Below are 230,686 nucleotides of genomic sequence, written 5' to 3'. Positions count from 1 at the left end.
ATGGGTTACCATTAGGATCGTGACTTTTTCCTCTTCATTTAAGCGTTTAAATAATTGCATGATTTCTTCAGAGGTATGACTGTCTAGCGCACCTGTCGGTTCATCCGCCACGATAAATTTAGGATTGCCAACGATAGCCCGAGCAATCGCCACTCGCTGCTGCTGACCTCCAGAAAGCTGCTTCGGTAATTTATTGTATTTATCCGCAATCCCGACTTTTCGCAAAGCCTCCATGACCAGCGGTTTGGTTTGCTTTTGCTTCATTCCGCCATAAAGCAGCGGCAACGCCACATTTTCCATAACCGTATTGTTATCGATCAGCTGGAATGCTTGAAAAACAAAACCAACCGATTTATTCCGCAAAGCTGAGAGCTTCTCATCGTTGAAGCGATACGCATCTTCTCCTTCAAAACGATAGCTTCCTTCGAAATCACCATCTAAAAAGCTAATCGTATTGATCAGCGTTGATTTTCCTGAACCAGATGGCCCCATTACTGCGACAAATTCGTGCTCTTCGATGGTCAGACTAATATTCTTTAAGACATGAATCTGCTCCTGATCCGCCGTGTATAATTTGTTGATATTTTCCATCACGATCATTCAACGGTCACATCCATCCCATCCTTGACGTCTTTTGCATCTTTGACTATTTTATCGTTCTCATTCAGGCCTTCACGTAAAATATAATAGCCATTGCCTTTTTCAGCAGAGATGGTATGTTTTTCAGCTTTTCCTTTAGCGACTTTGTAGACCACCTGTTCGCCGTCCTTTTTCACCACGCTCTTAAGGGGTAAATGGATCTCATTGCGTGGGATTAATAATTCAACAGAATAGCCAACAGGTATCGTTTCGTCAGGAACCGCCGTAAAGTTATAGGTCACCAAACTGTTTGTGTCCTCTTTCGTTGGTTCGTTGTTCATATCTGCTAATGAAGTGAATTTGCCTTTGACCGTTTTTTCGTTATTCGCATATTTGATCTCAATCGGTTCGTTCAAGGTAATCTTAGAACGATCATACTCGGTGACTGTTCCCTTAATGGCAGATTCTTCGCTCTTTAAGACCATCAAGGCTTGCTGCGGATCATTTTTTGCATCTTCGTTTAAGGCCGTTACCACTGAATCGTTCGCTGCTCGAATCAATTCACCCCAACGATAAGTCACCAAAATCTGATCTTTCGTCACATGATCGCCTTCGTTTACGTGAATGGTTTGAATCGGGCCTTTTTCTGAATCAACTAGAACCGTTTGTTTTTTCGTTGATTGAACCTGCCCTTTTAAATGCAGCGGTGTTTGCTTGCTAACTTGGTACAGTTCCACTGCAGTATCATCCTTTGCGTTTGCTTGGGTATTTTGATAGAGGAAAAAACCAGCCCCCGCTGCCACTAACACTCCGATACCAATAATTATTTTTTTCATTTTTTTGCTCCATTCCTTCCATTCCAAAATTCTTACACTTGTTGCTTACTCTTTAAATTTTAGAGGAAAGTTCTGATCGCTACTTCCAACGAAAGTACAAAATCTAAATAGGACTTTAGACCGAAGAACATTTGTTTTTATAATGGATGAAGAATTGTCGAATGCATTAGCAAGGACTCGTTGACACCAAGGACTTCTTTCATAACAAAAAGCATCATCAGAATCCCTCCCAACGATGCTTGAATTTATTTTCCCTTATTGATCTCTTTAGCGACCCGTTCATTCATTTTGCGTTTTAACTCATTGATTCGCGTTTTCGCTTGAATCTCATGAAGCATATTCTCTGCGAATTCCCCCACGTCTTCGCCAACTAATTCCAATACTGGAACATGATTGCTGGCACCTTCTTCAAAGAAGGCCAACAATTCATACATTGGCGTTAGCATATCCATGCCGTCCCCTGCTGTAAATTCCCATAAGAAATTTTGGATTTCTTTGTAGACTACCTGATATTCACGAGGTAATTTTTTTAGTCCCGCCATCTGCTCCCTATATTCTGCTTTGTCCGTATAAACTCTTTTGAAGTAGCTAAATACATTTTTATCACTCATTGTTCTGACTCTCCTTTAGCTTATCGATCTGTCCAGAAATAAATTCCCAACGCTGCCAAAACAACGCCAATTCCTTTTCCCCTGCTTCATTCAATGAATAAAACTTTCGCATCGGACCAAGTGAAGATTTTTTCTTTGTAACAGTCACTAATTTTTTCTTTTCTAGTCTTAACAAAACTGTATAAACCGTTCCCTCAACAATATCTTCAAAGCCATATTTTTGTAGGTTATTCGTAATTTCATAGCCATAGGTCTCGTGTTGATTGATAATTTCTAAGATCATTCCTTCAAGCACGCCCTTTAGCATCTCTGTAATCCCGTTCACTGTTATCATCCTTCCCAGCTGCTGCACTAACGTAATTTTTTCCGATAGACATATATAGATAATACTTGGAAAATCACGATTGCGCCAATACTCCATACGAATGCCACCCAGATATCTGCGGGAATTTTTCCGTCGGTCAAAATTGAACGTAAAGAATTAATGATCGGGGTCATTGGCTGATAATCTGCAAAACCTCGCAAAACTTTAGGCAATGTTTCTGTTGGCACAAAGCCTGAGCTGATGAATAATAGACCAATCAGCAAGTAAGAAAAGGCGATTGCTGTTTCATTATTCCTAGCGATCAATCCAAAGAGGACGGCAATCCAAGATAGTGCGTAAGTCGCAACCAGCAAAAGCAGCAGCCCCACAGCCCAATCAAATACATCTGCCTTTGGGCGAAATCCAATTAAAATACTGCTGATCAGAACAAGTAGCGCTGAGATAAAATTGAAAATGACACTGGTCATCACGTGACTATTCAAAATCGCGGACTTCGCGATCGGCATGGAATGGAACCGTTCAAAAATACCATTTTGGACATCCGTGTTTAAACGAAAAGCGGTATAACCAACGCCGCTGGCAACAGTAAACAATAAAATTGCCGGCACGATAAAGCCTTTATAGGTCTCTTGCGGGATCGTCATCGCCCCGCCGAAAATATAAATGAATGCCAGCATTAGCATGATCGGCATCAGTACCACGGTCATGATTGTATCCACACTGCGGGTCATATGCTTCATCATTCGTCCGGTCAATACCATCGTATCTGCGAATACGTTCATTTTTCTCTCTCCCCTCGGTTTTCGACAATCATAAAGAAGACATCATCCAATGAAGATTGTTTTTGAGTAAAGGTTAAAATCTCAATCTTCGCTGCTTGCAATTGATTCAAAATCGTCGTGATTCGTTCAACTTGATTATCCGTCACAACATTCAACGCTAACAATTCCTTGTTCATTTTTCCGCCGACAAGCTGTTCGGCAGCTTCCAGTGTTTCCTCATCCGCAAAGGTCAATTCCAAGGTTTCTTTTGGCAACTGCTTTTTCACCTCTGCAATGCTTCCCTGCAATGCGATTTTCCCGCGATTCAAAATTGCCACAGTATCTGCCAATTGCTCAGCTTCCTCCAAATACTGCGTAGTTAGAAAGATCGTCACCCCCGCTTTTTTCAACGAACGGATCATTTGCCATAGAGCAGCCCGCGCCTGCGGATCTAATCCAGTCGTTGGTTCATCCAAGAAAAGAATTCTGGGCGGATCGATCAAGCTCATCGCCAAATCCAATTTACGCCGCATTCCGCCAGAGTACGTTTGCGTCGGTCGATCCGCCGCTTCTTGCAGATCGAATTCCGTTAACAGCTCATCAACCTTTTCCGTATAATTTTTCATATGACGAAGCTTTGCGATCAAAACTAAATTTTCCCGTCCCGTTAATACCTCATCTACCGCAGCGAATTGTCCGGTCAAACTAAATTCCTTTTGAACCTTTAACGACTGCTCCAACACATTCATTCCATCGATCGTAATATAGCCATTATCTGGCTTCAGCAAAGTGGTCATCATTTTGACTGTTGTTGTTTTTCCAGAACCATTCGTTCCCAATAAAGCAAAAATGCTTCCTGTCGGCACATGAAAACTAATTTTATCTAACACCTTGTGATCAGAAAAAGATTTTTCCAAATCAACAACATTAATTGCTTCCTGCATTCTACTCACTCCTTACTCATCATTCAGTACTTTGTAATATTAAGTACAGCTATAATGTAAAACTAAGTAGCTGTTTTGTCAACTACTTTGTTCTACTAAGTACTAAAAATTTTCCTTTACATCTTGTTAACCATCTATTATACTTTCGTTAACCAAAATAAAATGTTTAGTTAACGAAAGAGTGAGTGTATGAAATTAAGTAGTCGAGAAATTGTTTTAGCCGGATTATTTGCAGCAGTAATAAGTATTTTAGCCCAATTCACCATTCCTTTTGGGCCTATTCCATTAACTTTACAAACCTTTGCAGTGGGGTTCGTGGTAACTATTTTAGGCAAGAAAACCGGTACTATTGCCGTAGCGATCTATCTATTGATGGGGATGATCGGTTTACCTGTTTTAGCTGGCGGTTCAGCGGGAATTGCCCATTATTTCGGACCGACCGGGGGTTTTTTAGTTGGATTTATTTTTCAAGCCTATGTTACTGGTCTGATTTTAGAAAAATTAACCTTCAATTATTTTTGGTCAATCGCCGCTAATTTAGTCGGGGCTTTTATTACTCTATTCTTCGGTTCCCTTTGGCTGAAATTTAGCGGAGGTTTACCATGGGATACGGCTTTTTCTGCCGGAATGATTCCTTTTATTCTGCCAGGCGCAATCAAAGCAGTCGCAGCTGGATATCTAGGGGTCTTGCTTGGTAGAAGGTTGCCCTTCACAAAATTGGTGTATCGTTAAATCTTTGAAGTTGGAAACGCCTATGTTATTGATGCCGCATAATGTGTTCTCAACAAAAGTTAGAAAAGAAACAAAACAATGTTTAATTGTTAGAATAAAAATAGGCTCTAAGCTCAAATTTTGAGCCTAGAACCTATTTTTAATTTTTTAATTCAAGTCCTGTCTCCAAGGCAACACGTTTTCCTTACGATAAATCGCAGCTTGCCCGATCGAATTGAACAGCTCCATTTTTTGTTTGACAACGGCTTTAGCTGCATCAATACATTCTGGATAGATCGCATTTGGGTCCCATAATTCAGTAGTCGAAAGAATCTCACGACATTTTTTGTAGAAAGCATATTTGTAGTCAGATGAAATATTGACCTTTTGAATCCCGATTTGAACCGCTTTGGCGATTTCTTCATCTGGATTAGCTGATCCGCCATGAAGCACCAATGGAATATCGACTCTGCTCTTGATGTCTTCTAGTACATCCATCTTCAATTCAGGTTTGATGTCTTTTGGATAAATTCCGTGAGCCGTACCAATTGCCACTGCCAATGTATCGATCCCGGTTTTTTCGATAAATTCTTCGGCATCCTCTGGTTTCGTGTAAATAACTTCCGACACGCCGCCTTCAACCGATGTTCCCGTATTCCCGATCGTACCTAATTCCCCTTCGACGGAAACACCAATCTTATGACAAACATCAACGACTTCCTTCGTGATGGCAATATTTTCTTCAAATGGCAATAATGACCCATCAATCATGACTGAACTGAATCCACAGTGGACAGCGCGCATGATGCTGGCTAAGTTATCCCCATGATCCATGTGGATAACGAATGGCACCGAACTATTTTTTGCACGAGATACCGCGTATTGGAAAAATTCATCTTTGGTAAAATCTAACTCAGTTGGATGAACCGCGATGATCGCTGGCGCATCATTTTCTTCTGCTGCTTCAATGACTACGCGTAAGAAATTACTGTCTGCGACGTTAAAGGCTCCTACGGCGAATTTATTTTCCTTTGCGACTTCTAGCATTTGCTTCATATTGATTAACATTTGACTTTGTCTCCATTCTCATTTTAAGATTTATTTTTTGAACCCGAAAGTTCGATATACCGTTTCACAACTTCTTTTCCAGCTGCCATCGTTTGATGAACAAGCGTCGGATAATCCACCTCAGGATTTTCTGCTAATTGCTTTTGGACTTCGGCTTTTTGCGCCTTCATAAAATCCGAACCCACATTGATCTTATTGATCCCTAATTCGATCGAACGCAGGATATTTTTCTCACCTGCGCCTGATCCGCCATGTAATACTAACGGTAAATTTGTCGCTGCTTTGATTTTTTCGACAATATCAAACCGGAAATCCGGCACATACCCTTCTGGATAATCTCCGTGACTGGAACCATAAGACAGTGCTAAACAATCAACACCCGTCTCATTAATAAAACGAATCGCATCGTCGGGATCGGTGTACATCTCATCATTGGTAAAATGATCACCAGCCACCGCCCCCATATCGCCAACTTCAGCTTCTACGCTGGCATTGTAGACCTGCGCCAGCTCTACCATGGCTTTAGTGATCCGAATATTTTCTTCTAACGAATACATCGAAGCATCCATCATGACGCTGGAAAAGCCTTCATGCAGACACTGTTTCACGAACGCGACATCCTGTCCATGATCCAGATTGATCGCCACTTCGACTTTGGCATTATTTGCCATTCGAATAATCGGTTGGGTCAAATAGCGAATATCCAAATGCTCTTTTAAATGATCCTGCAATAAATCGACAATAATCGGTGAACGCATTTCCTCTGCCGCTTCGATTACCGCTTTGGCCGTTTCCAAGTTGAAACAATTGATCGCCATCACGGCATAGTTCTCACGATTGGCTTTTTGCAACATTTCTTTCATCGAAACATACATGTGACAAAACTCCTTTTTCATACTAAAGAATTAATTTTTCTCTGAAAAATTAGTTCGATTTTCAAGCCGTATATCATTCCACTGGGTTCATTACCTGTGATTCTGTGTTGCTTTTGATTTAAGTTTTTTCAACGAATCTAACTGCGAAAAGTGGAACTGACACCCTTACTACGAAATCTTGATGGAAGAAAAATCTACTTCTTCCTCTTCTTCATCGTCCTTGATTTCATTTTCTACTGGCTCTTTCTTCAGAACGAACAACAAAATTCCGGTAATCGCTGAACCAATCAATAACGCTAACGTAAACTTCAATGGATCAGTCATCGCTGGGATAATGAACACTCCGCCTGACGGAACCGGCGAACCAACGCCCCACGACATACTCAAGCCGCCGCCAATTGCCGCGCCAACTGTACAAGAGAAGATCACCCGCAATGGATCAACTGCTGCGATTGGAATAACACCTTCTGTAATCATGCAAAGTCCCATTGGGAAAGCAATTTTGATATTGTCTTCCTCTTCTTTGGAATATTTGCGTTTGCGAACAATTTTAGATAATACCCAAGAGATCGTGACACCAAACGGCGGTACCATAGAAGCCAATACTTTCACGGCTTCTGGCCCTTGCACACCCTCCAGTAGCAAGCCATCGGCAAATAGTGAAGCTACTTTATTAACTGGACCACCGAAATCAAAGGCAGCCATTCCGCCAACAATTGAGCCAAATAAGAATTTACCCGAACCTTGTAGCCCTTCTAAGAATTCGGTCAACGCTTCTGTTGCCCAAACAATCGGCAATCCGATGACAAAGAACATCAATAAGCCAATGATCAATGTAGATAAGAGCGGTACGATCATCATCGGCATCAAACCTTGTGCCCATTTTGGAACCTTCAGATTTTTCACTAAGAATAGTACAAAGAAACCAACCAAGTAACCACCGAGCATCCCGCCTAAGAAACCAGCACCGATGGCATTCGCGATCAATCCCATAAACAAACCAGGTCCAATACCCGGACGGTCAGCAATTGAATACGCGATGGCCCCCGCGATAACCGGTGCCAATAATCCCATCCCCAAAACACCCAATGAGACTAACGCATCTGGAACCGAATAGGCCGCCTTATAATCCTCAATCACTCCGCCACCTGTCAAATTTCCAATCGCGATCAACAACCCTGCCGTAACAACAACCGGTAACATGTACGAGATTGCCGTCAGGGCATGCTTTTTCAATTGAAGCTGCTTAAACATTTAGTTCATCTCCTTTTTCATATTAAAGAATTAATTTTTCCAAGGAAAAATTAGTTCGATTTTCAAGCCGTATACCATTCCACTAGGATTTCTATTCTTTTGCAGTGGACTAATTCTATACTGTGTTTTCTTCACTGATTGAACTGTGAAGAGTGGAACTGGCATCCTTTTTCATATTAAAGTTAAAGAAATAATTTCCTACGACTTTACAATTTCCTCTTCGATCTTATTAATCAAACCCTTTGGTGCTTTGATTACCATGCTGGTCGGGATTTCCACCACCTTTTTTCCTTCAAAACGGTCTTTTCCGCCGATCTTGATGTCTGCGGCGATAATCACGACATCAGCGGCTTTGATTTCTTCCATGGTTAACTCGTCTTCTGTTCCGATGGTTCCTTGTGTTTCGATGTGAACGGTGTGACCTAAGGCTTTGGCGGCTTTTTCTAATTTCTGTTTGGCAATGTACGTATGGGCGATGCCTGACGTACACGCTGCGACTCCAACAATTTTCATCATCTATTCCTCCATTTTCTTTTTTAATCTTCTTCCATTGGGTCCTTTGATAACAATTCCATCATTTCCGCTTTGGTCTGAGCATTGACCATATTTTCGATGAAGTCTTCATCGGCTAAGAGCATCGCAACCTTCTGCAATAACTTGATATGCATAGTGTTGGCATCGGTATTCTTCACGGCGAATAAAATAATTACGCGAACAGGTTCCTCATCCAAGGATTCCCATGGGATCGGCGTGGCGGCTTTGCCGACAACTAACGAGGTCTTGATTACGCTATCCGATTTTCCATGAGGAATCGCAATACTATTTCCGATCCCCGTCATGCCTTCTGCTTCGCGTTCGAAAACATCTGCCATAAAGTCGTCCTCGTCAGCAATGTCCCCATTTGCCATTAGCAATCGTGTCAATTCATGAATTGCTTCTTCTTTTGTTGTCGCTTTCATTTCTAATTGGATTAAATCTTCGGTAATCACATCCGCGATACTGAAATCGTCCATCATTTGCTCTGCTGTCATCTCATATCTCTCCTAACATCTCTTTCACTCGTTTTTCGTCTTGTTTTGTAAATACTGAATTCACCAAAATCGTCGGGATCATCATGTCGATGGTTAAATTGACAGTGGTTAAAATCAGATCAATGTTTTGATACTTTTCTGGTGCCTTGGAAAATTTGCGTGCCGATAAGACATCGACAATTTCTAACTCGGGAAATGCTTTGCGAACCTTTACCTTCAATAGCTCTGAAGTCCCTACCCCGCTGCTGCACATGATCAGCACACGTTTTTTCGAATGGATCATTTCTTTATACTTCACAAAATACAAAGTCAAAAATCCGATCTCATCTTCAGAAATCTCATTTAATTGAAACTTTTCTTCGGCCGCTTGGCTGACCTGTTGGACTTGTTGAAAAACCTCTGGATACTCCAGCTTGATATCTCCTAATAAATCATTTTTAACGATGATCTCGTTTTTCAAACGATACAATAATGGGTCAATGTGCTCATAAAGATCTTGGCGATTCGGCTGATGATCGACCTTCATCCCCATCAAGCGACTCATTTCGGTGGCAAAAAAATCAGTGATCGCCAATGCTTCCTTTGATTTTCGATTCAGCTTGATTGGTTCCTTTTCCATTCGCGAAGAAATCAGGTATTGGAATAAATAAAACGTCTCGCTTTCCGGCAGTACAATATTCAGATAATGATTCAGCTTTGTAATCACCATCTTGGAAAGCTGGTACAGTTGATCATATTGCGTGATCAGTGCTTCTTCATCAGGATCTAACAGCTCCGCACAGGTATCTGCGTGAATTTCTCCTTCCCGTACACGTTTGATTAAAATGTAAATATGAGAAAAGATATTGCTGTTATAGGGATAAGCAATCCCGTTTTGCAATTTTCTTTCAATGTACTCTAATAACGAAGTAATAAAGTTGATGTCATAGGAACTGATCTTTTCCTGTTGTGTGGAAAAGTCTTCCTCCCAGACACGATTCGCGCTGATCAAATGATTCACCGCTTTGCGAATGTGCTTTTCTGTCCCTTCGATAGAGACACGTTGTCCTTTGCGAATCAGTGACAGCTGGTACTTCAGCAAAAACTCATTCATCCGTACCAAATCATTCGTAATCACGGTATTGCTGACATAATATTCGTCAAACAAATCATTGATTAACACTTTTTTGGGGGATTTGAATAACAAAGCCAACAGAATTGTATTCCTTCTTTCTGATGGACCTTGCACAGTATCATTGCCTCGTTTTCGGACACTTTCTTTTAAATAATTGTCATAATCTAAACGAAATCCTTTTCCGACTTCCGCTGAAATGAGCTCTCCGACATCGGAGGCTTCATTGATTTTTTTAATCGTACGGTAAATGGTTTTCGTGGAAACATTGGCAAATTCAGCTAACTCTTGAGCGGTGAGTGTCATCCCATGTTTGATAAACAGTTCGATCAATTGTGTTTCACGTTTGCTTAGCTGCATTTTGTCAACCTCCTTGTCATTAATATAGCCTTTTTTTATTCACGTACATTTTTTCTTATGTCCATTGAAATGGACATTACCATAAAACGCTTTCAATAACTATTTTAAATTATTCGTTGAAAATAACTTGATCCTCAAAAAAGTAAAAAATTTAATACTCTAAGAAAATGCTTCAGATTGACCAATTACCTCACCTCCCTCCATTTTTCCTGAACGGATAAAAAAAACAGCGAAAAAATCGCTGTCGAACTAGTTATCCCCAACACAAGAATTTTATTTTCATACCCTTTTTGACTGAAAATATGCTTTAGTTTTCCACCTGTGCAAAACTTGCTTGCTTCGCTAATTGATAAATTGGTACCAATTGTTTATAGGTTTCTACCATAAATGCTTGAGCGGCTTGCGGATTTTTCCAAATCGGATCTTCCCTTTTGATGATTCGACCAATTTGAAATTCGCCTTTTTTCACATCACGAAACCTTATCAACAGCTTTTCTATGCGTTTTGGCGATAACTCTTCTATTTTCGGCTTTGTGTGATCACCGGATAGAACAAAATCTGGGGATAAGTTTTCAAAAATTTCTGGATGGTCTAGTAAAATTTGCGCAATCGCTTTTTCTTCCTTCGGCTGATCAATACAGGACAGCCACATAAAAACATATTCCGGCCAAATTCCCAGCTGAAAATGCGGCTCCATTTTGTATCCACGCTTTTGTCGACTCAATGCTGACCAAGTATTTTCAGGCGGATAGGTCGTCCTGCGGCGATGCTGGGCAATGTGGATAAATAGCTTTTCGTCTAGCAGCGGCTCTAACTCCTGTTGAAAAACTTCATCTAACTGTTGAAAAGTTGGTTGAACTTCCTGGCGAATCGCTGCCATTCGTTCATCCAAGCCGTCGATATCAAAAACTTCAAAACTCTTTTCAGTGAACATGTTACTCCCCCTTATTCCTACTATCGTAATTCTACCTATCTTATCGCTGAGTCACAAGTTATCAACTACCCATGTTGATAAAAAATTTGTAGTGATTTTCCCTTCGAACAAACATCGTTTCAAAATTTTGATAAAACTCGCTGATTCTTTTGCTATTTTAAAGAAAATATTTCCTTCTCTTTGTGAAATCAAGTATATTATAAGTAGCCATTTTATTATTGGAGATTCAGAAATTTATTTCTGAGGAGGGTAAAACGAATGATTTCAGACGCAATTGGCTTCGAGAAAAAATTTCGTTTAAAAGAAGACAAAAAATTTGAACAATACAAGATCATGCTTCCGAAACTACGAGAAAATGATGTGATGATAAAAATTTCCGCTATCTCGATAAGTACCTTAGATACCCAGATTCGACAAACGATTAAAGGAGCGAAGAAACCTTATATTTTAGGCTTTGGCGGTGTCGGCATTATCACCCGACTAGGCAGCAGCAATCAATACTTAAATGTTGGTGACCGTGTTCTCTATGTAAATAAGGTCGGAAAATACGGCAGCTATAGTAACTTTCAAATCGCTGATGTCCGTTCCATCGTCAAACTGCCAGACTCTTTTCCTACCGATGAAGCCGCCGCTTTTTCCTATAGCTTTTTCTTGGCTTTTGAAGTGTTGTTCAGCCAACTGCAATTGACACCTAAGCCGAGAAAAAATCAGGGAAACCTATTGATCCTAAATACCTCTGACGGGCTAGGCGCGACCATTATCCAATTAGCGAAGTGGGCTGGCTTGAAGGTCGCCGCAACAATTGATAAAAACAATTCAGAGATCTGGATCAAAAACATGGGGGCGGATGTCGTCGTCTCTCAATCCACTCAGCTATCAAAAGAATTGACAAACGCGGAAATGACACCGGTTGATTATGTGATCAATTTAGATACTGAAAAGGAAAAAAACTTCGATCATCTGTCGGAATTCAAGGATACGGCCAAGGTGCTGCTCTTGCACTTCATTAATAAGAAAAAGAAAAATTTTGATCCAGACTATCTCAACTTCTATTGCGAAGATTTTTTGGAGGCTTCTTTTACTACCGATGAAGGCATCGAGTATTCCCGCAAGATCATGGAGCTTTTGGTCTATTTATGGGAAAAAAATCAACTAACATCCATTTTGACTGCACAGCTAAACGGCTTTTCAGATAAAAATTTCTACGGAGCTCATAAGCTGATCGAAAACAACCCAAACTTTCGTCATCTAGTTTTAATCAACTGACACAATCTCGTTCAATTGAACGAGATTTTTTTATGAAAAACAATTTTTGGAGCTAAAAAGCAGCTGTTCTTTGCTTCCATAACGTTTGTTGTCATTTCCTATAGAAATTTCTCGTTTTTCTGAGGTTAACATTTGCTAATTACAAAGAATGGGATTAAGATATAAAATGAAATTTTCATTTACATTTTCATTTCAATTATTTTATAGGAGGTCTTTATGGATTATTCACTGACTACTCGGTTAGCAGCTGAGTTCTTGGGAACTGCTTTGCTAGTAATGCTAGGAAACGGTGCAGTTGCCAATGTTGATTTAAGAGGGACAAAAGGTTACGGAAGTGACTGGATGTTGATTGCAGTAGGTTATGGCTGCGGGGTTATGATTCCTGCAATGATTTTTGGCGGTATCAGCGGCAATCACATCAACCCAGCGTTTACGATTGGTTTAGCTGTTAGCGGCATGTTCCCTTGGGCGGAGGTTCTTCCTTACATCGTTGTCCAAATTCTTGGTGCGATGGTCGGACAATTAGTCGTAGTAGCCAGCTACAAGCCTTATTACGATCAAACAGAAGACAAACTACATGTGTTAGGTACCTTCTCAACGATCAATAGTGTTGGTTCTAAATTTAACGGATTCGTGAATGAATTCTTCGGATCATTCATTTTATTCTTCGGCGCACTAGGAATTACCAAAGCGCCATTCTTCCAAAACAATTTAGGAACAGCACACTTAGCATTAGGTTTCTTAGTTTGGACATTAGTCGCATCCTTCGGCGGACCAACTGGCCCAGGTTTAAACCCAGCTCGTGATTTAGGTCCTCGTATCATGCACGCCATCTTACCATTGAAACACAAAGGCGATTCACAATGGAGCTACTCATGGGTACCAGTACTTGCCCCAATCATTGCTTCAATCGTAGCAATCGCATTATATAAAGCATTGTTTATCTAAAAACACGAAACTGCCGCAATTTTTTGCGGCAGTTTTTTTATTCAACAATCTCCTAAAAAGAACTGTTGCTATTATTTACAGTTCCATCACGTATTAATTCAATCAAAAAAGAATAGCCACTCTAGCTCTTCCTTCTATTTAAACCAATCCTTCAACAAACTCAACCGGAAACATTGTTTTTTCAGCCGTTTCTTCTACAGTCATGCCTTGAGCCAAATAGCGTTTCGCCACACTAGCCATACTTTCTGCGACCTCCACGATAAATTTATCATAGTCGTAAAAACGCAGCACACGCTGCCCCCAAGGATACTCTTTGCTGTAATGCAGAAAGTCGATTTCTTCAACCTTTGAAAGCTTGTCTTCCCATTTGTCTAAATCCTCAACCTCAAAATACAGTTGAAAATTATCCGACTGCTCCTTTGGATTTAGTGGAACACCCAGCAACCCTTGATAATCGGCCTGTAATGAAAAGCCGCTCTCAAAAGCAACATGAATATTATCCAGATCCATTTCTATTTTTTGTTCCATAACCTCTACATAGAACTGCTTCGCCTTCGTCATATCCTTCACTGCCAATAACACTCCACCAAAATTCATTCCTATCACCATCAGAGCCGCTACTCGACTCTCCTTCCTTTTTTACCAACTATACCCTTAGAATTTGGCGATTTCACTGTAAAAATCGGACATCTTCCGTTGATAAGCTTGCGGTGTAATGCCAGTCACCAGTTTAAAATCACGATTAAAGTGAGAGAAATCGTAATAACCGGCGGGTTCCAACACTTTTGTAATTACTCCTTGCCTTCGATTTAGTAAACGGATCGTTTGATTAACTCGGACTAAACGAGCAAACATTTTGGTGCTCATTCCCAGATATTCATTAAACAGTCGCGTAAGATGGCGTTCACTATAAAATACCTCATTAGACAACTTCTTTAAGGAGATATTTCCTGATTGTTGAACAATCATTTTTCTCGAAGTAGCCAACTCTGGCGGACAGTCCTTTAAGAGAGCATGAACAAATAGACGATCAACTCCAGCCAGCAGCTCTTCCACACTTTCCGCTGCCTCCAACAATTCCATCAGTACCTGATTCAATTTGGCATGAAGCAATTGAAAAGAAAAATGCCGATCCGCTAATTCATTTTGCTTAAGACTTAGAAACGCATGAAGTCCAGCCGGTTGAAATTCCACGATGAATATCTGATTGAAAGTCGCAGCTTCCTCACCTACATTGGCAACCGCAGTCATTGGCCCAAGTAGCTGGTTCTCGATTTGATGTTCCTTAAACCCACATACTAACGTCCCACAGCCATGAGGAATGACCGTGTAATTCTCAGAAATCGCCTGTTTCGTCGGAAAAGTCAATGTATAATTCGAAATATAAGGCAACAATGCCGCATGTGGCCTCACATACATACAGTCTTGATTCCGAAAAATAATCCGTTGATTCTGCGGATACAAAAACAACGCCTTTTGATCGATCATCCTCTCACCTCATTCATAGTAACGATTCAATTTTGGTCAAAATTGTTTAATTTTCATTCCGGATACCATTTTACTAATCTACTGAAGTAGAAAGTAAAACTGGCAACTTCATTCATATTAATGACTCAATTCTATCATCATATCAATCCTTTTTTTAGTTGCTACTAGATATTCATAACTTCTTTAAATAGTTATAACGTGTTATAATTCTATAAAAAAGAGGGGATTTGAATGGGACAAATCAAAGTACGGAAGATTGGTAATTCCGTTGGAGGAATATTCCCTAAAGAATGGGGATTACACGAGGGAGATATCTTGGAGGTTAAAAAAGAAGGAAATTACTTCATATTAGATGCCCAAGAAGTCGCAAAAAAGAAAGATCGTGAGTTAATCGAAGAGAGTTTTGCAGAGTTTGAAACGAATCATACTGTTTCTGAAGAAGAAATGACTACGCTCTTTAGCAAATATGGTTGGGGTGAGTAATGAAATCTTATCAGCTCATTTATTCCGTCTCTTTTAGAAATAGCCTGATCCAGCTTATATCGGAATGGGAGAACGAACTTTTTCTTTCAGAAGAAAAAATCAAACACTTCGTTCAATTAATTTATCGCTCACTAGAATTATTAAAACTATTTCCTAAAATGCATGAAGATGTTTCTCCATTATATGGTTTTGACATTCCGACTTATCGAATCTTGATTGGTCAAAGTTATGCAATCTTTTACCGAATCGATGAAGAGAATCATTCAGTTCTAATTGGAAAAATCTTTAAACAGAAACAAATGCATCTGAAATTTTAAAAGACCAAGCACAATGATTAACTAAAAAACTGCGACTCTCATCGAGAATCGCAGTTTTCCATTTATTTATTTAGAAACGCCAACGCATTGTCAATCAAATGCTGAACCGTTTCTTTCGGCATAACCGACATAATATCCGTGATTTGAGGAGCAGATTTACTGTCGGTAAAGACGACGTTCAATGGCATGTACAGCTTACGTCCTTTTTGTCCTGTTTCTGTTTGAACAGCTGACAAGATAGCAGGATAATCCACTGGTTCTGAAACATCCTTTAATTTTTCTGACATCGCAGTCAAAATTTGTTTAACACCTTCGCTATCAAATTCTGCCAAGTCGGTATAAGTGAAGGTCACTTGGTTGGCATTTTTGATAAACAAGATTTTTTCCATAAATGTCATTAAGGTCTTGGCTTCTGTGTGATAGATATCCACGACTTTTTTAACAAAATCCAGATCATTTTCGATGCCGATTGCTTTTAATTGTTCCGCTACGTCTGTTTCGGCAGCGTCAACTAACAGCATGATTCGTCTAGTTAATTCGTCAACGGAAGTTTTTTTAATGTATTCCGCATTGGTCCAGTCAAGTTTCTTTTGATCGAAATAAGCAGGCGAAGCAGACATCCGATTGATATCGTAAGCTTCGATCAATTCATCACGAGTGAACAATTCTTTTTCTCCCACTGGTGACCAACCAAGAAAGGCGATAAAGTTCAGCAACGCTTCATTCAAGTAACCATATTTACGATATTGACTAATGAATTGCAGGGTATTTTTATCACGTTTACTCAATTTTTTATGCGTATCCAAGCTATAGATCAGTGTGATATGACCAAATAGCGGTTGCGGGATACCTAGTGCTTCGTATACTGCGATTTGTTTTGGTGTATTCGCAATATGGTCATCCCCGCGTAAAACGTGAGTCATCTTCATTAAGTAGTCGTCAATCACTACGGCAAAATTGTACGTTGCCATGCCATTACTTTTTTCAATAATGAAATCTCCGCCGATATTGTCTGAATTGAATTCCACCCGGCCTTTAATCATATCGTCCCAGCCATAAACATGGTCTTCAGGCAAATGAAGGCGAACGGTCGGTTTTCGGCCTTCTGCTTCGGCTTGTTTGATTTGTTCTTCTGTTGCGCCATACCAGCGACCATCATAATGAGGCGCGATTTTGGCTTCGATTTGTTGGTCATGTAATTCTTTTAATTCTTCTTCAGTGGCATAGTCTTTATAGGCTAAACCAGCGTCTAATAATTGTTGTACATATTTGTGATACAAATTCACACGATCTTTTTGGTGGTAAGGGGCAAATTCAACTTTCGGTTTATCCGGACCTTCGTCCCAGTCGATACCTAACCAATGAAGATTTTCCATCTGGCTTTCTTCACCATGCGGAACATTTCTTTTCAAGTCAGTATCCTCGATTCGCAATACCCAAGTTCCCTTATAATGTTTGGCAAACAGATAGTTGAATAACGCCGATTGCGCATTCCCTAAATGTAAAAAACCTGTTGGACTTGGTGCGTAACGAACTCGTACGTCGCCGGTAACTTCTACTTTGTCTTTTTTCAATTTGATTCCCTCCAGTTTAAAAGCCCTAATAAATGATGCAATTATTAGGACTTTAATAACAGATGCTATTATAGGTTAAGATGCGTGATGAATCAAATGATTACGATTTAGATCGTCAATTGCGCGATGTAAATCATCAATGAAGTCATCACAGATAGCCATGGTCATAGCTGGACGAACGACGATTCTGCTAATAGTTACATCGTCAAGATCTTTTGGAAGTGGATAAGCAGGCACTTGCCAGCCGTATTCCTTCAACTTGTCTTCTAAATCGTATAGATTCCAAGTTAATTCGATATTATCCGCAATTTTCCAACAGTTGATTGGTAATTTTGATCCATCATTGATGATATCAAAAATACCTAGCGCTTTTAATTCTGTATTGATTCGTTTAGATACTTCTCTGACATTGTTCATGATAGCTGTGAATCCTTCACGACCAAAACGAATCAAGTTGTAGTATTGTGCTACAATATGTGCCCCACTATGTGAGAAGTTAATAGCGATAGAATCTACGCTGCTTCCAAGATAAGGTACAGCGAAACGCATTTCTGATGGTAAATATTCTTCCGTATTTTCACGCCAAACAATCCAACCAATCCCAGGATAAACCATCCCGTATTTATGTCCTGAAACATTGATTGATGCTACATTTTTCAAACGGAAATCCCATGGTTTGAACCCATCAACAAATGGTGCAAAGAAACCGCCAAAGGCTGCGTCTACGTGGATTTTGATTGGTAATTTAGCTGTTTTGTTGTATTCAGAAACAAGTTCATCTAATTTTTGAATATCATCTACTTGGCCAGTGTAAGTGATCCCTTGGATACCTACGACCCCAATCGTATTTTCATCTACGTAATCCATCACGATGTCAGTATTTAATGACATATGGTTTTCATCCATTGGAATTTCCCGCATCTCGACATTCCAGTACGTACAGAATTTTTCCCATACTACTTGGAATGCAGACATGATAACTAAGTTAGGTTTGTGTTCATGCAAGTTGTCGATATCTAATCCAGCTGCTTTTGCGCGGTGTTTCCAGCTGTGCAACAAAGCCAATCCGCCTAGCATACAACCTTCTGAAGAACCTACTGTTGAAGTTCCGATGAAGTCTTTATATAATTCTTTGCCTTCACCAATATTCCACATATGGGCAATCATACTAATTGAATAATTTTCCATTGCTGTGGTTTTTGGATATTCTGATTTGTCAATCGCATTCGTTTCAAGTGAACCAAGCATCAAGCGATCAGCTTGTGGTTCCATTTGAGTCGTACAGAATGTAGCCAAATTTTGATCTGCCTTTGCTTCATTCAACCGAATATGATTGACGAGCGTCTCGGCTGTGTCAGGGTTCATACCCTCATCAGGCAATACTTGTTTAGGCATGCTACGTGCTGCTTCTCTGCTTCCTAAAAATGAACTTTCTAAATAATCTGTATGCATTTAAAAGATCTCCTTATTCGTATTAAAGTAATCATTTTTCCAGGGAAAAATGAGTTCGTTTCTCATGCCGTATATCATTCCGCTAAACTTCTCTAGCTGTATTTCAAAAAACTTTTTTTTTCTTACTGCCTAGATAAACTGTGAAAAGCGGAACTGACATCCTTATTCGTATTAAAGTAATCATTTTTCCAGGGGAAAAATGAGGTCGTTTCTCTTGCCGTATATCATTCCGCTAAACTTCTCTAGCTATATTTCAAAAAACTTTTTTATTTTCTTACTGCCTAGATAAACTGTGAAAAGCGGAACTGACATCCTTATTCGTATTAAAGTAATCATTTTTCCAGGGAAAAATGAGGTCGATTCTCCTGCCGTATATCATTCCGCTAAACTTCTCTAGCTGTATTTCAAAAAACTCTTTTATTTTCTTGCTGCCTAGATAAACTGTGAAAAGCGGAACTGACATCCTTATTCGTATTAAAGTAATCATTTTTCCAGGGAAAAATGAGTTCGTTTCTCTTGCCGTATATCATTCCGCTAAACTTCTCTAGCTGCATTTCAAAAAACTTTTTTATTTTCTTACTGCCTAGATAAACTGTAAAAAGCGGAACTGACATCCTTATTTGTACTTTCTTATATTTTCTAATGAACTTGATGGTGCAAATTTTTTCCTGATTTATCATGATGATGCAAGGTCCAATTTCCATGAAACAAATACATGATGAAAGGTATAAAGAAAACGATGATAAAAGCCGTTAATAATAATGTTAGGTACGTATGTTTTTGTTGCATGCTGTAAGCAGCTGGTGGGAAGAATGTTACAACAAACCCAAAAGCTGATAAAACTAAACCTAGAACACCCATGATGACACGCATTACTTTTGATTTAGCTGCACGGAATGTCCGATGCAAATCGTCGTGTTTGAACACTAAAACTAAATAAGTAACAAACATCAGCATATACATTAAGGTATACAGAGCAACTGTTAAACTCATCGCTGTTTGGAATGAAAGGTTTGATTTGTCTCCACCGGCACCAAAGGTTAGTAACGCAGCCATGATTGAGACGATCACACCTTGCAAGATCATGACGTTCGTTTCGACACCATAAGGATTTGTCTTAGCAAAACGTTCTGGCAAATAGCCTTCTTTCGCTGCTTCATACATCCCCGCATTCGGTCCAACGACCCAGCTGCTGATTTCACCAATGATCCCCACTGCTAATAGCAAACCAATCAACCGTTCAATAAAGACTACATTGATCCATGGAAATTGTTGAACCAAAGCGCCATAAGCATAAACAATACCAGTACTTAATTGAATTTTGGCATTGGGAATTGTTGCACCGATTGAAATTGTTCCGATAATATCAGAAGCAATCGCACAAATGGCCAAAGCCATCATAACTTTTGGATAGATAGATGGTTTCTTTAAGTCTTTAACGTGAGTAGCTGAACCTTCAGCACCTGCAAAGGCTAAAATAAATGGCACAAATCCGACTAACACGTTACCGCTCCAGCTTGATGGTAAAATCGTGTGTGGATTGATTTTGATTAGCATAGGATTACCCTTTACTAAATAAGTAATCGTTAAGAACAGCAATAGAAAGACTGGAATAATAACCCCAATTGTAAAACTCCATTGAGCAATTTTTCCTGTGATTTTTGTTCCCCGTTGTTGTGCGAAGATCAAGCCCCACAAGATAACCATCATGATGATGAATTTGAACAATGGATTCGTATTAATAACTGGAACGTTGAAAGTGATTGATAAACAGCCAATGATGAAATACATCATGGTACACATACCAACTGTGATGTGAATCCATTGGTAAAATAGAGCAGACCAACCTAGGCGTTCACCTAGCATATGACGTCCCCAAGTAAAGATTCCGCCTTTACTCCAACCATCAACTGAGGCCATTTCTCCAGCGGACCGAGTAACGGGAATGAACCATAGAATCCCTGCTAAAAATAGGAAAAACAATGCTGTTGGTCCTTGTTTAGCGAAGGCCGCAAAACCGTAGACTGTCATGACCATTGAAGTAGTCATTGAGAATAGTTGAACACCTGTGAGCTGATTGTGATCGCTGATAGAGGCGTTCTTCTCTTCGTTATTCATTTGTGACACATCCTTTAAATTCATTGCAATCGAAGTGCGCACTTTTCGAACTACAGCCATCATCATAGACTTTACACAATCAAAGTCAAACCACACCAGACATAGCAAATTAGAAAAAATATTAAAAGACATGCTGTCATCACGATGGAAGAAAACCTTTAATCATCGCCCTTTTCCATGAAATCTAGTGGTAAATAAAAAAGGTTTTTAAGAAAAAAAGGAAAAGGTTAAAATTGTGCAAAAAACAGACGCAAACTTTTAGAAATTCAGCACTAATTTTTTGTATCAAATGATAGTTCTCACAAAAAAAGCGGATGCAAAAAAGAATCCTCGCAATTATCTTTAAATCAACTTTCACATAGTGCTTACCCCTCCTTTAATCATTGCGGATTATACTAGTGACCTTGAGGGAGTGTTAATTCATGAGCATCGATCTATTATTAGATTTTGAAAGTCAGGCGCTTTTTGCCATTTTTACTTATTTAAAGGAAAATCCAGGCTTTCACGATATCAATGAAATTTCAGAGCAAATTGGTTTTGAAAAACGAACAACGTTGAAATATTTAGAGCGTTTAGCGATGCTTTCTAACGAAGTAAAGGAACGTATTGGAATCGCTCCGCTAACTATATCGGAGCGGAACTACCGAATTATTCAACAAAATTATGTGGAGAACAAAGAATTGAGCTTAGCCATCTATCACATCTCGATCAAGATTGACCTGCTGGAGGGGTTACTGCTAAATAAAGAAAATACGATGGATTCCCTGACGGACAAATACAACCTGAGTTATTCCACCTTGAAAAAAGATGTGTACGAAGTGCGGGATTTCCTCAAAGAAGCCAATATTGATCTTCATATTAGAAATGGCGAGATTGTATTATCCGGTTTAGAACCGACGATTCGCCTCTTCTTCTTGAGCTTCTTTTGGCAGCTATACGGCGGCTACGGGCATCCCTTTAATATCGAAAATTCAACTGAAAAGAATTTTATTTTTGAGAAACTCAGCTTTCTACTTTCAGATCAAATCGATCCGATCACTAAAATTCAATATGATTATCTAGTAGATATTACGCTTATCCGTTATCTATCCAATCATCCGATTGAAAATAATGAACTGCCGGTGGAATCCATCCTGATCGGAAATAAATTTGTCCAGCATTTCCATTTTATTACGGAAGAAAATGTCTCGGCTTACGCGAATTTTAAAGATGAACTTTATTTTATGCTATTATTCCTACAATCAAAAATGGTCTTTTATCGCAACACCAGCTTCTTCCGTGAAATAAAGAAATATCACCAAGAGATAGATTCAAATATCTATCAGGCCAATCAGTTCTTTTTTCAAAACATCGGTCTGCTTTTTAACCAATTTGAATTTGACTATGACGAACTGGAAAAAGAACTATATGTCATTCATACACGCTTATTGTTCAAAAGCTTTTATAATTATGTACCAATCGGCGAGCACCACAATCTTTATCCGGAAGATATGGCGATTGTACAAGAAAATCTGCGGGTTCGTTTTGAAAATATTTGTCCACGTAATAGCCTAATTTATTCACAGCTTGACTACGCCATTTTTCTTTACGCCGCTTTAAGTATTGCCAATGAATTTATGACAGAATATGAATTATCTATTTTTATTGATGACTCAAAAGGCGAGTTTAATTCTATCTGGCTAAAAAAATTCTTTATGAAAAGTACTAACGGACTAGTTAAATTGAATTTTGTCGACCCGAATCGCTTTTTATTAGCCGATGAATCTGTTGATTTAATTATCAGTACGAATAAATTTTTCCCAATCAAGAACGTCCACAACAAACCCATCCTGTTTCTAGAATGCAAAGACAAATACGAAGACCTGAAAAATGTTCAATCGATGGTTCGAAAGATTATGATGGAGAAAAATAAATTGCTGCAAGTAAAATAAAATAATGAACACTTTCCAAACATAAATCTGACTTTTCGGCTTTTATTAGAATATTTTCATTTTATAGAAGACAGAGCCAGCAAAGTATCCCATGCAAAACAATTATTCTATGCTATACTACCCACAGTTAGTTTCTCTTTCCAAAATAAAACTAACGAACGAAGACGATCGACCGACATATTCGATCGTCTTTGCGAGTTCTTCTTCCTGCTTTAGCAGGTTAGTAGAATCGTATGCGTGATGACAATTCTTACATTTTTCACGGATTTTGAAAAATGTTTCCTTAATCCGGCGTTAGCTGCGAGTTCTTCTTCCTGCTTTTAGCAGATTAGTAGAATCGTATGCGCGACGACAATCTAATGAACGCTTTCGCTCCTTTCGAAAAAATTCTTCCCTAATTCGGAGTTAGCTTTCACGTTTAGATACATAGTTAAAAAGCCGAGATCAAAATCAGATTGCTGATTTGATCCCGGCTTTTATTATCCTTGAATTTCCGCGTATAGCTCCCTATTATTTTTTCATTTTGTTTCTGAGCAGTTGGCTAATTATCCTCTCCTCCTATTAATATATAGATAAACTATGAATAATCCAACACCTGTAATAAAGCACATGGCAGAAAATAGAATGAACATTCTATTGGCAAAACTGCCTGTTCTTGGCAAGATTCCTATTCGATGATAATTTTTTACTTTTATTGTGATTTGATTCTCGTCTTCATCTAGTATAACGGTGTTAGTTACCCACGGATGATCGTCAAATGACACCACACCGTTGTCAAAAATGTCAATGGTAATTTCTTCCTCTAAACCAGTATAACCATTTGGCGCTGTGAGTTCCTTAAGATAATAAACACCTGGCTGTATGTCTGTGAATACAAAGGTTGAACCAGAAGAAATCGTTTCGTTGTACGCTCCAGATGAATTTTTCAGACGAAATGCCGCACCTTCGATTTCATTTCCTTGTTCATCAGTCTTAATAACTGTTAGTTTGAACTTATTTAATTCATTAATGATTGTTTTATTGGGTGAATCAGCGATAACTGCCGCACCATCCGACCTCTCTGCCACTGTAAATGTGAAATCATCACACTTTTTGAATCCCTCTGGAACAAATGTTTCACTTACTTGATAGAGACCCGCAGGAAGATTAGTAAAATTAACGACCCCTCCATTATCTGGGATAACATCACTTGCAACTACTATACCTGTTAACGTTTCTGTCAAAGTAAATCTCGGTCGTTTGTCATCTGCACCAGTAAATGGTTGCCCATTTTTCATTACTTTCTTAAATGAAAAATCAGTAGTCAGCAATCGATTCGTGATAGTTATTCCTGCTGGGTCTAGATTACTAGACGTAAAACTCTCCTGACTGTAAGTTGGATTGGCATAACTCGGTACTCTATTCTTATCTCCTATTCTTTCAATAATTCGATACTCGATAATAGGATTTCCAGAAACTGCTGGGAAGCGAGCTGCCCAACTATTTTCTTCGTTCAAATGGACTTCGTGTAAATTGACCCATTGAGCCCCGTCTTTTCTTTGTAAAACAGCCGTTATCTCTCGACGCATTTTCCAACGATTATTTTCATCATCTGACCAAACTTTTTTTACTGGAATAACAAAATCTTCATTGAACGCTCGAACAGATGGAACACCAAAATCTAATTTGTCCTCTGTACGATTGGGCATAGAGTGTAATACGGTTTTCCCATTGGCTGGGTACCAACTTCCGGAAGTAAAGCTTGATGCCTCCGTTTTCAAGCGGATTTTGTAGTTTATTTCAATTTCCTGATTCCCATAAAGATTGATATTTGTTACTTTTATCTTCCTTGGGTCAGAACTGTCAACCCTTGCCATTTTGTCTGCATCAATCGCTTTTGTGCCTAATCTATTTCTTAATGAAATATCCGATACAACAGGCGTTCCTACTAATTCCACCATATCTCCCAATGGATCTTCAATCACACCTTGTTCAACAGTCATAAGCGTCGATTCAAACCATTCCCGGAAGGATTTTTCAAAATCAGTTAGATTTTGTGCTTGGTAGAAATAGTAATCTTTTTCTGAATTACCAGTAGTATTAGCCCTTTGAGTAGTCATTTTGTAAAGACCCTTTACTAGTATTTCCGCGCTATGGAATTCTCCAGCCCCACCATAGGCTCCCATGGCAATCGCTTGAATTTCAATCCCTTTGTCTCTTAAATCTGCCGCTTGAGAATTTGCCATATCTAAATGAGATTCGATTAGGAGTCTATTGTTAACATTTCCAGGATCTTCAATATTAGTAATTCTAAACCTTCTATCCACAGCAGGAGGCTCCAGTCCATTGTACAGCACATAAAGTGAGGTCGCTCCATTCGAACCGAGTGTCACTCCTGCATTTCCATCCGTTTGTCCTGAAGACAGTGGTTTATACTGAGTAATTCTTACTTTGGAAGGAAAAATTGCCGTATCCCTTTTGCCTGCTAACGGGTCCTTGCTTCTATTTGGGGCTCCATCAGTTAAAAGAAAGAGAAACTTTCTTCGTCCATTATTATCTGCTAACAGTCTTTTTTGTGCTTCAATCAATCCACCTTGCGTATAGGTCTGGTGGTTTTGCGTACTAGCATTGCGATAATTTGTCACTAACTGATCCCAATCACTGTACCGTGATGACAAATTAGATGTACTGATCACATTCGTGCCAAATACAACACTGCCGATCCTTAGATACCCATTGTCAGGAACATTGTTTTTAAACTGAGTAATTAAATGACTCAAAGAATCTACTGAAACATCTTTTCGCAGTCTTCCACCAATTTTGTATTCCGGTTGAGTAAAGGTCATTGATGCAGAGTTATCCAATACAAACATCACATCAACACCAGGTCTGGTAAGCGAGTCTCCTCGGACATTCAACTTTACGTTAAACTCATCCTTCTTGGTTGTTTCAGTCGCATATTTCCTTAGTGCAATATCCCCTTTCTCTTTTCCGCCAACGCCGTAATAAATATAAGAATTTGTATAATTATCTGTAGACGTGTTCCAACTTTGAAGTCCATCCCAAACATTAGCGGCTGTATTATCCTTTCCGCCTTGATGATTGATCACATTCGTCTGACCGGTTGGCTGCCAAGAATATTGTGGATATTTTCCATTGTCTGTCTTATAGCTTGGTTCTTTATTGGTATATGAATTGGTCCGAGCCAAGTTTCTAGCGTTTGTCAACGCTGGTAAATCAATGGCTTTTGAAAAACTATTTTGTTCCGAATAAAGTGAAAAACTACCTTCAGCTTCAGTAGTTTGATTCCCCTCGTTGTCTTCAGGTACTGATTTTTTTGGAGCTTTTTTCGTAGCTTCTTGTTCTACTTTTAACCAGAGAGGGTCACTTAATTCCAATATATCAGTATCAGTATCAGCTTCGGCTCCTGCTTGTTCCTTCTGATTTTTTTCTGTATTTTGTTCATTTAATTCGAGATACATTTGAAGCTTTTCCTGTTTCTTAGGGACCGCGATTGTGAGTTCACGCTCTTGTGAATGTGTAAAATCTTTTTCAATCAGCCATCCCTCTTTTTCTTCCATTCCGTCGACTACAGGGTAATCAATGACTTTTTCTTTTTCCGTCACTATTTTTAGTTTTAAGCGATTTTGCTGTTGTTCACTTTTCCCCTCGCGGCTTAACTTAATATGAAAGAGATTTTCCTTATCTGTCTGTTCTGTTTTGTAGGAAACCTTCAAAAATGACTCTTCAATCAATACATTCGCGTCGTTTTCCGCAATTGTTCGTGAGCTTGCACCCATTAAACCTATCAAACTTAAAAAGATTCCCCCAATTAAAATAAGAATCCTCTTTTTTCTCCCATGCATACCCTTACCCCCTTTATCCCAAGCTATCCCTTCGCCATTATTTTATAAGACAAAAAAAGTTCCGCAAATTACAAAATAATTGTATTTAAGTTATTTATAACTGCAAAAAACACGAATATTTAGCCCGTATTTTTTGCAGCAGTCATCAACAAACGGTTATTAAATCACTTTACTTTAGTTTTCATTAAAATTTATAACATTCATTTAGTTGATTATCGATTAAGTATATTAGACATATAAAGTCGAATATTTATTATTAAACTGACACAAACGTGAATAAACGGCTTGGTTACTCATTTTTTGCTATCAATAGTGCTTTTAAGCAATTCTGAATTAACAGTTGTCACATTAAGAAAATTGAAAATAATTTATAAAAGAGTGTTGCACTAACCAATGTACTTTATTTTATCTAAAAATATTTTAGTTATTTAAAAAAGACAAAAAGCGATAGATCTATTGATTTTTTATTTAATAGAACACCCTTATAAAACAAATCGAATACGTTTTTCCTCTTAATTGGTCGATACAGGATAGGTACATTGAAAACAATAAAAAAATCGAGCCGCAGCTCGATTCAGACTGTAGACAAAGTCCATTTTATGGATGATGTCTACAGTCTTTTCTTTTATAATAGATTTATGAAAACGAATGCAAGGAGTGATAGTTATGATGTCTAAAAACAATACGAACGGTAGAAATCAATTTGCGATGCTCACGATTGATGATTTGGTTCCTCAAGATCATCTCGTTCGAAAGATTGATGCTGCGCTTGATTTTGAATTTATTTATCCAATCGTTGAAGCCACTTACTCCGATCTAGGTCGCCCAAGTATCGATCCAGTGATTCTGATCAAATTGGTGTTTATTCAGTATTTATTCGGTATCCGTTCCATGCGACAAACCATTAAGGAAGTCGATACCAATGTCGCTTACCGCTGGTTTTTAGGCTATTCCTTCGAGGAGAAAATCCCCCACTTCTCAACTTTTGGAAAGAATTATGTCCGCCGATTTAGAGAAACGACGGTGTTTGAGGATATTTTTGCCTATATTTTAGAACAAGCAGTTAAAGCAGGTTTTGTAACAGAGGATAATTTGTATCTTGATTCTACCCACATCAAAGCTAACGCCAATAAACATAAGTTTACGAAAGAAATGACCCACGATGAAGCGAAAGCCTATCAGGATGAATTAGAAGATGAGATCAATCGTCAACGAATAGAGGCCGGAAAACGCCCTTTTACTTTGGACTTAGAAAAGGAAGTGAAGCTGAAAGAAAGAAAAATAAGTAAGGCTGATCCGGAAAGCGGCTACTACGTCAAAGGCGAACGAGAAAAACAATTTGCTTATTCTGCCCATACTTCATGCGACGACAACGGATTTATTCTTAGCACAATCATCACTCCTGGAAATATTCATGACAGTCAAGTCGCCTTTCAGCTCGTCAAACAATCGAAGAGACTTTTTCCTGAAATCAACTGTGTTGTCGCTGATGCTGGGTATAAGACACCTAAGTTTGTTCACTTTTTGACTCATTTGAACCTTCGACCTTGTTTGCCTTATTCAAGGCCTAAAGGGAAAAAGGGGCTATTATCAAAAAACGAGTTTCTCTATGACGAGTATTATGATTGTTACATTTGTCCGCAAGATCAAATGCTCGCTTTTTCAACGGTTACTCGAGAAGGGTACCGAGAATACAAATCCAATCCAAAAGAATGTGTGAACTGTCCTCTGCTAAACCAATGTACCAAAAGTAAAAATCATCAACGAGTCATCACGAGACATGTTTGGGGTGACCTAATGGATGAAGCAGAACATCTTCGCCTAACGGATCTGAATAAATCAATTTACAAAAAACGGAAACAAACGATTGAACGAATATTTGCGGATGCAAAAGAAAAGCATGGGATGCGTTGGACCAAGTATCGAGGCTTGGAAAAAGTCGCGACGCATACGATGCTAGTGTTTGCTGCAATGAATTTAAAGAAATTAGCCACCTGGCTATGGAAAGGCAAGGAGCCTTTATTTTTTTGTTCAAAATTTCGAAAGAAATCAGATAAAAAGACGTCTCAAACTCAAATTACGAGTTCGAGACGTCTTTTGTCTACAGTCTGAATCGAGCCGCAGCTCGATTTTTTTACGCATATGTCTGAATGATTTGCACCAACGCTTCTGTTGCTCCTGCCCCGCTTTTTTCGTCATAATATTGAGTGAAACGTTCGTCAGCTAAATACATCTCAGCCAATCCCTTATGAGCTTCACCGGAGTAGGCTTTCCAGCTGAAGCTCAGCCACTCTTTATGCAACTGATAAATTTCTTTAGCCAAAGTCGGTGTCTCTTCTGTCAAATAGTTACTCAATTTCTCAGTTAACGCAGCTTCTGTTGCCTGCATTTTTTGATAATCGGCCTCACTCATATTTTGCCATTTTTGATTCGAGGCCTCGACCGTTTCTTCTCCATATTTTTCACGGATTTCTTGTCCGTATTTTGCTTCATTTTCTGTGAGCTTTTCTTGTTTGAAGGCTTCAAATTTTTCTTTATTCGTCATAATTATTTCTCCCTTATAGTAACGCAAGGTCTTATCGATTGTTTCCAGCAGCTGATCAAGTTCTTGGCGCTTTTGCTCCAATTGGATTTTTTGCTGAATCAACGTATCCGCGACTTTTTCGTCAGGTCGGTCCACTAATTCCTTAATTGTTTTCAATGGAATCCCCATCGAGCGGTACAAAAGAATCTGTTGCAGCCGATCAATTTCTTTTTCGGTATACATCCTATAGCCTGCCTCACTTAAAAAAGCTGGCTTTAATAATGAGCGCTCATCATAAAATCGCAGCGTCCGTGCACTGACACCTGAAATTTCCGCCATTTGTTTCACTGTATAGTTCATTTTGTACCTCCTGACAAGAACATCTTACACCTTGACGTAACGTAAAGGTCAAGGGATTCTTTCATCGTTAATTTAGTTTTTCTTTCTATAGGAAATCATTTTCTCAAAAAATCGAGAAAATGAGTTTTATTTTCGTTTCGCATATCATTATGCTAAACAGCTTATCTACTATTTATGCTAGAAAACATAGATACATCTCATCAATTAACAAACTGCGAAAAGCATAACTGACAACTAGCTCAGTCATAATGTATTCATTTTCCTAAAAACCAGGAAAATGAGTTTTATTCTCGCCACGCATACGATTCCGCTAAACACCACTACTATTTACTTGTTCAAAATCTGAGATCAATGCTCTTTTCTTATTAAACTGCGAAAAGCGTAACTCGCAAAAAACCCCTCTTAGAATAAAATTCTAAGAGGGGTTCTCCCAGTACCAAATAATTGATAGAAAGGTTCTTCGTCCACTAAGCTTCTTTCCGACACCCTGAAATCCGACAGGTGACTTGCGTCGTGTGCCTCTGGTATCGAAGGATCAATCTTTCAGATCCACTCGACTCGTCGCATGAGACAAACTATAGCACATCCGCTTAGTCTTTGACAATCATTTTTGATAGTTCTTATAAATTGCTTCCGTGATCGCCACTGTTTTCAAGGTCAATTCTTTGGTGACAATTGGACTTTCCAGTAATCCTTGCTCCAGACAAGCATTCACATGATCGACTTCAAAAACAAACTCACTGTGTTGATTACTGTGAAGCGTTTCTTTTTGCCCATCATTATAATGAATTTCAGCTGTATCTGTTTTCCAAAAATCAGGAATAATGATTTTTCCCTTTTCTCCGTAAATAATCATTCGCTTTGATAGATCTAGATCGACAGTCAAAAAGATCGTACCAATCACACCGTTTGGAAAATTCAAAGTTACCTGCGCTTGCGCGTCAGATTGTCCTTCTGGAAAAGTCAGCGTTCCTTTGAATTCCTCAGGTGAAGCCCCTAATAAATGCTGCATGTATTCTAACGGATACGTTCCGGCTCCTCGAAAAACACCACCGCCCGCACTTAAATCACGGAACCACGAAATATGATCAATGTTGGGATAGGCTGTTACTGAATCTAACCAGCGCAGCGTTCCGATTTTTCCTTTTTGAATCACCTGCTGAATTTGTTTGGTGATTGGCAGGAATAGCGCCTTTTGCGCCTCCATTAAAAATAAATTGCGTTCTTTAGCCAGCGCAAATAATTCCTCCGCCTGAGCCAGCGTCATAGTAAAAGGCTTTTCTAATAGAACATGTTTATTATTCAACAATGCTAATTTTGCGGCGTCATAGTGCCCCTTGTTGTAGACCGCCACATAAACAATATCCACATCTTCACTTTGACAAAGCTCCTCGTAACTGCCATAAGCTTGTGGAATGTCTAACTCTTGAGCCATTTTCTGGGCCTTTTTGATTTCACGAGATGCAATTGCCGTTACTGTACCACCTTGACTTTCCTTCACTCCTGCCACAAAACGTGGAACAACTTGAGCTGTACTTAAAATACCGTAACGAATCATTTCATTTTCTCTCCTATTCATTTTAAATCAATAATGAAGGAACTGATTCGATAAAATCAGTCCCTTGCTTGTTTCGATTCTAATTTTAAAGACCAGCGAATGTTTTATTTAAGACGAATAAACAGAAATAGCCGTAGGAAGCCACCGACCAGATTTTAAAAATCAATACGATCTTCAGATACTCCCGAAAAGAGAGATCCGTCATTCCCGCAACCAGACAGGTTAGGTCATCTGGCAAAAATGGAAATATAAAACAAACAATCAATAGCTTTTTGATGTCTTGAGTATGGTCTTGCAACGTCGTCTCAAATTTCTCAAAATTTTTCTCAGACAGGACGAGCCGAGCAAATCTCGAACCAAAACGGCGAACCAATAGAAACAATCCGACTTCTCCAATCACCAATCCTATATAACTATACAAAACTCCTGGAATATTACCAAACATCAGCATTCCAACAATCGTAGCAAACCCGCCAGGTAAGAAAGGTACAATCGGCTGGATGGCCTGCACAACGATAAAGGCTGCAATAGCAAAGTTACCAAAATTCTTGATAAAATGCTGCAAATCAGCGACAGAACTAAAAATTCCAGAATGTCTAATGTAGATCAATATAATAATAAAGGCAGCTAGGCCAATGGCTGGTGCCATTTGAATAACTTTCTGCTGCCAAGGAGCGCGCTGTTTTGTTTTTTGTGCCATCCTTCCCCTCCTTTATCTGGTTAAGTTGTTTTCTAGCTCATTATTGATAAAATTCACCAATTTGATCAACGTATGGGAGTGATTCTTTTAATGGATAAACGACAAAATCATGCATCATTCCTTCCACAACCTCTAGACGCATCGTGGTTCCTTGACTGCGTTTAATGCGATCCTGCAGCCGCAGTACGTCAGGATATAAAATTTCATCAGTGCCAGCAACGACCAGAAGTTCCCCAAGCTGATCAAAATTACCATAAATCGGCGAAACCATCGGATCGGTCAACGGTAATTCCCCTGCATAATTTTCGCCAGCTTCCGCCAACAAGTCTTTTTCTAATAAAACATCCTTTTTCTGCAATTCCTGAGAACGCGGGTCACTCAATGACGCATCTAACCATGGTGAGGCTAAGGCGATTTTCTTTGGCCGCTTCGGCAGATCAATATTCCGTAGGTGCTGTGCCAGACTCATCGCTAATCCGCCGCCAGCAGAATCACCAAATAGGAAAAAGCAGTCATCTGGATATAAGTACGCCAACTGGCGAAAGGCCAGCTCCGTTAGAGGTACCGTCTTTTCTGCCGTATTCTCAGGTGCTAAGGGATAATCGAAATAGCTTACTTTTAAATTATAGCGTTTCACAAAACGCTCTTGAATTTCTTTATGAAATGGCGATGCTTCTAGCGCATACCCTCCGCCATGTAGATAAAACACATGACGTCTCGTAGGATGACCTGGAAATAACGTGATTAATTGATGTCCATCGATTTCAGCGATTTTTTGCGGGATATCTGTTTGCGAAAGTTGACGGCTAATTAGACGCCGACGTTTTGGCGGATCTACCATTGTTGCTCCCACAAGCTTTTTCATATTGATGACTTTAAAAACATTCTTTACTAATTTTGCTGAATAGCGCATCGCTTTATCCTCCAAATAATTCCCACATAATCGCATAGAACTCGACGTTTCATGCTACAATAGACACGGTGGACTATCGCAGTCTGCTTCTTAAGCATAACGGAATCTGAAGGAGGTGTCCACAATCACAAAACAAAATCGTGAATACCTTTACGATAATATTCGCGGCATCCTGATTTTGCTCGTGGTCTTAGGACACGCGTTGGAATATTTTCGTTTAGATAACAAGGTCGGTGAGTTTCTCTACGTCTTCATCTACCTTTTCCATATGCCGGTTTTTATCTTTATTTCCGGTTATTTCTCAAAAAATCTTAAAAAAGGTCGCTCCACAGCTGTGGAAACCTTCCTTGTCCCTTATCTGCTATTAAATTTAATTTTGACTCTGATCATGCTGGCCATCGGCAAGATCGACCAGTTCATGATCTTAAGTCCAGGCTGGACCCTTTGGTATTTATATTGTATGTTTATCTGGCGTTTATTGCTACCTGACCTCGTAAAAGTACGGAGAATCTTAATTTTAAGTTTTATTATCGGAATTTTCTCCGGTTTTCTGACCGAATTTGGGACCTATATGGCAATGGCACGAACCTTAGGCTTTCTGCCTTATTTTTTAGCGGGGTATTATACGACTCCCGAACACGTCGCTCGAATCCGCAAGATTCCTTTTCGAAGAGCAATCAGTTTTGGAATTATTATTTTTGGAATTATTAACGCTTATCTTTGGACCAAGAATAATTTGCCGCCGGAACTTTTATGGCGAGATCGTGCATATGCGTTCTTTCCCGTTCCTTTACTGCAAAATTTACTGACGATCGTCTTTTTATACGGAATTGGCTTTGCCTTTATTTTCGTCTTTTTGGCCCTCGTTAATAATAAACCTCATTTTTTCACAGCATGGGGACAACGAACCTTGGCTATCTACCTGCTTCATGTTTATCTAGTGGCGCCATTAGTAGAATTTACACAATTTGAAAAAAATCCTCTGCTTCATTTAATTCTCTTAGTTGCTGGCAGCGGCTTTATTACTTATTTACTGTCTCACCCTAAAGTTACAGAAATTCTGCGGAAAACACTTGCACGAATTTTACATTTTATCATGCCAAACAAAAACGGCGACTCGTCATGAGTCGCCGTTTTTCAGTCTAATGGAATTATTCAAAACTGCTTTCTGTTAAGCAAGCTGTAAAGATTTCCTTCACCGCTGCTTCGTCCAATGGCACAAACGCATCGGTCTTAATCGTGCTATGAGCTACCGCTTGTTTCGCCATTTCATCGAATTTCTCCTCATTGATGCCAACTTCTGGCAAGGTCATCGGAATACCGCAGGCCTTGAAGTAATCATATAACTTTTGAATTCCGATACGAGCCGCCAACATTGGAACTTTTTCTTCAACGTTCCAGACATTCCATGCATAGCTGGCAAATTTATCGACTGTTTCATCATTCAGAGCATATTCCATCCAACGCGGTGTTAAGATTGCTAAACCAACACCATGAGTAATATCATAAAAGGCACTCAATTCATGTTCCATTGGATGACAAGACCATGCGCCGGGTTTGCCGCTGCCAGTTAAGCCGTTCAAGGCTAAGGTACTTGCCCACATCAGGTTCGCCCGGGCATCGTAATCATCAGGATACTTCAACGCGATCGGACAATTTTTGATCACTGAACGCATCAAGCCTTCAGAAACAGAATCTTGGACATCGGTTCCTTCTGTCCGTTTGAAATAATTTTCGATCAAGTGACTCATGATATCAGCCGAGCCTGCCGCTGTTTGATACTTGTTTACGCTAAAAGTATTCTGTGGATCTAAGAAAGAAACCTTTGGAAGCATTGATTTGCTTCCAGTGCCTAATTTTTGATGAGTGGCAAGATTTGAGATTACTGCACCGCTGTTCATTTCACTACCAGTTGCAGCTAATGTCAAAATCGTCACTAATGGTAATGCGCCACCTTGATATTTTCGACGCTGCAAGACTAAATCCCAAGCATCTCCTTCAAATTTAGTCGCCGCCGCGACGACCTTCGCACAGTCGATCGTTGAACCGCCACCGACTGCTAAAATCACGTCAACATTTTCTTTACGACAAATCTCTGCACCACGACGTACTGTTTCTACTCGTGGGTTTGGTTCAACACCGGCTAATTCAAAGACTTCGTTGCCGTTCGTCTTCAGCTGCTCCATCACTTTATCGTATAAACCGATCTTTTTGATACTGCCTCCACCATACACAATCAAGACCTTTTTGCCGTATTGATTTAATACTTCCGGCAATTCGGCCAAGCGATCTTTACCAAAACGAATATCCGTCGTTACATGAAAATCAAAATTCTCCATTTAACTTTCCTCCTACTGTTCACTTCTATCCAATAAGCATAAACCAAAGTTTTCCAGAATGGAACTAAGTTCGCTCAGATATACCTAAGTTATCCGCAAAAAATTCTGTAATCTGATCCATCGTAGCAATCTGAACAAAGTGCCGTTCCTCTGCGCTGACAAAGGTAATATTGACTTGCGGATTCGCCTTAATAAAATCAGCAGTATGCTGATAAGGCACCTTTTCATCTTCTGTCCCATGCCAAAAGAATAAGGGACGTCCCGCAACCTTTTCCGGATCTAAAGATAAATCATACGCTTCTAACCACGAAGTCAGTTGTCGATAATCCTTCGGTAAATAGAATCCTAATTCGCCAGCATGCATAGCAATTCGTTCGCGATACTTGATCGGAGCCGGTGAACCCATTACACAAGCGGCTACATTGATTTCTGGATGCTGAGTTAATAGCATGCAGGTGGTAATTCCGCCCATCGAAATCCCGCCAACTCCGATTTTCCCCATGACCAATCCAAGGTTTTCAAAATAATCCACCAAAAAACCGAACTCGTATAAATTTGTTTGGATGCTATCCCAAAAAGTCAGGGAAGGAATCTCCGAAGTTTTCGTCTTACGTTCACCATGATTCGCGGCATCTGGCAGCAATACCCGAAAATTCTTCGCTGCTAATTTTCGACCTTGAGTCAGCACTAATTCTTTTGCCGTTTGCCATCCATGATAATAAATAATCAGCGGCAGCGGTTCATAGATTTTATCCTCTGCAACGACTTCAAGCAAAGGAATATTACCGACTGTGCGTTTGCGTACAACTACTTTCATATTGCCCTCCTACTAAGCATTTCTTCTATTATACCTAGTATTCTTAAAATACACGAAAAACCGCCCTTCACGAATGAAGAGCGATTAAGATCTTATTTTGCAATCAACGTTTCCAACCCTACATACATCATATCTTTAAAGGTATTTTGACGTTCCTCTGAAGTTGTTTCTTCACCCGTCACCATGTGGTCGCTGACCGTCATGATCCCTAATGCTTGAACATGGAATTTCGCGCCTAAGTAATACAAGATTGCAGCTTCCATCTCAACACCTAAGACACCATATTCCGCTAATTTGAAGGTTGGTGCTAAATCATCTTTGTAGAAGGTATCTTCTGACAATACATTCCCAACATGAGTAGTAAAGCCTTTTTCCATCGCCACTTTATAAGATTTCATCATCAGATCAAAATCAGCAATCGGTGCAAAGTGGAAATCTGGAAAATGTTTTTTCACCATTGAAGAACTTGTCACCGCTCCTTGAGCAATGATCAAATCACGCACGTGAACATCTTTAGACAACGCGCCGCAGGTTCCCACACGAATCAATTTTTTCACGCCATAAGATTGGATCAGTTCTTGTGCGTAAATACCAGCAGAAGGCATCCCCATCCCAGTACCTTGTACAGACACACGTTCACCCTTATAAGTTCCTGTGTAGCCTAACATGCCTCGTACATTGTTATAGCATTTCGCATCTTCTAAAAAATTTTCCGCGATAAATTTCGCCCGTAACGGATCTCCCGGCAGTAAAATTTTATCTGCGATCTCCCCTTGTTTCGCTTCAATATGAACGCTCATTGTATTCCTCCCAATAATATACTTACTTTTATACGATTATAACACTGCTAAGGTTTCTTTGATTAATTTCTTGAAGTCTTCTTTGACACGTTCCGTCGTTTCCACAACTTCAGCGTGGTTTAAATTCGCCTGCATACCCGCCGCTAAGTTGGTAATACAAGAAATTCCTAGGACCTTCAGTCCACTGTGAGCCGCCACGATGACTTCCGGTACGGTTGACATTCCAACAGCATCCGCGCCCATTGTACGAGCCATCCGAATTTCCGCTGGCGTTTCATAAGTTGGTCCAGTGAAGCCTATGTAGACTCCTTCTTGCAAATCGATAGCCAATTTATTTGCTACTTCACGCGCTTTTTCTTGGTATTCTTTCGTATAAGCTGCGCTCATATCTGGAAAGCGTGGACCCATGTTTTCATCATTTGGTCCGATTAACGGATTAGTGCCCATGAAATTGATATGGTCGGTGATCAGCATTAAATTCCCTGGTTGGAAGCCTTCGTTCACACCGCCCGCAGCATTTGTCACAACCACTGAATGAATGCCTAATGCTGCCATGACACGAACAGGATAAGTCACTGTATCCATTGGGTTTCCTTCATAGTAATGGAAACGACCTTGCATCGCTAATACATTTTTTCCTGACAATTTTCCATAGACTAATTGTCCCGCGTGACCAACCACTGTTGAAACAGGGAAATGTGGAATTTCGTTGTACGGGATCACTACAGGGTTTTCAATTTCTTCTGCTAATTCACCTAGTCCTGAACCTAGGATCAATCCAAATGCAACATCTGCTACTCCTTTTTCTTGAATATAGCTTGCTGTTTGTTGAATTTTATCTTGTAAGTCTGTCATAAACGTCTCCTTATATAGAATATTTTTTATTTCAATAATTTTAAGAAGCTTTCGCCATTTTCTGTCGCGGGCACGTCAAAGTTTTCAGCAATCGTTGCAGCGATATCTGAATAGTAGCCTTGCGGTAATTTCCCTTGTGCCACCATTTTCTTGCTGTAAACTAAGAAAGGTACATATTCACGAGTATGGTCTGTACCAGTAAATGTTGGATCGTTCCCGTGGTCAGCAGTGATCATTAATAGATCGTCGTCTTGCATCGCATCTAAAATTTCTGGAATTCGTAAATCAAATTCTTCAATCGCATGAGCATAGCCGACAACATCCCGACGATGACCAAACAAAGCATCAAAATCAACGAGATTCGTAAAACTCAAGCCAGTAAAATCATTTTTCATTACCTCTAACAACTTGTCAACGCCATCCATGTTGCTCTTTGTACGAACAGCATCCGTAATTCCTTGGCCATTAAAGATATCGTTGATTTTACCAACCGCAATCACATCTTTACCATTGTCTTTCAATGAATCTAAAACAGTTTTACCAAATGGATCAAGGGCATAGTCGTGACGGTTGCTAGTACGTGTGAAGTTACCTGGTTCACCAACATACGGACGTGCGATAATCCGACCAATCATGTAAGGATCGTCCTTCGTAATATCACGAACATATTGACAAATTTTGTACAATTCTTCTAACGGAATGATTTCTTCGTGTGCTGCAATCTGTAATACAGGGTCAGCAGACGTGTAGATAATCAAATCGCCAGTCTTCATTTGTTCTTCGCCAAAGTCCTTGATAACTTCAGTTCCGCTATAAGGCTTGTTGGCACCCATGATAATTCCGCGACCAGAAAACTCAGAGATTTGATCAAGCAATTCTTGTGGGAATCCTTCTGGAAAAACGCGGAAAGGTGTTTGGATATTCAATCCAGCAATTTCCCAATGACCTGTCATTGTGTCCTTACCGACAGAAATTTCTTCTAGTTTTGTCGCATAGCCATCATGCTCCGAAACATCCTTCACACCTTTCAGTGGACGAATCGTTCCAAGACCAAGCTGTTCCAAATGCGGAATGTTCAATCCAGCCTCTTCTGCAATATGACCTAAAGTATCTGAACCGACATCTCCAAATTTTTCAGCATCCGGTGCTTCTCCAATACCAACTGAATCCATTACGACTAAGTGAATGCGCTTAAACATTTCTATTCCCTCTTTCTATTTATTTATATCAAAATAAGTAAGACGAATCCCACTTATATATTTAACAAAACCTTTGTGCTGTTAAACTAATTGTCACAGCTCCAGTATATTGGGTTCTTAGTGTTCCGTAAAATAAAAGCTACGCCTTGCTAAATTATGAAACACCCAGCTAATTCGATTTAAAGGATTAACTTTTTTACCAGTCCGACTTTGAGCAACTGCGAAAGTTGGACTGGCAACTAGCTCAACTTGTAGGAATTCATTTTTCAAAAACCGCGAAAAATGATTCTATCTTCGTACGCATACGATTCCGCTATTATAATGCGCTTGGGCAATTGATTCGCAGCTAATTCGCATTATGGTATTAACTTTTTCAAAAAGCGAAAAAGTTAGTTTGATCCTCATCACGCATACCATCCAACTAAACCTCGCGTATTTATGCCTGCTTTTAAGATTTTATTTTTGCCAGTCCGACCTTGAGCAACTGCGAAAGTTGGACTGGCAACTAGCTCAGTTTAGCGGCATTCATTTTTCGAAAACCATGAAAAATGATTCTATCTTCGTACGCATACGATTCCACTACTATAATACGTTTGGACAATTGATTCGCAGCTAATTCGCATTATGGTATTAACTTTTTCAAAAAGCGAAAAAGTTAGTTTGATCCTCATCACGCATACCATCCAACTAAACCTCGCGTATTTATGCCTGCTTTAAAGATTTTATTTTTGCCAGTACAACCTTGAGCAACTGCGAAAGTTGGACTGGCAACTAGCCCAGTTTAGCGGAATTCATTTTTCGAAAACCGCGAAAAGTGATTTCATCTTCGTACGCATGCGATTCCGCTATTATAATGCGCTTGGGCAATTGATTCGCAGCTAATTCGCATTATGGTATTAACTTTTTCAAAAAGCGAAAAAGTTAGTTTGATCCTCATCACGCATACCATCCAACTAAACCTCGCGTATTTATGCCTGCTTTTAAGATTTTATTTTTGCCAGTCCGACCTTGAGCAACTGCGAAAGTTGGACTGGCAAAAAGGGCGCGACTAAGAACATTGTCCCATAGCCCCACCCTTTGAAAACGAAAGAATTATTTTGATTTGATGTAATTGACACCGTCTGCTTTTGGTGCTGCTGCTTTTCCTAAGAAAATGACCAATACCACAATGGTTAAGACGTATGGTGCCGATTGTAGATACACATCTGGAATTTGTGAAATGATCGGTAAATTTGATCCTGCGATACTCAAGTTTTGCGCGAATCCGAAGAAGATCGCAGCTCCCATCGCACCTAATGGATTCCATTTACCAAAGATCATCGCTGCTAGTGAAATGAACCCTTGACCTGCGATGGTTGTTTGTGCAAAGCGTCCAGCGATGGATTGTGCAAAGACTGCTCCGCCCATTCCGCCAAGGAAACCAGAAATCAACACACCTGAGTAACGTAATGCGTAAACATTGATTCCTAAAGTATCAGCTGCCTGCGGGTTTTCACCGACAGAACGTAATCGCAAACCAAAACGCGTTTTAAAGATCACAAACCAAGAAAGTACCGCAATTAAAATTGCAAAGTATGCTGGCAAACTTGTATTTTTAAAGAACAGATCACCAAGTACAGGAATCTTACTCAATCCTGGAAAATCAAAATAACCAAATTGCTGTTGGATCGTATCTGTTTGACCTTTTCCATAAATCACTTTGATCAAGAAAATTGCTAATGGCGGTGCTAATAAGTTCATTACTGTACCACTGATGATGTGGTCTGCACGGAAGCTAACTGTCGCAACAGCATGCAGTAAGGAGAATGCCATCCCTGCTAAACCACCGACTAAAACACCCAACCAAGGAGTCATTGCACCAAACTGATCGGCAAAAGCTAAGTTAAAGACCACTGAACTAAATGCCCCGGCAACCATGATTCCTTCCAAACCAACGTTAACGATCCCGCTGCGTTCAGAAAAGACACCACCTAAAGCCGTTAAAATCAACGGTGCTGAATACACAAGTGTCTGAGCAATAATTGAAGCTACTAAATCCATATTCATCAGACTTTGCCCCCTTTTTCAGATTCTTCGTTCGGAGCACTTTCTATTTCTTGGACAGTAGCAACTTCTTTTTTACCGCCCATGACTTTTGCTAGACCAACACGTACGATGTAGTTGATGGCTACGAAGAAGATGATCAACGGAATTACACTATTGGCTAATTCACTTGGAATACCTGAAAACTGCATCCCTTGTCCGCCGAGCTTCAAGATACTGAACAGCAGTGCGGAGAGTAAAATTCCCACTGAGCTTCCGTTTCCTAACAGTGAAACCGCCATTCCATCAAACCCTATGCTGACTGATGTTCCTTGAACAAAGTAATTCATAAATGTTCCTAGTCCATAAACGACACCACCAAGGCCAGCTAAGGTACCTGAAATGATCATGGAGATCACGATCGTGCGTTTACTACTCATCCCTGCATATTCAGAGGCAAAAGGATTCAAACCAACGGAACGAATTTCAAACCCTAGCGTTGTTCGCTTCATTAAGAACCACACAAGCACTAAGAAGACTAACGCTAAAATAATACCCATGTTGACCCGCGAACCGCCAAATAAGTTTGTTAACCAAGGTTCGCGTAATGATGCATTCAAGCCGACACCTTTAGTTACACCCTTATTTGAAATGATATCTGGTGACATTACATGATTAACGATATGATTCGCTACATACAAAATCACATAGTTCATCATAATGGTTACGATAACTTCACTGGTTCCAAAGAATGCACGCAATAATCCAGGAATCGCTGCAGCCGCAGCTCCGGCTAAAGCACCAGCTATGATCGCTAATGGCAAAACAACGAATTTCGGTGAATCCGGCATGCTTAATGCGACCCAGATACTTGCGACCCAGCCGCAGAGCGCTTGCCCAGACAGCCCGACGTTAAAGAACCCAGCTGAATTGGCTACTGAGAACCCCAGCGCAGTAAAGATTAACGGTCCCGCACCAACCAAAATTTCTCCGATAGACATTTTGCTTTGGAATGCGGAGCTAAACATTGCATTATAACCTTCGATTGGGTTAAACCCAAATACTAACATCAAAACAGCACCAAGAACAAATCCTAAAATAACTGAAATAATCGGTACTAAAATATTTCTAATTCTTTCTGAGCGATCATTCATTTATCTCACCAGCCTTTGCTAATTCTGCTCGCGCTTCTTCTAAACTATAGCCGGCCATCAATAGCCCAAGCTCGTTTTCAGAAGTTTCTTTCGGATCTACGATACCAACGATCTCCCCTGCATGAATAACCGCGATACGGTCAGAGACATTTAAAATTTCATCCAGCTCAAAGCTTACTAATAGCACGCCTTTTTGCTTGTCGCGCTGTTCAACCAAACGCTTGTGGATATATTCGATCGCCCCAACATCCAGTCCACGAGTTGGCTGTGATACAATCAGCAGATCTGGATCACGATCGACTTCTCGTGCGATAATCGCTTTTTGCTGATTCCCGCCTGATAGTGAAGCCGCTGGTGCTTTTTCACTGGTTGTCCGTACATCGTATTCTTCAATCAAGCGCTTCGCGTAACGATCAATCTCACCGTAGTTCAAAATACCCGTTTTACTAAATGGTTCATGGTAGTATGATTGCAGCGCGATATTCTCCGATAATGGCAACGGCAAAATCAAACCATATTTATGACGGTCTTCCGGCACATGTCCGACGCCTGTTTCAGTAATATGACGCGGCGCTTTGCCTGTTACATCTTTTCCGCTAATTGTGACTGTTCCACTTTCGACTTTACGTAAACCAGTAAGAGCTTGGATCAGCTCGGTTTGTCCATTGCCATCAATTCCGGCAATTCCGACAACTTCCCCGCGATGGACATCCAGCGAAAGATTCTTCACTGCCTCTAAGCCACGACTTTCTTTTACAACAAGATTCTTAATTGAAAGAACGACTTCGCCTGGCGTTGCTGGTACCTTATCTGTTTTGAATGAAACAGAACGTCCCACCATCATATCCGCTAATTGCTGCGAGCTGACATCTTTGACGTCGACCGTTCCTATGTATTGTCCTCGACGAATAACGGAACAGCGATCCGCGACTTTTTTGATTTCATCTAGCTTATGAGTAATCAGAATAATCGATTTGCCCTCATTAATTAGGCCTTCCATAATCGTAATCAGCTCATCAATTTCTTGCGGTGTCAATACAGCCGTTGGTTCATCAAAAATCAGAACATTCGCACCACGATACAAGGTTTTCAAAATTTCGACCCGCTGCTGCATACCCACTGAAATGTCGCGGATATAAGCGTCTGGATCAACTTTTAACCCGTATTCTTCAGATAAACGCACGATCTCAGCTTTAGCTTTCTTTTTGTCCAGCATGCCGTTTTTCTTCGGCTCGCTGCCTAAAATAATGTTCTCTGTGACGGTAAAGGCATCAACTAACATGAAATGCTGATGGACCATTCCGATCCCTAATTGATTGGCTTTCGTTGGGCTTGAGATATCGACGGGTTGACCATCCATTAGAATCTCACCAGAAGTTGGCTGTAATAGCCCAGACAAGACATTCATCAATGTTGATTTTCCAGCGCCGTTTTCACCTAGAAGCGCGTGAATCTCGCCCTTTCGAATCTGAAGATTGATGTTGTCATTCGCTTTAAACGTACCAAATTGCTTGGTGATATTGCGCATCTCAATGACATTTTGTTCTTCTGTCACTTTCTTTTCACATCCTATCGCTTTTTAAAACCTGACAAAACATTGCAACGCTAAGGGCGTTCTTCCCTTAGACAAATCAAGCACAGGCTGTGACTTGTCTAAAAGAAGAAAACTTTTTTTAAAAGAGGACCATAGCCTCACGCGTTGGAGACTATGGTCACCTGAATAATTATTTTTCAGGAGTTTCTGGAACTTTGATGTCGCCAGCAGAAACTTTTTCTTTTGCTTCTTTAACAGCTGCTTTCGCATCGTCTGAAAGATAGCCGTCTGTTAAATCAACACCGCCGTCTTTCAAACCAAATGATAAGTGTTTGCCGCCAGGGAATTTGTCATTCAATGCATCCGTAGAGATTGATTGAACCGCTGCGCCCACGCCTTTAAGTGTTGAAGTCAAACAGAAGTTGCTTTCTTTACCGTCTTTAGATTTATATTTGCCATCGTTTTGTTGGTCGCTATCGACACCGATAACCCAAACTTTGTCAGCTTCGTCAGCTTTTTCGTTACGTGCTTTCGCTTCTGAGAAGACCCCTTGACCAGTACCGCCTGAAGCATGATAAATGATGTCTACGCCAGCATTGTACATATTCGCTGCCAAAGCTTTCCCTTTAGAAGGATCACCAAATGAAGCCGCATATTGTACGTCTACAGAAATGTCTTTGTCTAATTTTTTAGCAGTATCTTTTACCCCTTGAACGAAACCAGCTTCAAAGCGGTCGATTACGGCACCTTCTTCACCACCGACAAAACCTAATTTATTTGATTTTGTTGTTTCAGCAGCTGCGACACCTGCTAGGTAAGCTGCTTCTTGGTCTTTAAATGTTGCCGAAGCAACGTTATCTTTGTCTTCAATCACTGAGTCAATGATAACGAAGTTTGTATCTGGGTTTTGATCTGCTGCTGCTGAGATTGGGTCAGCTAGTAAGTAACCAATCCCGAAAACTGTTTTGAAACCGTTAGTAACAGCTTGTGAAATATTTTGTTCATATTCAGAAGCATCGTTTGATTGGATATAGTTATATCCGCCAGTACCTTTTTTGATATCGTGTTCTTTACCCCATGCTTGAAGACCTTCCCAAGCACTTTGGTTAAATGAACGGTCGTCCACCCCACCAATGTCTGTTACGATTGCTACACTGTGTTTTGCATCGTCTTTGGCCGCTCCGCCTGAAGAATCAGTTGAACCGCCGCCATTACCGCCGCCGCAAGCTCCTAGAGTCAGCAACGCTGCCATTGCTACGGTACCTAGGCCAAATAATTTTGCTTTTTTCATTTCTGTAAAGCCCCCTAAATATGTTTTTTTCAACAGTCCTGCGACTGAATGAACATGGTTTATAAATCTTTGTCAGTAAAAGTATACGGCAGTAACTCTTCAACGGTCATTTCTTTTGTTACTCCGTTGTCACCGACTAAGGTTACTGGCATCGCTGGATCGCAAAATTCCGCCATAACTTGACGACATGCGCCACATGGAGAAATCGGTTCTGGTGTGTGACCAGCGACTACTAAATGACTAAAGGCTTTTTCGCCTTCCGAAACAGCTTTAAAAATAGCTGTTCGTTCTGCGCAATTCGTTAAGCCGTAAGAAGCATTTTCAATATTGATTCCTTGATAGGTTTTTCCTTCCTTCGTCACAAGACATGCGCCGACAGGAAATTTCGAATATGGGACATACGCTTTGTCGAGTGCTTCAACTGCGATATCGATCCATTCTTGCTTACTCATGTGTCATGCCTCCGTTTTTTAGTACCCCGTACCAGAAAGACCGTTCATAATAGCAACTCCTGAGCTGGCACCTAAACGAGTAGCCCCTGCTTCGATCATTGCTGCTGCTTCTTTGGCATTATGGATACCACCGGAAGCCTTAACACCCATTTCTGGTCCAACAGTTTCACGCATCAAACGCACATCTTCGACTGTTGCGCCACCTGTTGAGAATCCAGTAGAGGTTTTTACAAAATCTGCTCCCGCCGCTTTGGCTAATTCGCAGGCTTTGACTTTTTCTTCATTATTTAATAGAGAGGTTTCGATGATCACTTTAACTAAGGCCTTATCTTTTGCGGCTGCTACGACTGCTTCAATGTCTTTTTGAACCTTTTCGTCGTTGCCATCTTTCAGTTCGCCGATATTGATAACCATATCCACTTCATCCGCACCGTTTTGAATCGCGTTTGCTGCTTCGAACGCCTTTGTTTCAGTAGTATTTGCTCCAAGCGGAAAACCGATCACCGTACAAACTGCAACGGGTTCACCCTGTAATTCTTTGGCTGCAAGCGACACCCATGTTGGATTGATGCAGACAGAGTAAAAGCGATATTTCTTAGCTTCTTCAATAATTTTCATTACATCTTCTTTACTGGCATCCGCCTTTAAAATTGTGTGGTCGATCATTCGATTTATTTCCATTTCTGACCCTCGCTTCTTTCATTATAATATACTTTTTATTGTTACAAAAAAGTTTTAAATACTTATTCTGTAATAATATCGTGGATTAAAATAGGCTCTTTTGGCTCTTCACCAATCGAAATATTTTCATAAAGTAATTTTTCTACTTCGTCAATTTCATTGGAGTTCGCGTAGATTGTTAATAGCGATTCGCCTTCAGCAACTTTATCGCCGACTTTTTTATGCAGCTTGATACCAACGGCATGATCGATATCTTCTTCTTTCGTTTTACGTCCCGCGCCTAACAGCATTGCTGCAATCCCAATTTCATTGGCTACTAAATCAGTGACATACCCCGAGGTTTTAGCTGGCAACTCAATTTCATATTTAGCGGTTAAAATCTTGTCCGTTTGATCAATTACCGTTGTATCCCCACCTTGGTCTTTAACCATTTCACGGAATTTTTCTAGCGCCTTACCAGAATGCAGGGCTTCCTCTAGCATCGCTCTGGCTTCATCCAACGTCGCCGCTTTACCTGCCAAAACAACCATTTGACTACCTAATACATAGCACATCTCTGTTAGATCAGCTGGTCCTTCTCCTTTCAAGGTATCAATCGCTTCCACGATTTCTAGGCTGTTTCCGATTGCTTGGCCTAACGGCTCAGACATATCCGAAATCACAGCCATCGTTTGACGTCCAGCAAGCTTTCCGATGCGTACCATAGTTTTCGCTAAACGTTTTGCATCATCGATGTTTTTCATAAAGGCACCTTCGCCGGTAGTCACATCCAAAACGATTGCATCTGCACCCGCTGCGATTTTTTTACTCATGATTGAACTGGCAATCAACGGGATGGAATCCACTGTCGCTGTTACATCACGTAATGCGTACAGCTTCTTATCCGCTGGAGCCAGATTTCCTGACTGACCGATGACAGCTACTTTACTCTTGTTTACAATATCAACAAATTCTTGATCGGATAATTCGATTTTAAAGCCGGGAATTGATTCGAATTTATCTAAAGTACCTCCAGTAAAACCAAGACCGCGTCCAGACATTTTTGCTACAGGTACGTCTACACTTGCTACAAGTGGCGCAAGAACCAAAGTTGTGGTGTCACCAACACCGCCAGTGGAATGCTTATCAACCTTCACACCCTCAATAGATGACAAATCAATGATGTCTCCTGAGTTTGCCATAGCCAAAGTTAAATGAGAAATTTCCTCATCCGTCATGTCCTGATAAAAGATTGCCATTAATAAAGCGCTCATCTGATAGTCTGGAATACTTCCGTCTGTATAGCCATCAATGATGAAGTCGAGTTCTTCTTTTGATAGGGCGTTACCGTCTCTCTTTTTTTCGATCAAATCTACCATTCTCATAGGTTTTCCTCCAAGCTTCAAAAGATATTATACAATAAAATGGCGAAAGGTAAACCACTTTAGTAAAACAGTTTACTAAATACAGAAGCGCTTTCTGTTAGCGCTACCATCGTTACTATAACGGGTACTGCTCCCGTTGTCAACCCTGATCTACTTTTTTAACACTCTCACGAATAATTAATTTAGTTCGGAAGATTTTATTCGGAATTCGCTGAGAAGGGAAATTAATGGCATCTACTAAAAATTTTGCTGCTGAAAAGCCAATTTCACTGCTCGGCTGAAAGACAGTTGTCAAAGGCGGAACCATGTATTCACTAACTTCTAACCCATCAAAGCCCACGACCGAAATGTCCTCAGGAATTTTTAATCCCGCTTCATAAATCGCTTGATAGCAACCAAGAGCCATCTCGTCATTTCCGCAAAATATCGCCGTGATTTTCTTATTTTTTAATACCTCTCTTGCCGCATGATAACCGCCGGAGATCGTTAATTGTCCAGAACAAATATAGCTTTCTTCAAATGGCAATTTATACTCAAAAACTACCTGCCGATAGGCCTTCACCCGCTCAGTTAATTGATAATAGCCTTGACTCTCTTTTAACATACCTATATGACGATGCCCTTTATCTACCAACATTCTCAGGACTTCTTGTGCCCCGGCATATTCTTCTACTAATAGCTGGCCCCAATCGCGATCGTTCAAGCCTCGGTCGATCAAAACAATCGGGTGTTTACGGTAAAAGTCACTGCCCAACTTGTGTTCTCCCTCAAGATGATTAGGCGTGGCCAACAAAATACCATCTACTGACCGATGTGACAGCTCATTTAAATAACGTTTTTCTTGTTCAATATCGTGGCGAGAGTTACACAAAATGATCATATAACCTAGAGGATTTAAATAACTTTCTACTCCTTCGATCACCTTTGAGAAAAAAAAGTCGGTTACGTCCGGCACGATCATCCCGATCGTTTTTGAATGACGATTAATCAAGTTCGCTGCAAAAAAATCCGGTTTGTATTGATGTTCTTCAACAATGGCTAAAACCTTTCTGCGCGTTTGTTCGCTGAAGCGGCTGCCTTTATTATTTAAAATCTGTGAGACAGTCGTTACTGACACGCCAGCCATCTCAGCGATCTCTTTAATGGTGATCTTCATCACGGTCCCTCTCTTTGCGTTTTTTTTAAGTGTAGCAAAGGAAAAAATAGAAAGAAAGCATTTTTCTTCAAAAGGCCGGACTTCTTGCTTATTCTGTAGGAAAAAAGTGGAATTTAAAGGCTCCTAGAAATAAAAAGTAGTTAAGCAAATAGCAGACGTTTTAGGTGCCATCAAAAATCAGCAAGAATTTATGCATCAATTCTAATTAGACTACACCGTTTTTGCACGATTCAGATAGTTTTTGAAAAAAGACTATGATGTGCCCCAACAAAGACTGCTGGCCATTTTATTTAAATCCATAAAAAGCGAGATAGAATGATTGCGAATTAAACATATAACGAAAAGTATCAAATTCTCTAAAATGATTATGAACCAAAAAAATCTAAGCTGTGATCTTTTTGATAAGCAAAACAGTGAAAAAATGAATCCAGGCGTCGCGAACTCTGCCTTTTTCGAATGATTCATCTTGGATTATGTAAATTTGGAGCTTTTAAAGTAGGCAAGGTTTTTATCTCGAATTTCAAATAACAGTGATCCAATATTCATCACAATTTTTATAAATAGTTTACTTTCTTTTTCCAGTGCCTATAAATTACAGCTTTCACTTTCTGAAAAAGATGTACTCTGTAACGCAAAAATTAACTGCCGGTACTGTCCATAATGAAGTCTACTCAGACATTGCCAATCAAGTCATTTTAAAAGAACATCTATAAAATGAACTGCCGCAGAATCAGTTCTTTTCTGCGGCAGTTCTTAATTTATAGTTACATCAATTGCGTACCAAAACCCGAACGTTGGTACAGTAGAAAATGCGAAAACGTTTGATTTATTCATTTACTTAATTGAAAATTAAATATTTGGATAATTCTTCAAAACATAATTTTCAGCCTTCTGACTCCAAATACCATCTGTTTCTGCTAGAATTTCGCCTAATTCTGAATTGTTATCAATCTCTGAAAGTTTTTTCAATTCAGATTGTTTATGGGTATAAACTAATTTTTTTCCGCCGCCAATCGCTGGTTGATTCAACGTGGTTTCCCCTACTGCATCCAATCCTAGAATATGGGTAACAACATTGGCAACTTTAACTTGCTTATCCTCAATCAATTTTACCGCCTTGCGCATGTCCTCGGTATTACCGCCAGACGTTCCCACAAAGTGCGTAAAGGAATAATGTACGTCATAGAAATTTACTGGTGCTGAAAATTCTTTGTCCTGCGGCCCCGCGAAGAAGTTCAAGCAGCCATCCGGATTCAACATGTCCGCCGCATCCGTTACTACTGGTGCCACTGGAATCATTACAAAGATATCATCGAAGCCTCCATCTGCTTTTTCCTTCAAAAGACTGACTTGATCTTCAACATCTGCTACATTTATATATGAAACTTCAATGCCGTTTTGACTTGGATAGAGCTTTTCTGCACGAGCTAATTTTTCCGCATCACGATCGGTAACAACTAATTTCTTCGGTTTGATGGGTCCATGCAAAGCATAATCAATTGCTAATAAACCCATTGGGCCCGTCCCTCCCATGATCAATAGATTCCCATCAGCTTTGATTCCCATCTTGTGTTCATAGGACCCTTCTTTTAAATGATAATTTGCTTCAAAGGCGCCAATGACACAGGATAATGGTTCAATCAGTGAGCCTTCAAAATAGGTATCGCCTTTATAAGGGATCAAGCAGTCCTGATTCATGACATCTTCTGTGATCACGATGTAGGTTGCATCGCCGCCAGTATAAGAATACGAATAGCCGGGACAATCTGGACGATCCGGTAATTGTAAGTTTGCCTGCAAAACATACCGCTCTCCTTTTTTATATTTATGTGCCCATTTGCCGCCAACTTCCAACAGTTCGCCACAAAATTCGTGACCAATAATAATCGGATTTTCCGCAAGATTATTGGGTGCTTTTTTATGATCCGCCCCTTGATTGGCTAACTTCCACGTTGACATACAAATACTATCAGTGATGACTGAAGCCAAAATCTCATTCTCTTTGATTTCAGGCAATTCAAATTCCTCTAAACGTAAATCCTTCTTACCATATAAACGTACTGCTTTCGTTTTCACTACTGCTCCCCCTAATTTCTTCTATAATATTATGCTAAAATTCCTAACCAATAACCGATGATTCCTACTGCAAACAACACAAAAATCAAAACGATTGGGCTGACTTTTTTCTTTAGTAAATACATCATCAACAAGGTCAAACCTAACGCTGGTAAACCTGGAACTAAATCATCCAAAACATTTTGCACAGTTGTAATAACTGTTTTGCCATCCGCACCTGGTGTTTTCGATACGACTAGCGGTATATTGACAGTGGTCCATTTCGTTACCAGGACCCCCATGATGAATAATCCTAAAATTGTCGCACCTTCAGTCAATTTCTGTAATAAGTTGCCAGATAGATCTTTAACAATATCCATTCCCTTACTGAAGCCGTAAGTCAATCCAAACCATTTCATCGCCAAGCGAATCACGTTAAAAGCTACGAAGAATAAAATTGGTCCCATCACATTTCCAGATAAAGCCAACGAGGCACCTAATGCTGCGGTGATCGGACGTAAGGTTCCCCAAACTAATGGATCGCCGACACCAGCTAAAGGTCCCATCAAACCAACCTTTAAGCTATTGATTGTCCCATCATCGATATCCGCACCGCTTGCTCGTGCTTCCTCCATCGCCATCGTTACGCCGATAACAGGTCCGCAAACAGCTGGTGTCGTATTAAAGAAAGTCAAATGGCGTTTCAAGGCTTCTGCTTGTTCTTCTTTGGTTTTATACACTCGACGGATCGTCGGAATCATATCCACACAAAAAGCCAACGCATGAATCCGTTCAAAGTTAAAGGACGCCTGCTGGAAGTTTGAAAAGACAAACGTTGTCATCAAATCTTTTTTCGTTAATTGCGATTGCGCATAAATATCTTTTTTCGTTTCTACTGTTGAAGTATTTTCCATTTGTACTCCTCCTTAATCTTCCAGCTCATCATCGGCTAACTCGCCGGCGACAACTGCTGCGACCTGATTTCCTTGAACCTCGTTTTTCTTAAAGTTCGGATTTAACTGCACGTAAATCAATGCAGTAATTAGCCCGATAATTCCAAACGCCAACAAACTAAACTCTAAATAACCGCCCATGACAAATCCAAGATAGAAGAAAGGCATCAAATATGCCACGCTCATCATATTCAAGACCATCGCATATCCGACAACTACGATGAACCCACCGGCAACTGCTAAACCTCCTGTGATTACATCTGGTATCATGTTCAACATATTTGTCACCATCTCTGCGTTAACAAAAGCCGCCACAATCGTAGCTGGGATTGCTACTCGTAAGGCTTGAATGAATAAGGCACTGAAATGAAGAAAGATAATCTTATTGAAATTTGCTTTTTCCGCTTCACGATCCGCTGCGTGCTGAAAAGCTACCGTGATTGTCCGTGCGATAACCGTCAATACTTGCCCCGCCGCTGCCACTGGCAACGCAATCGCAATTCCTGATTGAATATCCTGCTGACCAACAACGACTAATATAGTAGAAATCACACTCGCCAGAGCTGAATCCGGTGACTGCGCCGCCCCAATATTCATCCAGCCTAGAGCAATCAATTCTAATGTTCCTCCTAGAATAATTCCCGTCTGCACATCGCCTAAAATCAGACCAACCATCGTACACGCAATCAACGGTCTATGCGTCTGAAATTCATCTAACACACTGCCCATCCCGCAAATACAAGAAAAAAGAAAAATAAGTACAATCTGCAACGCTGATAATTCCATTATTGTGTCCTCCTATTTCATATTAAGGTAATCATTTTTCTCAAAATGAGTTTGATGTTCAATACGTATACCATTCCACCAGGTTTTTCAGCACTCAATAGAATTTTATCTTGCTTACAATTTTTACCTGAAAAAAGTGGAACTAGTATCCTGCCTCCTTTTAGAACCCTGCTTCTTTTAGCTTCTCTTCAAAATTACCCTTCGGATCGGTCGCAACGACTCTCAAATCTAACTCCACACCTGCTGCTTCAAGCTTGCGAAATGCATCCGCTTCTGTTTGATCGACTGAAACAGCTTTGGTGATTTGTGTCCGTCCTGTTTTGAATTGCATCCCGCCGATATTGATAGATGTGATTGGCACCTGCATTTCGACTAATTCCAATACTTCCATTGGATTCGTAAATAGATAGAACACTGATTCATCTGCATATTTTGGGTTATTGTAGACCTTTACTGCTTTCTCCGGAGTCACAATATTCACTTTGATTCCTGGCGGGGCTGCTTGTTTGACCAATGTTTTACGAATCTCATCATTAGCCACTTCTTTACTAACAACGATGATCCGCTTTGCACCAGCTTCCTTTGCCCATACTGTTGCCACTTGTCCATGAATCAAGCGATCATCGATCCGTGATAATTTGATTTGCATCTTATAAATCCTCCTCTTCTTCAATCACCTGCTGTTTAAACGCTTTCACTGTATCGCAGGATATTTTTGTAACATGATTCACAATCTCTGTTAAACTGCTTCCTAGCATACTTGCTGCCTCTAAGACAATCGGCAGCGACATTCCTGATATCACGTCAATCTCGCGTTCAGGATTCTTCATTGCAACTGCACAGCTGGCATTATAAGGCGTCCCACAGAATAGATCTGTCAAAATCAGATATGATGCATCTTCCTTCATTGCCCCAGCAACTTTTTCTTGGATCGTGTCTAATCCTTCTTCTTTCAAAAATTCGATCGATTCAAAATCCGGTAGCGTACCAAAAATCATTTCTGCTGATTTTTTCATTTCGTGTGCCAACTTCCCATGCGCAACCAAAATTACCTTGTTCATAAGCTCCTCCCAGTTCTTTTTTATTTTATAATTCTGCCGACCGCTTATTTCTCACGATCAGCAGAATCAAAAATTACCCTCGTGTTTTTCCGCCAGCGACGTTAACAGTCACACCATCTATGTAGCTTGACCGGTTAGAAATGAAGTAGGCAACTAAGTCTGCTACTTCTCTTAATTTACCGTCACGACCTAATGGAATTGTCTTAGTATTCGTGTACCCAGCACGTAATTGCTCGACTGTTATTCCCCGCGTATAGGCTAACGCTGTTTCGTACTCGATCGTACGTAAGCCGGTTTCTTCCATAATCCCAGGAGCAATTCCAACAACACGGACACCTTTTTTCCCTAACTCCTTTGCCCATGAGCGAGTAAAGCTGTTCACCGCTGCCTTTGTTGCCGCGTAAACACTTTGTCCCTCCGAACCTTCTAAGCCACATTCTGATGACATATTAATGATGACTCCATAGCCTTGCTTGACCATTACACGACCAACTGCTTGGCCCATTAAGTAGACACCCTTTTGATTAATCGCGATCATCTTATTAAATATCTGTTCATTAATTTGGAATTTCCCTTCCTCGGACATCTTCTCGTCAACTAACAAGGCTGGGATATTAATACCCGCATTATTGACAACTGCATCAATTGTTTGAAATTTTTTCACTGTTGTCGCTACCGTCTGTTCCACCGATTCTGGAGAAGTAACATCTGTTTGACTAAAAAATAAATTTTCGTGAGTAAATGTCCCTTCGCGTAAATCCGCATTCACTACATTGATCTTTAAATCACATAACTCTTCAACGATAGCTGCGCCAATCCCTGATGAACCTCCAGTAACAATGACCGTCTTTCCTTGTACACCTAACCAATCCATAGCAAATACCCCTTTAACATTTGTGATTTACTTTTAACATTTGTTGCACTTTTATAGTAACCGCACTAGAAAACGTTGTCAATAACTTTTTGCAATTTTTTTAAAACAAAATCACAAAAGTGCAAGATGGCATAAAAAAAAGACGAGTTTCTCCAACTCGTCTAAATAGATACTATTCGTAAACCAATTCCATAATCGTTTCCTGCTGTTCCTCAGGTATCTCCTCGTCGCTCAAATAATACTCATAAGAAATCCCGCTGAATTTCCCGCCAATTTTTTTAATCTCATCCATCATGGCGAAATAGGGCTCAGTCATATCATCATAACGCCCGACATAAAGTGCAGATAACGCCTTATAGGACGGAAGGAAATAACTGTCGCTTTCGATCTCCGCAGCATTTTTGACTTCCTCTGCCACGGGAAAACCAACCTCCATCTCAATGGCTGATTCATCCAGTCCGCCATTTTCATCCATATTTTTATAAGAAACAAATGGCGTACTTAATATTTGGATTCCTTGCTCTTGAATAAACCCGCCTAGCTTCATAAAGGTTGGTCCAATGACTTGAGGAATTTCTTCGACCTTCACCGTAAAGGTTTGAGAAAGAATCCATTGATCTGGTTTCATGATTTGTTCAAACTTCATTGATATCTCCTCCTTTTTCTATAAGTGTATCGAATAAAAGTGCCAGAACATGTCATATTAAAAATGATTTTTATAAAATGCCCCAACGTAATTTAAAACCTTCTCGCGAATCCAATCCGGGCCAAGAATTTCGACATTTTTCCCTAGCGGAATTAAAAAACGATAGAGATCATCGAATTCCGTGAAGTTCAAAGTCGCATCAAAGCTACTGTCAGGATTGTCCGTCCAAGCAAAATCCGCAAACTCGGCATACTTTTTATAAGCGATCCGCTTGCTGAATCGTAGCCGAACAGACAACTGTGGAAACACCAATTCTTCCTCTGGAAACGGATAGTCGATTGGCTCTTTTAAAACAACGTCTCGAATTTGTTTGAGTGGAAATAAGACCCAATCTAGCTTACTTGATTCCCAAGCCAGCAAATACCACGTTTGATACTTGTACAGTACACGTTTTGGTGCTAAAGATATGAGCCGGGTTTGGCCATATTCAGTGTGATAAACACAGTTGATCTCACAATGATTGAATAACGCCTCTTTGATTTTTTCAAAGGTTTGGCTGGTGATCTCGGTCTGACTCAAATCGACCTCCAGCCATTCGCTCCAATCATAGACCGTACCCATTTTTTTCAGCAGCTCCTCCGTATCAGCTAAGCCTACAGATTGCAATAAATGTAAAGCAAGAAATAAATCATCCTGCTCTTCTTTATCAATCAAGGCATTACTAACATGATAGGAATCATCCAAAAAAATCCCGCCATTTCGCCCTTTATTAGCATAGACTGGAACTCCTGCCAAACTCAGCGCATCGACATCACGATAAACCGTCCGGACCGACACTTGGAATCGCTCCGCTAATTCCTTTGCGGTAACTTGCTTGCGGCTCAATAAAATCAAGATTGTTTGAAGCAAACGAATAACCTGCATAGCTCCTCCTTAAAATAGAAAAAGATAGGACCACCCTATCTTTTCAATACTTCTCGCGCAGTTTCTTCCGTCGTGACTAATACATTAATATACTGACCCTTTAATGCGCTGGCAATCGCGTCGGCTTTATCGACTGCTTCTGCTACACCGATTCGATACGGTGTTCGCTTCAAGTCAGCGATATCGATTCCAATCAGACGATCATCTAAACTATTCTCAATGTGTTCGCCTTCAATATTGTAAAAGCGTGACACCACATCTCCCACCACTTTTTTTCCTTCTAAATAAGCCAGCACATCTTCGCCATAGAACTGTTTCCAGCTTTCACTCGCCTTCAATGTCGGCGAACCGATTCCTAAAATGGCAATATCAATCTTGCGCCAATAATCGATCAATTCTTGATTAAAATCATTTTCCATCAAGGCTTTTTTCAACGCGACCGTTTCGGGAAAAGCTGGTGAGTCGATCAATAATGCTCGACCATTTAGTTTTTTTGATGCTTCATAGGTAATTGTATTGACATGATAATCACTGATTAAACGCCCAGACGGTCCGCCGATCATTGGGACACAGAGAATATTATCTACCGCATAATTTGTCAGCCCTTCTGGTATTGCGGACATGGTTTCGCCCCAAGAAAAGCCAAAGATCATATCATCCTTAATAATCTCTGTTAGGTATTCACCGACCCCTTGTGCTAACATTTTATCCTTTTGCGTACGACTTAAATCTGTTCCCGCTTGCACTATAATTGCCTTTTCCAGATCGAATTTTTCCTGCAATTCCTTTTCGATACTGTAGGTTCCCGCTTTATCATAGTTGATGGAAATATTCACGATTCCTTCGTTACGAGAACGCTTCAGCAAACGACTGATCGTACTGCGATGTATATTCAGCTCTTTCGCGATTTGACTTTGATTTTTATCTTCTTGGTAATACATTTCAGCAATGCGAACCAATAATTTATCTTCTTCTTTTTGCATAGACTTACCTCCTTATCACATTTGTGAAAAACATGAGTCAATGTGATTGTACCCTTTCTTCGACCACACATGCAAGCCTTTTCCCTAAAGACAAAGAACCCGTTCATCCAGATATCGAATGAACGGGATCAATTTATTCCTTCACACTGCGAATAATGTAGTAGCCTTTGTCCTTCGCCACTATTTCAGCGTTGCCGAAAACTTCTTCCATTTTACTTTTTGCGCTGGGCGCACCTTGTTTCTTTTGGATCACGATGGTCAGTGTACCGCCATCTTTTAACAACGGTTCTGCATCGCTTAATATCTGATGAACGACTTTTTTCCCTGCACGAATCGGCGGATTGCTGACGATTGCCGCATATTCTTTTTGATGCAAGGTTTCATAGATATTCGATTGATGAATATCTGCTTCGATGCCATTGCGCTTCGCATTTCCTTGCGCCAGTTCCACCGCACGATTATTCACGTCGATCATTTCGACTGGACGCCCAGTCTGATAGGCCAATGCCATACCGATTGGACCATAGCCGCAACCAACATCTAGCAATGTTCCTTCCGGTAACTCCTCCGCATCGAAATGCTCGATTAATACACGTGAGCCATAATCAACGGTGTCCCTAGAAAAGACTCCGCTATCCGTCACAAATTGAAAATTTTTTCCCGCCAATTTAAACGACCATTGATGCAGATCGTGTGCCGTCTCAGGATTTTCCGAATAATAATGATTTGCCATGTTCTTACCCTTCTGCTAATAAAATTTCTTTGATATCACGTGCAATCAAGGCCCCCAAGAAATGATAGCCCTCGTCTGACGGATGGATGCCGTCGAATGTTTGCACAAACTCTTTTGGTTTTGGATAAACAGTCATGTGGTGATACAGATCAATCACGTTAACGCCCGATTCTGCCGCTATCATTTTCGCTTTTTGGGCGAAGAGCTGTTGACGCTCATTGTCTCCCTTTGAATAAATGTCTGTATTGATGTAACCTGTCGTCAATAGAATCACTTTTGACGCATCAAAGGATTCAATGATTTCTCTAATATTTTCGCCAAAGGTTTCAAGTGAATTTGCCTGCTTCAACGAATCATTGGTTCCAAAAGAAATGACCACAAAATCACCTTCTGCATCCACGGCTTCACTCACCCGAGCCAAACCATCAGAAGAAGTCTCACCGCGCTTGCCTAACTTGACTAATGAGTAGCCGGGAAAGCCCATCTCCGTCAGTTCATCAAGAATATACTTATCTAAAATATCACTGGTTTCACCATTCATGACTCCAGCTAATAAACTGTCTCCGAACAAAACGATTTTTTTCATCATACACACTCCTTCTAACAATTTTCTTCCTTATCATAGCACGAAATGCGGAAATTATTTAGGCAAATAGCGCGGGCCGAATTCCTGTCGTGCCTTTTTACTATATTTCTGCACAAAATCCGATTTCGCATCCGTATAGGCATCACGATTGTGCTCAAACTTTTCCTTTAACGTAAGCTTTAATTCTTCATATTGCCGCGCAACTTCTGGATACTTTCGTAGATAATCCCGAAAATAAAACTCATCCCAATCTCCTATAGCACGAACATGCAGATGATAAACCTTTTCCGCAAAGCCTTCCGATGTGTAGCCCTTATTCAAATCTAATCTTTGTTTCTCCTTATCTTCAATCATCAAGATCCAGCCGGCATTTTTCAGCCTCGCTGAAGCTTCTTCCACATCATACCCATCAGGAAATTCCAGCAATATATCAACGATCGGCTTAGCAATCAAGCCTCCGACTGAGGTGCTGCCGATATGATTGATTCGTTGTATCTCAAAATCAACGAACAATTTCGTTAACTGCTGTTTTTCTTCCCCGTACCATTTCTCATAATCCACGTTATGATCCTTCAAGATAATTGGAAATAATTCCCACAATTCCGCCAGCGTCATTTCTTCCAGTTTCTTCATTTCACCACCTACTTTCCTAAATCTTCTGCTTCTATCATACACTTTTTCAGGTTGTTTCTTGGCTTTTCTTAACATCTCCCTAGTTTTTTCCTTCGCAACTAAAAAAACAATGAAACTCCTATCATTACGATAGCTTTTTACACTTTTTTTCGGCTAAAATGGCTTATAACGTTTTGTGTTAGGAAATTATTCGGATTTCTTGGAAATAGAACACTTTCTAAGACTGTTTTTATGGTAGAATAAGCGCAGTTGCCAGTTCAGCTTTTTACTTGAAATTGACTGGAATGCGCATGATATTGAACTCATTTTTCGCTTTTTGAAAAATGATTACTTTAATATGAATAAGGATGCCAGTTTACGAGTTCCACTAATCGTATGCGCAACGACTATCAGAATTATTTTCGAGGTTTTGGAAAATAATTTCCTAAATAGGAGTTAGCCTTGTTTTGATTAGTAGTTGAATGGTATACGGCATGAAAATAGGACTCATTTTTCGATTTTGAAAAATGGTTACTTTAATATGAATAAGGAGGTTCTTATGAACGAAAGAGGGAACTATTTCCGGATCGCCCGCGACCAGTGGCAAGATTTCTACACACCGGGAAACACACCGTTGACGCAAGCAGAGCTTGACAATATCAAAAGCTTGAATGACCAAATCTCGATGAAAGATGTGGCCGATGTTTATGTACCCTTATGTCACCTGATCCATCTTTATATGAAGGATTTTGAGTCGCTCACGTTAAGCAAAGGGTTGTTTCTGCACCGTTATGTGAAGATGCCGCCGTTTATCATCGGAATCGCTGGAAGTGTTGCCGTCGGAAAAAGTACCACCGCTCGTTTATTACAGACCTTATTAGACCGCCTATTCAAACATCAGACGGTCCAATTAATCACTACTGATGGCTTCTTATATCCAAACGCTGTCTTAGAAGAACGTGGGATCATGGATCGCAAAGGGTTCCCCGAAAGCTACGACATGGAGAAACTGATCGATGTCTTGAATGAAGTGAAATCAGGCAGAGAAAATATTCCCATCCCAAAATATTCCCATGATGTCTACGATATCGTGGATGGAGAATACGAGCTGATCGATTCGCCGGATATTTTGATCGTCGAAGGAATCAACACCTTACAACTGCCAGCCAATCAGCAAATCTATGTCAGTGACTTTTTCGACCTGTCGATCTACGTCGATGCTGATCCGAAAATGGTCGAGCGTTGGTATATCGAACGGTTCGAATCCTTGCTGGACACCGCCTTTAAAGATCCGGATAACTACTATTATGACTACGCAATCGGTGATCGCAAAGAAGCGCTTGCCATGGCGGAGGATGTCTGGAAAAATGTCAACTTGAAGAATTTGGAAGAGTATATCTTGCCAACAAGAGGTCGAGCTGATATTATCTTGCACAAGGCAAAGCATCATATCATTGATGAAATCTATTTGCGTAAATACTAGCTTATAAAGAAAGCTTGCTTTCTTTTATAATAAAACTTGAAAAGGGGTAATAATTGTGACAAACGTTTCTGCCGAAATGACAAACGTAGAAAAAATCATCGTACTCGACTACGGTAGTCAGTACAACCAATTAATCACTCGTCGTATCCGTGAATTCGGTGTTTTCTCAGAGCTTTTGAGCCACCGCATCACTGCTGAAGAAGTCAAAGCCATGAATCCAAAAGGGATCATCTTATCAGGTGGCCCAAATAGTGTTTATGACGAAGGAGCCTTCTCCATTGATCCAAAAATCTTTGAATTAGGGATTCCAATTTTAGGAATCTGTTACGGCATGCAGCTGATCACATATAACCTAGGCGGAAAAGTTGAACCCGCTAAAAACCGTGAATACGGGCAAGCAACGTTAGAAATTATTTCTGATAATGCCGTCCTATTCGCTGATACACCAAAAGAACAAACCGTTTGGATGAGCCACGGCGACTTAGTAACTCAAGTACCAGAAGGCTTTGAAAAAGTCGGTACCAGCAAAGACTGCCCAATCGCAGCAATCCAAGATACAAACCGTAACTTCTTCGGCATCCAATTCCACGCAGAAGTACGTCATTCAGAATACGGCAATGAACTATTACGTCACTTTGCCCTAGATGTTTGCCAATGTAAAGGCGATTGGACGATGGATAACTTCATCGACATGCAGGTCGCAAAAATCCGCGAACAAGTCGGCGACAAAAAAGTCCTACTTGGCCTATCAGGCGGTGTGGACTCATCTGTCGTAGGGGTGCTTTTACAAAAAGCTATCGGTGACCAATTAACATCGATCTTCGTAGATCACGGTCTATTACGTAAAAACGAAGGCGAACAAGTCATGGAAGCACTTGGCGGAAAATTCGGCTTGAACATCATCAAAGTCGATGCTAAAGACCGTTTCCTAGATAAATTAGCTGGCGTTTCTGATCCAGAGAAAAAACGCAAAATCATCGGAAACGAATTCGTTTACCTATTCGACGACGAAGCAACTAAACTTGCCGGTCAAGAAGGCATTTCCTTCTTAGCCCAAGGTACGCTTTATACAGACGTCATCGAATCTGGTACCGAAACAGCTCAAACAATCAAATCTCACCACAACGTCGGTGGATTACCAGAAGATATGCAGTTCGAATTGATCGAACCATTAAATACCTTATTCAAAGACGAAGTACGGGAATTAGGAACACAGCTTGGCATGCCTGACTCAATCGTTTGGCGCCAACCATTCCCAGGGCCAGGTCTTGGTATCCGTGTCCTTGGTGAAATCACTGAAGAAAAACTAGAAATCGTCCGCGAATCAGATGCAATCCTCCGGGAAGAAATCGCCAACGCCGGTCTTGACCGCGACATCTGGCAATACTTCACTGTCTTACCAGGCATCCGCTCAGTCGGTGTTATGGGCGACGGCCGTACCTACGACTACACAGTCGGTATCCGCGCGGTTACCTCAATCGACGGTATGACCGCAGACTTCGCGCGCATCCCATGGGATGTCTTGCAAAAAATTTCTGTTCGGATCGTGAATGAAGTGGCTCATGTCAATCGGATTGTGTATGATATTACGTCTAAGCCACCAGCTACTGTGGAGTGGGAATAGCATAAATTGGTACGCCTAAAAAAGCTTTAAACAACAAATCAAAACAGAAATCGGTACACTATTCATTGCTTAGTAAGCAACTATTCTTACAAGTTATGCCCCGCTACAATTCATAGCCTGACTAACGCTCTTTTCAATTATTTTGAATAATTGGAAGGGGTGTTTTTCATGTTGTTAAAAGAGGCACAGAAAGAGGATCCACTTAATTTAGAGATTTTAGGTAGAACAGACGGACCTATTGGAAATAACACGTATTCAATTAAACTCTTTATTACTTTTGTAAAGGAAAATTTTGTTATCATTACCATTGAAGAGATTCGTCCTACTCATATTAAGCAGATTATTCCTTATTGGAAAAATGAGAAGAAATTGACAGGATTAATCAGAGTAATGTTCAATTATTCAGTTGATGAAGGCTATCTTTCGAAAAATTATAATCCTGTAACGAGGATAAAGAAGCTAAACGCCAAAAACGGTAAATATGTGGGTTTCTGGGGAACTTTTTAATAATTAATCAGAGTATGGCATAAGTCTTGTCTCACTCTAATTTTACGAGCAAACAGTCTCTAAAAGTCGTTTCTTCTTCGGAAATAAGCTGAAATTCAATTGAAATTTGAGAAACAAGTTTCAGAAAATCCGTTTTATTTTTTTAAACTAACACTTCTATCATAGCCTTAAATTTTTTTTTAAGACTTATTCCACCTCTTTTCCTAGCATCTAAACGTTACCTTACTAGCAACTGAAAATCTGTAGCAAAAAGAATATCTATTGACTATAATGAAAGAAAAAATGTTTTGGGGTGAGTGTATGGTTTTATCGGAGCAACTAAGAGCTAGTCGTGAGAATATGGGACTTTCACAAACTGATGTAGCAAAAAGATTAAATATTACAAGACAGTCAATTTCTAAATGGGAAAATGGGAGAGGGTATCCCTATTTGGATAACTTGATATTGTTGAGCGACATTTATAAAGTCTCAATTGATGAATTACTTAAAGAAAACGCAAAATTAAAGAAGAAATTAGAAGAAAATAATGATCAGATTGCAAATAATAAAAAGAAATTGAAATTTATTGAAAAGAAAACTAGCGAGCTAAACCCAAAAGATGATAGTTTTCTACTTTTGATTATTTCTCTAGCTTCATGCTTAGTACCTTTTTTGGGAATAATCCTTCCTGTTTTTGTCTACAAAATTAATAAGACAACAAACGCCTACCATAAATTAATAAAGGTAATTTGCATTTGCTGTCTTATAGTCAGTTTTTACAATACTATCCTAATTGCGAATAATATATTTTTTCATTATGGTGATGGCAGCGCCGAGTTAATCGATTAAAAACCAGAAACTCTTAAGCTGTTTCCCGAAATAGCTGATCGTACTCCACAATTAATATAAATCGCTTGTTTTTTCCATGTGATAAAATATCTCGCCTCGGTGGAACTGGTTACAGACAAACGTTTAGATGTAATTGAACCAGTAATCGCACTTGCACTGGCTGAATGGGCACCTGTAATTCTAGCATTACTAATAGATACTCTATAGTTTGCACGCCACGCACTTGGTGATGTATAACGTACATTGTAAGTACCTGATTTTATTGCTCGAAGCCTCGGAGAGCCAAAAGAATCATTCTGAACCTCTGAAATTTCTACTTCTGCTAGTCCTTCTTCTGTTTCAAGCAGAAATGACTGTCTACCACCTTCAATTAAGTCATAGGTAGCTTCAGAGGTAGTGCTTAATTCTGTTGCTCTTGCTTCTCGAGTTCCAATAGCAATCAATAGTAAAACTGTCCCCAAAAACACTTTAACAATTTTTTTCATAATAACACTCCTTTCGAAATAATATTACAAGATTGGTAAACAGACTTGTAGCAACTAATAGGTGCAACTTAGCAACTATCTGTTGCCTTAGCCATTTTTCATTCTTGTTGAAAAGACAACTTATTTGCTAGTAATGCTCATGGTAAAGGATAATATAACCTAGAAACCAATGATTTCTAGGATGTAATACACTGAGTTCTCTGAAACCTCTCCTAAATTCGGTAAGTTTTAGTTACCAAATATTAGGAGGCGTTAAAAATGAATCAAAAAGGTATTAAACTTGTAACTGTTGTTGCATTGTCATCATTGTTTGTCACTAGTTCTTTAAGATTTATAAATCTTACCGAAAGAACGGCACCTGTAGAAGCACAAGCAGCCCGAATCACACTAGGCTCTTATACGTTAAGCAAGGCACAGACAAAGGATCTAGCGAATCAGATGAAGAGTCTCAAGGAAAGCAGACTAAAAGTTGTTAATCAAGGTTTGGCATCTAAATGGGGTGGTGTACATGGATGGGCAGCTTCTATCGCGCTGGAACTGAGTTCAAGAGCACAGTATAAACAGCAAGTAATCAACGCAGCGAACAATGGTAAGAGAATAAAAATCTCTATCACAGATGATAAGGTGCATACATCATATTCGCAAAGAATTGTCTACACGACAGTAAATTAAATTAGGAGTGATCTAATATGAATTTGAAAAAAATAATTATCGAGTATTTGGGTTTAGTTGCACTGACTCTAGTTTACTTCTTAATGTCATCTGTAGAAATGGAAAGAATGCTAGTGATTGCAGTGATTGAACTACCAATCACGGTTTTATATGTCTTCTTTGTTGAATTGTACAAGAAGCATAAACTAAAAACTACAAACTAAGAATGCTAAAAAAGCAATCTAGATATTTTAATCGAGTTCTTTCTCAAGTTTAGTTATAGCCACAAAAAAACAGGTACAAATGTACTTGCTTTTTTGTGGCTATTTGTACTGTTTTGATACTTCCCGTCTTATACTATTGATAGAAAGAGTATCTTTAGAATGAACTACACCGAACTAACTCATTGCTCTTTTTTGTTGGATGAAAACCATTTTGGCAATGATCCTCGGAAAATTCTGAAGCAGTCCAGTTATTTATCAAATCAAAGCCCCAAGTTCGTGTCCTACTTGTGGTACAGTCTACCGAATCTTAACCGCGACATATCAACGAACACTTCAAGATAAACCAATCCATGGTAAACAAACGTTTCTTCATGCCGATCTTTATAAATACAGTTGTATGAATCCTAGCTGTTCTCGCCGTATTTTTAAAGAACCTCTTTACTTCGCCCGCCTTTTCCAAATTCGAACCGATGCGTTTAGTATCTTTATTTTAGGTATTGCAATCTTTTTTAGCAACAAATATATGATCGATTGGTATTAGATGATCGTCCCAATGTCGAAGTAATAGGTATCGATGATGTAGCGATAAGAAAGGAACAGAACTATGTCACAGTTATTTAGTTTTACTATACTATCCAGATAGGAAAAGTACTCTCGATCTCGCTGGCAGCTATTACATGGATATCAAAAGTGTCCAACGTATCATTCGTACGATGAAAAAACAATGTTAAGAAAGAGCTGTCTCTGGCTCTTTCTTTTTTATACAAAAGGATGCTCCTCCACCTGCAAATCCCTCCTTTATACTAAAGGTAGTCCTAATGAAAGGATTTGATTTCTATGAAATTAATTGCTAACTGCAAGTTTTGCTGAAAGGAGGAACATTCATGCCCCAGCCTAAGGCGAAGCTGGAGGATTTTCTGCATCAGAAGAAAAAGAAAACCTTTGAACACTCGCAGCAACTATCTAAAAATAAAGTGAAGGATAAACAAAACACCCAGCCGGTCCAAAATAGACGCGGTCGTCCATTATCGAAATAATTGACGCGAAGCCCTCATTGAAAATGACCTCATAAAAAAAATAAGAACTTAAACACCGAATTAGATCCAGTGTTTAGGTTCTTATTTCTCGTTTAGTTTGATTAATTTTTCATCCAAAAAAGATCATTAACTCAATAACTACAAGTAACCCGATCAACAGCGCTAACCCCAACGGATGATAAGGATTGATCGCCCAGCCGACGCCAAATGATTTTGGAATGATTATCGGGGCGTATCTTCCGCTGACTTTATCGTCTTTGGGAATAATTAGAAAGAAGCGCAGGATCGTAAAAAGAAACACGATTCCTACAATTAGCATCGGCAATATCCTTTGATTCGCAAGCTCCGGTATCCGGCTCATTATATAAGCAAAAAGCACCGTCAGCAGCAATATCACCACAAAGGCTGCGTCAAAAATTTTTCTTCGCTTGGTTCGTTTGATGAGCTCTGCGTCTTTCTTCATTTTATCCATTAATTGTTCATCACCTTTCAACAATTCGTCTAAGGAGATTTGGTAGTAATCACTAATTGAAATGATCATGGGAATGTCTGGAAAATTCCGTCCGACTTCCCAATTGGAGATTGTCTGTCGTGAGACGTGCAGATGATCTGCCACCTCCTGTTGAGTCAATCCCATTGACTGCCGTTGTTTTTTTAATTTTTCGCCTAGCAATACTTCATCCCCCTAAATCAAAATTACCTGTTGATAAGACAACTTACAAGCAAGATACCAAAGCACTCTGAAAAAGACAAGCTCGAATGACAAGCATCGTTATTAAATCAACGTTTATAGCTGTTGAAACGCCCTAAGCCTTTCATAAGAATTATATCGTTAAAGGCAATCAAAACACACCCTTAATTCGAAATCTAGACAAAAAAGTGGTCGCAAATGAATCTGCAACCACTCCACTTTATTGTTTTTTTCAAATCAATTTTCTACTCTTCGCCGACCGTTCTTCTGTTTTATTTTTCAAACTTCATGGTAATACCGTTTGGATCGACGACGGTCAAACTGCCGCTTTGGTCTTTGGAATAATCGGTCTGATTTTTCCAATGTTCTTCTAAGCGATCCAACTCTGTTTGATCGGGTACGACGAAACTGAAATAATCCAATCCTAAATCCTGTTCAGACATGGCAGGAATTTTTTTTCCTAACCAGATGTTGGACCCGATATGGTGATGATAATCCCCCGCGGCAAAGAATTTGGCTTGATTACCAAAATTATTCTTCAAGGATAGCCCTAAAACTTCTGTGTAAAATTTTTCTGTTTGCATTAGATCCGCTACCTTTAAATGCACATGACCAACCGTCGTTCCTGCTGGAAATCCATCCCCTGCACCATCGCTCGCAGCAATAACCGCTTCGGCATCCATCTCGAGCGTCACGCCAACAATCTCACCATCGGTGCGAATGTCCCATTCACTTTGCGGCTTGTCACGATAGACTTCGATTCCATTACCTTCGGGATCATTTAAATAAATGGCTTCGCTATAACCATGATCACTAGCTCCGATCAAAGGCGCCTCGATCGTCAAATAGTGACGCAGCGCATTTCCTAAATCTTTTCGAGTCGGTAATAAAAAAGCTACATGATATAAACCGGTTTTTGGTGTCAAAGGCAGCGGCTCTTGCACCTTATGTAATTCTAGTAGTACCGTATTATCAACACCTAAAGTACTTTGAATTGCGCTTTGTTCTAAGACCTGCAGCCCAATCACTTCTTGGTAAAAACGGGTCATTTTTTCTAAATTTGCTACTTTCAATGCCACGCGGCCAATGTGTGCGGTGGCACTTAATTGAAATGTGGGAATAATTACTGTCATGGTTAAAACCTCCTGTAAGGAACAACGCCAGCGAGTGCCGTTATTCGTTTCTTGAGATTACCTTAACATCTTACTAATAGTAAGTAAAATCCTATGCTTAACTTCCCCTCAATACTAACTAGAGCATTCGTAAAAAGGTAGACGGTCTTCTATAATAAACTAAAGAAACAAACTTAGACAAGTTTCGAGGTATTTTAGCGGAATGATATACAACATAAAAGGAGCAAGAAGACATGGCTGACTCAACGGAACAAAACTACCTGCGGTTAATTAATAAAACTGAAGACTACATCGAACAGCATCTCGCGGAGCCAATCTCTTTAAGTGATCTAGCCAAAAACGCGCATTTTTCAGAATTTTATTTCCATCGAATGTTTAAAAAATATTCATCGGAGACATTGAAGGAATTTGTAACTAGATTTAAGCTAGAACGTGCGGCTATTTTTCTATGTATTGCTTCTTCTATTTCATTAACCGACATTGCCTTAAGCTACGGTTATAACGATGCGAGTTCCTTCAGCAGAGCCTTTAAAAAGCACTTTGGCGTCAGCCCTTCCAGCTATCGGAAACAGCAAGAAATGACAAGAGCTTCTGATAGAAACATGGAATAATGAAGTTATTCGAAAAGGAGGACATGAAAATGATCGAACCAAAAAGCATTACCATAGAAAATTTAGAGGACTTGACCTTCATCTACATTCGTTTCAGAGGAAGCTATGCCGCCTTTAGAAAACAGAGCCGCAAAATGTTCAACGAACTATTTGAGTTTGCGACAAAGAATGAGCTTATTATTCAAGATGAGACCAAGGTATTAACTATTTACGATGACAATCCATTTATTACTGACGCGAAAAATTTACGTACAAGCGTTGCCATGACGATTCCAAATGATCGGCCCCTTCAGGAAACCGGCAATATTTGTTTATCGAGTATTTCAGGAAAATTCGGTGTTGGACATTTTGAACTATCTGCGAAGGAGTATGGGGATGCGTGGCAGTATATGTATCAAGAATGGCTGTTTAAGGATGAACGAAAAGTTCGCGATGCCGTTCCGTTTGAATTGTATGTAACTGAACCGCCTAGAAATTCAAAGGAAAAAAGTTTGACGGATATTTATATTCCGATAAATTGAAAAATAGAAAAAACGAGGTTGTTTAGATTTTCTATGAGGAAAAAGCAGGACCAAGTGCTCAGATAGTCATTCTGAGCGCTTAGTTATTTCGTTGATAGTTCACGCTACTGGATACATAAGAATTCATAGAATTCACTTGTTACTTGATATCCTTTGCCCCACATTGTTTGAATGATTGTTTCTGGAATATTTCTAATCTGTAATTTCTTTCGTATTTTCTTTATTAACACGGATAAAGAAGATAACTTAGATTGCGTTGTTCCGCCTTGCCACAAATGTTCGCAGATCTCATCCCGAGAAGCAATTTTTCCTTCTGTAAAATAAAGGTATTTAAGTAACTTATGCTCCATTGCTGATAGATTCAATTCTGAAATTGTTCGTTTTATTTTTACGTGATTTGTCTCGTTTAATGGAGATAACTGGTTCATTTGATTGAATGTCTTATTGGCTAAGTATTTCTTGGTAATGACTTCTCTAATTACTTCCAACGAATGAGATGTAATTAGCCCATCCACTTCATGATTCATCCAGAACTCTTCAACTTCTAGGGTTTGTTCTGTATCAAATTTTCGTAAAATCGGGCGCTTCATTTTTTTCAAATTCTCTAAAGTTTCCATAGCCTCTTGATCTGATAACGTATTGCTTAATATAACTAAATCAAAATTGCTTATCCGTGTTCCTTTTTTTAACAACGTCAGCAAGTGAGCAGAACAATAGACTTCATGGCTCAAGATTTGAAGTCTATGTTGAATATCGTATTCAGCTAATATGTTTTTGGTTAAAATTAGAATTTGCATTCCTTTATTTCTCTCCTTCTATAGTTACTTAACAAAGCTACTTTATTAATCAAAACTTCTTCTTTTTTTGATGAGGATGTTAACGAAATTAAACCAATCAATCGCGCGAGGCGGCTCCAGCCAATAGATAACTAACGTGCTATTCAATTTACTATTGTCTAAATTGTTGGAATCTGTTAGCAGCACATCGGTATTTTTCATTAACGTCGGTTGAAAATCGAGGTTCAAGTGGCTACAAATATTTTTAATGCTCCTTTTTATGAAAAGGTTGTATTCTTCACCAAAAGAGAAATCAATCGTGATATTGATGGCACTCTGAAGCATTTCCGGTGACAAACAATTCACGAGCATTAATAAATAGTGATAATATAAATAGACTGCATGCTCTTGAACAAATAGGTTCTTTGCTTTCTTTTGAGTAGCAATAAAGCTCCGGCAAAAATCAAAAACGACTTGATAATTTTCTTGAAAATATGACAAATCAAAAATATTTTCAAAAAGCAGGACCTTTCCACTGAATATCGCGTTGAAATGAATTCGGGCCATTCTATTCGTGATTTCCTTTTTTAAAGAAGAAGTATAAATTTGTGGAAAGGACTGAAATAGCTTTTCTATAAAAAGCTCAATGAGATCACTTTGTATTTCTTCATTTACTAATTCTTCCGCCGCCTGCTCAGGCAAAGCTTCATTCAATATCAAAATTCCTATGAACTCATTCAGCTCATTTTCTTGACAGAGTTTTTTTATTCCGTTCGCAAGTAAAAGCTGTTTTAATTCTTTAAACGTTTCTGATTTCATCAGCTTCTCTTTTATTCTTCTAGATAATTTTCTAGTACTTTTATCCGAAGAAAGAGCAATTAGCACATAATTAATGATTCTATTTTTATGTGAAGGGCGCATTGGTTTATAGTTTCTTTCAATAATGTCTACAATGTGGGTCGCTCTTATGAGCATTTGTTCGCTAAATAGTGACCCGGCAAGATCCGTCCGATGCAAAAGATTTACACCTAGCAGTCGAACCGTGCGTTCGTTACCAGCGATCGAGTAACTGCCCTTCTTTTTTACTAATTCCAAATCTAGTGGTTTTAGCGATTCTTGTACTTTGTCTAACCACTTGTAGACAATCGAATTGCTGGTGAAATGGGTACTCGCAAATTCAGGTGCCGAATCAAATTTGCCCATTAAAATCTGTAAGAGCATCTTTACCCCTATAGATTTTTGAAGGTACTTTTTTAGAAAAAAATTGGATGTCACACCGCCCAATTCCTCTATAGAAATAATGCTATCGTCTTCAGTAATTTTGAATTCTTCTGTAATCCCAAATTCACAGCAATCTTCTTGAAGTCTATCAATCGTTACTCGCAATAAATATTCTGACAATTTGAACTCGTCTTTGATGAAAGATTTTGACTTTGATAAAAATGGGTCCATCTCCAATAATTTAATTAGGTGGTATTTTCTAAGGTCTTTCTTTTCAATCAATTGTTCAATCACTCTTAATTGCTCCTCCAAATAATAAAACAGCCAGTTGCATCCCCACTTAAAAGGGTCCTTTTTGTCCAAATAGTACAGTTCCCGATAACATATAAGCCATTTGGCTCAGCGTCCCTATATTTTCTTTTCCATCACCACTAGGAACAGGAAATTTATTGATTGGATAATCAAAAAAATGGTCGTTCGTAGCTAATATTCCTTTTCTTTTTGGGATAACCACGGCTGAATCACTCTCTTTTGCTTTTTCAAGCATCGTGCCTACAGGTTTATTTTTTCTAGCTTTTCTTTCTTCCCTCTTAACTTTTTCAGGAACAATCTCTTCAGCCGGTTTTTGCGAGTTAAAAATTGGATTGCTGACTGCTTCAGAAATACTGCCTATTGAAAAAGACATTGCTACTAATGAACTGAATAGTACTGGTATGTAATATTTTTTCATCTCAATCCTTCTTTCTGCCTGTCATCATCCAAATAAACCAAGAGAAAAGAATCAATAAAAATATCAACCCAATACTAGAAAGAATTAATTGATTTGAGGGCACTTTTGGCTTGCCTAGATATCGCTTGTTCATCGTTTTATCGCTTTGATTAATAGAATTCTTTGCATTGACTAAACAAGCCTTCACACAAATTCGATTGCTCGTTGCATTTGTACTGTCGCAAGTAAGTAGTGTTAGTTCAGGTTTCTTCGTTTCCTGCATAACCTGAATATCTCGTTCATCAATTACTTTTTTCTCTACTATTTTGTACTCATAGTTTTTCCCCAGATAATGCAAGAATACGGAGTCCTCTACTTTCACCTGATTCAACGAACCAAACAAAAAATTTTGACTGCCAACATAGTGTCCTAAAATGACTAAATTATTTTTGGATGGCTCTCGTTCAGGAAATATGGTACCCGCACCGATTAAGAGCTCTTCGTTTTTTAGACCTGAAAAAACTGGTAAAAAAATATCAGCAGCGGGTACCTCAATAGTTCCTATGCCAGTAGTTTTTGGGACCTTCGCTGCTAAAAAACTGGACAGCTGCAAAGGCTGGATCTCTTCGACTACTGGTTGTGGGGTATTGGCTAAATTTGAAGTGATCGTTATCTCTGTGTTCTGATGATAAAGAAGCAACCACTCTTTGATTTTGTCTACTCCCATCAAAGCAATAGCAACCAGCAATGCTCCTATCAACATAGTTCTGAGAACTAGTCTATTCATCCGTTTTTTTCTTATCCTTTCTGCGAATCAATAGCAATATCGTGAGGATAAGCAGTAAAATAATCGCTCCTAATAGGTAATAAAGCCATGTATAGTTCGGAGAAGCGTCTAAGACATCAACATCTTTTTTATTGTAGGTTTGTGCAGCTTTTTGAGTAATGGTAAATTTCTTTTCAAATTCCCATTTCTGTTGATAATTCTGTGGTTTCCCTTCGTTGTCCTTCCCGAAAGTAAATTCCCCATTTTTATCTTTTATTCCGTAAGCAGTTCCTTTATAAAGGTATTCACCAGCTTCTAGTTCTTCTCCCTGTAAAGGAATGTTGTACCAGAATCCAGAATTTGGTGCCATCTGCATATTTTCTGTTTTCTCTGAATAAACTTTTTTTCCATCTTTTTCCTTATAGATTGCCGCATCAATGGCTAAATTGTTTATGTAAAACGGCTTATCATTGCTGAAGTATCCACGAATAACATTCCTGACATTCCGTTGATTGGCTTCGGCCTTTTGTAGGGTCAATTCTCCTGTTCCAGAGATTCCCTCTGATTGTCGCATCAATACAGCCACTGCAAAATTAAATTTATTTTTGATGGCCATGCCTTCGGAATCCTTTTTCTCTTTTTCATCGCTATCAACTTCTTGGAATGAAATTCCTCCGGCAATAATCCCAGGAAATTCTTCTTGAGGCATTTTTACAGTAAAGGAATAGCGTTCTTTTGATTTAGGTGCTAAGGTGACTACTTTCTTATAGTCGACCAATTTTTCGAGATCATGCTTTTGTGAGGCATGTAGTGGTAAATCATTAGGCGAATATTCTACTACCCCATTATCATTCGTCTTGGCGCTAGTCATTCCAACGTTTATTTTTACTTCTTTATCGGTAGCATTTGATAGATCAACTTCTAGTTTTTGTGTTCCTCCCGGTTCAAGAAGAATATCGTAGTAACCCAATTGCCCTTTTCGTTGGCTCTCCGGCAAAATCGGATCGACATTAAACGCAAACTCAGAAGCTTGAGCAGCTCTTAACGGGAAGAAAATACTTAACGTAACTAAAATAAGTGATAGTACACTATATTTTTTCATGAGACTTCCTTTCAAATTCAAAAATAATATTTTTAGGCTTTACTGCCAGGGCGCGCTAACAAGTATCCACTGAAAATTGGTTGTATAGTTGGTGTCATATTTGATTGTTCGACCTGGAACAGATAAGTGAATACTTTTTTCTCCTTCTTCAGCATCTTTCCCCCAAACAAATTGAAATGAACCTTCACCAGTACCTTCTTTGGCCTGCATCACGTTTACAGACTCATTGGGAAAGAGCACAAAACGCTCTTTCCCATCAGGCAATTCTGAAGTTGAATTTGTGACAGCTCTTCCATGTTCAAATGAAATACTTGCACCATCTAAGATACGGCCTTCAGAATCTGAAAATTGATTTTCTTGCTTCAGCTCTAAATTCCAACCAGTATAAGTTTGTCGGTTATCAGTAATTTGGATGAAATTGGGACCTTTTTCCAATTTACCTGTTGCTTTCACACGAAAAGGCTGTAAAAATGCGAAATATTCTTTGTCGATTGTTTGAATTGATTGCTGTCCAAAATAAAACTCGGAAACATAATCAATTTGTAGCTTTTTCGCTTGATTCTTCGAGTAGAAAAAACGAATATCGCCTTTGCTAGTGGTTTGCCCATTGACTTCTAGGGAATAAGCAAATACTAGACACAAACAAACAATCCACAAGATTTTTTTCACAGATTCTCCTCCTTATTCGTTTTAATGAATTAATTTTTCATGGAAAAATTAGTTCTATTCGAATGCCGTATATCATTCAACTAAAGTATTCAGTCCATTTATGAAACATATTTGCCTGATACTTCTCTAGCTATATCTCCTGCTAAAAGTTGAACTGACATCCTTATTCGTTTTAATGAATTAATTTTTCATGGAAAAATTAGTTCTATTCGAATGCCGTATATCATTCAACTAAAGTATTCAGTCCATTTATGAAACATTTTTGCCTGATACTTCTCTAGCTATATCTCCTGCTAAAAGTTGAGCCGACTCTAGTAAAGATGTGTAAATTTGAATCAAATTCTCTTATTATCGTCGACATACGATTCCACTAACGTATTAAAAATACGTAGTGGAACTCGCAACTGACATCCTTATTCGTTTTAATGACAGGTATTAATCAATCGGGCTGCTTGTTAATGTCCAAACCAAATTTGTCGAATAGTTAACAGCTTCTTTTGGTGTTTTTCCAGGCAGAGAAAGTTCCACCGACTTGATTACAGGTATTTCTTTCACTTTATCTTCTTGATCTTTCTCTTCTACCCATTCGACAGTTCCCCAGCGGTTTACCCATGTACCAATCCCAGCGTTTTCGCTCGCCTGCATGACTACATTTGAACGATTATCGCCTTCTAAATAAATTTGAGGATTCAGCACTGGAGCCTGACTATCAGATACACTAGCGCTTTCCGGATTTTTCAAAGTGATTCTTGCACCCGTTAACGTGTGATACTTCGCCGCCTTCTCCGCATGAAACTGATTGGTTTGTCTGACTAATAATTGCCAGCCAGTATACTCACCTCTCGTATCTGTCACCTGCACATAATTTGGGCTTAAATACTCCGTGTCAACGTAACGTTGCGCTCTAGCGTAATATGTTCGATCTTTATTCGTGATTTCTTGCTCACCAAAGTCTAAGCTGGAAACGAAATCGACTGATAGCGGCCCGGGTGTTCCTGGCTTTGGACCATTGGGATTAGTTGGATCAATTGGACGTATCGGCTTATTCGGGTCGGGATCATTTGGATCAACGGGTGGTGTAATTTCATTCCCTGATGTAAAGCCTACATCACCCTCACTTGGATAAAATTGTTCTTGCGCATGTGCAGCTGTTTGAATTGAGGCAAAAATCGATAAACTTGCTGCGGTAATGATAAACTTTGTTACTGCTCTCATATTTTGCCTCCTATTAAATTAAGGTTTTGCCACTAATTTCCAAGTTAGGCTAGTCGTGTATTTCCCAACTTCTGCATTGGCAGTCCCTGGTACTGTTAAGCTAACCGCATCGGCTGCATCCGTTGCATTTTCGCCAAAATGGAAAGCCCAAGTTCCTTTACCTTGTCCTGCAGCGGCAGAGGCAATACTATGCTCATCACCAGGATTTAGATCTACTTTAGTGGAAGTTGTAGGAGCAGCAGATCCGCTGATACTTTTAGCTTTGATCTTATTCAACGTCATAGCTGCACCTGTTAAATCAGTCGTTCCTTTTTTAAATTGTGATTCTTGTTTAACGGTTAAGTCCCAACCTGTATAAAGACCAGTTTTATCCGTTACTTGCACATAGTTAGGGCCATCAGCAGGGGTTCCATTTTTGTACTTTTGCAATGCGGCATTATAAGTATGTGTTTGAGTTGAGATTTTTTGTGTACCAAAGTCAAAGCTTGATGCATAGTCAATTGACAATGGTCCAGGGGTACCAGGCTCTGGGCCATTTGGATCAGTTGGATCAACTGGATCAACCGGCTTGTTTGGATCTGGATCAACTGGATCAACTGGGGGAGTTGGAGTATCGTCCTTTTCAAAATTCACGACGCCATTCGATGAATACGTAGCTGCATCCACTGATAGACTGCCTAATACAGCCGAGCTTAATAAAAGTCCTGTTAATAAAATAGTAATTTTTTTCATATTTTCCTCCTGAGATTATAAAAATTTTTTATGTTTATATGACTAACTTCGCTCCTTAATTAAGGCGCTGTAGGAGCTTGCTCCAATGTCCAAGTCATGGTTGTTTGGTACGTTGTTTTTTCAGCTAAGGCTGTTTTTGGCACATGTAAATTTGCATTATGATTAAAGGTCCATTGGCCTTTTCCTTCATCTTTAGCAGCTTGTACGATTGGTTGATTTTGATTGAAATTCGTAAAAGCGATTGTTGGATTGATTGTAGAAGGTGCTGTCACACCTTTTGCTCCCACTGGGGTTCCTACGTCAGTCAATGATAAAGCAGCACCTGACAAATCTTTCCCATTTCCTTTAAATTGGGCATTCTGCTTAACTAATAAATTCCAGCCTGAATAAACACCCGTTAGGTCTACGACTGAGAAGGTATGTCCATTACTCTTATAATCTTGATCAGTCAAACTAATTTCTTTTTTCCCAAAATCTAAATTAGACACATGATCAATGTAAAGATCCTCTCCGTTATGCCCAGCCCCTTGAGTAAATTCGATTTTTCCAGTTGTTTCTTCAGCATTTGCTGAAATAGCACCTGTAGAGATAGACCCTAAGATTAGTGCCAATACCAATAATTTTGTTTTCTTCATGCTTGCACTCCTTTTTTTCGTTCTTTTACTATCATGCATCCGATCATTCCTAAAATCAGTGTGCCGAAAATTTTAGCTCTTACATAGCTAGAATCCCCTAATTGTGGAATAGTATCGGGTAAAGAAGACGTGCTTGCTCCACGATCAACATAGTCGTTCCCATTACCAGATGTCCCTGGTAATTCTTTTTTGTCTTTCGGATTAGCTGATTCTTCCTCAAACTTATATTCTCCATATAACGTTACACTGCCATTACTGCTATATTCTTGTTTTTCTTCTGCATAAGCACCTAGGCTTGTTGAATGAAAGAAAAAAGAAATCATTAAGCAACTGATCAATAGCAATAGCCATTTAGGTGTTTTCTTAACTTGCATCTCTCAAACCTCCAGTCTATGGTGCTAAAGCATACGTCCAGGTTAGCTCACCTGTATAGACGCCTTTGTATTGCTTACTAAACGGTATTTTCATCATCAAGCCCTTAGTGTCTGTCCAACTGCTGCTGATATTCAAAATAGTATCAGTCGTAAACGTATCCGATTCAACAACTGAAGCATTTTGATTAATTTGAGCATCAGAATAGTACAACGTATCTGCTAGTGATTTACGATCACCGTCCCCTTCTAATTGAATCGGTTTGCTTTGAGCTAAAGAAAGCGTCCATTTTGATTTTTGATAACGCGTATCCTTAATACTCAAATCAGTTTGTGTGCTGCCATCTGCTTCGTATCCTTTAGGTTTTGTCGCATTGATTTCCTTTTGCTGAATGGGGTATGAGCCAAAGTTAAAAATCTTTGGAACCGTCATTTTAAATTCACCCTTTGGCTTATACAAGAGCGTAAATTCTGCGCCAGCTGAGGTCATTTCATGTTCGGTTTCATCTGAATCGCCGCCTTCAAGTCCCGTATAAACATAGTCTTGATAATCGGATGTCGCTTTTTTGTAATCGATCAAACGAAATTTTTTCCCAATTGGCATTGAGATTGTTTCCGTCTCAACACTTTTAGAGTCAGCTTTCTTATGATGAAGGACTAGATTTGCAGCAGGCGGATTCTCTACTGTTACCGAGACATTATTTGACGTGTAATCTACCTCTAAGGCATCGGGATTGGTCAGATGAAAATTCGTGCTCAATGATTTTCCGATTTCTGCGCCATCGCTTACCTTCGCATTGAAGGCAATCACATACTCCTTCAGCAGATCGTTGCTCGTGTTTTCCAGATTCAAATTAGGAAATTTAAGCTTTTGACCACTAATTTCGTAAAGCGTTTCAGGAATCTCAGTACCATTCAATCTCAGATTCAACTTGTCATCAAAATCGAGACCATCTGGTAAAGTTGTTTCAATGGTGACATTCTTGGAACCAAAGGAATTTTTCTTGATTTTGATGGAATCCTTGATTTCTAACTTATCCCCACGCTGCGCAGTCACATCCGTACCAACAGATGAATTTTGCGTGACATTTTGAATTGTTGCTTCTTGACTTTTGATTGCTGTTGGCATTTCGCGGATCATCAAGGCATTGGTTTGTGCCAACGACCCTGTTGAACCAGTAAAGCCGAAGTAAACTTCCTTCGAATCACCAAATGTCGATAGCATTTCTTGTTCATCCTTGAAGGTGTAGCTGATTGGCGGAATGCCGTCATCTACATCATTTTCTTCACGGATCATTAACGTACGACTAGCCGCATGCCAAGCAACCACCATTGAACGCCAGCCTGGAAGGAGCCTATTATCGTAATACGTCCCACCAAATGACAGCCAAAAATTAGAATTCGTTACTGCGAGATGCCCCTTGGGTGTTGTTTCAGCAGGTTTGACAACTCCGATATGTCCGTATCGACGATCAGTAGCTGAAAGACCGGAATCCTGGTCATCGTTATAAAACGTATCGTACTCAACTGAGATGGCATTGCGAACATAATTTCTTCCCGCACTACCGACGCCATAAGCACCTAACGCCTTCCCGCCAGAACCGATCACGCTTGTTTCATCAGCAGTTCCAATTCGCGGATCATTTGTAAAAGTGAAGGTCATCCCATCACCTGTTCCCATTTCACTAGAAGGGCTTGTAGTTTTTCTTTTCTTTAAGCCTAAGTAAATATCAAATCGAAAGGCAAAATCATACGACAGATCGATTTTATTCTTGGACCAGACGGCACCCAGCTGACTTTTCTGATCCTTCGTAATCGTCAGCACCTTACCATTCTCATATACCTGCGGCGGCAGTCCCGAACTTGAGATACCTGGTCGAAAAACATTCGAAATGTTTACACCGCTTTCGTATCCATTCGGATTGTGATAATCTCCAAGCTCTCCCCAACTAGGGTGAACCTTTGAAGGATTATCCGCTGTGCCTACCAAAAAGGGCCTAACTAGCGTCCTTTTATTCTTTGCCGGACCATAATTACTAGTCACAGTCTCCTCTTTCGCAGAAGTAGGTAACTTTTCCGATTCCGATGTACGAACAATTTCAGCGTTTTCGTCACTTTCATCGCTTTCATGAACGGATTCCTTCGGTTCTTCTGGATCTTCTGACGATTCTGAACTACTTTCATTACTAGAGCTTTCAATGATTCGCTCAGAAGTTTCCGCACTGACAAACGAAACTTGGGATAGAGCAATGAAAGTTAGGATGAAAAATACTGTAAGCTTTCTCAGTCTCTGCATTTGCATCCTCCTCTCTTTATAAAATAACTGTTCTCTTTTATATCCTTAGACCTCCTTTCTGTAATGACAATAACAGAAATTGATTTCTTCATTTTTCTTTTTTTTTTGTAAATTAAAAAAAAAACAAAGGAAGGTCTTTTTAAATCAACTTATTTCGAAATAAAATTTAAGAAATATGTTTATAGACATACATATAACCGCTTACAGAAGATATCACAATATTGCTTTTAAAAATTAATAATAACATTTTCCACTTTGTAAAACATGTTAATATCATGGTAATTAAGCAGAATTATGCCTTATTTTCTAATCATTTAATCATTTATCAAAAGAACAAGTTCAAAAATATGCTAATTAGAAATTTGTTTCTCTATACATGAATTATCTATATGTATAATTCGTCAAATATATTATTAATAAAAGGGTTAGGACTATTTCCAAAAAGTTTGCTTCAAGTTGGAAAAACAATTATGTTTCAACTTTGCTATAGAACACCTCTAATTTACAGCAAATATAAACAATTATTTTTTGTATATTATTTTATTTATTTTCGTTATGATTTTATTACTTAGCTATTCAACATCCTTAAGAAAAAAGAAAAGGAATTTTCTATATATCAAGTATTAACTATAGATTAAATTACGGAGCAACTTTAGGTGTAAATTTGAACTTACTTCTTGTTATTAACAAAATAAGAAAACACCCTTTTAAGGGATATAAGAATCAAAAAGGAACTCTAAGAATAACTAATAAAACACGAGAACAACAAATACTTCCTACGAAAAAAAGAAAACGTTTACTGAAAATGACGGCTGCTATTAATTTTATCTATCACTAATTACTCTAGCGAGCCGCTTGACTTGCTCAATTTTCACCTTTCTTTTAAACTTATCAAAAGTAAGTAAAAAAGAAGGGAATTTTATGCCAGCATTTCATCATATTTCATTATTAACCAAAGACAGTCGTGAAAATGTCCATTTTTACACAGAAATTCTAGGGATGCGCTTTGTTAAAAATACAGTCAATCAAGATAATCATCGGATGCTTCATTACTACTACGGTGATTATCAAGGAGCACCCGGCAGTGTCGTAACCTTTTTTATTGTCCCTAGCCTAGGACATCGCTACGAAAATCAAAACTTCATTTCCACAATAGGTCTGAAGCTTCCGCAAACTAGCATGGCTTATTGGCAAGAACGGTTGAACAAATATTCTATCGACTATTCTGTAAATGATCGCCAAATTCACTTTTTTGACCCCGATCAGGTAGAAATCATCTTAACTGAGACGGATTTACCACCATTGGCGATGGACCATCAAGTCAACAATGACGTTCCAGCAGATAAACAAATCATAGGATTGCATTCTAGTCAGCTCCATGTTAGTGATCCTCAAGCGACGAGTGCTTTTTTCGAGACGTTTCTTGGGTGGGCAACAGTTAATCAGCGAATTCAATTGAACGCGACGGATTTTCTCGAAATCTTGCCTACTGAAGCTAACAAGCCTAGTCACATGGGACGAGGCAGTGCAGATCATATCGCTTTTGCGGTTGTTGATGATACAGCCTTAAATGAGTTGTATCAACGAGCAGAAAAACAAGGCTGGCAGATCGAAAAGCTAGTTTCCCGTGGTTACTTTAAAAGCCTTTACATTCGTGAGCCTGGCGGAAATCGTATAGAGTTTGCGACTTTGACCCCTGGTTTTACACTCGATGAGCCACTGGAAAAATTAGGAGAAAGTCTAGCTTTACCACCATTTTTAGCGAAACAGCGTGATGAAATTGAAGCCAATATTTATCCAGAAAGATGATCAGAAGAAGCGTGAATCACGAATTTCCGTTGATTTCACGCTCTTTTTCCTATTTTTACCTAAAATGGAAAGGCTGTTCTGCTAGACCATCCTGTCAGGCTCCCTCTAGATAGGATTTACTTCAATAGTTATTCATTCCTGTAGCTTGATAATCTTCTGCTCATAATTTGATCTTATTATTTGATAAATATTCGTTTCAAAAAATCGATTTAATCACATCCGTTATTATTCTAGCCGTAAACATTAACGCCAGCAACGCGCTATATCACGAGCTTTTTTATAGAAAACGGCTATTTATAAGACTTTAAGTCAGTAAATACACAAAATCCCAAATTTTTAATAAAAATGAAAAATTTTGTTTAAAAAAAGAATTACTAGCCTCTCAAACTTTTAAAAATAACGATTATTATCCAAAGAACAGCTAACGGAAAACACAAATAGCTATGATACATCAAAAAAAAGACCAACTCATTCATGAGTCAGTCTCCAATTAAAAACACTTATTCATTCATAAAAATGACAGACCATTCATCACGCTTACTTAAAAATTCTTTCGCTAAGTCCTGTGCACCTTCCAACGTATGGTTCGCTGCCCAGCCGCATTGCACTGGATTGCTTGCGGGAACTTCGGTAGCCGTTAACACGTCTTGCATTGTCAACGCTACTACGTCCATGATTTCATCGATATTGTCGTGATTCAAAACAGTTAAATAAAAACCTGTTTGGCAACCCATAGGCGACCAATCCACAATATAATCTGCGTGGTTACGAATTAGCTCTGCCGTTAAATGCTCTAACGAATGTAGCGCCGCCATATCCATATAGGCTTGATTTGGCTGTTTTAGGCGGACATCGTATTTGACGATCAAATCACCATTCGCTCCGGTCTTCTTATCTGCCACCCGAATATAGGGCGCCTTTACCTTTGTGTGATCCAAATTGAAGCTCTCAACATTCATTTTCATTTATTCTGCCTCCATTATTTTTTCTGCGATAACTAACCAAACAAAGCGATTCATTTGTTTATACCTTGTTTGGAAGCCATTCATGCGGAATAGTTCTTCCAGCTCACTCATTAAGGAATAGTATTCCCGTTCGAGATCAGCTGCTAAGTTGGCTCGTCCTGCTGCTTTTTCTACTGCCAAGATTTCCGTATACGTCTTCTGCGATAGGAACATCGTATCTCCAAAAACGATCTTTCCGCCAGTAGTTAATAGCTGACTGTAGCGTTGGATCGCTCGCGCCTTTTCCTCTGTGGTCAAATGGTGAAAGACCAGATTTGAAGCGATCGTATCTATTGGTTCATTGGGTACAGGGAATTTTTCCATATCGCCAGCGAAAAAGGTGGTCTCGTGTAACGCTGGTTTTTCCGCTGCGATATTTCGCATTTCCGGTGATGGCTCGACTGGATAAACGGTCTTGCCAGCAACGACTAGTTTTTCGGTTAAATTGCCTGTTCCACTACCGAACTCTAATACTACCTCCCCCGAAGCAGCATTGATTTCATCCAGTATCTGCCAGTAATTAGCGAAAACTTCCTGATATTCAGGATTTCCGCCATTCACCTCATCGTCGTAGACCACTGCCCACTCCTCAAAGATCGGCATAAACTCCAATCCCATGTTGTTAACCTCTCTCTATTTTTATTTCTATCACTCACTTTTTAGGCTCTATCAGTCACACCTCCAAAGCCCTTTTGCTTTTCCTTTCTGTCATGTAATACTCCTGCGCCAGCAGCAAGTTTCCTCGCTGTTGCTCTCACGCATTTTTTGCCAACTCATAATAGCCATGACTTGGCAAATTAGACTACTGGATAATCCTTAATAAACTTCCTTCAAATAAATCTCCTTCGACAGATAGCGATCCCCCGCATCAGGAAAAATCGTCACCACCTGACTTCCCGCAGGCAAGCTAGCAACCTCCACCAAGGCCCCTACCATCGCGGCTCCCGATGAACTGCCAATCAAAATTCCATGCTCCTTCGCTAGCTTTCGGGTCATCGCAAAGCCTTCGTCATCACTAATCGTAGCAAAGCCGCTGATCGGTAACTCGTCTAAAAATGCCGGAATAAATTCAACACCGATCCCTTCAATCTCATGGCCATGACTTTCCCCACCGTTCAGGATCGAGCCTTCAGGTTCTACACCAATCAAGCGAATCTCAGAATTTCTTTCTAATAGATACCGAGCTACCCCGCTAAAGGTCCCGCCACTACCGATTCCTGCTACAAAGCTGGTGATCTCTTCTCCAATATCCTCAACTAATTCCGGTGCCAACGAGCGATAATACGCCTCTGGATTGGCAGGATTTTCAAACTGCAAGGGCAGATAACTGTCAGCAAGTTCCTCATGAAGTCTTTTCGCTTCTTTAATCGCACCGCTGATTCCTTCCGCAGTCGGCGTATGGACAATATCCGCCCCTAAAGCTCGCATCAACGCCTGCTTCTCCAAACTGAACTTTTCCGGAACTACAAAAATTGTCGGCAAGCCCGTCTCCAATGCCGCAAGAGCTACACCAATCCCGGTATTACCAGCGGTCGGTTCAATAATAGTCGTCCCTTCTTTGATCCTGCCCTGTTCGAGGCCCTCCTCAATTAGATAGACACCCAGCCGATCTTTAATGCTTCCTCCTGGATTCAAATATTCCAGCTTCGCATAAATCGCTGAACCTTCGGGAATTTCTTCAAATTGATGGTGAGTGAATCGCAGCAGCGGAGTATGTCCGATTGCCGCTTGGATAGAATTAATAATCATCATTGATCTCCTCGTATTTATTTTATTCGCATGTTTGTCGTTCAATTTTAGGTAACAAAAAAAGGCGCCGACTACTAATCAGCACCTTGAGCTTCCGCTATATTGCTCCTGTAAATCCTCGTTCAACAAGTATACAGGTAGCCAAAATAATCGAAAATTGGGCAGTTAATAGACATGACAAAACGGTATGCTGCTTTTTAGCACCATACAACAACAGCAAGATTCAGTTGCGAACTGTTTGCTGAATGTCATGACTATACCTCCAAAAATTTTTAGACCATTTAGAATAGTTAAAAAATTACCATAGATAGCGATTACTGTCAAAGGAAAGACTCATGCGGTTTTAATCGAATGAATAGAAATACCTTTTACCTTAACCCTAGACTATACTCATACTCCTTTTCGATCAATCATATCAAGCGACAACTTAGAATTAGCCCCTCAACTTCAAGTGATTCAAACAGTCTTTCAATGTTTCTAAGACCTAAACATTCTAATTGAACAAAAACTTTAATTGTACTCTAAATTGAAAATCATTTCAAATCGCAATTTGACACTTCCCCCCCCTAAAATAACCATTTTCAGGGTAAAAAAGCCCCTTTACACCCTAAAACGTGTCAAATTGAGGGGGGTAACGGTTATTTTGCGATTCGCATCTTTTTGCTAAATCTCGTATCGTGTAGTTAACAAAAATAATAAGGCTATGCAGGACGCTGCTTCCTTTTCTCAAATAGAAAAACACTGAACGATCATATAACACACCCATGAGGAGGAAACCCTAATGAATGAACAGCTTTTGACATACAATCAAACATTTTCACTAAAACCAGAAACACTAGAAAAACGCATCATGGAGTATTACCAAGAAACACAAAATAGTAGTTTAACCATCAAGTATATCTTAGCCTTACGCGTACGCTTCAAGCTTGGTGCGCAAGAGTTCGCCCACATTCTGGAGGATCTTGTCCGCTACCTGTTTATGAATACCAAAGCCACACGCACAATGAAACGCTTCTTCTATTATTTCAAAGATTACTTCATGGAATCTGAGTGGAAACGACTGACCTTAAGAGTCTTTCCCTTAAGAAACTTTGGCAAAAAAGTATTCTCTGTTGTCCGTTCACTTATTTCAGCTGTCCGTCCAGAAGAAACGACGGAGACCTGAGATAAAACACCCTACGCATAAAACAAGAAAGGAAGATTCGATGAGAACCGAAACGACAGATTTAGTTGCATTATTTACGAAGAATAACGGTGACAAGCACAACTGGCGCTACAAAGGTGTGGACACCAGCTTGCCAGCAGAAGAAATCAAAGAAGCTTGCGAACTATTAACGACACTCGACCTTTTTGAAAAAGATGGCGTAAAACTATTTGATTCCGTCTTATCGGCGAAGTTCGTCACCACGATTGAAACCATGATTTTTGATTTGGAGCATGATCCCGAAGAAACACAAATTGAAGCAGAAAAAATGAAGGACGCCACCCGTAAAAAGGTTTGCTCTTTTGAAGTCACTGATGAATCTGACAAAGTAAAAGAAACCCTGCTAACCAAGTTGTTGCGACCTAGACCTAGCATCCCTGTCTTAAGCCAAGCACGTGAACGTCAGCATGAACACATTGAAACGGTAGATACCTCGAACTCTATCACGATCAACCATGAGGCCCTTCCGACAATCAAAGACAAGCAAATTATTGGCGGTGAAGCAGAGTCAAATATAGAGCAAATTCCCGACACTGAAGTACAGAGCACCAAGGAAGGCAAAGGTCTGTTTCGTTGGATTCAAAAAATCAGAAATCGAACTCGGAACAAAGAAGCACCAGAGAGCACACCACGAGAATAACCCTTCACAACGAAATCCTGTCATTCATGCGTAGGAAGTAAAACAATCCCCCTGCGATCACGGTCTCAGGGGGTGTGAAAATATGTTAGAAAGCGACGGTATTTTTGATGACTTTTTTACCTACTTTACTCAAAGAAGCACTCATGAATTGTCTATTTAGCAGCTTTTTAGCTATGCTTGCATTCAACGTGTCCCTGATTAATCTCAGCTTTATTGATTTGGACCGGATGATCCACTACAGGATGATTCTACAGCCCATCCTTCAATTTTATCGGAACATAGCGTTGCATTTGGCGATAGCCCAGACCTTTCTCGATGTCCTTTTGGTACGCATTTTCTTCGTCCAAATAAGGCATATTGAACATAAAGTTGCGGGATTTATCCACTTCAAAGTTTGTTCCTTCTACCCACTGAAAAATTTTGTCTTGGACTTTCTGGATGCTCTCGTCGTCTTCGTCAATACTGACGGCCATCGCATACAGACCACCTGGAAAATCAATCAGCTCAAGCGGGCTCACATCGGCTTCACTGACGCCTTCTTTAACCGCGCATATCATAGTGGCTTTGTCTTCATTTACCAGCATAAAGTCCAAACAGTCAAAAATAACTGGACGATACAGCGGGAAATGCTGCCACAGCTGAAACATATAGCCGCCTTTTTTGAAGATCTCTTCAAAGGTGCGTTCGCCAGAGGTGACTGCCCTAAAGGATGGAATTCTGATCACCATCACATCGGGAACCTTCTTATCTAATTTATCCGTGATCTCGATCAAACGATTGATATTTGCTGGTTTGCCAATATAGTCTACATTGACAATCTGTGTCTCGATGTCCTTGGCCTTGTTGTAGAGCTGCTTGATATCGGCATTATCCGAAAAATTCATTTTTTCTATTTCCTCGATAAAATCAAGCACAATACCTTTCAGTTCATTCAGCAAAGAGACCTCATCGTCAATCGCGTTGACCTTTCTACCTAAAACCTCCAGCACAACATCCGAGCCGGAAGCTTTGAAAATCCGTTGGATGTCCTTTATGCTGATGTTCAACTTGCGTAAAATAAGAATCTGTTCGATCCGTCGAACGGCTTCTTCGTCGTACATCCGATACGTGGACCCCTCGCTGCGAGTACTATTCAGTATTCCCATATCCTCATAATAGCGCAGCGCACGCGCAGTAATATTGTATTTACTGGATACCTCTCTGATCTTGACTAAATTATTCATCGTTCATCTCCTTTCCTGACTTACTCCATTATGAAGGCTTACCCAAAGGAAGAGTCAAGCTATTTTTAAATATTTCCTATGCAACCAAGCAGAAGCTTTTACCGTCACTTGTAGTTGTAATCGGTCTCTTTTATAATGAAGCTATCAAAACAAAGGAGGTTCTTGTTTGACTAACTTGTGTTTATTATCGGTGATTTGCTCTTAAATCAGATGAAAATTTCATTTATATGAGGAGAGCAAAACAATGAAACTAACGATTCGAGAAACAACTAAAGTAGACAACGAAACGATTTATCACGTCGAAAAACACGCATTCGGAGAAGTAGACGAGGCCGAGTTGACTGAGAAGCTATTGGCCGACCCAACCGCTCAGCCGCTTTTGTCCCTTTTAGCATTTGATGAGGATACGCCTGTTGGGCATATCCTGTTTACGAAGGCAACACTCACGAATCACGAACAGCTTTCGGTTATGATCTTGGGGCCTTTAGCCGTTATGCCCGATTATCAAAAGCAAGGAATCGGCGGACAATTGATCAAAGAAGGACTGCGCCTGCTACAGCAAAAGCACGTTGAGTTAGTCTTTGTCTTAGGACATATCAAGTACTATCCAAAGCATGGCTTCAAGCCCGCGTTGCCACTCGATTTCCAAGCGCCTTATCCTGTAGAAAAAGGCAAAGAAGAGGCATGGATGGTTCAAGCGTTGAAGGCTGATTTTCCGATTGAAGACTCCGCTGGAACCGTGCGCTGTTGCGATGAATTTATGCGGCCAGAATATTGGCGCGAATAGACGATCCAAACCCTTATACCAAAATCGCGGTATAAGGGTTTTTCTTTGCAGATTTAGCCGAAGTTGTATATAACAAAAGTAAGTAAAGCCTCGCAAATAAGCGAGAAAAGGAGTCCCAGTCATGTACTCATTAGTTCCCGAAAATATGCATGAAGTCGAACAAAAACTAAATTACTTCAAAGAAAAAGGCGATAAAATCACCGAAGAAGAAGTCATCCGACAAGCCGTACTCGATAATAGCCAGCAAATCCTAGATGGCGATCTAGAAGGCCCTTACTGGAAAGTAAAATGGCAGCCCGAAGATCAAACACTAGCCATTTTTGATATTATGAACAAACAAGTCGGTACCGTTGATAGTCTGTCGGGATCGTTTATCGATGACTTCCGCACTAGTGCACCGAATGTGATTCGGCATTTGGCGGAGGTAATTCAGAAGATTGTGAATGATAATTAAAGCGTAATAAGCTGTTCAGAGACCATGATTCATGGCATCGAACGGCTTATTTCTTATTTAAATACTAAATCTCTAAATTACTGGCTTTTACTTTAAGAACAAATCCTCGCTTTTTAAAGTCGATCGTAGTAGAATCGGTTTAACTTATTAAAAGTAAGTGAATTTAAAGAGTACAAAGGAGGTCATCTTCATGAAAAAAATCGGCTTTTTGAGTTTTGGTCATTGGATGGACCAAGGTTCACTTGTTAAAACAGCGCAGGATTCTTATCTGCAATCGATTGATCTAGCGGTGGAAGCGGAAAAGATCGGAATCGATGGTGCGTATTACCGCGTCCATCATTTTGCGGATCAAATTGGTTCCCCTTTCCCATTATTATCAGCGATCGGTGCGAAAACCAGCAAAATTGAGATTGGCACTGGTTTGATTGATATGCGTTATGAAAATCCTTATATGATGGCAGAAAATGCTGGGCTTACAGATATTATCACTCAAGGAAGAGTGCAATTAGGCGTGGGTCGTGGCTCACCTGAGCAGGTTCTTGATGGTTGGAAATATTTCGGCTATGACTACAGCGAAGAAGAGATTAAGGACATTACTCGTGAACGGACACTGGAATTTTTAAAATTAATCGAAGGCGGACGTTTCGCTGAACAAAATCCGCAGCCAATGTTCCCGCAAGCACCTGGAAAATTACGCTTGGAGCCTTATTCAGAAGGCTTACGCCATCGAATTTGGTGGGGTGCTGGTTCGACTCAGACTGCCGTTTGGGCAGCGCAGCATGGAATGAACCTGCAATCGTCAACGTTGGTAAACTACGAAACCAACGAACCCTTCCATATCCAACAAGCTAAACAGCTGCGGGCATACAAGGAAGCTTGGAAAACAGCTGGTCACGACTTCGAGCCACGAACATTAGTCACCCGTTCAATCCAACCGATTACTACAGATATGGATCGTCAGCTATTCGGTCATCAAGGCGACGATGCAAAATATGATCAAGTTGGTTTTTTGGCTTATCATCAAAATCCTACAATCTTTGGGAAAACCTTTGCGGGTGAACCAGATAAGATCGTTAAGGAATTAGCTGAGGACGAAGCGATCAAAGAAGCGGATACGGTGTTAGTTACGATCCCAAACACCTTGGGAGTAGATTACAATATGCACTTACTTGAAACGATTGTAAAAGATATCGCCCCTGATTTAGGCTGGAGATAAATATACTATTAGAAACAGGAGCAAATCTAATTTTTCAGATTTGCTCCTGTTTTGAGGTTTTAGTATTTATTTTACAATCAATACAGATCCAATATGAACTATCTTATAAGTCTTGTAGGATTGGTCTGAATAATTAAAGGTCATCTGAAAATCCCGACTGAAGTGTGGAATGTTATTTAGAGTTGACTATAGAGCGTTAATTAAATACAAAAACAAATACAGATACAACCCATTCGTTTTCACCAAACAAATTTGTTACGATATCGTCAACACAGAGGTATACTTGTACATAGAACGACTATATTTAGGAGGTTTTCTTAATGGAACAGTTAAAGCTAAACAATGGTCAGACGATCCCTCAATTAGGTCTAGGTGTTTTTAAAGTTCAAGATGCAGATGATTTGAAACGTTCAGTAGCCGCTGCATTAAAAGAAGGCTATCGTCACTTTGATACGGCAGCGATCTATCACAATGAAGCATGGCTCGGTGAAGCACTGGCTGAGAGTGATGTAAAGCGTGAAGACCTGTACATCACTTCAAAAGTTTGGAACAGCAATAGGACTTACGATGAAACAATCGCAGCTTTCCACGAATCTTTGAAGAAATTGCAAACAGATTATTTGGATCTTTACTTGATCCACTGGCCAAGTGACGGCTACAACGAAAAATGGCGAGCAATGGAAGATTTATACAACGATGGCCTGATCAAATCCATCGGGGTTTCTAATTTTGAAAAACCGCATTTGGAAAAATTATTAACGACGGCAAAAGTAAAACCCGCTGTTGACCAAATCGAAACTCATCCCTACTTCCAGCAAAAGGAATTGAATAAGTATTTGAGAAGCTTGGATATCGCTCACGAAGCTTGGGGCCCGCTTGGTCAAGGCAAGAGTAATGTTTTAGACGATCCAACGTTAATGAAAATCGCTGAAGCTCACAATAAATCAGTTGCTCAAGTCATTTTGCGCTGGCACTTGCAACGAGAAATCATTGTGATTCCAAAATCGGTTCACGCAGAACGGATTGCGCAAAATATCAATGTCTTTGACTTCACATTAACAGATGAAGAAATGAGCCTCATCGCAGCGATCGATAAAAACCAACGCGGTTCTGGTGACCCTAATGATGAAGAATTTTTGAAAAATTCAATGAGCAGAGACTAGTCTTCTCTATTTTTAACCCGCAGTCTCTTTGACTGCGGATTTTTTGCTTGATTAACTGGCTATAGGCTTCACTTATGTTAGGATTGTTAATAAGAAAACAACAGGATTTTTTAGAGTGATACTCGCGCTGTGACTATAGAAGGCCAGGATCAATTCAGGAACCCGTTCAGATCTTAAAACCACTTTTCAAGAAAGAAGGTGTCATATGCGCTTTTCTACATTATTTGTCGGATATAGCTGTGTTTTAGGCTTGTTGGTGGGAATCATGTCCGCTGTTTTTTTGTCATTCACAAACCTTATGATAGACGTTGTGTGGACAACTATTCCAGAAACCTTATCGATCCCCTTTTATCCGATACTTGTTGGATTAATTGGCGGCTGCTTGGTTGGTCTTATTCAAACTAAAATTGGACGATACCCGACAACTATGCATGAAACATTAAGTGAATTCAAACAAAAGAAGCGGGTAACCTACAAAAAGCAAATAGGCAAAAATTTCTTGTCAGCAATCATCGTCTTGATGTTTGGTGCCAGCCTAGGACCCGAAGCCGCACTTGCTGGAATTATGGGGGGCTTGATCACTTGGATGGGTGACCGACTAAAGCTAACTCTACAACGCAAAGAAGAACTATTAGAATTAGGTATTGGAACAATGTTAGCCGCTATTTTTCGCGCACCGTTGGCTGGTGTCAGTGAAGTATTTGAGCAAAATAATCCGCCAACAGGTAATGATAAAGTGAAAAAAACGATCCTCTATGCACTTAGTACAGGCTTCGGACTTTTAGGATTCCTTCTTATTAAACGATTATTTCCAGAAGAAAGTATTTTTTCACTGCATTTCCCCAAAAATATTTCTTGGAAATGGCAGGCAATAGTCTTCTCCCCTGTTAGTTGGTTGATCGGTGGTTTATTCGGTGTTCTCTTTTTGGAACTTGAGAAGCTGACTGACCGTCTGGCTGCAAAAATTGATAATCTAGTTATTTCTGCGTTGATTGCCGGACTCTGTATCGGGATATTTGCTTTGTGGTCGCCGTATTTTCTATTTTCTGGTGAACAGCAGCTATTGCCCCTTTCCAAACAGGCACTTCAGCTCTCCTTCATCAATCTATTGTTATTGGGGATCGGAAAGGCTTTTTTGACGAATCTTTGCTTTTCCTTTGGTTGGCGAGGTGGTAAGATTTTTCCGGCAATCTTTTCTAGCACTGCAATCGGCTTTGCTGTAGTCCGATTGATTCCTTATACACCAGGCTTAATCGTGGGTGTAGCTGTGGCAGCTAGTACCACTATTATTCTCCGCCAGCCCTATGTATGTGCCGCGTTATTGCTTTTCTTATTTCCAATTCAATTTTTCCCCTTTATTCTTATCAGCTGTCTTGGTATGAAACGCTTTGAAGAATATCTCCGAGCTAAAAGAAAATAATCAGTCAGGAGCTGATCAAAAGTCTTTGGACTTTCGGATTAGCTCCTATTCACGAATAAACGGCAGCGCCATTCCGGTCCAACGATTTTTCTCAAATTCTCTAGAGCAGCCTAGCCTTTTATGGGCTGTTTTTTTGTTGTGTCATCATTATCTCGCAGCTGATAAAGAACATACCTACAACAAAATTATTGAACAGCTCCCTCGCTAAAAATATGAAAATCGTTCTCTCTCATTAACCGCATTAGTTATACCACCTTTTCTTTGTTTTTACGAGGACAAGAGACATAAAAAGAAAATAAATAAATAAAATTTTCATCCACGCACCAAAACTTAACCAAATATCGGAGAAACCCCACCGAATTAGTATGAAATCGGTTTGGTCTTAGCAGCATTCGCTTTTGCTATCTACTATCGTAGGAAAAAAGTAAGCTAAAACGAATAAAACAGGTCCTGAAATCCCTTCAGAACCTGTTTTTTTATTACATTTCTTTAAAAGGGACCACTAATAACGACTTTTCCTAGCATGTGACCGGACTCCACATCCTTGGTAGCCTGTTTTAAATTCTCTGCATTGATTCCTGTATCATAGATTTTGCTGACAGTAGGAATAATAATCCCTGCATCAGCTAGTTCAACGATCGTTTTTAAGGCATTGCCTTGTGATTCAAGGTCATAGCCAAAGTCGGTCTTCGCGAACATATACTCCCAATCGAAGGATACCGATTTATTTTTCCACTCGGCAAGCTCTAACGGTTCCTTGATTCCAACAATTGTTCCTACATGACCAAAAGGATTGATCATGGATTTGATGATATCTAGATACTTCGTGATATCAAATAAAACGGCAATATAATCAAATGAGTCCGTTCCGATTTCTCTAAGCTGCGCTTTAAGATCCTGATGGTAATCTAACGGATGATCGACACCGACTTTTTTCAGCCAGTCAAAATTCTTAGGATTTGAAGTAGCGAATACTTCTAGGCCAGCCCATTTTGCTAATTGATTCAAAATAGAACCAACTCCGCCGGCACCATTGATCACTAGGATCGACTTTCCTTTTGCTGAATCCTTTTGAGGCACGATATTAAATTTGTCGAATAGTAATTCATACGCTGTCAAAGAAGTTAAAGGCAATGACGCTGCCTCTTCCTTCGTTAGTTTTTCAGGAGCTAACGCCACTATTCGTTCATCGACAATCTGGTATTCTTGATTGCTCCCATGGCGTGTCGTTGTTCCCGCGTAAAAAACATGATCTCCTACCTTAAAGTTATCTACTTCATTCCCGACAGCCGCCACTTCACCAACAGCATCAAAACCAAGTACCCGAAGTGCATTACTTGTTCGTGCCGTTTGACGCAGCTTCGTATCCACTGGATTGACCGAGACAGCTTGAACCTTGACTAACAAATCTCTTCCGACAGCTTTAGGAATTTCTTCCTTCGTATCAATAAAGCTGTTAGGATCATCAATTGGCAGTCCCTCAAAAAAACCTATAGCGTGCATCATTTCTTTTTCAGACATTATTATCGGCCTCCTATGATTTATGATTATTGAATCACTTGGTAAACATCACTTAATTTTTGGCGCTTTTTCTCTGGAATCTCTTGGTCTCTGTAACCAAAACCAGCCATATAAGAAACACCAAATTCTTCTGGATCAACATAGCTTTTTTCAACTAAATACTGATCCACCGCATCTTTATTGAAGCCTTCGATCGGGCAGCTGTCGATATCCAGATACGCGGCAGTTGTCATCATATTGGCTAAAGCAATATAGGTTTGTTTTGACGCCCAGTCGAATAGTTCTCGCTCTGAGGACAGATCAAAGTCATTTTTTTGGAAATTATTGAAGAAAATCGTTTGCGGAGATTCTTCTGAATAAGGAACGCCAAAAACATCCTCAACCATATGTTTGACATGCTCACTATTTCCAGTCAGATTTTTTCTAGCTAAGACGATTAAAAAGTGACTGGCGCCGTTCAAACTATTGCGAGCGCCCCAAGCGATCTCTTGCAGCTCGTCCTTGACTTGCTGGCTTTCGATTAAAAGAAACTTCCAGGGTTCATAACCGAAGGAGCTTGGTGATAAACGACCAGTTTCAATGATCGTTTCCCAGTCCTCGTTGCTAATTTTCTTACTTTTATCGAATGCTTTGGTAGCAAAACGGTGTTTGTGTGCATTTAAAATTTCTGCTCTTTTGTTCATGTGTTTCTCTCCCTACTTAGATTTAGCCGGCTTTTTGCCAATGAAGATCCGGAATAAGCTATATGGTTTTTCCCGCAGGTCTTTGCCATAATGGAAGCCCGCTTGACGTTGTAGCTGATTACTATTGAAGTACAAGTATTCATCCGGACCAATCGATAAAGTGTCCGGCCATAAAATTCGCGGATCGTGAGCGATGGTTTCCATTGTACCATCCGTATAAATCGCGCGAATCCCATTATTTTCGTAGTCACCAGCATAGATGGTCCCGTCAATTGCAGTAATCATGCCATCAGAGGCTCCCTTTTCTCCCCAGTCCTTGACGTGTGCTTCTAGCGCATCGTCTTCGATTTTTTCATCAAAAATGAAATCTGTCTCAATGGAATAAAGATGACGACTTGATAAGGGACTATAATAAAGCAACTTGCCATCTGGTGATAAGGCGATTCCATCCGCGGCTACCTGCCAAGGAGAAGTCTCACCATTTTCGTCACGATTCATTAAGATTTCCCCTTCAACTTTCGGTAGAAAATCTGGATCTACCGCTGTCGATGGCGTTCCATCTAAAATTCGGAAGGCATTTCCTGTATCCAACTCAACCACAATAATTGCGCCCGGTCCGGTAATCGATGAATCGGTAATATAAGCGACGCCTTCTTTACCGCGACGAAGATCGATACGGACATCATTTAAATAGGTCGAATCCAATACCACTTCTTTGCAAAAGGTGTATACACGACGAATCGTGTTTGTCGTAAGTTCTACCGCTACTAATTTAGCAGCTCCTTCGACCGGAACATCAAAATTTGGCGCAGCTGTATCTAAAATCCATAAGGTTCCTTCTCCGTCAGCAACGATGCTTTGGACACTTAAAAAGCCTTTTTCTGGATTCGCTGGATCAAAGGTGTTGGCTTCTTTGCTTGGATAAGGCACCAATTCTCCATCAACGATCTCAACAACTGTGGCTTGAACATCATCGCCCCATTCAGGGAAATTAATAAAAATTCTGCCTGTCTCACTGACACTTACACCTGTGGGCATTTCACCGTAAAACGCATGAACTTGTTCTAACTCACCAAAATATTTTTCTGTAGGTAATTCCATCATATCCTTCTCCTTTTCATTCTGCACATGATAAACACTAACAGGCTGCCGAAATTTTCTTCGCATAGTTTGGGGAAGCCGCCTGTTTTGTACAGCTATCATAAAACCAGCGTCTACAAATGTAAATTAGGGAATTTTTTTATACCTATGACTTTTTTTAATTTTTCTTGTCCTTCGTTTTCGGAGATAAAATAATAGACGCCTGTTTTCGTCTGCGTTAAAAAGATAGTATTAAATTAACAATGACGGCCACAGTCTATGAGGAGGGACCAACATGGTTCGAAAAATTTATAATTGTGAAGAAGGTTGTTCTGTCGAATCCACGCTTCAGCTGATTTCAGGAAGATGGAAAAGTGTTCTATTGTATCATCTTATTTTTGAAGGAGAGCACCGCTATAATGAATTGCAGAAAAAAATCCCAGGCATCACTCGCAGAATGCTCTCACTGCAATTGAAGGATTTAGAGAGTGATGGGTTGATCAGCCGCCAAGTTATTCAAGAAAAACCCTTGATGGTTTCTTACCACATCACTGACTATGGCCATTCATTAAAGCCGGTCATCCAAATGCTGCACCAATGGGGAAATGAGTTCAATCAAATCAACAACGGAACATTGGAAGAAGAGTGCTTGATTTGAAATTAGTCGTTATACATAAAAAAACAGCGGAGTTGACTAAAAATCAACTTCGCTGTTTTAGCTTATTTTTTGACTGGTCTTACATATTTCCAAAAGCGTTCTGGATCATGATAAAAATAGATTACTCGTCCTGGCGTAGTGTCATAGTGATAATCGGTGTTGGAAAAATCGAAGTTTGCCATTGCTTGCTCTACTTTTTCCTCGACACTGCGATTTTCCTGCTCGTAATTAAACGGACCGTGTTCAAAAACCAGATACTCTGCTTCTGGAACATCCAGCATCCGCATTTGCTCTGGTACCTTTCCTTGATAATCAGCAGGTAAACGAGCGCCGTAGCATTCCGATCGCAAAAAGCCCCAGTCACAAAGGCGTCCTTCTAAATCGCTGATATACGCCATCACTTGGCCGCTGCTGCTGTCAGGTTTATGACCGCCATTATCATCTAGCTTTCCTTTGATACTATCCAATAAGCCGCTGATCGTATCACAATCCTGTCCGGGAATCCGACTTTGCTTCTCCCAAAAATCCCAATAGCCATTACTCTGATTGTTTTTGATATACAGAAACTTATGGGCTGGGATCGTCACAAAATACGTCTTGATATCGTCGGTAGATTTCACCATGCCTATCTCTCCTAATCCTAAAAAGTAGCGGTCAAAAGAGCTGATTCTGGTTCGAAGTACCACCGGCTTCGGCTCCCTGCGATACTCACTGGGAGAGACCCCATACATTCTTTTAAATGCACGGGTAAAGGCTTCATGCGAGGAAAAACCATAATCAAAGGCGATATCCAAAAAGCTTTTCTGCTTGTCGCGAACTTCCTTTAACGCAAAAGCTAATTTTCTCTGACGCAAATAATCACGAAAGGACATCCCAGAAATTTCCTTAAATTTCCGCGTCGCGTAAAAATCAGAGTAGCCCATTTTGCGAGCAAGTCTCCGCAGTGTCAATGCTTCATCATTGTAGCCTTCGATACAGTAATCAATCTCCTCGACGATCTGTTGGATCTGCCGCTGCCATTCATACATCCTTCCACCACCCTGTCTTTAGTATAGAAATCAGGAAAGCTTGTCGCTTGATTTGACTTGCGGTGTTAATAAACAATCTTTACTTTGTCATTCATGATCTGCTTTGTTCGTTCGATAAAATACTCACGGGACAAATCCTGCCCTTGATTGACATGGATCATATGCTGATTGGCTAACTCGTTTGTATAATCCTTTAGCGCATAGGTTTTGTACGTTTGATAATTGTCGCCAATATACGTAATGGTCGGCCAAAATTCGACCTGTTCGATCTTGACATCTTTCTGTTTTTTATTGTAATCAATCGTCCAGCGGCCCATTCCGCCCAGCATACGATCATTTTCTGCTTGAGAAGAAATGAAGTTTCCTAAAGAATACATTACTAACGTTTGATTCCCTGATTTTCCTGTCAGATAATCCATCGGCTGAATCACATGGGGATGTCCCCCGACAATTACATCCACGCCAGCATCGCTTAATACCTGTGCTAAATGCGTTTGCTCTTCATTCGGAGTAAATTGATATTCTTCTCCCCAGTGCATACTGACGATTTGCACATCACTTTCCTTCGTTAATTCCTCCATATCCTTTTTGATTTGTTCCTCATCAATCAGATTAACGAGATAGTCTTTGCCCTCTGGCAGGGGAATCCCATTCAAGCCAAAAGTGTAGGACATAAATCCGACATTGACACCCTTGATCTTTTTGACCTGCAGTCTTTTAGTCTCAGGTGATTTTTGTGACCCTGTCACAGTGATATCAGGATATTTTTCCAAATACTCTAATTGTTTGATGATCCCTTCCTCGCCTTTGTCCATCGTATGATTGCTCGCCGCAGACAACCAATTGTAGCCCGCCTGATGCAGCGAATCTAAAACCTGCGTCGGACCATTAAAAGTCGGGTATCCTGACAATCCTAACTCTTCTCCTGCACAAATCGTTTCCAAATTAATATAGGAAACATCTCGATCCTCGTTCAAATAGCGTGTTGGTTCATACATCTCATCAAAACGATAGGTGCCCTCGGGCTGTCTGAGATGATCATAGATATAATCATGGATCAAATTATCCCCTACCGCAGAGAAGGTCAGCTTTACCCTATTACTTGTTTTGGGTTTCGATGCCTCTGAAGTTTTATTTCTCGTCTCGTTTTCCGCTTCTTTGCTCCCGCACCCTCCGAGAATGACTAACACCAACAAACTAATTTTTAAAAAGCGCTTCATAATCTGGTTCCTCTCCCTTTTAGCCTTTACAACGAACAAATGACTCCCTCAACATTACACAGTTCTTTTAACTAAAATTTTACGGCAAATGACTCGATAGATAAACTTTTTTATTAAAAAAAGAAATAATGAAAATGATTTTGTCTTCTGTTTATTCAGCTTCTTTTTGAATCTAGCAGAATATTTTTCCGTTAAACGATTGCTGATTCATTTCATTTATCATAAGATTAGCCCGTAAGCATTTTCTTTCAATTCATTAATGGAGGCAAACTTGTGAAAAAAATCATCTATTTTTCTTTTGGTGCGATCACATGTGCACTAGGAACTTTGGGAATCTTCCTGCCCTTTTTGCCAACGACCGTTTTTTACTTGCTGACGGCCTTCTTTTGGCTGCGTAGTTCAGATAAATATTACAACAAATTCATTCAATCCTCTTTTTATCAACGAACTGTGGATGAGCCGATCCTCAAAAAGAAAATCACCAATGCTGGGATGGTCAAAATGTTTTTAATGATCCTTGTAGTCTTTCTAATCCCAGGATTATTAGTGGATAATACACTGATGCGAATTTGTTTAGCGGTGCTATACCTCGCTCACGTCATCGGATTGACCTGGTATCTGCGGGGGAAAAAAGATACAGTAAAAATGAGCGATTCAAGTAATTAAGCGACCCGCTGCCTCAGAAATAGACGGTTATTCTTTTTGGGGGATATAAAGAGCGATACACATTTAAATAAAACAGATAAAAAGGCTGCTCAAAAACCAAACTACAAGCTTGAAGCGCCTTTTATCTACAGTCTGACAAGAAGATCGGTTTCTTCTTGTTTTTTTGTCTTTATGTTATTTCCTTTGCTTCCCTTATCTTGTGAAACATTCTTAAAATATCGAGTGTTCTTAAAAGACAAAATGACAGACGTTTTCTATACTAGGTAGGAAATAAAAATAAGTGAATGAATGTTTATATTCAAATGAATTGGCTCACAATTATAACTGATGAGTCTTATTTTTTGCTTAATATAGTCTATTCTTTCATAAACATTAGACTTTCGCAGGAGGAATATCATGAGAAAAAAAGTCTTCTTAGTCTTTGGAACAAGACCAGAAGCGATAAAAATGGCTCCTTTGGCCAAACAATTAGCTGCGGATGCACGCTTCAACGTAAAAGTAGTCGTTACTGGGCAACATCGAGAAATGCTTGATCAGGTTTTGCAGACCTTTGGAATCATTCCTGACTATGATTTAAATATTATGCAGCAAGGACAAACCTTAAACGAAATTACCAGTCGTGTCATGGAAAAATTGACCGCTGTTTTACAAAAAGATCGTCCTGATATTTTATTGGTTCACGGAGATACTACAACAACCTTTTCAGCAGCCTTGAGTGCTTTTTACCAGCAGATTCCAATCGGTCATGTCGAAGCTGGCCTGCGAACATGGGACAAATACTCGCCTTTTCCAGAAGAAATGAATCGGCAATTAACCGATAGTCTAACCGATCTTTATTTCGCACCAACACTCAAAAGCAAAGAGAATCTGATCAAGGAAAATCATTCGGAAAAGCATATCTATGTCACGGGAAACACCGCTATTGATGCAATGAAGAATACATTAGATGACCATTACGAAATTCCAGTTGAAATTTCAAAAGGTCAGAAACGGATCGTCTTAATCACGATGCATCGGCGCGAGAATCAAGGCGCACCAATGTATTCTGTGTTCGAGGCGATCCATAAATCTGCCTATGATTATCCGGATACTCAATTTATTTTTCCAATGCACAAAAATCCAGCAGTACGAAAGGCGGCAAAAGAAATATTGGGCGAAGCAGAAAACATTTCGTTGATCGAACCTTTAGATGTAGTTGGTTTTCATAACTATGCTAAACAAAGCTACTTGATTTTGACGGATTCCGGCGGGGTTCAAGAGGAGGCTCCTTCCCTAGGGGTTCCCGTATTAGTCTTGCGTGACCAAACGGAGCGTCCAGAAGGAGTTGCAGCAGGCACGCTCAGATTGGTTGGAACAAAAACGCAAGCTGTTTACGAAACTATCAGAGAATTATTTGAGGATTCCGCTGCCTACGAGAAAATGTCAAAAGCCAGCAATCCTTATGGTGACGGAAAAGCCAGTCTGCGAATCACTGAAGCAATCGCTCATTATTTTCAATTAGCAGACCGCCCAGAAGATTTCAGCCTTCAAGGAGAACAATGATATGAACTATTTACGAAGAATTCGAATCGAGTGGATGTCGATCTTACTAGCCGCTGTCTTCTTGATTCAAAATTTAATTTTAGATGATCGTTTTGGATTTGTTCCTGTTGTAACCCTCTCCCTTTTAGCCTTTTTAGGGCTATTGGTAGGCTTTTTAGGCAATACGATTACCGTCGCAGTTTTTTCTATGCTGGTAATATCTACAGGAATCTTTCTTTTATATTACACTCCGATCCTAATGCCAAATCTGCAAAAAGTCTATTTGATCATTGTCATTCCAGTCTTTGCTGTTTTGGGTCTGATGGCGAAAAACAGCGTGCTGTTCAATCAACGCATGAATGCCTTCCAGCCAAGAATGCGCCATTATTTGACGACCCTGAATGAAACGACAGGTTTGTACAATAAAGGAGAATTCGAATCACGCTTTGAAAAATTTAAATGTGCCATGAATTTGTATGCTAAAACTGGTCGTGGTTTGGTTGTCTCCTTTTATACTGTTGACTTCATTGAACAGCTAAAGTATCAAAATGATCAGGCGACAGATCAATTATTGCAGGCGTTGGCCCAAGAATTAGTTGATATTCGACTACCTGAAGAAGATCAATTTTATTTAGGAAATGGAACCTTCGTTGTCATGTCTCCAATTTATCAATCAGGTGACAGCCTTGAGTTCATCCAAGAATTGAATAAGATTACCAAGATACAATTCTCATTATTTCCCTTCAAAAATGCGGAGCGTTCACAAAATACGATCATTCGTTTTGGTGAGATTGTCATTGAAGGCTCTACAGAGTTGACCGCCGAGCAAGTAATCAGTCGCGTACAACGTCGCTCTGAGGCTGATTTGACCGATGAATACATTTTATAAGGAGGAAAAACAGATGGATCAATTACTCAATTATTTCTTTGAAGCGAGCAAGATTGTCACGGGGATTTTCTTAGTTGCCGCGATTGTCTTATTTTTCTGCTTATTGATCATCAAGGACCGAATTTGGCGTTACTTTAGGAGGCGGGATTACTAATGAGTACGATTTTATTAATGTTTGGGGTCATCTCAATCTGGTGCTCGCTGCTTATTACCTTGGTCATTCTATTTGGAGCTGTTTATTTCTTACTAAAAAATATTCGTCCACCGAAAAATCAATTAGAGCCCCTCAGCTCCTACCCGCTTATCACGATTGTGGTTCCAGCACATAATGAGGAAATTGTCATCCAAGATACCGTAAAGGCAATTTTGAGTATGAATTATCCTCGAGAAAAAATGGAAATCCTAGTATTTGCGGATAATTGTGACGATGAAACTTATGATCGAGTTCATACCATCTTTCAGCAGCCAGAGTACGAGGGCTACTATTTAACTAAAGTAATCGACCGTAGAGGGACTGGAGGAAAAGCCGGTGTCTTGAACGATTCCTTAAAAATCGCCCATGGGGAATACCTCTGTGTCTATGATGCAGACGCCATGCCAGAGCAAAATGCGCTCCATTTCTTAGTGGAACGAGCTTTGGAAGACCCAGACCGTTACGGAGCGGTCTTTGGCAGAAATAAAACAAGAAATTATAAACGTAACTTTTTGACCCGTTGTATTAATTTGGAAATTGTCACTAGCCAACGAATTATCCATACAGGCTTATGGCAATTATTTAAAATTGGACAGATCCCCGGTACTAATTTTATTATTCAAACGGAGATGATCCGGGAAATGGGCGGTTGGGACAATGGCGCCTTGACTGAGGACACCGCATTAAGCTTTAAAATCATGAAGCGCGGCAAATTGATCGCTTTGGCTCCACGTTCCGAGGCCTTCCAGCAAGAACCAGAGACTTTATCCGTTTATTACCGACAACGGAAACGTTGGGCTAAGGGAAATTACGAGGTTATCGTAAGCAATCTCAAGGATATCTTCGGCGTCTCCAACTGGCGCATCCGTTTACAAAGTATCTATTATTTCAATACATTCTTTTGGTTTACAACGGCGATTATTCTATCGAATATCATGTTTGTCGCCAACCTAGTTGCAATGCTTCTGCATATTTGGTTTCCTTCGGTCAATGCGATTTTTACCTTTGGCGGAAGCAATCGGCAGATCGGCGCTCTTTTACTGGTGAACTGGGCTTTAATGTTTGCGATCTACTTGCTGCAAATTCAATTGGCCTTATCTAGTCAGTTTGGGCAGGCGACCGCCGCGAATTTCTTTTATGCCATTGCATCTTACTTTACCTATTCCCTGCTATTCATAGGCATTTCCATCGTCTCATTTTTTTCCTATATAGGAGATAAAATGTTTCAACGTGAAAGTAGCACTTGGTATAAAACAAAACGTTTCGATAATTAGGAGGCAATTTTATGCGCAGACGTCCTGCGATTATGTGGTCACTATTGGCGTTGCTTTTTTGGGGCTATATCGCAATGGTACTATTTAATATAAACGACAATCAGAAAAAATTAGAGAAGTCAGCTTATCAGCAATGGCACTCTACTTATGCGAAGGAAAGCTCTGTAGGAACCTTTGTCAAAACAAATCCCAAGGAAGAAATCGATATCTCACTGTCTGAAGGACATGGCTATGGCATGCTGATAACCATGGAAGCTGTAAAACGTGGTTGGGCTTCTGAAAAAGAGTTCAATGAATTTTACCAATACTACAAGAATTTTCAAATCAGTAAGGACAATCCACTGATGAGTTGGCAACAAACCTATGAAGCAAACAAACAAATAAAAAAAGAAGCAACGAATGCTACAGATGGTGATCTAGATATTGCTTATGCTTTAATCGAAGCAAGCAAACAGTGGCCCAATAGCCAAACGGACTATAAAGCCGCAGCGAAAAAGCTGCTTTCAGGAATAAAAGCGAGAAACTATAATTCTACCAACAAATTATTAACTGTCGGTGATTGGGCTACAAAGGATTCTGACTCCTATAACTTGATTCGACCATCGGATATTGTTCCCAGCTATTTTGATACCTTCGCAACATTTAGTGGTGATAATTTCTGGCGAACGCTTAAGGAAAGTTCAGTAAAGACACTGGAAAATTTAAGTAATCAGCACAAAACCGGATTGCTTCCAGACTTTGCTTGGGTAGAAAAAGACACAGCCACTCCGGCGAAAAAGAATCAAATCGCTGGAGCTAATGATGGCAACTATGGCGCCAATGCCTGTCGAATTCCTTGGCGACTTGCTAGCTCGAATGACAAGGATGTCAATCAAGTTTTAAGCAAGATGATGAACTTCTTCTTAGAAAAAAATACGATTAACGAAGGCTACACTCTATCAGGGAAGGCCTTATCATCAAGCCAGTCTAAAAGCTTTTCGGCACCAATTCTATACGCCGCAAACCAAAAAGAAGCCTATGGCAACCTGATAAATTCACAAGGTTGGGTAATAACCGATGGACTTTCTGGCGAGGATTACTACGGTGATACCTTAACAACGCTGATAACTCTGCAAATGAACCCAAAATAAAGACAGGAAGAGCGCTTCTTCCTGTCTTTTCTTCATCGAAAAATCTCAAAATCATACAAAAGATTCTTTAGGTTTTGAACATCCCATGGCAACAGCTCCGCGATGGTCAATCCAACGATCTCGCTTTGCTCTGCAATAGCTTCCATGGTCTCCTTCACTTCTAATAAGGACATCTTTCCGGCTGCAGCAGAATACTCTGTGACTCCAGGTTCTGAAAAATACAACATCCGAAATTCATTAGGATCTAACACATCCAGGTCAAAATGAATAACTACTTTGGTAAACTGTTGTTTTCTTAGCCACGCCTGGATTTCGTTAGGAGCAATCCGCGCTTGATCTTGCACCTGATAATCTATTCCCAATCCTTCCAAAATCGCTTTTTCATCTGAGGTTGGTGTTTGAAGCCCAACATATAAAATATCCTTGGCCGCAAACGGATGCTGAACCTTCTCTGCTAGTACAGGATCACCAGCCTTCAACAAATTTCCCAAAACCATTGCATGTTCATTGTAAAAAACATCCGGCGTTGAAATATCTGGATGAGCGTCGAGCCAAATAATCCCTAATCGCTCCCCATATTTTCCATGCAGGTAATCAAAAGGCGCCTGCGAAACTAGACAATCGCCACCTAAAGTGATGATTTTATCTGGCTTCTCCTCTTGAATGATCGCCATTGTCTGGTCCACATTCTCAGCCACAATACTTTGAGCGGTCACACCATTTTCTCTTGTCAGCGGTTCTTCATACTCAGGAATAGGGACGGCGATTTCTTTGTGCTCCAAATTTTTCGGCACCAAAAACGAAAGCAAATCTGAACCAAGCGAGTAGGTTGGATTATTTCCACCCTGCCATTGAGGAACTTTTAAACGGATTGTCTTGATCAATGGTTTCTCTCCTCTACCTTTTTTATTTTCTCTTGCTTTCATCTTACCTTTTACCGCTTCGCTGGTGCAAATCAGACCGCTTACTTTCCATATTCTCCAACTAAATGACCATATTGCAGAATGTTACCCTCCATTGCAGTCAATAGTTCTTTTTTCCTAGAAGATGCAGGTAAAGCCAACGTTTTATCCAAGACAAAGACATGATATTTGTAACGATGCCTGCCAAATGGCGGCTTGGGTCCGCGATAGCGATGTTTCCCATAGCCCATTCCTTGCACAGCATTATTCAACGCAGCTACTTGTTCTCCTTGCGGTATTTCTGCTGGAATCGTATCCCTCACCGGCAGATTCCAAATCAGCCAATGATTATAAACGCCGGCGAGGGGATGGTCAATGTCATCCATAATTATCGCTAAAGAAACAGCTCGTTCATCTAGCTCAGAAAGATGCAGTTCTGGAGAAATGTCCTTTCCATTTCCGGTGTATTCAACCGGAATCGTGCCATTCGCTTCAAATGCCGGGCTTGTTACCGTCAATTTAGGAACATTTTCAATTACAAAATCCTTTTGACGAATAACCGCCAAAAGGATCACTACTAAAATAAGTAATACAATAAGGATACTCACTAGCATTTTTCGGCTCCTTCTCATTAATTTTCTTCCCTTAACGTCCGCCGAATCCGACTCAAAGATACTGGCGTCACACCAATGTAAGAAGCAATATGAGCATGACTGACGCGCTGATCAATATCTGGAATCTCAGCCTTCATTTTCACATAGCGTTCCGTGGCGCTTTCCGTTAATAAGGCCGTCTCTCGGACTAATTTAACGCGCAGAGTTTCTTCCAGAATGCCGATATAAACTTGGCTCAATGAAAAAGCTTCCAGCATCAGCTTTTGAACCTGCGCATAATCAAAACATACCAATCGACACGGTTCTACTGCCTCGAAATTACACATGACACGTCCGCTAAACACCACATGCTGCGTGCTGAAAATCTGTCCTGTTTCTAAAAACTGATGGGTTATATCATTGCCCTGATAATCCAAATAATACTTGCGGATCAACCCATTCACTAATACATAGAGCTTATTTTCCTCATCGCCAGCCGCCACAATTAAGTCCCCAGCAGGAAAATCCACAAACTCTCCTAAATCAATTAACTGTCCAAGAATCTCTTCCTCAATCGGAATTTTGGCATACCGTTTCACCAAGTTCTTGATAATCTGCTCAATTCCCTTCATCGGCCGCTCCTTCGCTTTTTATTTATTGTAACGAAGGAGGAAAGCTCTGTCATTAACATAGGATAAGTGATTGAATTTGTTGTAAAGCTATAAAATTTTTTTAACCCAACTTATCCCATTCCTGTACAAAAGTTACCAATTAGTAACTATAGAACTTTAAAGTACGTACTATACAAAAATAAACTTGCCAAATATACTAGCTTCTGGAAACGATAAGGAGGCTCTCACATGATTCATTCATTATCAGATAAAGTACCATTTAACAACGGAACAAAAATTCCCGGATTAGGTTTAGGCGTTTTTCAAATTCCTGACGAAGATACCCCTGAGGTCGTTAAAAACGGGATCATCAATGGCTATCGATTAATCGATACCGCTCAAATTTATGGAAATGAAGTTGGAACTGGAATCGGTATCAAAGAAGGCTTGGCCGCAACAGGACTAAGCCGCGAAGAGTTATTTGTCACATCAAAGGTTTGGAACAATCATTTAACCTATGACGAAACAATCAAAGCCTTCGAAGAAACACTGAACCGTTTAGCTTTAGATTATCTCGATCTATACTTGATCCATTGGCCAGGCAAAAATGCCTTCAAAGAATCTTGGCAGGCTTTAGAAGACTTATATGCAGCTGGAAAAATCAAAGCGATTGGTGTCAGCAATTTTGAAATCCATCATTTAGAAGAATTGCTGTCCTTCGCAAAAATCGTTCCCGTAGTCAATCAAGTAGAGTTGCATCCAAAATTAACCCAACAACCACTTCGGGATTTCTGTAAAAAGCATGACATTAAAATCCAAGCATGGTCTCCATTGATGCAAGGAAAGATTCTAAATGAGTCAGTCGTTAAAGCGATTGCTGAAAAGCATCAAAAAACACCTGCCCAAATCGTCCTACGCTGGGATATCCAGCAAGATATCTTGCTCGTTGTAAAATCCGTGCATGAACAACGGATGCAAAGCAATTCGGATATCTTTAATTTTGCATTGGGTACCACCGATATGGAACGCTTAAACAAACTGAATGAAGCCTTACGGAGCGGTCCAGATCCGGATGCATTTGATTTTTAATAGACAAAAGCTGCTTCAAGCTCGTAATTTTCGAGTTTGGAACAGCTTTTGACTTATTTTTTACCTACAATGAATAAATACATTCCTTCTGCTGGTACTAATTGTTGGATAATCGGCAATTGCAGTTTTTCCAAACTTTCCTTCATCACATGTGACGGAATTCGATGCCCACCATTGGCATGCATAGTTTCTGATTCAAACTCTAAAATGACAAACTGTCCATCCGGCTTAATAATGCGCGACAACTCCTTCAACGCCTCTTCAAACGGATGAACCTCATGAATCATCACCGAAACGAGCGCAATATCGACTGAGCTGTCTGGCAAGTCGATTGCTTTAATATCACCACTCATACTTGTGATATTTGTCAGCCGTGCGTTCCTTGCTCGTTCTTGGATCAACTCCAGCATTTTTTGTGATTGGTCAAAAGCGATCACCTTTTCGGCCTGTTTTGCTAACGGTAGGGTTAAAAATCCCGTTCCAGCCCCGCCATCAAAGACCGTTTTCCCAGCTAGTTCTGGCAAATAACCGATGATTGCTTCAGCTGATAATTGCTGCTTGCGCTTTTCACTATCTAAAGCTGCGACAATTCGTTTGAAATTTTCTTCATTGTCTAAATTATGGTGTTCGTGAGTATGGTGTGACATTTTCATCATCCTTTTCCATTTTATATTATAGATATTTTATATCGCTAATTATTCTAAAAATGAAGCATTAAACTTCATTTAAAGCGCAGATAGCTGGCTGAGCTTCATCGAGTCAAAATATTCCCACATTTTATCTTCACCCTCGTTGATAACTTTACTGATTGGACAACTATGCTGATTGTTAGCCAAACAGCTGACTTCATCGGGAAAGCCATCGATTGCATGAATGACATCTAAAAAAGAAATTTCCACTGAATTCTTTTTTAAACGATAACCGCCTTTTACCCCTGAAACCGATGAGATCAAATTTGCCTTTGCTAATTGGGTTAAAATTTTTGATAAATAAGAAGGTGAAACCTCAAATTTGTCCGCTAAGTCATGAATACTCAAATTACTATCTATCTGATCCTTTTGAGCAAAATAGACCATGACATGCAGTCCCATATTTGCGGCTTTGGTAAACTTCATAACATTTCCCTCCATCCCTATTAGAGATATTGTTTATCTATAATATATATTTAATTGAGATTTGTCAATTGAAATAAAAAAAAGCAATCAGAAACACAACTCTGATTGCTTAAGGAAGTCATTTAGGCAGCTTTAACAAAAAAGCAACGATTGTCACCATTGATAATAAAACAGTGAGTACGGACAACATCCCATGAAACCCAGCGTCCTTCTCCCCAGGTCCAAATTTCATCCACAAACCACACAGCAATGTACATGCCAACATAACCAAAGTAAAAATCCCTAAAATTCTCATTAGGCTCCCTCCTTAGACTTCCTTTTTATTCCTTCACAGCATCTTCAACAAGCACTCGACAAAGTTGGTGGCGTTGGTGCTCATTCATCACATCAATTGAAGAATAGCGTTCAAAATCTTTTCCTCGATAGAAAGCTATTTGTAAAAACGAGACTAGTTGATAAGCAATCACGCGACATTCTGTTTCATCTCTCTGATTATTGAAACATTCTTTGATCAACGGCAATATCTGATACGATAAATCAAACTCTCCTTCTAGAAGCAAGTATGGGATTGTTGGTCGAGTTAACTCTGCATATTCACACGTGCTATCCGCAATGGCAGTCAGAAAAGTGATCAATCTTTCTTTAGGCACTTGATCTTTTAGGTCTAGCTCTTCTTGTTTTTCCCCACTTGCCTCGATTAACTGGTTTACAGCAAGGCTTACCAGTTCATCTTTGGACTTAAAGTAATAATTGATCATGGCTAAATTTGCGTCCGCTGTCTCTGCGATTTTTCTAGCCGTCAATTTTTTAGCAGATTTTTCTTTCTTCAACAAGTCCATCGTTGCTTGGATCAATCGTTCTTTGACATTCTCTTCATTCATAACCATTCCTCATCCTCTAATTAAACATGTTTAATACATGATTAATCCTATCAGAATACGCTGAAATGTCAATAACCAGAGAAAGGATTCTTCTCTTTGCTATATGAAAACAAACAAACTTATTGATTTATTCGCACTTTTCTTTTTCATTTTTATACACAAAAAACTTCAAGGCAGCAGATACTACTGTCTTGAAGTCTTCTCCATTTATTTAAGTAATGCCAAGTCTGGCTGCTGCGTACTTTGAGCACCATGCTGACTTAATTCGATTGTACGTTGACCAAATCCTTTCGCAAATTCAAAATCATGGGTAATAATAACGAATGTTATCCCTTTATCGGCGAAATCGACGATCATTCGTTGAACTCGTCGCATATTTCCCGCATCCAAGCCCGAAGTTGGTTCGTCTAGGATTAGTAATTCAGGCTCTCGCATTAGGCCAACAGCAAAAACCAAGCGTTGTTTCTGCCCACCAGATAATGTAGCCGGGTGCTGATCCTTGAATGTCCATAAATTTAATTCTTTTAATAGTTTCTCTGCTTTTGCCTGATTTTCCTCAGTTTTTTTCATCCCCAACAGCAGTTCATTCAGCACACTGTCAGAAAACAGCTGATAATCCGCATCTTGCAATACAAACCAACATTTCCCGCGGCGTTTTTTGGCCGATTGAAGCTGACCTTCGATACTGATCGCCCCTGCCTTTTCTTTGTTCAATCCGCACAGGGTACGAGCTAGGGTGGTTTTTCCTAAGCCATTCCCACCAGTAAACAGTACAATTTCGCCCTTAGGTAACTCTATATTAAGGTTCTTAATCAAACTTGGCGCTAATCGATGGTAGCCGATTGTTAAATCCTTCAAGGATAAAAATGGCTCCTTCACAGCCGTTTCTGCTCTTAATAATTCCGCAAGAGCAATTTCCCGCCTTTTCCGAATGTCATAAGAATGCAGTTGCGCCTCTGATAACTGGCGAAACTCTTCAATCGTCCATTGGGCCGCGATTTCACCTTTTGCCATATAAACAACTCGATCAGCAGCCTCCATCAAATAATGAATGCGATGATCCGCAATCACCACCGTTTTTCCTGTTCTTTTTAGCTGCTCCACTGTTGCTGCTAATTGCGCATTGCTCTGATTATCTAAATTGGCGGAAGGTTCATCCAGTACAAAAATCTCAGGATGATGAACTTCGACTGCTCCCATCGCAACCTTTTGTTTTTCGCCACTTGAAAGCTGTGATAATTTTCGTTTTCTTAAATAATCCATTCGATTTAATTCTAGTACCTGATCAATTCGCTGAGTAATCGTTTCTGCTTCAAGTCGATAGTTTTCAGAGGCAAAGGCCAACTCGTCTAACACATTAGAGGTAAAAAATTGTGAACGAGCATCTTGAAAAACACTTCCGACTTGTTCCCCATATTCCCAATCTGCTAAAGTTGAGGTGCTTTTTCCATTTAATTGAAGATCACCGGTTAATTCTCCTTCGTAATAGTGGGGAATTAGTCCGTTAATCAAACGCGTCAGCGTGGTTTTACCGCAGCCTGAGGCCCCAGTCACCAACACACACTCTCCTTTGTCTATTTCTAACGATAGGTTGTTCAATTGCGGTTCTTCCCCGTCATAACTAAAACAGACATCTGTTAATTTGATCGCTGATTTTCCCCTCATCCTCTAGACCTCCAAAAAGTTGAATGTAAAAATACAGATCGCATAACCGATAAAAAGAACAACCACTAATAAATCTCTGCTAGTCAAACGCGTCTGATAAATGGACGTTCGCTGTCCAGGATGATCCATCCCTTTCGTCATAGCAGCGGCCGTCAATTCATCCGTAATTTTCATGGTTCGCATCATTAAAGGAACAAAGGTGCATTCAAACGCCTGCAAGGGTCGCAGCCAGTTTCTAGATTGAGAATAGGATAAGCCTCGCAAGCGGGCGAACATTTGGATCGTGTCGTTTTCCATCTTGATGATAGGGAAAAAGCGTAACGTCACAGCTAAGGTGAGAATAAAATTTTTCGGTAATTTTAAGGACTGCATCGCAGCCATTAAATGTCCGATCGGTACCTCTTGTAATATTCGCGCCATCATAATGACCGGACCGAACCGCAAGACCAGAAAGCATAAAAAACCGAGAATTTTTATCCACTGCTGATCCGTCGCGACGATATAAAAATATAGTGCTGTTGTTGCGGCGATCACCACACTCATTTTAATCGCCAGTTGAAAAAAGCCTGAATAAATTAAATACAGCAGCGCGGAGACGTTCAATAAAATCAATTGATCCATCCCAGCGCACAACACTAAAATACTTTGAAGGATCAGTAAAAGAAACTGGATTCTCGGATCGATACTTTTTTTCATAAATGTCTCCTTTTAGCTAGGCAGATTTGATAACGCCCGCTTTTACAAAGTGCTTATTCAATAATTTGTACCCGAAGATGCAGCCTAAACAGATCGCAACAATCAACGCTGCGGCAGAAACCATGATCCAAAATGGCTCCGTTAAATATTCAAGCCGATTCTCTGTGTAGCCGGTACTTTCCATCAATGTATAATAGTAGTCAACAGAAATTGCTAAAATAATATAATTTGAAAATCCATATAGAAGATTATAGATCGTGAAGGCCACAGTTTGAGCACCCAACTTTCGGTACCCATTGGTTTTCGCCAAAATCACTTCGCCGATCACCCCGCCGATTATTGTGATTGGCAGGATATAGACGGTTCCCATTATGGCGTAAAATAGTCCGTTAATCGCACCAAAAAGCAACAGCGTCCCTCTTTTGCCAACCTTGTAGGCCATCAATAAGTAGATCGGACAAGTAAAAAACAAAACAAAAGCAGTCGCATAGGGATAAAACCAAGCCATGAACGGCAGAGTCACCATCGACATGACCATCATTACGACGATTTCTACTACTGTGTATAATCCGATCGTTAAATAATCTTTCGAGATAAGCTTATCTGTTTTTTTCTTTTTCATTCTGTCACTCCTTAATACTCCCTATTAGTGAATTACTATTTACTAAATTTCCAATTGGTGGCTTCATTTTGCATATCGACTAATTTTCGGTAAAGGTCGCAGGTTTGATAAAGGTCTGAATGTTTTCCTTTAGCCGCCACTTTTCCTTTTTCTAAAACAACGATCTGATCAGCATTCATGACGGTTTTTAATCGATGAGCAATTACGATCACGGTTTTATCTGCTACCAGATTTTTGATGGCGCGCTGAACGCCCGCTTCATTTTCTAAATCGAGGGCCGCTGTCGCTTCATCCAATAAGATGATTTCAGACTGTTTAATGAAGGCTCGAGCAATACTGATTCGTTGCTTCTCTCCGCCCGACAAGGTTGATCCGCCTTCACCCACCAATGTGTCATAGCCATCTGGCAGGGCACTGATAAACTCATGACAATGGGCCTTTTTAGCCGCTTCTACCACTTCTTCAAAGGTAGCTGTCTGGTTACCGACACGAATATTATTTAAGATCGTGTCTTTAAATAGATAGACATCTTGAAACACCATCGATAGATGACTATAGAGGTTTTCTGGATTCACTGTCATCAAATCTTTGCCACCGATCTCGATGACACCCTCTTGAACATCATAAAAACGCGCCAGTAGTTTTACGATCGTCGATTTCCCACTGCCTGACGGACCGACTAAAGCGGTCAATGTTCTCGGCTGGATTTCTACATTTATTTTCTGCAATACCGGCTCGTCTTTATAAGAAAAGCCCACGTCCTTAAAGTGAATCGTATAATCTTCAGTTAGCTCCTCGGTTCCTTGTACCTCTGGCTGATTGCGAATTTCCATGATTCGTTCGCCGCTGATCAGCGCATACCGCATCTCAGTATAATTGATCATCAAGGTAGTGAAGGGATCGTAAATCCGGCTGGCCACGACAATAAAGACTAGAAAAACGGATTCTACCAGACTTCTTTGTGCAAGCAAGTAAGAACCCATGAAAACTAAGATCGGCAAACCCATCCGTAAAAGCGAGATAGCTACCATGACAACCGGTCCTAAAAAACCTTCGATTCGGATGGATTCCTTGCGCAGTGTATCAAAAGCCTGTTGAATTCTGGCAAACTGCTGCCCGCCTAAAGAATAGGCTTTGATTTCTTTAATTCCCTGCAAATACTCTTGAAGGCGTGAAGCACTTTCTACTTTGGCTTGAATGTGTCGTCCGCCTAATTTCTTCATTAAAATATTCGACCCTTTAACTACCAACAAGACAATCGGCAGCATCGCATACAAGCATAGCGTCATTCGCCAATCAATCAAACATAAAGAAATGAAGGCCATAATCAGTAAAATGACTGCTGCAAGTGCCTGGGGAACCAAATGGGACACCGCGCTTTCCAACAGTGCATAGTCCCCCAACATCATAGTTGTTAAATCACCGGGATCGCGACTATCTAAAAAGCCTAACGAAAGTTTGCGTAAATGATTCGCTAACTTGGTGCGTCCTTTTTCGGAAACATCATAGGCCGCCGTATATTGTCTGTCGTAGGCGATCGTAGAAATCAAGACTTGTACCGCAAACCACACCACACTAGCCAGAATCAAATAGAGATACAGCCGTGTGTCTAATGAACGATTTTGCTGATAGGATTCAAACAGTTCGAAAATTCCATAAAATGCAATCACTGCAGGCAGTAAGCGGGCAATTGATTCTAACGTCGCCCAAAAAGTCGATTGAGCCAATGTTTTCGGTTCACCAGAGGTAATATTGTAAATCGCATCTTTCATCCTACTTGACCTCCCAATCTTTGGTTTCTTCATTGATCATCCACAATTTTTGATAAAGCGGATTGTCTGCCAGTAATTCTTCGTGGGTTCCAGCAGCTTGAATTTCGCCTTTATCACAAACCAAAATTTGATCCACATGCTGAATCGTCCAAAGACGATGGGCAATAATCAAAACCGTTTTTCCTTTGACCAGTTCACTGATTGCTTGTTGAATGTAGACTTCATTTTCAGCATCCGCATAGGCAGTCGCCTCATCCAAAACCAGAATGGGTGAATTTTTCAATAATGCCCGCGCAATTGAAATCCGCTGCGCCTCACCCTTAGATAAGAAAATACCCTGCTCACCGATCATCGTCTCGTAGCCACTAGGTAATTCTTGAATAAATTCATCACAACGCGCTAATTGAGCCGCCCAACGAACCTCTTCTAAGCTGGCTTTTTTATTGCCTAAGCGAATATTCGCCGCGATCGTATCATTGAAAAGCGTGACATCTTGAAAAACAAACGAAACATCCCGCATCAAAGTATCAATCGTTACTTCGCGAATATCCGTTCCGCCGATTTTTATTGCGCCTTCTGCCGGATCGTAAAAGCGTAACAGCAGCTGAGCGATCGTGCTTTTCCCGCCGCCAGATGGTCCGACTAACGCGTTCATCGTATTTGGCTGCAAGTCAAAACTTACTTTTTTCAGTACCTGGTTGCCTTCTGTGTAGGCAAACGAGACATCTTCAAAGGAAATGCGATTGCCGGAAAACTTCGTGGTATCCGCTTTTTCGATTACAGGTGCTTCAGCAAAAATCTCATCGACTCGCTTTACTCCTTCATTGACATTACTAAAGGTAGAGGCGGCATACATCAACTTCATGAAAGGTCCCGTCGTCCCTGAAGCCAAAATGATAAACAGCATCACCGTTAGTGACAAAGTTTTGTCTTGTGGACTTTGACTGATTAAATAGGCTCCCAGCGGCATCACAAACAAAACAACAGATGTTATTAATGTGGTAAATAAAACGTAGCCTGTTCGAAAGCCATTCGACCAATCCATTACCAGGTTTCGATAATCCTTGATACTTTGATGGAATCGCTTAAAATTTCCGACAGATAGACCAAACACTTTAACTGCTGGCATCGCGCGTATATACTCCACACCATTACTGTTCATCGCTTCTAGCGCATCATGATATTGTTTAACTTTGTTGTTCTTCATCGTTTTTCCCATCAAACTAGCATAGATACCAACTGCAAGGAAAAGCGGGACTAGTGACATCAAGCCCAAGCGCCAATCAATCTTCAGCATCAGTCCAATATAGATCAGAGGGAAAATCAAAGCCGAGACAATATCTGGAATTTGATGTGCAATAAAGGATTCCATTTTTTCGACACACTGATCAATGATCTTCATCAATTGACCACTGGATTTTCGCGTAAAATAGCCCATTGAGACCTTTGACAAATGCTGCAGAATATCCATTCGGATTTCATACAAAATATCAAAGGCAGCAACATGCGAACACATAGATGAGGCATATAAAAGAATTACCCCCACCAATACGCTGCCCATCGAGACCAAGCTCCAATGGAACATTCTGCCAGCCGAATAATCTCCGACCATTAGTAATTCAATAATTTTGTAAATACAATAAAAGGGAATGAACTGGACTACGGTTGAAACCGTCGCTAAAATCCCCGAGGTTGTTAACAATCCCTGCTTTTTCTTGATGTAACGAATCAAGACTGATTCATCCTTCATTTATTTAACCCCTTCCTAATTTTTCATTAATCAACCAACAACTACGAAACTCAAATGATAATGAGATTCATTCTCATTTAACCATTTTTTCTGGTTGTTTTCAACATTATTTTGCAAGATAATTCACAAAAGATGACAAAAACTGAGCTTCTAGATAGATTTATTATGGTCTAGCTCGCTTGCTGGTTCTCTTTCACAAGGTTCTGCTATATAAAAAATCTATCTCCCGCCGAGGAGATAGATTCCACTATTTCTTTATTTGATTTCTTTTCGCTTCTTTAATGATTTTCAACGCACGTTTACGCGTCTTGATATTAGGACTTTTCAAACGGCGATAGGCACTTGCTAGATCAGTCTTCTCCATTATTTCTACCTCCGTTTAATGCGCCAGCATTTCCTGTGCAATTTCCTGACCTGTCATGTTTACTGGATAATAGGTTGGCCAGTTATCGAGCTCTTCGTATAAGGCTTTTTGACTTTCTCCACCAAAATAAATATGGAAATGAGCCGCTTTTTCTGGTGCGATCCCGTGATCACTGAATTGAACATACTTGTAGTTTCCAGCATTCGGATCATCGGTTTCAAAAGTGAAACGAACACCACGATTGCCTTTTTCATACGTCAAAATTTCATATCCAGCATACTTATAGGTATATTTGTGATGTTTCCCGTTAACGATGAAATCCATCTGCTTATCAGTAATCTTGATTTCATCAACATCGGTTTTATACCCAGTTTTGTAGTATTCTTTATATTCTGCTGCTGTTTTATCTTTCTTCAGTTTGGCTTTGTAATCAAAAACTTGATCTAATGTACCTTTTTCCAATAACGGATAAACGGACTGCCAATCACCGGCATAATCGGATAACTTTCGGTCTTTTACTTGAGAATCTTTGAAATAGCCGTTATAGATAGTCTGCTCCGCCGCATTTTCCTTTTCAGTCTTTATTTCTTTACCCGCAACATCCGTAGTTTTCTTTAATGCCTTCAAATTTTCTTTCATGACCGATACGTAGTTTTCACCTGCATCCATCTGTTTCTTAGTTAAGCTTTCCAGCGGATTGAGCACTTCCAACTGAACGTTTGTTTCATCAGCAAGTGTTTGTGCGGCTTTTCCTTGATTATTATTTTCGAAATAAATATAGTTGATCCCGTTATCTTCGACGTAGTGTTTCAGCTCCGCAATACGTGAAGGGTCGGGTTCTTGATCTGGATTGATCCCCGAAATTCCAACCTGATTCAAACCGTAGTCTAAAGCTAGATAGCTAAATGCAGTATGCTGTGTGACAAAATTCTTTTGCTTCGCCTCTTTAAGTGTATCTGTATAGTTTTTATCTAGGCCTTCAAGCTTTGCTAAATAGTTTTTAGCGTTTGTCTCAAAAATCGCTTTTTTCTTCGGATACAGTTTGATTAACTGATTTTTGATCGACATCACTTCTTTGATCGCTCGATGCGGCGATAACCATGTATGTGGATCTAACTCATGATGATGCCCTTCTTCATGACTATGATCGTGTTCTTCCTCACCACCTGGCAGCAATAGCATTTCCTTGGTGCCTTCAATGACATTCGGTTTTCCTTTCTTCCAAGAGTTGATTGCACTTGGTACCCAGGTTTCCATATTCTCATTGTGATAAACAAACGCATCCGCTTCTGTAATCTTTGCCATGTCTTTGGCGGATGGTTCATAATCATGGGGCTCCGTTCCGGCGGGTATCAACAAAGAAACTTCTCCTACATCGCCAACGATATTTTTGGTAAAATCATACATTGGGTAAAAGGTTGCGACAATTTTCAGCTGCTTTTCTTTATTTTTAGACTCCGCTTGACTAGCTTCTTTGCAGGCGGCTAAACCGACAAGCGCAAGTAGACTGATCAGTAGAATCCCTAATTTCTTTTTCATTTCAAACCTCTTTCTATCGTTTAAATTTTTCTCATTGACTATTTAAATAAAAAAACACACTTCACCTCTATTCCATTATTTGGATCGAAACCCTTCAAAAGAATCTTAAAAGAATTAGGTCCCTTTCCTTGCTAACCATCCTCGCTGGACCATTACAATTTGCGGATTACAAATCGTAATGATTACGATTCGACAACGATACTTTATCATCCAGTCAAAATAGTGTCAAGATAAAATAACATGAAATTTTATTCATGTGAATGGAGAATCATTTTTCAACGAACGGATGCAAAAAAAAGCGATTAAAATCAAACGATTTTAATCACTGTCTTCTTTATGCTAGTTGCTCTTTTTCAAACTGACTATTATACAAATCGGCATAAAAACCTTTTTGCGCCATCAGTTCTTCGTGATTTCCTTGTTCAATGATATTTCCTTCTTTCATTACCAGAATCAGATCCGCATTGCGGATCGTTGATAAGCGATGGGCAATCACAAAGGAAGTCCGATTACTCATCAATTTGTCCATTGCGGCTTGAATTAATTCTTCTGTTCGCGTATCAACAGAGCTAGTGGCTTCATCCAAAATCAACATTGGAGCATCCTTAATGATAGCACGAGCAATCGTCATTAATTGTTTTTGTCCTACCGACAAACTAACACTATCATCCAAATACGTATCATAGCCTTTTGGAAGTGTTCGAATAAAATGATCGATCCCGACTGCTTTACAGGCATCAATAACTGTGTCATCAGCAACATGCTGTTGATTATAAATCAAATTTTCTTTGATCGTTCCTTCAAACATCCATGTATCTTGCAGTACCATACAAAATTGATCATGCACTTCTTCTCTAGTCATGTCTTTCGTAGAGACCCCATCGATCTTGATTACTCCGCGATTTGTCTCGTAAAATCGCATCAGCAGATTAACGATTGTTGTCTTCCCAGCACCGGTCGGTCCAACGATGGCGATTTTCTGTCCTGCTTTGGCATCTACACTAAAATTATGAATGATTGTCTGATCTTTGTCATAACCAAAGCTGACATTTTCAAAACGAACATTCCCTTCTGCACTACGTATATGCGTCCCTTTTTTTGACTCATCAGCTAATTCTTCTTCAGCAAGAAATTCAAATACTCGGTTCATGGCCGCCCCTGCTGACTGTAGACTTGAAAAAGCCTGAGCTAACTGAGACAAAGGTTGTGAAAATAAACGAATATAAACCGTAAAGGCCACGATGACTCCTAATGTGATATCCCCTTGTATATTAGAGTTAGGGTTTTAACCTTCCGGTTTTGATTGGATAACCCTATGAACCATCGTTATTTTAATTTGGTATTAACTCATTTCTTTTGAGATAATATATTTATTGGATTGAGAGGCTAAGCCGTTCCCCCCTTGGGTCATTGAACCCGCACTCGAGAGACTGGCTCCTCTCTCTGATAAGTGGATTGCGTATGAGTTAGATGTTGAAAGTCCTTACTTTACTCCGTATCTCGTACAAGGTAGTGACGCTTTTCAGTTGAGTGGATTTCAATCCAAAATTCTTTTTTTGAAAGGTCAGATATACATGTACTTTTTAGGCATTGATATCGGTAAACGCACTCACGTTGCTTCTATCATGAACGAGGAAGGAAAGGTATTACTAAAAGGTTTTTCATTTCCTAACACCACTGAAGGAGCAGAGTCATTAATTGAGCGAATGGTCGACTATTCCGGAGCACCCAGTGACTTTGTTATAGGGATGGAAGCCACGGGGCACTATTGGCTGTCCATCTTTTCATACCTTCACGAATCAGATTATTTGATTCACGTTGTGAATCCCCTTCAAACAGACGGATGGCGTAAAGGTACAGAAATACGGAAACGAAAAAACGATATTATTGATTCTGTTTTGATTGCTGACTTAATGCGCTATGGCTCATTTGTCGAAACGGTCTTATCCGATGAAAATGTTTTTTCTTTGAAACAACTTTCTCGTTACCGAACTTATTTAGTAGGTACAGCGAGCGACTTCAAAAGAAAAATTATAGCCGTATTGGATCAAGTCTTTCCAGAATACGCGACGATTTTTACCAAGCAGGGCGTTTTCGGAAAAGCTTCTAAAGAGTTATTGCTGGCGTTTAGTGCCCCGATCGACTTAGAAAACATTTCCTCAGAAACTTTGGCCCAATACTTAGCTGAGTTAAGCAGGAACCGAATCAAGGCAGAAAAAGCGGACCAATTGAAGCAAGCAGCTTCTAACTCCTTTGGAGTAAAATTTGCTCAAGAAGCGTTCACCTTCCAACTACGTTCAATGATTGAACAATTAAAATTCATTGAAAGCCAAATAAAGGAAACGGAAAGAGAAATCAAGCACATAATGGACACTTTAAATTCTGTTATTCTCACAATTCCTGGAATTGGTCCTATAAACGGTGCGACTATTCTTGGTGAGATCGGAGATATTCAAAAATTTTCTAACCCGAAAAAACTCGTTGCTTACGCTGGGATAGACGCTTCCGTGACACAATCAGGGCAATATGAGGCAACGCATAATGTTATGAGTAAACGAGGGTCTCCATATTTGCGAAAAGCCTTGTTTTCGGCGGCTTTAGTAGCTTCTCAATGTGATCCTGTTTTTAGTGCGTTTTACCAGAAAAAAGTTTCCGAAGGAAAACATCATCTAACTGCCTTAGGTGCGGTTTCTCGTAAGCTTTGTTACGTGATTCATGCTATTTTGACTAAAAACGAGCCTTATATAATTGTTTCTGATTAGCTATTGAACATTCAAAAAAACTAATGGTAAGAAGCTTATTTGTTGTACCCTTTTTTCGGAATTATCTGTTATAAAATATTTTTTGATTTGGCTAATTTTTACTTGACTCTATATAGTTAGTCTCTCAACGCTAATACAGCACCCACAACACAGACCGCTACATAGCCGAAATTTCCGATAAATCCCATTAGTGGCTGCATGATTCCTGAAAGAAACTGTGCCTTCCACACACTACCGTAGAAATCTTGATTCATTTCTTTAAATTCATCTTTCATGTCTTTTTTTGCACTATAGGCACTAATCACCTGCTGGCCTGAATAAGCTTCTTCAGCAAAACCATTGATTTTAGCCAATTTTTGCTGTTGCTGATTAAAGTGGACTTGCGATTTAGCCATAATAACCGCCATCAACACAAATCCCAATAGTACAGCAACCACTGAAGTAATCGTTAACAACAAATTTGTCCGAAACATCATCACTAAACAACCGATAAACAAGGTGATCGATGGAAACAATGTACTTAAGCTTTGATTTAACGACTGACTAACTGTATCCAAGTCATTCGTTACCCGACTCAAGGTATCGCCTTGACTATGGGAGTCAAAATAGTTCAATAGAACTGCATTGATTTTTTCAGATATCTGACGTCGCATTTGTTTAGAAAAACGTTGCGTGACAGTCGCTACAATGAATCCTTGAAAGTAGGAAAGAATTGACCCTATTCCATATAAAATGACCAATCCTAGACCAAGCTGACTGATTCGCGTGAGATTGATTGAACCACTTAAGCCTTGAGTAATCAAATCAGTGATTTCACTTAATCGATTCGGTCCAACGATTTGAGTGATACTGCCAATTGTCGCAAATACGATCGCCACGAGCAGCGGCCATTTATACTGGTTCAGAGCTTTAAAAACATTGTCTCTCAATGGATGTTCCTTTACCGGTGTGTGAGCATTTTCTAAAGTATTATCCATGTGCTAATTCCTCCTTCGACAGCTGAGAATACGCAATCTCTTGATAGACTGCATTTGATTCCAGTAATTCTTCATGGGTTCCCTGCCCAAAGATATGTCCTTCATCTAAAACGATGATTTGGTCGGCATCCATGATGGTACTGATACGTTGCGCCACAATTAATTTAGTGGTATCTGCCAATTTTTCTTTTAAAACTTCTCGTAATTTTTTATCCGTCTTATAATCCAGTGCCGAGAAAGAATCATCAAATAGTAAGATTTCAGGTTTACGGGCTATCACTCGCGCAATTGCCAGACGCTGCTTTTGACCTCCTGAAAAATTACTACCATTTTGCGCAACGTGACTATTCAGTTTGTCTTCCTTTTCATTCACAAAATCACTAGCTTGTGCGATTGACAAGGCTTCTTCCATCTTTTCCTCATCTAACGGAGCGTTGCTGCTGATTCCAAAGTCTAGGTTCGATTGGATCGTCCCACTAAATAGAACAGGTTTTTGTGGAATATATCCGACAATATCATTCAAATTCACATGGCTATAAGTATTGATCGGTTGCCCGTCAATTGAGATCCTGCCTTCACTGGTTTCATAAAAACGCGGAATCAAATTCAAGATCGTACTTTTCCCACTCCCGGTTGAACCGATGAAGGCCACTGTGTCTCCTTGTTCTGCTTTAAAATTGATGTCATGAACGACTGGCTCAGAAGCATCTGGATAACGGAAGGTCACGTGATCAAACTCAACAGTCCCTTTAATATCTGGCTGCTTTTTCTCTCCCTCATTCGGAAATTCAACAGAGGATTCCTTATCTAAAACCTCATTGATCCGTTTGGCCGAAATCGTTGCCCGTGGCAAAATCATGAAGATCATCGACATCAAAACAAAACTCATGACCACCTGCATCGCATAGGAAGAAAACACGATCATATCACTGAACAAGGTCAGCTTCGCCATCCCCGTTGCTTGCTGAATCATATACGCGCCGATCCAATAAACTGCTAGTGTTAAACCACTAGATATCAAGCTCATACCAGGGCTCATCAAAGCCATCACTCGGCCAGCAAACAAATTCGTCGAAGTTAGCTCTTGATTTGCCTCTTCAAATTTTTCTTCCTGATAACCTTCAGCATTGTACGCACGTACCACTCGTAGTCCGGTTAAATTTTCTCGTGTGATACTATTTACCTTATCTGTCAATTGCTGAACTTTTCGGAATCTTGGTTGCACAAGTGATAGGATGACGAACAACATGATTAATAAGATCAGAACGGCTACGCCGGTAGTTGTCGTCCACTGCCAGTTCTTGCCAGCGATTTTCAAAATCGCCCAAACTGCTGTGATCGGTCCTTTGATCAGCAATTGCAATCCCATCGCCACTAGTTGTTGAATTTGCGTTAAATCATTCGTCGTCCGTGTGGTCAAGCTAGGGATCGAAAATTGCTGAATTTCATGTGTAGAATAATCCATCACCTTGCCAAACATGTCTTGGCGTACCCGGCAAGTTAAACTCGCCGCAATTTTGGCAACGAACAAGCCCACGATGGATGAAAAAACAAAGCTCATTAAAGATAATAAGACCATCCAGCCACCAGGTTTTAAGATTTCACTGATAGCGGTATTCGGAGTTTGAAGCAGCGTCGTAATTTGCGACATATAATCTGGTACCTTTAAATCCATCCAGACTTGTCCGATGATAAATAGGACACTCGACACTACCAGCAGTCGTTCTTTCTTATTTGTTCTTTTTATTAGTTGTATCATAGGGAACCTCCTTGTTCGATTTTCGTCGTACATCCGTCTGGAAAGGATGTAAAAACGGATAGTGACATCTTATAAAATTAGCATGCTAACCATTTGTGGAAAATGAAATCTGACCGCTTCAACGGCCAGATTAGAGATGGTATTTCAAATTTTGTTTGAATTTTTCCATCGTTGCGGAAAACTGAGTCAGTTCTTCATCAGAAATACCTTGTTTCAAAATGTTTTCGATATTTTCGATTTGTTGCTCTACTTCGATCGTCGTCTGAATTGCCTTTTCCGTCACGATCAAGCGCTTCAACCGTTTATCCTTTTGAGAAGGCGCGGTGGTCAAAAAACCATTTTTGATCATGCGATCCACTAGATTACTGGCGGTTGGCTTCCGAATCGATAATTTTTCTTCCAAATCTTTTTGATAAATTTCTTTGTCGCGATTGTGAACTAAATAGCCCAAAGCAAAGCCTTGAGGCCCTCTAATATGTCCACCATCGCTCATTTTTTCAATATATCTGGCAATTAGCAGTGATAGCTCTCTGACCTCAAAACCAATTGATTCGGACTGATTCATGGGACTCTCTCCTTAAATAGTTATCATGCTAACTATTTTAAATTGTTTTTTATTTTTTGTCAACCTATCTTGTGCCTTCTTTTAAAAATTATTGTTAACGCATCACTGATTAAGGCACAAAGAAAGCAAGCGATGGTTACGATAAGTACTTTTTTATCGGCAGAAATGTCACTTAATTTAAAGAACAAATACAGAATCAAGGATGACCCCGTCAAAATTCCGCCAAATAAACGATTGGAAAACTGCCAGATTCGTTTACCATATTTCAAAAAAGCAATGCCGCGAAAACCGATCCCGCCAGTATAGCCCTGTGCACTAATAAGCATAACCAGCAAACCTAAAGCAGTTAATAATAAAAGAACAGTATCTACCTCCGTTTTTTCAATGATTCCCACGACCATTATTTTTCAGCCCCTTGATTTTTATATAAAGTTCTTCTTTTAAAATACATTATAGATTATCGACTTACAAAATACAGCAAATAAAAAGAGCAATCAAACTGATCAGAATCAATTTGATTACCCTTTTTACTAATTATTCTGCATCATACTCTAAATCAGACACCGCCGATTCTTCCTTACTAAGGCGTCTGATACCAATCGTATAAAGAATTCCCGTCAAAAGCGCTGCGCTTGCATCAGCAAAAGGTGCCGCATGTAGCAAGCCATCCATTCCCCAGGTGTTTGAAAAAAGTAAAATTGCTGGAATCAGTAAAATAATTTGACGAGTCAATGTTAAGAAAATAGCCGACCGGGTTCTTCCTGTGGCCTGAAAGAAATTCGAAGCGACAATTTGGAAGCCGATAACTGGCAAACACAAAAACCATGTTTGCAAGGCCTTCGTTCCAAACGTCAGAAGTTCAGGCTCATTATTGAATAGCCTCACCAACTGTTCTGGCATGATCCTCGTTGCTAACCAACCAATACACACAATCGTCGTAGCGACCGTGATCGCATATTTTTGCGCTTCTTTTACCCGACCAAATTTTTTTGCCCCATAATTGAAACTAACGATCGGCTGTGCACCTTGAATAAGTCCAGTGATCGGCATCAATAGAATCGTTTGAATACTGTTGACGATTCCCATTCCAGATACCGCAATATCCCCGCCGTAGGTCAATAACGACATATTCAAAACGACGTTCAAAATGCTATTTCCCAACTGCAACAGAAAACTAGGCATTCCCAAAGTAGTGATGCGCACAGCGACACGCCCTTTGATTCGCATATTCTTAAGCCGAATCTGATGATGACTGCGTTTACTAAGTAGATAACTTAAAATCCAAACCATTGAAATAAACTGTGACAAGATTGTAGCTAACGCCGCGCCTGCCATCCCCATATCAAAAAAATAGATAAAGACTGGATCAAGAATGATATTGACGCCTGCGCCCATAAACATCGTGATCATGGCTAATTTAGGTTGTCCATCTGCTCGTAAAAAGTTATTCATACCAATACTAACAATCTGAAAAACAGCCCCTGAAAAAATAATCCGCATATAACTGATGGCATAAGGAAGAACGCTATCACTAGCGCCAAAAGTCGCCAACATTGGAGATAAAAACAGATGCCCCATCAGCATAAATAGGAGCCCGCTAATTATCAGTAAAGAAAAGGCATTTCCCATTGCACGCTCAGCTTCCTCTGTTTTTCCGGCACCTAGCTTCATAGAAAAAAGCGTCGCACCCCCGACACCAAATAGAATACCAATCGATAATAAAATAATCATAATCGGAAATCCGATTGTGATTCCCGCCAAACCATTTGCTCCCAAGCCAGGTGCATGACCGATATAGATCCGATCAACTACGTTGTACAACGCATTGACTACCATTCCAATGATTGCTGGAATAGAAAATTGCATTAATAACTTGGGAATTTTTTCTGTCCCTAACGGATTCGCTGCTTCCATTTAATTTCCTCCCTTTAAATCATGTTGTTCGGTTTTCTCGACCATCTCCTCTAATAATTCAAAAAGCAGATTACGCTTAGATTCATCCATTCCCTCTAGCATGATCTTATTCCAACCGACAAATTTTTCGACCATCGCTTCTCGCATATCCAGACCCTTTTGTGTCATAGAAATTTTATTGCAGCGTTTGTCCTTTTCATCCTTTTCCTTTGTAACCAGACCCTTTTTAATCAGCGATTGAACTGTCCGAGCCGTCAGTGCCTTATCTACTTGCAAGTAAGTGCTGATTTCCTCCTGAGTCACTGCGTTATGTCGATAAAGATACATCAGGATCGGCTGTTCTGCCGTAGTAATGTTCAACGGCTTCATCGCCGCATTCAAATAAATTTGATTTTTTCGATACAAAATCGAAATCAACCGTCCGACACTTCGTTTCATAATACCCTCCGAATCTTTTAAAAAACAATAGTTGACTACTCAACTAATTTACCAAGAATTAGTTGAGTAGTCAACTATTGTTCAAAAAGAAATTTTAATAAATATGAAAAGCGAGCTTTCGCCGTGTTACACCTGTAACTAGCAGTTGGTAAAAATGTAATGGATTCATTTTCGCCTCATATGCGATTTGACTAAATCTCTTGTTCTTTTTTGATAAAAGCTATATCTACAACTCACCCTTAATAAACTGCAAAAAGCCAAACTCGCAGCTAGCTCAATAGAATGATAAACATTTTTCGAAATACGCGAAAAATGCTCTTAGTTTCGCACGCATACGATTTAGCTAAACCACTTGTTCAGTTTTTTGTAAAAAACGACATCCTCGTCTCAAGCTTTATAAACTGCGAAAAGCCAAACTCGCAGCTAGTTCGTATTAATGGACTAACTTTTTCAAAAAGCGAAAAAGTTAATCTTATTCTCACTGCGCATACGATTTGGCTAAACTACTTGTTCAGTTTTTGATAAAAAACGACATCTTCATCTCAAACTTTATATACTGCGAAAAGCCAAACTCGCAAAAAAGCGATTAAAACCAGCTGGTCTTAATCGCCTTGAATAGATTCTTTATGCACGCTCAGTATTTGAGCTTTTTGGTGTCTTATCACCCGTTGATTTCGCTAAACCTTTAATTGATCCGCGAATGATCATGGAAGCCGCAAAACCAACCAATGCTAAAACAGCGAATATTCGCAAAACATTCGTATATGAATGGAACATTTCAGTGATCTTCCCTAAAAAAATCGGACCGAACATCCCAGCCGCTGCCCAGGCAGTTAAGATACACCCATGAATCGCACCGACTTCCTTTGAACCAAAGACATCGCCAATATATGCAGGGACAATCGAAAAGCCTGCACCATAACAAGTCATCAACAAACAGATCAATGCGGCAAACAGCAGTGGCGAGCTTACTACTGATAAACTTAACAACACAATAATATCAATCACAAAAAGAATCGTGAAGACATTCTTACGTCCCAAGACATCTGAGATCAAGGCCCAAACCAACCGGCCGCACCCATTGAATACACCCATCACACCGACCATCGTAGCCGCCATGCCAGCAGTCATTCCGGTAATTTCTTGGGCCATTGGTGAAGCTTCTGAAACAAGCGAGATTCCGCAAGTAATATTTAAAAATAGCATAAACCATAATAGCCAAAAGGTTTTTGTTTTAATCGCTTGATTGGCGGTCAGTTGCACGCCGCGATATTGAATTTTCACTTCTTCTTTTGGATTGGGCGCTTCAAAGCCTTCTGGCGTCCAGCCAACTGGCGGTTTTTCCAAATACCGTGAAGCGGTGAACATCACTAAGAAATACGCAATCCCTAAAATATAAAAGGTCGAAGGAACACCGACACGCACCATCAATTGTTGGGCGATCGGTCCAGTGATCATAGAAGCAAAACCAAATCCCATGATGGCAAGTCCAGTAGCCAAGCCCTTTCTATCTGGGAACCATCGGATCATGGTTGATACTGGTGTAACATACCCAGCTCCTAAACCGATTCCGCCAATAATCCCATAAGTCAGATACAACATTGGCAGCGAATGACTAGAAACCGCAAAGCCAGTCGAGATAATTCCCAAACCGAATAAAATCGAGGCGACCGTTCCTGTCTTTCTTGGGCCAAATTTTTCTACAAATTTCCCCATAAATGCCGCTGATGTTCCTAAACAGAAAATCGCTAAACTAAATGCAAAAGAGATTGATGATTTATCCCACCCGGTCATCTCTTTAATTGGTTCCTTGAATACGCTCCACGCATATGCTGAACCGATAGATAGATGAATCGCTACGCCTGACAAAGCGATCAGCCATCTATTTTTTTCCCTGCGCATCTTTTTTCCTCCTATTTTCCGCTGATTTATGTGTTTGAGTGTGACAAAAAATAGATAACAAATGTTATCTTTTTTTGTTTGAAAAATATTTATTTTTAGCACTCAATAAACACGAGTATACGCTCTCATTTCGTTAAATTCAACTAAAATTTTGATATATTCCGAATATTGAGATTGTGTTAAAAAAAAGAATTCTATTTAATTTCTGTATGTATCTATCCCTATACAGATAAATGCTCTTATAAAATAAAATTCTTCACATTCCTCGCCTATTTCCGCTTTAATAATTTTGACTCTTTCTTCACTTTTTAACCTTGAAAAAAAGACTATCAATCGAATTTCCCTTGATAGTCCCTAGACTCAGAATGAATCCCTTTTCTCACTCTTACTTCTTCATTTTTTGAATAGGTACATAAAATAATACCTTACCTACGCCTGTGTACTCTTCTAAATTAAAATTTCCGGCAATTTGGAAATCTTCACTTTGAGCCAATTCACCATAGTTGCGGCCGATCAGTTGATCCAACTCTACTTGGTCTGTATAGTTTAGGTCAAAACAGGCATACGTTCCCGCAGGCAATTCAAACTCAGATGGACGAGTTTCTGTGGTTTCGGTATTTCCAATCAGATAACATTGTTCACCATCGATAACTGCGTTTACAGCTAACAGATTCTCTTCAACCTTTGAGGCATATTCTTCTTTTGACCGCATCTTCTGTTTACTCATTTCTGCCAATCCATTCGCAGAATTCGGCGCATTCAAAGTTGTAATCCAACCGTAAACCGTCACGGCCTCTCTTTCAACAGTCTTAAACATGACTAGATTCCTTCTCTCTTTGAAGTTCTTTCCATTTTTCGCTAAAAAAACAGGGAGTCATCCGTTACACGCTAAATATATAGTCCTCACCTAGTCAATGCAATAAAGATGCCTGTAGAAACCAACATCGTCTGTTTAAAAATGAATATAGCCCAGCGCAGCCAGGATTAAGAGCGTTGTGCATAAAATTATGAGAAACAACGTAACCAGCAAAAACATACTAACAGTGTTTTTAACCGAAGGAGTCATTACATCCTTCAGGTTTTTAAAGTGGATCACACATACCCAGCCCATAGCGATCGTTAACAACAACTGAATCGGAATGATTCCAGCCAGACTTCCGCCATTGATCGCTGCTACAAATCCAGCAAATGAAAAAAGTAGCAGCGCAACTGCACAAATTACAGAAAATAAACCCACTTGAAACGACTGCAACAGCTTTGCCTCTTGCTTTATCTTAGCCATATACTTCACATCCCCTTTCATCAAATAATCAAGAGAGACTTCATAATAATCACTGATGGCAACTAGCGTTGGAATGTCGGGATAATTTTTCTCATTCTCCCAATTCGAAATCGTTTGGCGTGTCACGTGAAAAATTTTTGCCGCCTCTTGCTGTGTAAGTCCCCGCTCTTTTCTTTGCGCTTTTAAAATCTTAGCGATCATGATGATTTCTCCTTCCTAACTTGATGATAGGATCTCTAACTAAATTATACTAGAAAGCACCACTTACTTATTGTTTTTGTGACGCAAGAACTATTTGACATTGCCAATTTTTGCAACAAACCTCTCTTTTCCTGCAACAAACGAAAAAAAGATTCTTTCTGCTGACAATCCTTGCTATGCTTAAGTCACAGAAGGGGGAAACATATGAACATCAACTTTACCTGGGTGAAAGAAAAAGCCTTAAACGAAATTGATATTTTTGCGAATCCTGAAAACAGGGCCAAACTCGAACGTCTTGAAAAACAGCTGCAACAAGAACAGGAAATTGTGGCAATTGATCCTAAAAATAACCGTTCAATCAAATTACCGCTAGACCAAATAGTCTCTTTTGAAACCATGGGGCATTTAGTCAACGTCCAGTTAATCAATCAGCAGAACTATCTCATGCAAAAACGGCTTAAGGAATTGGTTACTTTAGAGAGTCAAAATTTTTATCGCATTAATAATTCGCAGATTTTAAATCTAAACTGTGTTCAATCCTTCCAATTAGGAGAGCACGCGCGTTTAGAAGTTCACACCAAAACAGATTCTACTTATATTGTCAGTCGTCACTATGCCAAGAAAATCAAGGAGGAACTATCATGTTCAAACAATTAAAAAATAATTTCTTTCAAGCAGGCTTTGGATCGTTTATTTGGATCACTATTCTTTGCTCACTCACGGATTTCTCTTCAAAAATTCCTTTTCATTATATCTGGAATCTCGTTGGAATTAGCGTTCTAATCGGCCTTTTATTCGGGATCGTCTATCCTTTTTTATGGAACTATTCGACCTTTAAAGCTTCAATCAATATTGTCATCTGTACAGTGTTAAATACGCTTTGCGCTTATACAGGCGTGTATCTTTATTCGACTCAGATGTTCGACCTGATCCGACCGTTCTTTATCGCCGTATTGCTGCTTACATTGATTCTGCATATCATCACCTTTTATTTCTACTCAAAACACGATAATAAAAAAATGGCCGCAGCATTAAACAATCTGAATGATTAAAAAAATCCCTGACTTTGTTTTCAAGTCAGGGAGTTTTCTATGCTTTTAAAATGTTACGATCTTATCCGCCCACTCCACCATTTCAACACAATCAAACATCGTTGAAATTGGACAGGAGGTTTGATCCTCTAATTGTCGAGATTTGAGGCAAGTACCGCAAGCCAATAGCTCGCCGCCTTGCTCTTCCAACTTCTGCATTTCCGCTGGCACATTGTATTGATCGTCTTCAATACTTTCAACTTCCACGGCTTCCCCCATAAGGAAAAATTTCACCTGATGCCCTTTCTTCAAAGCCGCTACACCAAATCGAAAAGCGTTCCAAGCTTTCTCATGCTCTTTGGTTTCCAAAATAATCGCTAATTTCATTTCATCCGCTCCTTTGGTTTTATAGTTTATACAGTGGGTATTTCTACTACAATCACCTTAAAGTATAGCCTTAAAAAAAACTGAAAACAATCCGCTTTTTACTATAAAAATAAAAGGTACCAGCACACGCTAATACCTTCATTCTTTTAACTTATGAATAGATTAGTCTAGAATTTTCGTTACATCTTCTTGCATTTTTCCTTGCGCAAGGATATTTACTCGAGTTTGCAACTCTTCATACATTGAAGCAACCGACTGACGAGACTCGTTTACTTCTTCAGAAATCTCTTTGGCTTGCTCGTTGATCATCGCCAACTCTTTCTTCGCTTCTTCTATAATCCGATATGCTTCCATCTTGGATTTTTCTACCATACGATTGGCTTGTTTTCGTGCTGAAATCAACACTTCACCGATTTCCTGCTGTGCTGAAACTGCTTCTTTTTTTAATTGTTCATTTTCTGCACGAAGCTCGGCAACTTTTTCTCTTAGATCTAGGAGTTCTTTTTCTTGAAGCTCTTTCGCTTCTTGTTCTTCCGCCATTTGATCCATCGCTTGGTCTTTCTCAACGATTACCTTATCTAATTGAGAGTATTCTTCGTCTTTCTCATTGATCTCTGCAATCAATTCATCGATCTGGCCTTCCAATTGATGGATTTTTTCTAGTCGTTGGATTTCTTCATCTTTTTGCTGGGCAACTAGTGCTTGATGTTCTTCGTGAATTTCTTCCAACTCCTGTTCTACAGTAGCTAAATGGGCTACCGAATCCTTTAATTTTTCATTTTCTGCTAGAGCTTGTTCCAACTGCTGTCTCAACTGATCCAATTCTTGTGTCTCTTTCAGTCGTTGAACTTCTTGACGCGCTCGTTGGACCTCTGCTTCTAAATCTTGGATTTGGCGGCGATTTTGGGCCTTTTCTTCTCCCATCCTTAATACAGATTGACGATAATTCTCGTTTTCTTTGGTTAACTGCTGAGTTTGTGCCGACATTTCCTTTTTATATTTCTGTAAAACTTGTTCCTTTTCAAAAATCAAACGTTTTAACTCTTTGATTTCTTCCGCTTGCTTTTCTGGAGTCTCTGGAATTGTGTTATCAGAAACCATCTTCAAAGCGGGAGCAGGCTTCGCCTGTGTTTGCGCCTGCGCTGCCGGCGGGGTTTGCTCCTCATTTTCAACTCTCTCTTCTGGAACAGAATTGATCTCATCGATAATGTTCTTGTTGAAAAACCATCCGCTCTTTTTTTGTTGTGCTACCATTTTTTTCCCTTCTTTCCGTTAGTCTTCTTCTTGAATCATTAAAAATTTATCTTCTCCATTCTCACGAGAGAAAGTACAGCTATAATCTTGTTTCTGCTTCTCCCCATCCCTTACATTTAGCTGGAAGGTGATCTGTGTTAGATTGGATATCCCCTCTGCTTCAGCAGCAAAGGCTGTGATATTGTCTTTAATTTGTTGACGATTGTCTTCACTGGTCAAGTCACCAGCCAAGGCAATATTCAACGTTTGAGTCGGTATATCTAAGACGATCAATGTCGTCGGTAACCCAAAGTAAGGACTGAGTTTGCTGGAAAGATCACTCTCCATTGCGTATTGATTTTCACGACTATCATCAGAAAATAATTCGTCCCACGCATAATCCTGCAAGCCGATTCCCTCTTGCGGGTACTCTTTGACAGGCAGCTTATTGACTAATTTCTTTTGCTCCTTTTTCATTACTTGGACATCATCTTTCAGTGTATTGTTCTGCTCATTCATCGCATACAGCTGATTTTGTACCTGAAACAGGCTGTATGTGCTTAGAAGCATTCCCACTGCGAGACAGAAGATTACGAATAATAACGCCGATACATGCTTTGATTGTTGAATTTGCTTAACATAATCCAACTTCCGCTGAAAAGTCGCCGATGCATCTCTTGGTGGCTTAATCATCTGCAATCGAACGTTGATAACCATTCGATATAACCACACTAGGAGCACTAAAATGATGAGCCCTACACAAATCCAGTTAATGATTATCACGTATTTTCCCCTTTTCTTTTAGTATTCCAATTTAGCGAGATGAATCGCTGGAAAACGGAATTGGACAGTTCCTTCGATTGACTTTCGATGGACAAAACCAAACGACCGGCTGTCCTTAGAAACATCCACATGATCGCCAATAACGAAGTAAACATCTTCTGGAATTTTGTTTAACGTTTGAAATTCATCTGCTACAGTTGGTGACAACTGATACGTATTCGTTGTTTCAAAATCACCTTGTTCTCCGAGATCTAAAACCATTCGACCATTTCGAACAAACATACTGTCACCTGGTAAACCAATCACCCGTTTGACAAACATCCCCTCTTCCTTATCCATTGAAAAAGCAATAATATCGTAACGTTGAACTTGAACATTTTTTTTAACGAGAACTTGATCCTTTTCCGTCAACGTCGGAATCATCGAAGTACCTGAAATCGTGTGGACACTATAGTGTTTTTGTAATTGTCCTCTCATAACAAGCAGCATCGTTACAGATAGAATGATAAGAAGACCGGCAGTTAATAGTATGGCCCTCCTGTCATTCGACGGATCCTCTGCGTGCCCGTGTCGCTTATTTGCCATGAGTGATGGCACCCCTTTATTTTGCTTTAATATAAGTAACCAAATCTGATTTCGCTAAGTTCGAATCAATGACTCGATATGAAATCACCGTTCCTCCATAAACATTGCCTTCTGAGATCAAAATTCCCTCTGGTCGAACCACTTCAACAAAAGCAACATGTCCATAACGCGGGTCTGAGCCAGCTGTGCCTGGTGTAAAGGAAATCAACCAGCCAGCTTTTGGTTCGCGGCTGACTTCATAGCCTAATGCTTTTCCTTTGGTTCCCCATTCACCGCCGTTTCCCATAAAGTCATCGACGCTCTTGCCTAATTGTTTCACGCGGTTAAAAGCGTACCAGGTACATTGCCCGACTGGATACGAACCAGAAGTGTTGTAATTGACCCCGTTATAATCCGGGTAGCGCATCATCGTTCGGTATTCTTCAGGAATCTCATCTTTTCCCTTAATGAAAATCCCTGAAGACTGATCAACTTTGACACGATCGTATTGTGTCAGGTTGTAGACAGCAATAATCGAGTTTAGCTTTCTATTATAAGAAGTATCCGTAGCATACTTTCCAGTTAAGGCCTGTGTCGATCGTAAATAATTCTTTGCGGTAGAGCGCCACGTATCTTTATAGTATCCGTCATTACCAGAGATTCCGCCCCGTAATAATTGAACGTAATCTCCTAATGAAGCAGCATAATTAGGATACTTTCGAAAGGCCGAATTAATCGAGTACAGCTCGCCATTCCCACGGTCCTCTTGAGTCGCCATTGAAACAGCCTGACCTTGATAAGTTCCCTTTACACCGAATAGATTATAATTTGGCGGCAATGACAAACTGCTTGTACCAGAACCACTTTCTAATAAAGCCTGTGCGATCATCACTGATGCAAAGACATCATATTCTTGTCCCAGCTTACGTGCATCCTCCGCGATGGTTGAAATAAAATTCTTCGCTCCTTCATTTTCAGTAAAATTAATAGAAGCAGGATATTCAGCCAAGATTGTTTGTCCATATTCAGTCAATTCCACAGTTGGCAAAGCTTGAACCAATAAATCTTCATCAATACTTATTGGCTGAAGAACGACCTGTCGCTGTTTTTCCTTTTTATCTGACTCTTCATTCTCAGCCTTTTCTGTATCAAGCTCTGTAACTCCATCCGTCGCAGTTTCCGTTGATTCATCAGAAGCAGCGATTTCAACATCTTCAACTGTCAGATAATACTCTTTTCCAATATAGACACCGACTAATTCAAGCTGGTCGTTTTTCTTTTGGTAGAGCAGACTACCGACACTGATTTCTTCGCTTGCCTGTTCTGGAGTGCCTGTGATCTCAATCGCAAACAAATCGCTATAAAGCTTAGCGGCTAATTGTTCCACATTGAAATCCTTCGCCTGTTCCATCCCAAGCTTTTTAATACCGTCATAAATCAAAGCGGCCTGTGCTTTATTTTCAAAGCTTGACAGCAAGGGTAGTTCATAGCCTTTTAGATCGGATTGTGCAACTTCAGATGTCTTCAACTCACTTGGAAGCTGTAAAGTACTCGTCTCTGAAAAAGCAGCTGGCGGCTGTTGAATAGCATCAGTATTTGTTTGAACCTTAGGCTCACTTGGAGCCGGAGGTGTCGGGGCTGGACTTGGAACTGGTCTCGGCGTAGACGGTGTACTAGGATGGGGCTGTTCCTGACCAGAACTTGACGGTATCGTTGAAGAACTGCTGGTCGTTCCTGTTGAACTACTAGTAGTAGAGCTAGTCGATCCACTAGGTACACTGCTGCTAGAAGTCGATGACTCACTTGGTGTAGTAGTCGAACTGGACGTAGTATCTGTTTGGCTCGTCGAACTCTGACTTGTCGAGCTCTCACTGGATGTACCACTACTTGTGGAACTTTCACTAGTTGAACTATCGCTTTTCGGTGGTTCTACTGTGCTGCTTTGTGTAGGCATTTCTGGGATGGTATCTATCGGTGCACTTTCTGCCGGCTGCTGTTCCACAGGAGTCTCTGGTACAGCAGATACTTCCGATGCTGGTGCTGGTGTTTCAGTAATCGGCTCCGATGCTTTCGGTACGGATTCAGGTTCAACCGGTAGAACGGTAGAACTTTCAGGAACTGTCGTCTCTATGACAGAGGATTCTTGAAGTAAATTATCCGCTTTTAGTGCCCCACTTTGCAGACTAGCAACTCCCCAACAAACTACTGCTATCCCGCAAATTACCATAACAATCTTTTTCATGAACATTTCCCCTTCTTTCTCTCTCAAGTCAAGCTAAGTATTTAATGAAACACTAGGGGCAACCAATGAATGGAAAAAAATCAAGGATGCTGAAAATAATCCGCATCCTTGATTCATTCTTCAATAATGATGCATCCACTTAAATTTTCCAATGAATGCTAATCATCTGCCGCCGCTCATCGCTAAACCTTTAAATAGCAACTTGATAAGTCACACTATTTCACTGACTCGCGGCACTTTAGCTTCTCCTCGCATAAGGAGAGAAGCTAATCAACATGATCCATGATTGAGTGCTTATCAACCTTCAGCATGCTGTCAGTAATAAAATTACAATGACCGGATCTTTATATGTATTTTTTATTTTTTGTATGAACTTTTATGAGTGTTATCGTTCGCTAGTAATTTGCATCAAATTCCTTGCATTAACACCATAAAAAAGCGAGAACTCCTTCATTGTACGCACCATTGGTTACACATATTATTCTACCTGCATTTATAAGGAATGTCTCAGCCATTTTTGAAATATAAAATTTAATTTTTGGATAAAAATAAGGAATTTGGGTTTTTGAATTCGCTTACAAATTTGTAATAGCCTAAATCTAGCTAAATATGAAATTATTAAGAATAGCAAAACAGAAAAAATCTTTTTTTGTTTTTTCTTTTTATTTTTTGAATAAATAAAGAAATATCGACTTTTAAAGCCGATATTTCTCTTCGCCTACGCTGATTCTCGCTTTTTTGTTTGTAATTTTGGAATCGTTGAATGCTCCTGCAAAAGCTCAGCTAATTCCAGTAGATTTTTAATACAAAGATCCGCCCCATGCTGATAAAAGATTTCCGCTGTTTGTTGGTTCAACCGTTCCATTTCTTCTTTTGAGAATTGTTTGTATTCCTCTAAAGAAAGTCCCATCACTGAGCTTCCCTCAGTGACAGCGATACTCAAGACCCCCGCGTTTTTTCCTTCTTGAATATCAGCGATTGTATCTCCTACTTTAATCACTTCTTCCATCGAATGGTTTTGAAAATGGCGCATATTCTCAAAAATCATGAATGGATATGGCCGCCCCAATGAATCAACCTCATCTGGTGTTACGACATAATCAGGACGATAGCCTTCCATCGTGGCCGTGTTTAATACAACAGCCATCATTTCTTTGGTATAGCCAGTCGTAGAGCCAATATTATAGCCTAATTGCTTAATTTTTTTCATCGCCTGCTTGGTTTCCGGTTTTAAATGACTGTTCTCTGCGAGATCTGCAAACAAGTATTTCTCAAAATCCTGATAGATACTTAGCACATCTTTCTCTTCAGAAAGACGTCCATAAAGCTCAAACCATTGCTTTTTTACTTGCTCAAGCGAAAGCAGCTGTTTGATATGCTCAATTTTAAGCATCCCCATCGGTTTTCTGATTTCTTCATTGGAAAGCTCGATGTTCTTATTTCTAAATGCTTTTTTGAAAGCATGAACCGGTGCCATACAGCCGAAATCGACTGTTGTCCCAGCCCAGTCTAAAATAATTGTTTTAACTGACATATGCTACCTCCGAGTAATTTTCAATTACTTTGACTAACTGATCAATATCTTCTGGATAAATCTCACCGATATTTCCAATGCGGAAACAATCGACGGAACTTATTTTTCCTGGATAGATCACAAAGCCATTTTGTTTCAAATGCTGATAAAAATGGTCGAAGTTAAAGGCACTCTGCTTGGGATATAAAAATGAAGTGATAAATGGCCCTTGATGCTGCTTGATGAAGGGCTGATAGCCCAATTCACTCATTTTTTGCCGTAGCAGTCGATTATTTGTTAAATAGCGCATATAGCGTTGGTAGATTCCGCCTTCTGCATCTAGCTCTTTTAAAGCTTGATGAAAGGCTAAAACCGTGTGGGTGGGTGAAGTAAAGCGCCACTTGCCGTCCTTTTCCATCGTTTCATACTGATCATAAAGATCTAAAGACACCGTTCGTGAAAACTCTTTACGTTGCTCAAGCTGTGCCCGTTTGGCCAACGTAAAGGAAAAGCCTGGTACTCCTTGAATACATTTGTTCGAGCTTGAGACTAGAAAATCGATGGACAATGCCGTAACATCAATTGGAATTCCCCCAAAGCTAGACATTGCGTCCACGATAAACAGCAGCTCATTGTCTTTGGCAAGTGCAGCAATTTCTTCTAACTCATTTAAAATACCAGAAGTCGTTTCACTGTGAACCATCGCAAGCGCAGAAATGGTTGGATCATTCACGAGAATGCTTTTTATGTCCGTTGCTTGCGGAATTTCATCTTCTGCGACTTCATACACGCTGTAAGCCAAATGATGCCGTTCGCACATGCTGACCATTCGACGCCCGTAAGCGCCATTTACACAAACAAGCACATGATCCGTCGGTCCGATCACGGAGCTTAGGACAGATTCCACACCAAATGATCCGCTTCCCTGCATTAAGATCGTCGTATATTCTACTGGGGAAGCACCTGCTAAAGACAATAGCTTTTGTCGAATTTCCTGAGTAATCGTTTTGTATTCTTCATCCCATGTACAATGATCCACCATCATTGCTTGCTTAACCGTCTGAGTCGTCGTTAACGGTCCGGGTGTCAATAATTTGTAGTCCATGCTAAGCTCCTTAATCGATTAATTTCTGGTGCTGCTCTAATAATTCTGCGGTTAATTCTGTTGGAAAGACTTTTTGGTCCTTCGCTACGTGCGCGCTATCTACCTGCTCATCCTTGTACAGTGCGCTTGGATAGATTTCCAATAAGTCTTTACGACCCTTTTCCAAAATCAAATCCAGCATTTTTTCTGCTTCAGGATTGGTTTTGTCGCCTTTATTAATCACCGCCAAAGATTCAGTTAATGTATACGTTCCTTCTGAGGGTTCAACAAAATCAATCGGCAATCCATCCTGTTTATCTTTGACTGCCTGATGTCGTAACCCAAATCCGATCGCAACCTCACCTAGCCGAACCTTTTTCAACGGACCTGAACCAGAACTTTCTAAATGATCCCCCGCATTTTTGTATATCCCCTTCAGGATCGTTTTCGCTTCATCTTCCCCGTAATTATCAACTAACGCTTGGAACAGCAGCCACGCTGTAGACGATTGTTTGATATCTGAGATTGACAAGGCATCCTTGTATTTCGGATCGGCTAAATCTTTCAAACTAGTTGGAATTGGTAAGTTCATTTCCTTCATGACATCGGTATTATAGAAAATTGTTCCTTCTTGAACGGTAAAAGGTGCCGTGTAACCCGGAATTTTCGTTAACGATTCGACTGGAAGCGTTAATTCTTTAAACATCTTGTCTTTTTTCTGAGCACTATTTAAATAGAAGGTACTCATCGTGACTAAATCCGCTTCGATATTTTTTCCTTCCGCTAAGAGCTTTCCGCCTAGCTCAGAAGTGCCGAATGATTGCAGCGTGTACTTGCCCTTGTACCCGTTTTTGTCTAAAACATTCTTGATTACCTCCACCGGTTCTTCGTCAGCGTTAGTATAAATCGTGACTTTCTCGTCAGCCGCATTACTTTTGCTGCAAGCGCCTAATAATAGAAGGAAAAGCAAGCTTCCAAGCAGTGCGAGTAGTTTTTTTCTGTTCATTCATCATTCTCCTTTTTCATATTAATGGATTAATTTTTCTTGAGAAAAATTAGTCCGATTTTCAAGCCGTATACCATTCCTCTATACTTTATTTCTTTGAATAGCAGTTAATTTTGTAGGCAGCTTTTTACCAGCTGTCTGACTGGGAAAAGTGGAACTGGCAATCCTTTTAATAATTTGAGTAATTCCTTGCATGACTAAATTGATTACTAGCAAAAACAGCGAGAGCATAAATATATCGTTAAACCGGCCAAAATGCTGAAGCTCTTTTAATTTGGCGGTAATAACCATCGTATTGGCACTTGTTAAGAAAATGACAGCACTGATTGTGACCATCGAATTGAAAAAGTAATACGCGAAGATATCTACAATCGTTACCTTTGAATTCGGGATCAGAATTCGCCAAACTGTTTTTAACCAGCTATCTCCCATCAACTTGGCAGTGTTCTCCCAGTTCAAGTTCATCTTTTGCAGTGCCTCTTTCGCCATCTGATACGGTGTTGAAAAATAATGGACGATCGTCACAATCACTAAGATTAGTAATGTATTGTGCAACTGACTGCCACTGAATAGCAATAAGTAAGCCACCCCCAAAACCATCCCGGGAATCGAATTCGTAATGGTGGCGATACTGTCAATTACTTGATTGACCTTATAAAGCTTCCGCTCTCTGGAGGTCAATATCGCCGCCGAATAGGCAATAATTGTCCCAACTCCCGCCGTCAACAAAGCCATCAGCAGTGAATTTTTCAAGGTTAAAATCAAGCTGTCATCTTGGATAAAGCGGGCGAAATTATTGAAGGTTGGGGTCAATTCATAGGGCCAATTGCTCACCATTGGAATAATAATCAAGACCGCGAATACTCCTAAAATGAAAAGAGAGATGCTGATGAAAAGTAGTCGAAAACACCAATCTCTTACCGGATTCTTTTTGATCACTGCCTGTCGTGGACGCTCATAACGCACCACCTTCTTCTGTAAATAGTTCAAAACTAAAATACTGATGATTGACGGCAACAACATCGTTAACGCTACTAAAGACCCAAACTGAAAATCGGGAATGGTTCCCATGAATCCTTCATATAATAATGTCGTGATGAACGGGGTTTGTCCTCCTACCGCGCTGGGAATCCCAAAATCTGTAAAGGACATAAAAAAGCCCTGTAGAAAAGCCACCGCCAACACGCGCGTCAATGGATTCAAGATCGTTATATAAAGCGAACGATACCAGCTATCCCCCATCAGGCGTGAAACAATGAATAGCTGAGTATCTAAATATTTCATCGAATTGTTGATCAAAATGAAGATTGGTGGCAATGTATAAATGATGAATCCCAATAAAATACCGATGGAGCCATAGATATGGAACAGTTCCTGTTGAAAAACTTTGCTCCACAATCCCTGCTTGCCAAAAGCATAAATAAGGACAAATCCGTAAGTAATCGTTGGTAATAGCATCGGAAAATGCAAAACACTTTCATTTACCTTTAAAAATCGCCGATTGATTCGAGTAAAATTATTTCCATAGGCCAAGAAAAAGCCTAAAATTGTTGAACAGCTCGTAGCCGCTAAAGAATATTTCAAGCTGCTCCCGTCGGATCGTGGGAAAGCTGTTAACACGATTTGAATGATCGGATAAGCTAAAAATAAAAAGAAGAAGATCAGCACACTCCAGCTAATCACTCGTTTCAATGAAAAAGCCGCTCTCATGAGGCCACCATATTGACTGATTGCTGAAAGATTTGCTGAATGTTCTGTTGCTTGATTGCCAACTGATTGACAATAAACTCCTCAACAAAATGACAGGAAGCCTGACTCATAATTTCGATTGGTGAACTGCATTGAGCAATTTTCCCTTCATCTAAAACAACGATCTTGTCTGACATCGTCAAGGCCTCTTCCGGATCGTGCGTAACAATGATGATCGTCAAATGCAGCTTACGGGCAATTTCTTGGATTTTTTCTTTGATTGATTCCTTGATTACTCCATCCAAGGCACTCAACGGCTCATCCAACAAAAGCAGCTGCGGCTTCATCACTAATGTTCGGCCAAGTGCAACCCGCTGCTTTTGTCCGCCTGACAATTGATGAATTGGTTTTTCTAGGTGCTTTTCCAGATTCAACAATTGAATCAGCTCGTCTACCTCCGCTTTGGTGGAGCACTCTTTTTTATTGCGTAGTCCGTAGGTCAAATTTTGATAAGCCGTCAAATTAGGAAACAAGGCATAATCCTGAAAAACAATATTAAAAGGACGTTTTTCCATCAATGTATGGGTGATCTTCTGATTATTGAAGAAAATTTCTCCCCCACTTGGCTCATCCAATCCTAAAATCAGATTTAATAGCGTCGTTTTTCCTGAACCTGATTGTCCCAGGATTGAAACGATCTCACCAGACTCAATTTCTAAATTGATCCCGTCCAGTACTGTCGTCTCCTGAAATTTTTTCGTGATATTCTCGAGTTTTAGCACCTGATCCACTCCTTCTTTCGTTTACCATTCTTTTATGCTCTTAGGCGATTTTCTAGCGAGTTTAACTTTTGCTTGCTCATTGTGAGCTGACTTTCTCTAATAAAAAGTATAGCGAAGGAGTGTAAAGGCACCGTCAAGTTCCTGCAAAGATAAAATAAAGATTGTTGTTTTTATGTAAAGAACGTAAATTTTCGTGCATAAACAACAGAAAATTACATCTGCCACTACTTAAATAGAGAAGGAAATTATTTACAGCCCAAAAACGTTGCACCCGCAACGTTTTTCTTCTATACTGTACTGTGCTTGTTTACACGCGAATTCGTAACTACCAAGGAGGAATAATTAGGTGGATTCTTTTGTAAAAATGATCAATCGTATTGCGCGGCTTTCTGCTTTGTATCGCGAAAAAGAATTTAAGAAATTAGATTTAGGGGAAATGCATCACGCCTACATCTTAAGTATTTGTGACGAGCCGGGAATTTCACAAGAAGCCTTGGCCTGCAAAATCTTTATCAATAAAAGCAATGTCGCTCGCCAATTGGCACAACTGGAGCAAAAAGGCTTCATTACGAGACAAAACGATGAGAAAGACGCACGTCGTTTACGAATCTTCCCCACAGATAAAGCTTTGGCAATCGAAGCAGAAATCCGTTCGATCCTAGCAGACTGGAATCAAAAGCTGTTAGCGGAGATTCCGACTGAACAGCAACAGAACTTATTATCCGAATTGCAAACGATCGTAGAGAAAGCCGAAACAGAAATGTGTAAAAAGGAGTAAACATGAAATTAATTCTTAACTATCTAAAACCTTATCGTTCCCGTGTTACAGTAGGTGTTATCATCAAATTTTTGGGGACCATGATGGAATTGGTTCTTCCGTGGAATTTGGCCTATATTCTAGATCATGTGATTCCGCAAAAAGACCCAAAGAAAATTCTCTTTTGGGGCGGTGTCATGTTGGCAGCTTCCGCTTTTTCCTTATGGGCGAATATCGTCGCTAACCGCATGGTCTCACGAATCGCAAAAGATACGACAAAAAATATTCGCGGCGATCTATTTCAAAAAATCACCTATCTAGACACGACCCAGATTGAAGATGTGGGGGTCTCTTCATTAGTTTCACGTGTAACATCGGACACCTACAATATTCATTTGACCCTTGGTGTTATGCTGCGTATGGGAATTCGCGCGCCGATCCTTTTGGCCGGAGGAATCTTGATTACTACTACCTTAGATCCGATTTTGACTTTAGTTTTAGTGGCAGTGATGCCGATCATCTTTGTAATGGTGACGCATATCTCGAAAAAGGGCGTGCCCTTATTTGGAAAATTGCAAAAGCAAGTTGATCAACTTGTGTTGACGGTGCGGGAAAATGTAACAGGCTCTCGCGTGATTAAAGCTTTATCAAAAGAAGCCTACGAACGCCAGCGCTTTGAAAACGTCAATCAATCGTTGGTCAATGCGGAAACAACCGCCAATGTAACGTTGGCTGCTTCTCCAGCTTTGTTAGATCTATTTTTAAACTTAGGTTTGACCCTTGTGATTGTCGTTAGCGCCTATCGTGTAAATGCCGGACTGACTCAGCCAGGAGTGATCGTTGCCTTCTTGACCTATTTCACGATTATCCTGAACGCGATGCTTTCTATCACCCGCATCTTTGTCCTGTATTCCCGTGGTCTGGCTTCAGCGAATCGGATCAATGAAGTCTTACGGAAAAATCCTTCATTAGTACCAGGATCATTGAATCAAAGAAAAGCTGCTTCTACTAAACTGGTCTTTGATGATGTGACTTTTTCTTATCCTGACGGCGGTCATGCGATCGAACACATCAACTTCAGCGTAAATCCTGGTGAAACATTAGGGATTATGGGCGCGACCGGCAGCGGAAAAACCACGATCGCCAGTCTGATTTTACGACTATACGATCGAACTTCCGGTCAGATAGTATTAGACGGACAAGAGATCAAACATTATTCTCTTGATGCACTGCATCAAAAAATCGGTGCTGTCCTGCAAAAGGACGTACTCTTTGCCGATACGATTCGAGAAAACATTTTGTTCGGTCGTAACTTTTCAGAAGAGCAACTCCAGCAAGCCATCGATGATGCACAAGCTCGAGAATTTATCGACAAACTTGCTGATGGTCTGGAGCACCGCTTGGAAGCAAAAGGACAAAATCTCAGTGGTGGGCAGAAACAACGCGTGCTCTTGGCTCGTGCTTTGATTGGGCAGCCTGATCTGCTGATCCTAGACGATTCTTCTAGCGCGCTGGATTATCATACCGATGCGAATCTACGAAGGGCTTTGCGAACACATTTCGGTGATACTACCAAGATTTTGATCGCTCAGCGAATCAGTTCGATCCAACATGCGGATAAAATTCTACTATTAAATAAAGGGAAAATGATTGGTTATGGCACTCATGAAGAGTTACTAACTGAAAATCCAACCTATCAAGAAATCTATCAAGGACAGACAGGAGGGCAAGCCATTGAAGAATAAAGGCTCACGCAAAGGTACACTGCTGCGTTTATGGGGATATTTGTATCAATTCAAATGGCTGCTGTTTTTAGCTGTCGTCTTGACGATTGCCAGTAACCTATTTGCTTTAGTCGGTCCCCTATTGTCTGGGTACGCGATTGATGCGATCCAGATTGGCAAAGGCAATGTCGCCTTTCAAAAAGTTTTCTTCTATTGTAGTTGGATGGTAGTTTTCTATGCGGCTTCCGCAATTTTAAGCTACGGGATCAAACGATTGATGATCTTTCTGAGTCAAAAAATCGCGTTTCGTTTACGGAAAGATTTGTTTGAGAAAATCGTTTCGTTGCCCGTTGGTTATTTTGATCAGCACCAAACCGGTGACATCGTCAGTCGGATGAGCTACGATATCGATACGATTAACACTTCATTGGCTAGTGACTCCGTTCAGGTTTTGAGTAGTCTGGTCACGGTTATCGGCTCCTTTGTTATGATGCTAGTGATCTCGCCAGTGATGGTGACGATCTTTTTAGTTACTGTCCCCGCGTCGATTTTACTGACCCGTTACTTAACCAATAAGTTCCAGCCTTTGTTTAGACAACGTTCTGCCAAACTTGGTGAATTAAATGGCCTGACTGAAGAGCTGCTATCCGGTGAACAAACCACCAAGGTCTATCATCAAGAGGAAACAATGATCACCCGCTTTGGCAAGAAGAATGAAGAAGCCATGACTGCTTATTACAATGCAGAATATTACGGCAGTATGACTGGTCCTTCTGTCAACTTCATAAATAATGTTTCATTGTCATTGATCAGTATCTTAGGTGCCTTTTTATTCCTGTTTGGTCACTTAACATTAGGAAAGCTTTCCTCATTTGTATTGTATTCACGAAAATTCTCCGGTCCGATCAATGAATTAGCAAATATTTTCAGTGACCTGCAATCGTCTATTGCCGCGGCTGAACGAATCTTCAAGCTATTAGATGAAGATCCTGAAGTTCAAGACGTAAAAAATGCTCATGTCTTTGAAAAAGTTCATGGAGACGTACGCTTTGACCATGTTTCCTTCGGCTATCAAGCAGATCAACCGGTCATCAAAGATTTATCCTTTGATATTTCTGCCGGCAGCGTTGTCGCCATTGTTGGTCCTACCGGTGCCGGAAAAACCACAATTGTGAATTTGCTGATGCGTTTTTACGATCCGGCTAGCGGTGCGATCTACTTGGATGGACAAAATATCAAAGAAGCAACCCGCAGCAGTCTGCGAAAGCAATATGCGATGGTCCTACAGGATACTTGGCTTTTTACGGGAACGATTTTTGAGAATCTGACCTATGGAAATGTAGATGCCACGTTAGAAGAAGTGATCAAAGCGACAAAAGCCGCTCACATTCACGATTTCATTGCACAACTGCCAAAGGGCTACGACACGGTGATGACCGAAGATGGTTTAGCAATCTCACAAGGACAAAAGCAATTACTGACAATTGCCCGGGCAATGCTTTTGAATGCCGAATTATTGATTCTCGATGAAGCAACGTCGAATGTTGATACACAGACCGAATTGCAGATTCAAGAAGCGATGGGTCGTTTAATGGTGAACAAAACCTCCTTCATCATTGCTCACCGCCTCTCGACCATTCGTGAAGCTGACTTGATCTTAGTCGTCAATGACGGCAATATCGTCGAACAAGGCAATCATGAAGAGCTGCTAGCTAAACAAGGACGCTATTATCAACTGCATCAAGCCCAATTCGAAAATTAAAAAGACTAGAGTCTCCACGATTTTTTCGTGGGTGCTCTAGTCTTATTTTTTATTTTCGGCAATTTGCTGAACCGCCTCTACAAAGCGTTCTGGTTCGTTGATCCAAGGATTGTGGCCGGAGTGTTCAAACCAAATGATTTCCTTGTTGGGAGCGTCCAATTTTTGATAGTAATCTTCAGTTAAGCTAAGTGGCGCATTGATATCGTGCTTCCCTAGTAGAAAATAGACGGGAACATCTAATGTTGAGTACTCCTTCCGCAAATCTACATTGTACAGTTGCGGATACACATGATTGAAGGTTTGCAGAATGCCTCGCAGATAATTGACCTTATCCAAGATGCCATACTCTTTCGCCGCAAGATCCCGCATCGTTTGGAAGCCGCCATTTTGAATCTCAGGATTTCCTGCCATCTTTTGACTGAGATAGTTGAGATAGGTCGCGCTTTTGGTGGTAACAGAATTTCCGTAATAAGGCGGTTCGCCATTTTTTCTTAGCGTATCCACGACCTTTTGATCTCCATTCTCTTTTGCCAGCTTCATCGCCAGCGCGTAATCGATTTTCTCCGTTTCTTCAAATGCTACCATTTGTCCGGTGCCTATAAAGGCATGGTAAAGCTCCGGTTGTTCTTTTGCCATAAAAATTCCTAGTGCACTCCCCCACGATTCTCCTAGCAGATAAAGCTTTTCCTGTTTGAACTCTTTTAACAACGAACGAACCAAAGCCGTTCCATCTTCAACGTAAATTTCAGGGGTCAAATTTTTCCGCGGAATCGCTGAGTAGGCTTTTCCCGAACCAGGCTGTTCCCAGTTAACTACGATAAAATCCTTTTCTAATTTTGCAAGTTCATAACGTGTCGCTGCCAGCTGTGATCCCCCCGGACCGCCCGCTAAAAATAGAAGTACTGGCTTGCTGCGGTTTTCACCACGAATGCTGATCCATTCCTTACGCCCATTCAATTCAACCTTCCGCAACTCTGCAATACTATTCTCCTTAGCGATTTTCGGTGTCGCTGCCGTCAGCTGAGTGAACATTATTAAGACAATTCCTAAAACCAGAACTATCAACATCCCTAACAAACTTCTTCTCACTCCTTTTGTTGCAAATAGGACCTGTCTTCCGCGAAATCGATTAAACAAATAAAGCACCCCTTTGATCAGTAATCCTACACTGAACAAAACAAGTACCAACATACTGATGATAAATACACCTAACACTAACAAAATAACCCCTCCTTTGTTTTTGACCATCGTTCAACAATTTCATCATAACAACTTTTTGAACGATGGTCAACTTAATATGCTATACTATTTTTGGAGGTCGATGTGATGAGTAAACGAGAGTTAATTTTAGATGCCTTGCAGGAACTGCTTTACGAAGGAACTGCCGGTACTGCTTCTGTTCAGGATATTGCGAAAAAAGCGGGGATCGCTAAAGGCGGGCTCTATTATTATTTTAAGAGTAAAGAAGAAGTCTTAGATGCCCTAGTTGAACGGCAATACAATCATGTGATTGAAACTTGTCGGACAAAATTAGCCGCTGTCGAGGCTTCAGCTTTAGAAAAAATAAAGCTCTTACTGTATTTTTATCGCAACACCGCTGTCGATCAAACAGTTGATAGTGCGTTGCACGAACCGCAAAATGCCGCAATCCATCAGAAATCAATGGCCTTTATCATGGGACGTCTGGCGCCAATCGTTGGTGAAATTTTGCAGCAAGGAGTCGAAGAAAACGTCTTTGTCTGTGAACACCCCGAACAGCTAGCGGAAATTTTACTGTCGCCGATTATTTTTTTACTCGATCCCGGGTTATTTACTTGGACCGATCAAGAAGTACAAATGAAGCTAACGGCTTTAGCACGAATGCTAGAGGCTAGTCTTCAGGCTCCGATCAATTCATTTGCTTTTTTGTATGAGAATTGGACAACTCAGCGGTTAAATAAAAAAAGTTGAAGGCAGTTCAGAATTATCTGCCTTCAACTTCTTAACTATTCAACATGTTTTCAACCATTTCTTTTCCGAGAAAGGTCTTCTCACCTAGTTCCTCCACAGTCATTCCATCAGCAGCCAAGCGCTTCACCATGACCGTCAGATCTTCTCCGACTTGGATTACATGCTTATCTGGATCATAAAAGCACGCAACCTTTTGCCCCCACTCCATCGTAGCGATGTCTCGTAAAAAATCTAACTCTTCTTCCTTTGTCCGCTCGATAAACCCATCAAAGTCCTTCGTTTCAAAATAGAACTCTACCGTATTATTCTGATAGTTGAATGACTCTTTCTCACAGCCGGTAAATCGAATCCACGATTCCTCCGTTTGTAATGACAAGCCGCCATTGAAGGTCACATTCTCGCCAAAATCAGAAACGATATCCACTTCTAAAAACTTACGATAGAATGCTTTTGACCGCTCCATATCCTTCACTACCAGCATAGGTCCCCGATATTCCATCACATTCCTCCATCCTTTTAAACCGTTTACATTATTGTATACTATATCACAAAAGACCAACTTACTGCTTCTGTATAAACAAAAAATCTTGAAGCTTTTACAGCTACAAGATTTCAGACTGTAGACAAAAGACGTCTCGAACTCGTAATTTGAGTTTGAGACGTCTTTTTATCTGATTTCTTTCGAAATTTTGAACAAAAAAATAAAGGCTCCTTGCCTTTCCATAGCCAGGTGGCTAATTTCTTTAAATTCATTGCAGCAAACACTAGCATCGTATGCGTCGCGACTTTTTCCAAGCCTCGATACTTGGTCCAACGCATCCCATGCTTTTCTTTTGCATCCGCAAATATTCGTTCAATCGTTTGTTTCCGTTTTTTGTAAATTGATTTATTCAGATCCGTTAGGCGAAGATGTTCCACTTCATCCATCAGATCTCCCCAAACATGTCTCGTGATGACTCGTTGATGATTTTTACTTTTGGTACATTGGTTTAGCAGAGGACAGTTCACACATTCTTTTGGATTGGATTTGTATTCTCGGTACCCTTCTCGATTAACCGTTGAAAAAGCGAGCATTTGATCTTGCGGACAAATGTAACAATCATAATACTCGTCATAGAGAAACTCGTTTTTTGATAATAACCCCTTTTTCCCTTTGGGCCTTGAATAAGGCAAACAAGGTCGAAGGTTCAAATGAGTCAAAAAGTGAACAAACTTAGGTGTCTTATACCCAGCATCAGCGACAACACAGTTGATTTCAGGAAAAAGTCTCTTCGATTGTTTGACGAGCTGAAAGGCGACTTGACTGTCATGAATATTTCCAGGAGTGATGATTGTGCTAAGAATAAATCCGTTGTCGTCGCATGAAGTATGGGCAGAATAAGCAAATTGTTTTTCTCGTTCGCCTTTGACGTAGTAGCCGCTTTCCGGATCAGCCTTACTTATTTTTCTTTCTTTCAGCTTCACTTCCTTTTCTAAGTCCAAAGTAAAAGGGCGTTTTCCGGCCTCTATTCGTTGACGATTGATCTCATCTTCTAATTCATCCTGATAGGCTTTCGCTTCATCATGGGTCATTTCTTTCGTAAACTTATGTTTATTGGCGTTAGCTTTGATGTGGGTAGAATCAAGATACAAATTATCCTCTGTTACAAAACCTGCTTTAACTGCTTGTTCTAAAATATAGGCAAAAATATCCTCAAACACCGTCGTTTCTCTAAATCGGCGGACATAATTCTTTCCAAAAGTTGAGAAATGGGGGATTTTCTCCTCGAAGGAATAGCCTAAAAACCAGCGGTAAGCGACATTGGTATCGACTTCCTTAATGGTTTGTCGCATGGAACGGATACCGAATAAATACTGAATAAACACCAATTTGATCAGAATCACTGGATCGATACTTGGGCGACCTAAATCGGAGTAAGTGGCTTCGACGATTGGATAAATAAATTCAAAATCAAGCGCGGCATCAATCTTTCGAACGAGATGATCTTGAGGAACTAGATCATCAATCGTAAGCATCGCAAATTGATTTCTACCATTCGTATTGTTTTTAGACATCATAACTATCACTCCTTGCATTCGTTTTCATAAATCTATTATAAAAGAAAAGACTGTAGACATCATCCATAAAATGGACTTTGTCTACAGTCTGAAATCTTGAAGCTTTTACAGCTACAAGATTTTTATCGTTAGTTTACTTCTGCATAACTAAGCTTTTTACCGGTCATTTCTTCATAATCCTTAACCATGATCTCCCAAGCTTTAGCGATATCTTCGTCTAAACCAAAGAGTCCGCTGCGACCTACGATGTAAATATCTGGTCCGGCTGCATCAATCCGTTTGAAGGATTTACGGTTGGAGGAACCATCCATTTCGATCACGTAATCGTACCCTTTTTCTTCACGCAATTCGCGGAGCGCCACGATCTTATCCAAGGTGCTTTCAATAAACCGTTGGCCAGCAAAGCCCGGATCGATCGTCATAATCGTAACCTTATCAACCAGCTCGATATAAGGGAAAATCGTTTCAATCGGTGTTTCAGGATTCAACACGATCCCAGCCTTCAAACCGGCGTCGTGAATTTGATCAATCAAACGAAAGGCTAAACCGTCTAATACCTCCGCATGCATACAGATCCATTCACACTGCAAATCTACTAGCTGCTGTACCCAAAAACTTGGGTCTGTCACCATCAGATGCGCCGACATCGGCAACGTGGTGATTTTCCGCAATTCTTCAATGAACCAAGGAGATAAAGTAATGTTCGGCACATAATGCCCGTCCATGATATCAATATGATAAGAATCTACCTTGTCATTCAAAAAGGTAATCTGTTCTTTAAACTTATCTAAATCCATCGTCATTAGTGATGGGGAGAATTCTACTTTTTTCATGTGTCGCCACTCTTTCCGGACTAAAAGATTTGAATATCTTCTAGATTGATGTCCTCTTCTTCTTTTTCAACCTGCATCGCTGCATCTTCTTCTGTCACATTTTTCTTGATTACGGCTAAGACAACTGCTGTTACGACCACGTTTACTAAAATCGCGATCACACCTGCCCATGGTCTCGACATCGTTGGAATCATCAGCACACCACCAAACGGAACGGTCGCATCTGCACCTAAGATCATTGTTGTTGCGCCGCCAGCAAAACCACCGATAGCTGTTGCTACGACACCCCGCACGATATCGTTCATAACTAACGGAATGACTCCTTCAACGATATTGATCACACCCATTGGGACCGCTGACTTCAAGGTTTCAACTTCTAATTTCGTGTAGATGTTTTTGCCAAATAATTTTGCGATGAAAAAGGCTAAGCCAAATCCAATTGGTGTTGCTGTATTCACTAACTGTAAAGCAGTAATCGGACCGTTCAATCCTTCTGCCTGCATCGTTAATACAAAAGCGAAAACCGTTTTGTTGATCGGACCGCCATAGTCAACACCGCTTAACAGACCGATCACACCGCCAAATACTAATAACGAAGAATTGCCTAAACCATCCAAGAAGTTTGTTAATAATGATGTTAATGCCGCAATTGGTGCCCCAATAATATAGACCATGATCAACCCGCCGATGATTGAGGTTAAGAATGGAATGATCAGCGTTGGCATTAACCCTTTTGCCCAATTTGGTAATTTCACATATTTTAAAATTGCTAATACTAGATAACCTGCTAAGTAACCACCTAAGATTCCGCCGATAAAACCAGCACCGATGGCATTTGCGGTCAAACCAATGATGAATCCGGGAGCGATCCCTGGTTTGCCGCCGATTGAATAGGAGATACCCGTCGCAATCACGACTGGCAATAAGCCTAAGCCTTTACCACCCATCGTTGCTAAGGCATCCCAAATTGTAAATTTCCCTTGAACCAATGCATCCTGACTTGAACCGCCAAAGGCCATTCCGATGGCGATCAAGAAGCCGGCACCACAGACGATCGGAATCAAATAAGAGATCGCCGTCAATAAGTGCCCTTTAAGATTTAACTCTTTAATTTTTTTCATTTTTCTTCCTCCATTTAACTAAGCGAATGCTTCAACAACATCTTCTGGCTTTTTCGCCTGCAACAGATTGCCCACCACTTCATCGTTGCCCAGCTTTCTGGCAAACAGTGACAATAATTTCAAATGATTGGTCGCGCCATCATTGTCATTACCTACCGCAAAAAGAATGATCCCTTTCACGCCTTTGCCATCTAAACTTTCCCAAGGAATTTCCTCTTGATTGATCCCGATCGCCACGCCGATCTTGTTGACATAGGCGCTTTTTCCATGAGGGATCGCGATATAATTTCCAATACCCGTTTGGCCTTCCGCCTCTCGCGCGTAAATGTCTTTGATAAATCCTTCTACTTCAGAGATATAGCCATTCCTCAGTAACTGATTCGCTAGATCGTTCAAGGCATCATCCTTGGTCTTAGCGGTCATATTGGTTTTGACGATGTCTAAATCCACAATGTCCTTTACTTCCATCTAAATTCCCCCTAAACCTTTTGAGCAACAACCTCTTGGGCTTTTTCAATCAATTTATTTGGTGACTTAACGGCGATTTCTGTCGGTACTTGAATGATTCGTTTGCCGTCAAAACGTTCTCTGCCGGAAATCTTTACATCGATTGCCAAGATTACGATATCCGCTTGATCAATCTCTTCTTGGGTTAATTCATTTTCGATCCCAATCGTACCTTGCGTCTCTACTTTCATTTCACAACCCGCTTTTTTCGCGGCATTTTCTAATTTTTCTTGTGCAATGTAGGTATGGGCAATCCCCACTGTACATGCTGCTACTCCAACGATTTTCATCATTTATTCCTCCTATAAAATATGGTAAATTGCCGTTTCATTTTCAAGTCTTAGTAATTGTTCAATAAAATCATCGTCTGCTAAGCGCCGTGTGAATTGGGCAATTTTCTTCTTCATTTCTTGGCTCTCATTGCTCTTCAATAGAATAGTAATTATCAGCTGGACTGCTGATGTCTTCTCGTCAAAATCAATCGGTTCTGCTAAACGGATCAGTAGGACCTGACTTTGTTTGATCTTCGGGCTTTCTAAATGCGGCAAGATTACATGCTCCGCGATCATCGTATTCCCGACTTTTTCCCGCTGCTGCAACAGATCAATCAATTCTTCCAAATCAGCCGGATTAGCGAACTCCGCAATAAAACGTTGCACATGTGCTTTGTCTTTAAATGGCTGGTCCAAGAAAACTTGGAAAAAATTATCGTTCATCATAAATCGCCTCGATTTTCTTTTGTAGTCGGGTTTGATCATCTCGTGTGAACATCGCACTGACTAACAAGGATGGGATAGGGATCATATCGCTGACACTGATCGTGGTTAAAATCAAATCGACGCCTGGATATTTTTCCGTAAAATGCTTTGCATCCCTTGAAGCTATGACATCAACAATCTCCAACTCAGGAAATTTCTTTTCGATCTTGACTCGCAGCAGCTCTGAAGTACCGACACCTGTCGTACACATGATCACCGTACGAATTGGTAATTGGTTCGTTTCAATGATTCGTGCGAAATACAAAGTGATAAAGCCATTCTCGTCTTCGTTGATCTTCGGCAGTTCAAAACACTGACTCACCTCATCTGAAACATCACTGACATCTGAAAAGATGGTTTCATAGGTCATTTTAATCTGATCCAACAGACTATTTTTTACATGAATCCCATGTTCCAAGCGATTAAGCATAGGCTTGATGTGATTCGCTAAATCAAGAAAGATCGAATCGCCTTTCGCCGAGATATTCAGCCGCTGACTCATGCTATCCAGATAAGTATTGGTGATTTCCACGACCTTTGAAGAAAATTTTGTTACTTTACTTAACGATCCTTGCATCCGCGATGAAGCTAAGTATTGATAAAGATAATAAACCTCTGATTCTGGCAGCTCGTTGTGCAAATACTTTTCAACATTTTTAATCGCGGACTTAGCGACCTGATAAAGCGCCTTGTCTTGCTCTAAACGTTCCTGCTCCTTTTTAGAAAGCGGACTCATTTCTTCGTTCGGAAGCCTATGTACCTTGCGCAAACGGCTGATTAAAATATATAAATGAGAAAAAATATTGACATTATAGGGATACGGGATCGTCAATTGCAATTGCTTTTCAATCAACTTCAGCTGGTCTAAAATAAACAGCACGTCATAATTATTGAAGTTCAGTTCTGAATGATTCTTTAAATCATCGATTTCAATGATATTGTGCACCTGAATCAAATCAGCAATCGCTCGCCGCAGATTCGCCTCTTTCCCTAAAATTGCCAACGTCCGCTGCTTGCGTTCCAATTTCAACTCGTAACGCTGCAGGTGTTCAGCGATCACTTGCTCATCACTGAAAATGACGGACTCGCCAACATAATAGTCTTCAAACAGGTCGTAAACATTTTTCGCATTCGGCGATGATAGCAGTAGTTCCTCCATCACACGATTTCTACGCTCCTGCGGAGAATATTGACTGCGCTGACTGGGTTGAATGTTTGCTAGGCTGATATATTTTTCGTAGTTTAATTTGTAGCCTCGCCCCTTTTCTGACTGGATCAGTCCCTCGCCATGTGTTTCGTTGATTTTTTTAATTAGGCGATAAATTGTTTTTTGCGAAGTTTCTAGATGCTCCGCCAATTCCTCGGACGTGATATAATCATGTCGTTTCGTTAGAAGTAGTAACAGCCGTTGTTCACGATTTTTCTTTGCTCCCATGGCTATCAACCTCCCCTTCTTGTTTTTATCATAACCTGTCAGAAAGAAAACGCTTCACTCGTTTTTGACCGTTGCAACGGACAAAAAATAAAGCGTCTCACGTTTATTATAGTCAGGAAGCACTCCTAAAGCAGAAAATATTCGAATCCTTCACAAAAATTATCCGCGTTCGTCCGCATATCCAGCAAAAAGGCTTCACGGATTCTTTTTAAAGCCAGACTCGCAGTAGTATCCTAGTTAAAGGCTAGCGAAAAAAAAACGTGAGGAATCCCCTCACGTTTTCTTCAATCCTATTCACTTACCAGCCACCAGAAGCGCCCCCGCCGCCGGATGAACCGCCGCCGAAGGACCCCCATGAGGAGCCACCACCTGATCCGCTATTATTATTATCGGACCAATTATCAGAGTTATAATTCGATGCTAGATAAGCCGTTGTCAGGATATCGCCGTTACCAGAGTATAACGTATCGCCGATTAATATCCGACCGAACATTTTCTTTTCTGCAGAAGGATTTCGCAACAACCTTCCTTGAACAATCGCACGATTGACACCTTTTACTGACATTCCAATCAGCAAACCGCTTAATAAAATGTGGTAGAGTTCCGTGTGTTTAACGACCCGTTGCATCTCATCGTCACCAGTAATCGAAGTAGTTTCCGATTGATATTTTTTATAGTTTTCTTTGAGAAAAACACGAGCCCTCAATAAATTTACTACTAATAATAGACTGACAAAGACCAGCAAGCCTAAAATTACTACTCCTGTCCAGTGGAAGAACATCAATTTTGTCCGCTGACTTTCGACGTTTTTAATTTGCGAATCCACTAAAGCCGTCTTCGTATTCATAATTCCGAATACTTCATCCACAACCTGGCTGACCCCTGTATCGTAATCCTCATCCTTGAAGGCATCCACTACATCATCATTATTAATAATGTCATCGGCTTTACCATCAGGAATCAGACCTTCTAAACCATAGCCAACTTCTAAACGAAATTCTCGCTCGTCCAAGGCGATTAAATATAAAACACCATTGTCTTCATTCCTATCTCCAATACCTAATTGGTTGAAGATCTTATTGGCATACGATTCAATATCTTCCCCACGAGGCAATTCCGGGATTGTAACCACTTCTAATTGCGCACCATTGGTACTTGCTGCTAATTGTTTGTTTAGTTGATAAATTTTTTCCTTCATTTTCTGACTCAGCATATTAGCGTTGTCAGAAACAAAGATATTGTTCTTATTAATGGTCAAATGACCATCCGTTTCTTCAATTGCCACATCATAGTTGTTGGCTTTCTTCGGATATTCTTTCAAGTTAGCCAAATTATCATTTAGAGCTGTTTTGAAAGATTTGTTAACTGTCACTTTTTTACCAGACAAAATGTCTTCTCGTTCCTGATTCAACTTCGTCAATTGCTGATCGTAGGCCGCCTTTTTATCTCCATAGCCATTGTTCGTAAAGAGATTAAACAAGCCAAACCCGCTGACTAGCAATACAACAATTAAAATTAGGGAAAAGACCCCATTACGTTTACGTACCTTGCGATAGTTCTCAACAACCTCCTGATGGAGCCGTTCCCCTGAAGCACGCTGTTCCCTCTTCATTTTTTCTCACCCATTCTTATTCAAAACTGACGTCTGGGACTTCTTTCGCACCTTCATCAGCCTTAAAGTTCGCCTTTTTATCAAATCCTAATACCTTCGCTGCCATATTTCTAGGGAATCGAACCAAGCTTTGGTTATAGTCATTGACTTGTTCGATATAGTTTTTCCGTTCAACAGAGATTCGATTTTCTGTACCTTCTAGCTGGACCATCAAGGTTTTTACATTTTCATTAGAAGCTAGTGTTGGATAACTTTCTTGAATCACGTTCACCATCGTACCTAAGCTTTGATCAATTTGATTGTTTGCGTCATTTTTTTCCGATGGTGTCTTGGCATTGTTGTATGCCTTCCGAGCATCTGTAATTTCTTTAACGATCTTTTCTTCATGGTTCATACTACCTTTGACACTGTTTACTAAATTGGGAATCAAATCTGCCCGGCGTTGCATCACATTTTCCACCTGCGACCATTTTGCATCCACATCGTTTTCTGCTGAAGCCAATGAGTTATATGTCGTTACCAAGTATGCTCCGATTGCCAGAGCGATCACGACAATCCCAACAATGATACCTGAACCTCTTCGTTTCATTTTTATCCCAACCTTTTTCTGATTTATTTGTTATTTGTGATTGAGCTAATTATAGCATTCGGGTAGGGGCGCGCCTCAGACTTTCGACTGATTTTTTAGCTCAACGGTTGACAAAAAATCCTCCCGATTTTTTCCTTCATATATAGTACGAGAAAAAGTATTTAAGCTTTTTCTTTAAAGCCTTCGAAAGCGTTTGATTTTTAGTTAAGATAAACTGGTCGTGCTTCGATATACCCTCGATAACCCTGCGGTTCTAATTGAATCCGTGGTCCCTCTTTTTCTGCCCACTGACAATTATTTATACTAGGATCATATGTATCGATCTGCTCCATCACTGCTTCAATTGCTTCATCAAAACGTACTTCATCATACGGATCACCTTGAAATAGCAGCATCGTACAAGCAGACAGTTCAATTACATCAAAGTCCTCTGGAATAAGCCCTTGATAATCAACTGGAACCTCTACACCCTGAGCATAGACAGATGTTTCTTCCGTTCGCATCCTTTCCGGTAACCAAAGTCCTACTGGTTCATACAATGCTTCCTTGATACTGGCAAGAATCCCCCAGACATCACAACCGACTTCCTGTGCATATTCGATATAGGTTTTAGCTTTCTTGCCCCGCAATAAAATCAGCTTACGAGCGGGAAACTCAATGAGTCGAACATGTAGATTCTTCGATAATGGCGGTAAATCACTGCGTTCCTCGCCCATTAAATAGTAGCTTTCCACAGGATATGGGGTAAATAACGGGATTGGCGGTGTCTTCTTTTGATATGCCTTCGGAGTAACACCGAACTGTTTACGAAAAGCTCGTGTAAAGCCTTCATGAGAATCAAAGACAAAATCCAAAGCAACATCCACCACTCGCAGATCCTCATCACGCAAAACCAAAGCCGCCTTGGATAACCGCAGCTTGCGAATGTATTCAAACGGTGATTTATCCGTGTATTCCTTAAACATTTTAGCACAATGCCATGGCGAATAGCCGGCCTGTTGAGCCAAAGCATGTAGCGTGATCTCTTCGTCTAAATGTTTTTCAATAAATGTCTGCATGCGAGTAACCGCCGCAGTATGCTCCAAGTTTGCCATAATACCTCCTAATAGCTTTCAAATAATTCGACAAGTGCACAAGGAAGGTCAAGAAATCCTCCCGCTGCTCTCCTATACTTATGGTATCAACTAAAGATATCTCAGTCCAACTTTTCCCAGTTTAATTAATGTAAAAAGAACGGCAGGTGAATCGAGATGGCATTACGGTCAAACGGTATAGTTGGATGACATTCGGCTTGACAATCAGACTTATTTTTCTGGAAGAAAAATAAATACTTTAAAAAGAAAAAGGATCTCAGTCCAACTTTTCCCAGTTTAATTAATGCAAAAGGAATGGCAGGTGAATCGAGATGGCATTACGGTCAAACGGTATAGTTGGATGACATTCGGCTTGACAATCAGATTTATTTTTCTGGAAGAAAAATAAATACTTTAAAAGGAAAAAGGAGTGTTACAAAATGGAATTTATCAAAAACAGCTTAGTACGTCACATGGAAAAATTATGTCAGGAAATCGGTCCTCGAGCGACAGGATCGGCAGGAAATAAAGCAGCAGTTGACTACGCAGCGGAGACGTTTCGTTCTTTAGGCTATGAGGTTCGATTGCAGGAGTTTCCTTGTATGGATTGGCGAAATGATGGTGCAGAACTAATTGTTGATGGTCAAACAGTGGAAGTAGCGGCTGCGGAATATGCGATGCCTTGTAATGTCAGCGGCGAGTTGGTTTGTGTCCAAACGATCCAGGAATTAGCAGCAGCAGATTTAACCAATAAGATTTGTGTTATGTATGGCGAGCTTTGCAAAGAATCGATCATGCCTAAAAGTATGGTCTTTTGGAATCCCGAAGAGCACCAAGCAATTATTCGGGAATTAGAACAAAAACAGCCATTAGCCGTGATTACAGTGAGTTTTCTTGAGGATGTTCCAGTCCCGATTATCCAAGATGGCGACTTCAATGTTCCATGTGGAACAGTCAAAGGTGCTCTTTTATCTTCGCTGTTAAATAGAAAAACCGCTACCTTACGTCTGATGACAGAGCGTAAACCAGCCACTGCCGCAAATGTGATTGCCACTTTCGGCAAAGGAAAAAAGCTTGCTTACTCTGCTCATATCGACACGAAGCCTACCACATCAGGTGCGTTAGACAACGGTACCGGAGTTTCAGTTCTGCTGACGTTAGCTGAACAATTGATCCAAAATGAATTAGACAATCAACTTGAATTTGTCCTGTTTAATGGTGAAGATTACTATTCAATGCCCGGGGAAATGATCTTTATGGAGCAATCGTTAAACCACCCGGAAGAATATGAATTCGCCATTAACGTAGATGGTGCTGGAATGCAAAACAGTACGGTATCCTACTCACTTTACGAATGTCCAGACCAACTAACCGAACAGTTGGAAAACTTTGCGACTGATTATTCAACCATCGAAAAAGTCGAACCTTGGCCAATGGGCGATCATATGTTATTTGCCGGAGTAGGAATCCCGGCGGTCGCGATCACTTCAACACAAATCTATCTATTGATGGAAGCGGTCATGCATACACCAAAAGATAACTTATCGATCGTCGACTTTCAGCGTTTAGAAGAAACCGTCATTTTCTTGAACAATCTGACCACAGCACAAATGAAGTAACTAAAAAGCAGTCTACCGCTTACCGGTAGGCTGCCTTTTGTGTCTTTCCGATTAATCGGCTCATTAAAAAACTGTAACAATTCTTCTCATTATGAAAGGCCTTGCCGTTCATTTATTGCTGCTTACTCCATTCGTAAATGAATTCCCCACATTTCACAATATCATCAGAAGCGCTGGTTTTTCGTCGGATGAGATAAAAATTCCGCTTGTAGCTTTCGTCCAATCTCTGATGTGGAATTCCTTCTACCGCTCGTTCCGAAACTAATGAACAGCCAAAGCCTTGCTTCAATAAGCCCACAATCACTTCATTATTTTGGATTTCCATGACTGGGCTGTCTATATCCTTTTCCTCCAAAAATCGTTTTGTGTAATAATAGACTCCGGATGTATTTTCTCTCACCAGCCATGGACCCTTTTCTAGATTCCCTGCTAAAACTAACTGATCCTCCATCAATGAAAAACGCTTAATAGTAGGAGCAGACAAAGGCTTCTCGATAAATCCCAGATCTACTGTATGATGCTCTACCGCTTGTAAAACCTCTAAAGAGTTCATCATTTGAACACTAAAACGAATATGTGGAAATTCCTGCTGCAATTGGATTAGAAGCGACGGCAAGACATAAGTGGCAAATGTATGGGAAGCCCCAATCACGCAACGAATAATCTGTTGTTGATTGGTTTGAACAGCTTGATATAAATTTTCCCAATCGTTCATTAAATCAACGGCCCGTTCATATAAAATATCTGCTTGCGGTGTTACTAACACTTCTTTTCTTCCGCTACGGATAAATAATTGTGTTCCAAATTCATTTTCTAATTGCTTGATTTGAGCTGAGACAGTTGGCTGGGAAATAAATAAAATCTCTGATGCTTTAGAAAAGTTTTTCGTCTCATAAACTACTTTGAACGTTTCTAACCATTTGAACATCGCAATCACTTCCATTATTTTTTTCTATTTAAGGTATTATATCAATAAATTATAATAATGGAAGATATCGGTTATAATTTATCATGCAAATGAAATACCAATGAAAATCAATTGATTTTTTATGTAAAAAAAGCTTTTTAATAACAAGAACTATCTAATTTCCAGGTGGTTTCACTTGCCCAATAAGTAGTTACCCTTCAATTTTATAAGAAAGAGGTCAAACGATGTTTACAAATTTTTATGCTAAAACGAAACCGATTTTACCTGGCTTGAGCTTATCTATAGGAGTAGCAATCATTGCAAAACTATTCGCTTTGTTTTTACCTAAGCTTGGTGGTGCCACTTTAGCCATCCTATTAGGAATCATTTTGGGAAATACCTTCTTTAAACAACCGGCTCTAGCCGCTGGGACGAAGTTCTCAGAAAGCAAATTACTAGAATATTCGGTGGTACTGCTTGGGCTCACCGTCACCTTCCAAACGATTGGAGAAATGGGCATCAAAGGATTGATTTTTATCCTGCTAATCATGACTACCGTTATCATCGGTGTTTATTGGATCGGTCGTAAACTTGGGTTTAATGAAAAAATGGCTTTGATGATGGCTGGTGGAAATGCCGTTTGCGGTTCATCAGCGATTGGTGCGATTGCACCGGCGATCGAAGCAAACGATGAGGAAAAAGGTCAAATTATTACCCTTGTTAATTTACTAGGAACAGTAATGATGCTGACGCTGCCCTTTCTGGGAATGTCACTATTCGGAGATGCACTATTAAGTAAAAGTGCACTGCTTGGTGGAACATTACAATCGGTTGGACAGGTTGTAGCAGGGGCAAGCTTGATTAATCCCGAAACAGTGAAATATGCGATGCTTTTCAAAATAACGCGTATCATTTTCTTAGTCGTGGTTGTTTTCCTATTTGAACGCAAAGCCAAACAGGATGACCTAGTAACAGTAAAAGGATCGAAGAAAAAATTTCCGATCCCTTGGTATGTTACTTGCTTTTTAATTTTCTGTGTCCTTAACAGCTTCGTTACTTTGCCCGCTAACTTTGATGAAGGAGCTCATTTTATCAGTACTTGGTTCGAGACGACCGCGTTAGCCGCCATCGGTCTGCGTTTGGATTTTCGAAAATTTCTAAAAGAAGGACCGCGTTTCTTAGTTTACGGCCTTTCTGTTGGTGCTGTTCAAACAGTTGCTGCTTTAGTATTCATTTTTGTTTTGCACATTTGATTTAGAATAACTAACCCGGACACTCATCGTTTTCGCTAGAAAAATGAGTATCCGGGTTCATTTTGATATATTTTTCTCAATCACGTTTACTCAACAACCGCAATAATCTCAACTTCTACCAAAGCATCCTTTGGCAAGTTTGCGACACCCACACAAGAACGACTGGGTTTTTCCTTATCGAAAAAGCTAGCATAAATTTGGTTAAATGCTGCAAAATCAGACATGTTTTTCAAGAAGCAAGTCGTTTTTACTACCTTGTCGTAATCTGCTCCAACAGCCTTCAATACCCCGCCGACATTTCGTAATACTTGATACGTTTGGTCTTCAATCGTTTCTCCGACTAATTCTCCGCTTACTGGATCTAACGCGATCTGACCAGAAGCATACAGCATGCCGTTTACGACTTTTGCTTGGACATATGGTCCAATTGCTTGTGGTGCCTCCGTTGTTTCCACCGTACAAACGGATTTCTCTTGAAAGTTCACTTCTGTTACGTTATTTTCCATTTTCTCCACTCCTTTTTTTTCATTACAATTAACCAACAAATCATTCAATCGAAACAAGACTATTACTCTGCTAAACTGAAAAAAGCATCTCACCGATTGGTGGGATGCTTGGAGAATCCCACTCAACAAATGTCAAACAGGACTTCAAACTGTTTTTCCAAAACAGATTTCAAGTCCTCAGTCTAATAATAATGATCATTTGTCTAGTAGTCGTCGCGTTCATAGAAATTCTCCTTTTAAAATTAAATTTAAATGGCATTTAAATTAATTTATGATTGTAATGATAACGGAGGTTCCATTTATTGTCAATGAGTTTAAAGAATTTTCTGACATTTCCATCTCACATTTTTGTAAGAAGTTTGTTCGCTCAATAAATGGATGAATGGAAAAAATTTCGTTATCCTCTTGTTAAGAAAGAGAGGATTTTTTTATGAATAAAGGGATGAATGGTTTCCAGTTAAAAGTTTTAGGGGTCGTGACCATGGTACTCGATCACATTGCAGAGTTTTTTCTATTTTTAGGAGTGCCCATATGGTTTCATTGGATTGGTCGAATCGCCGCACCAATTTTTCTTTTTGAAAGTTCAGAAGGTTTTGTCCACACCCGTAATCGAAAAAAATATATGTTTCGTTTATTAGCCGGTTTTTGGCTGATGGGAATTATCAATATGATTTTGAATCGCTATTTTGCGGTTGGAGACGCAATTGTTATTAATAATATTTTTGGCACGTTATTCTTAGGTACTGTCTACATGCAAGCATGCGAATATATTAAAGAACGTAAAGTGGCTAAGGGAGTAATTTGGTTCCTTGTTCCAACCCTTTTAAGTGTTTTAGCAATCGGCCTGTTGTCTAGCGGATTACTTGATTCTAAATTCGGCATGCTTTTTTTCCAAGCATTTAATTTACTTGTACCAACACTATTGTTAACTGAAGGCGGAATTCTATTTGTTTTATTAGCAGTTCTATTCTATCTTTTCCACGGCAAGAAATTTTTACAGGTTGCAGCACTTGTTGTCATTGCGTTAGTAACCTTGATTTTCGGTGGCGGTATACAGCATGCGTTTACGATGAATTATCAATGGATGATGATGCTTTCAGCAATTCCAATCATTTTATATAATGGTGAAAAAGGTCGCAGTATGCGGAATTTCTTCTATATTTTCTATCCCGCACACATTGCAATTTTTGCCATTATCAGCTTTTTGATCCAACGCTAAACTTGACCTTCTCCATAAAAAGCTTTAAAATGCTTTTTGTGAATAAATCGTACAGATAACACGTCATGCGTGTCGAGAGAGAGGCGGTTTCTATTAATTTAGAAACCACCTCTCTTTTTGTCAGTTCTGCTTTTTGCAGTTAATAAATACAAGCAGATTCATAACCAAAAGCGTTGAGCAGTTTAGCAGAATGCTATGCGCAATGAAAGAAGTGCCTGCCATTAAAGCTGCTTCTTACTCTGGCAAAATAAATAATGGATACGCCCGAACTTAAAGTTATTTGTCGAATTAAAGTGAGGTTATTATATGAAAGAAAAGAAAATCCATTTATTACTAGCTGTCCTTGCCACTGGGATCATGTCCTTTGCCGGAGTCTTAATCGAAACGGCCATGAATGTGACCTTTCCCACCCTGATCAAGCAGTTCGGAATCTCCACAGGTATGGTGCAGTGGGTCACGACCATCTATCTCTTAGTTATCTCCATTATGGTGCCTTTTTCCAATTATCTATTGAAAAACTTTTCGATTCGAAAATTGTTTATCATCGCGAATCTTTTTTTCATTGCTGGATTAATGACAGATTTGTGGTCTCCTTCTTACAGTATTTTGTTAATTGGACGCTTATTGCAAGGGATTAGTACCGGAATTGCGTTACCCTTGATGTTCCATATTATCTTAAATTTCACCCCTATGCATAAGCGCGGAACGATGATGGGTGTGGGCACACTGACAACGTCCATTGCTCCAGCAATCGGACCAACCTATGGCGGTATTATGACTGCAAGTCTTTCTTGGCATTCGATCTTCTTATTTTTATTACCGATCTTAGTGCTTTCACTAATCATTGGTCTTTATGCCATTCCAGAAATATCTGTCAAAAAAACTGGTGCATTAGATATTGTCAGTCTCATTGGCGTTGCATTGCTATTCAGCGGACTATTGATGTTCTTAAATCAAATTGGAAGTTTAGCGAGTCTACTTTCATTGGCAGTTGGTATCCTTGGCTTATTAATCTTCTATCGGCAAGCGACACGGGGAAAAAATCCATTAGTCCGAATCACTGTTTTGAAAAATAAAGTCTTCGTACTATTTTTGTGCGGTTTTTTAGTTTGTCAGTTCTTATTATTAGGCATTTCCTTTGTCTTGCCGAACTTCGTTCAAATCGTTTTAGGTAAAGACGCCTTTATCGCTGGCCTGGTCATGATGCCTGGTGCGGCTGTTGGTGCAATCTTAGCACCAATCTCTGGGCGTGTCTTGGATTCATTTGGTGCGAAAAAACCAATCTTACTAGGCTTAAGCTTTGCCACTATCGGCTGGATCGCGTTGACACTGTTATTACGTTCGCCATTTTTACTTGGTTTTATTGCAGGCCATGTTTTTTATATGATCGGTATCGGTTTTTCTTACAGTAACCTAATGACCACGGGGATGAATTTACTATCTGAAGATGAGTACGGCGATGGAAATACGTTGTTCAATACCTTGCAGCAATTCTCTGGCGCGGTTGCTACCGCGATGGTTGCGACAATCATCAATTTAGCACAGCAAGCCCAATCGAACTTTATCGCTGCCACCATTACAGGCTCACAAATTTCACTGTTGTTCTTATTGGCTTTATTGCTTGCCGTGTTGATTGCTTGTTTGGTTCATTTTCGTAAAGCAGCCACTCCTGCTTAATGTTAAAGTAACGGGCAAATGTTCAGCTGATACTCGCTAGTTTTTACGTCAAATCCTGCTAGACTTAACTTATCAAGTTTGGAGGGAAACAACATGACATTAGGAACGAATTTCTTCAATGCACGGAAAAAAAGAGGCTTGTCACAAGAAGAAGTCGCAGAAAAACTCGGTGTAAGCAGACAGACGATTTCAAAATGGGAACTGGATGAAACTTTGCCTGATATTAACCAATCGAAGAAATTAGCCGTCACATACAAGGTGTCTTTGGATGAATTGATCGAATTTGATCCGGATCTTAACGATATTAAAGAAGTGATTGCCAAAACGAGTGAAGAAAAACAAGCGAAAGTCGATTGGACGAATGTCTGGGCGGAAAAATACCCTATTTTAGCGACTTATCAAAAAGAAGTCGATTTGAATGATTACATCCCCAAAATAGAAGATATGCTTCTGCTTTTGAAAAAGAATTATGGTTATAACGATCAAGATGCCTTTTTAGTCTTGAAAGATATTCTGGCTCAAATTTGGAAGGATGCAAAGAAGCCGTGACGAGTGTTCGTCACGGTTTTTCTGTTATTCTTTGCATTCGGTCATTTCATTAGATGCTTCTGGTGATTCACTTTTCTTCACCTGCACAATCAAGAGAATCGCTAACAATACAATCACGGCTCCAAAAATAGGTGTGTAGGCGATGCCCATTTTCCCAGTTACTTGCGCTCCCACTGTCGAACCTAGTGTGATCCCGATATTAAAGGCGGCAATATTAAACGCCGAGGCTAAAGTAATGTCTTGCGGCACATATTTCTCCGCTAACTGTACAACGTACAATTGCAAGCCTGGTACATTCATGAAGGCAAACAAGCCTAAAAGCAGTGCCGCCAGCAAACCTAAAATAGTATTTCCAATCAAAGTAGTCACAAATAAAAATACAAGAGCGGCCATTAAAAGACCGAACATTTTAATCAATGAAGCTAACGGTTTTTCATTGGCAAGATGCCCACCAATCGTATTGCCAATCGCCACCATCACTCCGTAAACAATCAAAATAATGACAACGGCACTAGCTGAAAATCCAAAGCCTTCTAAAATAGGAGACAAATACGTATAAGCCGCAAAGGTTCCACCATAACCAAAGGCAGTGATTAAGAAGGACATGACCAATGGTTTATTGGTAAAAATCCGAGCAAAGCCCTTCAAATCGACTTTACCAGGAATCGGCAACTGACGTGGTACTAAGCAGCTGCTGGCAATTAAGCCTAACAGTCCAACCACTGCAATAAAGATAAAGGACATATTCCACGTGGTTTGTTGACCTATGAAAGTCCCCAACGGCACTCCGGTTACGGTCGCCACAGTCAAACCTGTAAACATGATGGCGATCGCACTAGCACGACGGGAAGGCTCTACGACATCAGCCGCAATGACGGTGGAAACCGACATAAAGATGCCATGAGCTAGCGCCGCTAAAATACGCCCCAGCAATAAAATCATAAAGGTCGGTGCAAAGGCTGCTAATAAGTTCCCACTAATAAACAGCAGCATGATCCCGATCATCAGATTGCGACGATTCCATTTTCCGGTTAACACCGTTAATAAAGGGGCTCCGATCGTGACGCCTAACGCGTATAAAGAAACGGTTAAACCGGCTTGAGCTAATGTGACATTGAAGCTTTTAACGATCATCGGCAAAAGCCCTACACTAATAAATTCTGTTGACCCGATCGCAAAGGCGTTGATTGCGAGAGCCAGTAACGTTAAGTTTGGTGAAATTTTCTTTTCCATGTTGTTCCTCCTTAGAATGGTTTCATGAGCTCCTTCAGCTTGGCCAGTTCCACTTCGTGCTTCAGCCCGATTAGCGGATTGGTAGGCGTGACGACAATCAAAGCCACTTTTCGCCCTTTTGAAAAATGGTTTCTTAAATAAACGTTCGCTCTGAGCGATAAAGCTAGTTCATGAAACCAGCCATCAAAAAAATATTTGTAACCCACGAGAAGATACTATATACTGTTGATGACCTTTTGATAAGTACCCACTTTTTTGTACTATAGGTACCTTTCAGTAACTTTTGGATTATATCAAGGTTTTTAGGAGGAAATTTGTTTTGGAAAATCGTACATATATGATCGGTGTTGAAGCGACGATGGATGTCATCGGCGGAAAATGGAAGCCTATTATTCTATGCAACCTGCGCCATGGAGCCATGCGGCCTAGCGATTTGAAGCGCGGAATCACGGGCATCAGCCAAAAGATGCTGACGCAGCAGCTGCGTGAATTGGAAGAGGACAATATCATTGATCGCAAAGTCTATCAGCAAGTCCCGCCGAAAGTGGAGTATTCATTAAGCGACTACGGCCGCAGCCTATCAGATATTTTGGATAGTCTGTGCAATTGGGGCGAACAGCATGTCGCTCACCTGCAGGAACAAGGACAAGCTATTTGCTTGAAAGCCAATTAAAAAGGAAGTTGAGATGACCTCAACTTCCTTTTTATCTGATCAAAATGTCATCAGAAATCTCTGCCCAATGATTCGTTGGTCCGTGACCATGCCCAACGAAAATAGGTTGACTAATTGCGGCTTGAATAAATTTCTTTCCAATGATGATCGCTTCCTTCAAATCTTTCCCTTTTGCCAACTCAGCGGCGATACAAGCCGAAAAGGTATCGCCTGTTCCATGAGTATTGGCGGTCTCCATTCTCGGAGCGCTCATCCAGAAGCTTTCTCCTGATGCTAGTAAAACAAAATCAGCAGCCTCTTTATTTTGGCTATGCCCACCTTTAACAACAACGTTTTTCGTGCCCAAATTTTGCAGCTTCTTCGCCGCCTCGATCATCTCCTGATCCGTAACGATTCGCTGTCCGATGATCACCTCTGCCTCTGGTAAATTCGGAGTCACGATGGTAGCTAACGGCAATAGTTTCTCATTAATGGTTTTCACTGCATCATTTTGCAACAGGTGATGGCCGCCTTTAGCCACCATCACAGGATCTACGATTAAGGGACCGAAATCGACTTGCTTCAATTTCTTCACGACAGTTTCCACACGTTCGACATCCGCCAGCATCCCGGTTTTTGCCGCACCAATCGTAAAATCCGCGGCTAGAGAATCAAACTGCTCTTCGATAAAACTACTGGGAATCGCCATACTATCCTGCACTCCGTAAGTATTTTGGGCTGTCAATGCTACGATGATACTCATACCAAAAGCTTTTCGAGCTTGAAACGTTTTTAAATCGGCTTGAATTCCAGCGCCACCGCCAGAATCAGAACCTGCGATCGTTACGACTTGTGGTGTTGAATTGATCATACATGTTCCTCCAATACCTCTGCTATTTTTCCCCTTAGAGCCTGAACTTTTTTACCAACATTTTCCGCTAACATGATCTCACTAACAATCGAAACACCATCAATCCCTGTTCCGCGAAAATCAGATAGATTTTCTTCTTTGATACCGCCGATCGCAACACTTGGAATCGTCACTGCCTCATTAATCGCTTTTAGCGTCTCAATCGAAGTCAAAGCAGTGTCTTTCGTTTTTGTCGGGAAAATAGCACCAATCCCTAAATAATCCGCTCCTGCCTTTTCAGCCTCTAAGCCACGATCCACAGTTTTTGCTGATACCCCTAGAATTTTTTCTGTACCAATGAGCGAACGAACAATACCCACCGGCATCTCATCATCTCCGATGTGCACTCCTGCTGCGTCGACTGCCAAACAAATGTCAACACGATCATTAATAATTAAAGGAACATCGTAACGATCCGTAATAGCTTTTACCTTCAAAGCCAGCTCATAAAAAGCACCCGTCAACAAAGTCTTCTCTCGTAATTGAATTAATGTCACGCCATTTTGACAGGCTTCTTCAATCACCGCTAAAAATTGATCGTCGTGAAAATCATACCGACCAGTCACTAAATATAAGGTTAAGTCCACTGCATTTCCCGTCCTTTCACTTTTGTCCACCAGTTCTCCTCCATCAATATTGAAAGCTGATTCAACGTCTCTTGCCGGAAAGCGGCTAAACCGATCGTATCTCCTGCCTGCTCACCGCAAAGATTAAAATAGCTAACCGCAGTTACAGCCGCATCAATCGCTTTCATTCCGCTGCCTAATAAAGCTGCAATCAACGCACCTACAACATCGCCTGTACCGGTAAAACGATCCAACGCAGACACACCATTCATTAAATGAAAAATACGTTCTTGATCGACAATAATATCTTGAGTACCTGTTGCTAGGAACGTGGTCTTCGGATAAAGAGCCGCTAACTTCTGCATAGCTTCCGATAATTCAGCAATTGCTTCCTCACTTTGATCTAGCTCACTACCATCCACTCCACGAGCTTGACTCGACAGCCCGCAAAAATTCCGTAGTTCAGAAATATTGCCTTTCACTACTGTTGGATTTTCCGCCACCAACGAACGCCCTACTTGATTTCGAACCCGACTGACGCCATAACCGACCAAATCTACCACCGTTGGCTTATGAACGCTATTTGCTAGTTTGCTCGCTGCCAACAGACTGGTCCCACGTTCTTCCGACAGATGTCCGATATTCAGCAGCAACCCATCTGTTTGTTGAAATAATTCCTCAAACTCCCGAGGATCAGAAGCCATAATCGGCTTTGCACCAACGTAAAGCAGTGCATTTGCGACCGTTTCACAGGTTACTTCATTGGTTATACAATGAACTAACGGAGCATTTTCTAATGGAAATCCCTTTGAAATATTCGTTTTGATCATCCAAACATCCTTTCACTTGAAAACAACCGCTGCCAGCGTTTAAAAATCGTTGTTTCCTGCAATTTAACCAACACAACAAAAGCAATCGCCGAACCAATCAACGTTGCTCCGACAAATCTCGGAGTGTAAATCAACCAGTATAGCTCATTTTGACTCCCTGTAAACCAGACCATTACAGGATAGGATAAGAGCGAACCGATGATTCCTGTACCCACGATTTCACCCAGCATTGACCAAATCAGTCTTCCTCCTAAACGATAAAATAAACCAGCAAAAAATGCACCAAATACTGCACCCGTCAATGCTAAAGGCGGAATCCCCAACATCGTCATCCGTATCAATGCACAGACTAACGCCATGACTGTTCCGTAAAATGGTCCTAGCAACACTCCAGCGATAATGTTCATCACACTGGACATCGGCGCCATCCCTTCGATCCGCATCAAGGGAGACAACACAACATCTAATGCGATCATTAGAGCCAATAACGTCAGCTTATGAATTTTACTTTTTTCCACGACAAATAACTCCTTTCTACAAGAAACAAAAGGAGTAAAAGACAGAAAAACCCAACCAAAACAAAATGGTCGGGTACGATCAGTCAACTAGCTACATTTCCCTGCGACAGTTTTAACTGCATCAGGTTCCATGGGTATAATCTCAGCCAAAAAGCACCCCAAATGTTTCTCTTCAATTGATTGGAGTATAACATACTTTTTTTATTCCAACTAGCTTATAATGAGAAAAAAGGAGGACCTACTCATGCAAAAACCAGCTTTTTCTGCCATCCATCACGTCGCTATCATCGTTTCAGACTATCAAAAGGCACGACATTTTTATGTAGATATTCTTGGTCTGCCAATCATTCGTGAAAATTTCCGACCAGAACGCCAAGATTATAAATTGGATTTACAGCTAAATGATGCGGAATTAGAGATCTTCGCTATTAAAAATCCACCAAAGCGTCCTAGCTTTCCAGAAGCAGCAGGCTTACGCCATCTTGCGTTTAAAACAACGGACATCGAAGCAACAGTCGCTTATTTAAATAGTCACGGTATTGATTGCGAGCCTTTGCGAACCGATGATTTTACTGGAGAGAAAATGACCTTCTTCTTTGATCCAGATGGCTTACCGTTGGAATTACATGAATAAAAAAAGCAGAAAATTCTGCTTTTTTTGCGACTTAGTATCGAATATCTACTCTTTTTCTACCGGATATTTAATCGCATTCTTCTTCAATTTCTCACTAATGATCTCGTTAATATCAAAGTCCAAATTATCTGCCATCATGTAAGAATAAATCAGTACATCCGCTAATTCTTCCTTCAATCGCTCCGTTTGTGTCCTCGCTTCTTCGGAATCTTTCCACTGAAAAAGCTCTAATAGTTCAGCCGCCTCCAAGCAGATCGACAAGGCTAAATCCTTCTCATTATGAAAAGGACGCCAGTTTCGTTCATCGCGAAATTGATTGATTTTTTCCATACTATTATTATCCATACTCAACCTTCTTTCGCTACTATTCTATCATAGTGACCAAATTCCGTTTTTCTTCAAGCTCACTGATCATTTCTTGTATCCAACGTGTACTTTGACTAGTTAAAAAAGGATCAATTACGACTACGGGATAATCATTCGGCAAGCCTTCAGCTGAACCTGTAGTAATCAAGCAATCATAATTTTTCAACTCATAATGCAACTGAGCGATTCCTCCTGATAGATTCTCAAAATGATTGATTATGAAGTTTCCATAAATTGTATCAGAAATTTGTTTCGCTAAAAAGCTTTCTTCTGTAGGCGTCAAATCAGATAATAACAAAACTTTTAATAGTGGTTCTTGATTTGCCAACCATTCCATACACCTTTCTTCCATCGTAATCAGTAGATAGACATAGTTACGGATAAAATCTTCTTCCTGATACATCTCATATTTCGCTACAAATCTTTTTACTAAATTCGTTATTTTTTCTACACCGCGACTATACATTTTTGATGCTTCCGATAAAAACATAGTTCTGTTACGCCATAGTAAACAGACATATTGCCCTTGGGGATCATACATATAAAAATCATTTGATAAAACTGTCGCTAAGTCAATTCTGCTTTGTTTTTCTAATCGATAGCCTAGCATCTCATTGTATTCTTCCACGAGTTCATAATGACGCATAAATAGCTGCTGATAGTTTGCATTATCTGTCATAGCAAGTTCACGGTGTTGAAAGCTGAATACGATCGAATCAGAAAAAATTAACCATAGGCCTTCCCTCACCATTTCTGGTGTCAATTCTAGATCTAAACCTTCTCGAACGGCTTGTCTTAGTTTCTTATACTCGATATCCATAGGCAAAAACAATCCTTCAGTCCGCAGCTCTCCTTTTGGATAACTATGACCATTTTTCACTCGCCAAATACTAATATAGAAATTATAAATCAAGCGCTTTTGAAAAACATATTTTTCATGAATTTGATTCACTCTGACAAACTCTTCTACATATTCTCCGATAATATGGTAGTGCTTCGTTGGTAATTTCGGCATCGAGCTTTCAAAAGCATTTTGTTTCTCACTGTAAAATCGATAATAAAAATTTCGGATTTCTCCTTCGTTTCCCTCTACTCGCAATGGTCGATAACATAATTCCATGCCCGCCAATGATAAGATTTTCTCTAGCTTTTTCAAATAACGCTGTGTATTTGAAGAACTGAGGTACAGTTTTTTAGCTAATGCAGTAATATTTTCGCACTCCTCATACAAAAGCTCTTCAATAATCTGGAATTCTGGACTAGTATTCAAAATATTCGCGTATAAATTCCCTAGACTAACTCTTTTCCCCACATTCAATCGATAAATCCCTTTTGTTTTCGTAATTTGAAAACTAGGATATTCATCATTGATCAACTCAATATCATTTAATAAAATTGGCAGCGAACAATTCAGCTCGCTTAATAATTGATCGCTCGACCACCCATCACGACGATAATAGAGTCGTTCTAATAATGCTAATCGCCGTTTGTTGCTTGTTCCTAAAACTGAACGAAAATCCATGATCATTCTCCTCTCAAAAGAACGACTTGCTAGTAAACTCTCCCCTTTAGCTGACCGTCATCATCCGCCATTTCTTCATAATTTTTGTACTTTGATAAAAAAATGAAAGGCTATTGATCAATAAATCATTTTCTCAGTAATTTTCCATTTTTAAAGTAAAAGAAATATCAAACACTTGAAATATTCTAATGTTGTTAACAAATAATAATATAAATAGATGGTGGTGACAATTTTTAGTCAAAATCATTCAAAATACGTAATTAACAGATTGATTTTTTTAAGATGAAGAGGAAAAAGTAAAAAAATAGTGAATTCAAATCAAATTAAAAAACGTTAAAAGCAATTTTAAAGGCTATTTATTTGTTAATATCATCATTTTTGAGCATTTTCCGTTAAAAAATTCATCGATTATAGGTTATCCCAATTTTTTTCAAAAAATAAAAAAGCAAGGGCTAAAGTAAGGACCTGACACAATAACCTGAAATGAAATAGAATTACCTCTTTATTAACTCAACAAAAACTAGACTGCCGATCTCCGATAGAATTTCGGAAATCAGCAGCCTAGAAAAATATTTTTTATTACTGTCTCAATCTTTTAGGTCAGTTCTTAAAGACCATTTGTCTTTATTTCTATTAATTCAGTGTTATAGTTATCCAATATAAAGGCTAATATTACATGATAAAAGTATAATCCCAGTACCAGTGATCAACAGTAAGAAACTGCCTTTTGACTATTAAGAATTCTTTGCCTCTAATCGCTAGCTAGAAGCCGTTTATGCTCACATCAAGTTTCACATAATTTAACCTGATATTCGTACTCTCTAAAATTTTTAGTTAATCAGCGCTAGATAATGGTTTTGCCAAAATTTTTCAGTCACAACCTTCTCACCATCATCAAACTTAAATTCACCTTCCACTGGTACAACAATCTGCTCATCTGGCACATGGTAAAGCCGGCGTTGCCCCTTAATTGGAAACGGTTTGATACAACGAACATTCTCAAAAATCCATGCATAAGAATCGTCAGCCAATTTTTTTACATCGGTTAAATCAACAATACAAACAGCATAACCTGAAATGCAACCAGGAGTCTTAATAGCTGTCGAGCAGATTAATAAAGGTCCTCGATGATGGGTTGTCCATGATCGGTATTCCTCTTTTTTCTTTCCTAGTAGAATATCCATTACTGGCTCAGGATGAATCGAGATAGCTTTCAAATTGTTCGCCTCACTTTTCGCTTATTTATAGACTAGTTTATCACTTTATCCAAATTCTGATAAAAATAATTAATCGCTTTCATCTTTACTATCACGTTTAATTTTCTTAAAAATTTCCAGCCAAACGTCATCAAATACAATCACTTGAGTAGCAATCCTTTGATTTTCAACTCGATTCGCTACATTGTATAAAACGCGGGCTGCCGCTTCTTTGGGGTACTGATAAATGCCTGCGCTCAATACCGGTACTGCAAGTGTTTGTATATCATTTTCTCGTGCCAATTGGAAAACAGCTTCATAGGCTGAATACAATAATGTTTCTTCATCATGTTGGCCATCAATATAACGTGGACCTACCGCATGGATTACATACTTTGCTGGTAAATCAAAAGCTGGCGTTATCACGGCTGTTCCCGTAGGAGTTCCACCAATCTTAGCCATCGCTTGCTTCAATTTTAGACCAGCTGCCTGATTTAAAGCGCCGTCTACACCTCCACCAGGAATTAGGGCTGTATTTGCGGCATTCACAATCGCGTCTACTCGATTAGCAAGACGAGAAATATCGCCTAATTTTACTTCGATCATAAAAACACTCCTTGATTTTTTAGATATGAAATATGCAATCGCTCCTTTCTATTATACCAAGCTAACAAGAATCGTGGGAATAATAGAACCTAGATCATTACCTGACTCCTTGAAATGAAAAAACGAGTGGCTAATCCTGCTATTTACTTGCAGAATCAGCCACCCTTTTATTTTTTTATCACAAATGACACTTAGAAAATTTCTTCATGCTGTCTTTCAAAATCAGCCAAAATCTCTCGAACCTCAGCGGTTGACTTCGTATTCATTAAGCTCACCCGCAAATCATTTGCACCGGGGAATCCCTTAACATAGATTTTAAAGAAACGATGCAATCCAACAATCGAACGAGGAACCTGCTCCGCGTACTTGTCTTGCAAATCAAGCTGTAATCGCAGCAAACCGATTAATTCTTTCGGCGAATGCTCTTGCGGTTCTTTCTCAAAGGCGTATGGATTCTTAAAAATCCCACGCCCGATCATCAAGCCGTCCACACCATATTTTTCAGCAAGCTCCAGCCCCATCTGACGATCTAAAATGTCTCCATTAATAGTAATCAATGTCTGGGGCGCGATCTCATCCCGCAGCTCTACGATTCGAGGAATCAGCTCCCAATGCGCAGCCACCTTACTCATCTCTTTACGCGTTCGCATGTGAACCGAAAGATTCGCAATATCTTGCTTCAATAAATGACTGATCCATTCCTCCATCTCAGCAGTGTCAGTAAAACCAAGCCGTGTCTTCACACTGACTGGTAGCCCACCCGCTTTGGCCGCTTCAATTAATTCTGCCGCAACCTCCGGACGTAAAATCAAGCCGCTGCCTTTGCCACGCTCCGCGACATTCGGTACCGGACAACCCATATTCAAATCAATTCCTTTAAAGCCCATATCCGCTAACGCGATACTCATCTCACGGAAAAATTCTGGTTTATCTCCCCAGATATGCGCCACCATCGGCTGTTCATCCTCTGTGAAGGCCAATCGTCCACGAACACTTTCGATTCCATCCGGATGGCAAAAACTATCCGAATTCGTAAACTCCGTAAAGAAAACATCCGGTGCCCCCGCCTCTTTTACCACATGACGAAACACCACATCCGTCACATCTTCCATCGGTGCCAGTATAAAAAAGGGCTTTGGCAGCTCCGCCCAAAAATTATTATTCATTATGTATACTTCCTCCTAAACATCAAAACAACGTCATTATACTAAGATTTTAAGGCAGAAGCAAAAATACAAATTCCTGACTAATGAAAAAACTATCCTTAGTGCAAACTAAGGATAGGTAATTTCATTAATATGTTCTTTACTATCATACCAAAGCTCTTCTGGTGAATAGAAATCCGTACCATTTAGAACTACTTCACCCGACTCTTTGATTTCAAACTGCGAACCGATCCAATTATAGGAATTATATTTTCCAAACATCAATGGTCCACGTTTCCCCTTTCCTCTACTTGGAGAGAAAAGATCAATCATCCCCTCAAAAAGATGCGATCTTAGATATCGAATCTCATCATTATCAAAAGTAATCCGTAGAAATCCAGCCATATTTTCAACATTTACTGCTTTAGGAACCTTACCTTCAGGATATTTTTTAATCGCGATCGACTTGTCCATGTTCTCTTCTCCTTTGATTTTAGAAAAGAAAGAAGCCAAAAATGACGGTTTTGACTTTCCTAAAAGTTCATCCGTAGATATCTGAAAATAGTTGCTCAATCGAACCAGCATGTCCAAATCAGGATAACTTTTCTTTCTCTCCCACTTTGAAACAGCTTGCGGAGTCACATTTAGATAATCAGCCAAATCCTTTTGCGACATTTTTTTCGCTTCTCTCAACTCTTTGATTTTAGCTCCGATCTCTACCATGAATATACCCTCCAGTATTCTAACAAACAATAAACCTTCTGTTGAAATCATAAAATTTGTGCTCAACTATTAGTTGAATACTTAAATTTTACCATTTTCAGAAGGTTTAGCTAAATAATAGTCACTGTTGATTGATTCCTTAAAACAGCTGTTTAAAAAGCAGTAGTTATTTCAATATATCGATCAATTCTTTTTTTGCTGCAGCTGAGGCCGGTAAATAACTAAAGCCTACTCCGATCAAAACCGAAGTCCCGATCGAAATGAATACCGTCATCATATCAGGGCGAACAGAAAACGGCAGTGCAAAGGACGCACCAAAAGCAATCAGAATACCTAAAATATAGCCGATAATACCGCCGCTTACTGTTAAAACAATTCCTTCAAACAGAAATTGTAATTTGATTGATTTGGCATTTGCCCCAAGTGCACGCCGAATCCCAATTTCCTTTGTTCGTTCTGAGACCGAGATATACATCATATTCATTACACCCACACCCGCAATAAATAATGAAATAGCCGCTACTGCGCTGATAAAAAGAGTCATCTGATCTAGCATTGATCCTAGTTGTTTAATTTCAGAGCTTGGATCATAGCTTTGATATTCTCCTAGCGTTCGACTCTCACCATTCATGTTGAGCTGTTTTAATACCTTGGTCATTGCCGCTTCGTTATTCGCTTTCGCATTGAACTTAATAGCTAAAACGGAATGATCCTCTTTTTTTCCTAAATAGCGTGTGTACGTCTTTTTTGGAAAAAAGGCCAATGGTTCATAGTTTTGTGGTCCGATTTCACCCGAAGTATTTGCAGATACACCAACAACTGTAAAAACTTGACCATTTAAATCAAAGCCTTTATTCAATGCCGCTTCTTTTGAACCAAAAAGCTGTTTTGCTACAACCTCATCAAGAACGACAACCTTATTCAAGCTATCACTGTCCGCTGCATTCAACTGACGTCCGTTTAAAATAGATAAATTTGTTTCCTTCGTCGGATTAACGGTCATTGACAGCTTCGTATTCTTATCATAAAAATCCACCGTTGGATTACTATCTTTTTTCGTTGCTTTATAATAAGAAACATTCTTTACTTCCGGCAAGTTTGCAACCATATCTTTATCAGTCTGCGAGATACCGCTATTGTCACTGACCAAATTATCAAAATCATTGTATTTAATATTGATGTATTTTGTTTGTCCTGTTTCATCTGTACCAGTTGTCTCAGATAAAATGTTTCGTTTAAACCCATTTCCTAAAGCAACGATCGTGATAACTGCGGCAATCCCAATAATGATACCCACCATTGTTAAGAAACTACGACGTTTATTTTTAAAAATGGAGCGAAAGGCGGTCCTCCAGAGTATGTACTTTCTCACGACTGCAGCACCTCCTCGATCATTTTCCCATCTCTGATTTTTAATAGCCGATCACAGTAGACAACTGTTTCAGGGTCGTGTGTTACTAAAATAATTGTTACACCTTCATCGTTAAGCTGCTTGAATAGCTGCATGATTTCATCCGTTGTGTGGGTATCCAGTGCTCCGGTTGGTTCATCTGCAATAATAAAATTTGGCTGATTAATCAACGCTCGCGCTATTGCTACTCGCTGCTGCTGTCCACCAGATAATTGTTTAGGAAGCTGATCCAGTTTTTCTGATAATCCGACTCTTGTTAAGGCGTTCTTCACTTTCTTTTGTGTTTCATTATGTTTAGCCCCTTTATATAAAAGAGGCAGCTCAACATTTTCAGCTACTGACAAATTTTCAATCAAACTAAAATTTTGAAAAACAAACCCTACAGAACGATTGCGAATCTCAGATAATTCTTCATCCTTGAAATCTCCAATTTCACGTCCATTAAATAGATACCTTCCATCAAAATGACGATCAATAAATCCTAAAAGATTAATCAATGTCGATTTTCCTGATCCAGAAGGTCCCATAATGGCGACAAACTCTCCTGCGGCAATTGAAAAATTGACATCTTCTAAAACAGTTAACTGTGTGTCCCCGGTCTCATAATATTTATACACATGCTCCAATTTAATCATTCGCAGCTACCTGAATTTCCGAACCGTCCTTTAGCTCATCATCTGGATTTTCAATGATTTTATCATTGGCTTTCAATCCTTTTTGTACTATATTATGCCCACTGACAGTTACTATTTGAATCGCTGTTTTCTTGACCTTGCCATTTACATATCTATAAACATATTGTTCATTTTTTGTTTTCTTTATCGCAGAATCAGGCAACAAAAGCTGCTTTTGCTGCAAAGTTACTAAAGTTGATAAATCATCTGTCCAAGGAAAGTCCCCTTCTACAATAAATTCGTAGGAAGCGACATTGCTGTTGTCCCCGCTAGTTGGTAACGCACTAGTAGCAATACTTTTAATCGTTCCGTTAACTTTTTTATCATTGCCGACCGTCGTTACTTGAACTGTTTGACCAGGCACCAATTTGTCTAAGTCATATTCCGTAACAATTCCTTTGACCTGCTTCTCTTTGCTAGATACCGTTACTACAGGAACTTCAGGACTGCCTTTTCCTTTTTCATCCACCGAGGCAATCCCCGCAATTTCTGAACTGACTGTCGATGATGCTTGTTTCTGTTGTCCAGCTAATACATCTTTAGCCGATTGAACATCCTCATAAGCACTTTGTACTGCAAAACGTGATTGACTCAATTGATCATTCGCTGTTTGCAATTCTCCCTGCTGCTGTTTTAACTGTTCATTTAAAGCCGTCTTTTCTTCTTCTTTTGCTTGTGTCATTTTTTGCTGTGTATCATTGATTTGATTGGTAATTGTTTGTACTTGTCTTTCATTTGCCGCTACAGTCGCCTCTGCTTGTGAAGCATCTAATGAGCTTTTTTCTACCGCATGCCGCTGTGAGACTGTTTCATTTTCCACGGCTTCATTCTGATACTCAATTAATGGCGTTCCGATTGCGACCTCTTCACCGTTACTTACAGGAATATTTTTAATTCTCCCTTTATTTCCATCAAAAAAATAGAGCTGCTTCTTAAGTGGTTCAACTTTACCTTTAAGTTGTAACGGATCAGCTGCTTTTACTGTAAAGACATGATATGGCGATTCTTTCTTTTTAGAATTTAATGCAAAAAAGCCACATCCGGCTAACACTACACCGATCACTCCGACTAACATAAGCTTCGTTTTCTTCTTCATAAATTTCCTCCAAATAAACTTTCTATAGTCAGTTTACAAGGTCAGAAAATTTTTCAACATCGAATCAACATAGTATAAACTAACAAAAAAGTAATGCCGAAAAAGTTTCTAAGTCTTTTCATTTATAAAGCTAAATATACTCGTGAGATCGATGCGAGCTTTTATAATTAACAACGAATTATAGGTTATGCGTTGATATCCAATTGTGTTTTATTTAAAAATTTAATTTATGAATTAAAAAAATTAAAAAGAAGGAAAAAATATTTAGCCTATTTTTGATACTGTAAGATTGCAGTAATAACAAAGAAATAAGGCGAATTTATTAATAGATGATTTTAACTAATCCCTCAATATTTATTCGCTGATAGGAGTGGTATTTATGGCAAGAATATTAATCATAACAAAAAATTTAATGGTTGAAAGAGATTTGCAAGCAATCCTACAACGTTCAAATGATGAAGTATATTGTTCTTGCGATTTATTAAATGATGCTCAATTTTTTCCACAAATTATCAAGTATTTCTCATTGGTCATTTTTAGTGACACTGTCTCTACTTTAGATATTTCGAAGTCTTATGCCTTCTTCAAGAAAAATGGTTTGTTTATTTTGAGAAAAGGGAATAAAGAAGATCTAACGAAGTCAGAATTTTCTCATTTGATCAATGTAATTGATGATTGGATTGAACCCGAGGCAACGGATATGGAGATCACGGAAAAGATTGCTAAACTCGCAAGCGAGCAGGAACATACAGTTTTTGCTGCTGGAAAGAATCATAGTTTACAAAAAGAAAAGAACTCTGAGCTATTCTTTTTCAGTCTTTCTTCAAACGAAAAAAAATTATTGTACCATCTCTATGACTATCAAAAAGATGGGAAAGTGCTCTCTCGAGAAAAGATGTGCTCTTTAATTTGGGAGACAGAAGCAACAAGATCCAATTTATGCCAGCTTTCTAACTTAGCCAATCGAATCAAAAAGAAACTAGCTATCTATCAGTTTCCTGATGGCGAATTGACCACGTCTTGGAATAAGGGATACTTTTTAGGTGACTTATTATTTAGTGAAATAGAAAAAAATATGAGCTAACTAAGTCTAAGAGGCTTGTAGAAAAAGTTGATTACTCACCTCATCTTCACCATAACAAATAGAAGGATGCTTATTTTATTAGGTTTAACAATATAAGGAGACAGTTCATTGATAGACAATTTTATAGAAAAAGATATCCTGCGCAGAGTTAAAATCACTTATGTACTATATGAATGTAGACAAATAAAAATAAACGAGCTGGCCACGAATATAAATACTAGCTTTAACACAATCAAAAAGGATTGTTATACGATCGCCTCTAAATTAGAAAACGACTTAGTTTCCTATAAAATATCCCGATCAGAATTATCCTTTCAATTTAAACCGGACACTAGCTGTTATGAGTTGGTTCGCAAATTATATTTAGATTCACTTTTTCTGAGAGTATGCTACCGATACCTTTTGGGAAAAAATAATTATACTTCAATCTCTGAGGATGAATTTATTTCAGTGACCAAAGTGTTCAATTTAAAAAAGAAGTCTGAGAGATATTTTCGGCAAAGTTTAGGACTCAATTCTGAAGGAGAAATTGACTTCGATAATAAATTGAAAATAAGGTATATTTTTTTAGCTATCTGGATGCGGGGAATTGGCATTAGTGAGCTTAATAAAAATCCGCTCTTCTTCCAATCTGAAAAAATTGCGCTTGCTATAAGTGAGCTTTTAAAAAACAGACTCAGTAAAAAAAGTCTGCTTTATCTGCAATACTCAATTTTTTTAAGTCTTACAAGAAGAGATACTCTAATGATAGAAGCCGAAACGATCGCGTTTTTGAAGACAGGAATTATTTTTAATAGCATCAACACTTGCTTTTTACAGCAAAACGTAGAGATGGATGATCAAAATTTAGCATTCATTTCTTTTGTTTATAAAAATTTGCCTTACAACCCAGAAAGCTACCGATTAATTGAAGTAGACTATCAATACTATCGTACCCGTTTAATCAAAAGTCATCCTTCTGTTGTTCAGCTGATCAGAAATTTCGAGGCAGGATTCGAAATGAATCTACTCGGGGAAATGGAATTTGAAAAACCCTTGATGGATTTAGTCTATACCACCTCTTTCGGAATTAATGAGTTTTTACTTAACCAATACTTTTTTATAAACAGCAATGATTTCCATATAAAAGAAAAAGTAAGTAAAATCATATGTGCTTGGTTAAAAGAATACTTTTCAAATACTATCACCATGTCTGAATCAATCATTTTGCAGTTTTGTCAACAAGTCATGCCGCTTTTAAAAAAAGGTGAAAAAAAGAAGATTCCCATCATAATTGTTGCTAAAGATGAATACTCTCATATGTTGTTTAGGAACAATATTAACAAGATCATTTCAGAAAACTATTTTTTTATCAATGATGAGATTTATTATTCCATCGACGATATCCCTGAATTATTTTTTAACATTCATTGTTTTATCGTTTGCGAACGTTGCTTACTAAATCAAGAGCGAAAATTTATTCTTCCAATCTCCATCAATAACTTGACCAACGATTTAAAAGATATCTCAAATTACATCTTCACATGCGTTTTGACAAAATAATTATACGCAACACTACTCCATCTGAAACGAAAATACTTTTAGAAAAAAAATGGACCTTTAAATAGAAAAAAGACACTTCCCAATTGGAAAGTGTCTTTGAATTTCTGTATAAACGAATTAACGTTTTGAGATGTGACTCGTACTTATTACAAGTACTTCTATCAATAGAAATCCAATTATATCAACATTACAAACATCTAAAAAACAGTTTGATATGGATAAAATAGGATTAATATTGATATTACTTGAACCAATTTGAACCAAAGATGAATGGTAGTTGAATACAATTTTCTTACTAGTTTATCAATCTTTTTTAGAGTTATTCCTCCCCTCTTATTTATTTGAGACCGTATTGATGGCTGGATAGCTGTCTAATAGGGGTTTCAAGGCCAGAATTAGCTAAGCTACTAGATTCTCGAATAATTGTATAAGCCGGTCACACCTACTTAAATGTGATTGAGAAGGTCAAATATAGGGTCAAAAAATACTCGTCAGTATGTCAGATAGATAAATCCAATTTTACGCCAAAAGCAGATCCTTTTCTCTTAAAATAGTAAGAGCCATCGAAGATTTATGTTTCACTTCGCACGGCTTTTACTTTAATTTTCCAATTTATCAAAAGGACATTTTACGTCTTTTTATCTTTTACCGAGATAGATGACAGTTGCTACTTAATCTAGCAAATTCGCTACACGACTTTTTATATCATCTCTAATTTCTCTGAATTTATTAATGATTTCTTCTTCTGTTCCAGTTGCTTTGGCTGGATCTTCCAAATCCCAATGAACATGCTTAATCCCTTTTGGAATTACTGGACATTTATCTTTGGCATCGCCACATAGCGTAATAATTAGGTCTGCTTGATTAAAATAATCCATATCGATCAAATCAGATGTTTGCGTAGAGATATCTATCCCTTCCTCAGCCATTACTTGAACGGCTCTAGGATTTAACCCATGTTGTTCAATGCCGGCGCTTTTAATTTCAAATTCATCTGTTGGCAAAATCGCTTTCCCATAGCCTTCTGCAATTTGACTACGACAAGAATTGCCTGTACATAAAAAGTAAATTTTTCTCATTATTATTTCCTCCGATATCAGACAATTCTGATGGATTTTGAATGAACCAATTTTTTTGTGCGATTAGATATTTTAACTAACAGTAACATGACTGGCACTTCAACTAAGATGCCAACTGCCGGCGCTTATGTAAAAATATAGATAATCATCTATGTTTTGTCAAATGCTTCTGTCTTTCAGTTCAAATTAATTAGTTTATTATTTGCATTCGATTCAATCTAATTTGAAAATCACTACTTATATAGATGCATCCATACAATCTATATAACTCCTCACATATTCAAATTAAAATTTGATTATTCTATTAATCTATGATACACTACATTCAAATATCCATTAGAATAAAGGAGGAGCTGTATGAAAAACGAAATTTGTGAAATCTCATGTGTTCATGAAGATAAAGTTTTACTAGGAAAAGAAAAGTTACAAACTGAGGATATTTCGAGCTTAAAAAGTGTCTTCAAAATTTTAGCTGATGAGAATCGCTTAAAAATTATCTACGCCCTAAGTTATGAGGATGAATTATGTGTATGTGATATCGCAGCAACTATCGAGGCAACCGTGGCAACAACCTCACACCATTTATTATCATTGAAAAAAAATGGAATTGTTGTGAGTCGGAAAGTAGGGAAATTGGTTTATTACTCTATCAAGAATGATAAATTTGTCCAACTACTAAATTCCAAACTGTATTTAGAAGATGAGGTGCTAGTATGAGTGAAAAAAAACAAGTCTATCGGGTTGAAGGATTGAGCTGTACGAATTGTGCGGCAAAATTCGAAAAAAATGTTTCTCAAATACCAAAAGTTACCGATGCAAAAGTAAATTTCGGTGCCGGAAAAATCTCTATCGAAGGCGAAGCGACTATTGCGGAAATTGAAGCTGCAGGAGCTTTTGAGAATCTTAAAGTTCAGTCCGAACATGATACAGAACCTCGCATTGAAACAAAAGAGCCTTTTGTGAAAAGAAACTGGAACCTATTGGTTTCACTGTTTTTAATTATTTTGGCATTAGGATCTCAAGTAGTTAACGGTGAAGATGCGCTATTAACAGAAGGATTATTTATACTAGCGATTATTATCGGCGGATTTAGTTTGTTTAAAGAAGGATTTTCAGACCTATTAAAATTGAATTTCTCAATGGAATCTCTTATGACAATTGCAATCATTGGTGCTGCAATTATTGGCGAGTGGACTGAGGGCTCAATCGTTGTTATCTTATTTGCAATTAGCGAAGCTTTAGAACGGTTTTCAATGGATAAAGCAAGACAATCAATACGTTCCCTAATGGATATTGCTCCGAAAGAAGCATTAATTAGAAGAAATAATGTTGAACAAATGATTAATGTTTCAAAAATCGAAGTAGGCGATATTATGATCATTAAGCCTGGACAAAAAATTGCTATGGATGGTCAAGTCATTAAAGGCCATTCCTCAGTAAATCAGGCTGCGATTACCGGTGAATCTGTCCCTATTGAAAAAAATATTAATGATGATATCTTTGCAGGAACGATTAATGAAGAAGGTGCACTTGAAGTCAAAGTTACAAAGCATGTGAACGACACGACAATTGCCAAAATTATTCACCTAGTTGAAGAAGCACAAGGTGAACGAGCACCTGCTCAAGCATTTGTCGATAAATTTGCGAAATATTATACACCCACCATTATGGTGATTGCCGCATTAATCGTCATCGTTCCCCCATTATTTTTTAACGGAGATTGGAATACTTGGTTGTATCAAGGGCTCTCTTTATTAGTTGTTGGCTGTCCTTGTTCTTTAGTAATCTCAACACCTGTGTCTATCGTTTCAGCAATTGGAAACTCTGCTAAAAATGGTGTTTTGGTAAAAGGCGGTATTTATCTTGAAGAAATTGGTGGCCTCAAGGCGATTGCCTTTGACAAAACAGGAACATTGACTAAAGGAACACCAACGGTAACAGATTTCACTACAGTTGATTCAAAAGACGAAGAGAAATATTTCTCAATTATTACAGCATTAGAATCATATTCTCAACACCCTCTCGCGTCAGCAATCTTAAAAGAAGCTGATAATAGAGCGATTTCTTATAAATCAGTAGTTGTTGACGAGTTTACTTCAATTACTGGAAAAGGAATACAAGGAAACATTGAGGGGATTACCTATCTTGTAGGGAGTCCAAAGCTTTTTGAATCTATCTTAACAGATAACTCAAAGATTATTGAAAATTACCAAAGACTTCAGCAACAAGGAAAAACAGCAATGCTCTTAGGAACAGATAAACAAATTTTAGCAGTCATTGCAGTAGCTGATGAGTTAAGAGAATCAAGTAAAGCAGTCATTGAAAAATTACATGATTTAGGAATCGAGCATACGATAATGCTGACTGGTGATAATGCTACAACTGCTCAGTCAATCGGAAAACAAACAGGTGTAACTGAAATAAAAGGCGATTTGATGCCTCAAGATAAATTAGATTATATTAAATCACTTAAGGAAACCTATGGAAAAGTCGCCATGGTTGGTGATGGTATTAATGACGCACCAGCATTAGCTGCCTCAACAGTCGGTATCGCAATGGGTGGCGCTGGAACAGATACAGCTTTAGAAACAGCTGATGTAGCTTTAATGGGTGATGACTTACAGAAACTTCCCTTTATAGTTAAATTAAGTCGACAAACATTGAGAATCATTAAGCAAAATATTACCTTCTCATTGGGAATCAAACTATTAGCATTATTACTTGTAGTTCCAGGCTGGTTAACGTTATGGATTGCTATCTTAGCTGATATGGGAGCAACTATATTAGTTACCTTGAACGGCTTACGACTGATGAAAGTTAAATCTAAATAGACAAGTAGTAGCATAAAAAGAGGAAAGACTAGCGACGGCAGCGCCGTATAAGCTAGTCTTTCCTCTTTTTAATGCTGTTGCAGGACGGCGTAGCCGGACTGCATGGGCAAGCCCCTCTTTCTAACAGGGGGCTAACAAAGAACAGGAAACTGTGACAACTACCCATTTGGGAGTGTCCTAGCAGTGTTTTCTTTGTCACATGCTTATCAATCTTGTCACCTCATTTTGATGATGGATACGCTACGTTTAACAGACGTTCTTTCTCGACTTCCATCACGAATGGTAGATAAAGATATTGTTGTTCTAGTAGATATTGATTGTCCTCTGTGTACTGATAAGAAGCTGTTTCTTTTGAATAGACCAACGGGGCAATTCGCACATCGCCGGTCAATTGATTGATCGAGTATAGAAGAATGGCTTTTTCAACTAGTTCCTTGGGCAAATGTTTCCCAAAATAGGAATAGGATTCTTGATTTGCTAAATAGACGAGTAAGCGATCCACACTAAAGTTGGAAAAGGTAAAGGGCAGAATGTGCAGAATGTGATTTTGATTATCATGGTGTAAATAGAGTTGAGCTTCTTTACCAAATTTAGTTGAACCAAGGTAAAGCTGCTTTTTCTCATCGATACATTGATAAGTAAATTGGTCTTGTTCCGTTGGTGGAATGAGGTTTATAATAAAAAATTCAATCATCCGATCCATTTCTTTTTCACTAACAAGACCGGCTTGTTTCAGTTCGTCTACTATTAGCCCTTCAATCTTAGGATCAAGCTTACCTGCCTTCTTTTGAAGCATTTCTAAAATGTATTGGTTTTCTTGAGTACCATACAAAAGATATTCGTTGGTGACATGGCCTATTTCTGCAATTTGGTGAAGGGTTTCGGTTTTTGGAAGGTTAATCCCACGTTCCCAGTTATTGACTGTACTTCGTGGTAAATCACCAATTAGTTTGCCAAATTTCTCCATACTCAACTTTAACTCTTGACGAATCTGCCGAATTCGATTGCCCACTGCTTGCTTGTCTATCTCCATGAAAACTCCTCCTCATGATAAGTTCTTAAATTCAGTATACGCTTGTACTTAAAAAAAGTCAAAATGTATTGACTTAAAATAAATACAGGCGTACAATCGATTTGTACTTAAAATAAGTCTGATGGTTCTTTGACAATTTAATAGCAGAAGGAGGTTTTTCTATGAACCAAGTCAATCAACATGATCTCGGGGAATCGATTCGAGTTTCTCGAGAAGAAAGGGGGTGGACCCAGCGATATTTAGCAGAAAAAGTGGGGATTTCGAGATCGTTATTATCGAAAGTAGAAAAAGGAACGAGACAATTAAGTGCAGAAAAATTGAATCTTATACTGGATAGTTTGCAAGAAGAGATCGTTCCAGTTAATCGTGTTTTGATTGATTATCTAACTATTCACTTTTTCTCGAATCAACATTTAAAGTTGATTGAAGCAATTATTGGCATGCCTATTGAACGCTTTGAGGAACTGGATTATGCGCCAAAGGGCTATATTGGGCAATATGTTTGGAATCAAGTAATCACGATTCGGTATTCCATTGACGATACGGTAAAAGGAACCGTAATGGAGTTTTCAGGTCAAGGCTGTAAACATCTTGCCATGCGTTTGAAGACCGCAAAATCAAACTGGCAAGAGTTCTTCCGTAAGGTATTAGATTATCAGGGAAACTTTACACGGATTGATTTTACTTTAGATGATTTTGTGGGGAGTCTCAGCATTCCAGAACTGAAGCGTAAGGTAACACTAGGCCATGTGTGGACCACTTTTCAAGTGAGTGAATCTCATGGCGGTACGGATATCATAAACAATGAATCAAATGGTGAGACCTTGTATTTAGGCTCAAAGAAGAGTCAGTGTCGCTTTTGCTTTTATCAGAAGGATTATGAACAACGAAAGCGACGAGGAATTTCTTTAGAAGAAGCAGAAGTAAAAAATCGCTTTGAACTACGGTATCGAAAAGAGAAAGCGCAAAGCTTGGCAAAGATTATTTCAAAAACCCATGATTTAACCAAACTATTCTTTGAGTTACTTAATGGAGCAATTTGTTTTTATGACCGTGCTCCAAATGATCCAGGTGCAAAAGTCGATGCCAAATGGGCAGCCTTTATTGGCAATCATGGCGCAACCACCATTTCTTTAGAAACAATTCCTCAAAGCTTTGAGAAAAGTATGAATTGGTTAATTCACAGCGTTTCTCCCACCCTCGCATTTATTCAAGAGGTAGATAATCATTTTGATTCAAATTTGATTAACGAGATTATTAGCTGTGGGGAACTTAGTTCAAGGCAGCAAAAAATATTAGAAAATTTGATTGCTGAGCCTGATTATTATCAGGAAGAAGTAGAATTTTATATCCAGTGTCTTCAAAATATGAAGGCAGCAAAAATACACAAAAAAAGCAAAGCACAGCTTACACATTAAAATGTATAAACGTACTCCGCCCTAGACAAGTTGAGTATAGCACATTTCCTTGTGTCAGCCAAAAAACATTTTTGGAAAGGAAATAAACTATGAAAAATACAATAACTACTTATGAATTGCCCTATCTACTTACTAGAGAACAAGCTTCTCATTTTTTAGGGATCGATCCAAAATCTTTTGATAAATTCGTTCGCGCAAACGATGAGTTAGAGCGTTTTATGATAGGAAGACAAGAACGATACACTGTCACTTCCCTCATTAATTTTATTAAGACGCACTCTATCTAGCTAAAATATCGTAGGATGGTTGATTAGATGCTTTTCGCCATGTAGAATGACGGTGTATTCAACTAGCATTTATCAACCATCTTTCAGTGAAAGGATTTGTTATAAATGCCTAGTATAATTAAACGTGGTAACTCATATAGAGCTCAGATCTCACTTTACAATCATGGTCAACATAAGAAATTGACAAAATCATTTAGCTCTAAAAAGGAAGCAACTCGTTGGGCCTTAGAAAATGAATTGGAGAAAGGAAATGGAAAACAATTAGCAGAGCGTACAACAACATTTGCTGACTTCTTTGAAAACTGGATTCATATCATAAAGAAAAACGATGTAAAAGAAACGACTTTTCAAAATTATCAAAGGACTTCTCAAGTGGTGAAGAAATTATTTGGCGATATACAGTTAAAGGATTTGAACGATATTGTAGTACAACGAAAAATAGATAAGTATGCAGAAACTCATTCTCGTAAAACCACTCATGAAGTACTATTGAAAATCAAAACGGCATTACGTGATGCTTATGCTCGTGGCTATCTTGCTACCGATTTTGCAAATTTAGTCAAAACACGAGGGAAAGTTTTAGATAAGAGAAACCGTGTACTTTCTATTACCGAATTAAAGAAACTGCGTACTTATGTCATTAATCATCGAGAAAATGAGTTTAACATTCTTGTACTCCTTGCCTTAGAAACTGGCATGAGACGCGGAGAGCTTTTAGGTATACGTCCCGAAGACCTCTTTGAATATGGTATCCATGTCAGACGTTCCCTTAGTCCAACTTCTGAAGATACCTCGTTAAAAACAAAAAATTCAAGACGAGATATTTCCATTAATCAAGAAGTCTACGATATTCTAAAATCTGTCCCGATTAAAGATAATGGATATTTTTTTGATCCTGACGGCTTTCAACAATCTGCTAAGCTCGCCAGATTACTGAAAAAACTAGATATTCCAAAAACTACCTTCCACGGCCTAAGAGATACTCATGCTTCTTTTCTATTTTCACAAGATATTGATATTGCCTATGTATCAAAACGCTTAGGTCATATCAATATTCAAACAACGCAGAACTATTATCTTGAATTGATGCCAGAAAAAAAGCACCAGCAAGATGCTGATGCTTTAAACCTCTTAAATTCTTTGTCAAATTTATAATTTGAACCAACTTGAACCAAAAAATTCTTGTAAACGTTGATACAATAAGGAATTGATTAACGTTTTGAGAATTGTGAAGCTTTACGAGCTTTTTTAAGACCTGGTTTTTTCTTCGTATCATTGAATAAGTTTGAAAAACCTTGATTTATAAAGGTTTTCCCGTAAATATATTTTATTATATTTGATTAAATTTGAAATGTTTGTGTTCTAAAATGTGTTCTAATTTAAAGGCAGTATATTTCGTATTTTAGATTAAATTTTTAGGCTCATTCATTCTCAAATCCATTCTATTCAGTCAATAAAAATTTTAAAAAGACTTTATAAACAAAGATGTTCAAGCGAGCATCTTATTTTTTTGTGCTTAATTTGAAAGGAGAACATTTCATGTATAAAAAACAAAAAAAGAAATTATGTGTATTAACTATTTTGAGTTTGGCTGTTCAAGCAATTGTTGGAGCAATTGCTCCTACGATTACTTTTGCTGATGAAATTACCCATCCACAAACGGTAACCGTAGAACTAGATTTAGCACATCAATATGCTGTTGAAGGAACTTTTAGTGATGGTCGTCCAATGTCAGAAGTCACTGTTCCGCATTATGCAGTGTACAACGGCTTTAAACAAGATATTTTCTGTATTGAACCAGGAGTCCCGATTGACAATGAGTTCACTCCTGGCTATGAGAAAAACCCGTTACCAGATATGTCCGATAAAGCCAAATTAGTTTCCGTTTTATGGAAAAAAGTAGGTACAGATGCAGATACTCATATTGTGGCACAGAAGATGATCTGGCAAGAAGTTAATGGGTATACCCTTCACTCAATAAAACGATCAGATGGTAGTGCCGTAAATATCGCAGCCATTGAGGCAAAAATAAATCAAGCCATTGACGATTATCAGAAGAAACCAACCTTCCATAATAGTACGGCTAAAACAGTATTAGGGCAATCGACTACTGTGACGGATACGAATAATCTGAATTTGTCAGAGTTCGATGAGGTTGTGGAAAATGCCGCAAACATTGATTATCGTGTGAATGGTAATCAGTTGATAATCACCCCAAATGCCAATTCAAAAGAAAGTGGTGTGCTGACGCTTAAGAAATCTGCTGGTACCGGAACACCTGTCGCCTATAAAAAGGCTGGCCAACAGACTTTAATGGCCGGGGCGATTGATAAACCTAATACCTACACAATCAAAATTGATGTGGAAACGGAGGGTTCTTTAAAGATCAAAAAAGTCGATAAAGAATCGGGTGATGTTGTACCAGGAACGGTTTTCCATTTAGACTTTGGAAAAACTTTACCTGCAAAAGACGTGACTACTGACAAAGAAGGCATTGCTACATTGGATGAGATTCCTCATGGTACAAAAGTAACCATTACCGAAAAATCAGTACCGGCGCCTTATACGATTGATACCACCCCCATGACTACCACCATTAAAGCAGGCGAAACCATTTACGTGACTTCAAAAAACGCACGGGAAAAAGGGCAAATCATTCTGGATAAAAGCGGAGTTGAAACAGGGAGTGATCTTTGGAATGACAATTATTCCTTAGCTGGTAATACGTTTGCCATTCGCAAAGACAGTCCAACCGGTGAAATCGTTCAAGAAATGACCACGGATGAAAACGGTCATGCGGAAACACCAAAAGAGATTGCTAATGCGTTGGAATTGGGAACCTATTATGTGACCGAAACTAAAGCTAGTCATGGGTTCGTGAATACGTTCAAACCTGTAAAAGTCGAATTGAAGTATGCCAATCAAACCGTAGCCCTTGTTACCAGTAACGTAAAAGGGCAAAATCAAGAAGTCACTGGCGAAACCACTTTGACGAAAGAAGACAAAGATACTGGGGATAAAGCACAAGGTAAGGCAGTCTTTGAGGGTGCTGAATACACCTTGTTTACTGCTAAGGATGGAAAAGCTGTTAAATGGAGTGAGGCTTTTAAACCAGAGTTAGCGAAGGGAACGAAAGGTTCTGATGAAACGGTCACTTTGACTTTAGACGAAAAGAACCAAGTTGCCGTTAAACATTTAGCTATCAACGAGTATTATTGGCAAGAAACAAAAGCGCCCGAAGGATATAGCCTTGATGAAACAAAGTATCCTGTATCCATCAAAAAGGTGGATGATAGCGAAAAAAATGCCGTGATTACCCGAAATGTTACGGCAAAAGAACAAGTGATTCGCTTTGGCTTTGATTTCTTTAAATTTGCTGGATCAGCTGCGGGCACTACCGAAACTGGCTTCAATGATCTGACCTTTAAAGTGTCGCCATTGGAAGGGACCAATGAAATCACAGGTGCCGAAGATGAAGCGACCACAGCTTATAACGAGCAATTAGGGTTTGATGGTTATGGCAAGTTTGAAAATCTTCCTTATGGGGATTATTTACTTGAAGAAGTAGAAGCCCCAGAAGGTTTTCAAAAGATTACGCCATTAGAAATCCGTTCTACTTTTAAGGAAAACAAAGAAGACTTTGTGAAGAGTGAGTATGTCTTTACCATTACCGAACAAGACCAAAAACAACCAATTAAAACGGTGACCGTTCCTTACGAGAAGCTGACGAACAAAGCATTTTCTGTTAGTTTGAACCGTTTAATGCTCTATGATTTGCCTGAGGAAGAAGATAGTTTAACTTCTCTTGCGACTTGGAAAGACGGAAACAAAGAATTAACTTCTCTGGATTCTACCGAGCTAGTTGATAAATTGAGTTACAATCTACATGAAATCAAAGAAGACTGGTATGTGGTAGCGCAAGCCATTGATGTGGATGCGACAAAAGCTGCCCAAGAAAAAGATGAAAAAGCCAAACCAGTGGTGATTGCAGAAACAAGCGCAACGTTGGCGAACAAAGAGAAAACAGGAACTTGGAAAATTCAGCATAAATTAACCGCCGAACAAGTTTTAAATAAAACTATTGTCTTATTCAACTATGTGTATGAAAATAAGGAAGCTTTTGAAGCAGGCGATAAGCCAGTAGCGAAGGATGTTAGCTTGAATAATCAAGCCCAAACTGTTAATTGTACGGTGGAACGTCATGTTTCTATCCAAACAAAGGCCCACCTAGAAAACGGTTCTCAGACCTTTACTCATGGTGATGTGGTGGATATGTTTGATGATGTGTCGATTACTCATGATGTACTGGATGGCTCAAAAGAAGCTTTCGAAACAATTCTGTATGCTTTATTACCGGATGGTACAAACAAAGAAATTTGGAAATCTGGCAAGATTGATTATGAAGTAAATGATAAAGAATTCACCAAAACTGTGCTTGCGAAAAAAGTAGATACCGGAAAATATCCAGAAGGAACCAAGTTTACTTTTGCGGAAATCAATTACGATAAAGATGGGAATATCAATGGAAAACACAATGAAGATTTGAAAGAAAAATCTCAAACCTTAACACCAAAAGAAGTTCCAACCATACTAAGTACGCCGAAACAACCGGAAACACCAACTGTTCCAAGTGGCTCTCAAGAATCTAGTCCCACAGTGAAGACCTTCCCTCAAACCGGGGAGAAAAATTCCAATGTTTTACTGTTCATTGGTTTTACTTTGATTTTTGCGACGGCGGGCTATTATTTCTGGAATCGCCGGAACTAAGGTGATGAGATGATACAAGTAAATCCTAAGAACCAACGTGCGCGACCGCCTCCTAAAAAAGTAGTCGCGCTATTTTTGTATCCAAAACTAACAATGAAAAGAGGAAAAGAAGATGGAATTGAAATTTGTCGTGCCAGATATGGCTGAAACCTTTGGAAAGTTAAGTTATGCCGGTGAAGGAGAAATTATAACAGAAGGATATGGACGGAATACTACGGTGATTGGTCGCAGTTATCATTTGTATTCCAGTAAGCAACGGGCCGATGATATTGAGGTGGTAGTAGCTGCGGAAGCCGGTGAAAAGGATTTTGATCAAGACCAACCGCTAAAAGCCGTGAATCCCCATTTGGTTGCCAAAGGCTATGAGATTGAGAATCGTGGGTTTACTGATTACGTGTTGTATGTTGATGATTTAGTGAAAGCATAGGAGGAAAAGAAGATGAGATTAACAGAAGGTATTGTCGTAGATTCAGGTTTAACATTTGGGAAGTTGCGTTTTTCCGCATTACGCCGAGAAGTACGGAAGCAAAATGAGGATGGAACAATTGGTAATGAGGTAAAAGAACGAACCTATAATTTAAAATCCTCTGCACAAGGGCGAATGATTCAAGTTAGTATCCCAGCTAATGTACCCTTACGCGAGTTTGCTTATGATGCAGAGGTAGAGTTGGTCAATCCAATCGTGGATACCGTTGCCAATTATGTTTTTCGAGAAGGAACTACCGTTAATTGGTTCATTAAGGCGGATGATTTAGTCTTGAAGCGGCAGCCGAATCAAGGAAATCCTACGAACCAAAATGAAAGAAAGAAATAGGTGAAGATTATGGAAATTAATGTTGAACATATTTTAGATTGTCTCGATCAATATGGAAAAGGCGAGCTGACTGAGGAACAACTCGTTAAAGCATTAACCTCTGATGAAAAAATGTTTCTGATTATACATCAAGGTTTACTTGGAGAAAATAGCGACAGTGAAGAAGACTCTGATGTACTAGACTGGTTAGGAGAAGAAGAGTCTTTCTTTATAGTTGTCGAAGTAAATGAAAACTTATGTCGGCAGGCAGAATCCATTTTGGAAGAAATTGGTGTGGAGATGCCGGATGCTATTGAAGGCTTTTTAAATCAATTGGTTGAAACGAAACAACTCCCCTCCTCGTAGCAGTAAATGACTAGCATAACTTTTTGAAATTGCCTAATGAAATCCTATTGGGCTTTTTCGATTGGAGGTGGAAACCATCAAAATGTACAAAGGACATCGCATACGCGCAGGAGATCAGCACTTGGTTTATCACTTTGTTCTTGGCTGGCTACTCGCTCTGTTCATCGGTTGGATGAGCGTCTTTTATTTTCAAGAGTTTAGACAATTTGATATTTCTAAGCTATCACTTTCTACTATTGAAATCGTTTGGTCTATAAAAGATTTAGTATGTCTGCTTGGAAGTCTCGCTTTTTCAGGAGCTATGATATTGCTTTATATTCACTTTTTTCCTGATCATTGGCGAAGCTTGTGGCATCGACAAAAGCTAGCTCGGATGATTCTAGAGAACCATTGGTATGAAGTGAAACAAACTCAAAGTGAAGGCTTTTTCAAAGATTTGAATAGTAGCCGAACCAGAGAGACTATCAGTTACTTCCCCAAAATCTATTATCGAATGAAAGATGGATTACTGTCTATTCGCGTTCAAATTTCACTTGGGAAATACCAAGATCAGCTTTTAAAATTGGAAAAGAAGTTAGAAAGCGGACTGTATTGTGAGTTAGTAGAAAAGGAACTCAAAGACTCCTATGTGGAGTATACTTTACTGTATGATATGATCGCCAATCGAATTGGGATAGACGAAGTAGTGGCAGAAAATGGGACTCTGCGATTGATGAAAAATCAAGTATGGGCTTATGATTCTTTACCCCATATGTTAATCGCTGGTGGCACAGGTGGAGGGAAGACCTATTTCCTCCTCACCATTATCGAAGCACTATTGAAGTCAGATGCAGAATTGTTTATCCTCGATCCCAAAAATGCAGATTTAGCTGATTTAGGTACGGTGATGCCTCATGTTTATTCACAAAAGGAAGAAATTTCTGCTTGTGTGGAAGATTTCTATGAACGTATGATGGCTCGTAGCAAGGCAATGAAAGAAATGTCTAACTACAAAACAGGAGAGAATTATGCCTATCTTGGACTTCCACCCAACTTTTTAATCTTTGATGAATACGTGGCTTATATGGGTGCGAATCGTTTTCCTACAAGCATCGAATAGATGTGAAATGGAAGCCTATTGAGATTATCAATAGTGACAACTAATGTTTTGAGAGATGGAATGAAAGCCTTCAAGTTGAGCTGAAACATCCCCGCTAATACTCCTACATGCTCTAATCAATGAAGTAGATTGGTTTTGGTATGAAGCTAGGTGAAGTCGTCTGAAATCTGCCTAAGTGCTTGAGCATAAGGCTGACTATAGGGCGGGCGGCTGAAAAAGATAACTATGGTAAGAATGTCTGAAAATGACTGACGAATCTGCGAATGTACGGGTCTAAAAGGCTGATCTTATTGAAAGATAGGAACATACGGACGTATGGTGAGATACCGACAAGTAAGGTTCCATGATATGAAAATCGGGATAGCTAACGAAGAAGCTATAATTTCACAGGCTCATAGTAGATACCTAAGGTTATACATGATAGCTAAAAACATTGGAACGATGTAAGCAGAAAACTATCAATTAAATGACTACTTCTAGATAGGTGCATATAAGTAATAACGAAATTGCTTTGTTTCTGTGAAAGTAAGGGCACAGTACCGATGAAGCGTCTAACAAATGTGGAGGGATAGCCCTAAGTCTATTTAATAACAATGAATGTTGAAACAGATGAAGTTCAAGGATCTGGTAAGAACGTGGGAAAATCCGTTATGGAGGTGCCACGCTTGAACACAAAAATACGTTACTGGGAATATTATGATCTACAAGAAACATTCGATCAGCTATTTACTCAAAGTAGAAACGGGAAAAAGTTTTATCAATTATATGAGTTAATCATTTCTGAAAATAATATTCTTTTAGCATACCGTACTATCAAGGCAAACAAGGGGTCTTCGACACCAGGAACGGATTCCTTCACAATTGATAACTATAAGGAAATGAACCAAGCAGAGTTTATCCATCTTATTCTCAGTCATTTAGAAAATTACAAACCAAAATCCATAAAGCGAGTAATGATACCTAAACCCAATGGTGAGAAACGCCCATTAGGAATTCCATGCATGATTGATCGAATGATCCAACAGATGTTCAAGCAGATACTGGAGCCAATATGTGAAGCTAAGTTTTATGAACATAGCTACGGTTTCAGACCATTGAGAAGTGCAAAGCATGCTCTAGGTCGCATTATGTATCTCATAAACATCAGTAAAATGCACTATGCAGTAGACATTGATATCAAAGGTTTCTTTGATAATGTAAACCACCGTTTACTGATAAAACAATTATGGAATATAGGAATTTGTGACAAACAAGTCTTAGCTATTCTTTCAAAATCTCTGAAATCACCCATTCAAGGAGAAGGTATCCCGAGCAAAGGAACGATCCAAGGAGGTATCATTTCTCCACTATTATCTAATGTTGTTCTAAACGACTTAGACCATTGGGTCTCAAAGCAGTGGCATACCTTTGAAACAAAGTATCCCTATACTAAAGGTTACAATAAATTTCGTGCTCTAAGAGATACAAATCTAAAGCAAGGCTATATTGTCAGGTACGCAGATGACTTTAAAATCATGACTAATGATTATCCGACAGCATTAAAATGGTTCCACGCTGTCAAGCTTTACCTAAAAGACAGACTTAAATTAGATATTTCCAATGAGAAGTCTAAAATCGTCAATTTGCGTAAATGTAAGTCGGAATTTTTAGGATTCGCTATTTGCGTGAAACAAAAAGGGAAAAAATGGGTTTGTAATTCACGTATTTCTAACAAAAAAAAGGATCAGATTAAAGAAGAGATTAAACAAAGAATCAAAGATATTCAAAAGAGTCCTACAGCACAAAATGCTCTCCTGTTTAATGCTCTCGTGCTCGGTGTTCATAATTATTTCAGGTATGCCACTCATATTAATTTAGATTTGAATAGGATGAACTACGTTCTTTCATTCACTACTTACAACCGATTATCAAATTGTAGTACAAGATGTTACCCCAACAAAGCTTCCCCAACTTACAAAAAGTTTTACTCAACAACGATGAAAACGTATAAAGTAGCTGGAGTCTATTTGTACCCTCTTTGCGACGTATCTACAAAAACAATTTACGGATTTAATACGGAGGATACACCGTTTACTCCGTTTGGTCGTCAAAGATTGGAGCACAAAAGCCTACAGTCTCTTGTGTTCCAAGAATTAAGAAAATTGATGGAATCGAAAATACCGAATAGAACGGTTGAGTATTTAGATAGTAGAATATCTCGTTACTCAATGAAATCAGGCAAGTGTGAGATTACAAAACAATTTTTGCCAGCAAAAGCCGTTCACTGTCATCACTATTTGCCAAAAAGTCTTGGTGGAGACGACAAATTCGATAACTTGAGAATTATTCATAAGGATATCCATCTTCTGATCCATACAACAAATAAAATGATAATCGATCACTACGTGCATGAACTGAAACTGGTGCCAGAGCAAATAGCAAAAATCAACCTTTATCGAAAGATGTGTAATCTGCAAAACATTCAATAGAAAATAAATAGATGGAACGCCGTATGAGGTGAAAGTCTCACGTACGGTGTGGAGCGGGGGAAAAGATGGAGATTATATCAAATTCTTACCTATCGCTATAGATGTTAACGACGAAAGAAAGTGCGGTGATTTTGAATAAGCTCAAACAAATCGTGATGTTGGGTCGTCAATCTGGTTTCTTTCTGATTTTGGCTTGCCAAAGGCCGGATGCGAAATATTTAGGAGACGGAATCCGCGATCAATTCAACTTTCGCGTGGCTTTGGGTCGTATGAGTGAACTCGGATATTCCATGATGTTTGGGGAGGTCGAAAAAAACTTCTTTATGAAGCACATCAAAGGTCGAGGTTATGTGGATACAGGTGGCAGTGTGATTAGTGAGTTTTATACGCCACTTGTACCAAAAGGGTATGATTTCTTAGATTCAATTAGTAAATTAGTAAATTAGAAAAGATGAATGATTGAGTGATCTTCAATACTGACTTTATACTTCAAGTAACGTATAATACTTTTATATAGTAGGAAGAAAGGGGATAATTAATATGGAAAGTAATGATTCTTATTTAGAGTATGCAAAAGCAAATAAGGATAAGTTTATTTCTTATATTATCAAAGGGAAATCCCCCGAAGTTGGACGAGACGCAGTTTTTATGGCAGGGAGTCCTGGAGCTGGAAAATCAGAGGTTGCCATTGGATTAGCTGAGAATTATGATAACCATGTGATTATTGATGCGGATTACTTTCGCACCCAGTTTCCTGATTATAATGGAAAAAACTCTAGTCTCTTTCAAAAAGCATCTTCTTGGTTGGTAGAGCAGGCATTTAGATATGTCTTAGATCATGGCTATTCTTTTATTCTGGATGCAACTTTTGCAATATTAAGTGCTGAAAAAAATATCTCGCGGGCGTTGAAAAAACATTTTCGAGTGACGATTTTCTACGTTTATCAAGACCCTAAAATCGCTTGGAAATTTACACAAGAACGTGAAATTGCAGAGGGACGTCATGTGCCGAAAAAGGTATTTATTAACGCTTTTTTCAAATCAAGAGAGAACATTGCAAAAGTAAAGAGTAAACATCCAGATGTATTGCTTCATATCATAATAAAAGATTATACGAATAATATTTCCGAAGTTCATTATGCTGCGGACAATCTAGAATTATTTTTACCACTAGGGTATAGTAGGAAAGATTTGGAGGTTCAATTACATGACTGATAAAGAACAAGTAACGAAAATTGTAAAGAAATACAATAAGAGCATTGCGGATTTATCGGAAAATGCTACTGCAAAAGAGTTCAAAACGGTGATTAAATATGTAGCCGATCAGGCCAATGAAAAACAACGGAAATTAGTTGGATTAAATAAAAAATAGTAGGACAAATTAATAATGTATGAGCCAAGAGCAAAATGTTCTTGGCTTTTTTCTTTGCAATGAATGAGGTAATGTATGAGATTTTTAGATTTATTCGCCGGTATTGGTGGCTTTCGTTTAGGTATGGAACAGGCGAGCCATCATTGTATCGGTTTTTGTGAAATTGATAAATTTGCTAGACGTAGTTATAAAGCAATTCATGATACAAGTAAGGAGGTGGAAATGCATGACATCACAAGTGTATCAGATGAGTTTATTCAATCCCTCGGACCAGTTGACATCCTTTGCGGCGGATTTCCGTGTCAAGCTTTTTCAATTGCGGGAAAGCGACAAGGATTTTCCGATACTCGAGGTACTTTATTCTTTGAAATCGCTCGGTTCGCCGCTCTTCTCCGACCTAAGTTTTTATTCCTTGAGAACGTCCGGGGATTGCTCAATCACGAAGGGGGGGCTACGTTCGAGACGATCCTCCGAACGCTGGATGGATTGGGGTATGACGTGGAGTGGCAGGTGCTTAACTCAAAGGCCTACATTCCCCAAAGCCGGGAGCGTATCTTCCTTATCGGACATTCTCGAGACGCATGTACCGAACAAGTATTTCCTATCATTGGACCGTCTTCAACATCTGATCAAAACATCAGAAATTTGGTAAATATCAATCCTTCCAATCGAGGAATGGGTGGACAAGTCTATGGTTCAGATGGCGTAGCGCCAACCTTAACAGGTGATGAAGGAATCAAAATTGCACTGCCAGCAAGGGATGGAATCTCTGTAGCAGGACTATTACCGGGAAAGTTTGAACAAGGTAATCGAGTTTATGAAGTTACTGGAACCGCCCCCACCTTGTCCACGAAACAAGGTGGTACAAAAATCATGATTCGAAAAAATGAAACAGAATATCAAGAGGTGAAGCCAGGAGACAGTGTGAACCTGGCTTTTCCTAATTCCACAAGTCGCCGAGGTCGTCTGGGAAAACAGAGTGTTCATACTTTACTGACAGGAGACCAACAAGCGATTGTCACGGATCAGTATCAAATTCGGAAGCTAACACCTAGAGAGTGTTGGCGACTTCAGGGCTTTCCCGATTGGGCTTTTGATCGAGCTTCTCAAGTCAATTCAGATAGTCAGTTGTATAAGCAAGCCGGAAACTCTGTAACAGTTCCGGTCATTTTTGATATTGCCAGAAGATTAAAGGAGGTACAAAAGTGTGATTTATGATGAGTTGGTTGGAGAAATTTATTGGGTGATTGAAAAGATTCAGTCAGACCCAGAATTAGAAGAACAATTGCGACGGTTAAACTTTGATATTCGCAAGAATGGTGTCAAAGTCGCTGGCGATCCATATTTAATGAATGAGGAGACGGATGCTCGAATTGAAATAAACCAAGTAATTGCAGAATTTGAGCGGATTGCGGACCAAGCAAAAGAACCGGATATTCGTCAATACTTGTTAGAAATGAAAGCAGAGTTGGAAGTAAATGGTATTACAGATGAGTAACCTAAACCAACACAACTGACTGTTAGGCGCTGACCGCGGAGGATTCGCGAAGCAGAAATCCTCCGTGGTGCTGTGCCTGTTCATGGACGGCGTTAGCCGGCCATGATGTCTCACCCCCCGTATCTAACAGGGGGGTACAAAAACACAAAAAACAAGCAAGCAGCGATTAAGAATGGTTGTCATGACGAGGATAGTTAGCTGTTTGAACAGGTGTTAACTCATTTTGAAAAGTTAACACCTTATTTGGAGGTGAAAACTTGGTACAACAGAACTTAGATTATCGTTTACTAAAAGATCGGCGCAATCAATATGGTGTTTCTCAAAATAAATTGGCTACTGCTTGTGGATTGAGTCGTCCCTATTTGAATCAAATCGAAAATGGTGGCGTAACTACATCTACAAAAACTATGAGAAAAATTTTTGACCAACTGGAAAGTTTCAATCCCGATTTGCCTTTGACGTTACTGTTTGATTATGTAAGGATTCGTTTTCCGACAACGGATGTTCAAAAAATTGTTCAAGAGATTTTGCATTTGAAATTTGACTATATGCTTCATGAAGACTATGCCTTTTATTCGTACCAAGAACAATACATCATGGGTGATATTGTGGTGATGCTTTCTCATGAGGAAGAGAAAGGCGTTCTTTTAGAATTAAAAGGTCGTGGTTGTCGGCAGTTTGAAACTTTTTTGCTCGCTCAAAAGCGTAGCTGGTACGACTTTTTCGATGATTGCTTAAAAGCTGGAGGCGTCATGAAACGCTTGGATTTGGCAATCAATGATCGAGTTGGCTTATTGGATATTCCTGAGTTGACGAAAAAATGTCAGAAGGAAGAATGTATCTCCTTATTCCGGACTTTTAAGAGTTACCGCTCGGGTGAACTTTTGAAAGCTGATGAAAAGGATGGAATGGGAAATACTTTGTATATCGGAAGCCTTAAGAGTGAGGTTTATTTTTGTTTATACGAAAAAGACTATGAACAATATATCAAATTGGGAATTCCGTTAGACAAGAGCGAAACGAAGAATCGCTTTGAAATTCGATTGAAAAATGACCGTGCCTACCATGCAATACAAGACTTGTTAAAAGGTCGAAGTATTGAGGGTACCACATTTTCCATTATCAACCGTTACTTACGGTTCACGGATAAAGTTGAAGGGAAACGGCGAACAAACTGGCCGCTAAATGAACGATGGGGTCGCTTTATCGGGCGAAATCGCAAGGAAATTCAACTGACTTCTGACCCCAAACCTTATACTATCGAGCGAACACTGAGCTGGCTAGGTCGACAGGTAGCACCTACGTGGAAGATGGCTAAGGAGTTAGATCGGTTAAATCAGACGACTTATATTCTTGATATGGTACAGAATGCTCAGCTATCGGATCGGCATAAAAAGATTTTGGAACAACAAAGTATGGCAATAGAAAACTTGATTATATGAAAAGAGGAAGCAGTATGCTTGGTATTACCGTGATGTGCTTAATTCATACAAGTGCGGCTGCAGATCGAGTAATGGAAAGGAAAGTGATAAAATGAATTTCGGACAAAATTTATATCAATGGTTTTTAACCAATGCCCAATCTTTAGTCTTATTGGCAATTGTGGTCATTGGTTTATTTTTAGGCTTCAAACGTGAGTTTTCCAAGCTGATTGGTTTTTTGGTGATTGCGCTGATTGCGGTAGGACTGGTCTTCAACGCTTCTGGTGTGAAAGATGTCTTACTCAACTTGTTTAATCGGATTGTCGGTGCGTAAGGGGGACCATTATGGAGCAGATGCGTGTATATATTGCGAACCTTGGAAAATATAACGAAGGTGAATTGGTGGGGGCTTGGTTTAGCCCACCTGTCGATTTTGACGAAGTGAAAGAACGGATTGGTTTAAATGACGAATACGAAGAGTATGCGATCCATGATTATGAGTTGCCTTTTGAGATTGATGAATATACACCAATTGAGGAAATCAATCGGTTGTGTGGTTTAGCAGAGGAACTAGAAGGAACACCGATTGGTGAAGTTGCTTTGGAAATCCAACATGCTTTCTTCAACTCTTTTGAGGAAATGGTGGAGCATGTGGATGATATTATCTGTTATCCCGATTGTAACGATATGAGTGATGTGGCGTATTATTTGATTGAAGAAACAGGTGCTTTTGGAGAGGTGCCTACACACTTGCAAAACTATATTGACTATGAAGCATATGGACGTGACTTGGAACTAGAAGGAAATTATCTTGTGACAAATAGAGGAACATTTGAATTCATAGGATAAACATTTTCATGATATAGGTTTAGGGATATAATTATTGATAAATATATAATGCTGGAGGTTATGATTATTATGAATTTTGACTTTGACCTTAAATCATTTATAGACATATTTGTCCCTGTACTAACTTCATTTGCAGTATGTTTTATCACACTTTTTTTTACAAATAAACAACATAAAAAAGCGATGAAACAGCAAGAGAGACAACATGAGGAATCACTTGATTTATCAAAGCAACAATATGCTGATGAAAAACAAAGAAATGAAGAGCAGGACCGTCTAAGTTATTACCCTTATTTAAAACTTATACCCAAAATATCTGAACACCGTTTTGCTGGTAAAATGGTAAAGTCTGACGAAAATGATGTTTTTAAATTACCATTTGAGCTTATTAATGAAGGTCTGGGAATGGCTTTTTCAATTGACTTTGTGTATTTAGAAGAAACTATCAACACAAACGACCATGAAGTAAATCTATTATCATTACTTTCGGCTCAAAAACATATTGATGATAGTCTGGATGCGTTAGGAGTTTCAGCGCCTATTGATACAGATATTCTAAGAGTAGGGAAAAAAACAGAATTTGAATTATATTGGATGAAATATAATAACGAAGTAATGAGTATCCCTAAAGATTCAGTGAGTAAATGGGAAATAAAAATACGGTTTAGTGATTTTCAAGATAGAATATATCAACAAAGATATACTTTTATTACTTCAGCTGGATACCAAGAAATCCACAGATTATGGTCTGATAAACCTCAGTTGATAGATTGAAAGTTGGAATACACTTTTAAAAAGAAAATTAATATTCATGCAGAGTCGTCTTTATCAGGCGCTTTTTTAGGAAGTGAAACTAATGAAAAAAATAAAAAGCTATACCAGTATCTGGGCAGTTGAAAAAGTCATTTACGCAATCAATGACTTTCAGCTGCCTTTTCCTGTAACCTTTAATCAAATGGCTTGGTTTGTCTTATCCTTGCTGTTTGTCATTGTGTTTGCTCATATGCCTCCACTATCTATGATAGAGGGGGCATTTTTAAAATACTTGGGCATACCTGTGGCAGTCACTTGGTTTATGTCGCAAAAGACCTTTGATGGAAAGAAGCCATTAGGGTTTTTACGATCCTTTATTAGTTATCACTTGCGATTTAAGGTTACTTTTGCAGGAAAGAAAGTCAAAGAACAGAAAAAACGATGGGATGAACCAATCACCCTAGTGAGGAGTGTGAATTATGTACCCGATTAAATATATTGAAAATAATCTTGTTTTTAACCAAGAGGGAGAGTGCTTTGCTTACTACGAACTAGTCCCTTACAATTACTCCTTCTTATCACTTGAACAGAAGTATCAAGTCCACGATAACTTTCGCCAATTGATTGCGCAAAATCGTGAAGGTAAGATTCATGCGTTACAAATTGCGACAGAAAGCAGCATTCGTGCCACGCAGGAACGGTCGAAAAAAGAGATAACTGGTCGTTTGAAAGAAGTCGCAAAACAGAGAATCGACTTACAGACGGATGCATTGGTATCGATGATTGGCGATAGTCAAATTGACTATCGCTTTTTTATTGGCTTCAAACTGATTGTCACAGACGAAGAAGTAAACCTGAAAAGTCTCAAGAACTCTTTTTTATCCGGACTTCAAGAGTTTGTCTATGGAGTGAATCATCATTTGATGGGTGATTTTGTTTCGTTATCCAATGAAGAAATTCGCCGGTATACTAAGCTTGAAAAATTGATGGAAAGTAAATTGGCTCGTAGATTCAAAGTAAGACGAGTAACACCTAGTGATCTAACTTATTTGATTGAACACATTTATGGAGAAAAAGGAACACCATTTGAAGAATATGAATTTCAGTTGTCTAAGAAAAAGCTAAAATCTGAAACATTGATAAAGCGCTATGACCTACTTCGCCCAAGTCGCTGTTTGATTGAAGAGAAGCCTCGGTACTTACACATGGAACATGAAAATCATGAATCTTATGTGGCCTATCTAACGATTAATACGATTGTCGGTGAGATGGAGTTTCCATCTTCTGAACTCTTTTATTACCAGCAACAACAATTCACTTTCCCAATCGACACGAGTATGAATGTAGAAATCGTGACGAATAAAAAGGCACTGGCGACAGTTCGCAATAAGAAAAAAGAACTGAAAGACTTAGACAACCATGCGTACCAGTCCGACAATGAAACCAATTCCAATGTCTTGGATGCGTTGGACTCCGTGGATGAACTAGAAACAACGTTGGATCAATCCAAAGAATCCATGTACAAATTAAGCTATGTTGTTCGAGTGAGTGCAGAATCATTGGATGAATTAAAACGTCGGTGTGATGAGGTTTTAGATTTTTATGATGATACCAATGTAAAATTGGTTCGTCCCTTTGGCGATATGATGGGACTTCATGAAGAGTTTTTGCCAGCTAGCAAGCGATACATGAATGACTATATCCAATATGGTGCGACTCGTTTCCCTATAAGTGCATAGGCATGAAATGGGAGAATTATCAAGAACTAAAGATAATTACAACTAGTTATTTCACAGTTGAAATGAAAACCGTCAAGTTGGTTGAAGCAACTGGTCTGATACTCCTACATGCGAATATTCATAACAGTGAATATTCGTGTGAAGCTAGGTAAAGTCGGCAGAACAATACCTAAGTAAGTAATAACTTATATGGTAAAGGATATGCCGGGACGCCACAAACTATCTATGGTGAGAATGTTCCTACGGAACTGACGAACTTGCGAATGTACGGGTCTAAAGGATGACTTTTATCGAAAGATAATTGGGTTGCAAAAGCAACGAATATTACCGAAAAGTAAGAGTCGTATTTATGAAATTCGGGATAAGGAACAATGACCTTATATAATATTCAGGCTCAAAGTAAGCACCTAAGGATAGATGTATGGCTAGAATAACTGGAACGAGGAAAACAGAAAACACTTATTCAACAACTGTTATTGGAGCGTTGGATATAAGACTAATAGTCGAAAATCCTTAATTTCTGCGAGAGTAGGGGCACAGTACCTGTGAAGCGTCTAATCAACGTGGAGGGATAGCCCCAAGACTTGTTCTTTGAAAAGTGAATACAGTTAAATGAAACTCACAAGATCTGGTAAGAGGATGGGACTAATTTTAAAGTTAGGAGAAATAATCCATCAGTGAGTACAGAATTACGATATTATGAATACTATCAAATGCAAGAAACTTTTGATTGGCTCTATGAAAGAAGTAGCAAACAAGCAACAAAAGGTATTGACCTTTATAAAATAATTATGTCAGAGGAAAATATCCTACTAGCATATAGAATTATTAAATCAAATACTGGTTCTAAAACATCTGGGATAGATAATCAAACAATCAGTGATTTCAAATTTCAAAACAAACAAAAGTTTGTAAATGATATTCGAAAAACAATTGAAAATTATCAGCCGCAGCCAGTTAGACGAGTCAACATTCCAAAAAGTAATGGGAAAACTCGTCCTCTAGGCATTCCCACTATGAAAGACCGCTTGATACAACAAATGTTTAAACAAGTGTTAGAACCCATATGTGAAGCAAAATTTTTCAAACATTCCTATGGGTTCCGACCTAATCGCTCTACAGAACATGCAATAGCAAGATGTAATTTTATTGCACATAAATGCAAATGTCATCATGTGGTAGATGTCGACATTAAGGGATTCTTTGATAACGTCCATCATGGAAAGTTAATCAAACAGCTTTATACCATCGGTATAAAAGATCGACGCGTATTAGCAATAATCTCTAAAATGTTAAAAGTGACAGTAGCAGGACAAGGCACTTCCACTTCTGGCGTCCCACAAGGTGGCGTGTTATCTACATTATTATCGAATGTTGTTCTAAATGACTTAGATTGGTGGATTGCCAATCAATGGGAAACATTTCAAACAAAAAGAAAATATAGCAGTGTAGATAATATGCACCATGCTTTGGTAAAGTCGAAATTAAAGAAAATGCACATCGTACGTTATTGTGATGATTTTAAAATCTTTACAACAAATCATAAACATGCAGTAAAAATCTATCATGCGGTCAAGGGATATATTAAACAACGGTTGAACCTAGATATTTCACCAGACAAATCAAAAATTACAAATCTTAGAAGAAATTATTCAGAATTTCTAGGATTCGAGCTAAAGGTCATAAAACAAAAGAAACAACAATATGTTACTGTTTCGAGAGTCTCAAAGAAATCAAAAAGTAGAATTAAGAAGGAAATCAGAGAAAAGATAAAAGCAATTCAGAAATCTCCTACTAGAAAAACTGTTAACCAATACAACCAGTATGTACGAGGTATTCAGAATTATTATCAAAAAGCCACCTTGATTAACCATGACTTTTCTTCTATCTACTATTCCTGCTTACCAGCACTATATAATCGTTTAAAACCATTCGGAAAATATGAAATCCCTAGAAGCCCACCCATTACGTATAAAAAGTTTTATCCTCTCACAAAAAGAACGTTTTGTGTTAGGAAGAATTATTTATTTCCATTAGATAGCGTGAAATGGAAAAGGTTAGAATTTTTCAAACCTCACATCAACAACTATACGCAAGATGGACGATTGGCTAAACTGAGGAAATTAAAACCTTCGGTTTATTCTGAATTGGTTACCCTTAGTACGATGGAAACAGATGAAAGTCTTGAATACTTAGACAATCGACTGTCAAGATATTCTATGCAAAATGGAAAATGTTCCGTTACAGGGATTTTTCTAAGAACGCAAGATGTTCATTGTCATCATATTATTCCTCGTAAATTTGGGGGTACAGATGAGTTTGATAACCTAGTTATTATCCATAAATGGGTACACAGACTCATCCATGCCAAAACAAAAGAAACGATTAAAGAGTATCTACAACTTCTTCAACTAACAAATAAGCAAATGAAGAAGTTAAACAAATATCGTTTAGAATGTAATTTAACTGAATTTCACTAAAGAAATACGAACAAGTTGGAACGCCGTATGCGATGAAAGTTGCACGTACGGTGTGGAGCGGGGGAAAACCTAGAGATAACTTCAAAGGGTTACCTATCGCTATTTACTTCTGATTTTCTTGCTGGGCTTGGCTTTGGGGCAACCCAAATGTTAGGAGAATTGGAGGGAATTTATTTTGGCTACAATGTGGATACTGGACGCAATGTTTATCTTAAACCGGCATTGGCTTCACAAGGGGTCAAAGGTTCCGTCACCAATGCACTGGCCGCCGCTTTTCTTGGTTCACTTGGTGGTGGGAAATCCTTTAGTAATAATCTTTTAGTTTACTATGCTGTCCTGTTTGGCGGTCAAGCGGTGATTGTTGATCCCAAAGGAGAGCGTGGTAGCTGGAAAGAAACCTTACCAGAAATTGCGAGTGAAATTAATATCCTCAACCTAACCAGTAAACCAGAAAATCAAGGGTTACTTGATCCCTATGTGATCATGAAGAAAAAGAAGGATTCTGAAAGTCTAGCAATTGATATTCTGACTTTTCTAACTGGAATTTCTAGTCGGGATGGAGAGAAATTTCCCGTTTTACGAAAAGCTATTCGAACCGTTACCCAAAGCAATCAACGTGGGTTGTTACAAGTCATTACCGAGCTTCGAAATGATGGGACACCAGTTGCGGAAAATATTGCTGATCATATTGAATCGTTTACCGATTATGATTTTGCGCATTTACTTTTTTCAGATGGTTCAATTACACAATCGATTAGTTTAGAGAAACAATTGAATATCATTCAGGTGGCAGATTTGGTTTTGCCGGATGCGGAGACTACATTTGAAGAGTACACTACGATGGAATTGCTTAGTGTTTCCATGTTGATTGTTATCTCCACATTTGCCTTGGATTTTATTCATAGCAATCGAGAAATTTTCAAAATCGTGGATTTGGATGAAGCCTGGAGCTTCCTTCAAGTCGCACAAGGAAAAACTCTTTCGAATAAACTAGTTCGTGCTGGCCGTGCTATGAATGCCGGCGTTTACTTTGTCACTCAAAATAGTGATGATTTATTAGATGAACGTCTGAAAAACAACATTGGGCTGAAATTTGCCTTTCGAAGCACAGATATTCATGAAATCAAGAAGACACTCGAATTCTTTGGTCTTGATCAAGAAGATGAAAGCAATCAAAAGCGTCTGCGAGATTTGGAAAATGGGCAATGTTTGATGCAGGACTTGTATGGTCGCGTTGGTGTGGTACAAGTGCATCCAGTCTTTGAAGAACTCTTCCATGCTTTTGATACACGCCCGCCTGTTCAAAAGAGAATGGAGTGAGGAGATGAAAAAGAAACTTTTACGGATTGTGGGAATAATTGCAATTAGTCTCTGCACCATTTTACTTCTTTTGAGTCTGATTGGAACAGTAGCGGAAGCAACTGGATTAGTTGATGATACCGTTAAATCTGGCAATCTCTATTCTCAATATTCACTTGATAACTATCAATTGGATTTCTTTGTAGATAGTTCGTGGGGCTGGCTGCCTTGGAACTGGGGCGATGGGTTAGGAAAGAGTGTGATGTACGGTCTCTACGCCATTACAAATTTCATTTGGACCGTTAGTTTGTATTTATCAAATGCGACCGGGTATGTGGTACAAGAAGCGTACAAATTAGATTTTATTTCGGATACGGCAGAAAGTATTGGGAAAAATATCCAAACGCTAGCCGGTATTACTGAAAATGGATTACAGGTCTCGGGTTTCTATTTTGGATTTCTATTATTAATGATTTTAGCTCTAGGAGTCTATGTGGCGTATATCGGACTATTAAAGCGAGAAGCTACCAAAGCAGTCCGGGCTGTCATTAACTTTGTAACGATCTTCCTTCTCTCTGGTTCCTTTATCGCGTATGCGCCTACCTATATCACAAAAATCAATAACTTTAGTTCGGATGTTAGTGAAGCGGCTCTTAGTCTCGGAACAGAGCTCGTTGTGCCGAATTCGGAAAGCAAAGGAAAAGACAGTGTGGATTTGATTCGTGATAGTTTGTTTTCTATTCAAGTCCGACAACCTTGGCTCTTGTTGCAATTTGATGATTCCAACATAGAAGAAATTGGTGAAGACCGGGTCAATAAAATTTTATCTGTGAGTCCAGATGAAAATAAGGGAAAGGATCGAGAAGAAGCGGTAAAAGCTGAAATTGAAGACAATGACAACGCGAATCTAAGTATTACAAAGACCATGAACCGACTAGGGACCGTGGTCTTTTTGGTGTTGTTTAATATTGGTATCTCATTCTTTGTCTTCTTACTGACGGGGATTATGTTGTTCTCCCAAATTCTCTTTATCATTTTCGCCATGTTTCTGCCAATTAGTTTTCTGTTATCCATGTTACCAACTTATGAGAGCTTGGGAAAGAAGGCGATTATTCGTTTATTCAATACGATTATGATGCGAGCGGGAGTTACCTTAGTCATTACGACTGCTTTTAGTATCTCCACCATGTTTTTCAATATTTCAGCTACCTATCCTTTCTTTATGGTTGCGTTCCTGCAAATCGTGACCTTTGCCGGTATCTATTTCAAATTAGGTGACATCATGAGTATGTTCAATCTCCAAAGCAATGATAGTCAGTCAATGGGAAGGCGCATCATGCGGAAACCGCACATGTTGATGAACCGTAAATTGCGGCAACTCAATCGAAATGTGATCCGAACTCTGGCTTTTGGCGGTGGTGCAGCAGTTGGACATAAGTTGGAAAAGGAACAATCAAAATCCAAATTTAAGCCATCCGGTTCTTCTCTACGAAAGAATTCACGATTACCTAACGATCACGAGGTACCATCTGACTCGACTAAGGAGAATCCAGTTTCAAATAATAAGAAACAATCCCGAATGAATTTGGCTGGGAGAAAAATGGGCAAAGTTCTGGATACCCAAGCTTTGGTGAAAGATAAGACTAAACAAGTAAGGGATCAGGTAAGGAATACGCCGACCAACTTGAAATACAACTTCCACAAAGGAATTGAAAAGACGAAAAAAGCACCGAAAGAATTCAAGCGCGGACTTGTCCAAGAAAAAGCAAATCGAGCGGAGTTGAGAGAAAAACAACGACAACATAGAGATGAAAAAATGGCTGAAAAGCGCAAAGTATTGAACGAAACCGGTAATCGTCATAAGAAAAGAAGGGAAAATGTTTCGATAAAACCAGAGCGCCAACCTCAAAAAGATAGAGCGCCAAAAAAAGAAGCACCAAAACAGATTGTGAGAGTAAATCCGAATCCCGAAATCAAACGAAAACTATCTAGTCATGAAATTGTTTCAAAAAGAATAAGTCAACCATCAAGTAAGAAAAATTCTTTCCAACAAGTGAAACAGAGGTCTACTCTGCCCAAGCGAACCAATCAAAAAGTACAAAAAAGAATGAACCCTCGTCCAAAATCAAGGTCGGGTGAGAAAAAATGAATGTAAAGAAATTAAGTATCATTTCGTTAACCATCTTGACACTCTCCTTTATGGTCGTCTTGATGTGTGTGGGCTTGTTGTTTGGGGAAGACAGTGAAGGAAGTAATAGTTCAGGTGCTTCTTCTGGGGGAAGTAATGTCTCAGAAGAAGTTTTGAAACACCGAGCAATGGTGGAAAAATATGCCAAGGAATCAAACATCTCAGAATATGTCCTGATTCTTTTGGCGATTATTCAAGTGGAATCTGGTGGCACAATGGAAGATGTGATGCAGAGTTCGGAGTCAGCCGGGTTGCCACCGAATTCATTAAGTACCGAGGCATCCATCAAACAAGGATGTCTCTATTTTGCGTCTTTGGTTAAGCGTTCCAAAGAACTAGGGTGTGATCAAGATAGCATTATTCAAGCGTATAACTATGGTGGCGGGTATCTGGATCATGTCGCGAAAAACGGGAAGAAGCATAATTTTGCTTTAGCCGAATCTTTTTCAAAGGAAAAATCGAGCGGCCAAAAAGTTGATTACCCTAATCCCATAGCGATTAAGAAAAATGGTGGGTGGCGGTATAACTATGGCAATATGTTTTATTGCTTATTAGTGAAGCAATACCTAACTACAACACAGTTTGATGATAAAACAGTCCAAGGGATTTTTGATGAGGCGTTTAAGTATGAAGGAACGGCTTATGTGTTTGGTGGAGCAAGTCCCGAAACTGGGTTTGATTGTAGTGGCTTGACTCAATGGTGTTATGCCAAAGTTGGTCTGAAACTTCCTCGGGTGGCTCAAGATCAGTATAATGCCATGACCCATATTGATGTAAAAGATGCCAAACCAGGTGATTTGGTTTTCTTTCATTCGACTTATGATGCCGGTACTTATGTGACCCATGTCGGTATTTATGCAGGAGAGAATCGCATGTTTCATGCAGGAGATCCAGTGGGCTGGACAAATCTAACAGAAAGCTATTGGCAGCAGCATCTTATCGGTGCTGGACGGTACAAATAAGAGAAAAGAGGAAAAAACATGAAGATAAAAATTGAACGGAATCAAAAGGAAAAGAGCCCAAAAAAGAATAAAGAACGAGTCATTTCAGTGGGCAAGCATCGAAAAATGGTGCTTGCTCTTTGGCTTTTATTGTCTTGTAGCCTTGCTTTTGGAATCTACAGAAATTTCACAGCCATTGATCAGCATACGACTCATGAAAAAGTAGTTATAAAAGAGAAGGTAGTGAATACTTCAGGCGTTGAAAGTTTTACAGAGGATTTTGCGAAAGAATATTTTTCATGGAGAAATAACAAGGAAGCAATTGAAAAGAGAATGAGTAATCTCGAACAGTACCTTACAGAAAACGGTCTCGCTTTAAGCCAAGATATGGTTCGAGCAGATATTCCCACGAGTTCCGAAGTTCAATCTATAAAAATTCTAGATGTTGAAAAACACTCGGAAGAATTTATCGTTTCATTTTTAGTCGAGCAACAGATTACAGAGGGAAAAAAGACACAATCAATTTCTTCTGCATATCGAGTGACAATCTTTGAAGATGAAAATGGGAGCCATATAGTAACGAGTTTGCCTACTATGATTGCAAAGCCAGAAAAGGCAAAATATGAATCAAAACAAATAGGAATCGAATCTGACATTGATGCTAAAACCACGGAAGAAGTCACCGATTTTTTAGAGACCTTTTTTAAACTGTATCCATCAGCATCGGAAAAGGAACTTGAATACTATGTTGAAAACAAAGCAGTTCAGCCAATTAATAGTAATTTGAAATTAGTTGAATTGGTTAATCCTACTTTTAAACTGAAAGGAAAAGAAATTCAAGGAGAAATTTTTGTTAAGTATCTTAATAATACAACTAAAGTAAGCAATATCTTTGAATTTACCCTTACTCTCCAAAAGGTAAAAAATTGGAAAATTATAGATATTGGATAAAAATTAATCTATAATTAGATGTTTAGCAAAAGCATATTCATAAATATGATACTTAGAAAAAACAAAACTATAATAGTTGTATCCGTCATTTCCAAATTTCAATTTTCACATGCCTATTCTTAATAGCAAACTCAGTGATTTTTATTGCATCAGAAAGATTTAGTTTTTCTACATTTCTCTCGCCACTTTTTAGTTTTTTTGCTGTACTTAAGCTAATCCCTGATCCAGATGCTATCGCGTTTGCGGTAGATTCTTGTAAAACTTCTTTGATTAATTTAATATCAGCTATTTCTTGATTCAAAAATCTTCTCTCCTTTCTCAGATAGTTAATTTGGAAAAACTTTAAGGGGACTACTGTGGTCTTTATGATGATTTATCAGAGGACTACAGTGGTCTTTTTAACTAGTAATAGGGACTCTAGAAAAAGTTTAAACTTTTTCCATATAGCTTGTTTTGCAAATTAAAATTAATATCACAAAATAAGTGTTAATTTTTCGACTTTTTGCGTTTATCTTAAACCTTATTTATTGGTATTTTAGCATGCTATATACATGTCATACAAGAAACTATAATTTTATAAATTCTAGGAAAGCTCCTACTTGGTTAATTCGTTTTAAACAATCGTCTTAAAAAGAGCTCTTAAAGATTTCATAATCTTTAGAGCCCACTACTACTATATTCCCTAATCCATACTTCTAATAAAATGCTCTTTTTCTTTTTAGTTCCCAAATAATAAGGTTTTCGGATCAACTAACATGCTTTGAGAAAGACTACTATCTTTGCAAATTTCCAAATGGAGGTGTGGTCCTGTACTATTCCCAGTACTTCCTACATAGCCAATCATTTGTCCTTGCACAACGTTGTCTCCAGTTTTTACTAAGTATTGTTGTTGGTGAGCATATAACGCTGTTGATCCATCTTCGTGTTGTATAACAACGTAATTTCCCCAAGAATAGTGAAACTCTGCTTTAATAACTTTACCAGCTTTAACTGCATGAATCGGTTCACCTTGTGCAGCTGCCATATCAAGTCCTCGATGGAACTCATCTCCACGATTTCCAAACAAACTAGATATTGAATAATTATGAATAGGTATTTGATATCCGTTCTTATTCATTTGTGGTCCTTGAACTTCTTTGTCATAGTCAGTTAAATCATAGGTTTTAATTAATCCATTTAGCTTTAAATAGTATTGAGTATCTGTTGCATACCGTCCTGTAAGGAATTTAGTTGCTTCTCGATATGTTTTACTATTAGCTTTTAATGCTCCGGCATAAAAATCTTTATTTCCACTAATTCCCTTAGTTAATAATTTGGCATAATCTTCAAAACTTTCCTCATAGTTTTCATACACTCTAAATTTCGATTGAGTCTTATAAAGCGTTCCATTACCCAAATCTTCGTTTGTTACCATTATGACAAAGCTTCCATTATAAGTTCCTTTTATCCCAAATAAATTGTAATTCGGTGCCTGAGCTAATTGGCTTTGACCACTGGCAGATTCTAAGATTGCTTGTGCAATCATAACAGAAGCATATAAATCATATTTCTGACCAATTTTTCTCGCAGAATCACCAATTTTCATAATAAAATTTTCTACAGACTCATTTTTGTCAAAATGAATTTCTTCATTACCAGATAGTACTGGTTGTGATTGGAAAGTTTCTGTTGATTCTATTTGCTGTGATGTCGAAAAAGTTTTTGTTTGTCCTTCCGTTTTTGGCGCTTCCTTTTTTGAAGACTCTATATGGTTTGGCTTTGTAACTTTCGAAGAAGTTATTTCACTTGTACTACTTGAAGTTGTTGAAGATTCGGTACTTGAAATCGTACTACTTTCACTTGATGAAGTTGTTGAAGACTCGGCATTTGAAGTCATACTACTTTCACTTGATGAAGTTGTTGAAGACTCAGCATTTAAAGTCGTACTACTTTCACTTGATGAAGTTGTTGAAAATTCACTACCCTCTGCTGTTACATCGGAATTACTCATTTCAGTCGTCTTGGTTCTTTCTTTTGCAATTTTGTATGTTGAATTTTCGCTTGCCAACACATGGAAAGGTGTTGCTATAAGGAGATGGGACATTAATAGAACTGCTGATGCAAGTTTTAAAGATTTTTTCATTTGATTTACCTCTCTTTTTTTTCTTTAATAGTGTTTTCTATTAAAAAATATGACAAATATTTTCAATGAATTGAGTAATACAGTATATTTCTTGATTTCATTTAGTAACGATTATGCTCCACTATTTAATCCTGTTACTGCCTTTAAAATAAAATTATAGGGTTGACTAAAACTAGGATGAAATAAATAATCTAACATTTTCAATTTGTCTAATGTAATTTGTTCTTCTATAGCAAGAGAGAACATTGTCAATAATCCAGATAGATCTTCTTGACTATAAAATTGTACACCTACTATTCTCTTTGCTTTTTTTTCAAAACTAATTCTTAATTTTACAATATTGTTTGTTTTAGAAAAAATCGGTCTAATATAATCTTCTATTTCTATATAATCTATAGCCTCGCTTAATAAGCGTGCTGTTTTTAAATTCAAACCTGCTGCATAAAAATTGTAACCAAATATAGAAAAGCCATTTGTGAATTGAGACCCCGAAGGTGTAAAACTTTGATCGTTAATATGTTGAGTTGCAATATAAGCCGTTCTTAGAGCATTAGAGATAGAAAAATCAACGCTACTTCTATTAATGGATGTAAAAAAAGTTGTAGCACAATCTCCAATAGCATATATGTCTTTTATATTTGTTTGTTGGTATTCATCCGTTAGATATGCTCCACTAACATCTCTCAAGAACTCCTTTTTTCCTATTGGACTATGAGATAGGAATCCTATAGCTTGTATGACCATATCCATAGCGTATTTGTTATCTCTTGTAGTCACTATTTTTTCAATCTTTTCTTTTCCTAAATACTTTTTAGGACTTTCTGATAGACAAAGATGTATCCCGTTTTTTGATAGTATTTCTTCAACTTTATCTGAAAAACTACGGTCGTAATAGGTCGACAACACTCTATCTGCAACATCGAAAAGATATACTTCTTTCCCTCTTTTTCTTATAGCTTCAGCAATTTCAACTCCAATATATCCTGCTCCAATAATACCTACTTTTTTAATAGTATTATCATCTAAAGCTTTGAAAATCTCTTTGGCATTTGGAAAATTCTTTATCGAAAAAATATTAGCTAAATTATTCCCCGGTATATCTAACATAATTTGCTTTGAACCTGTAGCTAATATAAGTTTGTCATATTCTTGGGAAAATCTTGTGCCATCTTTTTTTACACAACTAATCTTTTTATTTTGAATATCAATTTTGTCAACTTCTGTCTCTAGAAATAACTTTTTTATCTCAGAATTTAGTGTCATTCTATTTTGATAAAAAAGATCTTCTAAATTACTTACTTCTCCTTTTATAAATAACGATGTCCCACATTCCAAGTAACTAATTTCTGATTTTTTATCGATTAGAATAACTTCATAATTTGAATCGCTTAAGTTTAGAAATCGAGCTGCGGCTAGCCCTGAATGGTTTGAACCAATAATTACTATTTTTTCCACTTAATTACATTCTTTTCCTTTCTATAAAAAGTATATTCATCTTTAACTAACACTTATTTCCCATCATAAAAAAGCAAAAAGAGGAAGAAAAAGATTCTTCCTCTTCTCAGAGAAGACTTAAGAAATTGATTTTCTATTCATTCTCTTTTTTTCGATTTTTATACCCTAATAATCCTAACGTTCCTAACAGTATTAAACCACCGCTAATAGTAAAGATATTACTGTCACTCTCTCCCGTCTTAGGAAAAACTTTTGAGGACTGGCTTTTGCCTCTATTTTTGTCTTGATTGCTATTGCCATCTTGATTGTCCGTCTTACTACCTTTACTACCGTTTTTTCCACTGTCTTTTTTGTTGGAAGAAACAACTACATTAGTAGGTTCACTAGTATTACCAGATTCATCCGTTGCAGTTACTCTCACTTTTGTCCCTGCCTCTAATTTAGGAACTTTAACTGTAAAATTACCATTCTTATCAGCTGTCCCATGGTATTGACTTCCGTCTGGTAATGTAACTGTTACCTCTGCATTTGGTTCAGTTTTACCAGTAACAATTTGGTCACCCTCTGTAATAGGATCAACTTGAGGTTTATTCGGTGCTTTTTTATCTACTACAGAAATAGTAACTTCTACTTCTTCTTTAGATCCATCTGGATATGTTACTACAACAGTGCCTTTTTTGTTTCCAGCTGTACTAACATCTACTTTTTCTTTCCAAGTATAAGTAGTTCCTTTTGGTAAATCTTCTTTGTTCTTAATTCCCTCAGATGCATCTGGCTCTTTATTTAAGTCTGTCGTCACTTTTTGTCCTTCAGGATTGTATTTATCTGCATCGGAACGAGTATCTGTCACTGTAACGTCTACTTCAACTTCATCAGATGATCCATCTGGATATGTCACTACAATAGTACCTTTTTTGTTTCCAGCTGTGCTAACATCTACTTTCTCTTTCCAAGCATAAGTAGTTCCTTTTGGTAAATCTTCTTTGTTCTTAATTCCCTCAGATGCATCTGGCTCTTTATTTAAGTCTGTCGTCACTTTTTGTCCTTCAGGATTGTATTTATCTGCATTAGAACGATTGTCTGTCACTTCTACTGGAACTTTCACTGTATCTTTCGTACCGTCTGGATACGTTACTTCAATGACACCTTCGTAATTGCCTGGTGTGTTGGTATCAATTGTACCGCCAGGAGTAACATCTGTTACTGTTGTTCCTTCTGGTAATGTTGGCAAATTAGTAACATTATCTGTTAAATCTACTGTGCCTCCAATTTCTACTTTTTCGCCTTCTACTGTTGGTTCATATTTATCGGCGTCAGAACGATTATCTGTCACTTCTACTGGAACTTTCACTGTATCTTTCGTACCGTCTGGATACGTTACTTCAATGACACCTTCATAATTGCCTGGTGTATTGGTATCAATTGTACCGCTAGGAGTAACATCTGTTACTGTTGTTCCTTCTGGTAATGTTGGCAAATTAGTAACATTATCTGTTAAATCTACTGTGCCTCCAATTTCTACTTTTTCGCCTTCTACTGTTGGTTCATATTTATCGGCGTCAGAACGATTATCTGTCACTTCTACTGGAACTTTCACTGTATCTTTCGTACCGTCTGGATACGTTACTTCAATGACACCTTCATAATTGCCTGGTGTATTGGTATCAATTGTACCGCCAGGAGTAACATCTGTTACTGTTGTTCCTTCTGGTAATGTTGGCAAATTAGTAACATTATCTGTTAAATCTACTGTGCCTCCAATTTCTACTTTTTCGCCTTCTACCATTGGTGTATATTTATCGGCGTCAGAACGATTATCTGTCACTTCTACTGGAACTTTCACTGTATCTTTCGTACCGTCTGGATACGTTACTTCAATGACACCTTCATAATTGCCTGGTGTGTTGGTATCAATTGTACCGCCAGGAGTAACATCTGTTACTGTTGTTCCTTCTGGTAATGTTGGCAAGTTAGTAACATTATCTGTTAAATCTACTGTGCCTCCAATTTCTACTTTTTCGCCTTCTACTGTTGGTTCATATTTATCGGCGTCAGAACGATTATCTGTCACTTCTACTGGAACTTTCACTGTATCTTTCGTACCGTCTGGATACGTTACTTCAATGACACCTTCATAATTGCCTGGTGTGTTGGTATCAATTGTACCGCCAGGAGTAACATCTGTTACTGTTGTTCCTTCTGGTAATGTTGGCAAATTAGTAACATTATCTGTTAAATCTACTGTGCCTCCAATTTCTACTTTTTCGCCTTCTACTGTTGGTTCATATTTATCGGCGTCAGAACGATTGTCTGTCACTTCTACTGGAACTTTCACTGTATCTTTCGTACCGTCTGGATACGTTACTTCAATGACACCTTCGTAATTGCCTGGTGTGTTGGTATCAATTGTACCGCCAGGAGTAACATCTGTTACTGTTGTTCCTTCTGGTAATGTTGGCAAATTAGTAACATTATCTGTTAAATCTACTGTGCCTCCAATTTCTACTTTTTCGCCTTCTACTGTTGGTTCATATTTATCGGCGTCAGAACGATTGTCTGTCACTGTAACATCCACTTCAACTTCATCAGATGATCCATCTGGATATGTCACTACAACAGTACCTTTTTTATTTCCAGCTGTGCTAACATCTACTTTTTCTTTCCAAGTATACTTAGTATCTTTTGGTAAATCTTTCTTATTTTTAATTGCCTCAGATGCGTCTGGTTCTTTATTCAATTCTGTAGTCACTTTTTGACCTTCAGGATTATACTTGTCAGCGTCAGATTTATCATCCAGTTTTGTTGCGCTTGATACAAATTCTGTATCATCTGCCGTAATTGGTTGGGTTGCTTCTTCTGGCCATTTTGCATCTGTGTAACCATCTTTTGCTTTTAACACCGGAAGTTTATCTTCTGGCAAGCTTACGCCATCTTTCACTGCAAAGACTGTTGTTCCACTTTCAATACTTGTTCCTTCCCCTGCGGTGAAGGTTACTTTGTGGTAGCCTGCTGGAATGTTTTCTCCTGGATTTTCAATGATATCATCCAGTTTTGTTGCACTTGATACAAATTCTGTATCATCTGCCGTAATTGGTTGGGTTGCTTCTTCTGGCCATTTTGCATCTGTGTAACCATCTTTTGCTTTTAACACCGGAAGTTTATCTTCTGGCAAGCTTACGCCATCTTTCACTGCAAAGACTGTTGTTCCACTTTCAATACTTGTTCCTTCCCCTGCGGTGAAGGTTACTTTGTGGTAGCCTGCTGGAATGTTTTCTCCTGGATTTTCAATGATATCATCCAGTTTTGTTGCACTTGATACAAATTCTGTATCATCTGCCGTAATTGGTTGGGTTGCTTCTTCTGGCCATTTCGCATCTGTATATCCATCTTTTGCTTTTAACACCGGAAGTTTATCTTCTGGCAAGCTTACGCCATCTTTCACTGCAAAGACTGTTGTTCCACTTTCAATACTTGTTCCTTCCCCTGCGGTGAAGGTTACTTTGTGGTAGCCTGCTGGAATGTTTTCCCCTGGATTTTCAATGATATCATCCAGTTTTGTTGCGCTTGATACAAATTCTGTATCATCTGCCGTAATTGGTTGGGTTGCTTCTTCTGGCCATTTCGCATCTGTATATCCATCTTTTGCTTTTAACACCGGAAGTTTATCTTCTGGCAAGCTTACGCCATCTTTCACTGCAAAGACTGTTGTTCCACTTTCAATACTTGTTCCTTCCCCTGCGGTGAAGGTTACTTTGTGGTAGCCTGCTGGAATGTTTTCCCCTGGATTTTCAATGATATCATCCAGTTTTGTTGCACTTGATACAAATTCTGTATCATCTGCCGTAATTGGTTGGGTTGCTTCTTCTGGCCATTTTGCATCTGTGTAACCATCTTTTGCTTTTAACACCGGAAGTTTATCTTCTGGCAAGCTTACGCCATCTTTCACTGCAAAGACTGTTGTTCCACTTTCAATACTTGTTCCTTCCCCTGCGGTGAAGGTTACTTTGTGGTAGCCTGCTGGAATGTTTTCTCCTGGATTTTCAATGATATCATCCAGTTTTGTTGCACTTGATACAAATTCTGTATCATCTGCCGTAATTGGTTGGGTTGCTTCTTCTGGCCATTTCGCATCTGTATATCCATCTTTTGCTTTTAACACCGGAAGTTTATCTTCTGGCAAGCTTACGCCATCTTTCACTGCAAAGACTGTTGTTCCACTTTCAATACTTGTTCCTTCCCCTGCGGTGAAGGTTACTTTGTGGTAGCCTGCTGGAATGTTTTCTCCTGGATTTTCATAAATATCTTTACTTACAGTTACTGCCAAATCGGTCGTACCTACAGAACCATCTTGGTAAACAATTTTGATAGGAATTGTTCCAGTAATAGGTTCCGTTTCTCCTACCCCTTTGGCTGGAGTGAATGTAACAATACCAGTATTTGCGTCAACACTTGCATTGCCGAAGTCCTTATTATAAACATCTAAAATTGAAAAGGCATCGTTAGCTAGAGGAACATCTGGTTTATCAAATGTAGGTTTACCACTTTGAATTGTCGTTTCTGGGGTTGTTGTTATAGGTACGTATGTTGCATCATTTTCCATAGCTTGAGAAGCTTTTACAGCAAACTCTACATCTACGTCAAAAGTTCGATTTCCGATTTTAACAGTTACAATACCTTTCGTACTATCAGCAACGTTAGAAGTATCAGGCTCTGTTTTCCATGAATACTCTGCATCTTCAGGTAAGTTTTTATTATTCCGAATTGATTCTTTAGCATCTGGTTTAAATCCAACTACCACGGTTTGTTTATCAACCGCTTTTGGTGATTCCTTGATAACGGTTGAACCTTCTTCTGGTTTATCAAAACCTGGAGAAACGATTTGAACTTTTAATTCATCTTTCGCAATTAATTTATTTGAATCCACACCCGTAAATTCAAATTCTACAGTATCCGAAATTGGAGCTCCATCTTTTTCATTTGGAGCAATAGTTTTTTCTGCTAATACAGTACCTTCTTTATCAACAAGTTGAGCTTTGTGACCTGTTCCCGCTAACTCGTGGATGAATACTTTCCCCTTAACTGTTGTATCAACATCATATACTTCTTCTAATTCAGGTTTCCCGATATATGGATTCGTGTCTCCACTCTCTTCTTTATCGTCAGGGTTTCCATCACCATCAATATCTTGTAAATAATAATAACCTGTTCCATAAGTGTTCTGGATTAATTTTTTATTCGTATCCGACAACCAAGAATCAAAGATGAAGTCTTCACCAAACGGTTCATTTCCTTCAACTTGTGCAGCTGTTTTCATTTCTGCTAAAATTTCATCTAATGGTTCAGTCAATTGAAGAACATAACGAATAACAACTGGACGTGGACTTGCATTAGAAAAATCGATAAGTTTAGTCAAATCATTATTAGTTATTGAACCTACACCATAATTTTCATGACCTTCCCGTCGCTCGATTGCTAAATCAGCTACTTTTGTTCCTGATTCAAATGAAACGTCATATACTACTCGATCAGCCTGAACCATATGCATTTGTATACCCGCTACATACGGAACTAAACGTTCATCAATTTTGTAGTTAGCATACCAAGGCGTTCCCGTTGCAGAAACCGAGTAAGAGAAATTTTTCTCTTTTGTTAACTTATGATCCAAGATTATAGCGCCATTAGCACCAGTAGACCCCGATCCATCTTTCGTTTGAACATTTGGTTTCTCGTATTTGGTACTTACCGATCCGTGTTTAAATTGATCAGGATTATTTTCAGATACGTCTAACTTATTATAGAAATTATCTTGATCTGTTATAAAGTAACCAGTACTTTCTATACCAGGTACAATTTTATCATTGTCTTGATGACTTACCAGATAGATTCGATACATCAAACGATCACTCTTAAGGTTATCTTCACCAATTTCTTGAAAAATCTCATCTAGATTCTTTTCAAATGTAATTACCCCGTTAGGAGCAGTTTGTGTATCAGTTGTTTCTGCCCCAGCAAATAATCCATCGCTTGCACGAATATAATTAACTTTCCAAATGTTCGTGGGTCTACCTAATGAATCATTGATTCGGACAAAAGTTCTTCTGTAACTAATCCCCGCAACCTTTTTAGAATCTACTTGAATGTTTTCAACGTACTTGGCTAATCGCTCATCCAATTGGAGGCGGATTTCCCAATTATCGGTAGAAGCAGCAATATTATGTTTTCCGTAAACTTCAAATCCAATTGTATTGCCTTTTAGTGTGTCTCCAGTTAGTTCTTGAGGACTAAATTGTAAATCCGAAAAGTTATAATTTTTCGTATAACCAGGATTCTCCTGAAAAGTATTCCCCGAAGCTACTTTGTCACCTACTTGTACGGAGCTTATCGCTGTTTCAAGTGGGGTGCTTGGAGAAATTTCATCTTGTGCTTTAACTAGTTCAGTTGTTCCCAAGACAAGACCAACACCAACCAAAACAGATGCAACCCCAACACTTAATTTTTTGATACTGTACTTCAATACTCGTTTCTTTGTTTTTTCTAGAAATACTCTCTTATTATTCTTGCTAATCATTATTCAAATCAACTCCCTTAATAGTTATTTTCCTAGTAAGAGTAACACATCCACCCGTGAGAACGGGTGGCTTTTTAACACCTCTAGAAGAGGTCACTACTCGCCTACTCCATAAATGGAGCTTTCTAAAAGACCACCAACCGCTCTTCGCTCGCTACTTTATTTCTTTTTCTTCATTTTGAATGGATCAACGTATTCTCGTTTACTTATACTATCTCGGATTCGATCATCTGATTCTTGCTCTCGTATATATTTTTCAATTGTTTTCTGGTTCAGACCGACTGTGCTCACGTAATACCCCTTTGACCAGAAACTTTTATTTCCATATTTATAGACTAAGTTTCCATGCTGCTCATGGATAAGCGTCGCACTTCTTCCTTTCAAGTAGCCCATGAACTGCGAGATACTTATTTTTGGTGGTACTTTTACCAACATGTGAATATGATCTGGCATTGCGTGTGCTTCGATTATTTCTACCTCTTTCATCTCGCAAAGCTTCCTCAAAATTCTTCCAATATCTTTTCTTAATTCCCCATAGATTACTTTTCTTCTATATTTTGGGGTGAAGACTATGTGATACTTACAATTCCATCTAGTATGTGATAAACTTTTGTCGTCTTTAGACATAGAAAAACTCCTTTCGATAAAATAAGCGGTTGGTAGCCACTTATTAGTATATCGAAAGGAGTTTTTATCGCTAAAGCTATTCCATCCACGCGTAGAAGCGCGCGGTTTTCTTGTTTCGTACGCTCCGCGAACGAAACTGACTAAAGTCATTAAATAAAAGATAAATCTGATACGTATTATTCACAGAATAGGAATCTTATTAAACTTATGTTAACTAATTTACTTAAAGAATTTCATGCACATTACAACAAAAAAAGTACATTTCTTCATGTTTTTTTCGGATATTTGTGCTTTTTAACCATTCAGCAGCTGAAAACATATAAAAAGATATGTATGTATTCTTTCTGAAATTAAGTTCATTTCTATGCGATGAAGCATGTTTTCAAAATATTACTCTTTCTTAGATTAAACTTCAGAGTATTCAAATAGCGGAATAAGGAGCCTTATCCCGCATTACTGAATGAGACTGTGACATAAGTAAAAAGGTGACTTCAAATTCCTTCTTCGGAATTTGAAATCACCTTCTTTATAATTATAAAGTATCGGTTTCACAGCATTTCTGAATGATTCCTAGAATCTTAAACGAATGATTGGAGTTATCAACATTTTTTCACTCGTTTTTAGCGAAACAAAAAATGACATTTGTCACAGCCTCATTAAATTATTGATTCTTTTTCTTTATAATTGAATTGTCCATATTTAAAGTGTCTAGTACTCTACATGAATAATTAATTGCTTTCACTCAAATACTTATAATCTATTAACTTGTAGTTGTTTAACTTTTCTGAAAAAGTTAGACCCACGTAATAATCTTCCCAGCTTTCTCTTTCAATTAACTGATCCAATTTTTGATAATCCATAAATTCATCATGTATTAAAAAGAATAAATAACTTGATATTTTAGCATCTAGCTTAATCAGATTAAATAATGTTTGCTTAAAATTGCTACCATCAATATGACTAATAGATTCTCTAGCTTCCTCACATAAACTTTTTACTCTGTCAATTACTACTTTGTCGTATTCATTTAATGCATTATTATTACCATTACTTAAACGTTCGGATTCTACAAAACAATTCAAGTCAGAAATTTCCCAAAAAAAATGTTTGTCAAAATCCAATTTCCTCAACTCCTCCAAACTACGTAAACGATATAGTCTCATAATAAAATAAAACCTCTCAGCTAGTGTTATTGAGATTATCCACTAAACCTAATTGATATTGCTTAGGAGATGCTCCTACGTATTTTTTGAATACTCTCGAAAAGTGTGAAGAATCTGAAAATCCTAAACCTAAAGCAACCTCACTGATAGTATGGTTTGATTTCAACATTATTTTAGCCGCAGAAATTTTTCGTTTAGAAATATAATTATAAATCGTAATTCGCATTTCATTCTTAAAGCTTTCCCTTAATTTGGTTTCACTTACAGAAAAATAATTAGCTATTTCTTTTACAGTAATTTTTTTATAAATATTTAAGCCGATGAATTGAACGACAGAAGAAATCAAGGGAGAAAGATGCTCTATCTTAGTTTTTCCGATTTCTTTAGTATAATGAACAATGCCAGAATCCCTCACCTTTAAGACTTCTGGTAACGACACAGCTAATTCGTTTTCTCGTATCAAAGCATCTCTGCTTTGATATGCCTCTATTATATCCATTCCTAACGTTATAGCAGTTTGTGCTAGTTTCTCAAAAACAATGATAGAATAATTTTTTTCAGACCGAATTGTATCTCCACTAACACTCGGAATTATTCCATTACTCAGATTAAAAACCATGTTTTCTAGATTTCGAATATCTCCATTTTTCACATATTCCAATATTTTATTTTCATAAAGAAATAGATAGATTTCTGGATCGTAATTTTGTGATAGCAAATCATCTATTTTGATTCGTTCGACGGTTTCACTGATATTTCTTGTATATTCAATTAACGGTTCATGGAATAAATCTTCTATTTTTCCAGTAAAAAAATAGTGAACTAAAATTAAAATATCTCGAATATCACCTAAAGAATACAATGTCAAACTTTGCAACGAATCATAGAGACGCTCCCTATCAGCTAGTGTAATATTTAAATCGTTTATGTTTAGTTTAAAAAATTCTTTATCAATAGTATTTCCTCTAAATGGACCAAATAAGTAATACCTGGTTTTAAACATGTATAAAAGAAACATCTCGTTAAAATCACCAGTAAAGAAATGGAAATTTTTCGTTTTTTTAATATTATCAGTTAGTAATTTTTTATAATCATAAAAAAGACAAGTAGTTCTATCTGAGCGATACTCTTTTATCATATTGAATTCGGAATCGAAAACCACGATAGGTAGTTTTAAACAAACATGAAGAGACTTTAATAATACTTCTTTATCTGAAAACACTTTTGTTTCTCTCTTTCTAAATCATTAAATAGCATTTCATACGTTATCTAGAATGCTATTTTCTTGCCAAACTAAGCTAACTCACTTTATTATAAAATATCCTCTTACCGCTTTCATGTATATTTCACCGAAAAAAGTATAATTTATCAAAGGGGATTCATCGTTTTTCATCATTATGAATACTATTTGCATATATCTAGTTTAAAGACAATAATTATTATGATTCCTTATTATCTAAGCTCAATAAAGATAATAAGGTTTTTTCTAAATATTCCGTTTTTGGAATCCAATTTGAAAATTTCCGCTCAACTATGTGTCTATTCGAACTCATTTCTAGTTGTTAACTATGAAGGGGGAAGAAATAAAAAATACAATTTATACACGAATGAGAACATTATCCAAAAAGGAGGTTTTAGAGAAGATTTATTATACGTAAAAAGCTCAAAAGTTTCCTTAACCACATGGACATGTTTGATATTCAAGAAAATATATGATTTTTCTTTTCTAAGTATAGAGATAGCTGTCCATTATCAACTAAGGAACATTTTTTGAAAAACATTAACAGTCCTATCGATGTCTGTGAGCTTATAGAAGTTATTCGCAGTGCAGCATAAATTGCATTAGCTTCTTTTCGTGTTTTTTGCCTCTTTTCCCTTTAAATCTTAATGGAGGAGGTGTGCAATATGTCAGATAACGACGAACGCGTAAATGCCCAGTTGATTCGATTCTTTGAAAAGGTCATTTTGAACACCGCTAATACTTATTATAAAAAACAAGAAGAAATTCAAAAGCATGAACAACTTGATCAACTTCCACCATATTTGTTTACTGAAGACACTATAAAATTTAAACAACCGGTTAATGTTTTAAATGTGACTTTCTTTGTTGAAGATACAAAATTAGTAAAAATCCTTCCTTTGTTGAAAGAACCTGAACAAATTTTTCTTATCGAAAAATTTATCTTTGATAAAACTGATAAAGAAATTGGAAAGGTTCTGGGTATTACAAGACAGGGTGCGACAAATTTAAAACATCGACTTTACAAAAAAATTCAAAAAATGCTGGTTTAATATCTGCATAATAACTAATTTTGTATGCTTCTTTGCTCGTCCTCCTCCTTCCCAAAAAATAAATAGATTATAAGTTCATGGGAAGAAGGTAAATTTATGAATACTTTAAAAGAAGATTTCATTTTAGCAAAGAATGGAAATGAAGAAGCAGTTGTGGCCATTCTCAAAAGATTTAGCGCTTTGGTCCATAAGCAATCCTGGAGAACTGGAAAATATGATCAAGATTGTTATCAAGAATGTATGCTTGCAATATATCTAGCTATCTCGAAATTCGAAATTAAAGAATAACTCAACTAAGGGAGTCTGTGACATAAGTAAAAAGATAGTTTCAAATTTCGAACAATAAATTTGAAACTATCTTCTTTATAATTATAAAGTATCGATTTTACAGCGTTCTATAATGATTCATAGAATCTAAAACGAATGATTTTAATTATCAACGTTTTTTAATTCGTTTTTAGCTTAAAAATAACTTTTGTCACAGTCTCACTCCTAAAATTACTTTATTTACGTATGAAGTGGGCAGGAGGTCGAATCCAGAACTGGACTATGGTACTTCAACGAGGACTTCTCCTCTAGAATTGAAAAGCATGCGATTTACCTTCCGTAACGACGGTAGATTTATTCAACTATGTGTCCAATCAAAATTTGTCTGATTTCAAAAATAGTCAAGAGAATTTTGGTTGTTAAAAACTCTTATCTATCAACTTCCACAGTTTAGTTGACAAACCCTGATACTAAGTTGGGCTATGATACACTTTTCTTGACTATCAGTTACGTTACCGGAAGGAATGAACTCTATTGAGAAAAACATATGATCGTAAATTTAAACTAAAGATTTCACAGGATATCCTTGAGAAAAAAGTAACTACCAAGAAAATTGCTGAAGAATACAATATCTCTCGTCCAACAATTTCCCGATGGGTTTCAGAATATCGTCGATACGGGAAAAATGCTTTTGATGGCACATTGACCTATCAACCGGAGGAATGCTTTCATCGCCACTATCAAAATGAACAAACGATCATTAAATAGGGCTGGAAAAAAGTATCCATCTTATTGAATGATGTCAGTAACTACAAGACCATTCTGCGGATTAACAAACAGCGCTTCAAATGTAAACACTGTGGAAAGACTTTTTTAGCAGAAGATTCAGTTAGTGATCGTCGCTGCTCCATTGCTCGCAGAGTCAAACAAGCCATTCTTGAGCTATTAAGCGAACCTCTTTCTATGTCTTTGATCGCACGTATGAAGCACATTTCTCCGACCACTGTCATTCGAATACTTCGCAGCCTTCGGCCTAAAACCGTTTCTTTGAACCAGCTGTTACCAGAAGTGGTGTGTTTCGATGAATTCAAATCAGTGAAAAATGTCTCGGGAGCCATGAGCTTTGTCATGATGGACGGCAAGACCCATCAACTGATTGATATTGTGGAAAATCGGCAACTCAATCCTTTACGCGGCTATTTCTTGCGCTACCCTAGAAAAGTCCGTGAACAAGTACGTCTAGTGGTTTCAGATTTCTATACACCCTATCGCACATTGGTGAAAGAGCGTTTTCCGAATGCCCGAATCGTCGCCGATCGCTTTCATATTAGCCAACACATCGGTCGGGCCTTTACCAATCACCGAATTCAAGTAATGAAGACCTTTAAAAAAAGGGATCGTCGGTCGAAGCACTTAAAGAAATACTGAAGACTACTTCAAAAGAATGCGTGGGAATTGAAGGGCCAGCATCGCTACTGGCGTCCGTCATTTCGAGATCATCTGACAGAAGCGGAGATAGTCGATCGGCTATTATCTTATGATGACTCCTTAAAGCGAGGCTACGAAGTCTACCAGGATTTTCTTTCCGCTATCAGAAGACAAGCTGTTCCAAAATTCGTCGCGCTCCTAAAAGAAGACTACAAGGAGTTGCCAGAGCACTACCAACCAGTGTTCACGACCTTCAAGAAATATCGAACAGAAATCAAACGAGCGTTGCGCGTTCCCTATTCCAACGGCCCTATAGAATGTTTGAACAACCATATCAAAGTACTAAAACGAATTGCCTATGGCTTTAGAAACTTTCAAAACTACCGAGAACGAATCTTTTTATATCGAGGAAAATATTTCAAGAAAACTAAGAACACTACCCAACTGACTAAAGCCAGAACAACAACACGGCTAGACAAGATAGCTGTCTAGCCGTGTGAGTATCTCGATTATTCTATTGAATTTCTTCACCAACACTCATTGGCGAAGAGCCAAAATAAGTAATCTAACCGACTGTTAACTAAACCATTGCAGGTCCCGTTAAAGATACTTGTGCCTGTTGTCACCGCTTCTTTTTCTTGTCCACAAGCGCTTAACACACTTAATAAAGCCCCTGCTATTATTAATAATAATATCTTTTTCTTATTAAAAACCTCCTCATCTATTTCCAGATTAGTAAATGTAGTAATCTGTGCTTTCTTTTTTCTCAATACTAATAACTAACTTATGGGGTAAACAAATACTCGTTTGACCGGGTTTTGAGATCCATCCAGTTCTAACCGCGATTTGATCAGGACTATTATCTTCTTTAACTCGAATTCTTCCATCTTTAATCTCAACAATATTATATTGTCCCTTCGCAGGATGATAATTCACGAGTTTATGATTGATCTTATCCAAATCGAAGCGATCCATTTCCTTGCCATCAATTCGAACAATGGCATATTTGATAGCATCTTCAGTTGTTTCATTCTCCTTTTCTATAGAGAATACAAATAAGGGAATAAAAGAGGTAATAATCAAAATGCCAATAATTATGACATCGCCTATCTTGACACCAGCTTTTCTTAAAAATTTCATTAACGATATCTGGCTAAACATATTAGACTTTTTCCATGGAAATGGTGAAATTTTTCGGAAATTATCTGCATTAAGAGAATCAGTTAAAC

At 39.1% G+C, this 230,686-nt stretch carries 217 protein-coding genes, 7 pseudogenes and 1 riboswitch (2 of these 225 only partly in view); of the genes and pseudogenes, 81 read left to right on the top strand and 143 right to left on the bottom strand.

The genetic code is table 11. From position 1 onward, the window contains the following. From AUF14_RS14770 to AUF14_RS14745, 6 genes are all read right to left on the bottom strand, one after another. Positions 1-600: the 5' portion of an ABC transporter ATP-binding protein gene (locus tag AUF14_RS14770; RefSeq protein WP_016181621.1), read on the bottom strand. Its footprint begins 87 nt before the window's first position; only the first 600 of its 687 coding nucleotides appear in the window; its start codon is at positions 598-600; its stop codon lies off the left edge, out of view. Next, on the bottom strand, positions 597-1,415 hold the full coding sequence (locus AUF14_RS14765) for an efflux RND transporter periplasmic adaptor subunit (RefSeq protein ID WP_049220244.1): 819 nt from the start codon (positions 1,413-1,415) through the stop codon (positions 597-599). The genes AUF14_RS14770 and AUF14_RS14765 overlap by 4 nt, the downstream gene beginning before the upstream one ends. A 245-nt stretch (positions 1,416-1,660) precedes the next feature. After that, positions 1,661-2,026 carry a DUF1048 domain-containing protein gene (locus tag AUF14_RS14760; RefSeq protein ID WP_016181624.1) on the bottom strand — a complete coding sequence of 122 codons (366 nt, stop codon included), beginning with the start codon at positions 2,024-2,026 and terminating at the stop codon, positions 1,661-1,663. Beyond that, positions 2,019-2,351, bottom strand: a complete 333-nt coding sequence (locus tag AUF14_RS14755; protein ID WP_082158473.1) for a PadR family transcriptional regulator — start codon at positions 2,349-2,351, stop codon at positions 2,019-2,021. The genes AUF14_RS14760 and AUF14_RS14755 overlap by 8 nt, the downstream gene beginning before the upstream one ends. A 26-nt stretch (positions 2,352-2,377) precedes the next feature. Continuing rightward, positions 2,378-3,133: an ABC transporter permease gene (locus AUF14_RS14750; RefSeq protein WP_016181626.1), complete on the bottom strand. Its 756-nt coding sequence runs from the start codon at positions 3,131-3,133 to the stop codon at positions 2,378-2,380. Beyond that, positions 3,130-4,056 carry an ATP-binding cassette domain-containing protein gene (locus tag AUF14_RS14745; RefSeq protein ID WP_049220246.1) on the bottom strand — a complete coding sequence of 309 codons (927 nt, stop codon included), beginning with the start codon at positions 4,054-4,056 and terminating at the stop codon, positions 3,130-3,132. The genes AUF14_RS14750 and AUF14_RS14745 overlap by 4 nt, the downstream gene beginning before the upstream one ends. A 189-nt stretch (positions 4,057-4,245) precedes the next feature. Between AUF14_RS14745 and AUF14_RS14740 the strand changes: the two genes are divergently transcribed. Further along, on the top strand, positions 4,246-4,788 hold the full coding sequence (locus tag AUF14_RS14740) for a biotin transporter BioY (protein WP_102866107.1): 543 nt from the start codon (positions 4,246-4,248) through the stop codon (positions 4,786-4,788). Positions 4,789-4,935: 147 nt separating this feature from the next. On the opposite strand, the gene AUF14_RS14735 is transcribed toward AUF14_RS14740, so the two are convergent. From AUF14_RS14735 to AUF14_RS14705, 7 genes are all read right to left on the bottom strand, one after another. Continuing rightward, entirely contained in the window at positions 4,936-5,835 is a 900-nt protein-coding gene (locus AUF14_RS14735; RefSeq protein ID WP_016181629.1) for a ketose-bisphosphate aldolase, read from the bottom strand. Between the two features lie 23 nt (positions 5,836-5,858). Then, positions 5,859-6,710: a class II fructose-bisphosphate aldolase gene (locus AUF14_RS14730; protein ID WP_016181630.1), complete on the bottom strand. Its 852-nt coding sequence runs from the start codon at positions 6,708-6,710 to the stop codon at positions 5,859-5,861. A gap of 168 nt (positions 6,711-6,878) precedes the next feature. Next, positions 6,879-7,964 carry a PTS fructose transporter subunit IIC gene (locus AUF14_RS14725; RefSeq protein WP_016181631.1) on the bottom strand — a complete coding sequence of 362 codons (1,086 nt, stop codon included), beginning with the start codon at positions 7,962-7,964 and terminating at the stop codon, positions 6,879-6,881. A gap of 198 nt (positions 7,965-8,162) precedes the next feature. Continuing rightward, positions 8,163-8,477, bottom strand: a complete 315-nt coding sequence (locus tag AUF14_RS14720; protein ID WP_049220727.1) for a PTS fructose transporter subunit IIB — start codon at positions 8,475-8,477, stop codon at positions 8,163-8,165. 23 nt (positions 8,478-8,500) lie between these two features. Further along, the gene (locus tag AUF14_RS14715; protein WP_049220725.1) at positions 8,501-8,995 is read right to left on the bottom strand and encodes a PTS sugar transporter subunit IIA; all 495 of its coding nucleotides are present in this window, start codon (positions 8,993-8,995) and stop codon (positions 8,501-8,503) included. A gap of 1 nt (position 8,996) precedes the next feature. Continuing rightward, positions 8,997-10,466 carry a BglG family transcription antiterminator gene (locus tag AUF14_RS14710; RefSeq protein ID WP_049220723.1) on the bottom strand — a complete coding sequence of 490 codons (1,470 nt, stop codon included), beginning with the start codon at positions 10,464-10,466 and terminating at the stop codon, positions 8,997-8,999. Positions 10,467-10,773: 307 nt separating this feature from the next. Continuing rightward, positions 10,774-11,400, bottom strand: coding sequence for a DUF1054 domain-containing protein (locus AUF14_RS14705; protein ID WP_049220722.1), 627 nt, complete (start codon positions 11,398-11,400; stop codon positions 10,774-10,776). Positions 11,401-11,658: 258 nt separating this feature from the next. On the opposite strand from AUF14_RS14705, the gene AUF14_RS14700 reads away from it, so the two are divergent. Both AUF14_RS14700 and AUF14_RS14695 read left to right on the top strand, forming a co-directional pair. Further along, positions 11,659-12,666 carry an alcohol dehydrogenase catalytic domain-containing protein gene (locus AUF14_RS14700; protein WP_049220720.1) on the top strand — a complete coding sequence of 336 codons (1,008 nt, stop codon included), beginning with the start codon at positions 11,659-11,661 and terminating at the stop codon, positions 12,664-12,666. Between the two features lie 216 nt (positions 12,667-12,882). Then, positions 12,883-13,614, top strand: a complete 732-nt coding sequence (locus AUF14_RS14695; protein WP_016181637.1) for an MIP/aquaporin family protein — start codon at positions 12,883-12,885, stop codon at positions 13,612-13,614. A gap of 138 nt (positions 13,615-13,752) precedes the next feature. Here AUF14_RS14695 and AUF14_RS14690 read toward each other — a convergent pair whose 3' ends face one another. Together AUF14_RS14690 and AUF14_RS14685 are read right to left on the bottom strand one after the other, a co-directional pair. After that, a complete protein-coding gene (locus AUF14_RS14690; protein WP_049220718.1) occupies positions 13,753-14,211 on the bottom strand; it encodes a VOC family protein in 459 nt (152 codons plus the stop codon). 57 nt (positions 14,212-14,268) lie between these two features. After that, on the bottom strand, positions 14,269-15,102 hold the full coding sequence (locus AUF14_RS14685; RefSeq protein ID WP_049220715.1) for an AraC family transcriptional regulator: 834 nt from the start codon (positions 15,100-15,102) through the stop codon (positions 14,269-14,271). Between the two features lie 231 nt (positions 15,103-15,333). On the opposite strand from AUF14_RS14685, the gene AUF14_RS14680 reads away from it, so the two are divergent. Both AUF14_RS14680 and AUF14_RS14675 read left to right on the top strand, forming a co-directional pair. Then, positions 15,334-15,585, top strand: coding sequence for an AbrB/MazE/SpoVT family DNA-binding domain-containing protein (locus AUF14_RS14680; protein WP_048719202.1), 252 nt, complete (start codon positions 15,334-15,336; stop codon positions 15,583-15,585). Continuing rightward, positions 15,585-15,902, top strand: coding sequence for a type II toxin-antitoxin system RelE/ParE family toxin (locus AUF14_RS14675; RefSeq protein ID WP_048719205.1), 318 nt, complete (start codon positions 15,585-15,587; stop codon positions 15,900-15,902). The genes AUF14_RS14680 and AUF14_RS14675 overlap by 1 nt, the downstream gene beginning before the upstream one ends. Positions 15,903-15,964: 62 nt before the next feature. On the opposite strand, the gene gltX is transcribed toward AUF14_RS14675, so the two are convergent. From gltX to AUF14_RS14655, 3 genes are all read right to left on the bottom strand, one after another. Continuing rightward, positions 15,965-17,476 (bottom strand): glutamate--tRNA ligase, encoded by a 1,512-nt coding sequence (gene gltX, locus AUF14_RS14670; protein WP_049220712.1) that lies wholly within the window; start codon positions 17,474-17,476, stop codon positions 15,965-15,967. Between the two features lie 75 nt (positions 17,477-17,551). Beyond that, the gene (locus tag AUF14_RS14665; RefSeq protein ID WP_016181643.1) at positions 17,552-18,928 is read right to left on the bottom strand and encodes a glutamate decarboxylase; all 1,377 of its coding nucleotides are present in this window, start codon (positions 18,926-18,928) and stop codon (positions 17,552-17,554) included. 639 nt (positions 18,929-19,567) lie between these two features. Then, a complete protein-coding gene (locus tag AUF14_RS14655; protein ID WP_048720385.1) occupies positions 19,568-21,046 on the bottom strand; it encodes an amino acid permease in 1,479 nt (492 codons plus the stop codon). Between the two features lie 422 nt (positions 21,047-21,468). Between AUF14_RS14655 and AUF14_RS14650 the strand changes: the two genes are divergently transcribed. After that, complete coding sequence (locus AUF14_RS14650; RefSeq protein ID WP_049221023.1) at positions 21,469-22,977, top strand: helix-turn-helix domain-containing protein; 1,509 nt, start codon at positions 21,469-21,471, stop codon at positions 22,975-22,977. 545 nt (positions 22,978-23,522) lie between these two features. Here AUF14_RS14650 and AUF14_RS14645 read toward each other — a convergent pair. Beyond that, a complete protein-coding gene (locus AUF14_RS14645; RefSeq protein WP_049221025.1) occupies positions 23,523-26,822 on the bottom strand; it encodes a vWA domain-containing protein in 3,300 nt (1,099 codons plus the stop codon). A gap of 666 nt (positions 26,823-27,488) precedes the next feature. Between AUF14_RS14645 and AUF14_RS14640 the strand changes: the two genes are divergently transcribed. After that, a complete protein-coding gene (locus tag AUF14_RS14640) occupies positions 27,489-28,934 on the top strand; it encodes an IS1182 family transposase (RefSeq protein ID WP_456151918.1) in 1,446 nt (481 codons plus the stop codon). Between the two features lie 22 nt (positions 28,935-28,956). On the opposite strand, the gene AUF14_RS14635 is transcribed toward AUF14_RS14640, so the two are convergent. The 4 genes from AUF14_RS14635 to AUF14_RS14620 all read right to left on the bottom strand — a co-directional run bounded on the left by AUF14_RS14635 (position 28,957) and on the right by AUF14_RS14620 (position 32,877). Beyond that, a complete protein-coding gene (locus tag AUF14_RS14635) occupies positions 28,957-29,706 on the bottom strand; it encodes a MerR family transcriptional regulator (RefSeq protein ID WP_049221027.1) in 750 nt (249 codons plus the stop codon). A gap of 604 nt (positions 29,707-30,310) precedes the next feature. Then, positions 30,311-31,264 (bottom strand): Gfo/Idh/MocA family protein, encoded by a 954-nt coding sequence (locus tag AUF14_RS14630; protein WP_016181648.1) that lies wholly within the window; start codon positions 31,262-31,264, stop codon positions 30,311-30,313. Between the two features lie 85 nt (positions 31,265-31,349). Continuing rightward, the gene (locus tag AUF14_RS14625) at positions 31,350-31,964 is read right to left on the bottom strand and encodes a TVP38/TMEM64 family protein (RefSeq protein WP_016181649.1); all 615 of its coding nucleotides are present in this window, start codon (positions 31,962-31,964) and stop codon (positions 31,350-31,352) included. Positions 31,965-32,004: 40 nt separating this feature from the next. After that, positions 32,005-32,877: an alpha/beta hydrolase fold domain-containing protein gene (locus tag AUF14_RS14620; protein ID WP_016181650.1), complete on the bottom strand. Its 873-nt coding sequence runs from the start codon at positions 32,875-32,877 to the stop codon at positions 32,005-32,007. Between the two features lie 115 nt (positions 32,878-32,992). On the opposite strand from AUF14_RS14620, the gene AUF14_RS14615 reads away from it, so the two are divergent. Then, positions 32,993-34,003, top strand: coding sequence for an acyltransferase family protein (locus AUF14_RS14615; protein ID WP_016181651.1), 1,011 nt, complete (start codon positions 32,993-32,995; stop codon positions 34,001-34,003). Positions 34,004-34,028: 25 nt separating this feature from the next. Here the strand turns inward: AUF14_RS14615 and AUF14_RS14610 are convergent, their stop codons facing one another. The 25 genes from AUF14_RS14610 to AUF14_RS14490 all read right to left on the bottom strand — a co-directional run bounded on the left by AUF14_RS14610 (position 34,029) and on the right by AUF14_RS14490 (position 58,775). Further along, positions 34,029-35,216 (bottom strand): iron-containing alcohol dehydrogenase, encoded by a 1,188-nt coding sequence (locus tag AUF14_RS14610; RefSeq protein ID WP_049221031.1) that lies wholly within the window; start codon positions 35,214-35,216, stop codon positions 34,029-34,031. A gap of 64 nt (positions 35,217-35,280) precedes the next feature. Continuing rightward, positions 35,281-36,033 (bottom strand): alpha/beta fold hydrolase, encoded by a 753-nt coding sequence (locus AUF14_RS14605; protein WP_049221033.1) that lies wholly within the window; start codon positions 36,031-36,033, stop codon positions 35,281-35,283. 92 nt (positions 36,034-36,125) lie between these two features. Beyond that, a complete protein-coding gene (deoD, locus tag AUF14_RS14600) occupies positions 36,126-36,833 on the bottom strand; it encodes a purine-nucleoside phosphorylase (protein ID WP_048722202.1) in 708 nt (235 codons plus the stop codon). A 36-nt stretch (positions 36,834-36,869) separates the two neighbouring features. Further along, positions 36,870-37,688 (bottom strand): purine-nucleoside phosphorylase, encoded by an 819-nt coding sequence (locus AUF14_RS14595; protein ID WP_049221035.1) that lies wholly within the window; start codon positions 37,686-37,688, stop codon positions 36,870-36,872. 26 nt (positions 37,689-37,714) lie between these two features. Then, complete coding sequence (deoB, locus tag AUF14_RS14590; RefSeq protein WP_049221037.1) at positions 37,715-38,887, bottom strand: phosphopentomutase; 1,173 nt, start codon at positions 38,885-38,887, stop codon at positions 37,715-37,717. Positions 38,888-39,979: 1,092 nt separating this feature from the next. After that, on the bottom strand, positions 39,980-40,933 hold the full coding sequence (locus AUF14_RS14585; RefSeq protein WP_016181657.1) for an ABC transporter permease: 954 nt from the start codon (positions 40,931-40,933) through the stop codon (positions 39,980-39,982). Continuing rightward, positions 40,933-42,063, bottom strand: coding sequence for an ABC transporter permease (locus AUF14_RS14580; protein ID WP_016181658.1), 1,131 nt, complete (start codon positions 42,061-42,063; stop codon positions 40,933-40,935). The genes AUF14_RS14585 and AUF14_RS14580 overlap by 1 nt, the downstream gene beginning before the upstream one ends. Continuing rightward, the gene (locus tag AUF14_RS14575) at positions 42,056-43,591 is read right to left on the bottom strand and encodes an ABC transporter ATP-binding protein (RefSeq protein ID WP_242693592.1); all 1,536 of its coding nucleotides are present in this window, start codon (positions 43,589-43,591) and stop codon (positions 42,056-42,058) included. Before AUF14_RS14575 ends, AUF14_RS14580 begins: the two co-directional genes overlap by 8 nt. Positions 43,592-43,787: 196 nt before the next feature. Next, positions 43,788-44,888, bottom strand: a complete 1,101-nt coding sequence (locus AUF14_RS14570) for a BMP family lipoprotein (RefSeq protein ID WP_049218143.1) — start codon at positions 44,886-44,888, stop codon at positions 43,788-43,790. A gap of 59 nt (positions 44,889-44,947) precedes the next feature. Continuing rightward, positions 44,948-45,340 (bottom strand): cytidine deaminase, encoded by a 393-nt coding sequence (locus AUF14_RS14565; RefSeq protein WP_048721871.1) that lies wholly within the window; start codon positions 45,338-45,340, stop codon positions 44,948-44,950. A gap of 18 nt (positions 45,341-45,358) precedes the next feature. Beyond that, positions 45,359-46,021, bottom strand: coding sequence for a deoxyribose-phosphate aldolase (gene deoC, locus AUF14_RS14560; RefSeq protein ID WP_016181662.1), 663 nt, complete (start codon positions 46,019-46,021; stop codon positions 45,359-45,361). A gap of 62 nt (positions 46,022-46,083) precedes the next feature. Further along, complete coding sequence (locus tag AUF14_RS14555) at positions 46,084-47,385, bottom strand: pyrimidine-nucleoside phosphorylase (protein ID WP_049218142.1); 1,302 nt, start codon at positions 47,383-47,385, stop codon at positions 46,084-46,086. A 139-nt stretch (positions 47,386-47,524) separates the two neighbouring features. Continuing rightward, complete coding sequence (locus AUF14_RS14550; protein WP_049218141.1) at positions 47,525-48,541, bottom strand: LacI family DNA-binding transcriptional regulator; 1,017 nt, start codon at positions 48,539-48,541, stop codon at positions 47,525-47,527. A gap of 849 nt (positions 48,542-49,390) precedes the next feature. Further along, positions 49,391-50,617: a zinc-binding dehydrogenase gene (locus AUF14_RS14545; protein WP_049218140.1), complete on the bottom strand. Its 1,227-nt coding sequence runs from the start codon at positions 50,615-50,617 to the stop codon at positions 49,391-49,393. Between the two features lie 29 nt (positions 50,618-50,646). Next, on the bottom strand, positions 50,647-51,510 hold the full coding sequence (locus tag AUF14_RS14540; RefSeq protein WP_016181666.1) for a PTS system mannose/fructose/sorbose family transporter subunit IID: 864 nt from the start codon (positions 51,508-51,510) through the stop codon (positions 50,647-50,649). Between the two features lie 12 nt (positions 51,511-51,522). Beyond that, positions 51,523-52,335 (bottom strand): PTS mannose/fructose/sorbose transporter subunit IIC, encoded by an 813-nt coding sequence (locus AUF14_RS14535; RefSeq protein ID WP_016181667.1) that lies wholly within the window; start codon positions 52,333-52,335, stop codon positions 51,523-51,525. A 160-nt stretch (positions 52,336-52,495) separates the two neighbouring features. Beyond that, entirely contained in the window at positions 52,496-52,984 is a 489-nt protein-coding gene (locus AUF14_RS14530) for a PTS system mannose/fructose/N-acetylgalactosamine-transporter subunit IIB (RefSeq protein WP_016181668.1), read from the bottom strand. A gap of 1 nt (position 52,985) precedes the next feature. Next, positions 52,986-53,396, bottom strand: coding sequence for a PTS sugar transporter subunit IIA (locus AUF14_RS14525; RefSeq protein ID WP_016181669.1), 411 nt, complete (start codon positions 53,394-53,396; stop codon positions 52,986-52,988). A gap of 73 nt (positions 53,397-53,469) precedes the next feature. Further along, on the bottom strand, positions 53,470-54,270 hold the full coding sequence (locus AUF14_RS14520) for an SDR family oxidoreductase (RefSeq protein WP_049218139.1): 801 nt from the start codon (positions 54,268-54,270) through the stop codon (positions 53,470-53,472). Between the two features lie 172 nt (positions 54,271-54,442). Continuing rightward, a complete protein-coding gene (locus AUF14_RS14515; RefSeq protein ID WP_049218138.1) occupies positions 54,443-54,916 on the bottom strand; it encodes a GyrI-like domain-containing protein in 474 nt (157 codons plus the stop codon). A gap of 57 nt (positions 54,917-54,973) precedes the next feature. Beyond that, a complete protein-coding gene (locus AUF14_RS14510; RefSeq protein ID WP_049218137.1) occupies positions 54,974-55,840 on the bottom strand; it encodes a helix-turn-helix transcriptional regulator in 867 nt (288 codons plus the stop codon). A 35-nt stretch (positions 55,841-55,875) separates the two neighbouring features. Next, positions 55,876-56,823 carry a sugar-binding transcriptional regulator gene (locus AUF14_RS14505; protein ID WP_016181673.1) on the bottom strand — a complete coding sequence of 316 codons (948 nt, stop codon included), beginning with the start codon at positions 56,821-56,823 and terminating at the stop codon, positions 55,876-55,878. Between the two features lie 133 nt (positions 56,824-56,956). Further along, positions 56,957-57,556 carry a class I SAM-dependent methyltransferase gene (locus AUF14_RS14500; RefSeq protein ID WP_049218136.1) on the bottom strand — a complete coding sequence of 200 codons (600 nt, stop codon included), beginning with the start codon at positions 57,554-57,556 and terminating at the stop codon, positions 56,957-56,959. 4 nt (positions 57,557-57,560) lie between these two features. Beyond that, positions 57,561-58,142, bottom strand: coding sequence for an SGNH/GDSL hydrolase family protein (locus tag AUF14_RS14495; RefSeq protein WP_049218147.1), 582 nt, complete (start codon positions 58,140-58,142; stop codon positions 57,561-57,563). A 54-nt stretch (positions 58,143-58,196) separates the two neighbouring features. Next, positions 58,197-58,775, bottom strand: coding sequence for a GrpB family protein (locus AUF14_RS14490; RefSeq protein ID WP_049218146.1), 579 nt, complete (start codon positions 58,773-58,775; stop codon positions 58,197-58,199). Between the two features lie 538 nt (positions 58,776-59,313). On the opposite strand from AUF14_RS14490, the gene coaA reads away from it, so the two are divergent. From coaA to AUF14_RS14470, 4 genes are all read left to right on the top strand, one after another. Next, positions 59,314-60,237: a type I pantothenate kinase gene (gene coaA, locus AUF14_RS14485; protein ID WP_049218135.1), complete on the top strand. Its 924-nt coding sequence runs from the start codon at positions 59,314-59,316 to the stop codon at positions 60,235-60,237. A 55-nt stretch (positions 60,238-60,292) separates the two neighbouring features. After that, positions 60,293-61,861 (top strand): glutamine-hydrolyzing GMP synthase, encoded by a 1,569-nt coding sequence (gene guaA / locus AUF14_RS14480; RefSeq protein ID WP_049218134.1) that lies wholly within the window; start codon positions 60,293-60,295, stop codon positions 61,859-61,861. 168 nt (positions 61,862-62,029) lie between these two features. Further along, positions 62,030-62,368 (top strand): hypothetical protein, encoded by a 339-nt coding sequence (locus AUF14_RS14475; RefSeq protein ID WP_049218132.1) that lies wholly within the window; start codon positions 62,030-62,032, stop codon positions 62,366-62,368. A 270-nt stretch (positions 62,369-62,638) separates the two neighbouring features. Then, entirely contained in the window at positions 62,639-63,196 is a 558-nt protein-coding gene (locus AUF14_RS14470; RefSeq protein ID WP_227132306.1) for a helix-turn-helix domain-containing protein, read from the top strand. Here the strand turns inward: AUF14_RS14470 and AUF14_RS14465 are convergent. Next, on the bottom strand, positions 63,193-63,681 hold the full coding sequence (locus AUF14_RS14465) for a DUF5626 family protein (RefSeq protein ID WP_049218131.1): 489 nt from the start codon (positions 63,679-63,681) through the stop codon (positions 63,193-63,195). The genes AUF14_RS14470 and AUF14_RS14465 overlap by 4 nt on opposite strands. Positions 63,682-63,939: 258 nt before the next feature. Here AUF14_RS14465 and AUF14_RS14460 point away from each other — a divergent pair, with 258 nt between their 5' ends. From AUF14_RS14460 to AUF14_RS22560, 3 genes are all read left to right on the top strand, one after another. Continuing rightward, a complete protein-coding gene (locus AUF14_RS14460; RefSeq protein ID WP_049218130.1) occupies positions 63,940-64,353 on the top strand; it encodes a hypothetical protein in 414 nt (137 codons plus the stop codon). A gap of 453 nt (positions 64,354-64,806) precedes the next feature. Next, the gene (locus AUF14_RS23275; RefSeq protein WP_082158205.1) at positions 64,807-65,097 is read left to right on the top strand and encodes a transposase family protein; all 291 of its coding nucleotides are present in this window, start codon (positions 64,807-64,809) and stop codon (positions 65,095-65,097) included. Positions 65,098-65,440: 343 nt separating this feature from the next. Beyond that, on the top strand, positions 65,441-65,593 hold the full coding sequence (locus AUF14_RS22560; protein ID WP_185937568.1) for a hypothetical protein: 153 nt from the start codon (positions 65,441-65,443) through the stop codon (positions 65,591-65,593). A 109-nt stretch (positions 65,594-65,702) separates the two neighbouring features. Here the strand turns inward: AUF14_RS22560 and AUF14_RS14445 are convergent, their stop codons facing one another. Next, positions 65,703-66,266 carry a helix-turn-helix domain-containing protein gene (locus AUF14_RS14445; RefSeq protein ID WP_102866104.1) on the bottom strand — a complete coding sequence of 188 codons (564 nt, stop codon included), beginning with the start codon at positions 66,264-66,266 and terminating at the stop codon, positions 65,703-65,705. A 290-nt stretch (positions 66,267-66,556) separates the two neighbouring features. Beyond that, positions 66,557-67,417: a VOC family protein gene (locus AUF14_RS14440; RefSeq protein WP_049218127.1), complete on the bottom strand. Its 861-nt coding sequence runs from the start codon at positions 67,415-67,417 to the stop codon at positions 66,557-66,559. 233 nt (positions 67,418-67,650) lie between these two features. Between AUF14_RS14440 and AUF14_RS14435 the strand changes: the two genes are divergently transcribed. Together AUF14_RS14435 and AUF14_RS14430 are read left to right on the top strand one after the other, a co-directional pair. Beyond that, on the top strand, positions 67,651-68,028 hold the full coding sequence (locus AUF14_RS14435; protein ID WP_049218126.1) for an AraC family transcriptional regulator: 378 nt from the start codon (positions 67,651-67,653) through the stop codon (positions 68,026-68,028). A gap of 29 nt (positions 68,029-68,057) precedes the next feature. Continuing rightward, positions 68,058-68,549: an AraC family transcriptional regulator gene (locus tag AUF14_RS14430; protein ID WP_102866103.1), complete on the top strand. Its 492-nt coding sequence runs from the start codon at positions 68,058-68,060 to the stop codon at positions 68,547-68,549. Between the two features lie 104 nt (positions 68,550-68,653). On the opposite strand, the gene AUF14_RS14425 is transcribed toward AUF14_RS14430, so the two are convergent. The 11 genes from AUF14_RS14425 to AUF14_RS14375 all read right to left on the bottom strand — a co-directional run bounded on the left by AUF14_RS14425 (position 68,654) and on the right by AUF14_RS14375 (position 79,041). Then, on the bottom strand, positions 68,654-69,346 hold the full coding sequence (locus AUF14_RS14425) for a winged helix-turn-helix domain-containing protein (RefSeq protein WP_016181688.1): 693 nt from the start codon (positions 69,344-69,346) through the stop codon (positions 68,654-68,656). A gap of 45 nt (positions 69,347-69,391) precedes the next feature. Next, positions 69,392-70,840 carry a helix-turn-helix domain-containing protein gene (locus tag AUF14_RS14420; protein ID WP_049221890.1) on the bottom strand — a complete coding sequence of 483 codons (1,449 nt, stop codon included), beginning with the start codon at positions 70,838-70,840 and terminating at the stop codon, positions 69,392-69,394. Between the two features lie 46 nt (positions 70,841-70,886). Further along, positions 70,887-71,276 (bottom strand): hypothetical protein, encoded by a 390-nt coding sequence (locus AUF14_RS14415; protein ID WP_016181690.1) that lies wholly within the window; start codon positions 71,274-71,276, stop codon positions 70,887-70,889. Between the two features lies 1 nt (position 71,277). After that, entirely contained in the window at positions 71,278-72,042 is a 765-nt protein-coding gene (locus AUF14_RS14410; protein WP_016181691.1) for a class A sortase, read from the bottom strand. Further along, positions 72,035-73,123, bottom strand: coding sequence for a DUF916 and DUF3324 domain-containing protein (locus tag AUF14_RS14405; protein ID WP_049221893.1), 1,089 nt, complete (start codon positions 73,121-73,123; stop codon positions 72,035-72,037). Before AUF14_RS14405 ends, AUF14_RS14410 begins: the two co-directional genes overlap by 8 nt. 39 nt (positions 73,124-73,162) lie before the next feature. Further along, positions 73,163-73,792 (bottom strand): WxL domain-containing protein, encoded by a 630-nt coding sequence (locus AUF14_RS14400; protein ID WP_049221895.1) that lies wholly within the window; start codon positions 73,790-73,792, stop codon positions 73,163-73,165. A 435-nt stretch (positions 73,793-74,227) separates the two neighbouring features. Beyond that, entirely contained in the window at positions 74,228-75,007 is a 780-nt protein-coding gene (locus AUF14_RS14395; RefSeq protein WP_049221897.1) for a WxL domain-containing protein, read from the bottom strand. Positions 75,008-75,025: 18 nt separating this feature from the next. Next, positions 75,026-75,739, bottom strand: coding sequence for a WxL domain-containing protein (locus AUF14_RS14390; RefSeq protein ID WP_048720485.1), 714 nt, complete (start codon positions 75,737-75,739; stop codon positions 75,026-75,028). A gap of 59 nt (positions 75,740-75,798) precedes the next feature. Then, a complete protein-coding gene (locus AUF14_RS14385) occupies positions 75,799-76,374 on the bottom strand; it encodes a WxL domain-containing protein (protein ID WP_049221901.1) in 576 nt (191 codons plus the stop codon). Next, entirely contained in the window at positions 76,371-76,748 is a 378-nt protein-coding gene (locus AUF14_RS14380) for a hypothetical protein (protein WP_049221902.1), read from the bottom strand. The genes AUF14_RS14385 and AUF14_RS14380 overlap by 4 nt, the downstream gene beginning before the upstream one ends. Before the next feature lie 16 nt (positions 76,749-76,764). Next, on the bottom strand, positions 76,765-79,041 hold the full coding sequence (locus AUF14_RS14375; RefSeq protein ID WP_049221904.1) for a lectin-like domain-containing protein: 2,277 nt from the start codon (positions 79,039-79,041) through the stop codon (positions 76,765-76,767). Between the two features lie 921 nt (positions 79,042-79,962). Here AUF14_RS14375 and AUF14_RS14370 point away from each other — a divergent pair. Next, entirely contained in the window at positions 79,963-80,850 is an 888-nt protein-coding gene (locus AUF14_RS14370; RefSeq protein WP_049221906.1) for a VOC family protein, read from the top strand. A gap of 500 nt (positions 80,851-81,350) precedes the next feature. On the opposite strand, the gene AUF14_RS14365 is transcribed toward AUF14_RS14370, so the two are convergent. The 3 genes from AUF14_RS14365 to AUF14_RS14355 all read right to left on the bottom strand — a co-directional run bounded on the left by AUF14_RS14365 (position 81,351) and on the right by AUF14_RS14355 (position 83,603). Further along, positions 81,351-81,815 (bottom strand): S-ribosylhomocysteine lyase, encoded by a 465-nt coding sequence (locus AUF14_RS14365; protein ID WP_049221908.1) that lies wholly within the window; start codon positions 81,813-81,815, stop codon positions 81,351-81,353. Then, positions 81,816-82,472, bottom strand: coding sequence for a class I SAM-dependent DNA methyltransferase (locus AUF14_RS14360; RefSeq protein ID WP_049221910.1), 657 nt, complete (start codon positions 82,470-82,472; stop codon positions 81,816-81,818). A 198-nt stretch (positions 82,473-82,670) separates the two neighbouring features. Then, a complete protein-coding gene (locus AUF14_RS14355; RefSeq protein WP_049221912.1) occupies positions 82,671-83,603 on the bottom strand; it encodes a PLP-dependent cysteine synthase family protein in 933 nt (310 codons plus the stop codon). Positions 83,604-84,384: 781 nt separating this feature from the next. On the opposite strand from AUF14_RS14355, the gene AUF14_RS14350 reads away from it, so the two are divergent. Then, positions 84,385-84,768 carry a hypothetical protein gene (locus tag AUF14_RS14350; protein WP_049221914.1) on the top strand — a complete coding sequence of 128 codons (384 nt, stop codon included), beginning with the start codon at positions 84,385-84,387 and terminating at the stop codon, positions 84,766-84,768. A 40-nt stretch (positions 84,769-84,808) separates the two neighbouring features. Continuing rightward, positions 84,809-85,447: a DUF2922 family protein gene (locus AUF14_RS14345; RefSeq protein ID WP_102866102.1), complete on the top strand. Its 639-nt coding sequence runs from the start codon at positions 84,809-84,811 to the stop codon at positions 85,445-85,447. A gap of 248 nt (positions 85,448-85,695) precedes the next feature. Here AUF14_RS14345 and AUF14_RS14340 read toward each other — a convergent pair whose 3' ends face one another. Beyond that, on the bottom strand, positions 85,696-86,670 hold the full coding sequence (locus AUF14_RS14340) for a MerR family transcriptional regulator (RefSeq protein ID WP_049221256.1): 975 nt from the start codon (positions 86,668-86,670) through the stop codon (positions 85,696-85,698). Between the two features lie 244 nt (positions 86,671-86,914). Here AUF14_RS14340 and AUF14_RS14335 point away from each other — a divergent pair, with 244 nt between their 5' ends. The 5 genes from AUF14_RS14335 (at position 86,915) to AUF14_RS14315 (ending at position 91,710) form a co-directional block, all read left to right on the top strand. Then, the gene (locus tag AUF14_RS14335; RefSeq protein ID WP_049221259.1) at positions 86,915-87,457 is read left to right on the top strand and encodes a GNAT family N-acetyltransferase; all 543 of its coding nucleotides are present in this window, start codon (positions 86,915-86,917) and stop codon (positions 87,455-87,457) included. A 121-nt stretch (positions 87,458-87,578) separates the two neighbouring features. Continuing rightward, the gene (locus AUF14_RS14330; RefSeq protein ID WP_049221262.1) at positions 87,579-87,911 is read left to right on the top strand and encodes a hypothetical protein; all 333 of its coding nucleotides are present in this window, start codon (positions 87,579-87,581) and stop codon (positions 87,909-87,911) included. Positions 87,912-88,101: 190 nt separating this feature from the next. Next, the gene (locus tag AUF14_RS14325; RefSeq protein WP_102866101.1) at positions 88,102-89,127 is read left to right on the top strand and encodes an LLM class flavin-dependent oxidoreductase; all 1,026 of its coding nucleotides are present in this window, start codon (positions 88,102-88,104) and stop codon (positions 89,125-89,127) included. A gap of 320 nt (positions 89,128-89,447) precedes the next feature. After that, positions 89,448-90,290: an aldo/keto reductase gene (locus tag AUF14_RS14320; RefSeq protein ID WP_048718143.1), complete on the top strand. Its 843-nt coding sequence runs from the start codon at positions 89,448-89,450 to the stop codon at positions 90,288-90,290. Positions 90,291-90,495: 205 nt separating this feature from the next. Continuing rightward, a complete protein-coding gene (locus tag AUF14_RS14315; protein WP_049221268.1) occupies positions 90,496-91,710 on the top strand; it encodes a chloride channel protein in 1,215 nt (404 codons plus the stop codon). Positions 91,711-92,199: 489 nt separating this feature from the next. On the opposite strand, the gene AUF14_RS14310 is transcribed toward AUF14_RS14315, so the two are convergent. From AUF14_RS14310 to AUF14_RS14300, 3 genes are read right to left on the bottom strand one after another with little or no spacing between them, the layout of a single operon-like run. Further along, on the bottom strand, positions 92,200-93,231 hold the full coding sequence (locus AUF14_RS14310; RefSeq protein ID WP_049221271.1) for a zinc-binding alcohol dehydrogenase family protein: 1,032 nt from the start codon (positions 93,229-93,231) through the stop codon (positions 92,200-92,202). Between the two features lie 26 nt (positions 93,232-93,257). Next, positions 93,258-93,914, bottom strand: coding sequence for an NAD(P)H-dependent oxidoreductase (locus AUF14_RS14305; RefSeq protein ID WP_049221275.1), 657 nt, complete (start codon positions 93,912-93,914; stop codon positions 93,258-93,260). A 12-nt stretch (positions 93,915-93,926) separates the two neighbouring features. Further along, complete coding sequence (locus AUF14_RS14300) at positions 93,927-95,015, bottom strand: L-dopachrome tautomerase-related protein (protein WP_049221277.1); 1,089 nt, start codon at positions 95,013-95,015, stop codon at positions 93,927-93,929. A gap of 274 nt (positions 95,016-95,289) precedes the next feature. Between AUF14_RS14300 and AUF14_RS14295 the strand changes: the two genes are divergently transcribed. Next, the gene (locus tag AUF14_RS14295) at positions 95,290-95,652 is read left to right on the top strand and encodes a winged helix-turn-helix transcriptional regulator (protein WP_049221280.1); all 363 of its coding nucleotides are present in this window, start codon (positions 95,290-95,292) and stop codon (positions 95,650-95,652) included. A gap of 62 nt (positions 95,653-95,714) precedes the next feature. On the opposite strand, the gene AUF14_RS14290 is transcribed toward AUF14_RS14295, so the two are convergent. Together AUF14_RS14290 and AUF14_RS14285 are read right to left on the bottom strand one after the other, a co-directional pair. Then, entirely contained in the window at positions 95,715-96,680 is a 966-nt protein-coding gene (locus AUF14_RS14290; RefSeq protein WP_049221283.1) for a helix-turn-helix transcriptional regulator, read from the bottom strand. Positions 96,681-96,745: 65 nt separating this feature from the next. Continuing rightward, positions 96,746-97,900: a CapA family protein gene (locus AUF14_RS14285; RefSeq protein ID WP_049221284.1), complete on the bottom strand. Its 1,155-nt coding sequence runs from the start codon at positions 97,898-97,900 to the stop codon at positions 96,746-96,748. A gap of 273 nt (positions 97,901-98,173) precedes the next feature. On the opposite strand from AUF14_RS14285, the gene AUF14_RS14280 reads away from it, so the two are divergent. The 6 genes from AUF14_RS14280 to AUF14_RS14260 all read left to right on the top strand — a co-directional run bounded on the left by AUF14_RS14280 (position 98,174) and on the right by AUF14_RS14260 (position 103,573). Then, a complete protein-coding gene (locus AUF14_RS14280) occupies positions 98,174-98,566 on the top strand; it encodes a YbaN family protein (protein ID WP_048718136.1) in 393 nt (130 codons plus the stop codon). A 396-nt stretch (positions 98,567-98,962) separates the two neighbouring features. Beyond that, complete coding sequence (gene wecB / locus AUF14_RS14275) at positions 98,963-100,108, top strand: non-hydrolyzing UDP-N-acetylglucosamine 2-epimerase (protein ID WP_102866100.1); 1,146 nt, start codon at positions 98,963-98,965, stop codon at positions 100,106-100,108. Position 100,109: 1 nt separating this feature from the next. Beyond that, positions 100,110-100,976: a nucleotidyl cyclase domain-containing protein gene (locus AUF14_RS14270; RefSeq protein ID WP_016181725.1), complete on the top strand. Its 867-nt coding sequence runs from the start codon at positions 100,110-100,112 to the stop codon at positions 100,974-100,976. A gap of 13 nt (positions 100,977-100,989) precedes the next feature. Then, positions 100,990-101,130 carry a hypothetical protein gene (locus AUF14_RS22555; RefSeq protein WP_164872404.1) on the top strand — a complete coding sequence of 47 codons (141 nt, stop codon included), beginning with the start codon at positions 100,990-100,992 and terminating at the stop codon, positions 101,128-101,130. Beyond that, positions 101,130-102,443, top strand: coding sequence for a glycosyltransferase family 2 protein (locus AUF14_RS14265; RefSeq protein ID WP_049221290.1), 1,314 nt, complete (start codon positions 101,130-101,132; stop codon positions 102,441-102,443). The genes AUF14_RS22555 and AUF14_RS14265 overlap by 1 nt, the downstream gene beginning before the upstream one ends. Positions 102,444-102,454: 11 nt before the next feature. Next, the gene (locus AUF14_RS14260; RefSeq protein ID WP_049221293.1) at positions 102,455-103,573 is read left to right on the top strand and encodes a glycosyl hydrolase family 8; all 1,119 of its coding nucleotides are present in this window, start codon (positions 102,455-102,457) and stop codon (positions 103,571-103,573) included. Positions 103,574-103,605: 32 nt separating this feature from the next. On the opposite strand, the gene AUF14_RS14255 is transcribed toward AUF14_RS14260, so the two are convergent. The 3 genes from AUF14_RS14255 to AUF14_RS14245 form a co-directional block, all read right to left on the bottom strand. Next, positions 103,606-104,457: an arginase family protein gene (locus AUF14_RS14255; RefSeq protein WP_049221359.1), complete on the bottom strand. Its 852-nt coding sequence runs from the start codon at positions 104,455-104,457 to the stop codon at positions 103,606-103,608. 80 nt (positions 104,458-104,537) lie between these two features. Next, positions 104,538-105,089 carry a YbhB/YbcL family Raf kinase inhibitor-like protein gene (locus tag AUF14_RS14250; RefSeq protein ID WP_082158518.1) on the bottom strand — a complete coding sequence of 184 codons (552 nt, stop codon included), beginning with the start codon at positions 105,087-105,089 and terminating at the stop codon, positions 104,538-104,540. Positions 105,090-105,106: 17 nt separating this feature from the next. Beyond that, entirely contained in the window at positions 105,107-105,700 is a 594-nt protein-coding gene (locus AUF14_RS14245) for a Crp/Fnr family transcriptional regulator (protein WP_049221295.1), read from the bottom strand. A 228-nt stretch (positions 105,701-105,928) separates the two neighbouring features. Here AUF14_RS14245 and AUF14_RS14240 point away from each other — a divergent pair, with 228 nt between their 5' ends. Beyond that, positions 105,929-106,768 (top strand): aldo/keto reductase, encoded by an 840-nt coding sequence (locus AUF14_RS14240; protein ID WP_049221297.1) that lies wholly within the window; start codon positions 105,929-105,931, stop codon positions 106,766-106,768. A 53-nt stretch (positions 106,769-106,821) separates the two neighbouring features. Here the strand turns inward: AUF14_RS14240 and AUF14_RS14235 are convergent, their stop codons facing one another. The 12 genes and pseudogenes from AUF14_RS14235 to AUF14_RS14185 all read right to left on the bottom strand — a co-directional run. After that, positions 106,822-107,415 (bottom strand): class I SAM-dependent methyltransferase, encoded by a 594-nt coding sequence (locus AUF14_RS14235; RefSeq protein WP_102866099.1) that lies wholly within the window; start codon positions 107,413-107,415, stop codon positions 106,822-106,824. 78 nt (positions 107,416-107,493) lie between these two features. Continuing rightward, positions 107,494-107,883: an RrF2 family transcriptional regulator gene (locus AUF14_RS14230; protein ID WP_016181734.1), complete on the bottom strand. Its 390-nt coding sequence runs from the start codon at positions 107,881-107,883 to the stop codon at positions 107,494-107,496. A gap of 118 nt (positions 107,884-108,001) precedes the next feature. Continuing rightward, entirely contained in the window at positions 108,002-108,178 is a 177-nt protein-coding gene (locus AUF14_RS22550; RefSeq protein ID WP_158408738.1) for a hypothetical protein, read from the bottom strand. 25 nt (positions 108,179-108,203) lie between these two features. Next, positions 108,204-108,764, bottom strand: coding sequence for a TetR/AcrR family transcriptional regulator (locus AUF14_RS14225; RefSeq protein ID WP_049221302.1), 561 nt, complete (start codon positions 108,762-108,764; stop codon positions 108,204-108,206). Between the two features lie 207 nt (positions 108,765-108,971). After that, the gene (locus tag AUF14_RS14220; RefSeq protein WP_049221304.1) at positions 108,972-110,429 is read right to left on the bottom strand and encodes an ABC transporter ATP-binding protein; all 1,458 of its coding nucleotides are present in this window, start codon (positions 110,427-110,429) and stop codon (positions 108,972-108,974) included. A gap of 3 nt (positions 110,430-110,432) precedes the next feature. Further along, positions 110,433-111,125 (bottom strand): energy-coupling factor transporter transmembrane component T, encoded by a 693-nt coding sequence (locus AUF14_RS14215; protein WP_102866098.1) that lies wholly within the window; start codon positions 111,123-111,125, stop codon positions 110,433-110,435. A 16-nt stretch (positions 111,126-111,141) separates the two neighbouring features. Beyond that, positions 111,142-111,747, bottom strand: coding sequence for an MptD family putative ECF transporter S component (locus AUF14_RS14210; protein ID WP_049221309.1), 606 nt, complete (start codon positions 111,745-111,747; stop codon positions 111,142-111,144). A gap of 35 nt (positions 111,748-111,782) precedes the next feature. After that, positions 111,783-113,519 (bottom strand): ABC transporter ATP-binding protein, encoded by a 1,737-nt coding sequence (locus tag AUF14_RS14205; protein WP_049221312.1) that lies wholly within the window; start codon positions 113,517-113,519, stop codon positions 111,783-111,785. Between the two features lies 1 nt (position 113,520). Then, positions 113,521-115,269, bottom strand: coding sequence for an ABC transporter ATP-binding protein (locus tag AUF14_RS14200; protein WP_049221315.1), 1,749 nt, complete (start codon positions 115,267-115,269; stop codon positions 113,521-113,523). 247 nt (positions 115,270-115,516) lie between these two features. Then, positions 115,517-115,633: a putative metal homeostasis protein gene (locus AUF14_RS14195; RefSeq protein ID WP_102866097.1), complete on the bottom strand. Its 117-nt coding sequence runs from the start codon at positions 115,631-115,633 to the stop codon at positions 115,517-115,519. A gap of 15 nt (positions 115,634-115,648) precedes the next feature. Beyond that, a complete protein-coding gene (locus AUF14_RS14190) occupies positions 115,649-117,172 on the bottom strand; it encodes a zinc ABC transporter substrate-binding protein AdcA (RefSeq protein ID WP_049221317.1) in 1,524 nt (507 codons plus the stop codon). A gap of 334 nt (positions 117,173-117,506) precedes the next feature. After that, positions 117,507-118,442: pseudogene (locus AUF14_RS14185) on the bottom strand (ABC transporter ATP-binding protein); the annotation flags it as partial. Between the two features lie 304 nt (positions 118,443-118,746). On the opposite strand from AUF14_RS14185, the gene AUF14_RS14180 reads away from it, so the two are divergent. Beyond that, entirely contained in the window at positions 118,747-119,934 is a 1,188-nt protein-coding gene (locus AUF14_RS14180) for an IS110 family RNA-guided transposase (protein WP_002297293.1), read from the top strand. Between the two features lie 116 nt (positions 119,935-120,050). Here AUF14_RS14180 and AUF14_RS14175 read toward each other — a convergent pair whose 3' ends face one another. The 9 genes from AUF14_RS14175 to AUF14_RS14135 all read right to left on the bottom strand — a co-directional run bounded on the left by AUF14_RS14175 (position 120,051) and on the right by AUF14_RS14135 (position 128,972). After that, a complete protein-coding gene (locus AUF14_RS14175) occupies positions 120,051-120,911 on the bottom strand; it encodes an ABC transporter permease (protein ID WP_227656349.1) in 861 nt (286 codons plus the stop codon). Continuing rightward, the gene (locus tag AUF14_RS14170; RefSeq protein WP_049221319.1) at positions 120,904-122,670 is read right to left on the bottom strand and encodes an ABC transporter ATP-binding protein; all 1,767 of its coding nucleotides are present in this window, start codon (positions 122,668-122,670) and stop codon (positions 120,904-120,906) included. The genes AUF14_RS14175 and AUF14_RS14170 overlap by 8 nt, the downstream gene beginning before the upstream one ends. Positions 122,671-122,800: 130 nt before the next feature. Further along, a complete protein-coding gene (locus tag AUF14_RS14165; protein ID WP_048719420.1) occupies positions 122,801-123,235 on the bottom strand; it encodes a MarR family winged helix-turn-helix transcriptional regulator in 435 nt (144 codons plus the stop codon). A gap of 59 nt (positions 123,236-123,294) precedes the next feature. Beyond that, on the bottom strand, positions 123,295-123,636 hold the full coding sequence (locus AUF14_RS14160) for a hypothetical protein (protein ID WP_049221323.1): 342 nt from the start codon (positions 123,634-123,636) through the stop codon (positions 123,295-123,297). 133 nt (positions 123,637-123,769) lie between these two features. Further along, positions 123,770-125,149 (bottom strand): MATE family efflux transporter, encoded by a 1,380-nt coding sequence (locus tag AUF14_RS14155; RefSeq protein ID WP_049221325.1) that lies wholly within the window; start codon positions 125,147-125,149, stop codon positions 123,770-123,772. Then, positions 125,150-125,587, bottom strand: a complete 438-nt coding sequence (locus AUF14_RS14150; RefSeq protein WP_016181742.1) for a MarR family winged helix-turn-helix transcriptional regulator — start codon at positions 125,585-125,587, stop codon at positions 125,150-125,152. Between the two features lie 624 nt (positions 125,588-126,211). Continuing rightward, positions 126,212-127,489: an L-lactate MFS transporter gene (locus tag AUF14_RS14145; protein ID WP_102866096.1), complete on the bottom strand. Its 1,278-nt coding sequence runs from the start codon at positions 127,487-127,489 to the stop codon at positions 126,212-126,214. A 385-nt stretch (positions 127,490-127,874) separates the two neighbouring features. After that, positions 127,875-128,306: an effector binding domain-containing protein gene (locus AUF14_RS14140; RefSeq protein WP_048720316.1), complete on the bottom strand. Its 432-nt coding sequence runs from the start codon at positions 128,304-128,306 to the stop codon at positions 127,875-127,877. 135 nt (positions 128,307-128,441) lie between these two features. Beyond that, positions 128,442-128,972: a helix-turn-helix domain-containing protein gene (locus AUF14_RS14135; RefSeq protein ID WP_049221329.1), complete on the bottom strand. Its 531-nt coding sequence runs from the start codon at positions 128,970-128,972 to the stop codon at positions 128,442-128,444. A 204-nt stretch (positions 128,973-129,176) separates the two neighbouring features. Here AUF14_RS14135 and AUF14_RS14130 point away from each other — a divergent pair, with 204 nt between their 5' ends. Both AUF14_RS14130 and AUF14_RS14125 read left to right on the top strand, forming a co-directional pair. Then, a complete protein-coding gene (locus AUF14_RS14130; protein ID WP_049221332.1) occupies positions 129,177-129,629 on the top strand; it encodes a LytTR family DNA-binding domain-containing protein in 453 nt (150 codons plus the stop codon). Continuing rightward, positions 129,614-130,024, top strand: a complete 411-nt coding sequence (locus tag AUF14_RS14125) for a hypothetical protein (RefSeq protein WP_049221335.1) — start codon at positions 129,614-129,616, stop codon at positions 130,022-130,024. Before AUF14_RS14130 ends, AUF14_RS14125 begins: the two co-directional genes overlap by 16 nt. 45 nt (positions 130,025-130,069) lie before the next feature. On the opposite strand, the gene AUF14_RS14120 is transcribed toward AUF14_RS14125, so the two are convergent. The 10 genes from AUF14_RS14120 to AUF14_RS14075 all read right to left on the bottom strand — a co-directional run bounded on the left by AUF14_RS14120 (position 130,070) and on the right by AUF14_RS14075 (position 141,286). Further along, positions 130,070-130,390, bottom strand: a complete 321-nt coding sequence (locus AUF14_RS14120; RefSeq protein WP_016181748.1) for a DsrE/DsrF/TusD sulfur relay family protein — start codon at positions 130,388-130,390, stop codon at positions 130,070-130,072. Between the two features lie 162 nt (positions 130,391-130,552). Further along, positions 130,553-131,644, bottom strand: a complete 1,092-nt coding sequence (locus AUF14_RS14115) for a coiled-coil domain-containing protein (RefSeq protein ID WP_049221338.1) — start codon at positions 131,642-131,644, stop codon at positions 130,553-130,555. Positions 131,645-131,662: 18 nt separating this feature from the next. Then, positions 131,663-132,406, bottom strand: a complete 744-nt coding sequence (locus AUF14_RS14110; protein WP_016181750.1) for a hypothetical protein — start codon at positions 132,404-132,406, stop codon at positions 131,663-131,665. An 18-nt stretch (positions 132,407-132,424) separates the two neighbouring features. Beyond that, entirely contained in the window at positions 132,425-132,991 is a 567-nt protein-coding gene (gene lepB / locus AUF14_RS14105; RefSeq protein WP_049221342.1) for a signal peptidase I, read from the bottom strand. A gap of 16 nt (positions 132,992-133,007) precedes the next feature. Next, positions 133,008-135,212 carry a glucosaminidase domain-containing protein gene (locus AUF14_RS14100; RefSeq protein ID WP_049221345.1) on the bottom strand — a complete coding sequence of 735 codons (2,205 nt, stop codon included), beginning with the start codon at positions 135,210-135,212 and terminating at the stop codon, positions 133,008-133,010. Between the two features lie 718 nt (positions 135,213-135,930). Next, complete coding sequence (phnX, locus tag AUF14_RS14095) at positions 135,931-136,746, bottom strand: phosphonoacetaldehyde hydrolase (protein ID WP_049221347.1); 816 nt, start codon at positions 136,744-136,746, stop codon at positions 135,931-135,933. Continuing rightward, on the bottom strand, positions 136,736-137,830 hold the full coding sequence (gene phnW, locus AUF14_RS14090; protein ID WP_049221350.1) for a 2-aminoethylphosphonate--pyruvate transaminase: 1,095 nt from the start codon (positions 137,828-137,830) through the stop codon (positions 136,736-136,738). Before phnW ends, phnX begins: the two co-directional genes overlap by 11 nt. Positions 137,831-137,840: 10 nt before the next feature. After that, complete coding sequence (locus AUF14_RS14085; protein ID WP_049221353.1) at positions 137,841-138,815, bottom strand: extracellular solute-binding protein; 975 nt, start codon at positions 138,813-138,815, stop codon at positions 137,841-137,843. 81 nt (positions 138,816-138,896) lie between these two features. After that, complete coding sequence (locus AUF14_RS14080) at positions 138,897-140,498, bottom strand: ABC transporter permease subunit (RefSeq protein ID WP_227656348.1); 1,602 nt, start codon at positions 140,496-140,498, stop codon at positions 138,897-138,899. Between the two features lie 23 nt (positions 140,499-140,521). Continuing rightward, positions 140,522-141,286, bottom strand: coding sequence for an ABC transporter ATP-binding protein (locus AUF14_RS14075; protein ID WP_016181757.1), 765 nt, complete (start codon positions 141,284-141,286; stop codon positions 140,522-140,524). Between the two features lie 346 nt (positions 141,287-141,632). Here AUF14_RS14075 and AUF14_RS14070 point away from each other — a divergent pair, with 346 nt between their 5' ends. Genes AUF14_RS14070 through AUF14_RS14060 form a run of 3 tightly spaced genes read left to right on the top strand, consistent with a single transcriptional unit; the run spans position 141,633 to position 145,529 of the window. Next, positions 141,633-142,064 carry a MarR family winged helix-turn-helix transcriptional regulator gene (locus AUF14_RS14070; protein WP_049219904.1) on the top strand — a complete coding sequence of 144 codons (432 nt, stop codon included), beginning with the start codon at positions 141,633-141,635 and terminating at the stop codon, positions 142,062-142,064. 2 nt (positions 142,065-142,066) lie between these two features. Next, positions 142,067-143,788, top strand: coding sequence for an ABC transporter ATP-binding protein (locus AUF14_RS14065; RefSeq protein ID WP_049219905.1), 1,722 nt, complete (start codon positions 142,067-142,069; stop codon positions 143,786-143,788). Then, positions 143,778-145,529 carry an ABC transporter ATP-binding protein gene (locus tag AUF14_RS14060; protein WP_102866095.1) on the top strand — a complete coding sequence of 584 codons (1,752 nt, stop codon included), beginning with the start codon at positions 143,778-143,780 and terminating at the stop codon, positions 145,527-145,529. Before AUF14_RS14065 ends, AUF14_RS14060 begins: the two co-directional genes overlap by 11 nt. A gap of 42 nt (positions 145,530-145,571) precedes the next feature. Here AUF14_RS14060 and AUF14_RS14055 read toward each other — a convergent pair whose 3' ends face one another. Next, positions 145,572-146,744, bottom strand: a complete 1,173-nt coding sequence (locus AUF14_RS14055) for an alpha/beta fold hydrolase (protein ID WP_225844370.1) — start codon at positions 146,742-146,744, stop codon at positions 145,572-145,574. Between the two features lie 111 nt (positions 146,745-146,855). On the opposite strand from AUF14_RS14055, the gene AUF14_RS14050 reads away from it, so the two are divergent. Next, positions 146,856-147,479 carry a TetR/AcrR family transcriptional regulator gene (locus AUF14_RS14050; protein WP_049219908.1) on the top strand — a complete coding sequence of 208 codons (624 nt, stop codon included), beginning with the start codon at positions 146,856-146,858 and terminating at the stop codon, positions 147,477-147,479. A gap of 31 nt (positions 147,480-147,510) precedes the next feature. Here the strand turns inward: AUF14_RS14050 and AUF14_RS14045 are convergent, their stop codons facing one another. The 11 genes from AUF14_RS14045 to AUF14_RS13995 form a co-directional block, all read right to left on the bottom strand. Then, positions 147,511-147,978: a VOC family protein gene (locus AUF14_RS14045; protein WP_016181763.1), complete on the bottom strand. Its 468-nt coding sequence runs from the start codon at positions 147,976-147,978 to the stop codon at positions 147,511-147,513. Positions 147,979-148,091: 113 nt separating this feature from the next. Continuing rightward, positions 148,092-149,537 (bottom strand): IS1182 family transposase, encoded by a 1,446-nt coding sequence (locus AUF14_RS14040; protein WP_016181586.1) that lies wholly within the window; start codon positions 149,535-149,537, stop codon positions 148,092-148,094. A gap of 128 nt (positions 149,538-149,665) precedes the next feature. Further along, the gene (gene alsE, locus AUF14_RS14035) at positions 149,666-150,370 is read right to left on the bottom strand and encodes a D-allulose 6-phosphate 3-epimerase (protein WP_049219909.1); all 705 of its coding nucleotides are present in this window, start codon (positions 150,368-150,370) and stop codon (positions 149,666-149,668) included. A 20-nt stretch (positions 150,371-150,390) separates the two neighbouring features. Then, positions 150,391-151,491 carry a PTS fructose transporter subunit IIC gene (locus AUF14_RS14030; RefSeq protein WP_048717948.1) on the bottom strand — a complete coding sequence of 367 codons (1,101 nt, stop codon included), beginning with the start codon at positions 151,489-151,491 and terminating at the stop codon, positions 150,391-150,393. Between the two features lie 18 nt (positions 151,492-151,509). Beyond that, positions 151,510-151,959 (bottom strand): PTS sugar transporter subunit IIA, encoded by a 450-nt coding sequence (locus AUF14_RS14025; protein WP_049219910.1) that lies wholly within the window; start codon positions 151,957-151,959, stop codon positions 151,510-151,512. Positions 151,960-151,970: 11 nt separating this feature from the next. Further along, positions 151,971-152,288, bottom strand: a complete 318-nt coding sequence (locus AUF14_RS14020) for a PTS fructose transporter subunit IIB (protein ID WP_034877290.1) — start codon at positions 152,286-152,288, stop codon at positions 151,971-151,973. 12 nt (positions 152,289-152,300) lie between these two features. Further along, the gene (locus AUF14_RS14015; protein ID WP_049219911.1) at positions 152,301-152,717 is read right to left on the bottom strand and encodes a PTS sugar transporter subunit IIA; all 417 of its coding nucleotides are present in this window, start codon (positions 152,715-152,717) and stop codon (positions 152,301-152,303) included. Further along, entirely contained in the window at positions 152,704-154,191 is a 1,488-nt protein-coding gene (locus AUF14_RS14010; protein WP_049219912.1) for a BglG family transcription antiterminator, read from the bottom strand. Before AUF14_RS14010 ends, AUF14_RS14015 begins: the two co-directional genes overlap by 14 nt. Before the next feature lie 298 nt (positions 154,192-154,489). Further along, a complete protein-coding gene (locus AUF14_RS14005) occupies positions 154,490-155,803 on the bottom strand; it encodes a TPM domain-containing protein (RefSeq protein WP_049219913.1) in 1,314 nt (437 codons plus the stop codon). A 16-nt stretch (positions 155,804-155,819) separates the two neighbouring features. Next, positions 155,820-156,392, bottom strand: coding sequence for a LemA family protein (locus AUF14_RS14000; protein WP_048717938.1), 573 nt, complete (start codon positions 156,390-156,392; stop codon positions 155,820-155,822). Positions 156,393-156,592: 200 nt separating this feature from the next. Then, positions 156,593-157,486: a helix-turn-helix domain-containing protein gene (locus AUF14_RS13995; RefSeq protein WP_049219914.1), complete on the bottom strand. Its 894-nt coding sequence runs from the start codon at positions 157,484-157,486 to the stop codon at positions 156,593-156,595. A 419-nt stretch (positions 157,487-157,905) separates the two neighbouring features. On the opposite strand from AUF14_RS13995, the gene AUF14_RS13990 reads away from it, so the two are divergent. Further along, positions 157,906-159,084: a M28 family metallopeptidase gene (locus tag AUF14_RS13990; RefSeq protein WP_049218325.1), complete on the top strand. Its 1,179-nt coding sequence runs from the start codon at positions 157,906-157,908 to the stop codon at positions 159,082-159,084. 112 nt (positions 159,085-159,196) lie between these two features. On the opposite strand, the gene AUF14_RS13985 is transcribed toward AUF14_RS13990, so the two are convergent. Then, positions 159,197-160,012 carry a LysR family transcriptional regulator gene (locus tag AUF14_RS13985; RefSeq protein ID WP_049218327.1) on the bottom strand — a complete coding sequence of 272 codons (816 nt, stop codon included), beginning with the start codon at positions 160,010-160,012 and terminating at the stop codon, positions 159,197-159,199. A 224-nt stretch (positions 160,013-160,236) separates the two neighbouring features. On the opposite strand from AUF14_RS13985, the gene AUF14_RS13980 reads away from it, so the two are divergent. After that, the gene (locus AUF14_RS13980) at positions 160,237-161,244 is read left to right on the top strand and encodes a YeiH family protein (protein ID WP_102866094.1); all 1,008 of its coding nucleotides are present in this window, start codon (positions 160,237-160,239) and stop codon (positions 161,242-161,244) included. 86 nt (positions 161,245-161,330) lie between these two features. Here AUF14_RS13980 and AUF14_RS13975 read toward each other — a convergent pair whose 3' ends face one another. Further along, the gene (locus AUF14_RS13975) at positions 161,331-161,750 is read right to left on the bottom strand and encodes a RidA family protein (RefSeq protein ID WP_049218329.1); all 420 of its coding nucleotides are present in this window, start codon (positions 161,748-161,750) and stop codon (positions 161,331-161,333) included. A 430-nt stretch (positions 161,751-162,180) separates the two neighbouring features. On the opposite strand from AUF14_RS13975, the gene AUF14_RS13970 reads away from it, so the two are divergent. The 3 genes from AUF14_RS13970 (at position 162,181) to AUF14_RS13960 (ending at position 165,195) form a co-directional block, all read left to right on the top strand. After that, positions 162,181-162,969 (top strand): TraX family protein, encoded by a 789-nt coding sequence (locus AUF14_RS13970; RefSeq protein ID WP_049219504.1) that lies wholly within the window; start codon positions 162,181-162,183, stop codon positions 162,967-162,969. A 306-nt stretch (positions 162,970-163,275) separates the two neighbouring features. Then, positions 163,276-164,646, top strand: a complete 1,371-nt coding sequence (locus AUF14_RS13965; protein WP_049219505.1) for an MFS transporter — start codon at positions 163,276-163,278, stop codon at positions 164,644-164,646. A gap of 93 nt (positions 164,647-164,739) precedes the next feature. Beyond that, positions 164,740-165,195: a helix-turn-helix domain-containing protein gene (locus tag AUF14_RS13960; protein WP_049219507.1), complete on the top strand. Its 456-nt coding sequence runs from the start codon at positions 164,740-164,742 to the stop codon at positions 165,193-165,195. A 24-nt stretch (positions 165,196-165,219) separates the two neighbouring features. Here the strand turns inward: AUF14_RS13960 and AUF14_RS13955 are convergent, their stop codons facing one another. Next, a complete protein-coding gene (locus AUF14_RS13955) occupies positions 165,220-166,428 on the bottom strand; it encodes an MFS transporter (RefSeq protein ID WP_049219509.1) in 1,209 nt (402 codons plus the stop codon). Between the two features lie 319 nt (positions 166,429-166,747). On the opposite strand from AUF14_RS13955, the gene AUF14_RS13945 reads away from it, so the two are divergent. Then, positions 166,748-167,101, top strand: a complete 354-nt coding sequence (locus tag AUF14_RS13945; protein ID WP_048717920.1) for a winged helix-turn-helix transcriptional regulator — start codon at positions 166,748-166,750, stop codon at positions 167,099-167,101. Positions 167,102-167,132: 31 nt separating this feature from the next. On the opposite strand, the gene thiD is transcribed toward AUF14_RS13945, so the two are convergent. From thiD to thiW, 4 genes are read right to left on the bottom strand one after another with little or no spacing between them, the layout of a single operon-like run. Next, on the bottom strand, positions 167,133-167,951 hold the full coding sequence (gene thiD, locus AUF14_RS13940; protein ID WP_049219513.1) for a bifunctional hydroxymethylpyrimidine kinase/phosphomethylpyrimidine kinase: 819 nt from the start codon (positions 167,949-167,951) through the stop codon (positions 167,133-167,135). Beyond that, positions 167,948-168,607 carry a thiamine phosphate synthase gene (gene thiE, locus AUF14_RS13935; protein WP_049219515.1) on the bottom strand — a complete coding sequence of 220 codons (660 nt, stop codon included), beginning with the start codon at positions 168,605-168,607 and terminating at the stop codon, positions 167,948-167,950. The genes thiD and thiE overlap by 4 nt, the downstream gene beginning before the upstream one ends. After that, a complete protein-coding gene (locus tag AUF14_RS13930; protein ID WP_049219517.1) occupies positions 168,568-169,386 on the bottom strand; it encodes a hydroxyethylthiazole kinase in 819 nt (272 codons plus the stop codon). Before AUF14_RS13930 ends, thiE begins: the two co-directional genes overlap by 40 nt. Beyond that, a complete protein-coding gene (gene thiW, locus AUF14_RS13925) occupies positions 169,383-169,862 on the bottom strand; it encodes an energy coupling factor transporter S component ThiW (protein ID WP_048717960.1) in 480 nt (159 codons plus the stop codon). The genes AUF14_RS13930 and thiW overlap by 4 nt, the downstream gene beginning before the upstream one ends. A 123-nt stretch (positions 169,863-169,985) precedes the next feature. Further along, a riboswitch (TPP riboswitch) is annotated at positions 169,986-170,075 on the bottom strand. Positions 170,076-170,148: 73 nt separating this feature from the next. Here thiW and gloA2 point away from each other — a divergent pair. Beyond that, complete coding sequence (gene gloA2 / locus AUF14_RS13920) at positions 170,149-170,538, top strand: SMU1112c/YaeR family gloxylase I-like metalloprotein (RefSeq protein WP_049219519.1); 390 nt, start codon at positions 170,149-170,151, stop codon at positions 170,536-170,538. Between the two features lie 45 nt (positions 170,539-170,583). Here gloA2 and AUF14_RS13915 read toward each other — a convergent pair whose 3' ends face one another. From AUF14_RS13915 to AUF14_RS13875, 9 genes are all read right to left on the bottom strand, one after another. Continuing rightward, positions 170,584-170,883, bottom strand: coding sequence for a nucleotide pyrophosphohydrolase (locus AUF14_RS13915; RefSeq protein ID WP_049219521.1), 300 nt, complete (start codon positions 170,881-170,883; stop codon positions 170,584-170,586). 19 nt (positions 170,884-170,902) lie between these two features. Then, entirely contained in the window at positions 170,903-172,426 is a 1,524-nt protein-coding gene (locus tag AUF14_RS13910; RefSeq protein WP_049219522.1) for a helix-turn-helix domain-containing protein, read from the bottom strand. An 830-nt stretch (positions 172,427-173,256) separates the two neighbouring features. Next, on the bottom strand, positions 173,257-173,643 hold the full coding sequence (locus AUF14_RS13905) for an ASCH domain-containing protein (protein WP_016181797.1): 387 nt from the start codon (positions 173,641-173,643) through the stop codon (positions 173,257-173,259). Positions 173,644-173,712: 69 nt separating this feature from the next. Further along, a complete protein-coding gene (locus tag AUF14_RS13900) occupies positions 173,713-174,228 on the bottom strand; it encodes a macro domain-containing protein (protein WP_049219524.1) in 516 nt (171 codons plus the stop codon). A 191-nt stretch (positions 174,229-174,419) separates the two neighbouring features. Then, complete coding sequence (locus AUF14_RS13895; protein WP_049219526.1) at positions 174,420-175,394, bottom strand: tRNA dihydrouridine synthase; 975 nt, start codon at positions 175,392-175,394, stop codon at positions 174,420-174,422. A 108-nt stretch (positions 175,395-175,502) separates the two neighbouring features. After that, complete coding sequence (locus AUF14_RS13890; RefSeq protein WP_016181800.1) at positions 175,503-176,096, bottom strand: helix-turn-helix domain-containing protein; 594 nt, start codon at positions 176,094-176,096, stop codon at positions 175,503-175,505. Positions 176,097-176,262: 166 nt separating this feature from the next. Continuing rightward, on the bottom strand, positions 176,263-177,468 hold the full coding sequence (locus AUF14_RS13885) for an ABC transporter permease (protein WP_048718200.1): 1,206 nt from the start codon (positions 177,466-177,468) through the stop codon (positions 176,263-176,265). Next, a complete protein-coding gene (locus tag AUF14_RS13880; protein ID WP_049219529.1) occupies positions 177,465-178,142 on the bottom strand; it encodes an ABC transporter ATP-binding protein in 678 nt (225 codons plus the stop codon). The genes AUF14_RS13885 and AUF14_RS13880 overlap by 4 nt, the downstream gene beginning before the upstream one ends. Further along, positions 178,135-179,277, bottom strand: a complete 1,143-nt coding sequence (locus AUF14_RS13875) for an efflux RND transporter periplasmic adaptor subunit (RefSeq protein WP_049219532.1) — start codon at positions 179,275-179,277, stop codon at positions 178,135-178,137. Before AUF14_RS13875 ends, AUF14_RS13880 begins: the two co-directional genes overlap by 8 nt. A gap of 379 nt (positions 179,278-179,656) precedes the next feature. Between AUF14_RS13875 and AUF14_RS13870 the strand changes: the two genes are divergently transcribed. Then, positions 179,657-180,361 carry a helix-turn-helix domain-containing protein gene (locus tag AUF14_RS13870; RefSeq protein ID WP_016181804.1) on the top strand — a complete coding sequence of 235 codons (705 nt, stop codon included), beginning with the start codon at positions 179,657-179,659 and terminating at the stop codon, positions 180,359-180,361. A 402-nt stretch (positions 180,362-180,763) separates the two neighbouring features. Continuing rightward, positions 180,764-181,903: a hypothetical protein gene (locus AUF14_RS13865; RefSeq protein WP_225844232.1), complete on the top strand. Its 1,140-nt coding sequence runs from the start codon at positions 180,764-180,766 to the stop codon at positions 181,901-181,903. Between the two features lie 671 nt (positions 181,904-182,574). Here AUF14_RS13865 and arsC read toward each other — a convergent pair. Then, a complete protein-coding gene (gene arsC, locus AUF14_RS13860; RefSeq protein WP_002372037.1) occupies positions 182,575-182,982 on the bottom strand; it encodes an arsenate reductase (thioredoxin) in 408 nt (135 codons plus the stop codon). Positions 182,983-183,339: 357 nt separating this feature from the next. Between arsC and cadC the strand changes: the two genes are divergently transcribed. Both cadC and cadA read left to right on the top strand, forming a co-directional pair. After that, positions 183,340-183,699 carry a Cd(II)-sensing metalloregulatory transcriptional repressor CadC gene (cadC, locus tag AUF14_RS13855; RefSeq protein WP_002372035.1) on the top strand — a complete coding sequence of 120 codons (360 nt, stop codon included), beginning with the start codon at positions 183,340-183,342 and terminating at the stop codon, positions 183,697-183,699. Next, a complete protein-coding gene (gene cadA / locus AUF14_RS13850; RefSeq protein WP_002372033.1) occupies positions 183,696-185,813 on the top strand; it encodes a cadmium-translocating P-type ATPase CadA in 2,118 nt (705 codons plus the stop codon). The genes cadC and cadA overlap by 4 nt, the downstream gene beginning before the upstream one ends. A 220-nt stretch (positions 185,814-186,033) precedes the next feature. Here the strand turns inward: cadA and AUF14_RS13845 are convergent, their stop codons facing one another. Beyond that, a complete protein-coding gene (locus tag AUF14_RS13845) occupies positions 186,034-186,846 on the bottom strand; it encodes a helix-turn-helix domain-containing protein (protein ID WP_039388397.1) in 813 nt (270 codons plus the stop codon). Positions 186,847-187,007: 161 nt separating this feature from the next. On the opposite strand from AUF14_RS13845, the gene AUF14_RS13840 reads away from it, so the two are divergent. The 26 genes and pseudogenes from AUF14_RS13840 (at position 187,008) to AUF14_RS13720 (ending at position 213,535) form a co-directional block, all read left to right on the top strand. After that, positions 187,008-188,264, top strand: a complete 1,257-nt coding sequence (locus AUF14_RS13840; RefSeq protein WP_094850631.1) for a replication initiation factor domain-containing protein — start codon at positions 187,008-187,010, stop codon at positions 188,262-188,264. A gap of 89 nt (positions 188,265-188,353) precedes the next feature. Next, on the top strand, positions 188,354-188,551 hold the full coding sequence (locus AUF14_RS22820) for a hypothetical protein (RefSeq protein WP_002372025.1): 198 nt from the start codon (positions 188,354-188,356) through the stop codon (positions 188,549-188,551). Positions 188,552-188,656: 105 nt separating this feature from the next. After that, complete coding sequence (locus AUF14_RS13830; protein WP_002372023.1) at positions 188,657-189,706, top strand: tyrosine-type recombinase/integrase; 1,050 nt, start codon at positions 188,657-188,659, stop codon at positions 189,704-189,706. 384 nt (positions 189,707-190,090) lie between these two features. Beyond that, on the top strand, positions 190,091-193,318 hold the full coding sequence (gene fss3, locus AUF14_RS13825; protein WP_102866093.1) for a fibrinogen-binding MSCRAMM adhesin Fss3: 3,228 nt from the start codon (positions 190,091-190,093) through the stop codon (positions 193,316-193,318). 112 nt (positions 193,319-193,430) lie between these two features. Beyond that, entirely contained in the window at positions 193,431-193,745 is a 315-nt protein-coding gene (locus tag AUF14_RS13820) for a YdcP family protein (RefSeq protein ID WP_002297366.1), read from the top strand. Between the two features lie 12 nt (positions 193,746-193,757). Continuing rightward, a complete protein-coding gene (locus tag AUF14_RS13815; RefSeq protein WP_002297365.1) occupies positions 193,758-194,132 on the top strand; it encodes a YdcP family protein in 375 nt (124 codons plus the stop codon). A gap of 9 nt (positions 194,133-194,141) precedes the next feature. Further along, positions 194,142-194,477 carry a hypothetical protein gene (locus AUF14_RS13810; protein WP_002297364.1) on the top strand — a complete coding sequence of 112 codons (336 nt, stop codon included), beginning with the start codon at positions 194,142-194,144 and terminating at the stop codon, positions 194,475-194,477. A gap of 82 nt (positions 194,478-194,559) precedes the next feature. Beyond that, positions 194,560-195,543 (top strand): annotated as a pseudogene (locus tag AUF14_RS13805) (FtsK/SpoIIIE domain-containing protein); the annotation flags it as partial. Between the two features lie 626 nt (positions 195,544-196,169). Then, on the top strand, positions 196,170-198,044 hold the full coding sequence (ltrA, locus tag AUF14_RS13800; RefSeq protein ID WP_002330681.1) for a group II intron reverse transcriptase/maturase: 1,875 nt from the start codon (positions 196,170-196,172) through the stop codon (positions 198,042-198,044). 101 nt (positions 198,045-198,145) lie between these two features. After that, positions 198,146-198,490: pseudogene (locus AUF14_RS13795) on the top strand (ATP-binding protein); the annotation flags it as partial. A gap of 94 nt (positions 198,491-198,584) precedes the next feature. Continuing rightward, positions 198,585-199,259 (top strand): zeta toxin family protein, encoded by a 675-nt coding sequence (locus tag AUF14_RS13790; RefSeq protein WP_002346899.1) that lies wholly within the window; start codon positions 198,585-198,587, stop codon positions 199,257-199,259. Next, the gene (locus tag AUF14_RS22545) at positions 199,252-199,416 is read left to right on the top strand and encodes a hypothetical protein (RefSeq protein WP_002346900.1); all 165 of its coding nucleotides are present in this window, start codon (positions 199,252-199,254) and stop codon (positions 199,414-199,416) included. The genes AUF14_RS13790 and AUF14_RS22545 overlap by 8 nt, the downstream gene beginning before the upstream one ends. Before the next feature lie 75 nt (positions 199,417-199,491). Beyond that, positions 199,492-200,634 carry a DNA (cytosine-5-)-methyltransferase gene (dcm, locus tag AUF14_RS13785; RefSeq protein WP_002346901.1) on the top strand — a complete coding sequence of 381 codons (1,143 nt, stop codon included), beginning with the start codon at positions 199,492-199,494 and terminating at the stop codon, positions 200,632-200,634. After that, positions 200,624-200,914 (top strand): hypothetical protein, encoded by a 291-nt coding sequence (locus tag AUF14_RS13780; RefSeq protein ID WP_002346902.1) that lies wholly within the window; start codon positions 200,624-200,626, stop codon positions 200,912-200,914. The genes dcm and AUF14_RS13780 overlap by 11 nt, the downstream gene beginning before the upstream one ends. 257 nt (positions 200,915-201,171) lie before the next feature. After that, positions 201,172-202,356 carry a MobT family relaxase gene (gene mobT, locus AUF14_RS13775; protein WP_002346903.1) on the top strand — a complete coding sequence of 395 codons (1,185 nt, stop codon included), beginning with the start codon at positions 201,172-201,174 and terminating at the stop codon, positions 202,354-202,356. Continuing rightward, entirely contained in the window at positions 202,353-202,451 is a 99-nt protein-coding gene (locus AUF14_RS13770) for a DUF3789 domain-containing protein (RefSeq protein WP_002347012.1), read from the top strand. The genes mobT and AUF14_RS13770 overlap by 4 nt, the downstream gene beginning before the upstream one ends. Beyond that, positions 202,448-202,669 carry a hypothetical protein gene (locus AUF14_RS13765; RefSeq protein WP_002298822.1) on the top strand — a complete coding sequence of 74 codons (222 nt, stop codon included), beginning with the start codon at positions 202,448-202,450 and terminating at the stop codon, positions 202,667-202,669. Before AUF14_RS13770 ends, AUF14_RS13765 begins: the two co-directional genes overlap by 4 nt. Before the next feature lie 11 nt (positions 202,670-202,680). Beyond that, entirely contained in the window at positions 202,681-203,184 is a 504-nt protein-coding gene (locus AUF14_RS13760) for an antirestriction protein ArdA (protein ID WP_002346904.1), read from the top strand. Between the two features lie 183 nt (positions 203,185-203,367). Beyond that, positions 203,368-203,958, top strand: coding sequence for a hypothetical protein (locus AUF14_RS13755; protein ID WP_227656346.1), 591 nt, complete (start codon positions 203,368-203,370; stop codon positions 203,956-203,958). A gap of 82 nt (positions 203,959-204,040) precedes the next feature. Continuing rightward, positions 204,041-204,430: a conjugal transfer protein gene (locus AUF14_RS13750; RefSeq protein ID WP_002346906.1), complete on the top strand. Its 390-nt coding sequence runs from the start codon at positions 204,041-204,043 to the stop codon at positions 204,428-204,430. Further along, positions 204,417-205,661, top strand: a pseudogene (locus AUF14_RS13745) (ATP-binding protein); the annotation flags it as partial. The gene AUF14_RS13750 and the pseudogene AUF14_RS13745, both read left to right, overlap by 14 nt. 692 nt (positions 205,662-206,353) lie before the next feature. Further along, positions 206,354-208,156, top strand: a complete 1,803-nt coding sequence (gene ltrA / locus AUF14_RS13740; protein WP_002303686.1) for a group II intron reverse transcriptase/maturase — start codon at positions 206,354-206,356, stop codon at positions 208,154-208,156. Positions 208,157-208,246: 90 nt separating this feature from the next. Then, positions 208,247-209,476, top strand: a pseudogene (locus AUF14_RS13735) (ATP-binding protein); the annotation flags it as partial. Positions 209,477-209,480: 4 nt separating this feature from the next. Further along, complete coding sequence (locus tag AUF14_RS13730; RefSeq protein WP_002346908.1) at positions 209,481-211,604, top strand: FUSC family protein; 2,124 nt, start codon at positions 209,481-209,483, stop codon at positions 211,602-211,604. Next, on the top strand, positions 211,601-212,605 hold the full coding sequence (locus AUF14_RS13725; protein WP_002346909.1) for a bifunctional lytic transglycosylase/C40 family peptidase: 1,005 nt from the start codon (positions 211,601-211,603) through the stop codon (positions 212,603-212,605). The genes AUF14_RS13730 and AUF14_RS13725 overlap by 4 nt, the downstream gene beginning before the upstream one ends. Before the next feature lie 18 nt (positions 212,606-212,623). Beyond that, positions 212,624-213,535 (top strand): conjugal transfer protein, encoded by a 912-nt coding sequence (locus tag AUF14_RS13720; RefSeq protein ID WP_002346910.1) that lies wholly within the window; start codon positions 212,624-212,626, stop codon positions 213,533-213,535. 85 nt (positions 213,536-213,620) lie between these two features. Here the strand turns inward: AUF14_RS13720 and AUF14_RS13715 are convergent, their stop codons facing one another. From AUF14_RS13715 to AUF14_RS13685, 7 genes are all read right to left on the bottom strand, one after another. Further along, positions 213,621-213,836: a hypothetical protein gene (locus AUF14_RS13715; RefSeq protein ID WP_002346911.1), complete on the bottom strand. Its 216-nt coding sequence runs from the start codon at positions 213,834-213,836 to the stop codon at positions 213,621-213,623. Between the two features lie 417 nt (positions 213,837-214,253). Beyond that, the gene (locus AUF14_RS13710) at positions 214,254-215,657 is read right to left on the bottom strand and encodes a glucosaminidase domain-containing protein (RefSeq protein ID WP_033647039.1); all 1,404 of its coding nucleotides are present in this window, start codon (positions 215,655-215,657) and stop codon (positions 214,254-214,256) included. Positions 215,658-215,768: 111 nt separating this feature from the next. Continuing rightward, positions 215,769-217,112 carry an NAD(P)/FAD-dependent oxidoreductase gene (locus tag AUF14_RS13705; RefSeq protein ID WP_002372121.1) on the bottom strand — a complete coding sequence of 448 codons (1,344 nt, stop codon included), beginning with the start codon at positions 217,110-217,112 and terminating at the stop codon, positions 215,769-215,771. A 133-nt stretch (positions 217,113-217,245) separates the two neighbouring features. Then, positions 217,246-223,680: a repetitive surface protein Esp gene (esp, locus tag AUF14_RS13700; protein ID WP_102866092.1), complete on the bottom strand. Its 6,435-nt coding sequence runs from the start codon at positions 223,678-223,680 to the stop codon at positions 217,246-217,248. Positions 223,681-223,839: 159 nt separating this feature from the next. Beyond that, positions 223,840-224,307: an IS200/IS605 family transposase gene (gene tnpA / locus AUF14_RS13695; RefSeq protein WP_028020983.1), complete on the bottom strand. Its 468-nt coding sequence runs from the start codon at positions 224,305-224,307 to the stop codon at positions 223,840-223,842. A 728-nt stretch (positions 224,308-225,035) separates the two neighbouring features. Next, a complete protein-coding gene (locus AUF14_RS13690; RefSeq protein WP_102866091.1) occupies positions 225,036-225,470 on the bottom strand; it encodes a DUF7006 family protein in 435 nt (144 codons plus the stop codon). A gap of 16 nt (positions 225,471-225,486) precedes the next feature. Then, positions 225,487-226,692, bottom strand: coding sequence for a YSIRK-targeted surface antigen transcriptional regulator (locus tag AUF14_RS13685; protein WP_102866090.1), 1,206 nt, complete (start codon positions 226,690-226,692; stop codon positions 225,487-225,489). Between the two features lie 683 nt (positions 226,693-227,375). Between AUF14_RS13685 and AUF14_RS13680 the strand changes: the two genes are divergently transcribed. The 4 genes and pseudogenes from AUF14_RS13680 to AUF14_RS13670 all read left to right on the top strand — a co-directional run. Continuing rightward, positions 227,376-227,762, top strand: a complete 387-nt coding sequence (locus AUF14_RS13680; RefSeq protein WP_010730444.1) for a sigma-70 RNA polymerase sigma factor region 4 domain-containing protein — start codon at positions 227,376-227,378, stop codon at positions 227,760-227,762. A gap of 96 nt (positions 227,763-227,858) precedes the next feature. Further along, positions 227,859-228,050, top strand: coding sequence for a helix-turn-helix domain-containing protein (locus AUF14_RS13675; RefSeq protein ID WP_002302418.1), 192 nt, complete (start codon positions 227,859-227,861; stop codon positions 228,048-228,050). A 513-nt stretch (positions 228,051-228,563) separates the two neighbouring features. After that, positions 228,564-228,728 (top strand): annotated as a pseudogene (locus tag AUF14_RS23120) (transposase); the annotation flags it as partial. Continuing rightward, positions 228,720-229,949: pseudogene (locus AUF14_RS13670) on the top strand (ISL3 family transposase); the annotation flags it as partial. The pseudogenes AUF14_RS23120 and AUF14_RS13670, both read left to right, overlap by 9 nt. 240 nt (positions 229,950-230,189) lie before the next feature. Here AUF14_RS13670 and AUF14_RS13660 read toward each other — a convergent pair. After that, positions 230,190-230,686 carry the 3' end of a GTP-binding protein gene (locus AUF14_RS13660; protein WP_102866089.1) on the bottom strand. Its footprint extends 1,105 nt past the window's final position, so only the last 497 of its 1,602 coding nucleotides appear in the window; its start codon lies off the right edge, out of view; its stop codon occupies positions 230,190-230,192.

Source organism: Enterococcus avium, from assembly GCF_002891025.1.
Classification (GTDB): Bacteria; Bacillota; Bacilli; order Lactobacillales; family Enterococcaceae; genus Enterococcus_A; species Enterococcus_A avium.
This window is presented reverse-complemented; position numbering and strand designations above follow the sequence as displayed.

Excerpts from the sequence above, each read along its gene's own strand:
- AUF14_RS13980 (WP_102866094.1), top strand. The coding sequence starts at position 160,237 with ATGTTTACAAATTTTTATGCTAAAACGAAACCGATTTTACCTGGCTTG.
- AUF14_RS14295 (WP_049221280.1), top strand. The coding sequence starts at position 95,290 with ATGGTTCGAAAAATTTATAATTGTGAAGAAGGTTGTTCTGTCGAATCC.
- AUF14_RS14250 (WP_082158518.1), bottom strand. The coding sequence starts at position 105,089 with ATGCTAGTGAGTATCCTTATTGTATTACTTATTTTAGTAGTGATCCTT.
- AUF14_RS14580 (WP_016181658.1), bottom strand. The coding sequence starts at position 42,063 with ATGAATGATCGCTCAGAAAGAATTAGAAATATTTTAGTACCGATTATT.
- AUF14_RS14125 (WP_049221335.1), top strand. The coding sequence starts at position 129,614 with ATGTTCAAACAATTAAAAAATAATTTCTTTCAAGCAGGCTTTGGATCG.
- AUF14_RS13680 (WP_010730444.1), top strand. The coding sequence starts at position 227,376 with ATGTCAGATAACGACGAACGCGTAAATGCCCAGTTGATTCGATTCTTT.
- AUF14_RS22820 (WP_002372025.1), top strand. The coding sequence starts at position 188,354 with ATGAAAAATACAATAACTACTTATGAATTGCCCTATCTACTTACTAGA.
- AUF14_RS13765 (WP_002298822.1), top strand. The coding sequence starts at position 202,448 with ATGAATTTCGGACAAAATTTATATCAATGGTTTTTAACCAATGCCCAA.
- AUF14_RS14025 (WP_049219910.1), bottom strand. The coding sequence starts at position 151,959 with ATGGAAGTAAAGGACATTGTGGATTTAGACATCGTCAAAACCAATATG.
- AUF14_RS14065 (WP_049219905.1), top strand. The coding sequence starts at position 142,067 with ATGAAATTAATTCTTAACTATCTAAAACCTTATCGTTCCCGTGTTACA.
- AUF14_RS14300 (WP_049221277.1), bottom strand. The coding sequence starts at position 95,015 with ATGGAATTACCTACAGAAAAATATTTTGGTGAGTTAGAACAAGTTCAT.
- AUF14_RS14350 (WP_049221914.1), top strand. The coding sequence starts at position 84,385 with ATGAATGAACAGCTTTTGACATACAATCAAACATTTTCACTAAAACCA.
- AUF14_RS13675 (WP_002302418.1), top strand. The coding sequence starts at position 227,859 with ATGAATACTTTAAAAGAAGATTTCATTTTAGCAAAGAATGGAAATGAA.
- AUF14_RS13770 (WP_002347012.1), top strand. The coding sequence starts at position 202,353 with ATGAAAAGAGGAAGCAGTATGCTTGGTATTACCGTGATGTGCTTAATT.
- AUF14_RS13820 (WP_002297366.1), top strand. The coding sequence starts at position 193,431 with ATGGAATTGAAATTTGTCGTGCCAGATATGGCTGAAACCTTTGGAAAG.
- AUF14_RS13910 (WP_049219522.1), bottom strand. The coding sequence starts at position 172,426 with ATGGATTTTCGTTCAGTTTTAGGAACAAGCAACAAACGGCGATTAGCA.
- AUF14_RS13750 (WP_002346906.1), top strand. The coding sequence starts at position 204,041 with ATGAAAAAAATAAAAAGCTATACCAGTATCTGGGCAGTTGAAAAAGTC.
- AUF14_RS14710 (WP_049220723.1), bottom strand. The coding sequence starts at position 10,466 with ATGCAGCTAAGCAAACGTGAAACACAATTGATCGAACTGTTTATCAAA.
- AUF14_RS14500 (WP_049218136.1), bottom strand. The coding sequence starts at position 57,556 with ATGGCAAATCATTATTATTCGGAAAATCCTGAGACGGCACACGATCTG.
- AUF14_RS14645 (WP_049221025.1), bottom strand. The coding sequence starts at position 26,822 with ATGCATGGGAGAAAAAAGAGGATTCTTATTTTAATTGGGGGAATCTTT.
- AUF14_RS14325 (WP_102866101.1), top strand. The coding sequence starts at position 88,102 with ATGAAAAAAATCGGCTTTTTGAGTTTTGGTCATTGGATGGACCAAGGT.
- coaA (WP_049218135.1), top strand. The coding sequence starts at position 59,314 with ATGAACGAAAGAGGGAACTATTTCCGGATCGCCCGCGACCAGTGGCAA.
- AUF14_RS14585 (WP_016181657.1), bottom strand. The coding sequence starts at position 40,933 with ATGAATATGGATTTAGTAGCTTCAATTATTGCTCAGACACTTGTGTAT.
- AUF14_RS22560 (WP_185937568.1), top strand. The coding sequence starts at position 65,441 with ATGCCCCAGCCTAAGGCGAAGCTGGAGGATTTTCTGCATCAGAAGAAA.
- AUF14_RS13720 (WP_002346910.1), top strand. The coding sequence starts at position 212,624 with ATGAAGATAAAAATTGAACGGAATCAAAAGGAAAAGAGCCCAAAAAAG.
- ltrA (WP_002330681.1), top strand. The coding sequence starts at position 196,170 with ATGAATGTTGAAACAGATGAAGTTCAAGGATCTGGTAAGAACGTGGGA.
- AUF14_RS14595 (WP_049221035.1), bottom strand. The coding sequence starts at position 37,688 with ATGACAGACTTACAAGATAAAATTCAACAAACAGCAAGCTATATTCAA.
- AUF14_RS14040 (WP_016181586.1), bottom strand. The coding sequence starts at position 149,537 with ATGATGTCTAAAAACAATACGAATGGTAGAAATCAATTTGCGATGCTT.
- AUF14_RS14575 (WP_242693592.1), bottom strand. The coding sequence starts at position 43,591 with ATGCGCAATATCACCAAGCAATTTGGTACGTTTAAAGCGAATGACAAC.
- AUF14_RS14440 (WP_049218127.1), bottom strand. The coding sequence starts at position 67,417 with ATGACAGTAATTATTCCCACATTTCAATTAAGTGCCACCGCACACATT.
- AUF14_RS14525 (WP_016181669.1), bottom strand. The coding sequence starts at position 53,396 with ATGAACAAGGTAATTTTGGTTGCGCATGGGAAGTTGGCACACGAAATG.
- AUF14_RS14200 (WP_049221315.1), bottom strand. The coding sequence starts at position 115,269 with ATGAAGGATGAATCAGTCTTGATTCGTTACATCAAGAAAAAGCAGGGA.
- AUF14_RS14355 (WP_049221912.1), bottom strand. The coding sequence starts at position 83,603 with ATGATTATTAATTCTATCCAAGCGGCAATCGGACATACTCCGCTGCTG.
- dcm (WP_002346901.1), top strand. The coding sequence starts at position 199,492 with ATGAGATTTTTAGATTTATTCGCCGGTATTGGTGGCTTTCGTTTAGGT.
- wecB (WP_102866100.1), top strand. The coding sequence starts at position 98,963 with ATGAGAAAAAAAGTCTTCTTAGTCTTTGGAACAAGACCAGAAGCGATA.
- AUF14_RS14165 (WP_048719420.1), bottom strand. The coding sequence starts at position 123,235 with ATGAATCAGTCCGAATCAATTGGTTTTGAGGTCAGAGAGCTATCACTG.
- AUF14_RS14745 (WP_049220246.1), bottom strand. The coding sequence starts at position 4,056 with ATGCAGGAAGCAATTAATGTTGTTGATTTGGAAAAATCTTTTTCTGAT.
- AUF14_RS14240 (WP_049221297.1), top strand. The coding sequence starts at position 105,929 with ATGATTCATTCATTATCAGATAAAGTACCATTTAACAACGGAACAAAA.
- AUF14_RS13760 (WP_002346904.1), top strand. The coding sequence starts at position 202,681 with ATGGAGCAGATGCGTGTATATATTGCGAACCTTGGAAAATATAACGAA.
- AUF14_RS14245 (WP_049221295.1), bottom strand. The coding sequence starts at position 105,700 with ATGAAGGGAATTGAGCAGATTATCAAGAACTTGGTGAAACGGTATGCC.
- AUF14_RS14425 (WP_016181688.1), bottom strand. The coding sequence starts at position 69,346 with ATGCAAATTCTAATTTTAACCAAAAACATATTAGCTGAATACGATATT.
- AUF14_RS14680 (WP_048719202.1), top strand. The coding sequence starts at position 15,334 with ATGGGACAAATCAAAGTACGGAAGATTGGTAATTCCGTTGGAGGAATA.
- AUF14_RS14260 (WP_049221293.1), top strand. The coding sequence starts at position 102,455 with ATGCGCAGACGTCCTGCGATTATGTGGTCACTATTGGCGTTGCTTTTT.
- AUF14_RS14505 (WP_016181673.1), bottom strand. The coding sequence starts at position 56,823 with ATGCAAAAAGAAGAAGATAAATTATTGGTTCGCATTGCTGAAATGTAT.
- AUF14_RS22555 (WP_164872404.1), top strand. The coding sequence starts at position 100,990 with ATGGATCAATTACTCAATTATTTCTTTGAAGCGAGCAAGATTGTCACG.
- AUF14_RS14620 (WP_016181650.1), bottom strand. The coding sequence starts at position 32,877 with ATGCGCTATTCAGCAAAATTAGTAAAGAATGTTTTTAAAGTCATCAAT.
- AUF14_RS14225 (WP_049221302.1), bottom strand. The coding sequence starts at position 108,764 with ATGAATGAAGAGAATGTCAAAGAACGATTGATCCAAGCAACGATGGAC.
- AUF14_RS14335 (WP_049221259.1), top strand. The coding sequence starts at position 86,915 with ATGAAACTAACGATTCGAGAAACAACTAAAGTAGACAACGAAACGATT.
- AUF14_RS14285 (WP_049221284.1), bottom strand. The coding sequence starts at position 97,900 with ATGAAGCGCTTTTTAAAAATTAGTTTGTTGGTGTTAGTCATTCTCGGA.
- AUF14_RS14675 (WP_048719205.1), top strand. The coding sequence starts at position 15,585 with ATGAAATCTTATCAGCTCATTTATTCCGTCTCTTTTAGAAATAGCCTG.
- AUF14_RS14210 (WP_049221309.1), bottom strand. The coding sequence starts at position 111,747 with ATGAAAAAGAAAAAAACAGATAAGCTTATCTCGAAAGATTATTTAACG.
- AUF14_RS14155 (WP_049221325.1), bottom strand. The coding sequence starts at position 125,149 with ATGGAAGCAGCGAATCCGTTAGGGACAGAAAAAATTCCCAAGTTATTA.
- AUF14_RS14700 (WP_049220720.1), top strand. The coding sequence starts at position 11,659 with ATGATTTCAGACGCAATTGGCTTCGAGAAAAAATTTCGTTTAAAAGAA.
- AUF14_RS14465 (WP_049218131.1), bottom strand. The coding sequence starts at position 63,681 with ATGAAAAAAATTGTTAAAGTGTTTTTGGGGACAGTTTTACTATTGATT.
- AUF14_RS14760 (WP_016181624.1), bottom strand. The coding sequence starts at position 2,026 with ATGAGTGATAAAAATGTATTTAGCTACTTCAAAAGAGTTTATACGGAC.
- AUF14_RS13985 (WP_049218327.1), bottom strand. The coding sequence starts at position 160,012 with ATGTTCAAATGGTTAGAAACGTTCAAAGTAGTTTATGAGACGAAAAAC.
- AUF14_RS13970 (WP_049219504.1), top strand. The coding sequence starts at position 162,181 with ATGAATAAAGGGATGAATGGTTTCCAGTTAAAAGTTTTAGGGGTCGTG.
- AUF14_RS14715 (WP_049220725.1), bottom strand. The coding sequence starts at position 8,995 with ATGACAGCAGAGCAAATGATGGACGATTTCAGTATCGCGGATGTGATT.
- AUF14_RS14610 (WP_049221031.1), bottom strand. The coding sequence starts at position 35,216 with ATGGAGAATTTTGATTTTCATGTAACGACGGATATTCGTTTTGGTAAA.
- AUF14_RS14435 (WP_049218126.1), top strand. The coding sequence starts at position 67,651 with ATGGCTGACTCAACGGAACAAAACTACCTGCGGTTAATTAATAAAACT.
- AUF14_RS13895 (WP_049219526.1), bottom strand. The coding sequence starts at position 175,394 with ATGAATAATAATTTTTGGGCGGAGCTGCCAAAGCCCTTTTTTATACTG.
- AUF14_RS14735 (WP_016181629.1), bottom strand. The coding sequence starts at position 5,835 with ATGTTAATCAATATGAAGCAAATGCTAGAAGTCGCAAAGGAAAATAAA.
- AUF14_RS14430 (WP_102866103.1), top strand. The coding sequence starts at position 68,058 with ATGATCGAACCAAAAAGCATTACCATAGAAAATTTAGAGGACTTGACC.
- AUF14_RS14470 (WP_227132306.1), top strand. The coding sequence starts at position 62,639 with ATGAAAGAAAAAATGTTTTGGGGTGAGTGTATGGTTTTATCGGAGCAA.
- AUF14_RS14175 (WP_227656349.1), bottom strand. The coding sequence starts at position 120,911 with ATGGATAATACTTTAGAAAATGCTCACACACCGGTAAAGGAACATCCA.
- AUF14_RS14270 (WP_016181725.1), top strand. The coding sequence starts at position 100,110 with ATGAACTATTTACGAAGAATTCGAATCGAGTGGATGTCGATCTTACTA.
- AUF14_RS14045 (WP_016181763.1), bottom strand. The coding sequence starts at position 147,978 with ATGGAATATCGGGGACCTATGCTGGTAGTGAAGGATATGGAGCGGTCA.
- cadA (WP_002372033.1), top strand. The coding sequence starts at position 183,696 with ATGAGTGAAAAAAAACAAGTCTATCGGGTTGAAGGATTGAGCTGTACG.
- AUF14_RS14765 (WP_049220244.1), bottom strand. The coding sequence starts at position 1,415 with ATGAAAAAAATAATTATTGGTATCGGAGTGTTAGTGGCAGCGGGGGCT.
- AUF14_RS13915 (WP_049219521.1), bottom strand. The coding sequence starts at position 170,883 with ATGGATAATAATAGTATGGAAAAAATCAATCAATTTCGCGATGAACGA.
- AUF14_RS14310 (WP_049221271.1), bottom strand. The coding sequence starts at position 93,231 with ATGTCTGAAAAAGAAATGATGCACGCTATAGGTTTTTTTGAGGGACTG.
- AUF14_RS14030 (WP_048717948.1), bottom strand. The coding sequence starts at position 151,491 with ATGAAAAAAATTAAAGAGTTAAATCTTAAAGGGCACTTATTGACGGCG.
- AUF14_RS14315 (WP_049221268.1), top strand. The coding sequence starts at position 90,496 with ATGCGCTTTTCTACATTATTTGTCGGATATAGCTGTGTTTTAGGCTTG.
- AUF14_RS13730 (WP_002346908.1), top strand. The coding sequence starts at position 209,481 with ATGAAAAAGAAACTTTTACGGATTGTGGGAATAATTGCAATTAGTCTC.
- AUF14_RS14305 (WP_049221275.1), bottom strand. The coding sequence starts at position 93,914 with ATGAACAAAAGAGCAGAAATTTTAAATGCACACAAACACCGTTTTGCT.
- AUF14_RS14510 (WP_049218137.1), bottom strand. The coding sequence starts at position 55,840 with ATGCAGGTTATTCGTTTGCTTCAAACAATCTTGATTTTATTGAGCCGC.
- AUF14_RS13960 (WP_049219507.1), top strand. The coding sequence starts at position 164,740 with ATGACATTAGGAACGAATTTCTTCAATGCACGGAAAAAAAGAGGCTTG.
- AUF14_RS14665 (WP_016181643.1), bottom strand. The coding sequence starts at position 18,928 with ATGCATACAGATTATTTAGAAAGTTCATTTTTAGGAAGCAGAGAAGCA.
- AUF14_RS14235 (WP_102866099.1), bottom strand. The coding sequence starts at position 107,415 with ATGTCACACCATACTCACGAACACCATAATTTAGACAATGAAGAAAAT.
- AUF14_RS14130 (WP_049221332.1), top strand. The coding sequence starts at position 129,177 with ATGAACATCAACTTTACCTGGGTGAAAGAAAAAGCCTTAAACGAAATT.
- AUF14_RS14015 (WP_049219911.1), bottom strand. The coding sequence starts at position 152,717 with ATGATGAACGATAATTTTTTCCAAGTTTTCTTGGACCAGCCATTTAAA.
- AUF14_RS14150 (WP_016181742.1), bottom strand. The coding sequence starts at position 125,587 with ATGAAACGAAGTGTCGGACGGTTGATTTCGATTTTGTATCGAAAAAAT.
- thiD (WP_049219513.1), bottom strand. The coding sequence starts at position 167,951 with ATGATCAATTCAACACCACAAGTCGTAACGATCGCAGGTTCTGATTCT.
- AUF14_RS14160 (WP_049221323.1), bottom strand. The coding sequence starts at position 123,636 with ATGGTCGTGGGAATCATTGAAAAAACGGAGGTAGATACTGTTCTTTTA.
- AUF14_RS14370 (WP_049221906.1), top strand. The coding sequence starts at position 79,963 with ATGCCAGCATTTCATCATATTTCATTATTAACCAAAGACAGTCGTGAA.
- AUF14_RS14290 (WP_049221283.1), bottom strand. The coding sequence starts at position 96,680 with ATGTATGAATGGCAGCGGCAGATCCAACAGATCGTCGAGGAGATTGAT.
- AUF14_RS14720 (WP_049220727.1), bottom strand. The coding sequence starts at position 8,477 with ATGAAAATTGTTGGAGTCGCAGCGTGTACGTCAGGCATCGCCCATACG.
- AUF14_RS14460 (WP_049218130.1), top strand. The coding sequence starts at position 63,940 with ATGAATCAAAAAGGTATTAAACTTGTAACTGTTGTTGCATTGTCATCA.
- AUF14_RS14635 (WP_049221027.1), bottom strand. The coding sequence starts at position 29,706 with ATGAACTATACAGTGAAACAAATGGCGGAAATTTCAGGTGTCAGTGCA.
- AUF14_RS14330 (WP_049221262.1), top strand. The coding sequence starts at position 87,579 with ATGTACTCATTAGTTCCCGAAAATATGCATGAAGTCGAACAAAAACTA.
- AUF14_RS13845 (WP_039388397.1), bottom strand. The coding sequence starts at position 186,846 with ATGGAGATAGACAAGCAAGCAGTGGGCAATCGAATTCGGCAGATTCGT.
- AUF14_RS14170 (WP_049221319.1), bottom strand. The coding sequence starts at position 122,670 with ATGATACAACTAATAAAAAGAACAAATAAGAAAGAACGACTGCTGGTA.
- AUF14_RS13830 (WP_002372023.1), top strand. The coding sequence starts at position 188,657 with ATGCCTAGTATAATTAAACGTGGTAACTCATATAGAGCTCAGATCTCA.
- AUF14_RS13875 (WP_049219532.1), bottom strand. The coding sequence starts at position 179,277 with ATGAAGAAGAAAACGAAGCTTATGTTAGTCGGAGTGATCGGTGTAGTG.
- AUF14_RS14740 (WP_102866107.1), top strand. The coding sequence starts at position 4,246 with ATGAAATTAAGTAGTCGAGAAATTGTTTTAGCCGGATTATTTGCAGCA.
- phnX (WP_049221347.1), bottom strand. The coding sequence starts at position 136,746 with ATGTCAGTTAAAACAATTATTTTAGACTGGGCTGGGACAACAGTCGAT.
- AUF14_RS14190 (WP_049221317.1), bottom strand. The coding sequence starts at position 117,172 with ATGAAAAAGAAATTAGGGATTCTACTGATCAGTCTACTTGCGCTTGTC.
- thiW (WP_048717960.1), bottom strand. The coding sequence starts at position 169,862 with ATGATCGCATTAGATGTTGTGTTGTCTCCCTTGATGCGGATCGAAGGG.
- AUF14_RS14365 (WP_049221908.1), bottom strand. The coding sequence starts at position 81,815 with ATGAAAATGAATGTTGAGAGCTTCAATTTGGATCACACAAAGGTAAAG.
- AUF14_RS22545 (WP_002346900.1), top strand. The coding sequence starts at position 199,252 with ATGACTGATAAAGAACAAGTAACGAAAATTGTAAAGAAATACAATAAG.
- AUF14_RS14100 (WP_049221345.1), bottom strand. The coding sequence starts at position 135,212 with ATGAAAAAGATTGTTATGGTAATTTGCGGGATAGCAGTAGTTTGTTGG.
- AUF14_RS14265 (WP_049221290.1), top strand. The coding sequence starts at position 101,130 with ATGAGTACGATTTTATTAATGTTTGGGGTCATCTCAATCTGGTGCTCG.
- AUF14_RS14050 (WP_049219908.1), top strand. The coding sequence starts at position 146,856 with ATGAGTAAACGAGAGTTAATTTTAGATGCCTTGCAGGAACTGCTTTAC.
- AUF14_RS14230 (WP_016181734.1), bottom strand. The coding sequence starts at position 107,883 with ATGAAGTTTACCAAAGCCGCAAATATGGGACTGCATGTCATGGTCTAT.
- AUF14_RS13815 (WP_002297365.1), top strand. The coding sequence starts at position 193,758 with ATGAGATTAACAGAAGGTATTGTCGTAGATTCAGGTTTAACATTTGGG.
- fss3 (WP_102866093.1), top strand. The coding sequence starts at position 190,091 with ATGTATAAAAAACAAAAAAAGAAATTATGTGTATTAACTATTTTGAGT.
- AUF14_RS13890 (WP_016181800.1), bottom strand. The coding sequence starts at position 176,096 with ATGGTAGAGATCGGAGCTAAAATCAAAGAGTTGAGAGAAGCGAAAAAA.
- AUF14_RS14140 (WP_048720316.1), bottom strand. The coding sequence starts at position 128,306 with ATGTTTAAGACTGTTGAAAGAGAGGCCGTGACGGTTTACGGTTGGATT.
- AUF14_RS14540 (WP_016181666.1), bottom strand. The coding sequence starts at position 51,510 with ATGGAAAATACTTCAACAGTAGAAACGAAAAAAGATATTTATGCGCAA.
- AUF14_RS14535 (WP_016181667.1), bottom strand. The coding sequence starts at position 52,335 with ATGGAATTATCAGCGTTGCAGATTGTACTTATTTTTCTTTTTTCTTGT.
- AUF14_RS13755 (WP_227656346.1), top strand. The coding sequence starts at position 203,368 with ATGAAACAGCAAGAGAGACAACATGAGGAATCACTTGATTTATCAAAG.
- AUF14_RS14685 (WP_049220715.1), bottom strand. The coding sequence starts at position 15,102 with ATGATCGATCAAAAGGCGTTGTTTTTGTATCCGCAGAATCAACGGATT.
- AUF14_RS14205 (WP_049221312.1), bottom strand. The coding sequence starts at position 113,519 with ATGAAAGATGCGATTTACAATATTACCTCTGGTGAACCGAAAACATTG.
- AUF14_RS13955 (WP_049219509.1), bottom strand. The coding sequence starts at position 166,428 with ATGGAAAAGAAAATTTCACCAAACTTAACGTTACTGGCTCTCGCAATC.
- AUF14_RS13840 (WP_094850631.1), top strand. The coding sequence starts at position 187,008 with ATGAACCAAGTCAATCAACATGATCTCGGGGAATCGATTCGAGTTTCT.
- esp (WP_102866092.1), bottom strand. The coding sequence starts at position 223,680 with ATGATTAGCAAGAATAATAAGAGAGTATTTCTAGAAAAAACAAAGAAA.
- AUF14_RS13995 (WP_049219914.1), bottom strand. The coding sequence starts at position 157,486 with ATGGCAAACTTGGAGCATACTGCGGCGGTTACTCGCATGCAGACATTT.
- AUF14_RS14475 (WP_049218132.1), top strand. The coding sequence starts at position 62,030 with ATGTTGTTAAAAGAGGCACAGAAAGAGGATCCACTTAATTTAGAGATT.
- AUF14_RS14640 (WP_456151918.1), top strand. The coding sequence starts at position 27,489 with ATGATGTCTAAAAACAATACGAACGGTAGAAATCAATTTGCGATGCTC.
- AUF14_RS14380 (WP_049221902.1), bottom strand. The coding sequence starts at position 76,748 with ATGCAAGTTAAGAAAACACCTAAATGGCTATTGCTATTGATCAGTTGC.
- AUF14_RS14010 (WP_049219912.1), bottom strand. The coding sequence starts at position 154,191 with ATGGGAGCAAAGAAAAATCGTGAACAACGGCTGTTACTACTTCTAACG.
- AUF14_RS14630 (WP_016181648.1), bottom strand. The coding sequence starts at position 31,264 with ATGATTCGTTACGGTATTTTAAGTACAGCTCAAGTTGTTCCACGTTTT.
- AUF14_RS14750 (WP_016181626.1), bottom strand. The coding sequence starts at position 3,133 with ATGAACGTATTCGCAGATACGATGGTATTGACCGGACGAATGATGAAG.
- cadC (WP_002372035.1), top strand. The coding sequence starts at position 183,340 with ATGAAAAACGAAATTTGTGAAATCTCATGTGTTCATGAAGATAAAGTT.
- AUF14_RS14515 (WP_049218138.1), bottom strand. The coding sequence starts at position 54,916 with ATGAAGTTTGAACAAATCATGAAACCAGATCAATGGATTCTTTCTCAA.
- AUF14_RS14345 (WP_102866102.1), top strand. The coding sequence starts at position 84,809 with ATGAGAACCGAAACGACAGATTTAGTTGCATTATTTACGAAGAATAAC.
- AUF14_RS13975 (WP_049218329.1), bottom strand. The coding sequence starts at position 161,750 with ATGGAAAATAACGTAACAGAAGTGAACTTTCAAGAGAAATCCGTTTGT.
- AUF14_RS14550 (WP_049218141.1), bottom strand. The coding sequence starts at position 48,541 with ATGAAGATCACCATTAAAGAGATCGCTGAGATGGCTGGCGTGTCAGTA.
- gloA2 (WP_049219519.1), top strand. The coding sequence starts at position 170,149 with ATGCAAAAACCAGCTTTTTCTGCCATCCATCACGTCGCTATCATCGTT.
- AUF14_RS14565 (WP_048721871.1), bottom strand. The coding sequence starts at position 45,340 with ATGAGTAAGCAAGAATGGATCGATATCGCAGTTGAAGCACTCGACAAA.
- AUF14_RS14135 (WP_049221329.1), bottom strand. The coding sequence starts at position 128,972 with ATGATCGCTAAGATTTTAAAAGCGCAAAGAAAAGAGCGGGGACTTACA.
- AUF14_RS22550 (WP_158408738.1), bottom strand. The coding sequence starts at position 108,178 with ATGAGAATTTTAGGGATTTTTACTTTGGTTATGTTGGCATGTACATTG.
- AUF14_RS14555 (WP_049218142.1), bottom strand. The coding sequence starts at position 47,385 with ATGAGAATGGTAGATTTGATCGAAAAAAAGAGAGACGGTAACGCCCTA.
- AUF14_RS14725 (WP_016181631.1), bottom strand. The coding sequence starts at position 7,964 with ATGTTTAAGCAGCTTCAATTGAAAAAGCATGCCCTGACGGCAATCTCG.
- AUF14_RS14120 (WP_016181748.1), bottom strand. The coding sequence starts at position 130,390 with ATGAAATTAGCGATTATTTTGGAAACCAAAGAGCATGAGAAAGCTTGG.
- AUF14_RS14395 (WP_049221897.1), bottom strand. The coding sequence starts at position 75,007 with ATGAGAGCAGTAACAAAGTTTATCATTACCGCAGCAAGTTTATCGATT.
- AUF14_RS14690 (WP_049220718.1), bottom strand. The coding sequence starts at position 14,211 with ATGAATTTTGGTGGAGTGTTATTGGCAGTGAAGGATATGACGAAGGCG.
- AUF14_RS14145 (WP_102866096.1), bottom strand. The coding sequence starts at position 127,489 with ATGCGCAGGGAAAAAAATAGATGGCTGATCGCTTTGTCAGGCGTAGCG.
- AUF14_RS13990 (WP_049218325.1), top strand. The coding sequence starts at position 157,906 with ATGGAATTTATCAAAAACAGCTTAGTACGTCACATGGAAAAATTATGT.
- AUF14_RS14655 (WP_048720385.1), bottom strand. The coding sequence starts at position 21,046 with ATGAATAACGAAGAGAAGAACGCCTCTATCAGCGATCACAATCAGCTC.
- AUF14_RS14695 (WP_016181637.1), top strand. The coding sequence starts at position 12,883 with ATGGATTATTCACTGACTACTCGGTTAGCAGCTGAGTTCTTGGGAACT.
- AUF14_RS13965 (WP_049219505.1), top strand. The coding sequence starts at position 163,276 with ATGAAAGAAAAGAAAATCCATTTATTACTAGCTGTCCTTGCCACTGGG.
- AUF14_RS14490 (WP_049218146.1), bottom strand. The coding sequence starts at position 58,775 with ATGAAGAAACTGGAAGAAATGACGCTGGCGGAATTGTGGGAATTATTT.
- AUF14_RS14730 (WP_016181630.1), bottom strand. The coding sequence starts at position 6,710 with ATGTATGTTTCGATGAAAGAAATGTTGCAAAAAGCCAATCGTGAGAAC.
- AUF14_RS14650 (WP_049221023.1), top strand. The coding sequence starts at position 21,469 with ATGAGCATCGATCTATTATTAGATTTTGAAAGTCAGGCGCTTTTTGCC.
- AUF14_RS13690 (WP_102866091.1), bottom strand. The coding sequence starts at position 225,470 with ATGAGACTATATCGTTTACGTAGTTTGGAGGAGTTGAGGAAATTGGAT.
- AUF14_RS14405 (WP_049221893.1), bottom strand. The coding sequence starts at position 73,123 with ATGAAAAAATATAGTGTACTATCACTTATTTTAGTTACGTTAAGTATT.
- alsE (WP_049219909.1), bottom strand. The coding sequence starts at position 150,370 with ATGAAAAAAGTAGAATTCTCCCCATCACTAATGACGATGGATTTAGAT.
- AUF14_RS14340 (WP_049221256.1), bottom strand. The coding sequence starts at position 86,670 with ATGAATAATTTAGTCAAGATCAGAGAGGTATCCAGTAAATACAATATT.
- AUF14_RS14625 (WP_016181649.1), bottom strand. The coding sequence starts at position 31,964 with ATGGCACAAAAAACAAAACAGCGCGCTCCTTGGCAGCAGAAAGTTATT.
- AUF14_RS14360 (WP_049221910.1), bottom strand. The coding sequence starts at position 82,472 with ATGGGATTGGAGTTTATGCCGATCTTTGAGGAGTGGGCAGTGGTCTAC.
- AUF14_RS14180 (WP_002297293.1), top strand. The coding sequence starts at position 118,747 with ATGTACTTTTTAGGCATTGATATCGGTAAACGCACTCACGTTGCTTCT.
- AUF14_RS13880 (WP_049219529.1), bottom strand. The coding sequence starts at position 178,142 with ATGATTAAATTGGAGCATGTGTATAAATATTATGAGACCGGGGACACA.
- AUF14_RS14320 (WP_048718143.1), top strand. The coding sequence starts at position 89,448 with ATGGAACAGTTAAAGCTAAACAATGGTCAGACGATCCCTCAATTAGGT.
- AUF14_RS14085 (WP_049221353.1), bottom strand. The coding sequence starts at position 138,815 with ATGAACAGAAAAAAACTACTCGCACTGCTTGGAAGCTTGCTTTTCCTT.
- AUF14_RS14000 (WP_048717938.1), bottom strand. The coding sequence starts at position 156,392 with ATGAAACGAAGAGGTTCAGGTATCATTGTTGGGATTGTCGTGATCGCT.
- AUF14_RS14195 (WP_102866097.1), bottom strand. The coding sequence starts at position 115,633 with ATGGAGAAGACTGATCTAGCAAGTGCCTATCGCCGTTTGAAAAGTCCT.
- AUF14_RS14115 (WP_049221338.1), bottom strand. The coding sequence starts at position 131,644 with ATGGTAGCACAACAAAAAAAGAGCGGATGGTTTTTCAACAAGAACATT.
- AUF14_RS14390 (WP_048720485.1), bottom strand. The coding sequence starts at position 75,739 with ATGAAAAAAATTACTATTTTATTAACAGGACTTTTATTAAGCTCGGCT.
- tnpA (WP_028020983.1), bottom strand. The coding sequence starts at position 224,307 with ATGTCTAAAGACGACAAAAGTTTATCACATACTAGATGGAATTGTAAG.
- AUF14_RS14375 (WP_049221904.1), bottom strand. The coding sequence starts at position 79,041 with ATGCAGAGACTGAGAAAGCTTACAGTATTTTTCATCCTAACTTTCATT.
- AUF14_RS13810 (WP_002297364.1), top strand. The coding sequence starts at position 194,142 with ATGGAAATTAATGTTGAACATATTTTAGATTGTCTCGATCAATATGGA.
- AUF14_RS14415 (WP_016181690.1), bottom strand. The coding sequence starts at position 71,276 with ATGAAAAAATATTACATACCAGTACTATTCAGTTCATTAGTAGCAATG.
- AUF14_RS14570 (WP_049218143.1), bottom strand. The coding sequence starts at position 44,888 with ATGAAAAAAGCAAAATTATTTGGCCTAGGTACCGTAGCAATGGCAGCG.
- AUF14_RS14520 (WP_049218139.1), bottom strand. The coding sequence starts at position 54,270 with ATGGATTGGTTAGGTGTACAAGGAAAGACGGTCATTGTTACTGGAGGT.
- AUF14_RS14005 (WP_049219913.1), bottom strand. The coding sequence starts at position 155,803 with ATGAAGAGGGAACAGCGTGCTTCAGGGGAACGGCTCCATCAGGAGGTT.
- AUF14_RS13900 (WP_049219524.1), bottom strand. The coding sequence starts at position 174,228 with ATGATCGAAGTAAAATTAGGCGATATTTCTCGTCTTGCTAATCGAGTA.
- lepB (WP_049221342.1), bottom strand. The coding sequence starts at position 132,991 with ATGGCAAATAAGCGACACGGGCACGCAGAGGATCCGTCGAATGACAGG.
- AUF14_RS14605 (WP_049221033.1), bottom strand. The coding sequence starts at position 36,033 with ATGAAAGTAGTTGTACGCAAACGCACAGTCGGTAATATTCCTTTGCTT.
- AUF14_RS14495 (WP_049218147.1), bottom strand. The coding sequence starts at position 58,142 with ATGAAAAAAATCGTTTTGTTCGGAGACAGTTTATTAGCTGGAGTCATG.
- AUF14_RS13790 (WP_002346899.1), top strand. The coding sequence starts at position 198,585 with ATGGAAAGTAATGATTCTTATTTAGAGTATGCAAAAGCAAATAAGGAT.
- AUF14_RS14020 (WP_034877290.1), bottom strand. The coding sequence starts at position 152,288 with ATGAAAATCGTTGGAGTAGCAGCATGTACAGTGGGGATTGCCCATACC.
- AUF14_RS14220 (WP_049221304.1), bottom strand. The coding sequence starts at position 110,429 with ATGAGGGGAAAATCAGCGATCAAATTAACAGATGTCTGTTTTAGTTAT.
- AUF14_RS14410 (WP_016181691.1), bottom strand. The coding sequence starts at position 72,042 with ATGAATAGACTAGTTCTCAGAACTATGTTGATAGGAGCATTGCTGGTT.
- AUF14_RS13930 (WP_049219517.1), bottom strand. The coding sequence starts at position 169,386 with ATGATCAAAACGAATATTTCAAAGGGATTTCCATTAGAAAATGCTCCG.
- AUF14_RS13710 (WP_033647039.1), bottom strand. The coding sequence starts at position 215,657 with ATGAAAAAATCTTTAAAACTTGCATCAGCAGTTCTATTAATGTCCCAT.
- AUF14_RS13725 (WP_002346909.1), top strand. The coding sequence starts at position 211,601 with ATGAATGTAAAGAAATTAAGTATCATTTCGTTAACCATCTTGACACTC.
- phnW (WP_049221350.1), bottom strand. The coding sequence starts at position 137,830 with ATGGACTACAAATTATTGACACCCGGACCGTTAACGACGACTCAGACG.
- AUF14_RS14530 (WP_016181668.1), bottom strand. The coding sequence starts at position 52,984 with ATGCAAATCAAATTATCACGGATCGATGATCGCTTGATTCATGGACAA.
- AUF14_RS14215 (WP_102866098.1), bottom strand. The coding sequence starts at position 111,125 with ATGAAAAAAAGTATCGATCCGAGAATCCAGTTTCTTTTACTGATCCTT.
- AUF14_RS14705 (WP_049220722.1), bottom strand. The coding sequence starts at position 11,400 with ATGTTCACTGAAAAGAGTTTTGAAGTTTTTGATATCGACGGCTTGGAT.
- AUF14_RS13870 (WP_016181804.1), top strand. The coding sequence starts at position 179,657 with ATGGCAAGAATATTAATCATAACAAAAAATTTAATGGTTGAAAGAGAT.
- deoB (WP_049221037.1), bottom strand. The coding sequence starts at position 38,887 with ATGTTTAAGCGCATTCACTTAGTCGTAATGGATTCAGTTGGTATTGGA.
- AUF14_RS14385 (WP_049221901.1), bottom strand. The coding sequence starts at position 76,374 with ATGAAGAAAACAAAATTATTGGTATTGGCACTAATCTTAGGGTCTATC.
- deoC (WP_016181662.1), bottom strand. The coding sequence starts at position 46,021 with ATGGAAATAAATCGAATGATCGACCACACAATTTTAAAGGCGGATGCC.
- arsC (WP_002372037.1), bottom strand. The coding sequence starts at position 182,982 with ATGAGAAAAATTTACTTTTTATGTACAGGCAATTCTTGTCGTAGTCAA.
- deoD (WP_048722202.1), bottom strand. The coding sequence starts at position 36,833 with ATGAGCGTTCATATTGAAGCGAAACAAGGGGAGATCGCAGATAAAATT.